General features: G+C 71.8%; 192 protein-coding genes and 5 pseudogenes (1 of these 197 running past the window's edge). 93 read left to right on the forward strand and 104 right to left on the reverse strand.

Going from position 1 to position 227,101, the window contains the following annotated elements:
* Nucleotides 1-69: 69 nt before the first annotated feature.
* Complete coding sequence (locus ACEZDG_RS05230) at nt 70-810, reverse strand: SDR family NAD(P)-dependent oxidoreductase (protein ID WP_380502976.1); 741 nt, start codon at nt 808-810, stop codon at nt 70-72.
* 101 nt (nt 811-911) lie between these two features.
* On the opposite strand from ACEZDG_RS05230, the gene ACEZDG_RS05235 reads away from it, so the two are divergent.
* Nucleotides 912-1,280, forward strand: a complete 369-nt coding sequence (locus ACEZDG_RS05235) for a MerR family transcriptional regulator (protein ID WP_380502979.1) — start codon at nt 912-914, stop codon at nt 1,278-1,280.
* On the opposite strand, the gene ACEZDG_RS05240 is transcribed toward ACEZDG_RS05235, so the two are convergent.
* The 11 genes from ACEZDG_RS05240 to ACEZDG_RS05290 form a co-directional block, all read right to left on the reverse strand.
* Entirely contained in the window at nt 1,269-2,159 is an 891-nt protein-coding gene (locus ACEZDG_RS05240) for a fumarylacetoacetate (FAA) hydrolase (protein ID WP_380502981.1), read from the reverse strand. The genes ACEZDG_RS05235 and ACEZDG_RS05240 overlap by 12 nt on opposite strands.
* A 75-nt stretch (nt 2,160-2,234) precedes the next feature.
* Nucleotides 2,235-3,539, reverse strand: a complete 1,305-nt coding sequence (locus ACEZDG_RS05245; RefSeq protein WP_380502984.1) for a pyridoxal phosphate-dependent aminotransferase — start codon at nt 3,537-3,539, stop codon at nt 2,235-2,237.
* Between the two features lie 78 nt (nt 3,540-3,617).
* Nucleotides 3,618-5,282 (reverse strand): AMP-binding protein, encoded by a 1,665-nt coding sequence (locus tag ACEZDG_RS05250; RefSeq protein WP_380502986.1) that lies wholly within the window; start codon nt 5,280-5,282, stop codon nt 3,618-3,620.
* Nucleotides 5,279-6,397: a Glu/Leu/Phe/Val dehydrogenase dimerization domain-containing protein gene (locus ACEZDG_RS05255; protein ID WP_380502989.1), complete on the reverse strand. Its 1,119-nt coding sequence runs from the start codon at nt 6,395-6,397 to the stop codon at nt 5,279-5,281. The genes ACEZDG_RS05250 and ACEZDG_RS05255 overlap by 4 nt, the downstream gene beginning before the upstream one ends.
* 23 nt (nt 6,398-6,420) lie before the next feature.
* On the reverse strand, nt 6,421-6,984 hold the full coding sequence (locus ACEZDG_RS05260; protein ID WP_380502992.1) for a type 1 glutamine amidotransferase: 564 nt from the start codon (nt 6,982-6,984) through the stop codon (nt 6,421-6,423).
* Between the two features lie 12 nt (nt 6,985-6,996).
* On the reverse strand, nt 6,997-7,836 hold the full coding sequence (locus tag ACEZDG_RS05265) for an amino acid kinase family protein (protein WP_380502995.1): 840 nt from the start codon (nt 7,834-7,836) through the stop codon (nt 6,997-6,999).
* Nucleotides 7,833-8,888, reverse strand: a complete 1,056-nt coding sequence (argC, locus tag ACEZDG_RS05270; RefSeq protein WP_380502998.1) for an N-acetyl-gamma-glutamyl-phosphate reductase — start codon at nt 8,886-8,888, stop codon at nt 7,833-7,835. The genes ACEZDG_RS05265 and argC overlap by 4 nt, the downstream gene beginning before the upstream one ends.
* The gene (locus tag ACEZDG_RS05275; RefSeq protein ID WP_380503001.1) at nt 8,885-9,736 is read right to left on the reverse strand and encodes an ATP-grasp domain-containing protein; all 852 of its coding nucleotides are present in this window, start codon (nt 9,734-9,736) and stop codon (nt 8,885-8,887) included. The genes argC and ACEZDG_RS05275 overlap by 4 nt, the downstream gene beginning before the upstream one ends.
* 1 nt (nt 9,737) lies before the next feature.
* Entirely contained in the window at nt 9,738-9,923 is a 186-nt protein-coding gene (locus tag ACEZDG_RS05280) for a lysine biosynthesis protein LysW (protein ID WP_380503004.1), read from the reverse strand.
* Nucleotides 9,924-9,969: 46 nt separating this feature from the next.
* Nucleotides 9,970-11,121 (reverse strand): isopropylmalate synthase, encoded by a 1,152-nt coding sequence (locus ACEZDG_RS05285; protein WP_380503007.1) that lies wholly within the window; start codon nt 11,119-11,121, stop codon nt 9,970-9,972.
* Between the two features lie 147 nt (nt 11,122-11,268).
* Nucleotides 11,269-11,961, reverse strand: a complete 693-nt coding sequence (locus tag ACEZDG_RS05290; RefSeq protein ID WP_380503010.1) for a response regulator transcription factor — start codon at nt 11,959-11,961, stop codon at nt 11,269-11,271.
* A 157-nt stretch (nt 11,962-12,118) separates the two neighbouring features.
* On the opposite strand from ACEZDG_RS05290, the gene ACEZDG_RS05295 reads away from it, so the two are divergent.
* The 3 genes from ACEZDG_RS05295 (at nt 12,119) to ACEZDG_RS05305 (ending at nt 17,527) form a co-directional block, all read left to right on the forward strand.
* Nucleotides 12,119-12,754 (forward strand): TetR/AcrR family transcriptional regulator, encoded by a 636-nt coding sequence (locus ACEZDG_RS05295; protein WP_380503012.1) that lies wholly within the window; start codon nt 12,119-12,121, stop codon nt 12,752-12,754.
* A 111-nt stretch (nt 12,755-12,865) separates the two neighbouring features.
* Nucleotides 12,866-16,735 carry a type I polyketide synthase gene (locus tag ACEZDG_RS05300; RefSeq protein WP_380503015.1) on the forward strand — a complete coding sequence of 1,290 codons (3,870 nt, stop codon included), beginning with the start codon at nt 12,866-12,868 and terminating at the stop codon, nt 16,733-16,735.
* A 147-nt stretch (nt 16,736-16,882) separates the two neighbouring features.
* Nucleotides 16,883-17,527, forward strand: a complete 645-nt coding sequence (locus ACEZDG_RS05305; RefSeq protein WP_380503018.1) for a TetR/AcrR family transcriptional regulator — start codon at nt 16,883-16,885, stop codon at nt 17,525-17,527.
* A gap of 28 nt (nt 17,528-17,555) precedes the next feature.
* On the opposite strand, the gene ACEZDG_RS05310 is transcribed toward ACEZDG_RS05305, so the two are convergent.
* Both ACEZDG_RS05310 and ACEZDG_RS05315 read right to left on the reverse strand, forming a co-directional pair.
* Nucleotides 17,556-18,770 (reverse strand): LLM class flavin-dependent oxidoreductase, encoded by a 1,215-nt coding sequence (locus ACEZDG_RS05310; protein ID WP_380503021.1) that lies wholly within the window; start codon nt 18,768-18,770, stop codon nt 17,556-17,558.
* Nucleotides 18,767-20,131, reverse strand: a complete 1,365-nt coding sequence (locus ACEZDG_RS05315) for an NtaA/DmoA family FMN-dependent monooxygenase (RefSeq protein ID WP_380503024.1) — start codon at nt 20,129-20,131, stop codon at nt 18,767-18,769. Before ACEZDG_RS05315 ends, ACEZDG_RS05310 begins: the two co-directional genes overlap by 4 nt.
* A gap of 355 nt (nt 20,132-20,486) precedes the next feature.
* On the opposite strand from ACEZDG_RS05315, the gene ACEZDG_RS05320 reads away from it, so the two are divergent.
* Complete coding sequence (locus ACEZDG_RS05320; protein ID WP_380503027.1) at nt 20,487-22,283, forward strand: alkaline phosphatase family protein; 1,797 nt, start codon at nt 20,487-20,489, stop codon at nt 22,281-22,283.
* A gap of 82 nt (nt 22,284-22,365) precedes the next feature.
* On the opposite strand, the gene ACEZDG_RS05325 is transcribed toward ACEZDG_RS05320, so the two are convergent.
* Nucleotides 22,366-22,746: a hypothetical protein gene (locus ACEZDG_RS05325; RefSeq protein WP_380503030.1), complete on the reverse strand. Its 381-nt coding sequence runs from the start codon at nt 22,744-22,746 to the stop codon at nt 22,366-22,368.
* Between the two features lie 153 nt (nt 22,747-22,899).
* On the opposite strand from ACEZDG_RS05325, the gene ACEZDG_RS05330 reads away from it, so the two are divergent.
* The 5 genes from ACEZDG_RS05330 to ACEZDG_RS05350 all read left to right on the forward strand — a co-directional run bounded on the left by ACEZDG_RS05330 (nt 22,900) and on the right by ACEZDG_RS05350 (nt 29,260).
* On the forward strand, nt 22,900-23,577 hold the full coding sequence (locus ACEZDG_RS05330; protein WP_380503033.1) for a response regulator transcription factor: 678 nt from the start codon (nt 22,900-22,902) through the stop codon (nt 23,575-23,577).
* 142 nt (nt 23,578-23,719) lie between these two features.
* Nucleotides 23,720-25,102 carry a HAMP domain-containing sensor histidine kinase gene (locus tag ACEZDG_RS05335; RefSeq protein WP_380503036.1) on the forward strand — a complete coding sequence of 461 codons (1,383 nt, stop codon included), beginning with the start codon at nt 23,720-23,722 and terminating at the stop codon, nt 25,100-25,102.
* Between the two features lie 54 nt (nt 25,103-25,156).
* Nucleotides 25,157-26,062, forward strand: a complete 906-nt coding sequence (locus ACEZDG_RS05340) for an ABC transporter ATP-binding protein (RefSeq protein WP_380503038.1) — start codon at nt 25,157-25,159, stop codon at nt 26,060-26,062.
* The gene (locus ACEZDG_RS05345) at nt 26,059-27,042 is read left to right on the forward strand and encodes an iron-siderophore ABC transporter substrate-binding protein (protein ID WP_380503041.1); all 984 of its coding nucleotides are present in this window, start codon (nt 26,059-26,061) and stop codon (nt 27,040-27,042) included. Before ACEZDG_RS05340 ends, ACEZDG_RS05345 begins: the two co-directional genes overlap by 4 nt.
* A gap of 4 nt (nt 27,043-27,046) precedes the next feature.
* Nucleotides 27,047-29,260, forward strand: a complete 2,214-nt coding sequence (locus ACEZDG_RS05350) for an iron ABC transporter permease (RefSeq protein WP_380503044.1) — start codon at nt 27,047-27,049, stop codon at nt 29,258-29,260.
* Between the two features lie 134 nt (nt 29,261-29,394).
* Here ACEZDG_RS05350 and ACEZDG_RS05355 read toward each other — a convergent pair whose 3' ends face one another.
* Complete coding sequence (locus ACEZDG_RS05355; protein ID WP_380503046.1) at nt 29,395-30,021, reverse strand: TetR/AcrR family transcriptional regulator; 627 nt, start codon at nt 30,019-30,021, stop codon at nt 29,395-29,397.
* Between the two features lie 105 nt (nt 30,022-30,126).
* On the opposite strand from ACEZDG_RS05355, the gene ACEZDG_RS05360 reads away from it, so the two are divergent.
* From ACEZDG_RS05360 to ACEZDG_RS05370, 3 genes and pseudogenes are all read left to right on the forward strand, one after another.
* Nucleotides 30,127-30,861 carry an SDR family NAD(P)-dependent oxidoreductase gene (locus ACEZDG_RS05360; RefSeq protein WP_380503048.1) on the forward strand — a complete coding sequence of 245 codons (735 nt, stop codon included), beginning with the start codon at nt 30,127-30,129 and terminating at the stop codon, nt 30,859-30,861.
* Between the two features lie 69 nt (nt 30,862-30,930).
* Nucleotides 30,931-31,554, forward strand: a complete 624-nt coding sequence (locus ACEZDG_RS05365) for an NADPH-dependent F420 reductase (protein WP_380503051.1) — start codon at nt 30,931-30,933, stop codon at nt 31,552-31,554.
* Between the two features lie 159 nt (nt 31,555-31,713).
* A pseudogene (locus tag ACEZDG_RS05370) lies at nt 31,714-31,815 on the forward strand (zeta toxin family protein); the annotation flags it as partial.
* A 114-nt stretch (nt 31,816-31,929) separates the two neighbouring features.
* Here the strand turns inward: ACEZDG_RS05370 and ACEZDG_RS05375 are convergent.
* A pseudogene (locus tag ACEZDG_RS05375) lies at nt 31,930-32,151 on the reverse strand (transposase); the annotation flags it as partial.
* 148 nt (nt 32,152-32,299) lie between these two features.
* On the opposite strand from ACEZDG_RS05375, the gene ACEZDG_RS05380 reads away from it, so the two are divergent.
* Entirely contained in the window at nt 32,300-32,848 is a 549-nt protein-coding gene (locus tag ACEZDG_RS05380) for a hypothetical protein (protein ID WP_380503053.1), read from the forward strand.
* Between the two features lie 67 nt (nt 32,849-32,915).
* Complete coding sequence (locus tag ACEZDG_RS05385) at nt 32,916-33,254, forward strand: transposase (RefSeq protein WP_380503837.1); 339 nt, start codon at nt 32,916-32,918, stop codon at nt 33,252-33,254.
* Here the strand turns inward: ACEZDG_RS05385 and ACEZDG_RS05390 are convergent.
* From ACEZDG_RS05390 to ACEZDG_RS05400, 3 genes are all read right to left on the reverse strand, one after another.
* The gene (locus tag ACEZDG_RS05390; RefSeq protein WP_380503056.1) at nt 33,249-34,052 is read right to left on the reverse strand and encodes a DUF6193 family natural product biosynthesis protein; all 804 of its coding nucleotides are present in this window, start codon (nt 34,050-34,052) and stop codon (nt 33,249-33,251) included. The genes ACEZDG_RS05385 and ACEZDG_RS05390 overlap by 6 nt on opposite strands.
* A gap of 238 nt (nt 34,053-34,290) precedes the next feature.
* The gene (locus ACEZDG_RS05395; RefSeq protein ID WP_380503059.1) at nt 34,291-34,683 is read right to left on the reverse strand and encodes a hypothetical protein; all 393 of its coding nucleotides are present in this window, start codon (nt 34,681-34,683) and stop codon (nt 34,291-34,293) included.
* Between the two features lie 146 nt (nt 34,684-34,829).
* Nucleotides 34,830-35,408: a TetR/AcrR family transcriptional regulator gene (locus ACEZDG_RS05400; RefSeq protein ID WP_380503061.1), complete on the reverse strand. Its 579-nt coding sequence runs from the start codon at nt 35,406-35,408 to the stop codon at nt 34,830-34,832.
* A 107-nt stretch (nt 35,409-35,515) separates the two neighbouring features.
* Between ACEZDG_RS05400 and ACEZDG_RS05405 the strand changes: the two genes are divergently transcribed.
* Nucleotides 35,516-35,986, forward strand: a complete 471-nt coding sequence (locus tag ACEZDG_RS05405; protein WP_380503064.1) for a tautomerase family protein — start codon at nt 35,516-35,518, stop codon at nt 35,984-35,986.
* A 43-nt stretch (nt 35,987-36,029) separates the two neighbouring features.
* Here ACEZDG_RS05405 and ACEZDG_RS05410 read toward each other — a convergent pair whose 3' ends face one another.
* From ACEZDG_RS05410 to ACEZDG_RS05420, 3 genes are all read right to left on the reverse strand, one after another.
* Entirely contained in the window at nt 36,030-36,752 is a 723-nt protein-coding gene (locus ACEZDG_RS05410) for a GAF and ANTAR domain-containing protein (protein WP_380503067.1), read from the reverse strand.
* 127 nt (nt 36,753-36,879) lie between these two features.
* On the reverse strand, nt 36,880-37,515 hold the full coding sequence (locus tag ACEZDG_RS05415; RefSeq protein ID WP_380503069.1) for a hypothetical protein: 636 nt from the start codon (nt 37,513-37,515) through the stop codon (nt 36,880-36,882).
* Between the two features lie 84 nt (nt 37,516-37,599).
* A complete protein-coding gene (locus ACEZDG_RS05420) occupies nt 37,600-39,048 on the reverse strand; it encodes a sugar porter family MFS transporter (RefSeq protein ID WP_380503073.1) in 1,449 nt (482 codons plus the stop codon).
* Nucleotides 39,049-39,304: 256 nt separating this feature from the next.
* On the opposite strand from ACEZDG_RS05420, the gene ACEZDG_RS05425 reads away from it, so the two are divergent.
* The 3 genes from ACEZDG_RS05425 (at nt 39,305) to ACEZDG_RS05435 (ending at nt 41,513) form a co-directional block, all read left to right on the forward strand.
* Nucleotides 39,305-40,324 (forward strand): ATP-binding cassette domain-containing protein, encoded by a 1,020-nt coding sequence (locus tag ACEZDG_RS05425; RefSeq protein WP_380503075.1) that lies wholly within the window; start codon nt 39,305-39,307, stop codon nt 40,322-40,324.
* On the forward strand, nt 40,321-41,157 hold the full coding sequence (locus ACEZDG_RS05430) for an ABC transporter permease (protein WP_380503081.1): 837 nt from the start codon (nt 40,321-40,323) through the stop codon (nt 41,155-41,157). The genes ACEZDG_RS05425 and ACEZDG_RS05430 overlap by 4 nt, the downstream gene beginning before the upstream one ends.
* Nucleotides 41,158-41,237: 80 nt before the next feature.
* Nucleotides 41,238-41,513 carry a hypothetical protein gene (locus ACEZDG_RS05435; protein WP_380503083.1) on the forward strand — a complete coding sequence of 92 codons (276 nt, stop codon included), beginning with the start codon at nt 41,238-41,240 and terminating at the stop codon, nt 41,511-41,513.
* Here ACEZDG_RS05435 and ACEZDG_RS05440 read toward each other — a convergent pair.
* Together ACEZDG_RS05440 and ACEZDG_RS05445 are read right to left on the reverse strand one after the other, a co-directional pair.
* Nucleotides 41,488-41,913 (reverse strand): hypothetical protein, encoded by a 426-nt coding sequence (locus tag ACEZDG_RS05440; protein WP_380503085.1) that lies wholly within the window; start codon nt 41,911-41,913, stop codon nt 41,488-41,490. The genes ACEZDG_RS05435 and ACEZDG_RS05440 overlap by 26 nt on opposite strands.
* A 47-nt stretch (nt 41,914-41,960) precedes the next feature.
* Nucleotides 41,961-42,524, reverse strand: coding sequence for a hypothetical protein (locus ACEZDG_RS05445; protein ID WP_380503088.1), 564 nt, complete (start codon nt 42,522-42,524; stop codon nt 41,961-41,963).
* Nucleotides 42,525-42,764: 240 nt separating this feature from the next.
* Between ACEZDG_RS05445 and ACEZDG_RS05450 the strand changes: the two genes are divergently transcribed.
* On the forward strand, nt 42,765-44,129 hold the full coding sequence (locus ACEZDG_RS05450) for a cell filamentation protein Fic (RefSeq protein WP_380503090.1): 1,365 nt from the start codon (nt 42,765-42,767) through the stop codon (nt 44,127-44,129).
* A 33-nt stretch (nt 44,130-44,162) separates the two neighbouring features.
* Here ACEZDG_RS05450 and ACEZDG_RS05455 read toward each other — a convergent pair whose 3' ends face one another.
* Nucleotides 44,163-45,722 carry an MFS transporter gene (locus ACEZDG_RS05455; RefSeq protein WP_380503093.1) on the reverse strand — a complete coding sequence of 520 codons (1,560 nt, stop codon included), beginning with the start codon at nt 45,720-45,722 and terminating at the stop codon, nt 44,163-44,165.
* The gene (locus ACEZDG_RS05460) at nt 45,719-46,714 is read right to left on the reverse strand and encodes an aldo/keto reductase (RefSeq protein WP_380503096.1); all 996 of its coding nucleotides are present in this window, start codon (nt 46,712-46,714) and stop codon (nt 45,719-45,721) included. The genes ACEZDG_RS05455 and ACEZDG_RS05460 overlap by 4 nt, the downstream gene beginning before the upstream one ends.
* A gap of 88 nt (nt 46,715-46,802) precedes the next feature.
* Between ACEZDG_RS05460 and ACEZDG_RS05465 the strand changes: the two genes are divergently transcribed.
* Entirely contained in the window at nt 46,803-47,444 is a 642-nt protein-coding gene (locus ACEZDG_RS05465) for a TetR/AcrR family transcriptional regulator (RefSeq protein WP_380503098.1), read from the forward strand.
* Here ACEZDG_RS05465 and ACEZDG_RS05470 read toward each other — a convergent pair.
* Nucleotides 47,401-48,315, reverse strand: a complete 915-nt coding sequence (locus ACEZDG_RS05470) for a serine/threonine-protein kinase (protein ID WP_380503101.1) — start codon at nt 48,313-48,315, stop codon at nt 47,401-47,403. The genes ACEZDG_RS05465 and ACEZDG_RS05470 overlap by 44 nt on opposite strands.
* Before the next feature lie 45 nt (nt 48,316-48,360).
* On the opposite strand from ACEZDG_RS05470, the gene ACEZDG_RS05475 reads away from it, so the two are divergent.
* The 7 genes from ACEZDG_RS05475 (at nt 48,361) to ACEZDG_RS05505 (ending at nt 54,058) form a co-directional block, all read left to right on the forward strand.
* Nucleotides 48,361-48,903 carry an RNA polymerase sigma factor gene (locus ACEZDG_RS05475; RefSeq protein ID WP_380503104.1) on the forward strand — a complete coding sequence of 181 codons (543 nt, stop codon included), beginning with the start codon at nt 48,361-48,363 and terminating at the stop codon, nt 48,901-48,903.
* 186 nt (nt 48,904-49,089) lie between these two features.
* Nucleotides 49,090-49,644 carry a hypothetical protein gene (locus tag ACEZDG_RS05480; protein WP_380503107.1) on the forward strand — a complete coding sequence of 185 codons (555 nt, stop codon included), beginning with the start codon at nt 49,090-49,092 and terminating at the stop codon, nt 49,642-49,644.
* A gap of 99 nt (nt 49,645-49,743) precedes the next feature.
* Entirely contained in the window at nt 49,744-50,523 is a 780-nt protein-coding gene (locus tag ACEZDG_RS05485) for a hypothetical protein (protein WP_380503110.1), read from the forward strand.
* Between the two features lie 69 nt (nt 50,524-50,592).
* Nucleotides 50,593-51,345 (forward strand): ribonuclease H family protein, encoded by a 753-nt coding sequence (locus tag ACEZDG_RS05490; RefSeq protein ID WP_380503113.1) that lies wholly within the window; start codon nt 50,593-50,595, stop codon nt 51,343-51,345.
* 58 nt (nt 51,346-51,403) lie between these two features.
* The gene (locus tag ACEZDG_RS05495; protein WP_380503116.1) at nt 51,404-52,099 is read left to right on the forward strand and encodes a hypothetical protein; all 696 of its coding nucleotides are present in this window, start codon (nt 51,404-51,406) and stop codon (nt 52,097-52,099) included.
* Between the two features lie 58 nt (nt 52,100-52,157).
* On the forward strand, nt 52,158-53,075 hold the full coding sequence (locus tag ACEZDG_RS05500) for an NAD-dependent protein deacetylase (RefSeq protein WP_380503119.1): 918 nt from the start codon (nt 52,158-52,160) through the stop codon (nt 53,073-53,075).
* Nucleotides 53,076-53,101: 26 nt separating this feature from the next.
* Nucleotides 53,102-54,058, forward strand: a complete 957-nt coding sequence (locus ACEZDG_RS05505) for a phosphotransferase family protein (RefSeq protein WP_380503122.1) — start codon at nt 53,102-53,104, stop codon at nt 54,056-54,058.
* Nucleotides 54,059-54,071: 13 nt separating this feature from the next.
* On the opposite strand, the gene ACEZDG_RS05510 is transcribed toward ACEZDG_RS05505, so the two are convergent.
* Nucleotides 54,072-54,776 carry an alpha/beta fold hydrolase gene (locus ACEZDG_RS05510; RefSeq protein WP_380503124.1) on the reverse strand — a complete coding sequence of 235 codons (705 nt, stop codon included), beginning with the start codon at nt 54,774-54,776 and terminating at the stop codon, nt 54,072-54,074.
* A gap of 79 nt (nt 54,777-54,855) precedes the next feature.
* Between ACEZDG_RS05510 and ACEZDG_RS05515 the strand changes: the two genes are divergently transcribed.
* The 4 genes from ACEZDG_RS05515 to ACEZDG_RS05530 all read left to right on the forward strand — a co-directional run bounded on the left by ACEZDG_RS05515 (nt 54,856) and on the right by ACEZDG_RS05530 (nt 57,240).
* Nucleotides 54,856-55,476: a TetR/AcrR family transcriptional regulator gene (locus ACEZDG_RS05515; protein ID WP_380503126.1), complete on the forward strand. Its 621-nt coding sequence runs from the start codon at nt 54,856-54,858 to the stop codon at nt 55,474-55,476.
* Nucleotides 55,466-55,972, forward strand: a complete 507-nt coding sequence (locus tag ACEZDG_RS05520; RefSeq protein ID WP_380503129.1) for a nucleoside deaminase — start codon at nt 55,466-55,468, stop codon at nt 55,970-55,972. The genes ACEZDG_RS05515 and ACEZDG_RS05520 overlap by 11 nt, the downstream gene beginning before the upstream one ends.
* Nucleotides 55,973-56,065: 93 nt before the next feature.
* The gene (locus tag ACEZDG_RS05525; RefSeq protein ID WP_380503840.1) at nt 56,066-56,341 is read left to right on the forward strand and encodes a DUF2332 family protein; all 276 of its coding nucleotides are present in this window, start codon (nt 56,066-56,068) and stop codon (nt 56,339-56,341) included.
* Between the two features lie 47 nt (nt 56,342-56,388).
* Nucleotides 56,389-57,240 carry a maleylpyruvate isomerase family mycothiol-dependent enzyme gene (locus tag ACEZDG_RS05530; RefSeq protein ID WP_380503132.1) on the forward strand — a complete coding sequence of 284 codons (852 nt, stop codon included), beginning with the start codon at nt 56,389-56,391 and terminating at the stop codon, nt 57,238-57,240.
* 49 nt (nt 57,241-57,289) lie between these two features.
* Here ACEZDG_RS05530 and ACEZDG_RS05535 read toward each other — a convergent pair whose 3' ends face one another.
* Nucleotides 57,290-57,424: a hypothetical protein gene (locus ACEZDG_RS05535; protein ID WP_380503135.1), complete on the reverse strand. Its 135-nt coding sequence runs from the start codon at nt 57,422-57,424 to the stop codon at nt 57,290-57,292.
* A gap of 221 nt (nt 57,425-57,645) precedes the next feature.
* On the opposite strand from ACEZDG_RS05535, the gene ACEZDG_RS05540 reads away from it, so the two are divergent.
* The 5 genes and pseudogenes from ACEZDG_RS05540 (at nt 57,646) to ACEZDG_RS05560 (ending at nt 61,208) form a co-directional block, all read left to right on the forward strand.
* A complete protein-coding gene (locus ACEZDG_RS05540; protein ID WP_380503138.1) occupies nt 57,646-58,110 on the forward strand; it encodes a phage tail protein in 465 nt (154 codons plus the stop codon).
* Nucleotides 58,111-58,136: 26 nt separating this feature from the next.
* Nucleotides 58,137-59,315 carry a spore photoproduct lyase family protein gene (locus ACEZDG_RS05545; protein WP_380503140.1) on the forward strand — a complete coding sequence of 393 codons (1,179 nt, stop codon included), beginning with the start codon at nt 58,137-58,139 and terminating at the stop codon, nt 59,313-59,315.
* Between the two features lie 192 nt (nt 59,316-59,507).
* Complete coding sequence (locus tag ACEZDG_RS05550; protein ID WP_380503143.1) at nt 59,508-59,834, forward strand: hypothetical protein; 327 nt, start codon at nt 59,508-59,510, stop codon at nt 59,832-59,834.
* 77 nt (nt 59,835-59,911) lie between these two features.
* Nucleotides 59,912-60,436: pseudogene (locus tag ACEZDG_RS05555) on the forward strand (SMI1/KNR4 family protein); the annotation flags it as partial.
* 190 nt (nt 60,437-60,626) lie between these two features.
* Nucleotides 60,627-61,208: an SMI1/KNR4 family protein gene (locus tag ACEZDG_RS05560; RefSeq protein WP_380503146.1), complete on the forward strand. Its 582-nt coding sequence runs from the start codon at nt 60,627-60,629 to the stop codon at nt 61,206-61,208.
* A 105-nt stretch (nt 61,209-61,313) separates the two neighbouring features.
* Here ACEZDG_RS05560 and ACEZDG_RS05565 read toward each other — a convergent pair.
* Nucleotides 61,314-61,397: pseudogene (locus ACEZDG_RS05565) on the reverse strand (IS5/IS1182 family transposase); the annotation flags it as partial.
* Between the two features lie 642 nt (nt 61,398-62,039).
* A complete protein-coding gene (locus tag ACEZDG_RS05570) occupies nt 62,040-62,360 on the reverse strand; it encodes a hypothetical protein (protein ID WP_380503149.1) in 321 nt (106 codons plus the stop codon).
* 279 nt (nt 62,361-62,639) lie between these two features.
* Between ACEZDG_RS05570 and ACEZDG_RS05575 the strand changes: the two genes are divergently transcribed.
* Nucleotides 62,640-62,909 (forward strand): hypothetical protein, encoded by a 270-nt coding sequence (locus ACEZDG_RS05575; RefSeq protein ID WP_380503152.1) that lies wholly within the window; start codon nt 62,640-62,642, stop codon nt 62,907-62,909.
* Nucleotides 62,910-63,331: 422 nt separating this feature from the next.
* Nucleotides 63,332-66,736, forward strand: a complete 3,405-nt coding sequence (locus tag ACEZDG_RS05580; RefSeq protein WP_380503155.1) for a glycosyl hydrolase — start codon at nt 63,332-63,334, stop codon at nt 66,734-66,736.
* Nucleotides 66,737-66,760: 24 nt separating this feature from the next.
* Here the strand turns inward: ACEZDG_RS05580 and ACEZDG_RS05585 are convergent, their stop codons facing one another.
* Nucleotides 66,761-67,684, reverse strand: coding sequence for a helix-turn-helix transcriptional regulator (locus ACEZDG_RS05585; RefSeq protein WP_380503158.1), 924 nt, complete (start codon nt 67,682-67,684; stop codon nt 66,761-66,763).
* A gap of 206 nt (nt 67,685-67,890) precedes the next feature.
* Between ACEZDG_RS05585 and ACEZDG_RS05590 the strand changes: the two genes are divergently transcribed.
* On the forward strand, nt 67,891-69,354 hold the full coding sequence (locus ACEZDG_RS05590; protein ID WP_380503161.1) for an MFS transporter: 1,464 nt from the start codon (nt 67,891-67,893) through the stop codon (nt 69,352-69,354).
* Between the two features lie 198 nt (nt 69,355-69,552).
* Here ACEZDG_RS05590 and ACEZDG_RS05595 read toward each other — a convergent pair whose 3' ends face one another.
* From ACEZDG_RS05595 to eno, 5 genes are all read right to left on the reverse strand, one after another.
* Nucleotides 69,553-70,308 (reverse strand): SOS response-associated peptidase, encoded by a 756-nt coding sequence (locus ACEZDG_RS05595; protein ID WP_380503164.1) that lies wholly within the window; start codon nt 70,306-70,308, stop codon nt 69,553-69,555.
* A 47-nt stretch (nt 70,309-70,355) separates the two neighbouring features.
* Entirely contained in the window at nt 70,356-71,375 is a 1,020-nt protein-coding gene (locus ACEZDG_RS05600; RefSeq protein ID WP_380503167.1) for a C40 family peptidase, read from the reverse strand.
* 14 nt (nt 71,376-71,389) lie between these two features.
* Complete coding sequence (locus tag ACEZDG_RS05605) at nt 71,390-72,298, reverse strand: hypothetical protein (RefSeq protein WP_380503170.1); 909 nt, start codon at nt 72,296-72,298, stop codon at nt 71,390-71,392.
* Nucleotides 72,299-72,396: 98 nt separating this feature from the next.
* Complete coding sequence (locus ACEZDG_RS05610; protein ID WP_380503843.1) at nt 72,397-72,945, reverse strand: SigE family RNA polymerase sigma factor; 549 nt, start codon at nt 72,943-72,945, stop codon at nt 72,397-72,399.
* Nucleotides 72,946-73,294: 349 nt separating this feature from the next.
* Nucleotides 73,295-74,578 carry a phosphopyruvate hydratase gene (eno, locus tag ACEZDG_RS05615; RefSeq protein ID WP_380503173.1) on the reverse strand — a complete coding sequence of 428 codons (1,284 nt, stop codon included), beginning with the start codon at nt 74,576-74,578 and terminating at the stop codon, nt 73,295-73,297.
* A gap of 201 nt (nt 74,579-74,779) precedes the next feature.
* Here eno and ACEZDG_RS05620 point away from each other — a divergent pair, with 201 nt between their 5' ends.
* Both ACEZDG_RS05620 and ACEZDG_RS05625 read left to right on the forward strand, forming a co-directional pair.
* Entirely contained in the window at nt 74,780-76,354 is a 1,575-nt protein-coding gene (locus ACEZDG_RS05620) for a hypothetical protein (protein ID WP_380503176.1), read from the forward strand.
* A gap of 116 nt (nt 76,355-76,470) precedes the next feature.
* Complete coding sequence (locus ACEZDG_RS05625; protein WP_380503179.1) at nt 76,471-77,457, forward strand: helix-turn-helix domain-containing protein; 987 nt, start codon at nt 76,471-76,473, stop codon at nt 77,455-77,457.
* A 4-nt stretch (nt 77,458-77,461) separates the two neighbouring features.
* On the opposite strand, the gene ACEZDG_RS05630 is transcribed toward ACEZDG_RS05625, so the two are convergent.
* Complete coding sequence (locus ACEZDG_RS05630; protein WP_380503182.1) at nt 77,462-78,478, reverse strand: phosphotransferase family protein; 1,017 nt, start codon at nt 78,476-78,478, stop codon at nt 77,462-77,464.
* A 133-nt stretch (nt 78,479-78,611) separates the two neighbouring features.
* Between ACEZDG_RS05630 and ACEZDG_RS05635 the strand changes: the two genes are divergently transcribed.
* The 4 genes from ACEZDG_RS05635 (at nt 78,612) to ACEZDG_RS05650 (ending at nt 82,803) form a co-directional block, all read left to right on the forward strand.
* Complete coding sequence (locus tag ACEZDG_RS05635) at nt 78,612-79,709, forward strand: ABC transporter substrate-binding protein (protein WP_380503185.1); 1,098 nt, start codon at nt 78,612-78,614, stop codon at nt 79,707-79,709.
* A gap of 104 nt (nt 79,710-79,813) precedes the next feature.
* Nucleotides 79,814-81,514 (forward strand): cytochrome bc1 complex cytochrome b subunit, encoded by a 1,701-nt coding sequence (gene qcrB / locus ACEZDG_RS05640; protein WP_380503188.1) that lies wholly within the window; start codon nt 79,814-79,816, stop codon nt 81,512-81,514.
* Between the two features lie 16 nt (nt 81,515-81,530).
* Nucleotides 81,531-82,037, forward strand: a complete 507-nt coding sequence (locus tag ACEZDG_RS05645) for a PPOX class F420-dependent oxidoreductase (protein WP_380503191.1) — start codon at nt 81,531-81,533, stop codon at nt 82,035-82,037.
* Nucleotides 82,038-82,446: 409 nt separating this feature from the next.
* A complete protein-coding gene (locus ACEZDG_RS05650; protein WP_380503194.1) occupies nt 82,447-82,803 on the forward strand; it encodes a hypothetical protein in 357 nt (118 codons plus the stop codon).
* Nucleotides 82,804-82,857: 54 nt separating this feature from the next.
* On the opposite strand, the gene ACEZDG_RS05655 is transcribed toward ACEZDG_RS05650, so the two are convergent.
* Nucleotides 82,858-84,180 (reverse strand): MFS transporter, encoded by a 1,323-nt coding sequence (locus ACEZDG_RS05655; protein WP_380503846.1) that lies wholly within the window; start codon nt 84,178-84,180, stop codon nt 82,858-82,860.
* A gap of 63 nt (nt 84,181-84,243) precedes the next feature.
* On the opposite strand from ACEZDG_RS05655, the gene ACEZDG_RS05660 reads away from it, so the two are divergent.
* Nucleotides 84,244-85,242: a GlxA family transcriptional regulator gene (locus tag ACEZDG_RS05660; RefSeq protein WP_380503197.1), complete on the forward strand. Its 999-nt coding sequence runs from the start codon at nt 84,244-84,246 to the stop codon at nt 85,240-85,242.
* Nucleotides 85,243-85,336: 94 nt separating this feature from the next.
* On the opposite strand, the gene ACEZDG_RS05665 is transcribed toward ACEZDG_RS05660, so the two are convergent.
* Both ACEZDG_RS05665 and ACEZDG_RS05670 read right to left on the reverse strand, forming a co-directional pair.
* Entirely contained in the window at nt 85,337-86,008 is a 672-nt protein-coding gene (locus ACEZDG_RS05665) for a GNAT family N-acetyltransferase (protein WP_380503200.1), read from the reverse strand.
* A 77-nt stretch (nt 86,009-86,085) separates the two neighbouring features.
* A complete protein-coding gene (locus ACEZDG_RS05670) occupies nt 86,086-86,487 on the reverse strand; it encodes a type II toxin-antitoxin system VapC family toxin (RefSeq protein ID WP_380503203.1) in 402 nt (133 codons plus the stop codon).
* A 273-nt stretch (nt 86,488-86,760) separates the two neighbouring features.
* Between ACEZDG_RS05670 and ACEZDG_RS05675 the strand changes: the two genes are divergently transcribed.
* The 3 genes from ACEZDG_RS05675 to ACEZDG_RS05685 all read left to right on the forward strand — a co-directional run bounded on the left by ACEZDG_RS05675 (nt 86,761) and on the right by ACEZDG_RS05685 (nt 92,577).
* Nucleotides 86,761-88,194 carry a condensation domain-containing protein gene (locus tag ACEZDG_RS05675; RefSeq protein ID WP_380503206.1) on the forward strand — a complete coding sequence of 478 codons (1,434 nt, stop codon included), beginning with the start codon at nt 86,761-86,763 and terminating at the stop codon, nt 88,192-88,194.
* 491 nt (nt 88,195-88,685) lie between these two features.
* Complete coding sequence (locus tag ACEZDG_RS05680; protein ID WP_380503210.1) at nt 88,686-91,568, forward strand: galactose-binding domain-containing protein; 2,883 nt, start codon at nt 88,686-88,688, stop codon at nt 91,566-91,568.
* A gap of 130 nt (nt 91,569-91,698) precedes the next feature.
* Nucleotides 91,699-92,577, forward strand: coding sequence for an EamA family transporter (locus ACEZDG_RS05685; protein ID WP_380503849.1), 879 nt, complete (start codon nt 91,699-91,701; stop codon nt 92,575-92,577).
* Between the two features lie 39 nt (nt 92,578-92,616).
* On the opposite strand, the gene ACEZDG_RS05690 is transcribed toward ACEZDG_RS05685, so the two are convergent.
* A complete protein-coding gene (locus tag ACEZDG_RS05690; RefSeq protein ID WP_380503213.1) occupies nt 92,617-93,174 on the reverse strand; it encodes a hypothetical protein in 558 nt (185 codons plus the stop codon).
* A gap of 109 nt (nt 93,175-93,283) precedes the next feature.
* Between ACEZDG_RS05690 and ACEZDG_RS05695 the strand changes: the two genes are divergently transcribed.
* The 3 genes from ACEZDG_RS05695 to ACEZDG_RS05705 all read left to right on the forward strand — a co-directional run bounded on the left by ACEZDG_RS05695 (nt 93,284) and on the right by ACEZDG_RS05705 (nt 95,622).
* A complete protein-coding gene (locus ACEZDG_RS05695; protein WP_380503216.1) occupies nt 93,284-94,258 on the forward strand; it encodes a GNAT family N-acetyltransferase in 975 nt (324 codons plus the stop codon).
* Nucleotides 94,259-94,366: 108 nt separating this feature from the next.
* Nucleotides 94,367-94,921 carry a SigE family RNA polymerase sigma factor gene (locus tag ACEZDG_RS05700; RefSeq protein WP_380503219.1) on the forward strand — a complete coding sequence of 185 codons (555 nt, stop codon included), beginning with the start codon at nt 94,367-94,369 and terminating at the stop codon, nt 94,919-94,921.
* The gene (locus tag ACEZDG_RS05705; protein WP_380503222.1) at nt 94,918-95,622 is read left to right on the forward strand and encodes a SecDF P1 head subdomain-containing protein; all 705 of its coding nucleotides are present in this window, start codon (nt 94,918-94,920) and stop codon (nt 95,620-95,622) included. The genes ACEZDG_RS05700 and ACEZDG_RS05705 overlap by 4 nt, the downstream gene beginning before the upstream one ends.
* A gap of 21 nt (nt 95,623-95,643) precedes the next feature.
* On the opposite strand, the gene ACEZDG_RS05710 is transcribed toward ACEZDG_RS05705, so the two are convergent.
* Entirely contained in the window at nt 95,644-95,805 is a 162-nt protein-coding gene (locus ACEZDG_RS05710) for a YqaE/Pmp3 family membrane protein (protein WP_380503225.1), read from the reverse strand.
* Between the two features lie 111 nt (nt 95,806-95,916).
* Nucleotides 95,917-96,630 carry an HAD family hydrolase gene (locus ACEZDG_RS05715; protein WP_380503228.1) on the reverse strand — a complete coding sequence of 238 codons (714 nt, stop codon included), beginning with the start codon at nt 96,628-96,630 and terminating at the stop codon, nt 95,917-95,919.
* A 121-nt stretch (nt 96,631-96,751) separates the two neighbouring features.
* On the opposite strand from ACEZDG_RS05715, the gene ACEZDG_RS05720 reads away from it, so the two are divergent.
* On the forward strand, nt 96,752-97,945 hold the full coding sequence (locus ACEZDG_RS05720) for a helix-turn-helix domain-containing protein (RefSeq protein ID WP_380503231.1): 1,194 nt from the start codon (nt 96,752-96,754) through the stop codon (nt 97,943-97,945).
* Between the two features lie 538 nt (nt 97,946-98,483).
* Here the strand turns inward: ACEZDG_RS05720 and ACEZDG_RS05725 are convergent.
* Entirely contained in the window at nt 98,484-99,737 is a 1,254-nt protein-coding gene (locus ACEZDG_RS05725) for a GNAT family N-acetyltransferase (RefSeq protein WP_380503852.1), read from the reverse strand.
* Nucleotides 99,738-99,948: 211 nt separating this feature from the next.
* Nucleotides 99,949-102,213: an NEW3 domain-containing protein gene (locus tag ACEZDG_RS05730; protein ID WP_380503234.1), complete on the reverse strand. Its 2,265-nt coding sequence runs from the start codon at nt 102,211-102,213 to the stop codon at nt 99,949-99,951.
* Nucleotides 102,214-102,412: 199 nt separating this feature from the next.
* Here ACEZDG_RS05730 and ACEZDG_RS05735 point away from each other — a divergent pair, with 199 nt between their 5' ends.
* The 3 genes from ACEZDG_RS05735 (at nt 102,413) to ACEZDG_RS05745 (ending at nt 106,169) form a co-directional block, all read left to right on the forward strand.
* Complete coding sequence (locus ACEZDG_RS05735) at nt 102,413-103,360, forward strand: Dyp-type peroxidase (RefSeq protein ID WP_380503237.1); 948 nt, start codon at nt 102,413-102,415, stop codon at nt 103,358-103,360.
* 86 nt (nt 103,361-103,446) lie between these two features.
* Nucleotides 103,447-104,280, forward strand: a complete 834-nt coding sequence (locus ACEZDG_RS05740; RefSeq protein WP_380503240.1) for an SAM-dependent methyltransferase — start codon at nt 103,447-103,449, stop codon at nt 104,278-104,280.
* 224 nt (nt 104,281-104,504) lie between these two features.
* Nucleotides 104,505-106,169, forward strand: a complete 1,665-nt coding sequence (locus ACEZDG_RS05745) for an alkaline phosphatase family protein (protein WP_380503243.1) — start codon at nt 104,505-104,507, stop codon at nt 106,167-106,169.
* Between the two features lie 51 nt (nt 106,170-106,220).
* Here the strand turns inward: ACEZDG_RS05745 and ACEZDG_RS05750 are convergent, their stop codons facing one another.
* A complete protein-coding gene (locus ACEZDG_RS05750) occupies nt 106,221-106,469 on the reverse strand; it encodes a hypothetical protein (protein ID WP_380503246.1) in 249 nt (82 codons plus the stop codon).
* Nucleotides 106,466-107,203 carry a COG4280 domain-containing protein gene (locus ACEZDG_RS05755; protein ID WP_380503249.1) on the reverse strand — a complete coding sequence of 246 codons (738 nt, stop codon included), beginning with the start codon at nt 107,201-107,203 and terminating at the stop codon, nt 106,466-106,468. The genes ACEZDG_RS05750 and ACEZDG_RS05755 overlap by 4 nt, the downstream gene beginning before the upstream one ends.
* A gap of 96 nt (nt 107,204-107,299) precedes the next feature.
* On the opposite strand from ACEZDG_RS05755, the gene ACEZDG_RS05760 reads away from it, so the two are divergent.
* Complete coding sequence (locus tag ACEZDG_RS05760; protein WP_380503251.1) at nt 107,300-107,806, forward strand: sigma-70 family RNA polymerase sigma factor; 507 nt, start codon at nt 107,300-107,302, stop codon at nt 107,804-107,806.
* Nucleotides 107,803-108,483, forward strand: coding sequence for a hypothetical protein (locus tag ACEZDG_RS05765; protein WP_380503254.1), 681 nt, complete (start codon nt 107,803-107,805; stop codon nt 108,481-108,483). The genes ACEZDG_RS05760 and ACEZDG_RS05765 overlap by 4 nt, the downstream gene beginning before the upstream one ends.
* A gap of 35 nt (nt 108,484-108,518) precedes the next feature.
* Here the strand turns inward: ACEZDG_RS05765 and ACEZDG_RS05770 are convergent, their stop codons facing one another.
* The 8 genes from ACEZDG_RS05770 to ACEZDG_RS05805 form a co-directional block, all read right to left on the reverse strand.
* Nucleotides 108,519-111,281 carry a bifunctional YncE family protein/alkaline phosphatase family protein gene (locus ACEZDG_RS05770; RefSeq protein WP_380503257.1) on the reverse strand — a complete coding sequence of 921 codons (2,763 nt, stop codon included), beginning with the start codon at nt 111,279-111,281 and terminating at the stop codon, nt 108,519-108,521.
* A gap of 4 nt (nt 111,282-111,285) precedes the next feature.
* Entirely contained in the window at nt 111,286-112,674 is a 1,389-nt protein-coding gene (locus tag ACEZDG_RS05775) for an ABC transporter permease (RefSeq protein ID WP_380503260.1), read from the reverse strand.
* A complete protein-coding gene (locus ACEZDG_RS05780) occupies nt 112,671-113,621 on the reverse strand; it encodes an ABC transporter ATP-binding protein (protein ID WP_380503263.1) in 951 nt (316 codons plus the stop codon). Before ACEZDG_RS05780 ends, ACEZDG_RS05775 begins: the two co-directional genes overlap by 4 nt.
* Before the next feature lie 132 nt (nt 113,622-113,753).
* Nucleotides 113,754-114,437: a response regulator gene (locus tag ACEZDG_RS05785; RefSeq protein ID WP_380503266.1), complete on the reverse strand. Its 684-nt coding sequence runs from the start codon at nt 114,435-114,437 to the stop codon at nt 113,754-113,756.
* The gene (locus tag ACEZDG_RS05790) at nt 114,434-116,110 is read right to left on the reverse strand and encodes an ATP-binding protein (protein WP_380503269.1); all 1,677 of its coding nucleotides are present in this window, start codon (nt 116,108-116,110) and stop codon (nt 114,434-114,436) included. Before ACEZDG_RS05790 ends, ACEZDG_RS05785 begins: the two co-directional genes overlap by 4 nt.
* A 124-nt stretch (nt 116,111-116,234) precedes the next feature.
* A complete protein-coding gene (locus ACEZDG_RS05795) occupies nt 116,235-117,332 on the reverse strand; it encodes an ABC transporter substrate-binding protein (protein WP_380503272.1) in 1,098 nt (365 codons plus the stop codon).
* A 53-nt stretch (nt 117,333-117,385) separates the two neighbouring features.
* Complete coding sequence (locus tag ACEZDG_RS05800) at nt 117,386-118,303, reverse strand: ABC transporter permease (protein ID WP_380503275.1); 918 nt, start codon at nt 118,301-118,303, stop codon at nt 117,386-117,388.
* Nucleotides 118,303-119,145, reverse strand: a complete 843-nt coding sequence (locus ACEZDG_RS05805; RefSeq protein ID WP_380503855.1) for an ABC transporter ATP-binding protein — start codon at nt 119,143-119,145, stop codon at nt 118,303-118,305. Before ACEZDG_RS05805 ends, ACEZDG_RS05800 begins: the two co-directional genes overlap by 1 nt.
* A 496-nt stretch (nt 119,146-119,641) precedes the next feature.
* Here ACEZDG_RS05805 and ACEZDG_RS05810 point away from each other — a divergent pair, with 496 nt between their 5' ends.
* Together ACEZDG_RS05810 and ACEZDG_RS05815 are read left to right on the forward strand one after the other, a co-directional pair.
* Complete coding sequence (locus tag ACEZDG_RS05810; protein ID WP_380503278.1) at nt 119,642-121,321, forward strand: MFS transporter; 1,680 nt, start codon at nt 119,642-119,644, stop codon at nt 121,319-121,321.
* A 102-nt stretch (nt 121,322-121,423) separates the two neighbouring features.
* Nucleotides 121,424-127,738, forward strand: coding sequence for a hypothetical protein (locus ACEZDG_RS05815; protein WP_380503281.1), 6,315 nt, complete (start codon nt 121,424-121,426; stop codon nt 127,736-127,738).
* Nucleotides 127,739-127,749: 11 nt separating this feature from the next.
* Here ACEZDG_RS05815 and ACEZDG_RS05820 read toward each other — a convergent pair whose 3' ends face one another.
* The gene (locus tag ACEZDG_RS05820; RefSeq protein ID WP_380503284.1) at nt 127,750-128,937 is read right to left on the reverse strand and encodes a type IV secretory system conjugative DNA transfer family protein; all 1,188 of its coding nucleotides are present in this window, start codon (nt 128,935-128,937) and stop codon (nt 127,750-127,752) included.
* 141 nt (nt 128,938-129,078) lie between these two features.
* Here ACEZDG_RS05820 and ACEZDG_RS05825 point away from each other — a divergent pair, with 141 nt between their 5' ends.
* On the forward strand, nt 129,079-129,393 hold the full coding sequence (locus ACEZDG_RS05825) for a DUF2610 domain-containing protein (RefSeq protein WP_380503287.1): 315 nt from the start codon (nt 129,079-129,081) through the stop codon (nt 129,391-129,393).
* A 1-nt stretch (nt 129,394) separates the two neighbouring features.
* Here ACEZDG_RS05825 and ACEZDG_RS05830 read toward each other — a convergent pair whose 3' ends face one another.
* Nucleotides 129,395-129,802 carry a hypothetical protein gene (locus tag ACEZDG_RS05830; RefSeq protein WP_380503290.1) on the reverse strand — a complete coding sequence of 136 codons (408 nt, stop codon included), beginning with the start codon at nt 129,800-129,802 and terminating at the stop codon, nt 129,395-129,397.
* A 131-nt stretch (nt 129,803-129,933) separates the two neighbouring features.
* Between ACEZDG_RS05830 and ACEZDG_RS05835 the strand changes: the two genes are divergently transcribed.
* Nucleotides 129,934-130,440 (forward strand): MarR family winged helix-turn-helix transcriptional regulator, encoded by a 507-nt coding sequence (locus ACEZDG_RS05835; RefSeq protein WP_380503293.1) that lies wholly within the window; start codon nt 129,934-129,936, stop codon nt 130,438-130,440.
* A gap of 112 nt (nt 130,441-130,552) precedes the next feature.
* A complete protein-coding gene (locus tag ACEZDG_RS05840) occupies nt 130,553-131,374 on the forward strand; it encodes a class I SAM-dependent methyltransferase (protein ID WP_380503296.1) in 822 nt (273 codons plus the stop codon).
* A 182-nt stretch (nt 131,375-131,556) separates the two neighbouring features.
* Here ACEZDG_RS05840 and ACEZDG_RS05845 read toward each other — a convergent pair whose 3' ends face one another.
* From ACEZDG_RS05845 to eccCa, 16 genes are all read right to left on the reverse strand, one after another.
* Nucleotides 131,557-135,324, reverse strand: a complete 3,768-nt coding sequence (locus tag ACEZDG_RS05845) for a TniQ family protein (RefSeq protein ID WP_380503299.1) — start codon at nt 135,322-135,324, stop codon at nt 131,557-131,559.
* Nucleotides 135,321-137,495: an integrase gene (locus ACEZDG_RS05850; protein ID WP_380503301.1), complete on the reverse strand. Its 2,175-nt coding sequence runs from the start codon at nt 137,493-137,495 to the stop codon at nt 135,321-135,323. Before ACEZDG_RS05850 ends, ACEZDG_RS05845 begins: the two co-directional genes overlap by 4 nt.
* Nucleotides 137,492-138,193: a TnsA-like heteromeric transposase endonuclease subunit gene (locus tag ACEZDG_RS05855; protein WP_380503304.1), complete on the reverse strand. Its 702-nt coding sequence runs from the start codon at nt 138,191-138,193 to the stop codon at nt 137,492-137,494. Before ACEZDG_RS05855 ends, ACEZDG_RS05850 begins: the two co-directional genes overlap by 4 nt.
* A gap of 10 nt (nt 138,194-138,203) precedes the next feature.
* The gene (locus ACEZDG_RS05860; RefSeq protein WP_380503307.1) at nt 138,204-140,327 is read right to left on the reverse strand and encodes an ATP-binding cassette domain-containing protein; all 2,124 of its coding nucleotides are present in this window, start codon (nt 140,325-140,327) and stop codon (nt 138,204-138,206) included.
* A gap of 91 nt (nt 140,328-140,418) precedes the next feature.
* Entirely contained in the window at nt 140,419-150,522 is a 10,104-nt protein-coding gene (locus ACEZDG_RS05865; RefSeq protein WP_380503310.1) for a WXG100-like domain-containing protein, read from the reverse strand.
* Nucleotides 150,519-150,893 carry a WXG100 family type VII secretion target gene (locus ACEZDG_RS05870; RefSeq protein ID WP_380503313.1) on the reverse strand — a complete coding sequence of 125 codons (375 nt, stop codon included), beginning with the start codon at nt 150,891-150,893 and terminating at the stop codon, nt 150,519-150,521. Before ACEZDG_RS05870 ends, ACEZDG_RS05865 begins: the two co-directional genes overlap by 4 nt.
* Nucleotides 150,894-150,922: 29 nt before the next feature.
* Nucleotides 150,923-151,360, reverse strand: coding sequence for a YbaB/EbfC family nucleoid-associated protein (locus ACEZDG_RS05875; protein WP_380503316.1), 438 nt, complete (start codon nt 151,358-151,360; stop codon nt 150,923-150,925).
* Nucleotides 151,357-154,272, reverse strand: a complete 2,916-nt coding sequence (locus ACEZDG_RS05880) for a WXG100 family type VII secretion target (RefSeq protein WP_380503319.1) — start codon at nt 154,270-154,272, stop codon at nt 151,357-151,359. Before ACEZDG_RS05880 ends, ACEZDG_RS05875 begins: the two co-directional genes overlap by 4 nt.
* 109 nt (nt 154,273-154,381) lie before the next feature.
* Entirely contained in the window at nt 154,382-154,927 is a 546-nt protein-coding gene (locus ACEZDG_RS05885) for a hypothetical protein (RefSeq protein ID WP_380503322.1), read from the reverse strand.
* A 6-nt stretch (nt 154,928-154,933) separates the two neighbouring features.
* Nucleotides 154,934-155,221 carry a WXG100 family type VII secretion target gene (locus ACEZDG_RS05890; protein ID WP_380503325.1) on the reverse strand — a complete coding sequence of 96 codons (288 nt, stop codon included), beginning with the start codon at nt 155,219-155,221 and terminating at the stop codon, nt 154,934-154,936.
* 75 nt (nt 155,222-155,296) lie between these two features.
* The gene (locus ACEZDG_RS05895; protein ID WP_380503328.1) at nt 155,297-155,632 is read right to left on the reverse strand and encodes a WXG100 family type VII secretion target; all 336 of its coding nucleotides are present in this window, start codon (nt 155,630-155,632) and stop codon (nt 155,297-155,299) included.
* Between the two features lie 38 nt (nt 155,633-155,670).
* The gene (locus ACEZDG_RS05900) at nt 155,671-159,267 is read right to left on the reverse strand and encodes a right-handed parallel beta-helix repeat-containing protein (protein ID WP_380503331.1); all 3,597 of its coding nucleotides are present in this window, start codon (nt 159,265-159,267) and stop codon (nt 155,671-155,673) included.
* Complete coding sequence (locus ACEZDG_RS05905; protein ID WP_380503334.1) at nt 159,264-162,404, reverse strand: hypothetical protein; 3,141 nt, start codon at nt 162,402-162,404, stop codon at nt 159,264-159,266. Before ACEZDG_RS05905 ends, ACEZDG_RS05900 begins: the two co-directional genes overlap by 4 nt.
* Before the next feature lie 5 nt (nt 162,405-162,409).
* The gene (gene eccB / locus ACEZDG_RS05910) at nt 162,410-163,756 is read right to left on the reverse strand and encodes a type VII secretion protein EccB (protein ID WP_380503337.1); all 1,347 of its coding nucleotides are present in this window, start codon (nt 163,754-163,756) and stop codon (nt 162,410-162,412) included.
* A 13-nt stretch (nt 163,757-163,769) separates the two neighbouring features.
* Entirely contained in the window at nt 163,770-165,299 is a 1,530-nt protein-coding gene (gene eccD, locus ACEZDG_RS05915) for a type VII secretion integral membrane protein EccD (protein ID WP_380503339.1), read from the reverse strand.
* Nucleotides 165,296-169,276 (reverse strand): type VII secretion protein EccCa, encoded by a 3,981-nt coding sequence (gene eccCa, locus ACEZDG_RS05920; RefSeq protein ID WP_380503342.1) that lies wholly within the window; start codon nt 169,274-169,276, stop codon nt 165,296-165,298. Before eccCa ends, eccD begins: the two co-directional genes overlap by 4 nt.
* A gap of 427 nt (nt 169,277-169,703) precedes the next feature.
* Between eccCa and ACEZDG_RS05925 the strand changes: the two genes are divergently transcribed.
* The 4 genes from ACEZDG_RS05925 (at nt 169,704) to ACEZDG_RS05940 (ending at nt 173,246) form a co-directional block, all read left to right on the forward strand.
* The gene (locus tag ACEZDG_RS05925) at nt 169,704-170,084 is read left to right on the forward strand and encodes a hypothetical protein (protein WP_380503345.1); all 381 of its coding nucleotides are present in this window, start codon (nt 169,704-169,706) and stop codon (nt 170,082-170,084) included.
* Between the two features lie 92 nt (nt 170,085-170,176).
* A complete protein-coding gene (locus ACEZDG_RS05930; RefSeq protein WP_380503348.1) occupies nt 170,177-171,133 on the forward strand; it encodes a GlxA family transcriptional regulator in 957 nt (318 codons plus the stop codon).
* Nucleotides 171,134-171,240: 107 nt separating this feature from the next.
* The gene (gap, locus tag ACEZDG_RS05935; RefSeq protein WP_380503351.1) at nt 171,241-172,239 is read left to right on the forward strand and encodes a type I glyceraldehyde-3-phosphate dehydrogenase; all 999 of its coding nucleotides are present in this window, start codon (nt 171,241-171,243) and stop codon (nt 172,237-172,239) included.
* A 137-nt stretch (nt 172,240-172,376) separates the two neighbouring features.
* Nucleotides 172,377-173,246, forward strand: coding sequence for an alpha/beta fold hydrolase (locus ACEZDG_RS05940; RefSeq protein ID WP_380503354.1), 870 nt, complete (start codon nt 172,377-172,379; stop codon nt 173,244-173,246).
* A gap of 52 nt (nt 173,247-173,298) precedes the next feature.
* Here ACEZDG_RS05940 and ACEZDG_RS05945 read toward each other — a convergent pair whose 3' ends face one another.
* The 3 genes from ACEZDG_RS05945 to ACEZDG_RS05955 all read right to left on the reverse strand — a co-directional run bounded on the left by ACEZDG_RS05945 (nt 173,299) and on the right by ACEZDG_RS05955 (nt 176,456).
* On the reverse strand, nt 173,299-174,840 hold the full coding sequence (locus ACEZDG_RS05945) for a carboxylesterase/lipase family protein (RefSeq protein ID WP_380503357.1): 1,542 nt from the start codon (nt 174,838-174,840) through the stop codon (nt 173,299-173,301).
* A 78-nt stretch (nt 174,841-174,918) separates the two neighbouring features.
* Nucleotides 174,919-176,001, reverse strand: coding sequence for a carboxylate-amine ligase (locus ACEZDG_RS05950; RefSeq protein WP_380503359.1), 1,083 nt, complete (start codon nt 175,999-176,001; stop codon nt 174,919-174,921).
* A gap of 47 nt (nt 176,002-176,048) precedes the next feature.
* A complete protein-coding gene (locus ACEZDG_RS05955; RefSeq protein WP_380503362.1) occupies nt 176,049-176,456 on the reverse strand; it encodes a winged helix-turn-helix transcriptional regulator in 408 nt (135 codons plus the stop codon).
* A gap of 90 nt (nt 176,457-176,546) precedes the next feature.
* Between ACEZDG_RS05955 and ACEZDG_RS05960 the strand changes: the two genes are divergently transcribed.
* On the forward strand, nt 176,547-177,443 hold the full coding sequence (locus tag ACEZDG_RS05960) for an NmrA family NAD(P)-binding protein (RefSeq protein ID WP_380503365.1): 897 nt from the start codon (nt 176,547-176,549) through the stop codon (nt 177,441-177,443).
* Here ACEZDG_RS05960 and ACEZDG_RS05965 read toward each other — a convergent pair.
* On the reverse strand, nt 177,421-178,467 hold the full coding sequence (locus ACEZDG_RS05965) for an epoxide hydrolase family protein (protein WP_380503368.1): 1,047 nt from the start codon (nt 178,465-178,467) through the stop codon (nt 177,421-177,423). The genes ACEZDG_RS05960 and ACEZDG_RS05965 overlap by 23 nt on opposite strands.
* 38 nt (nt 178,468-178,505) lie before the next feature.
* On the opposite strand from ACEZDG_RS05965, the gene ACEZDG_RS05970 reads away from it, so the two are divergent.
* Complete coding sequence (locus ACEZDG_RS05970) at nt 178,506-179,066, forward strand: TetR/AcrR family transcriptional regulator (protein WP_380503371.1); 561 nt, start codon at nt 178,506-178,508, stop codon at nt 179,064-179,066.
* 34 nt (nt 179,067-179,100) lie between these two features.
* Here the strand turns inward: ACEZDG_RS05970 and ACEZDG_RS05975 are convergent, their stop codons facing one another.
* Together ACEZDG_RS05975 and ACEZDG_RS05980 are read right to left on the reverse strand one after the other, a co-directional pair.
* On the reverse strand, nt 179,101-179,985 hold the full coding sequence (locus ACEZDG_RS05975; RefSeq protein ID WP_380503374.1) for a barstar family protein: 885 nt from the start codon (nt 179,983-179,985) through the stop codon (nt 179,101-179,103).
* Between the two features lie 36 nt (nt 179,986-180,021).
* Nucleotides 180,022-181,635 (reverse strand): MFS transporter, encoded by a 1,614-nt coding sequence (locus ACEZDG_RS05980; RefSeq protein ID WP_380503377.1) that lies wholly within the window; start codon nt 181,633-181,635, stop codon nt 180,022-180,024.
* 186 nt (nt 181,636-181,821) lie between these two features.
* On the opposite strand from ACEZDG_RS05980, the gene ACEZDG_RS05985 reads away from it, so the two are divergent.
* Nucleotides 181,822-182,523 (forward strand): TetR family transcriptional regulator, encoded by a 702-nt coding sequence (locus ACEZDG_RS05985; RefSeq protein WP_380503380.1) that lies wholly within the window; start codon nt 181,822-181,824, stop codon nt 182,521-182,523.
* A 21-nt stretch (nt 182,524-182,544) separates the two neighbouring features.
* On the opposite strand, the gene ACEZDG_RS05990 is transcribed toward ACEZDG_RS05985, so the two are convergent.
* Both ACEZDG_RS05990 and ACEZDG_RS05995 read right to left on the reverse strand, forming a co-directional pair.
* Entirely contained in the window at nt 182,545-182,913 is a 369-nt protein-coding gene (locus tag ACEZDG_RS05990) for a YciI family protein (protein ID WP_380503383.1), read from the reverse strand.
* Nucleotides 182,914-183,071: 158 nt separating this feature from the next.
* The gene (locus tag ACEZDG_RS05995; protein ID WP_380503386.1) at nt 183,072-183,764 is read right to left on the reverse strand and encodes an NUDIX domain-containing protein; all 693 of its coding nucleotides are present in this window, start codon (nt 183,762-183,764) and stop codon (nt 183,072-183,074) included.
* 49 nt (nt 183,765-183,813) lie between these two features.
* On the opposite strand from ACEZDG_RS05995, the gene ACEZDG_RS06000 reads away from it, so the two are divergent.
* Nucleotides 183,814-184,572, forward strand: a complete 759-nt coding sequence (locus ACEZDG_RS06000) for a DeoR/GlpR family DNA-binding transcription regulator (protein ID WP_380503389.1) — start codon at nt 183,814-183,816, stop codon at nt 184,570-184,572.
* A 19-nt stretch (nt 184,573-184,591) separates the two neighbouring features.
* Here ACEZDG_RS06000 and ACEZDG_RS06005 read toward each other — a convergent pair whose 3' ends face one another.
* Nucleotides 184,592-185,176 carry a hypothetical protein gene (locus tag ACEZDG_RS06005; RefSeq protein ID WP_380503392.1) on the reverse strand — a complete coding sequence of 195 codons (585 nt, stop codon included), beginning with the start codon at nt 185,174-185,176 and terminating at the stop codon, nt 184,592-184,594.
* Nucleotides 185,177-185,258: 82 nt separating this feature from the next.
* The gene (locus ACEZDG_RS06010; RefSeq protein WP_380503394.1) at nt 185,259-185,738 is read right to left on the reverse strand and encodes a hypothetical protein; all 480 of its coding nucleotides are present in this window, start codon (nt 185,736-185,738) and stop codon (nt 185,259-185,261) included.
* Nucleotides 185,739-185,948: 210 nt separating this feature from the next.
* On the opposite strand from ACEZDG_RS06010, the gene ACEZDG_RS06015 reads away from it, so the two are divergent.
* The gene (locus tag ACEZDG_RS06015; protein WP_380503396.1) at nt 185,949-186,305 is read left to right on the forward strand and encodes a DoxX family protein; all 357 of its coding nucleotides are present in this window, start codon (nt 185,949-185,951) and stop codon (nt 186,303-186,305) included.
* 22 nt (nt 186,306-186,327) lie between these two features.
* Here the strand turns inward: ACEZDG_RS06015 and ACEZDG_RS06020 are convergent, their stop codons facing one another.
* Entirely contained in the window at nt 186,328-186,915 is a 588-nt protein-coding gene (locus ACEZDG_RS06020; RefSeq protein ID WP_380503399.1) for a TetR/AcrR family transcriptional regulator, read from the reverse strand.
* Between the two features lie 178 nt (nt 186,916-187,093).
* Here ACEZDG_RS06020 and ACEZDG_RS06025 point away from each other — a divergent pair, with 178 nt between their 5' ends.
* Nucleotides 187,094-188,074 (forward strand): alpha/beta hydrolase family protein, encoded by a 981-nt coding sequence (locus ACEZDG_RS06025; RefSeq protein WP_380503402.1) that lies wholly within the window; start codon nt 187,094-187,096, stop codon nt 188,072-188,074.
* Nucleotides 188,075-188,162: 88 nt separating this feature from the next.
* On the opposite strand, the gene ACEZDG_RS06030 is transcribed toward ACEZDG_RS06025, so the two are convergent.
* The 4 genes from ACEZDG_RS06030 to ACEZDG_RS06045 all read right to left on the reverse strand — a co-directional run bounded on the left by ACEZDG_RS06030 (nt 188,163) and on the right by ACEZDG_RS06045 (nt 191,410).
* The gene (locus ACEZDG_RS06030; RefSeq protein ID WP_380503405.1) at nt 188,163-189,227 is read right to left on the reverse strand and encodes a CU044_5270 family protein; all 1,065 of its coding nucleotides are present in this window, start codon (nt 189,225-189,227) and stop codon (nt 188,163-188,165) included.
* Nucleotides 189,224-189,853 (reverse strand): RNA polymerase sigma factor, encoded by a 630-nt coding sequence (locus tag ACEZDG_RS06035; RefSeq protein ID WP_380503408.1) that lies wholly within the window; start codon nt 189,851-189,853, stop codon nt 189,224-189,226. The genes ACEZDG_RS06030 and ACEZDG_RS06035 overlap by 4 nt, the downstream gene beginning before the upstream one ends.
* Before the next feature lie 290 nt (nt 189,854-190,143).
* Complete coding sequence (locus ACEZDG_RS06040; protein WP_380503411.1) at nt 190,144-190,920, reverse strand: TIGR02996 domain-containing protein; 777 nt, start codon at nt 190,918-190,920, stop codon at nt 190,144-190,146.
* Between the two features lies 1 nt (nt 190,921).
* Complete coding sequence (locus tag ACEZDG_RS06045; RefSeq protein WP_380503858.1) at nt 190,922-191,410, reverse strand: RrF2 family transcriptional regulator; 489 nt, start codon at nt 191,408-191,410, stop codon at nt 190,922-190,924.
* 107 nt (nt 191,411-191,517) lie between these two features.
* On the opposite strand from ACEZDG_RS06045, the gene ACEZDG_RS06050 reads away from it, so the two are divergent.
* Together ACEZDG_RS06050 and ACEZDG_RS06055 are read left to right on the forward strand one after the other, a co-directional pair.
* Nucleotides 191,518-192,249 (forward strand): SDR family oxidoreductase, encoded by a 732-nt coding sequence (locus ACEZDG_RS06050; protein ID WP_380503413.1) that lies wholly within the window; start codon nt 191,518-191,520, stop codon nt 192,247-192,249.
* Nucleotides 192,250-192,360: 111 nt separating this feature from the next.
* Entirely contained in the window at nt 192,361-193,176 is an 816-nt protein-coding gene (locus ACEZDG_RS06055; RefSeq protein WP_380503416.1) for a polysaccharide deacetylase family protein, read from the forward strand.
* Nucleotides 193,177-193,247: 71 nt separating this feature from the next.
* Here the strand turns inward: ACEZDG_RS06055 and ACEZDG_RS06060 are convergent, their stop codons facing one another.
* Both ACEZDG_RS06060 and fxsT read right to left on the reverse strand, forming a co-directional pair.
* On the reverse strand, nt 193,248-194,525 hold the full coding sequence (locus ACEZDG_RS06060; RefSeq protein ID WP_380503419.1) for an NtaA/DmoA family FMN-dependent monooxygenase: 1,278 nt from the start codon (nt 194,523-194,525) through the stop codon (nt 193,248-193,250).
* Nucleotides 194,526-194,837: 312 nt separating this feature from the next.
* The gene (gene fxsT, locus ACEZDG_RS06065; RefSeq protein WP_380503422.1) at nt 194,838-197,972 is read right to left on the reverse strand and encodes an FxSxx-COOH system tetratricopeptide repeat protein; all 3,135 of its coding nucleotides are present in this window, start codon (nt 197,970-197,972) and stop codon (nt 194,838-194,840) included.
* A gap of 320 nt (nt 197,973-198,292) precedes the next feature.
* Between fxsT and ACEZDG_RS06070 the strand changes: the two genes are divergently transcribed.
* The 3 genes from ACEZDG_RS06070 to ACEZDG_RS06080 all read left to right on the forward strand — a co-directional run bounded on the left by ACEZDG_RS06070 (nt 198,293) and on the right by ACEZDG_RS06080 (nt 205,690).
* Nucleotides 198,293-198,601 (forward strand): CU044_2847 family protein, encoded by a 309-nt coding sequence (locus ACEZDG_RS06070; RefSeq protein ID WP_380503425.1) that lies wholly within the window; start codon nt 198,293-198,295, stop codon nt 198,599-198,601.
* The gene (locus tag ACEZDG_RS06075; protein WP_380503428.1) at nt 198,598-202,758 is read left to right on the forward strand and encodes an AAA family ATPase; all 4,161 of its coding nucleotides are present in this window, start codon (nt 198,598-198,600) and stop codon (nt 202,756-202,758) included. Before ACEZDG_RS06070 ends, ACEZDG_RS06075 begins: the two co-directional genes overlap by 4 nt.
* Nucleotides 202,759-202,849: 91 nt before the next feature.
* Complete coding sequence (locus ACEZDG_RS06080; protein ID WP_380503431.1) at nt 202,850-205,690, forward strand: penicillin acylase family protein; 2,841 nt, start codon at nt 202,850-202,852, stop codon at nt 205,688-205,690.
* A 116-nt stretch (nt 205,691-205,806) separates the two neighbouring features.
* Here the strand turns inward: ACEZDG_RS06080 and ACEZDG_RS06085 are convergent, their stop codons facing one another.
* The gene (locus ACEZDG_RS06085) at nt 205,807-206,421 is read right to left on the reverse strand and encodes a flavodoxin family protein (protein WP_380503435.1); all 615 of its coding nucleotides are present in this window, start codon (nt 206,419-206,421) and stop codon (nt 205,807-205,809) included.
* A 106-nt stretch (nt 206,422-206,527) separates the two neighbouring features.
* On the opposite strand from ACEZDG_RS06085, the gene ACEZDG_RS06090 reads away from it, so the two are divergent.
* Entirely contained in the window at nt 206,528-206,935 is a 408-nt protein-coding gene (locus tag ACEZDG_RS06090; RefSeq protein WP_380503438.1) for a winged helix-turn-helix transcriptional regulator, read from the forward strand.
* Between the two features lie 94 nt (nt 206,936-207,029).
* Here the strand turns inward: ACEZDG_RS06090 and ACEZDG_RS06095 are convergent, their stop codons facing one another.
* Complete coding sequence (locus ACEZDG_RS06095; protein ID WP_380503441.1) at nt 207,030-207,488, reverse strand: hypothetical protein; 459 nt, start codon at nt 207,486-207,488, stop codon at nt 207,030-207,032.
* Between the two features lie 135 nt (nt 207,489-207,623).
* On the opposite strand from ACEZDG_RS06095, the gene ACEZDG_RS06100 reads away from it, so the two are divergent.
* Entirely contained in the window at nt 207,624-208,199 is a 576-nt protein-coding gene (locus ACEZDG_RS06100; RefSeq protein WP_380503444.1) for a hypothetical protein, read from the forward strand.
* A 14-nt stretch (nt 208,200-208,213) separates the two neighbouring features.
* Here the strand turns inward: ACEZDG_RS06100 and ACEZDG_RS06105 are convergent, their stop codons facing one another.
* Both ACEZDG_RS06105 and ACEZDG_RS06110 read right to left on the reverse strand, forming a co-directional pair.
* A complete protein-coding gene (locus tag ACEZDG_RS06105; RefSeq protein ID WP_380503446.1) occupies nt 208,214-208,726 on the reverse strand; it encodes a nucleoside deaminase in 513 nt (170 codons plus the stop codon).
* A gap of 43 nt (nt 208,727-208,769) precedes the next feature.
* Entirely contained in the window at nt 208,770-209,609 is an 840-nt protein-coding gene (locus ACEZDG_RS06110; RefSeq protein WP_380503449.1) for an LLM class flavin-dependent oxidoreductase, read from the reverse strand.
* Between the two features lie 92 nt (nt 209,610-209,701).
* Between ACEZDG_RS06110 and ACEZDG_RS06115 the strand changes: the two genes are divergently transcribed.
* Complete coding sequence (locus tag ACEZDG_RS06115; RefSeq protein ID WP_380503452.1) at nt 209,702-210,163, forward strand: Lrp/AsnC family transcriptional regulator; 462 nt, start codon at nt 209,702-209,704, stop codon at nt 210,161-210,163.
* A gap of 19 nt (nt 210,164-210,182) precedes the next feature.
* On the opposite strand, the gene ACEZDG_RS06120 is transcribed toward ACEZDG_RS06115, so the two are convergent.
* Nucleotides 210,183-211,646 carry a hypothetical protein gene (locus ACEZDG_RS06120; protein WP_380503455.1) on the reverse strand — a complete coding sequence of 488 codons (1,464 nt, stop codon included), beginning with the start codon at nt 211,644-211,646 and terminating at the stop codon, nt 210,183-210,185.
* Between the two features lie 378 nt (nt 211,647-212,024).
* Between ACEZDG_RS06120 and ACEZDG_RS06125 the strand changes: the two genes are divergently transcribed.
* Nucleotides 212,025-212,498: a carboxymuconolactone decarboxylase family protein gene (locus ACEZDG_RS06125; RefSeq protein WP_380503458.1), complete on the forward strand. Its 474-nt coding sequence runs from the start codon at nt 212,025-212,027 to the stop codon at nt 212,496-212,498.
* A gap of 6 nt (nt 212,499-212,504) precedes the next feature.
* Here ACEZDG_RS06125 and ACEZDG_RS06130 read toward each other — a convergent pair whose 3' ends face one another.
* The gene (locus tag ACEZDG_RS06130) at nt 212,505-213,305 is read right to left on the reverse strand and encodes a class I SAM-dependent methyltransferase (RefSeq protein ID WP_380503461.1); all 801 of its coding nucleotides are present in this window, start codon (nt 213,303-213,305) and stop codon (nt 212,505-212,507) included.
* Nucleotides 213,306-213,386: 81 nt separating this feature from the next.
* On the opposite strand from ACEZDG_RS06130, the gene ACEZDG_RS06135 reads away from it, so the two are divergent.
* Nucleotides 213,387-214,238 (forward strand): aminoglycoside phosphotransferase family protein, encoded by an 852-nt coding sequence (locus tag ACEZDG_RS06135; RefSeq protein WP_380503464.1) that lies wholly within the window; start codon nt 213,387-213,389, stop codon nt 214,236-214,238.
* A gap of 43 nt (nt 214,239-214,281) precedes the next feature.
* Nucleotides 214,282-214,668: a nuclear transport factor 2 family protein gene (locus ACEZDG_RS06140; protein ID WP_380503467.1), complete on the forward strand. Its 387-nt coding sequence runs from the start codon at nt 214,282-214,284 to the stop codon at nt 214,666-214,668.
* Here the strand turns inward: ACEZDG_RS06140 and ACEZDG_RS06145 are convergent.
* Nucleotides 214,661-215,617, reverse strand: coding sequence for a hypothetical protein (locus tag ACEZDG_RS06145; protein ID WP_380503470.1), 957 nt, complete (start codon nt 215,615-215,617; stop codon nt 214,661-214,663). The two genes, ACEZDG_RS06140 and ACEZDG_RS06145, sit on opposite strands and share 8 nt — an antisense overlap.
* Nucleotides 215,618-215,794: 177 nt before the next feature.
* On the opposite strand from ACEZDG_RS06145, the gene ACEZDG_RS06150 reads away from it, so the two are divergent.
* Nucleotides 215,795-216,919, forward strand: a complete 1,125-nt coding sequence (locus tag ACEZDG_RS06150) for a DUF6183 family protein (protein WP_380503473.1) — start codon at nt 215,795-215,797, stop codon at nt 216,917-216,919.
* Between the two features lie 61 nt (nt 216,920-216,980).
* Here ACEZDG_RS06150 and ACEZDG_RS06155 read toward each other — a convergent pair whose 3' ends face one another.
* Genes ACEZDG_RS06155 through ACEZDG_RS06165 form a run of 3 tightly spaced genes read right to left on the reverse strand, consistent with a single transcriptional unit; the run spans nt 216,981 to nt 217,851 of the window.
* Nucleotides 216,981-217,343: a hypothetical protein gene (locus ACEZDG_RS06155; protein ID WP_380503476.1), complete on the reverse strand. Its 363-nt coding sequence runs from the start codon at nt 217,341-217,343 to the stop codon at nt 216,981-216,983.
* A 51-nt stretch (nt 217,344-217,394) separates the two neighbouring features.
* Nucleotides 217,395-217,685, reverse strand: a complete 291-nt coding sequence (locus ACEZDG_RS06160; protein ID WP_380503861.1) for a Tn3 family transposase — start codon at nt 217,683-217,685, stop codon at nt 217,395-217,397.
* A gap of 1 nt (nt 217,686) precedes the next feature.
* On the reverse strand, nt 217,687-217,851 hold the full coding sequence (locus ACEZDG_RS06165) for a hypothetical protein (protein ID WP_380503479.1): 165 nt from the start codon (nt 217,849-217,851) through the stop codon (nt 217,687-217,689).
* Nucleotides 217,852-218,048: 197 nt separating this feature from the next.
* On the opposite strand from ACEZDG_RS06165, the gene ACEZDG_RS06170 reads away from it, so the two are divergent.
* Complete coding sequence (locus tag ACEZDG_RS06170; protein ID WP_380503483.1) at nt 218,049-218,225, forward strand: hypothetical protein; 177 nt, start codon at nt 218,049-218,051, stop codon at nt 218,223-218,225.
* Nucleotides 218,226-218,247: 22 nt separating this feature from the next.
* On the opposite strand, the gene ACEZDG_RS06175 is transcribed toward ACEZDG_RS06170, so the two are convergent.
* Both ACEZDG_RS06175 and ACEZDG_RS06180 read right to left on the reverse strand, forming a co-directional pair.
* On the reverse strand, nt 218,248-220,026 hold the full coding sequence (locus ACEZDG_RS06175) for an ATP-binding cassette domain-containing protein (protein ID WP_380503485.1): 1,779 nt from the start codon (nt 220,024-220,026) through the stop codon (nt 218,248-218,250).
* Entirely contained in the window at nt 220,023-221,984 is a 1,962-nt protein-coding gene (locus ACEZDG_RS06180) for an ABC transporter ATP-binding protein (RefSeq protein WP_380503488.1), read from the reverse strand. The genes ACEZDG_RS06175 and ACEZDG_RS06180 overlap by 4 nt, the downstream gene beginning before the upstream one ends.
* 381 nt (nt 221,985-222,365) lie before the next feature.
* Between ACEZDG_RS06180 and ACEZDG_RS06185 the strand changes: the two genes are divergently transcribed.
* The 6 genes and pseudogenes from ACEZDG_RS06185 to ACEZDG_RS06210 all read left to right on the forward strand — a co-directional run.
* Nucleotides 222,366-223,697 carry a condensation domain-containing protein gene (locus tag ACEZDG_RS06185; protein ID WP_380503491.1) on the forward strand — a complete coding sequence of 444 codons (1,332 nt, stop codon included), beginning with the start codon at nt 222,366-222,368 and terminating at the stop codon, nt 223,695-223,697.
* Complete coding sequence (locus ACEZDG_RS06190; RefSeq protein ID WP_380503494.1) at nt 223,694-224,581, forward strand: diiron oxygenase; 888 nt, start codon at nt 223,694-223,696, stop codon at nt 224,579-224,581. Before ACEZDG_RS06185 ends, ACEZDG_RS06190 begins: the two co-directional genes overlap by 4 nt.
* Before the next feature lie 34 nt (nt 224,582-224,615).
* The gene (locus ACEZDG_RS06195) at nt 224,616-225,449 is read left to right on the forward strand and encodes a hypothetical protein (RefSeq protein ID WP_380503497.1); all 834 of its coding nucleotides are present in this window, start codon (nt 224,616-224,618) and stop codon (nt 225,447-225,449) included.
* Nucleotides 225,436-226,452, forward strand: coding sequence for an NAD(P)H-dependent flavin oxidoreductase (locus ACEZDG_RS06200; RefSeq protein WP_380503500.1), 1,017 nt, complete (start codon nt 225,436-225,438; stop codon nt 226,450-226,452). The genes ACEZDG_RS06195 and ACEZDG_RS06200 overlap by 14 nt, the downstream gene beginning before the upstream one ends.
* A 20-nt stretch (nt 226,453-226,472) precedes the next feature.
* A pseudogene (locus ACEZDG_RS06205) lies at nt 226,473-226,859 on the forward strand (holo-ACP synthase); the annotation flags it as partial.
* Between the two features lie 81 nt (nt 226,860-226,940).
* On the forward strand, nt 226,941-227,101 hold the 5' portion of the coding sequence (locus tag ACEZDG_RS06210; protein WP_380503864.1) for an acyl carrier protein. Its footprint extends 67 nt past the window's final position; the window shows 161 of its 228 coding nt (coding positions 1-161); its start codon is at nt 226,941-226,943; its stop codon lies off the right edge, out of view.

Consider the following 227,101-nt stretch of genomic DNA (forward strand, 5'->3'; position numbering starts at 1 on the left):
TGTGCCCGTGGTCTCCCGACCACGGGCCCACCGCTCAGTCGTCCGCCGGTAGCACCGGCCCCCGCCGGGTCAGACGGTGTAGCCGCCGTCCACGGCGATGCTGGTGCCGGTGATGTAGCGACCGCCGGGGCCGGCCAGGAAGACCACGGCGGCGGCGATGTCCTCGGCCACGCCGTAACGGCCCAGGGCGGTGATGCCGCTCTGGAACTCGGCGGTCTCACCGTCGGCCGGGTTCATGTCGGTGTCGATCGGCCCCGGGTCCACGATGGTGGCGGTGATCCCGCGCGGCCCGAGCTCCCGGGCCAGCCCCTTGGTCAGCCCGACCAGCGCCGACTTGGCCGTCGCCTGGAGCACGAAGTTCCCGCCGGGCACGTGCCCGTTGAAGCAGGAGCCGACACTGATGATCCTGCCTCCCTCGCCCAGGTGCCGGGACGCGGCCTGGGCGGTCAGGAACACCGACCTGACGTCCACGGCGAGCACCCGGTCCAGTTCCTCCGCCGACACCTGCTCCAGCGGCCCGTAGGTGAGGAAGCCCGCGTTGTTCACCACGATGTCGAGACGGCCGAACTCCCGCACCGTCTGCTCCACCGCGGCCGCCGCGGCCTCCGGCTCGGTCAGGTCGGACCTGAGGGCGACGGCCGTGCCGCCGTCCGCCTCGATCTCCTTGACGACCTCCTTGGCACGGTCCTCGGCCTGGACGTAGGTCAGGGCCACGGTCGCCCCCGACGCCGCCAGCCGCTTGGCCACCGCGGCACCGATCCCCCGGCTGCCACCGGTCACCAGGGCCACCTTGCCGGTCAGTTCACTCATTGCTGCTTCCTCCGTAGACACGTGGGTTTCGCTCCTGACTGGATACTGAAACCCTTCCATTAATGTGAAGGTCAAGTCGGTTCTGCACTAAGCTGGTTGGTATGCGGATCGGAGAGCTCTCGCAGCGCACGGACACCCCTCGGCGACTGCTGCGCTACTACGAGGAGCAGGGGCTGATCGTCTCCCGGCGCGAGGCCAACGGGTACCGGGACTACGACGAGTCCCTGGTCGACCGGGTGCTGCAGATCCGCGGCCTGCTGGCGGCCGGCCTGCCCACCCGGATCATCAAGCAGATCCTGCCCTGCCTCAGCACACCGCGGACCATCCACTTCGACGAGGCCACCCCGGAGATGCTGGCCACGCTCACCCGCGAACGGGACCGGATGACCCAGCGGATCACCTGCCTCGAACGCAACCGCGACGCCGTCTCCGACTACCTCGCCGAGGTCAGCCGCCCCTCAGAAGGCTGACGCCCCGCCACCGAACCGCACGGTGTTGGCCAGCACGGCGCCGTGGCTGGCGACGTCGATCACGATCCGGTCGCCGTCGGCGATCCGGAACCCGTCGTGGAAGCTGCTGCGGTCGGCCCCGGTGAGGACGTAGTTGACCAGGCCGGGGCGGCGCAGCGCCGGGAACGAGAAGAGCCGGTCCACCAGGTCGGAGACCTGGAAGAACAGCGCGTCGGCGCCGCAGTCGAACTTGCCCTCCCAGACCGGCTGCCCGTCCCGCTCGATGACGGTCCGGCCGGTCGCCGACCGGGGCGGCTCGCCGAGGAAGAGGTGGGTCGCCAGGCCGGTGTCGCAGAGCTTGCCGGAAGGCGTGTAGCCGGGGTCGATCCGGTGCAGCCCGATGTCGCACAGGTCGTTGCCGAAGGTGTAGCCGAGGTAGCGGGGCGCGCCGGCCTCGTCGTTGACGAACACCAGCACCACCTCCGGCTCCTCGACCAGGATCACCGGCTCGGCCGGGACGACCAGCGGCTGCCCGGGCAGCCGCAGCCAGGAGCCGAGGCCCTTGAAGAACCACTTGGGCAGCGGCGGTTGGCCGTCGTGTCCGACGATCGCGTCGGCCTTGGACTTGTGGGTGCCGAGGAAGCCGCTGACCAGGGAAGGGCCGGTGGTCGGCAGCAGCGGGGGCAGGGCCTGCAGGGCCGGGTCCCCGGCGGTGACCGTGACCGGCTCGGTCTCCGCGGTGAGCGCGGCGACGGCGGCCGGGGCGTCCGGGCTGAGCAGGGCGGCCAGCAGCCGGCCCTCGGCCACGGGGTGCAGGCTCTGCGGCTCCCCCGGGGCGGTGATGCCGAGGCTGACGTAGCGTCGGCCCCGGTACTCGTACTCGCTGACAATGGTGGACACGGGTGGATCGACCTCCAGCGGTCGTCGGTTCCAGCGGGTCCGGAGGGGTTCCGGACCCGCGTCGGCGGCGGGTGCTCAGACCCGGGCCGGGGTGGCGTCCCGGTCGGCGGCCGACCGGGACAGGTCGTCCAGGACCGCGGCGAGGCGGTCCAGGGACGCCTTGATCCAGGGGAGGCGCAGCGGGTCGGACTTGGTGAGCGCGGCGTTCTGCTCGGCCTCGGTGGCCCCGTAGAGCCGGCTGGTGGCGGCGCGGATCCGCAGGGTGCCGCCGGCTTCGCCGAAGGCGGTGCCGGGCAGCACGCCCACGCCGTAGCGCTCGGCCAGCAGGGTGGCCAGACCCACGGCGTCGGCCACGCCGTGGGCGCGGAGCAGCTGCTCCCGCAGCGGCTCGAAGTCCGGGTAGAGGTAGCAGGTGGCGCGCACCGGCGTCAGTTCCGCGCCGATCGCGGCGAAGGACCCGGCGGCGGCGCGGACCACCGTCTCGTGCAGCCGCAGGGCCGCGGCGACGTAGCCGACCACCTCGGGCGGCTCCTCGAAGGCATAGGCGGCGGCCTCCTGGACCGGGGCCGGGGCGGTCGACCAGATCTGGCTGGCCACGGCCGTCAGCCGCTGCCGCAGCCGCCGGCCGAGCGGGCCCGCGGGCAGCAGCGCCACGCCGGTGCGCCAGCCGCCCAGGGCCAGGTTCTTGGTCAGCCCGGTCGTCACCACGGTCCGCTCGGGGGCGAAGACCGCTGGGGAGGGCGCGGACTCCCCTCCCTCGAAGACCAGGTCGCAGTAGATCTCGTCGGAGACGATGACCAGGTCGAGGTCCCTGGCCGCCTCCGCCAGCCGCCGCAGGGTCCGCGCGGTGGCGATCGTCCCGGTCGGGTTGTCGGGCAGGGTGACCACCACGCAGCGGGGGTCAGCCCCGGCGGCCCTGGCGGCGGTCACCGCCGCCCGCAGCGCCGCCGGGTCGGGCACTCCGCCCTCGCCCGGCAGCGTCGGCACCTCGACCGGCCTGGCTCCGGCGAGGCGGGCCTGGGCCGCGTAGCTGACCCAGCTCGGGACCGGCACCACCACATCGCCGCCGACGGCCAGCATCAGGGCGAAGAGCAGCGGTTTGCTGCCGGGCCCGCAGACCACCAGGTCGGGGTCGGCGGGATGGCCCCGCCGCCCCCAGTACCCGGCGGCGGCGGCACGCAGCTCCGCGCTGCCGGCCACCGGCCCGTAGGCGTTGCGGCCCGCCGCGGCGGCGAGCCGCTCCCGCAGCGCGGGCAGCACCGGCAGCCCGATCTCGCCGCTGGCCAGGGACAGCACCTGCTCCCCTGCGCGGCGTCGGCGCTCCAGCGCCTCGTCCGCGGCCAGGGTCGGGGACATGGTCACCGGGACGGGTTCCGGCATGGCGCACTCCAACGGGTCGATCGGACGGCGGGCGGGCGGGTCGGGCGGGCGAGCGGGCGAGCGGGTGCGGCCGGACGGTCACCCGGCGCCGAAGCGCTTCCGCAGTTCGATCTTGCGGACCTTGCCGGTGAGGGTCTTCGGCAGCTCCGGCACCACCTCCAGGCGGGCCGGCAGGAACCGGGGGTCCTGGCCGGCGGCCAGCAGATGGCGACGGATCTCGTCCAGGCCCGGGGGCACCTCCCCCCGGGTGACGACCACCGCGAGGACCGGGTCGTCGATCCGCCCGTTCGGGCCGACCAGGGCGGCCTCGGCGACCCGGGGGTGGCCGGCGATGAGGGCCTCCAGCTCGGCCATCGGCAGCACCACGCCGTCGCGCACGATGGCGTCCTTGGCCCGGCCCAGGATCCGGATGCCGCCGCGTCCGTCCTCGCGGGCCACGTCCCCGGTGTCGAACCAGCCGTCCGCGGTCAGTTCGGCGGCGAACACGTCCTCGCGCCGGTGGTAGCCGAGCGCCTGGGAGGCGCCCCTGACCCGCAGCCGGCCGACCGGGGCCCGCCGGTCCTGGTCCTCGAAGGAGTCGATGCGGATCTCCATGGCGTCGACCGGTGCGCCGTGGCTGTGCGCCGCCCGGTCCTGGTCGTAGTCCAGGCGGGTGATGGTGATCGGGCCGAACTCCGACATCCCCCAGACCGAGTAGGTCCGGGCCGACAGGGTCTCCCGCAGCACCTCGACCATGCTCTGCAGGACCGGTGCGGCGCCGACCACCGCGTGCCGCAGCGAGGACACGTCGCGCGGGTCGGCCTGCTGGGCCGCCACCACGTCGCGGTGCATCGGCGGGGGCCCGTAGAGCAGGGTGGCCCGGTACCGCTCCACCAGGTCGAGCAGGCCGGGGTTGTCCTTGCCGTCCTGGAACACCACGGTGCCGCCCAGCATCACCCCGGCCAGCACGCCCTGGCCGAAGCCGGAGTAGTGGACCAGCGGGGTGGTGACGGCGGCCACCAGGTCGTCGCCCAGCATGAAGGCGTCCACATAGCCGCGGACCCCGGAGTGCACCGTGTTCTGACTGTGCAGCACCCCCTTGGACGGCCCGGTGGTGCCGGAGGTGAACAGCACCACGAAGGGGTCGTCGGGCCCGAGTTCACGCCCGGCCGGACGGTCCCGGTGCCGCTGCTCGTGCGGGACCGCCACGAAGTGGTCGTGGAAGTCCAGCGCCCCCTCCGGGGGGTGGCCGCCGACCACCAGCACGTGCCGCAGCGGCAGTTCGTCCCGCAGCCGGACCACGGTCCCGGCCAGCGGGTAGCCGTCCCACTCCGGCACGGTGACGCACACCGCGGCCTCGGTGAGGGCGAGCCGGTGGCGCAGTTCCTCCTCCTGGCAGTCCGGGGCGATCGGGCAGATCACGGCGCCGACCCGGATGCAGGCGAACAGCAGCGGCACGATCTCCCAGCGGTTGGGCAGTTGGACGGCGACGAAGTCGCCCCGCCGCACCCCGAGTTCCAGCAGCGCCCCGGCGAACCTGTCGGTCAGCCGGGCCAGTTCCGCGTAGTCCAGGGTGTCCGTGCGGGAGTCGGCGATCCGGCGCCCGGCGATGGCGAGCTTGTGCGGACGCAGCCGGGCCTGGCGGTAGAGGTCGTCCAGGAAGGTCTCGTCCCGCCACCAGCCGCGCCCGCGGTACTCGGCCGCCCGCTCCGAGGCCGCGGCGGTGGCCGGGCCCGGGCGCACGGCCGTGGTCGTCGGGGTCATCGGCGGTCCTTGCGGCGGAAGTCGAGCAGCTCCGGCAGCGGGTCGCCGGCCCGGGTCGCGGCGATCTCCAGCAGGTCGCGGGTGTTGCGGCTGACGGTGTCGCCGACCCAGTCGAAGACCCAGGCCTTGCGGGCGTCGGCCGACAGCTCGAAGGGCACCCGCCGGGTGACCGCCAGGGCCGCCGAGCCCGCGCCGCCGATGTTGGTGATGACGCCGGGGACCACGGTGACGCCCGAGCCCCGCAGCTTCTCCCTGGCCTCGGCGCTGGAGGAGAGGTTGCCGCCCTCGACCACCAGCGGTGCGCGCACCCGGTGCGCGTTGTCGGCGTTCACCGCGTGCTTCTGCGCGGCCAGGATCACCAGGTCGGCGTCCAGGTCCAGCCAGGCGTCCGGCTCGCTGGAGAGGACCACGCCCTGGGGCAGCCGGGAGCGGTCGATCCGGCCGAACTCGTCGGTGACGGCCACGAGTTCGGCCACCGGCAGCCGGTCGGCGCTGATCGTGCCCTCGATGTCGGCGACGCCGACGACGACATGGCCGCGTTCCTCCAGGTACGCGCCGACCGCGCGGCCGACCGCGCCGAAGCCCTGGATCACCACCCGGGCGGACCCGGTGCGTCCGCCGGCGGCCAGCGCGGTGACCGCGCCGACGCCGACGCCGTGCCCGGTGGCGTCGATCAGCGGCTCGTAGTAGGTCCGCCAGTCGATCGGCATGTCCGGGACCCCCGGCCGGAACCGGGGGTCGTAGCCCGCCTCGGCGAAGAACACGGCGCGGTCGGCGGGGGTGACCCCCATGTCGATGCCGAGGTGGATGCCGCCGTGCAGCAGCGGCTTGACGGTGCGTCCGAAGGTGCGGAAGGTGTTCTCCCGGTCGCTGCCGTCGGAGACTATCCCGGCCTTGGCGCCGCCGATCGGCAGGCCCGCCAGGATGAACTTGTGCGTCATGTCCCGGGCCAGGCCGGCCACTTCCTCCTCGGTGACGCCGGGCGTCATCCGGGTGCCGCCCATGGCCAGGCCCTCGTACAGCGAGTCGACCACCACCCAGCCCTTGAGCGCGCCGCCGCTGCCGTTCAGGTGGACGGTGAACGCGGGGTCCTGCGGATTGTCCAGGTCACTCATGGTCCATCCCTGCTTTCTCATGTTCACTGGAACTGCTGGGCAAAGCCGCGGAGGATCTCCAGGCCGTCGCTGCGGAACTCCAGGTGCGCCTGGGCGCCGTAGATCCGGCCGTCGTCGGAGCGGAGGAACTCCACCGGCGCGTGCTCGGAGCGGCCGATGGAGCGGAAGCCCTCCGGCGCCTCCTGCAGGTAGAGGGTGTGCCGGTGGAAGACCGTCACGGTGGGCTTCACATGGGTGAAGAGCGGGTCCTCCTTGTCGACCTGGACCTCGTGGCCGCCGACCCGCTGCGGTCCGTCCTCCAGTCGGCCGCCGGCCGCGACGGCGATGATCTGCATGCCGCCGCAGATGCCGAGGACGGGCACGTCGGCGCCCATCACCAGGTCGACCAGCGGCCGGTAGTGGTCCAGGTCGTAGGCCCGGACCTTGGTTCCGCTCAGCACCACGGCCTGGTAGCGGCCGTCGATCCGGGCCGGCACCGAGGTCGCGTCGACCGCCTCGGTGTCCGAGCCCAGGTCCTCGAAGCGCCGGCGGAGCTGTTTCAGGGAGAGGGTCCCGTTGTTGACCACTAGCACACGGGATCGCGCCATGCTGGTGCTCCTCTAGGTTCGGGTGATGACGGTGCCGGTGCGGGCGTCGAGCAGGTCGGTCACCGAAGCGCTGCCGATGACCACCCGCCGCACGCCCCGGTCCAGGGCCTCGCCGGCCGCGCGCAGCTTCTTGCGCATGCCGCCGGTGGCGCCCTTGTCGCGGAAGGCCGCCGCGTCGGCCGCGGTGATCCGGCGGACCGGTTCCCCGTCGATCAGCAGATGGGCCACGTCGGTGACCAGGACCAGGTCCTCGGCCCCGGCGGCGCCGGCCACGGCCGCGGCGGCCCGGTCGGCGTCGGTGTTGATCTCCTGCCCCTCGCTGTTCCTGGCCAGTGGGGTGACCAGGTAGGCGTGGCCCGGCTGGAGGTTCTTCAGGGCCGCCGGGTCGACCCCGGTGATCGGCCCGACCAGGTTCTCCAGCTCGACCAGCTGCTTGTCGCGCCACCACCAGCGTTCGCCGGGACCGGCCTGGATCAGGCCGTCGCTGCCCAGCAGCCGTTCCGCGGTGATGCCGCGGGACTCCAGCCGGGCCAGGACGTCGGCGCCCAGTTCGGCGCTGACGGTCTTGATGTCGGCGATGACCTCGGGGGTGGTCCAGCGGCTCTGGTTGCCGTAGCGGTCGCGCAGCACCGCCGAGGGCTCGCTGTAGCGGGGGCTGAGCTTCCGCAGCGGCTTGGACCAGCCGTGCACCAGCACCAGCGGCCGTTCCCGGCCGTGCCGGGCCAGGTCGTCCCACCAGCTCCCGTCGAGGTCGTCCAGGCAGCTGCCGCCGAGCTTGACCACGGTCGGGGTCGGGGTCGGGGTCGGGGTCGGGGTCGGAGTCGGGGTCGGCTGCCCCGCTGCCGCGCTCATGCGGGCAGCACCGGCTGCATGGTCAGCCCGGTCTCCTCGGGCAGCCCGAACCGGATGTTCGCCGCCTGCACCGCCTGTCCCGCGGCGCCCTTGACCAGGTTGTCGAGGGCCGCGAGGACGACGATCCGGCCGCCCTCCTCGTCGTGCAGGGCGGTCACGTCGCAGTAGTTGGAGCCCAGCACGGCCTGCGGGTCGGGGACCGGGATCAGCGTCTCGTCGTGCCTGCGCACCCGGACGAAGCGGTCGCCCTTGTAGAAGCGGGTGTAGGCCCGCTGCAGCGTGCGCTGGTCCACCGTCCCGTCGGTGAACACGTAGGAGCTGGTCAGCAGCCCGCGCACGAGCGGGACGCCGTAGGCGGACATGGTCAGCGAGCCGACGCTGCCCGACTTGGCGCGGGCCAGGAAGTCGGCGACCTCGCCCGCGTGCCGGTGCCCGGTGGGCGAGTAGGGAGTGATGGCGTTGTTGCGGAACGGGTGCAGGTCCGCGGTGCGCAGGTGCAGGCCGCCCCCGCTGGACCCGCTCTTGCCGTCCACCAGCACGGTCCTCAGGTCCAGGCCGAGTTCCAGGGTGAGCGGTGCCAGGCCCAGCGTGATCGCGGTGGCGTAGCAGCCCGGCAGCGAGATCAGCGGCGCGTCCACCAGCTGGTCCCTGACCAGTTCCGGGACCCCGTAGACGAAGCGGTCGGCCAGTTCGGTGCTGCGGTCGACCTTGGGGTACCAGCGCCGGTGCAGTTCCGGGGTGCGGATCCGGAAGGCCCCACTGAGGTCGATGACGGAGGGCACCCGGTCCGCCAGCAGTGCGGCGAGCTCCGCCGACGCCGGGGCCGGGGTGGCCAGGAAGACGACGTCGACCTGGTCGGCGATGTCCTCGGTGACCGGCTGCACGGTCAGCCCGAAGTCGATGCGCAGATTGGGGTGCAGTTCGGCCGGCCGGCGGCCGACGCTGCTGGAACCGCCGACGAAGGCCAGTTCCAGCTCGGGGTGCTGGGTGATCAGCCTGATCAGTTCGCCGCCGGCCAGCCCTGAGGCTCCGACGACTCCGGCCCGGATCATACGAGCAGCTCCTGGAGGTACGCGCCGATGGTCAGCGGGATGTCCGCGCCGGTGGCGGAGGCGACGCCGCGGAAGGCGGGGGCGTGGTTGACTTCGTTGACGACGAAGCCGTCGTCGGTGCGGAACAGGTCGATTCCGTAGATCCCGGTGCCGAGTTCGGCGACCACGGCGTCGACGATCTTCACGACCTCGGGGTCGTAGCCGATGGCGCTGCTGCGGTTGCCGAGCGCCGCGTTGCTGCGCCAGTCGGTGCCGGCGCTGCCGAACTCCGCCGCGGCGACCACCTCGCGCCCGACCACGAAGCAGCGCACCGAGGTGCCGCCGGCCAGGTAGGGCTCGACCAGGCAGGCCTGCTCGAAGGCGTGGCCGAGGTCCTCGACGTAGTCGTAGACGGAGTCGGCGGTGTCGGTGTCGCGGATCAGGGTGACCCGCTTGCCCATGCCGCCGAAGATCGGCTTGAGCACCACCGGCACGCCCAGCTCCTCCAGCGCCCGGCCGAAGTCCTTGCGGGACAGCACCAGCCGGAAGTCAGGCACCGGGATCCCGGCGGCCTGCAGCAGCGCCCGCAGCACGGCCTTGTTCTCGCAGACGTTGATGGCCCTGGCGCTGTTCAGCACCGGCAGCCCGGACGCCTCGGCGAGGGTGGCCACCAGGCCGCCGCGGGTGTAGCTGCGGCTGCGCAGCAGCACGGCCCGGTAGCCGTGCAGGGAGCCGCCGTCCGGGTCGCCGAGGCACAGTGACTCGTCGTTGACCCAGTCGATCCGCAGTCCGAACTCGGGGGCGGTCCGGATCAGCTGCTGTTCCTCCCAGCCGACCCGGTCGGCCACGAGGGCGATGGTCCTCGTCATCTCACTGGCCCCAGTCACGAAGCTGGACCTCGATCATCTCCAGGACCACCTGGCCCTCCTGGACGTCCTCGACGCGCAGCGTGAGCATGCACTCGGGGCAGGACAGGGTCTCTCCGCGGACGACCGGGGGCACGGTCAGGTCGGTCTCGCACTCGGGGCAGGATCCGGTCAGGGTGGCGGTGGACATGCGTCAACTCCGGTCGGTGGCGATGGGTGCGTGGTGGTGGAGGGGTTCAGGCGCTCTGGAAGTCGACGGCGGCCTTGCGGATGGCCTCCCGGTCCAGCAGCGGGGCGCCGTCGCGCTCCTGGCGTTCGGTCAGCCAGGGGGTGAAGGCCGCGACGTCGACGAGGACGCCCGAGTCGGCCAGGGCCCAGGTCACCAGGGCCGGGGTGAGCCGGGTGCGGACCCGGAGGTCGCGGGCGTTGCCGACCAGCTCGGCCGGCAGCGTCTCGTACGCCTCGGGGTGGTTGAGCTGGCCCGGCAGCTCGTAGGCGAAGGCGTGCGGTGTGGTCGGGCCCGACTGGAACGCCTCGCCGAGGCCGGCTCCGACCAGCGCGAGCCGCGACAGCTCGGTGAGGTGGGTCAGGTCGAAGCGGGTGTCGCCGTGGATCACCCGCAGCGAGGTGAGCAGCTCGGCCAGCGGGGCGTTGCCGCCGCGTTCGCCGATGCCGCCGACCGTCGCCGAGATCCACCGGGCGCCGGCCCGCACCGCGGCCAGGGAGTTGGCGACGGCCATGCCCAGCATGTTGTGCGAGTGGATCTCGATCTCGGAGCCGTCGATGGCGGTCAGGTCCGCGATCACCTCCTGCATCTGCCAGGGCGACAGATAGGCGACCGTCTCCGCGAGCCGGAAGCGGTCCGCCCCGGCCTCGAATCCGGCGGTGACATAGGGGACCAGCCGTTCCGCCGGGGTGCGGGCGCCGTCCTCGCCGCTGAAGGTGACGTGGAAGCCCCGGTCCTTGGCCTGGGAGATCGCGGACCTGGCCACGGCGGTCAGCAGTTTGGCGCTGGGCGAACCCAGCTTCAGGGCAGCGTGCTGCTCGGAGGTGGGGATGGAGTACATGATGTGCCGTACGCCCAGCCGCTCGGCCTCGTCGAGGGCCTTGGCCACCTGCTGGCGGTCCCGCACGACCAGCAGCGTCATGCTGCGGTCCGGGCCGACGGCCTCGTGGGTCGCCAGGACCAGGTCGGCGTCCTTGGAGTCGGGGCCGGCCACCATGCCGACCTCGACCAGCTCGACGCCGGTCCGCACCAGCAGGTCGGCAATACGGGCGGCGTCCTTGGGGCCGAATTCGACACCGGCCATGTGCGCGGAATCCCGAAGCGTCGCATCGGAAATGCGGGGCGGTTCCTGGAGTAATTCCTGCTGCTCTGCGAGTGCCATTGCGTTCTCTCCTTCGGAAGGGAATTCGGAGCGCCTTGCCGACCATCTTGTACGGCCACCCCGAGGTCGAACAAGCTTTCCCGGACCGAACTTTGTCAAGAACTGTCAGCACATGTCGAGCGGAGAAATATCGCAGACAGAGGGAATTCAGCCGCAGCCGAGGCGATAACCGACACCGTGGACCGTGATGATCCATTTTTCGCCCAGCTTCGCCCGGAGATTGCTCACATGGGTGTCGATGGTCCTGGTCGAGGCGGACCAGGTGCAGTCCCAGACGCGAGCCATGAGCTCCTTGCGGGAGAGCACGTTCCTGGGATTCGCGGCCAGGGTGTGCAGCAGGTCGAACTCCTTGGTGGTGAGCACCACGGGCCTGCCGTGCAGCCGGACCTCGCGGGTGATGTCGTCGATGTGCAGCGGGTCGGGCTCGGGCTCGGGCGGCTCCTGCGGCCACGGATGGGAACGGCGCAGCACGGCCTCGATCCGGGCCAGCATCTCGCGCGTCCCGCAGGCGGCGGTGACGCAGTCGTCGGCGCCCGCCTGCAGCGCCAGCACCCGGTCCAGTTCGGTGTCGCGGGTGGAGATGGAGATGACCGGTTTGGGCCCGGCCCGCCGGATCAGCCGGCAGACCTCCAGCCCGTCGATGTCGGGGAGGTCGAGGTCCAGCAGGACCATGTCCGAACGGTCGTGCAGCGCGAGCGCCTCCATCCCGGTGCGGGCGCTGCTGGCGAGGTATCCCTGGCGTTCCAGGCTGCGGATCCTGGCAGCCGCAGCCGCCGAGTCGCTCTCGACCACCAGGACGGAAACCGTCAGGGATCTGGTGGTCGGCCTCTGCGTGGTCATCTGAGCCATGGCTCCCCCGGGTACTGGACGAGTGGGTTGGGGTAGGAGGGCGGCCCGGTTCGTCCCTGCTCCGGCCGGGCAACAGCGTAAAGATACACTCGGGTCATCTTTATGGCTATAGATCAAAAATGTACTCGGGTCTAACAATGGAGGTCCGGTGCCCCGTCCCCCGGACGAAGGAACCACCGCCCCGTCCCGGCGGCGCCGCAACCAGGAGCGCACCCGGGAGCGGATCTACGCCACAGCCGTGCTGCTGTTCAGCAGGAAGGGGTACGCGGACACCTCGGTGGCCGAGATCGCCGCCTGCGCGGACATCGGGCGCGGCACCTTCTTCAACTACTTCGCCCACAAGGACTGCCTGATCAGCGCCTGGACCCAGGACCGGCTGCGCAAGCTGGACAGCCGGGTGACCGGCCGGCTGCGCGGAGGCGCCGGCACCGCCGAGGCGCTGTACGCCTACATGACCGCGCTCGGCGACCTCAACGAGGAGGAGCCGGAACTGAGCGCCGCGATGCTCACCGCCTGGATCCAGGCGGGCTGGATGGCGGAACGGCGGCCGGAGTTGGGGGCGGTCTTCGCCGGAGTCGTCGAACGCGGCCTGGTCCGCGGCGACGTCTCCGGCGCGGTCAGCCCCGAGCGGGTCGGCGACGTGCTGTGGGGGCTCTACGTCGGCGCGCTGCACCGCTGGGCCGGGCGGGCGCCGGACCGGCGCCGCGGCCTGCTCGACACCGAGCTCAGGCTCGGCGTCCAACTGCTGCTCAACGGCCTGGCGCCGACGTCCGCACGTCTTTAGGCAAAACCGAGGTCAAACTTGGTCTGCAGTGTAAGTTTGCATCCAGCTAGTCCCATTGGCACCGCTGACACGTCGTCACCGGTCGGTTCTAGAAGAGGTTGGCCGCATCCCATGGAGCACTCCACACACGATTCCACCGCCGTCCTCGCCGTCGTCGGCCTCGGCTGTCGCTTCCCCGGTGCGAACGGGCCCGCTCAGTTCTGGGACAACCTCCTGGCCGGCCGGGACTCGGTGACCCCGGTCCCCGTCGAGCGCTTCGACATCGCACCCGACTACGCGCCGCACTCCGGCACCAGCGGCAAGACCGCCTCCCGGCACGGCGGCTTCATCGAGGACGTCTTCGCCTTCGACCACGGCTTCTTCGGGATCTCCCCGGCCGAGGCCAGGGCCATCGACCCGCAGCAGCGGCTGCTGCTGCAAGCCACCTGGGAGGCGCTGGAGCAGGCCGGCCTGCGGCCCTCCACCCTGGCCGGAACACAGGCCGGCGTCTTCGTCGGGCAGGCCACCGCCGAGTACGCGGAGGTGTCCGCCCCGCCCGGCGGCCCCAACGTCCGGGACATGGCCGGCAGCAAACTGCGCGCGGTGACGGCCGGGCGGCTGTCCTTCGTCCTGGACCTGCTCGGCCCGAGCGTGGTCGTGGACACCGCCTGCTCCTCCTCGCTGGTCGCCGTGCACCAGGCCCGGCAGAGCCTGCTCGCCGGGGAGTGCGACCTCGCCATCGCCGCCGGCGTCAACGTGGTGCTCTCCAGCCATGACGCCATCGCCTACTCCCAGGGCTCGATGCTCTCCCCCGACGGCCGCTGCCGCTTCGGCGCCGACGACGCCAACGGCTTCGTCCGCAGCGACGGCGTCGGCGTGGTCCTGCTGAAGCGGCTGGCCGACGCCGAACGCGACGGCGACCGGATCCTGGCCACCGTCCTCGGCAGCGCCGTCACCAACGACGGACGCGGCAGCGGACTGCTGCTGCAACCCGCCGTCAGCGGACAGGTCGCCATGCTGCGCTCGGCCTGCCGGGCCGCCGGCATCACCCCGGACCAGCTCGACTACGTCGAGTCCCACGGCACCGGCACCGTGGTCGGCGACGCCGTCGAACTGCGCGCCCTGGCCGAGGCCACCGGCCGTCCCGCGGACCGCCCCTTACCGACCGGATCGGTGAAGACCAACATCGGGCACGCCGAGTCGGCGGCGGGCATCGCCGGGCTGATCAAGGCCGTGCTGATCGCCCGACACGGCGTCATACCCGCCTCCCTGCACTGCCCGCGGGAGAACCCGGTGATCGCCGAGGAGGGCCTCGCCGTCACCGTGGTCACCCGCACCACCGAACTGGCAGCGGCGGCCAGGCAGTCCAGGATCGGCGTCAGCTCCTTCGGGATCTCCGGCACCAACGCCCATGTCGTGCTGGGCGCCCACCGCCCCGACCCGGCCGCCGCGCCGGTCACGGTCGCGGGAGACCCCCGGGGGGAGCAACTGCTGGTGCTCAGCGCCCGTTCGGCCCGATCGCTGACCGGGCTGGCCGCGTCCTGGGCGGACTACCTCGAGGGGCCGGGCGGCCGGCATCCGCTCCGCGCCCTGTGCGCCGGGGCCGCCCTGCGCCGGGACGCGCACCCGTACCGGCTCTGGGTCCGCGGGGACAGCCACGCGGCCGTCGCGGCCCGGCTCCGGGAACTGGCCGACGGCGGCACGGCCACCGGGGGCGGCCTCGCCGACGCCGGGTTCGACGGCCCGCGGCGGACCGCCTTCGTCTTCCCCGGCCAGGGCTCGCAGTGGCTCGGCATGGGACGCGGGCTGCTGCGGTCCTCCCCCGCCTTCCGGGCCGCGCTCACCGAGTGCGACGCCGCGATCCGCACCGAGCTCGGCTGGTCCCTGATCGAACTGCTCACCGAGGAGCAGGAACTGCCCACCGGGATCGACCGGGTCCAGCCGGCGCTCTGGGCGGTCGGGGTCTCCCTCGCCGCCGCGCTGGCCGAGGCCGGCCTGGACCCCGACGTCTGCCTGGGCCACAGCATGGGCGAGATCGCCGCGTCCTACGTGGCCGGCGCGCTGACCCTGCGCGACGCCTGCGCGGTGATCTGCCGCCGCAGCCGGCTGATGCGCCGACTGGCCGGGCTCGGCGCCATGCTCGCCGTGGAGCTGTCCGCCGACGACGCCGCCCGACTGCTGGCCGAGCGGCCCGCGTTCGTCGGGGTCTGCGTGGCGGCGGAGAACTCGCCCTCGTCCACCGTGCTGGCCGGGCCGCCCGCGGCACTGGCCGCGGTCACCGAGGAACTGGAGCTGCGCCAGGTGCTGTGCCGCCCCGTGCGGGTCGAGGTGGCCTCGCACTCCCCCGACATGGACCTGATCAGCGACGAACTGGTCGCCGCCCTGGCCGGGCTGGAGCCGCGCCCGGCGCACGCCCCCCTGGTCTCCAGCGTGCTGGCCGCGCCGGTCCGCGGGGACGAACTGCGGCCCCAGTACTGGCAGGACAATCTGCGCCGACCGGTGCGCTTCACCGGGGCGGTGCGGCTGCTCTGCGCCTGGGAGACCGTGTTCATCGAGGTCAGCCCGCACCCCGTGCTGACCCAGGCGATCGACGACACCCGCAGGGACGCCGGGGCCGAGGGGGCCGTGCTCGGCACGCTGCGCCGCGACTGCGAGGAGCCCCTCGCCCTGCTGGAGACCGTCGGCCGGGCGTTCGCCCACGGCGCGCGGGTGGACTGGACCCGCTGGTACGGCCCGGTCGCCCCGGTCACCGAGGACCTGCCGGGCTACAGCTGGGACTGTGACGCGCTCCGCCACTCCGGCACCGCGAGCGGCGCCGCCGGGACCGGCGCCGGCCGGGCCGAACCGGCCTCCGCGCCCTATCTGCGGGAGGCGGACCCGCGCGACTGGGGCTTCGACGACCAAGGCCCGGGCGTCTCCGTCCGCGGCCTGAGACCGGTGCTGCCCTCGATGTACGTGCAGGCCATGCTGGAAGCCGCCAGAAGCGCCACCGGCCTGCCGGTCGCCCTCACCCGGGTCCGGCTCGGCGAGCAGCCGCTGACCTTCGACGAACTGGCCGGCGCCGTGCTCCGGGTCAGCGTCGACAGCCCCGGCCCCGACGGCCTGCGCCGGGTCCGGGCGCAGGCACGGCGCACCGCCGACGCGCCCTGGGAACTGTGCGCCGAGGCCACCGCGGACCCCCGCGACACCGCCACCGCGCACCGGGGCGACCGCCGTGAACTGCTGGACCGCACCCTGGCCCAGCGGCTGCACTACCTGACCGGCGAGGGCTACACCGCGCTGGCGGAGCGGCTGGGCTTCGGGATCGACGAAGAGCTCCGCGCGATCCAGCAGGTGTGGCGCAAGGACGGCGGCGCGGTCGCCCGGCTGCGCCCCGGCCCGGGCCAGTCCGCCGCCGCCTCCTGGGAGGCGGGACTGCTGGTCCTGCTGGCCGCCTTCCGCTCCGGCAGCGCGCAGGTGCCGGCCGGCTTCGGCCGGATCCAGGTGTACGGGGAACTGGGCGCCGAGTTGTGGGCGCTGTGCCGGATCCGCTCCGCGAAGGGGCGCGGCCACAGCCTCGGCGACGTGCTGCTGCTCGACCCGGACGGGTTCGTGCTCGCGGAGTTTCTCGGCATCGACCTGCGCGCGCTCCCCGGCCGCACCGGACGCACCGGCCGCTTGGCCGGGGCGCGGAGGCAGGCCGTCACCGACACCGGCCGGCCGCGACCGCCGCGGACCACGGCACAGGCCCCGTACCCGCACCCGGCCCCGCACCCGGCCCCGCGTCAGCACCCGAGTCCGGCCGTCACCGCGGCGGAGGCGCTGGTGCAGCGGGTCGCTCGGCTGCTGGAGATCCCGGAGGACCGGATCGACCACCGGCGGCCGTTGCGCGACCTGGGCCTGGACTCGCTGATGGCGACGCAACTGCGCACAGAACTGCGCTCCGACTGGGGACTTGACCTGACCGCGGGCCGACTGCTCGGCCCGGAGAGCCTGAACCGGATCCTGGCGACCATGGACTGACCGGCCCCGCGGGGAGCGCCGAGCCGATCCGGCCCGGCGCTCCCCGTGTATACGACTCGGAAACATAGTTAGACTATGGTCCACCGAATTGACCGGGGGGGAGGGACCCGACCCGATTCGGCACCGAACTGATCGGAGTGCCCCGTGATGACAGACACGCTCGACGCCCAGCCTGCGGCCCCGCTGGGACGACGGGAACGCAACAAGATCAAGGTCATGGCACGGCTGTACGAGGCCGCGATCTCACTGTTCGCGGAGCAGGGCTATGACGAGACCTCGATCGACGAGATCGCGGAGCGCGCCGACGTCGCGCGGGGAACCTTCTTCAACTACTTCCAGCGCAAGGAGGACCTCCTCTGCGTCTGGGGCGAGAAGCGCCGCGACACCCTGCTGGCCACCATGGCCGCCGACGGGGTGGTCCCCGACTGCGCCGTGGGCCGGCTGCGCCACTGCATGACCGCTCTGGCCCAGATCAACGAGGCGCACCGGCACGAGACCAACGCCCTGCTGATGGCCTGGGTCAGGGCCGGCCGGCCGCTGCTGGAGGACCCCTACCTCGCCGACCTCTTCGCGGAGGTCGTCGCCGGGGGCGTCGAGAGCGGGGAGTTCCGTTCCTGTTTCACCGCGGAGCAGATCGGCCACGCCTTGCGCGACCTCTATTTGGGCACCCTCTACCGCTGGTGCGGGCAGCCCGAGGAGCCCGCCGACCGGCTCACCGGCGAGCTGCTCACCACCCTGGACCTGATCCTTCAGGGAATCCTCGTCGACCGGCCTCCCGAGCCTGCTTCCTGATCCTGCCTCCTGACGTCCCGTCGCCCAGCTACCTCGCCCCGGCGTACCGGCTCTCCGGGCGGCGCAGCCCCAGGTGTCCGCGCAGCGTGCCCTCCTGGTAGCCGTCGCGGAAGGCACCGCGCCGCCGCAGTTCCGGGACCAACCCGCGGGTGATCGCGGAGAGGTCGTGCGGAAGCACGCCCGGACGCAGCCGGAAGCCGTCCAGCCCCAGGGCGTGCCGCTGCAGCAGCAGGTCGGCCAGTTGGGCCGGGGTGCCGGTGAAGACCTCCGCGTCGGAGCGCAGTTCGGCCCCGGCGAGCCCGTCCAGCCGGGCCTTGCGGTCGGCGGCGGCGCCGGGCCGGTCGTCCAGGAGGACCAGCAGTTCGGCGAACCTCAGCAGCGGCCGGGCCAGGACGTCCCGGCCCTCCCGCTCCACCGCCGCGTCGATCTGCCGCAGCACCGCGCCGGTGCCCTCGGCGTCATGGGGCGTGAAGCAGACCACGTCGGCGGCGCGGGCGGCGAACCCGTAGGGGACGGAGGCATGGGCCAGGCTCACCACCGGCGGCTGGCCCTGCGGGGGCCGCGGGGTGATCGAAGGACCGCGGACGCTGAAGTGCGGACCCTCGAAGTCGATGTGGTGCAGTCGGTCGCGGTCGATGAAGCGGCCGGTGGCCGCGTCCCGGATCTCCGCGTCGTCCTCCCAGCTGTCCCAGAGCCGCCGCACCACCTCCACCGCGTCCTCGGCCTCGGCGAACAGCGGGCGGAGCCGACGGGCGATCAGTTCCGGGTCGCGCGCCTCCTCCTCGCTGAGCCGGGGGGTGGTCCTGCGCCCGAAGTGGGCGGCGTCCTCGGCACGCGCGGCGATCTGCGGACGGAATCCGGCCCGCCCCCGGCTGGCGTAGTCGAGCGTGGCGATGCCGATGCCCAGGTGGAACGGCTCGGTATGGGTCACGTTCACGGTCGGCACCAGGCCGATGTGCGAGCTGAGCGGGGCCACCCTGGCCGCCAGCAGGACCGCGTCCAGGCTGCCCCGGACCTGGTCGGTCCGGTCGTCGGGCCGGGCCAGGGCGGCCCGCTGCGGTCCGAGCAGGTCCTCGAAGGTGAGGAAGTCGAGAGCGCCGAACTCGGCCTCGGCCACCAGGTCCGCCCAGTACCCGGCGGTGAACAGCTCCCCCGGCCTGGCGCCCTCGGCCCGCCAGGCGGCGGGGTGCCAGCCAGCGCCGTCGAGGGCCACGGCCAGGTGGATCTGAGGGCCGTGCGTCATGACGCCTCCGTCGCGGCGTAGGGCAGTCCCACCGGGTCGAGGCCCAGGTGGTCCCGGAGCGTGCTGCCGGTGTACTCCGCGCGGAAGACGCCCTTCTCCTGCAGCAGCGGGACCACCCGGTCCACCACGTCGTCCAGACCGTCCGGCGTCAGATGCGGGACCAGGACGAAGCCGTCGGCGCCCTCGCTCTGGACGAAGCGGTCGATGGCGTCGGCGACGGTCCGCGGGCTGCCGACGAAGGTCTGGCCGCCGTTGACCTCGATCATCAGCTCACGGATGCTCAGGCCCCCCTGCTCGGCCCGCTCGCGCCAGCGGCGCACCGTCTCCTCACGGCCGGTGCGGAACACCGAGTGCCCCTTGAGCAGCAGGGAGTCGGGCCGGGGCGCGATGTCCGGCAGCGGCCCGTCCGGGTCGTAGCCGGACAGGTCGCAGCCCCACACGGCCTCCAGATGGGCGATGGCGGTCTGCGGTCCCACCAGGGTGCGGGTGATCTCCTCGGCGTAGGCCGCGGCCTCCGCGTCGGTGTCGGCCACCACCACGGAGGCCGTCGGCAGCACCTTCAACTGCTCCGGGGAGCGGCCGTGGCGGGCCAGTCGGCCCTTCACATCCGCGTAGAAGGCGCGGGCCTGGTCCAGGCGGTTGTACTTGCTGAAGATGACGTCGGCCTCGGCAGCTGCGAACTCACGTCCCTGGTCGGACTCGCCCGACTGGATGACCACCGGGTGCCCCTGCGGCCCGCGCGGTGTGGTGAACGTCCCGGAGATATCGAAGTGGGCGCCGCGGTGCGCGAACCGCCCGGCTCCGGGCCGGACGAACTCCCCGGTGGCGGCGTCGGCGGGCACCGAGTCCGGCTGCCAGCTGTCCCACAACTCGCGCGCGGTCGCCAGGAATTCGGCCGCCCGGGTGTAACGGTCGGCCTCGGCGAGGAATCCGCCCCGCCGGAAGTTCTCGCCGGTGAAGGAGTCGAAGCTGGTGACCACGTTCCAGGCGGCGCGACCGGCACTGAGCAGGTCCAGGGTGGCAAGCCTGCGGGCCACCTCGTAGGGCTCGTTGAAGGTCGCGTTGACGGTGGCCGCCAGCCCGAGCCGCTCGGTGACGGCTGCCAGCGCGCTCAGCACGGTCAGGTTCTCCGGACGGCCCACAATGTCCAAGTCGTAGAACAGGCCCTTGTGTTCACGCAGCCGCAACCCTTCCGCAAGGAAGAAGAAGTCGAACTTGCCGCGCTCGGCGGTCTGCGCCAGCCGCACGAAGGACTCGATGGCGATCTGGCTCTCGGAACGGGGGTCCGACCAGGCGGTCACATTGTGGACCCCGGGCAACTGCGCTGCGAGGTGCACCTGCTTCAGTCCTGCGGCGGCCACGCGACGATCTCCTTCCCCGGGTGGTGGGCGTCGCACCAGCATGCACTGCCGAACGGTTGAATTGCCTTTATCCCCACATGATTTGACGTTCCGTTCACACTACGGAGGAACACCGTGAGGCGAGCACGTCAGACCACCAGCTCGGCGACCCGCGAGGCGTTCCCCCCGTGAGCGGGCCGCCGGCCCGGGCGGCAGCGTCAGCGGCTCCACCACCGGGTCGATCCGGGGACCGCGGCCCCCGGATCGTCGCCCGGCGTGCGCGCCGTATTCGCCGGGCGGACAGCTGGGAAGGCTATTGATGAAGGGTTCATGGCGAATGATCATGGACCTTGCATCCGGAACAGGTGGACTGCCCATGCGTAACGTATGGAGAGCGCTCGGCGCGTTGCTCCTGCTGGCCTGCTCGCTGCTCGCGGCGCAACCCAGCGCCCAGGCCGCGACCACCAGCAGTGGCAATCTCATCGTGGACGGCGACGCCGAGAGCGGCTACTGCACCACCGACTGGAACGCCAGCACCACCGTGCCCGGCTGGCAGGTCGTCAGCGGCGGTCCGGGGGTGGTCTGCTACGCCCCCAACAACTTCGCCCTGCCCAGCGGCGCGGCCCCCGGCACCGCGTTCTTCTCGCCCGGCGACGCGGGCGACGGCTCGATGACGCAGAGCGTCGACGTCTCCTCGGCCTCGTCGGCCGTCGACGGTGGCGGCGTCAGCTACAACCTCAGCGCCTGGCTGGGCGGTTGGAGCTCCTACGCGGGCTACGCGGCGGTCACGCTCCAGTTCCGCGACGGCACCGGGAAGCAGCTGGGCGGCACCGCCGCGCTGCCCACCGTCTCGGCCGCCGACCGCGGCAACGCCAACGCGTTCCTGGCCCGGACCGCCTCCGGCACCGTCCCCTCCGGCACCCGGTCGGTCCTGGTGACGGTGGCCTTCCTGCAGAGCTCCGGCGAGTCCGGCTACCTGGACAACCTCTCGCTGACCCTGAGCACCCCGGTCACCGCGCCGGTGCTGACCAAGCCGGTCTCCAAGGTCCCCGGCTACGACCACGTGTTCACCGTGATGATGGAGAACACCGACTACAACGAGATCATGAACGACCCCGGGGACACCCCGTTCCTGCACTCCCTGATGGCCCAGGGCGCCAGCATGACCAACTTCCACGCCAACTACCACCCCAGCGACGAGAACTACCTCGCTGTCGCGGGCGGCGACACCTACGCGGCCGGGGCGGTCTACTGGCCCAACATCAACGACCCGCACACCAACCTGGGTGACGAGCTGGAGGCCGCGGGCAAGACCTGGAAGGCCTACGAGCAGGGCATGGGCACACCCTGCAACACCACCAAGGCCTACGACTCCGCCTACATGCCGGACGACGCGCCCTTCATCAACTACACCGACATCAGCGGCAACCAGGCCCGCTGCCAGGCGCACCTGTTCGACACCACGCAGCTGACCACCGACCTGAAGAGCGCGGCCACCACCCCGAACTTCTCCTGGCTCGCCGCGGACGACTACTACGACGGCGAGCAGTCCGGCAACGGCACCGCCACCAGCCTGAAGGTCCAGGACGGCTGGCTGAAGCAGACCCTGGCACCGGTCCTGGCCTCGCCCGCCTGGACCACCCAGCGATCGCTGCTGGTGGTCACCTGGGACGAGGACAGCACCGAGGCGGCCAACCACATCGCCACCATCGTGCTGGGCTCGCAGGGCACCGTTCCGGCCGGCACCACCAGCGGTTCCCGGTACGACCACTACAGCACCGGACGCACCATCGAGGCGGCGCTCGGGCTGCCGGCCATGACCGTGAACGACGCCTACGCCACCCCGCTGAACGACGCCTTCGTCCCGACCGCACCGCCGGCCGGGCCGACCCTGACCACCACGACGCCCTCGATCGCCGCCGGCAGCGCGGTCACCTTCCAGTACTCGGTCCCGGCCGCGAGCCTCAGCGCCAAGAACTGGATCGGCATCTACCCGGCCGGGGTCACCCCCGGCAGCCAGGGCTCACTCACCTGGCAGTACGCACCGAACGCCAGCGGCAGCCTGACCTTCGCGGCCGGGCTGCTGAAGACCGCCGGCAGCTACTCCGTCTGGTACCTGGCCAACGACGGCTACACAGCCCTGGCCGGACCGCTCGCCCTCACCGTCCACTAGGGCCTCTCCGGCCGGGACGCGCACCCGGGGGCGGACCCCTGTCCGCCCCCGGGCGCCGCGCTGGGCGACCGCGTGAACGGGGCTACTTGGCCGAGGTGGTCTGGCCGGCCCCGCCCTGCGGGAGGACGACGGCACCGGGGACAGCGGCGGCCGTGCCCACGCGCACCTTGCCGAGGCCGATCGAACCGCCGACCGCCTTCAGGGCCGGAGCGGTACTGGTGGTCAGCCCCTCGCCGCCCACGGGCACGGTGGCGCCGGGGACCGGGATCGCCTTCCCCAGCTTGACGTGCGTGGGCAGGACCACGCCCGTGACGGGCTGCAGCACGGGGCCGCCGTCGGAGGCGGGGCCACCGCCGGCCGCGAGGGCGACGCCGCCGCCGGTCGCGGTCAGCAGGACGACGGCGCTGAGTACGATCACACCGCGGCGCCCGAGGGCCGGGCGGATGGAGTGGTGGAGCTTCACAGGAGTCCTCCAACGGTAGGGAATCGGTCCGGGCCGTAGGGCCGGAACCGGGTGGCACAAGGTGATCCTGACGGGGCGCCGCTGAGGGGCCGCTGAAGGTCCTGAAGATTGTCTTCAGCGGTTCCGGGCAGGTCATGGGGCACTCTGGTGGGCATGCGGGTACTGGTGGTGGACGACGACGCGCGCCTGGTGGAGCTGCTGCGGCAGGGACTGCGGGCCGAGGGCTGCGCGGTGGACGCGGCAGGTGACGGCCTGACCGGGATCGCCATGGCGGCCGAGGGCGACTACGACGTGATCGTCCTGGACGTGATGCTGCCCGGGATGAACGGCTACAAGGTCTGCGCCCACCTGCGGCAGGTCGGGAACCTGACCCCGATCCTGATGCTCTCCGCCAAGGACGGTGAGTACGACGAGGCGGAGGGGCTGGAGACCGGGGCCGACGACTACCTGACCAAGCCGTTCTCCTTCGTCGTCCTGCTGGCCCGGCTGCGTGCCCTGGTCCGCCGCAGCCGACCGGACCGGCAGGTGGTGCGGCATTTCGGCGACCTGGAGATCGACGCCGCCGCCCGGCGCTGCCGCCGGGCCGGCCAGGACGTGCCGCTGACCGGCCGCGAGTTCGCCGTCCTGGTCCAGCTGGCGCGGCGGGTGGACGAGGCCGTCAGCAAGACCGACATCGTGGACGCCGTCTGGGGCGACGCCTACGACGGTGTGCTCAATATCGTGGAGGTCTACGTCAGTGCGCTTCGCAGGAAGATCGACAAGCCGTTCGGGCGGGCGAGCATCGAAACCGTGCCCTCCGCCGGCTACCGTCTGCGCGCCGACGGAGGCTGACCGCGGCGAGCAGGGCGACCACGGCGGTGAGGGCGACCCCGGCGGCCCCGGCGGTCATCGGGCGGAGCGCCGGAGTCGCCGCCGCAGGAGGCCGAGGCTGCTGCCCCGCACGGTCCGCGGGCGCGCCACCGCGGTGGTGACCGTGGTGACCGCGGCCGCGCTGTCGCTGTGCGCCGGCGTCCTGCTCTACGCCGTGCACGGCAACCTGGTCGGCACCGCCCAGGCCGCCGCCTCCAAGCAAGTCACCGCTGCAGCCAGCCAGTTGAGGACCGGGGCGCTGACGCCCGCGGCACTCGAGTCGGTCGCCACGGGCGGGGTCACCGTCACCCCGGTCGGCCCCGCGCCCGAGGGCTCGCCCCCCGCGCAGGGCACCGGCGGCGGCACGGGACCGGCCCCCACCACCGGCGCGCATCCCAGCACGGGACCGAATCCCAGCACCGGCCCGAACCCCACCACCGGCGCGGCTCCCAGCACCGGCCCGTCGACCGGGACGGCCACCGCCGTCCCCGCGGCGACCGCGCTGTCCGTGGCCACCCCCCAGGGCACCTACCTGGTGCAGGCCACACCCGATCTGGGCGCGGTCAGCACCGCGCTGTCCACGATCACCCGGCTGCTGCTGCCCGGCTTCCCGCTGGTCCTGCTGCTGGTCTCCTCGCTCACCTGGGTGGCGATGGGCCGGGCCATGCGGCCGGTGGAGGCGATCCGCGCCGAGTTCGCCGAGATCACCACCCACGACCTGCACCGCCGCGTCCCCGACCCGCACTCCGGTGACGAGGTCTCGCGCCTGGCCGACACGATGAACACCACCCTCGACCAACTCCACCGCGCCGTCGCCCGTCTGCGCACCTTCACTTCCGACGCCTCGCACGAACTGCGCAGCCCGCTGACCACCCTGCGCACCCGGCTCGAACTCGCCGTCGCCCGGCCCGACCGGGCCGACTGGCCGGACACCGGCCGCGAGGCACTGCGCGACGCCGAACAGCTCCAGGACATCGTCGAGGACCTGCTGCTGCTCGCACGCCTGGACACCGGCCAGGTGCACGGCCGGGAGCGGATCGCGCTCGGCGACCTGGTACGCACCGTGGCCCGGGAACGCGTACCCGGGCGGCGCCGACTGCTCCTCGACGACCTCGCCGAACCCTCCGGCTGGGTCCTCGGCAGCCGGGTCGCACTCGCGCGGCTGCTCGCCAACCTGCTCGACAACGCCGCACGGCACGCCAGGACCACCGTCGACGTCACCGTGGCGTCCCGGGGAGAACTCCTGGTGGTGACCGTCTGCGACGACGGTCCCGGGATCCCGGCGGACGACCGCGACCGCGTCTTCGACCGCTTCACCCGGCTGGACGACGCCCGCAGCCGCGACAGCACGGCCACCGCCGGAACCGGCCTGGGCCTGGCCATCGCCCGCGACATCGCCACCGCCCACGGTGCGACCCTCACCGCCGAGCAGCCCGCCCCGGGGCAACTCACCGGCGCCCGGCTGGTGCTGACGCTGCCACGCCTGGAGGACCCGACCCGCGGCTGAGACCGCTGGTCAGGCGGGCGAAAGCACTAGTAAGGGTAGGCTAACCTTACAAACATGACGGCTGGTGAAGCAGCCGACAGCCGGTCGCGTGCGCGCGGACTCGGACTGTCGGCCACAGGAATGACCGTGGCGTACGACCGCGTCGATGTCGTGCACGAGGCCTCGATCGCGCTTCGGCCCGCCGAGGTGACCGCGCTGGTGGGTCCCAACGGCAGCGGCAAGTCGACGCTGCTGCGGACGCTCGCCCGACTGCAGCGCGCCCGCAGCGGCACCCTCACCCTCGCCGCCGGCTCCCCCCGGAGCACCGACGCCGGAAGTTCTGACGCCGGAGGCGCCACGGACGGCTTCGACCTCAGCGCCCGCGCCTTCGCCCAGCGGGTGGCCCTGCTGACCCAGGGACGCTCCACCCCGAGCGGCCTCAGCGTCCGGGACGTCGTCGCCTTCGGCCGCTACCCCCATCGAGGGCGCTGGGGACGGCCGGATCCCGGCGGCGCCGCCGCCGTGGAACGGGCGCTCGGACTGACCGGAGTGCAGCACCTCGCCGCCCGCGGCGTCGACCAGCTCTCCGGCGGACAACTCCAACGGGTGTGGCTGGCAAGCTGCCTGACCCAGGAGACCGATGTGCTGCTGCTCGACGAACCGACCACCTATCTCGACCTGCGCTACCAGATCGAACTCCTCGACCTGGTCCGCGACCTCGCCGACGACCACGCCATCGCGGTCGGCGTCGTCCTCCACGACCTCGACCAGGCGGCAGCCGTCGCCGACCGGGTCACCCTGCTCGGCGAGGGGCGCGTCATCGCCGACGGGCCGCCCGAGGACGTCCTGACGCCCGAACGGCTCTCCGCCGTCTACGGCATCCGGATCGACGTCGGCACCGACCCCTCGACCGGCCGGCTCCGCACCCGCGCGGTCGGCCGCCACCACCTCCGCAACGAAAGGCCCACCCCCTCCCCGTGAACCGCCGACTCCTCGTCACCGCCGCGATCGCTGCTGCCGCCGCGCTCTCCCTCGCCGCCTGCGGAACCACCCGCCCGGCCGCCGACATCGCCGCCGCGACCACCCCTTCCTCCGGCCCGATCACGCTCACCGACGCGACCGGCGCGACGGTGCACCTCGACGCCCCCGCCACCAAGGTGGTGGGCACCGAGTGGAACGTGGTCGAAGACCTCGTCACCCTCGGCGTCGACCCGGTCGGCGTCGCCGATGTGAAGGGCTACCAGGCCTGGGACTCCGCAGTCCCGTTGAAGAACACACCCAAGGACATCGGCACCCGCGGCGAGCCGAGCACGGACACGATCGCCGCGCTCGCCCCCGACCTCATCGTCGCCACCACCGACCTGTCGGCCTCCGCAGTCGCCCAACTGCGGAAGATCGCACCGGTTCTGGAGGTACGGTCGGCCGATGCCAGCGACCAGACAGGCCTGTTGAAGAAGAACCTCGACCTGATCGCCCGGGCCACCGGGACGGCGGCCAGGGCGACTTCCGTCGAGCAGGCCTTCGATACGAAGATCACCACCGCCCGCGCCACGCTCAAGGACGCCGGCCTGGCCGGTGCCACGTACGCATTCGCCGACGGCTACGTCGAGGCCAACCAGGTCTCGATCCGCCCCTACACCAGCGGCTCCCTGATCGGCGCGGTCAACGAGCGGCTCGGACTGCGGAACGCCTGGACGGTCAAGGGCGACAAGGACTACGGCCTCGCCACCACCGACGTCGAGGGACTGACCAAACTCGACGCCTCCCGGTTCGTCTACATCGCCAACAACACCGACGGCGACCCGTTCGCCGACAGCCTCGCCAAGAACGCCGTGTGGAAGTCGCTGCCGTTCGTCAAGGCGGGCAAGGTGACCCGACTGCCCGACGGCATCTGGATGTTCGGCGGCTACGCCTCGATGGAGGCGTACGCCGACGCGGTCGTCCACGCCCTGACGAAGTAGCCCCATGGCCCTCACCAAACCCTCCGTCACCACACCCACCGCCACCGCCACCGCACGCACCGGCACCGCGTCCAACACCGCCGCTGCGTCCACCGCCGACGGGTCCACCGCCGCTGCGTTCACCGCCACCGGGTCCAGCGCCACAGGGTCCGCCGCCACCGCGTCCGAGCCCCCGGCCCCTCCCCCGGCTGCCGCAGGCTCCCGCTCCAGCGCCGCTGCGGTGCCCGCCGCCCTGGTCCTCCTGGTCGCGGCCCTCGCTGTCGTCGACATCACCCAGGGCACCGCCGCGGTCGGTGCGGGCCAGGTGTGGAAGGCGCTCACCGGTCACGCCGACCCGGCCGACGCCTCCGTCGTCATCGCCTCGCGGTTGCCCCGGGCTGCGGCCGGCATCCTGGTCGGGATCGCCCTCGGCGCGGCGGGAGCCGCCCTGCAGGCGGTGAGCCGCAACGTCCTCGCCGCGCCCGACACCCTCGCGGTCAACGCCGGCTCCTACGCCGCCCTCGGGGTGCTCACCGTCACCGGCACCTCGCTCCCCCTCCTCGCCTCCTCCGGCGTCGCGTTCGCCGGGGGTCTCGCGGCGGCGGCCGTTGTGCTCGCGCTGTCCGGACTCGGCGCCGGGACCGTCCGACTGGTCCTGGCCGGCAGCGCCCTGGCGCTCGGCCTCGGCTCGGTCACCGACACCCTGCTGCTGCTCTACCCCGAGCGCACCAACGGCCTGTACCAGTGGAGTCAGGGCAGCATCAGCCAGAACGGGTTCGACGGCGTGGCGCAGATGGCGCCCGTCGCCCTGGTCGGGCTGGTCGGCCTGCTGCTCGTGTCCCGCCGCGTCGACGCGCTCTCGCTCGGCGACGACGCGGCCCGCGGCCTCGGCGTCCCGGTCCGCGGCACACGGGTCACGGTCGTGGTGCTCGCCACCCTGCTCGCCGCCGCCGCGGTGACGCTCGCCGGACCGATCGGCTTCGTCGGCCTGTGCGCGCCGGCGCTGGTCCGCCCGCTGGGCCGCCGGGTCCGCGGCCTGGTCCGGGCCCGGGCCGCGCTCCCGGTCGCCGGACTGGTTGGCGCGGCCCTGGTGCTGGGTTCGGACGTGCTGCTGCGCGCGTCGGTCGGCGCCGACTCCGCGGTGGCGGTGCCCACCGGAGTCATCACCAGCGTCGTCGGCGCGGTGTTCCTGGTCGTGATGGCGCTGCGCACCCGCGACACCGCCGCGTCCGCCGCACCGGACCGGCTGCGGATGCCGGGCCGGGCCGCGTTCACCGGCACGGTGGTCGTCCTGACCGCCCTGCTCGTCGCCCTGGCCATCGCGGCGGTGCTGCTCGGCGACACCACACTGCTGCTCGGCGACGTGCTGAACTGGGCCCGGGGCCGGGGCGACCACCTGGTCACCTTCGTCCTGGACACCCGGGTGCCCAGAGTCCTCGCGGCACTCCTCGCCGGGGCCGCGCTCGCCCTGGCCGGCACCATCGTGCAGGCCGTGACCCGCAACCCGCTGGCGGACCCCGGTGTGCTGGGCGTCTCCGGCGGGGCCGGTCTCGGCGCGGTCCTGCTGGTCACCACCGTTCCGGCCGCCGGGGCGTGGAGCGTGGCCGGCGCGGCCTTCGCCGGCGCGGCGCTCACCGCCGCCCTGGTCTTCGGGCTCGCCGCGCGCGGCGGCTTCCAGCAGAACCGGCTGGTCCTGGTCGGCATCGGCGCCTCCGCCGGGACAGCGGCACTGATCAGCCTGCTGATCGTGCTCACCGACCCGTTCAACGCGACCAAGGCACTCACCTGGCTGTCCGGCTCGACCTACGGCCGCACCCTGCCCGATGTGCTGCCGGTCGCGGCCGTACTCGCCGTCGGCACGGTCGTGGCGGTGGTCCGCCGCCGCGAACTCGACCTCCTCTCCTTCGACGACGACACCGCACGACTGCTCGGACTGCGGCTCGCACCGGCCCGGCTGGGCCTGCTGGCCCTGAGTGTCCTGCTCAGCGCCACCGCCGTGGCCGCCGCCGGGACGATCGGGTTCGTCGGCCTGGTGGCCCCGCACGCGGCCCGGGCCCTGGTCGGACGACGCCACATCCGGGTCACACCGGTCGCCATGCTGCTCGGCGCCACCCTGGTCTGCGCCGCAGACCTGCTCGGCCGCACCGTGATCGCCCCGTCCCAACTCGGCGCCGGCCTGATGACCGCCGTGATCGGAGCCCCCTACTTCCTCTACCTCCTGACCCGCACCCGCGCGTAGCAGTCGCACTCGCGTGTAGCACCCGCACTCGCGCGTAGCAGCCGCCGAGCCGCAGCTTCGCCGTCCACCCGTCGGATGGAAGCGACACCCGCGGTCAACCGGCTTGCGGCCGCAAGCACATCGGCGGCTCCGGGCTACCCGACCGTTGTGTCTGCGCTGCCCCGGTCCCGGTCCGTCCCGGGGAGGGCCTTGTCGATGAGGACGGCCGCGATGGCGGCAGCGGCGGGGAAGGATTCGGCGTTGAGGACCCGGGTCCGGGCCGAGGCGCCGTCGAGGAGCAGCGCCAGTTGTTCGCCGAGCAGTTCGGGGTCGGCGGCGCCGGCCTCGCGCGCCGTTTCGGCGAACCGCGCGGCGATGGCGAGCTTGTAGTCGCGTGCGTACTGGGACGCGGGGTGCTGGGGGTCGTGGATTTCGACGGTCGCCGCGATGTACGGGCACAGGGGCGTGAGCTCCTCCGGACCGGCCATGGGCAGCTCGAAGGCGGCGAGGAGCCGCTCGCGGGGTGTGAGGTCGGTGCGGTCGAACACTTCGGCCATGATGCCGGGATCGAATCGGCGCAGGTATTCGGCGACCAGTTCGTCCTTGCCGGCGAAGTGCTGGTAGGCCGTGCGCTTCGAGACCTGGGCCACTGCGCAGAGTTGGTCGATGCCGGTGCCGTTGATGCCCTGAGCACGGAACAGTTGCTGTGATGCGCTGAGGATGCGCTCGCGTGCGCCCCTGCCGCGGCGCTGGCCCTGGGGGCCCTTCTCCAGTTCTGCCATTCCTCCACCATAGCCCAGTTCGGTACTGACCGGTGTACATAGCTTGCGCTCTCGCCAACCGCCGGATAGGTTTACGTACACAGATCGGTATACATAGGAGTGACCATGGGAAAGCTCGAAGGCAAGGTCGCGGTGATCACGGGCGGGTCGACCGGCATGGCGCTGGCCGGCGCGAAGCTGTTCGTCGAGGAAGGGGCCTACGTCTTCATCACGGGCCGGCGGCAGGAGGCGCTGGATGACGCGGTCAAGGCGATCGGCCGGAACGTGACCGCAGTGCGGGGTGACGCGGCCGACCTGGCCGATCTGGACCGCCTGTATGAGACGGTCCGGCGAGAGAAGGGCTCGATCGACGTGCTGTGGGCGAGTGCCGGGACGGGTGAGCAGGGCATGCTCGGCGAGATCACCGAGGAGCAGTTCGATCGTGCGTTCTCGCTGAACGCGCGCGCCACGCTGTTCACGGTGCAGAAGGCGCTGCCGCTGCTCAACGACGGCGCCTCGATCCTGATGACCGGATCGAACGCCTCGCTCAGGGGCTTCCCCGGGTGGAGCGTGTACGCGGGGAGCAAGGCCGTGCAGCAGGCCTGGGCCCGTGTGTGGCTGAACGAGCTGAGGGACAGGCGGATCCGGGTGAACGTGCTGACCCCCGGTCAGGTCGCCACCGCCAAGCAGGAGGAGGTGTTCGACGAGGAGACGAAGCGCCAGTTCGAGTCCCTGATCCCGCGGGGCAAGATGGGCCGCCCCGAGGAGATCGCGACGGTCGCGCTGTTCCTCGCCTCGGACGACTCGAGCTATGTGAACGGGCTGGAACTGACCACCGACGGCGGCACCACGGTGGTCTGAACCCACACCGGTCCGGTACGTGAACAAGGCGAAAGTTCCAGCACAAGGAACAAGGAAGCGAGCACACCCATGAGCAGCATCAGCATCATCGGCACTGGGAACATGGCCCGTACCATCGGCGCACTGGCGGTAGCGGGCGGCAACACCGTCGAGGTCCTGGGCCGTGATCAGTCCAAGGCCGCCGACCTGGCCAAGGCCCTCGGCGGCGGTGCCACGACGGGAGAGTGGGGCGCCGCGCCGACCGGGGACATCGTCATCCTGGCCCTGTTGTTCGACAGTGTCGTGCCGACCGTGGCCAGGTACGGAAGTGCCCTCGCAGGCAAGGTCATCGTCGACATCAGCAACCCCTTCAATCCCACGCTCAACGGTCTGGCCCACCGCGAGGTCACCTCAATCGCGCAGGAAGTCGCCAAGGTGGCCCCGGCCAGTGCCAGCGTGGTGAAGGGATTCAACACCGTGTTCCGCCATGTCCTGGAGAACGGCCGGCCCGACGTCTTCATCGCCGGCGACAACGTGCAGGCCAAGGCGGACGTGGAGGCGTTCATCAAGAGCCTCGGAATGCGCCCGATGGACGCCGGCGGCCTGGAGATGGCCCACTGGCTGGAAGGAGCAGGTGTGCTCACGATGGGCCTCGCCCGCCACGGAGTGGGCGGCTGGGACTTCGCCCTCGGCGTCACGAAACTCCCCGCCTGAGCAGCATCAGAGGCACGGCACGACCTGAGAGCATGCCGTACGTGATCACAACCGACGTCGGAGCCGTAAGCAGCGAACGCGAGCTGCATGACCTTCTGGCACACGAACTGGACTTCCCCTCCTTCTACGGCCGGCGCGCAGACCGCTAAGGTCGTCGGGATGAGCGCTCCGAAGCCCGTCGTCTACCTGCTCACTGGGCTGCCCGGTGCGGGCAAGAGCACATACGCCAGGATGCTGGAGCGCAAGGGCACCATCAGGCTGTCGGTGGACGACCAGATGGCGTCCCTGCACGGTCTGCTCGGCAAGGACTACAACGAGCACGAACACTTCGCACTGCTGGCCCCCGTGGTTGAGGACGTGCGCCGACAGTTGGTGCAGGTGCTCGACCACGTAGTCCCGCAGGTCGTCGCGGACGGTGTCGGCGTCCCACTTGGCGCGGCTGAGCAGGTGCTGCATGGCATCGGGCGTGGCCTCCCCGGCCCATTCGGCGATGGTCCAGCAGTTCTTCCGCGGCAGGTCCGCGAGTAGTCCCAGCACCAGGTGCCGTATTCGACGCCGCGGTTCGACCCGGGCGAACCTGCCCGCGATGCGGTCCATCAGACCCTCGACCGCTTCCTGCCAGTGGGCGGCGACTACGCTGTGATCTGCGGCCACCGCGCGATCGTTTGTCTTCACACGCTGATGATCAACGGTGGCCGCACCTGCCGGTGCCAGCAGGGTGGAACGGATCGTCGAAGGAGACGCAGTGCTGGGATTGCTGGGCTTCTACGACGAACTCGACGCCCGCCCGGGCCAGCCGAACGGATCGATCCTCGACGCCGTCCAGTCCGTCGGCGAGCCGGATGAGGCCGACCTGGTGGCCTACTTGGACGCTGGCCACGTCCTGATGGACGTCATGGAAGGCGGCCACGACGTCATCACCGGCAGCACTCACCGACACGCCTCGGGATGCTCGTCACTGCTGACCGACGGCGCCTGGCTGTGGCGCCAGGACTTCCCGCACTACCTGGAAACCCACCACGTCTCGCTACCCCCGACGTTCCTCGAACACGTCCGCGGTCTGAACTTCCAGATGCCCACCATCGCCAGCGCGCAGTTCGCCCCGCACTACGACGAGACCATGCCCCTGATCGGATGGACCTCGGCCACCCCGTGGCGATCAATGGCGACCACGCTCGCACCCGAACCACGAGCAGTGACCAGCAAGGCCCAGTTCGACGCGGCGATGCTGGCCCAGGACCGGAACCGACCGCACGGCAGTTGGGGCAAGCGGCGGAAGCCGCGGAAGGCGTAGTCGCCAGCAGCTCAAGAGCGATCTACACGTCAACGACGTCACCCAGACCATCGCCCTGGTCGACGCGATCCCGCCGGTCGCGGGCCGGGTCGGCCACCCCCGCAAGCGGCCCGACGCCCTGCTCGGCGACAAGGGCTACGACAGTGCTTCCGTGCGCCGGGCCCTGCGGCACCGCGGCATCCTGCCGGTCATCTCCCGCCGCGGTCACCCCGACATCCACGGTCTGGGCAAACTCCGCTACGTCGTCGAGCGGACCTTCGCCCTGCTGCACCAGTTCAAACGACTCGCCACCCGCTGGGAACGCCGCCTCGACCTCCACGATGCCCTGGTCTCCCCGGGCTGCACGATCATCTGTTGGAGACGCCTCAAGAACGCACGAACGTCGTCGACCGTCGTCGTGTCATGATCCCAAAGGTCGCGGAACGGCGTCGTCAGGCAAGCCCTCCAGGATCACCGCGACCGTTGCCGCTGCACCTTCCATCTCCTGAACCCGACCGTCGGCGAAGGTCACCTCGAATCGGCCGTCACCGAGCGGTCTGGTCCGCGGGAGGTCATGACAGATGGGCGGCACGGCCCGGCGGCTGAAGGTCAGCCAGAACATCGAACTTCCGGGCGACAGGACCCGGAGCCGCGGCTGTTCGAAAGCAGCTTCGATGAGGTCTCGCCAGTCAGCGCCGTGTCTGCGCGCGGCGGACTCGCGCATCATCTGCCATCGAGCCGGCACGGCCTCCCCTCGCTCATGTGCCTCGGCCAACTCCCACGTCCTCAGGAAGGCACACTGCGCGACGAGCTCGCGCACCCTTGCTCCCTGAACCCAGGCACGCAATGCGCCGGCCACCTCGGACAGCTCCTGCGCGCTTCCCGAGGCCATGTGGACGCCGTGGGCCCAGCAGTCGACCAACAACCTGCGCTCGCCACTGGCCATCAGGACATTCGCTGAGCGGTCGCCGGCTTCCATCTTCGCAGCGACGTAGCGCCAGCCCGGTGAGGACGTCAGCTCGACCGTGAGCCCACGGCCCGCGCAATCGACCACCCTCTGGAGGGCGTTCTGCAGCGAGCCTGCCTCCACGACCTCGGGATAGAGGGTGGCGTACTTGTGCATGGGATGGGTGGCGTCGGTCGACGCCACCTCCGGAAGTGGCGCGTACTCCTGAAACGGACTGGCGACTCTGGCCGGTGTCACACCTGGAAGCTGCTCGGACATACGGCCGAGTCTGCCACCGCAGCCCACAGACAAGCCCGCGACCACGGATCTGCGGTCAACCACAAGTTCGTGTTACGAGCTCGTAGGAAGGCGTCCAGAAGTTGATTACTGCGTACGATACCGAGGTGCGCCTGGTGGAGGTCTGCGGAACGCTGATGGCTGCGAACGCCTACGTCCGGGCATGCCAACTACCGTCCGCCTGAGGCTGGTTGACACGTTCCTATGTCGCGGAACGGCGTCAGCCTTGGATGCGTTTGGCCAGCGCCGCAGCGATTGCGGCAGCCACCGGGGTGCCGAAGAGGCAGATCAGGATCCAAAAGGATTCGCCGCTGGCGGCCGTGATCACCAGGTTCTCTACGAAGTAGACAGTACCGGCAACGCAGGCAGCACGCCCTGAACGGGACGGCGTCGGCGCGTACTGCGGCAAACCGGCCGGCGGCTGGGCCAGGGCCAGGGCCACGCCAACGGCTAGGCCGGGAATCAGGCCGAGAGCCCCTCCGGCTGCGCACGCCTCGATGCCCACCGTCATGCCGTAGGGGCTCACATGCCCTGGGCCGCCCATGAGTTGAATAATTGCTTCAACTGCACTGCCCACCATGATGAGCACAAATGGCGCTGCCGATGCAGCCATGCCATACGCGGCTCCACGCCACACGATTGTTGACCTGAACTGCATTGATCTCCCCCTCGGCGGGGATTATGCCACGTGATCAACACGTGCCCGAAGGGTCCCCTCCGCAGGGGCTGGACCAGACGCGTAGGCCCGACCCGACCGTGTCAGGGCTCGGTGCGGTCCTTCAACGCCGCTGCGACGTCGGCCAGGAGCTGGTCGGAGAGGGTCGGGTCGTCCACTGCGCGGGCGATCGAGATCGCGCCGACGAGTGCGCTGAGGGCCAGCAGGGATTCCCGTTCCACCGTTCGGGGGTCGGGTCCGTCGATCAGGTCGACCAGTACCGCGAGGCACTTCCTGACCTGCTCGGTGTAGCTGTCGCTGGCCGCGCCCTCGTCACGTGCCATGTCGGCGGCGACTCCGGCGATCCCGCAGCCTGCCTCCGGGTGGTCACGGTGCCAGCCACTGAGGTAGCCGTCGACCAGCTTGGTGTACCCCTGGCGTCCGCCGAGCTCGCCGGAGGCGACCGTCCACTCGCTGCCGCGGGCCAGGGCCCGCTGAACGGCCTCGGTGACGAGTTGCTCGCGCGAGTCGAAGTGACGGTAGAAGCCGCCGTGGGTCAGTCCGGCCTCCTTCATGATCTCAGCGACGGCCAGGCCGGCCGCGCCGTCGCGGCGGATCCTGGCTGCGGCGATCTCAAGGATGCGGTCATGGGTCTCGACTTTGGCTGCCTGGGACGTGCCCACATGGTGCCCTTCTGCATGTCTGTCTGTATGTCCGGCCGTATGTCCGGCCGCGTTGCCCATGAAGATGATATCTGTCATCCTCAGTAACGTGGATGATGCTCGTCATCTTGATCCGCCAAACCACCGACGCCGCCCGGCTTCGAGAGGAACCCGCCATGCCGATGATCGACGTGTACGCCCCCGCAGGCACGTTCAGCGACAAGCACGCTCTCGCCCAGGAGCTCGCCCAGACGATCATGCGGTGGGAGAAGGTGCCCGCGATCCCCTTCTTCTCCGACAACACCGCCGCGTTCGTCCATGAGCTGGACCCGGACTCCTTCTCGACCGCCGGCGGCGACAGCACCCACGTACGGGTGCAGGTGACCACCAACGCCGGGGCGCTGGACCGTGATCAGCAGCTCGGACTCGTCAAGGACTTCACTGCCCTGGTCGCCAAGGCCGCCGGGGATCCCGGCCTGGAGGAACGCACCTGGGTCTCGCTGACCGAGGCCGTCCCCGGCGGCTGGGGCATCGCCGGCCACGCCTACACCAACGAGGAGATCGTCCAGCACGTCCGGGCGCTGCTCGGCAAGAGCTGACCACGGCGATCCCCGGGGCGCACGGCCCGTCAGCTCGGAGGCCCTACACCCCGCGCAGGTGGTGGGGGCGGATGCTGGCCGGCTCTTGGCCGGTCTCCACGACGTGGGTGGCGATGTCGCGGACCCTGACGTCCAAGCGCTGCGCGGCGTCGAACAGCAGGTCGTGGGCCTGGAGGGAGTTGATGGTGTGGCGTTCCATCAGGATGCCGACGGCCTCGCCGATCCAGGGCTGGCTCCCCCTGCCGCCGCGTTCCTGCGCCACCCGTTCGGCGCCGGCCAGGGCCAGGCCCGCGTGGACGGCATAGATCGCGGCGGTCTGCACCGCCTCGTCGTCGAAGGCGTACGGCCTTTCGGCGTGCAGGTTCAGGGCGGTGGCGGGGCCGTCCCCGGTGGAGATGCGACAGGAGAGGATGCTGCCGATCCCCAGTGCCACCGCCTCGCCGCGGAAGACCGGCCAGCGGCGGTCACCGGCCAGGTAGTCCGTGCGGACCAGGTCCTGGCCGCTCATCGCCTCCAGGCAGGGGCCCTCGTTGGCGTCCTGCTGCAGCCGGTCGAGTCGGCGGACCAGCGGATCCGTGCCCGCGGCGCTGTCGATGACGCCGGGTGCGCGCAACACGGTCACCCCGGCGTGGTCGATCCCCTTGACCACGGAGCCGACCAGGTCGACGACCGCGCCCAGGGTCTCCGGGACACCGTCGTGGGCGTGCAGGCGCAGGGCGGTCCGCGCCCACAGCGCTGCGACCACCATCTCGGACCGACCGGACACCACTGCGCCTCCCCACAACCGGACGGCGGGCTCCGGCGTTGTGCGATCCACGGTAGTCCGGCCCCCGTACGACGTCCGAAGGGGTGGAGCACACTTCGTCAGACTCAGGGATGGCCGGTGACGTGGGTCAGCCGAGCGTCCACTCACCGGTCTCGTCCGCGAATCCGCTGTCCATGGTGAAGTCGATCCGGGCCATGTGTGCGTGCTGCGGTATCTCCATCACCACATAACTCGTGGCGCTCTGCCCCGGTTTCAGCACCAGGTTGCCGCGGGGCGCGACGGCGGGGCCCTCGGCGAGGGTGGGGTAGACGAAGGACCCCACCTGGAGCCCGGTGTCGGTGCGGCCCCAACTGCAGTTGCTGGGCGAGTCGGAGTAGGGCTTGCGACCCGAGTCGAGCAGCCGGAGCCTGAGTCCCACGTACTTCATGCCGCGGTCGAGCAGAGAGGGGCCGCCCACCCCGCACGCCGGGTCGACCACCTGGAGGAACGTCACGGTCACCTGCTCCCCGGGATCATCGCCCTTGAGGGTCAGCGGGTGTCCCAGCGCTGCCACCTGGTCCGCCGCGGGGTGGCCGGGCAGCGAACCGTCGGCGTCGCCGGACCCCGCCGCGGGCGCTGCGGACCGGCAGGGGCGCGACGGGGCCGAGGAACCCACGGCTGAGGACGCCGGTGCTGCGGCGGCGTTCCTTACGGTGGACGAGCAACCGCCCAGGCACGCGATGAGCGCCAGTGCGACGGGCAGGGAGCGGCTGGAGGAGTGCACGGGCGCCACTCTCGCACCACCGGCACCGCAGCCAACCAGCACCCCACCCTCAGCACACAGCGGAGACGTGGCGGAGACGCACCGTCAGTCGGTGTTGTCCTCCAGGCGGGTGCCCTTGGTCTCCTTCACGAACTTGAGCACAAAGGGGATGGAGAGCGCGGCGAAGACCGTGTAGATGACGTAGGTCGTGGTGAGGTTCCAGTCGGCGAGGCTCGGGAAGCTCGCGGTGATGGCCCAGTTGGCGATCCAGTTGGCGGCGGCGCCGACACCCAGCGCCGCGGCGCGCAGCCGGTTGGGGAACATCTCGCCGAGCATGACCCAGACCACGACGCCCCAGGACATGGCGAAGAAGAACACGAAGACATGCGCGGCGACCAGGGCGACCAGGCCCTGTGCGTGCGGGAGGGTCGTGCCGGCCTTGGCCGCGAAGGCCCAAGCCTCGAAGGCCAGGGCCACGGTCATGCCGCAGGAGCCGATCAGGATCAGGGCCCGCCGTCCGATGCGGTCGACCATGATCATCGCAACCACGGTGCCGACGATGTTCACGATGGAGGTGGTGAACGAGTAGAGGAAGGACGAACTGGGGTCGATGCCGACCGACTGCCACAGGGTGTTCGAGTAGTAGAAGGCGACGTTGATGCCGACCAGTTGCTGGAACACGGCCAGGCCGATGCCGACCCAGACGATGGGCTTGAAGCCGAAGCGGGCGCCGAACAGGTCCTTGAAGGTGGACTTCTGCTCCGAGTTCATCCCGGCCTGGATCTCGGCGACCCTGGCGTCCAGGTCGGGGACGGAGGGCTCGACCTCGGCGATGACGGCCTTGGCGCGATCGATCCGCCCGGCCGAGATCAGGAAGCGCGGGGACTCGGGGATGACGAAGGAGAGCAGCCCGTAGATCACGGCCGGTATCACCATCACCCCGAGCATGACCTGCCAGGCCTCCAGACCGAGCAGGTGTCCTCGGTCCTTGCCGCCGGCGGCGTTGAGGATGCCCCAGTTGACGAGCTGGGACAGGGCGATGCCGATGACGATCGCGGCCTGCTGGAAGGAGGCGAGCCGGCCGCGGTAGGCGGGCGGTGCGACCTCGGCGATGTAGGCCGGGCCGATGACGGAGGCCATGCCGATGCCGAAGCCGCCGAGGATGCGCCACAGCGCGAGGTCCCAGACGGCGAAGGAGAGCGCCGAGCCGACGGCGCTGACGGTGAAGAGGACGGCGGCGATCTGCATGACCCGGATGCGCCCGATCCGGTCGGCCACCCGTCCGGCGGTGGCCGCGCCGATGGCGCAGCCGATCAGCGCGATGGCGACGACCTGGGCGAGTTCGGCCGATCCGATGCCGTACTTGCTCTGGATCGCGCCCGTGGCGCCGTTGATGACGGAACTGTCGTAGCCGAAGAGGAAGCCGCCCATCGCGGCGGCAGCGGTGATGAAGACGACGTGCGCCAGGCCGTCGCCGGAGCTCTGGGTCTGGGATGACGCGAGGGACGGGGGGTTGGTTGTGCTGCTCACGACGATTCTCCTGGTGCCCGGCATCCTTACCGGACCTAAATACTCTAGGCAACTTTTGAAGGATATGCCTTCAACTTCTGAGGTCAAAAAGCGGGTATACGCCACTCATCAGGTGCATGTCACTACACCTCTTGAACACATTTATGCGTCGGACCAGTGGAGGCAACCCGGTCTCCGTCTCTCCCGCATCGGGGCGAGCAAACCGGCCCTGTCAGCGATATGTCAGCGGACCCGGGCGGCTGTCAGCAGGATGTCGGCGGGGCCCGGCATCGTGAGGGGCATGAAGCAGATCGACAAGCACTCCGAATCCGGCCGCCCGGTGGCCGTGTCCGTCCGGGGACTGGTCAAGCACTACGGCGAGACCAAGGCGCTGGACGGCGTGGACCTGGACGTCCACCAGGGCACCGTCATGGGTGTCCTCGGCCCGAACGGGGCCGGCAAGACCACCCTCGTCCGCTGCCTGTCCACCCTGATCACGCCGGATGCCGGCCGGGCCGTCGTGGCCGGCTACGACGTGGTGCGGCAGCCCCGGCAGCTGCGCCGGGTGATCGGCCTCACCGGCCAGTACGCCGCGGTCGACGAGAAGCTCTCCGGCCGCGAGAACCTGTACCTGATCGGCCGGCTGCTGGACCTGTCCAGCAAGGAGGCCCGCTCCCGCGCGGACGCCCTGCTGGAACGGTTCTCCCTCACCGACGCCGCGACCCGCCCGGCCCGTACCTACTCCGGCGGCATGCGCCGCCGGCTCGACCTGGCCGCGTCGATGATCGGCCGCCCGCACGTCCTCTACCTGGACGAGCCCACGACCGGCCTCGACCCGCGCACCCGCAACGAGGTGTGGACCGAGGTCAAGAGCATGGTGCGGGACGGTGTGACGGTGCTGCTCACCACCCAGTACATGGAGGAGGCCGAGCAGTTGGCCTCCGAGCTGACCGTCATCGACCGCGGCAGGGTGATCGCCAACGGCGGCACCGAAGAACTCAAGGCGAAGGTCGGCGGACGCACCCTGCGGGTCCGCCCGGCCAACCGGGTGGACCTGCGTCCGCTCGCCGACGCCCTGGACGAGCTGCGCCTGACCGACGCGCCCACCACCGTCGACGCCGAGTCCGGCGAGGTCCTGGTGCCGATCATCAGCGACGAGCAGCTGACCACGGTGGTCGGCGCGGTCACCGCGCGCGGCCTCACCATCGGCTCGATCACCACCGAACTGCCCAGCCTGGACGAGGTGTTCATGTCCCTCACCGGCCAGAAGACATCGGCCCCGCAGGCCGCCGGCACCGAACTCGAGGAGGTCTCCGTATGAGTACCGTCGCTCTTTCCCCCCTGGCCCCGACGATCACGATCGAGGCCGACCCGAAGATCGGCCTGCGCGGCCATCTCCGCCACACCGGCGCGCTGATCCGCCGCAATCTGCTGTGGATCAAGCAGGACCCCGAGTCGATGATGGACGCGGTGCTGATGCCCGTCATCTTCACGCTGCTCTTCGTCTACGTCTTCGGCGGCTCGATCGGCCAGTCGCTCGGCGGCGGCCAGGCCGCCTACGTCCAGTACGTGATCCCCGGCATGATCGCGATGATGAGCATGAACATCGCCCAGGGCGTCGGCACCGGATTCAACGAGGACTTCAACAAGGGCATCATGGACCGCTTCCGGTCGCTGCCCATCGGACGCGGCTCCGTCCTGGTCGCGAAGATCGCGGTGGAACTGATCCGCCTCCTGGTCGCCACCACGGTCGTGATGATCATCGCGCTGCTGGTCGGCTTCGACGTCAACGGCCACTGGGGCGGCCTGCTGGCCTCCGTCGGACTGTCCGCGCTGTTCGGCTCCGCCATCATGTGGATCTTCCTGGTCCTCGGTGTGACCATGAAGAACGCCCAGTCGGTGCAGGCCATGGGCTTCCTGGTGATGATGCCGCTGCAGTTCGGCTCCTCGATCTTCGCGCCGACCAGCTCGATGCCGGGCTGGCTGAAGAACTTCACCACCTACAACCCGATGTCCGGCCTGGCCGACGCGGCCCGCGGCCTGATGACCGGAGGCCCGATCGGCCACGGCCTGACCGTCACCCTCGCCTGGACGGTCGGCCTGACGGTGGTCATGGCACCGATCGCCATCCGCAAGTTCACCCGCAAGAGCTGAGGCGCAGGACTCGGGGGACTCGTACGGGACTGCCTGGGTAGGCGGACGGGGAACGTGTACCCGAGGTAGTGGAGTGTGTCGTGATCGAGGTCTCCCTGCTGCTCGCAACCGCCCTGCTGGTGGCCGGGGCCACCGCGCTGCGGGCCCGGCGCGAGTACCTGCGCAGCCATCCCCGGGCTGCCGCCCGCGCCGCCGCGAGGGTGCTGGCGACGCGTCGGCGGGCGCTGGAGGCCTTCGCCACCGCGCCGCCGACCGCCCGGCCCTGCTGTCCCGCGCATGACCAGGGAACGCCGGCGGGCAACCCGTTTCCCCTCCGGCGACATGGCACCGCTACTCGTCGGCCGCTGCCCCGGTAAGCTCCCCCGGCTCCTCGCCCGCCGCGCGCTGTGAGGAGGCGCTGCTTCCCGTCCGTGCGCTTGGCAGTACAGCTCGCGTTGCTGTCAGGACCGCTTGAATGTCAGCCGGATCCGAGCGCCGCAGCACAAAGATCTTCGCCAGGGCGATCAGGCTTGGACCGCTCAGGATCGCAGTGCCCCACCAGTCTCCCCCAGAGCCGAAGTAGATGGCTCCCCCGAGAGAAACCAGGGCAACGATCAGACCGGAGAACAGGCCGGCAAAGTAACGCTGCTGGTTGAACTTCTTGTCCAGCATGAGGAGTTCGTGCTCACGGGCGAGCTGTGGTTCCAAAGCGGCAGTGAAGGCCTTCAACGTCGCTGCTGGAACAGTGCTCCAGTCCCTGGCGATCTGAAGCGCCACGGACTGTCCGGACTGTTCCTGTTCCGGCTGCCTCTGCCTACCCGCCATCACCGCACCGTCCCAGAGTTACTGCCCGTGTCTGCCGGCGCATTGCCCTCCAAGCCGTCCGGTGGCGGCCCGAGGCGGATGAGGTACCGGATCAGAGCGCTGTCGAACCGCGCTGCAGACCACTCTGCGTCTTCTCCGTCAGGCACGACGGGCACGTCGAAGGCGAAGTCGTCCTCTTCCACCGCCTCCGCCTCCGCCTCCGCCTGATTGTCGAGAGCCTCGGCGATGGCTGCGATCAGGTCGGCTTGGCTGGGCAGACCATGCAAGTCCTTCTCCGCGGACTTGGTTCCGCCTCTACCCTTGTCAGGGCTCCACATCGGTCGGTACAGCAGGTAGCTCACGATGCCGACGAACACGGCGCTGGAAGCTCCTGTCACCACCGCGAGACTGTCCTTGTTGCCGCCGGTCCCGAAGTAGTACCCAAAGCCGATCCAGAAACTTGCCGCTGAACCCGCTGCCGCCCAGCGCAGAAACCGTCCCCGCGGCGACGGGCCGAACGGCAGCACAACCAATGCAGGCGTCAGTACCAACGCGACGACCAATACCGCCTGCCGGAGGTCCATGGCTCCACGGTAGCGGCGAGAAGCAGCCGACAGACCTACTACAACGAATCCGTGACCACCAATCAGCTCGGGCTGTCCGGCAGTACCGCAGTGAGCGGCGGGTGCCGCTCGTCGGTGCCCAGGGACACCACACCAACAGCAAACGCTCCGGTGGGCTACCCGGTGGACGAAGGGCAGCATGCCTGGAGCGTAGGGTAATCCGCTTGAACGGGGGGTGGGTGGGCGTGGGAGGCTTGCGCGATGATCTCCGACCTGGCCCCTCGCTTCCTGACCTGGGACGAGGTGGACCCCGCCCGCCACCCCTTCGACGGCGGGTCGGCGTCCCGGGTCGTGCGCTCACTCGGGTCGGCCCGACATGTGCCGTGCCGCCCCGACATCACGGTCACCGACCCGGCGATGGACGGCTGGATCCGGATGAACGCCTGGAGCTCGGAGGTGGCCGAGCCCTGGGCCGATGCCGTGTCGCACGAGCTGGTCGAACGCTACGGGCGCTGGGCCCTGGGCTGGCGCTGGTCGGTGGGCGAAGCGGACTTCGACGCGGGGCCGGTCGGGAACTGGTGCTGCCTGCGGCACTCGATCACCCTCCCGGAGGAGACGCTCGAGCGGGTCGTGGCGGCTCTGTGCGAGTGGCGCGGCTGGCTGGAGAGCCTGGCCGCATGGTTCGAGGCGTACCCGTTGGATCTCGCCACGGTCGCGGACCAGCGCGTCCTGTGGGAGCTCGCCGCCCGGAACCTGATCCAGCACGTGGTCGACCGCACCGGTTGCGACAGCGGCTGGTACTCACACTGCGACCAGGTGCTCACCTGGTTCCTCAGCCGCTGGGGCGTCGCACCCGACCTCGCGCAGGAGATGGTCAAGCAGGCCATCGGCGGCCGGTTCGCAAGCTGGACCGCCCCCGACACGGTGCTGGTCGGGGACGTCGCGGAGCAACTCGCGTTGTCGCTCAGCCCGGACGACGGCAGGCCGCCGTCCGCCGAAGCCGTACCGGACCACCTCTCACGCTGGCTCGACGTCCGGGAGTCGGTCCCGTGGGAGGAAGCGCCGGAGCATGGCCTACGGAGCCCGGCAGCCGGGTCGCGCGACGGGGCCGCGGAGGACATCCGCGCCTTCGACGGCTCCGTGGACCCGGCCCGTGCCGACGGCCTGCTCACCGCCCTGGAGCTGATGCGGTCCGACGCGGCACGGGGTGCCCCGCTCGACTTCGCGCTGCTGCGCGGCTGGCAGCAGCACGTCCTGGGCCTGCCGCAGCGGCCGCCGTTCCGCACCCTGCCGGCCTTTGCCAAGGGCGGCCGTGAACGCTACGGCATCGGCCCGGGCACCCGCGAACGCCTTGACGCCTGTCTGGCCGCGAGCCAGGTGCGCGCCGGGTCACCCCTCCCGCTCACCGCCCGGGCCGCCCGCGCCTACCTCGACGTCTGCTTCTTCCATCCCTTCGACGACGGCAATGCCCGGTCGGCCTTCCTCACCCTGCTGTTTGTCCTCGCCCGCGAGGGCATTGAGCCCAACGGGGTCCGGCTGCTGCGTCAGGTCAGCTTCAAGGCCGACGATCCTCAGGACGCACTGGCCCTCGCCCGATACATCGGCATCCACCTCGCGGAGGCATGACGACCGCCGGCCCCCCGGCCCCCCGGCCCCAGGTCAGTGGACCAGGGTGGGGGCTGTGGGCTCGGCCTCGGTGGCGGCGTTGCCGTTGGCATTGGCGTTGGAGTTGGCGTTGGCGCCGCTGTTCGAGGAGGTGGGCTGGTGGCCGCCCAGCGGGCGGGCGTTGACCAGCAGCGCCGCGCTGAGACCGGCCAGCGTGAGCAGGCCGGCCGCGACGCCGAAGGCGATGCTGAAGCCGTGGACCATCGCGGCGGACTGCAGGCTCGCCGCGCCGGAGGCCGAGCGGACGCCGGCAGCGTGCGACGTGGCGTAGTGGGCGGTGGCGCTGTTGGCGATGGTGCTCAGCAGGGAGGTGCCGATGGCGCCGCCGATCTGCTGCGAGGTGCTGACCATGGCCGAGGCCACCCCCGCGTCCTGGCGCTGCACGCCCAGCGTGGCCAGGTTCATGGCGGGCATGAACACCAGGCCCATGCCGAAGCCGAGCATCACCAGTGCGGGCAGCACGTGCGTCGCGTACGAGCCGTCCGCCGAGATCTGAGTGAGGAGCAGCATCGCACCCGCGGCGATGAACGCGCCCGGCGCCATCAGGAAGCGGGCGGGGACCTTGGGCAGCAGCCGTACGGCGACCTGGGTGGCGCCGAGCATCATCCCCGCGACCATCGGCAGGAACGCGAAGCCGCTGGTCATCGGGGTGTAGTGGAGTACCACCTGGAGGTAGTAGGTGAGGAACAGGAAGGCGCCAAACATGCCCACCACCGAGATGCCGATGGTGAGGTAGGCGCCGCCGCGGTTGCGGTCCAGCACCACGCGCAGCGGCAGCAGCGGGGAGGCGCTGCGGGACTGCACCACCACGAAGGCGGCGAGCAGGACCACGGCCGCGATGATGAAACCAAGGGTGCTGGTGGCGCTCCAGCCGGCCGTCTCGGCCTTGTTGAAGCCGTAGACCAGGGAGGCGAGGCCGGCGCCCGCGAGCACGATGCCGGGGATGTCCAGCCGGGTGGAGTGCCGTGCGCCCTCGGGCTCCTTGATCACCAGCACCGCGCCGGCCATGGCCACCAGGGCGAAGAACACGTTGACGAACATGGTCCAGCGCCAGTTGGCGTACTCGGTCAGGACGCCGCCGAGGATCAGGCCGATGGCCGCTCCCCCGCCGGAGATCGCACCGTAGATGCCGAAGGCCTTGGCCCGTTCCTTGGGCTGGGTGAACATCACCGTCAGCAGTGACAGCGCGGCCGGGGCGAGTATCGCGCCGAAGGCGCCCTGCAGGGCGCGGGCGCCCAGCAGCATGCCGGGGTTGACGGCGGCCCCGCCCAGCGCGGAGGCGGCGGCGAAGCCGACCAGTCCGATCATGAAGGCGCGGCGGCGTCCCCAGCGGTCGGAGATCCGGCCGCCGAAGAGCAGCAGTCCACCGAAGGCCAGGGCGTAGGCGGTGACCACCCACTGCCGGTTGGCGTCGGAGATGCCGAGGTCGTGCTGTGCGGAGGGCAGGGCGATGTTCACGATGGTGCCGTCGAGGACGACCATCAGCTGGGCCAGGGCGATGAAGGCCAGTGCCTTCCAGCGCCTGGGGTCCAGGGCGGGTACGGGATTGCTCATGACTGCGATGCCTTTTCTGAGGATTCCGAGGACGAGGACGAGGATGAAGACGAAGAGGACGCCGGTGCGTCGAACGTCATCCGCGGGGAGCGCGAGGGGACGGCGTCGAGCGCGGCGAGGGAGTCCGGGTCGAGGGCGAGCGCGCCCGCGGCGGTGTTGGCGGCAAGGTGGTCGGGGTCGGCGGTGCCCGGGATGAGCAGGGTGTTCGGGGCGTGCTGCAGCAGCCAGGCCAGGCCGACCTGGGCCGGAGTGCTGCCCAGGGTCTTCGCCGCGGCGAGGACCGCCGGTTCGTCGGTGACCTTCGGCAGGCCGGGGAAGCCGCTGCCGAGCGGGAAGTAGGGCACCCAGGCGATGTCCTCGACCGCGCAGAGCGCCAGCATCTCCTCGTCCTCGCGGGAGAGCAGGCTGTAGGCGTTCTGCACGCAGACGATGCCGACCGGGAGCGCGCGGCGCAGCACGTCGAGGGTGACGCTGCTCAGGCCGATCGCGCCGATCTTGCCCTCGTCGCGCAGCGCGGTCATCACCGCGAGCTGGTCGTCGATGTCGACGACCTGGTCGCCCTCGGCACGCAGACCGGGGCCGTTGTCCAGGCGGCGCAGGTTGACCACCGGGACCTGCTCGACGCCGAGGCCGACGAGGTTGGATTCGACGCTGGCCCGCAGCTGCTCGGGGCGCTGGGCCGGACGCAGCGGGATGCGCCCGCCGGGATTGGGGTCGGCGCCGACCTTGCTGACCACCAGGACGTCGTCCTGGGGCTGGAACGCGTCGCGGACGAGGCCGTTGACGAAGCCATCGCCGTAGAACTGGGCGGTGTCGACATGGTCGACGCCGAGTTCGACCGCGCGGCGCAGCAGGGCGAGTGCGGCGGGGCGGTCGTCGTGGAGCCGTTCGAGCTGCATCGCGCCGAAACCGACGCGTGAGACGGTCCGGCCGGCGAGGCGGCCTGCGCCACCCGGGCGCGGGAGACCGTGCGCTGTGGTGCTGACAGGCATGGCTGTGCCCCTGTCCTGTGTGAGACCATGGAAGAAGCGGAGGTTCCTCCGCTCTATCGACTGTAGCACTAACGGAGGTACCTCCGCTTTGACTGCCTCCGAACGCCCCCTGCGCGCGGACGCGCAACGCAACCGCGACCGCCTCGTCGCGGTGGCGACCGCCGCCTTCGCCGCCGACGACGTCACCGTCCCGCTGGAGGACATCGCCCGCCAGGCAGGCGTCGGCATCGGCACCCTCTACCGCCACTTCCCCACCCGCGAAGCCCTGGTCGAGGCCGTCTACGCGACCGAGCTGGACGAGATCACCAGGAGTGCCGCCGTCCTCCTGGAGCAGCTGCCGCCGGACGCGGCGCTGCGCGCCTGGATGAACCGCTACGCCCAGTTCGCCGAGCTGAAGCGCGGCCTGGTCGACACCCTGCGGGCAGGCTGGGCCGCCGGACGCATCGCCACGCCCGCCACCCGCGAGCGCATCACCGCCGCCATCGCCACGCTGCTCACCGCCGGGGCGAAGACCGGCGTCCTCCGCGAAGATGTCGACCCCGACGACATCACCGCCCTGCTGCTCGGGGTGTTCCTCTCGACCGCGACCAACAGCAGCAAGGACCAGACCGGACGCCTGCTCGACCTGGTGCTCGACTCACTGCGCAGCACCAGGTCCGAAGGCGGGTCCGAAAGCGGGTCCGAACTCAGCGGGCCAGCCAGGTCAGCCCCGCTGTCACCAGGAAGGTGACCACCGCCGCGAGCCAGACCACACCTGGTCGCGGCCCGGACGACCCGGTCCGGGCGGCCCACTCCCCTCCCCCGCCCGACAGCGCGTCCGCAAAGATCTGCGCGCTCTGCGGCCGGTCGTCGGGATCGAAGGACAGCGCCGCGCGAAGGAGCGCATCGATACCGTCCAGGGCCTCCGACTCCCCCTCCCCCGAGACCGTCGGCAGCGTGGACGCCGACGCCTCCGCCGGGGTGAGCGTCGCCCAACCGCCCGCACCGAACGGCTTGTGTCCGGTGAGCAGTTCGAACGCCACGACGCCGAGGGCGTACACATCGGCCCGGGCGTCGAACCCGCTGGTCTGGAAGGCCTGTTCGGGCGCCATGTAGGCGGGGGTGCCGGTGGTCACGGTCAGCCCCGACGCGTCGGCGAGCTGCTTGGCGCTGCCGAGGTCCGCGACCAGCACGGCGGCGGGCGTGCGGCCGGCGTCGAGCAGCAGGTTCGACGGCTTGACGTCGCGGTGGATCACGCCGGCGTCATGGAGCACCTGCACAGCGCACCCGGCCTCGGCCGCCAGCCGGAGTGCCTCCGCGGGCCCGCAGTGCCCGACCTGCTCGGCCAGCGTGCCGCCCCGGACGTAGTCCATGACGAAGTAGGGCCGCTCGTCCTGGACACCCACGTCGTGGACCCGCACCACGCGTGGGCTGGAGATCCGGCGGAGCAGCCTCGCCTCCGCCAGGAACCGCTCCCGCACGTCGGCGTTCGACGCCCAGTTGTCGGCCAGCACCTTGACCGCGACGTCCGTGTCGAGCTCGGGATCGTACGCTTTCCAGACGGTGGCGAACGAGCCTGCCCCCAGCCTGTCCTCGAGGAGGTACCGACCTAGCTTCTGCATGTGAAAGCATTCTGCCTGAAGCAGCGAGAGCGGGGGAACAGCAGGATGATCGACGAGGACGAGCTGGCACAGCTCGTTGAGTCCGCCCAATCCGGCGACCGGGAATCCCTGGAGCGCCTGCTCGCCAGGCTCCGCCCCACGGTGATGCGCCGCTGCGCCAGGTTCCTCCCGCACCACGCCGACGCCGAAGAGGCCGCGCAGGACGCCCTGCTGTCCATCAGCACACATCTGCACGAGTACAGCGGGCGGGGCTCCTTCCTCGGGTGGGTGACCGTGATCGCCTCGAACGCCGCCAGGTCCACCTACCGCTCGATGCGCCGCCGTGCGCAGGACAGCTACGCGGTCGTCCCCGAGGGTGTCGACCCCCGGACGACCAGCGTGATCGCGGGGACCCGGCTGGACCTGATGGAGTCGCTGGCCGCGCTGGAGCAGCGGCATCCGGCCCTGGTGACCTCCTTCGTCCTGCGCGACCTCGGGGACCTGACCTACGTTCAGATCGCTGAGATCACCGACGCTCCCCTGGGCACCGTCAAGGACCGTATCCACCAAGCTCGCCGCTTCATGCGGGAGCGCCTCAGCGGCGGCTGAGGCGCAGCCGTGCGAACCCGGAGCATCATCGTCATCCTGTCCATGGCCGTCGGACTTGGCCTGCTGACCGGCCGCTTCGTCCTGCCCGCCCGCTCTGCCGCGGCTGCGCCTCCGCCGTCGGCGACGTCAGCGGCCACATCTCCCGCCGTGTCTCCCGCCGCCGGCCCCATGACGGTCCAACACCTGTTGACAGCAGCCGAGTTCAGGGACGTCGGGATCACCCGGCACATCTACGTGCAGGACCGGGTCGGTGACGGCAGGTACAGCAACCCGGCCTGCACAGGGGAGAAGACCCTGCTCCAGACCCTGGGTGGGCCGCGCGCGTACTTCCGCGGCTTGATGACCTCCAAGGGCACCGACGCCGACGACCCCACCCTGGCGGTGAACGCCGCGGACCAGGTCGCTCGCGAGGTAGCCGCCGACGCCGACAGCCCGGCAGCCGCCCAGAACTTCGCCGAGCGCCTCCTGCTGGAGGAGGTGCCGTGCCAGACCGAACCGGCCACCCACTGGGTCTACGGGCCGACGCACACCATCAACGTCGCCCCGGGCATCACCGCGAGCTGGATGGGTTCCTACACCGGCGACCAGAACACCACGGGGACCGCGCCGGCGGGCAAGGAGCCGTGCGGGGGCATCGCCATCCTCCGGAACGGCTCCCACTACGGGATCCTGGAGATCGACGCCTGCCTGGGCACGGCCGCGATGACCCGGATCGTCCGTGCGGCTGTTACACAACTCTGACAGAACATTCTGGATCGGCATCCAACTTCTCCCCCGGTCCATCCATCTCCCCTGATGTACGGAGACGCGAACCGCGTCGTGAACAACCAGGGGGATCACATGGGGGATCAGATGTTCAACAACCAGGCAGCCGACGCAGCGGGCGCAGCGGGCGCAACCGGCTCAACCGGCAAGGCGCGCTCGCGTCGCGGTCGCGTCGCCGGCGCGGCGGTCGCCGTCGGCGCCCTGATCGCGGTGGGGATCGCCACGCATGCCGAGGCCGCGAGCACGCCCGGCTCGGCCGGTACGGCTGGTACGCCCGTCGCCGTCACCAGCTCGCCGAACCGGCCGGCCACGGCGCCCGTCGCCCACCTCGCCGAGCCCGGCCTCGGCTCCGGCAACCTGCTCCAGAGCGAGGCCTTCTTCCAGCAGGGCCTGTCCGCGGTCGGCGCGACCGTGGACCTGACCGGCAAGCAGGCCCTCTCGGCCTGCTCCGGCGAGGAGACGATGCGCACGCTGACCAAGGGGAAGGCCGCCGCCTATGCCGACGTGACCTGGACCTTCGACACCGCCGACTCCCTGCTGACCGAGTCGGTCGCAGACGGCTCCACCAGCACCGCGGCGGCCTCGTACGAGAAGCAGCTCAACGCGCTGGTGCGCGACTGCCAGGACGAGCCGGACGGTCACTGGTACTACGGCAAGGCCCACCCGATCACCCTCCCGACCGGCGAGGGCCATTGGTACCCGAGCTTCAACGGCAACGGCGAGGTCGCCGGCGGCGTCGCGGTGATCCGCAGCGGCCACCGCGTCGGCATCGTCGAACTCACCGGCCAGCCCACCAACGACCCCACCTACATCGAAGGCATCACCGCCACCGCCCTCAACCAACTGGCCGACTGACCCCGGGGCGGCCCGGCCGGCAACGCTGCGGCGGAACCGGCCGGCCCGCCGCAGGGTCGCCGACCTGGCATGATCGGGGGTATGGCTGAACGTATCATCGCCGCGTGTGACGGGGCGTCGAAGGGCAATCCCGGGCCTGCGGGCTGGGGCTGGGTCGTGGCGGACGAGAGCGGGCAACCGGATCGCTGGGAGGGCGGACCGCTCGGCACCTCGACCAACAACATCGCGGAACTCACCGCGTTGCAGCGGCTGTTGGAGTCCACGGACAGCGACGTGCCGCTCGAGGTCCGAATGGACTCCCAGTACGCGATGAAGGCCGTCACCACCTGGCTGCCGGGGTGGAAGCGCAATGGGTGGAAGACCTCGGCCGGAAAGCCGGTGGCGAACCAGGCCCTGGTCGCCCGGATCGACGAGCTGCTGAGCGGCCGGGCGGTCGAGTTCGTCTATGTCCCGGCCCACCAGGTCGACGGGGACCGGCTGAACGCCTTCGCGGACCGGGCGGCCAGCCAGGCCGCGACCACCCAGCAGCCCGCCGGCACCGCGCTGGGCTCACCCTCCCCGGCCGCCGGAGCGGAGGACGTGGTCCAGCGGGCGCCCCGCGGCGACGGCCGGGCGAAGGCCGCCGGCCAGGGACCCCGCAAGGCGGCGGGAGGCTCCGGCGGATCGGGCGGATCCGCCGGCTCCGGCCGAACGGCAGGCCCGGGCGGCGGCCTCGCCGCGAAGTTCCCCGGGACCTGCCGCTGCGGCCGTCCCTACGAGCGGGGCGAGCGCATCGCCAAGAACTCCGACGGCTGGGGCCACCTGGAGTGCGCGGCCGGCTGAATCGGATCTGAGTACGCGTACTCAGGCGGAAGCGCTGCTCCTCGGGCATGATCACCGCATGACCCGTGCCGGTGGACGTGCCCGAACCCGTCCGCCCGGTGCCCGGAGCCGCCGGGCCGGTCCCGTCGCACTCGCGCTGCTCGCGCTGCTCGTCGTCGCGGCCGGCACAGTCGGACTGGCCGGGTGCGCCAGCCGCGCCACGGGCACGGCCGGGACGGCCGGCACCCCGGGCACCGTGGTGGTGCTGACCCCGAGCCCCACGGCCGCCCGGTCCGCTGCCCGGTCGGCCACGCCGTCGCCCACGTCCTCGCCCACCCCGTCGCCCGTCCTGTGCCCGGGAGAGACCCCGGCACGGACCAGCGCAACGGCCTCAGCACGGCCGGATCCGGCCTACGGGGACGGCGGGCCGCCGGACTGGGCCGACAACAACGCCTTCCGGAACCCGTTCCCACTGTCCGGCGCGCTGCGCTGCGAGGGCCTGGCGGACTCCAAGCGGATCCAGGCCGCGCTGGACGTCCTGCGGGTCGGACACCACGTCGGCCTCGACGCGGTGCGCGAGCGCCTGGTGGCGCTGGGTTATCCCGCCGACAAGGTCACGGTGCTGCCCAACGGCGAGGTGAGCGTGGACTTCACCGTCGACCTCTCCCCCCGGATGTGCCTCGAAGGCTCGGTGGACCCGTCCGCCACCAAGGCCGAGGCCTTCGGCGGCTACCCCGACAGCACCAACTGCCAGCCCCACCCCAGCGGCCACTGACCGCGCCCGGACGGCTCCTGACCCCGGGAGCAGCCGCCGCAGTCGTAGGCTTCCTTCTATGCGTACCCGTCCCATGGTCGACCGGCCCCTCGGGTCCCCCACCGTCGCGCCCGCTGCCGCCGTTCCGCCCGCCGAGGGCTTGGCCCGGATCCGCGACCTGCTCGCACGGGGCGGAGTGGCGGTGCTGAGCGGGGCGGGGCTGTCCACCGAGTCCGGCATCCCCGACTACCGCGGGGCGACCGGCAGCCTGCGCCGCCACACACCGATGACGTACCAGGAATTCGTGGCCGACGAGACGGGACGCCGCCGCTACTGGGCGCGCAGCCATGTCGGCTGGCGCACCATCGCCCGGGCACAGCCGAACTCCGGCCACCGCGCGGTCCAGGCCCTGCGCGCCTCCGGCCGCGTCGGCGCGGTGATCACCCAGAACGTGGACGGCCTGCACCACGCCGCCGGCACCACCGACGCAGTCGAGCTGCACGGCGGCCTGGACCGGGTGATCTGCCTGGACTGCGGGACGCTGTCCCCCCGCGAGGAACTGGACCAGCGGCTGCACGCGGCCAACGGCCGACTGGAGGCCGCCGGAGCCCAGGTCAACCCCGACGGCGACGTGGAACTGGCACCGGAACTGGTCGACGCCTTCCAGGTGGTCCCCTGCCTGGCCTGCGGCGGAGTACTCAAACCGGACGTGGTCTTCTTCGGCGAGAACGTGCCGCGCGCCCGGGTCGACCACTGCTACGACCTGGTCGACACGGCCAACGCGCTGCTGGTGCTGGGTTCCTCACTGACCGTCATGTCCGGACTGCGCTTCGTCCGCCGCGCCGCCAAGGCCGGCCTACCGGTCGCCATCGTGAACCACGGCCCCACCCGCGGCGACGAGCACGCGGCCGTCCGGGTCGACCTGCCCCTCGGCGAGGCACTGACCACGCTGGCCCAGGACTTGGGCCCGGGCCCAGGCCCTACACTTCCCGACTGACGCAGCGCCAACGACAGGGAGGGCCCATGTCGACCGACCCCGAACCCCCGGCCGAACCTGCGGCCGAACCCGCCATCCGGCGCGTCCTGGAGCAGGCGCTCCCTACCGTGCGGATCCTGACGCTGCGTCATCTCGCCGCCGGCTACAGCAGCAGGCACTGGATCGCCGATACCGACGAGGGCCGACTGCTGGTCAAGGTGCCCCAACGCGACCGCGACCCGGCGCACTTGGGGCGGCTGATGACGAACACCCGCGTGGCTGCCGAGCACGGCATCCCGGTCGTGCGGTACCGGTGCCTGGTGCCGCATGCTCCGGCCGTGGACGGGCCCGTGCTCATCCAGGAGTTCGAGGAGGGCGACACCGCGGCGGACCTGTGGGAATCCCTGGACGAGGGCCAACGGCTGATCCTGTGCCAGGACCTCGGCAGCATCGTCGGACAGCTGCACGGCATCACCGCGCCCTGGTTCGGCGAGGTCGCGGAGAACGCCACCGCGTCCAGCCCGCGGGAGTCGCTGCGGGAGTCGGTCGAGGCGGAGGTGGACGCGCTCCTCCGCCAGGGACACGCCGACCTGCTCGGCGGCAGCGCCGCCGTTCGCACCGCGACGGCGAGGGCACTGTCGCAACTGGACGACTCCGCGAGTCTCCCGGCGCTGACCCACGGTGACCTCTGGCTGCCCAACTTCCTGGTGCGTGAGGGACGGATCACCTGCGTCCTGGACTTCGAGCACGCCACGTACCAGGACCGCTTCCGCGACTTCGGCAAACTCGACGAACACATCTTCGATGCGTTCCCCGCAGGCCGTCCCGCCTTCCTCGCCGCCTACGCTGCCGCATGCCCGCTGCCGGACGACTGGGAGCAACGCGTCGACCTCGCGCACATGCTGCACGCCCTGACCATGCACGTGTACTTCCTGCGCTGGTCACCCCAGTGGGCTCCGGAATACGCCCAGCAGGTCAAAACCTGGATCGTCGAACACTCGTAGCACGTTCGCGGCGTCACAGGCTCAGCAGCAGGTCTCGGACTGTGGCGGGCTGGGACAGGAAGGGGTGGTGGCCGGCGTCGAGTTCGACGACGTTGTCAGCCCGGCGGGCGAACTCGCGCTGCAGCCGTGGCGGGGTGCCCCGGTCCCGGGCGCAGACGAGGTACGTCGAGGGCACCTGCTGCCACGCGGCTGCCCCGACCGGCTGCCCGGTCACCTGCACGCTCTGCCGGGCGAGGTGGTCCGCCGCCTGCGCCTGGACCTCCGGGTCGCAGTCCTGCAGGAACGTGTCCACGAGCAGCTCGGGGCGGACCCCGAAGGTGCCCGTGCCGGGGTCGACATCGAGGAAGGGGGCGGGGGCGGAGCTGCCGTCCCCGAACTCCGACAGGCTCTGCCCGACCTCGGGCAGGTAGCTGGAGACCAGCAGCAGGTGGCGCACCGACCCGATTCCCGCGGCGGCCTCCGCGGTGACGATGCCGCCGTAGCTGTGTGCGACCACGACGGTGGGCTCGTCGCCGCCGGCCAGCAACACCTGCCGCACCGCGGCAACGTCCTCGGGCAGCCCAGGACCGCCGACGCCGCCGGGTCGGCCCGCCTCGCCGCAGCTCGGTAGCGCCGGGGCCGCGCTCGGCACCCCCCGCTCCCGCAGCAGCTCGGCGGTACGGTGCCACCACCACGACCCGTCCCGCACACACGCCCCGTGCACGAATACCACTCTCATCGCGACCTCCACGTCAGCCCTTCCAGTGCTCCTCCTGTCGACGATAGACGTAGTGGTTGTTACGTGAAAAAGTAGAGCCATGGGCAGACGACCGCAGCCGCAGATCAGGGAGCGGCTGCTCGACGCCTGCGCCGATCACGCCCTCGCGCACGGCCTCCCCGACCGGCTCGAACCGCTGGCCACCGCCACCGGCGCCTCCGCCCGCATGCTGATCTATCACTTCGGCACCCGCGACAACCTGCTGCGGGCCGTCCTCGGGCACGCGCGGCAACGTCAGCTCGACTCCTTCGGCGGCCTCCTCCGGGTGCGGCCCGACGAGCCGTACCCGGACACCCTGAGCCGCGCGTGGACCTCCATCACCGGCCCGGAGGGCCAGCCGTACCTGCGCGTGTTCGGTCAGCTGCGGGAGAGCGCGGAGCAGCGGTTGTGGCCCGACTTCCGGCGCACCGCGACGACCGACTGGCTCGGGCCGCTCGAGGACGGCCTGCGCAGCATCGGTCGACCGGAGCTCGCGACACTGGTCCTCGCGGTCATCCGTGGTCTGCTGATGGACCTCGACGCCACCGGCGACACCGCCCGCACCGGCCGGGCCTTCGGCGATTTCGTCGCCTTCCTCGCCTCCCTCGGTACATCTGATGATCCGTCAGAGAGCGTGCGTCTTAGCCCTCGCAGCCGCCGTACCATGAGCCATGACTCCTGACGAGATGCTGTCGGCCGCGATCGCCGTCGCCGAGGAGGGGCTCGCCGCCGGGGAGCTGCCGATCGGCGCGGTGGTGGTCCTGGGCGACGAGGTCGTCGGCCGGGCCTTCACCGAGGACCTGGGGCGGAAGCGGCGGCTGGTCCACGCCGATCTGCTGGCGATGATCGAGGCCGACGAGCGGCTCGGGTGGGGTCGGCGCGTCCAGCCGCTGCGGCTGGCGGTGAACCTGGAGCCCTGCGTGATGTGCCTGGGCGCGGCGATGGCGCTGGGGGTGACCGAGGTCTACTTCGGGTTGGAGTCACCTGCGGACGGCGCGGCCGGGATCGCGGCGGCCTGGCAGCCGACCAGCGCGGACCTGCCGGGATACGCGCCCCCGGTCATGGTGGGCGGCCTCCGACGGGAGGAGTGCCGGGAGCAGTTCAGCCGCTACTGCCGTACCGCGCCGGACTCCGGCTTCCGCCGCTGGGCGCAGACGCTCGCCGATCTGCCCGACTGATCCCGAGCGCCCGCACAGCCGCCGCGGCGGAGTGCCAAACAGCCCTGCGAGGCCGTTACGGTCGGGACATGCCGGGCAAGATCACCGGAGCGGATCGGGAGGCTCAACGGCAGCGCAGCGCCTGCGGCAGGCCCGCCCTCGCGAATCCGCGTGGTGTTCCACTCGGCCCCGCGTATGCACGTCCCCGCCGATCGGCTCGCCCCCTTCGACGCGCGAATCGCTTGGCTCAGCAAGTCCGGTCCGCTGTGGTGGCTCTCCGTCGAGGACGCCGCCGGCCCCGACCCCAGGCCGACACCCGCCCGCCCCGCCCCGGCGCTGCGCCTGCGCACGCGCGACGGGCAGGAGCGCACGCTCGTGGCCGGCTACTGACTCCGTCGCGCTGGCGTGCACGGCACGCCCCGTGGCAGGCTCCGCCCATGAGTCCCCGGACCGACGGCGTGTCCGATGCCTCCTGGCTCGGCACACCCATCGACGCGCGCCCCCTGTTCGCACCGGAGGCGGCTGCTCTCCAGCGCCTGCTGCGCGGGCTGTCGGCCGCCGAGTGGAACAGTCCGACCGTCCCGGGGTGGAGTGTGAAGGACCTCGCCGCGCACCTCCTCGGTGATCTCCATGGCCGCCTCGGCTGGAGCACAGCGGGGTTTCGGCCTGCGTTCGCGCCCGGGGAGAGCCTCGAAGCATTCATCCACCGGGTCAATCAGGAATGGGTCGACCTCCGCGCAGCTGACAGTCCAGCAGAGCTCATGGACGCCCTGGAGGTGGCAGCTGCCCGGCTCAACCGCCGCTGGGAGTCCGTCGACCTCAGTGCGGCGGGGCTGGGGGTGTCCTGGGCCGGGGCCGACCCGGCACCCGTCTGGCTGGACATCGCACGGGAGTTCACCGAGTACTGGACCCACCGTCAGCAGCTCCGCCATGCGATCGGCCTCAGCACGGATCCGGAGCCGCGGGCCTTTTCCACGGTCCTGGACACCTTCATGCGGGCCCTCCCCCACACGATGCGCAGCACCACCGCAGCCGTCGGCACGCAGGTGCAGATGACCGTCCGCGGCCCGGCCGGCGGCACCTGGACCGTGACGGCCACAGCCGCCGGCTGGTCACTGGCCGAGCCACCCGGCGCACGGCCGACCGCTGCGGTGACCCTGGACCCCGAAACCGCCTGGCGCCTGTGCACCCGCGGCCTGGACCCCAGGGCGGCCCTGACCTGCGCAGACCTTCAGGGGGAACACCGGCTCGCCGAAGCCGCCTGTCAGATCGTCTCCATCGTCCGCTGACGGCCACGCCGTAGCGCTGCACGTTGCAGCCCGAGGAGCCTGCACCGAGTCACTTGTCGCGCACCCGGTACTTCGTTCCGGCCCACTCACGGAGCTGCGCGGTGAACGCCTCCTGCTGGTCAGGCTCCACCGCGCTCTTCGGGATGATGCGCGTACCGGAGGGGACCAGGAGGAACACCCACACCTCAGGCCGCTCCATGACATACCGGACGGACGCCTAGGCGATCTCCGGCGCGGCATCCGCCTTGCTCACCCGCAGGCCCGCGTCGGAGAGCTCGATCTCCGTCGGACCGGCCTGCCGCGCATTGACGGTTTCCGTCATCGGGCGACGAACTCGTGTCCCCCCGGGCCGTCCGGTGCGACTGGCACTACAGTCGCCCTGATAGATCGTCATCAGGAGGGCCCATGGCGTACGTCGTCGACTTCGTGAATGTGTCCACCGTCGGCCTGGAATCGTCCCCGGTCGCGGAGGCTCTCGCCGGACTGCGCGCCAACGAGGCGCGTTATCACAAGAACAAGTACGATCACGCTTTCACCGTCAGCCCCGCGAGCGAAGCACCCGAGGCGCTCGACTGGGTGACCCGCATCCTCGCCGACGAGCGCGACATCGTCATCGCCTCCCGCCCGCTCGAGGTGACGTCCTTCGAGGTCGACGGCATTCGGATGGCCTATGTGTTCTACGAGTCCGGCCTGTCCATCAATGTGATGTACAGCATCGCGGACGACGCGAAGCGCGCAGTCGGATTCAAGCTCTCCGAGGGCATGGACGTTCCCGAGGAATTGGCATCGCGCTTCAAGTTCGCGCGTCAGAAGTCAAAGCTGGCGGGCGTGATCCGCGGCTCCTACTTCGTGATCAAGGGCGAATACTGAGCCCGAGGGACGGACGGAGCGGCGCAGTGAACCACCGTCCGTCCGGACCGTCCCCCGAAGGGCCCGAGCAGCAGGCGCTCTTCGGCTGGGAGGACACGCTGCCCGCCGCCCCGCCGAGCGGCGGCGGCTTCCGGGACGGTCCGCAGGCCAGGCGGATGCTGGACGTGCGGGAGGTGTACGCCGAACCCGCCGCGCTGGCCTCCCCGCGCGGCCGGCAGATCCTGGCCAGGCTGCCGGGGGTCCCGGTGGTCGAGGTGCCCAGCCACTGGCGCATCCCGTCCCTGCACGGCAATGACGGCAACATCGCGCGCTGGACCCGGGTCAAGACCGAGACCCTGGTCCTTGGCGTCCGACAGACCCTCAGCACCCGCCCCAACGGCAGGTCGGCCGACTGGATCGCGCCCGGAGCCTCCAACGGCTGCGCCATGGCCTGCGCCTACTGCTACGTCCCACGCCGCAAGGGTTACGCCAACCCGATCACCCTGTTCACCAATATCGAGGCGATCGTCGCCCACCTCCGCCGGCACGTACAGGCGCAGGGGCCCAAACGGGAGCCCAACCAGTGCGACGCACACTCCTGGGTGTATGACATCGGCGAGAACGGCGACTGCTCCGTCGACGCCCTGATCTGCGACAACACGGCCGACCTCATCGCCGCGTTCCGCGGACTGCCCACCGCCAAGGCCTCGTTCGCCACCAAGTTCGTCAACCCCGACCTGCTCGCCCTGGACCCGCAGGGCCGCACCCGGGTGCGCTTCTCGCTCATGCCACCGAGCGACTCCCGTCTGCTGGACATCCGCACCAGCCCGGTCGCGGACCGCATCGCCGCGGCGGCCGACTTCCTCGACGCGGGCTACGAGGTGCACTTCAACCTCTCCCCGGTGGTGCTGCGCCCCGGCTGGCAGCGGGACTGGGGCGACCTGCTCGCCCATCTGGACGACGTCCTCCCGGCCCGGGTGAAGGAGCAGGCAGCCGCCGAGATCATCATGCTGACCCACAATCAGCAGCTCCACGAGGTCAACCTCGGCTGGCACCCCCGGGCCGAGGACATCCTGTGGCAACCGGCCGCCCAGGAGGCCAAACGCTCGGAGAACGGCGCCCTCAACGTCCGCTACGCCCGCGAGGTCAAACACAACGCCCTGGCCCGCCTACGAGAGCTGATCGCGACCCACGCACCATGGCTACGCATCCGCTACGCGTTCTGAGCTTGAGCCCTGCGGCCCTGCGGCCCTGCGGTCTCTGGAGCCGAGCTTCCGGACGAATGAATTCATTCGATACGCATGCGAGGACATGGCACCATGACCGCGTGATGACGAACCGAAAGGCCCATGCCGCGTAGACGGCCAGGACACATCCGAGCCGCCCAGCCCCGTCCCCGGACCAGGGAGGCAAGGCCGGTGATCGACGGTGTCTCCGCGCGGACGCTGTCCGAGATCGCCCGTCTTGAGCGCACTCGGAACTATCTGCACCCGGGGGCCGTCGCCGACGCGATCCGCCTGTGGAAGAGCTACGTCCACCGCCCCGCGCGCGAGTTGTGGCACGACTACGAGTGGGGCAACGTGCACTGGTACTGCTGCGGCGACCCCTTGGAAGGCCGCCTCCTCCTTGACACGGTGATGCAGGCCATGTCCCCGCAAGGCGCCCGGGAACTCCGACGGATCGTCAGCAGAATAGACGCCGTATGGAACCTGCCCTCGCCTCCCTACGTCGGCGACCGAGGCTGAAGCACGAGCCGAGCCAGTGCGACACCGGCTCCGTACCTGTTTCCGACCTCGCTTGGTCATGGCGCTAGCCTGTCCGCGTGACGCTCGACGACGATCGACAGTTCCCTGCTGCACTTGCTGCCGCGATGGCGGCCCCGTTCGACTACGACGACGGCGACGGCGTTGACTTCGAACCCTTCGACGGATTCCTGTCCGCCGAGGAGACAACCAGCTGGTTTCGGGCCTGGACCGGCAACGTGACACTGAGTGGCGACGGTTTCCGTATCTTCGGTCAGGATGGCACTGGCGGATACGCCGCCTTCTGGCTGGTCCGTCAGGACCGGGCGCTCGTCGAACAGCCGGTGGTCTTCCTCGGCTCCGAGGGCGAGACGGGCGTGATCGCGCGGGACCTGGGCGACTTCTTGTGGCTGCTGGCGGACGGGCTCGGCCCGTATGAGGCCGCTGATCCGCGCGAGCGGGACCGCGACTCACGCCCCAACCAGGTGTTCGCGGCGATCGCCGAGGGGTTCGCGCCAGGCCGGCGCCGGTCCGCCGGTGCCGTGATTCACGCAGCTGCCCAGGACTTCCCTGGATTCGACGACTTCATCATGGACCTCTGCGAGGGACTCGAACTCTCGCAGCAAGCAGCCGATCTGGATAGTGATCATCCAGCACCCCCGGCGCAGCCGGTGTACGAAAGCGGACAGCAGCCTCTGCCCTTCCCGATCTGACATGCCGCGTCACCATCAGAACCGTGCCCTGGTTGGGGAGGGCGACATCAGGGATGTCGGACCGTGCTGGTAGCAATGCACCATGGATGCTGATCACGCTCGCGCCGCGGAGCTCGATGCCCTCCGCGGCGCGTTCACCACTGGCTGCGCTCCCGCCCTCGGCTGGGATGCTGTGCGGGTCTTCGAGGCCGAGCACGGGATCGTCCTTCCGGAGCCCTATCGCACCTTCGTTGCCGAGATCTGCGACGGTTCCACCCAGGGCCCGCCAGAGTGGGGGCTGCTGCCGCTAGCTTCTCTGCCGGATGGCTGGCGCGGCGGCGGCACTGGGCGTGACCTGGTCAAGCCCTTCCCCCTGGCATCCAGGTGGATCTGGACGGACCATCCGCGGCCGGTCGAGGAGATTCAAGCTGAGATCGACGCAGTGTCAGATCATGGTTCAGTCATTCTTGGCGACGAGGGTTGCGGGATGTACTGGCATCTGGTCGTGGCCGGCCCGAGCCGCGGACACATCTGGCTCGTCTTCGAGGACGGAGCCGTGCCGTTCGGTGCCGAGTTCGACTACGAGCCTGGCGAGGCCGCTTTCCCGCACGGTGATTCCGGGTTCGCCGGCTGGGTCAAGCACTGGGCTGCCGGCAACTCCTGGTTCGATGACGACGACGAGTGAACGGCTTGCTGCCCAAGTTCTGCGCGTCATGGGAAGATGGAGCCCACATCAGTGAATCGGCGTTGGTCTTGGTGGCGATCGCCACGGTGACCGCCATGACGATCAGTGCTGCACGAGCCGTTCGTAGTCACGGGCGTGTCGGCGGGCGTGCATGACCCAGGCGTGACTGCGCTCGACGACCCAGCGGCGCCCTTCAGCAACGAGTAGGTCACGCCGATGTCCTCGGCCAGCCGGAACAACGAGTCCTTCACGGTGAACAGGTCGTCGCTCCGCTCCTGGCCGCCCGCCTCGCGCATCGGCTCGACCTCCAGCGCGTAGCCGCCGATCGTGAACTGCGCGCGACTGGTCGTCTCGATCAGCTTCCGCAGCTTGGCCACGATCTCCGCATAGCACGTGGAGCTGACACTGCCCACCTTGTCGGCCAGCTCGATCTCCCCGGGCATGGTTCAGCACCAACCAGCGGGCCGGGTACGGCCCTTGGCCGTGACGGGAGACAGCCCGCTTCCAAGCAGCAGCGCCGGACCGCCTATCGGCTGATCACAACAATTGCCGTCTAAACCACCGGAGTTGGCCGAGCTCGATCGGGCGTGCCGTTCGCGGTGGGGTCACTGTGACCGTTCGCCGAACGATTCCTTACAGGGCGTCAGGCCACGACGCCGACCTCAGCCGACCGCCACAGCCCCTGCACTTCCGCTCTCCAGCCCGCCCGGCGCCCTCAGACATCCAGCCAGGCCGAGCCTCCACGCTACCCAAAGCAGGGGTTCAGACACAGGTGCTCAACGTCCGGCCCGAGTAGATCCGTTGGCGCCGAGGGCCTTCGAACGAAATGGCCTAGCCGTTCTCCCGGCCCGGCAGGGCGACACCCTCCAGGAAGGCGTGGTAGGTCTCGACGGCGTCCGGCTCGACTTCAGCGTTGGAGGGGCCGTAGCGGGTGTCGGTGCGGTCCCGCTTCGGCCCGGAGACCCAGAACTTCTCGTCGGTCTGCACGTCGTAGAAGTTCGCATCGGACATCCCCGCTGCCCGGCGCAGTGTCCGGCCGTGAAAGTACGCGGTGCTCCAGGTCTTCGAGAAGTCCACCCACCCGATCCACGAGGGTCCACGGTCCGTGTTGTAACCGGTCTTCAACTGCACGAACATCAGGCGTCGAGGCATACGCTCAGGATCCAGCACAGATCGCGCCCGGGGCCAGCCATTTTTGTGGGCGCCTACGCGCCTACTCCGCCACCGCAGACCAAGCTGACGGTGCGTCGGTCGGCACACCACAGGTTTGGACTCCGGCGGTGGCAGGGCTGACACTGGGCCATGGGCTCGCGTCGGATGTCACTCATCGCCACCGCGTTGTTGTTGCTGTTGCCGCTCTGCTCCGGGTGCGGGGCCCAGACCCGTTCGCCCGCGCCGTCCCCTGCCGGGGCCACGGCCTCAGCCGATGCCGTGGAGGAGTGCGCGGACTCGGTGGCCTACTGGGTGCGCTACCTGCTCACACCCGGCAGTGACACTGGCCTGGACTACCAGGAGATGGGGCTTTCCAGCGGCGAGAACGACATCGTCCGCGCGCTGCTCCCCGCCACGGCGGCGACGGCGAAACGTCAGGGTCTGTCCCTGGCGCAGGCTGACGCGCTGACGCAGGCCCGTCCGCGCTGCCGCGCCTATCTCCTCGCACTGGGGCCCTCGCCGAGCGCTGCCGGCGGCTGGCCGCAGTAGTGGGCCTGTGAGCCGTCAACTGAATCGTTCAATCATGGGTCGCGCCAGGCGCGCTCGCCTCGCCGCGTCGCGCAGCACCGCCAGGGGCCTGATGCTCTGTCGGACCAGACAACTGACTGCTGCACGAGCATTGACGCTCGCCAATCCCCTCCCCTAGTGTCCAGGGCGACTCGATTGAAACAATTCAACCCACCATCGGGCAGGGGTGGCCGAGGGCGCGCCGGACAGGGCGGCCCGGCCGCGGACCCGCTCGGCCGTCGACGTCACTCTCCGAGGGAGCTCCGATGAACGACCGCGTGTACCCGCCGACAACCGATGGTGCGGACCCTGCCGGGGCCACGTCCGGAGCCACGCCCAAAAGCGCACCCGGAGCCGACGCCCAAGACCAGACCCGCCGCGGTTTCCCCCTCTCCCGTCGGCGGGTGCTCCAACTCGCGGCGGCGGCTGCGGCCGTGGGCGGCACCGCCAGCTTCTGGCAGCCCGCGTACGCCGCGGAGCCGGCCGGCCACGAGGCCTTCTCGGCCGCCAGGTTCGCCCGGCCGGCCGGGGACAGCATGCCGCTGATCCTCTGGTTCTGGAACGGCACCGTGACCACGGAGCTGGTGGACGCGTCGCTGGCGGACATGCGTGCCAAGGGCGTGACCGAGGTGCTCGTCTTCCCGTTCGACACCACCGCCCTGCAACCGGCCTTCTTCACCGAGGCGTGGTTCGCCATCGTCGAGCACACGCTGCGCCAGGCCGAGCTGCACGGTATGCACGTGTGGCTGTTCAACGACGACTTCTTCCCCAGCGGCCGGGCCGGCGGCTTCGTGGTGAACGGCGGCAAGGTCGGCGACCGCAGCTACCGGCCGCGCCCCGACCTGCGGACCAAGGGCGTCACCCGCAGCAGCACGCAGGTCGCCGGTGGCGCGTCGGTCCCGCTGGCCGGGCGGGCGTTGAGCGTGGCCGACGGGCGGCTGGTCGTGGACGCCGCCGCGTACGACGGTGTCCGCGTCCTGAAGGGCGGCACCGGCTGGACGGACTACACCGTCAACGCCACCGTCCGCATCGGCTCCGGCACCGCGGGCCTGATGGTGCGCTGCTCGGACCCGAAGAACGGCTACCTGGCGGACCTGCGGGCCGACGGCGGGATCGACCTCTGGCGCCAGGTGGACGGCGGCTTCGCCCTGCTGCGCCAAGGGGCCGGCGTCGCCGGTTTCGACCCGGCCGACGACCACGCGCTCCAAGTCACCGTCCAGGGGCAGCAGATCACACCGTCCCTGGACGGCACCGCCCTCCCGCCGGTCTCCGACCCGACCTTCGGCGCCGGGACGGTCGGGGTACGGGCCACCGCGACCCAGTCCTCGTCCTGGGACAGCCTGACCGTGACCGGGGCGGACGGCGGGCAGTTGTTCGCCGACACCTTCGACGACGCCTCGTCCGTGGACGACTTCGTGACACCCGACGACCTCGGTGTGGCCTTCGCCGCCTCGGCCCGGCCGGTCGGAGCCACCGGCGAGGTGGTCCCGACCATGATCGACCTCACCGACACCGTGCGCGGTGGCGGGACCTGGAAGGCGCCGGACGGGCAGTGGCAGGTGGACGTCTTCACCTGGCGGCTGCTGGCCGACTCCGGCGGCAGCCGGCGCAACTACCTCGATCTGCTGGACGACGAGGCGGTCAGCCTGTTCATGGACATCGTCCCGGGCGAGTACGTCCGCCGGTTCCCGTGGGCCGTCGGCAAGGTGCTGCTCGGGTTCGCCGACGACGAGCCGTTCGTGGCGTCCGCGGACGCCGAGTGGGCGACCGTGCCCTGGTCGCCGAGTCTGGCCGACGAGGTCGACCGCCTGAGCGGGAGCACGGGGGTGAGCGGGAAGGCAGGGCTCGGCATCGTGCTGTCCTCGGTCCACGACGACCTCGGCGCGCAGGGGCGCAGCCTGCGCGGGCTCTTCTGGCGCGCGGTCTCCAACCGCTTCTCCTCGGGCTACTACAAGGGCGTCGGCACCTGGATGGGCCGGCACGGGCTCCAGCTGATCTCCAACCCGCTGTGGGACGAGTACGGTCCCGCGGAGCAGGTCATGAGCACCGGAAACCTCAACACCGCCCACCAGTGGGCCCAGGTGCCCGGCACCGACCTGATCACCGACCAGTACCAGGTCGGCTACTACCGGACCCTGCCGCGCTGGCCGGCCAGCGCGGCCCACCAGACCGGGCGCGACCGCGTGTACCTGGAGGCCATGGGCGCCACCGGGTGGCAGGTCACCCCGGCGTTCACCCGTGAGGTGATCGGGGCGTTCGTCGTCCGGGGCATCAACAAGGTGCTGCTGCACGCGCGTTTCTCCGACTCGAACAACATCGTGTTCGCGCCGCCGTTCCAGCCGGTCAACCCGTGGTGGGACCTGTCCTCGCCGCTCAACGAGTGGATCGGACGCCTGGTGGAGGCGGCCCGGGCCACCCCGAGGGCCCGCACCGCACTGCTGCAGCCGCAGCGTGCCGCGGAGGCGTTCCAGGGCTACCCGCAGCAGTCCGCGATCGACGACGCGTTCATCGGCGCGGTGCACGCCCTGGAGGACCAGCAGATCGACTTCGACTTCGTGGACGAGGGCGCGCTCACCGGCGACCCCGCGCTGATCGAGCACGGACGGCCGCGCGGCGGTGAGTTGGTCGTCGGACGGCAGCAGTACGGCATCCTGGTACTGCCGCAGGCGCCCATGCTCTCGCTCGGTGCCGCGTCCATGCTCCTCTCCTTCGTGGACGGCGGCGGGACGCTGGTGGCGGTGGGCGACCTGCCGGTCCAGGAAGCCGCGGGCCAGGACCGGGAGTTGGCGGCTGCGCTGGCCAAGCTCTTCTCCGGAGCACGCGCCTCCCGCGCCCACCGGGCGACGGACGTGACGTCGGCCGCGGCACTGGTCGTTGCGGCGGGCGGTGCGGCGGTCGTGCTGTCGCCGCCGACGCCGGAACTGCGCGTGCTGCGGTTGGAGCGCGGCAACGAGCAGTCGTTCCTGCTCAACAACGAGCACGCCCAGGCGGTCGAGGTCACCGCGACGTTTCCCGCGCTGGGAGCGCCGCAGTTGTGCGACCCCGACACCGGGAGGACGGTCGCGGCCGGCGTTTGGCACCCGGCGCCGTTCCCCGGCCGGTCCGGCCGGTCCGCTGGAGGCACGGCGGGCACGTCGGGCATAGCGGGCACGGCGGTGTCGCTGCGGCTGGAGGCGAAGGCGGCGCTGCTGGTCGTCTTCCGCGCCACCGGCCAAGACGGTCCGGCCCATGCGATCGAGTCCACCGCGCCGGTGGAGTCGGTGACGGTCAAGGGGAACTCCGCCACCGCGACCGTGCGGGTGTCGCTCCCCGGGACGGTGCGGGTGGTCGCGCGGAGCGGCAGCCGCCGGTTCGCGGGCAGCACCGCCGTCACCGACACGCTGGCCGCCGTTCCGCTCGACGGCGACTGGAGCTTCCGCTTCGACGCGGCAGGAACGCAGTTGGCCGACCGCCCGCTCGGATCCTGGACCGACCTGAACCCCACCTACTCCGGCTCCGCCTTCTACGAGCGACGCTTCACCCTCGACGCCGCAACCCTCTCCGGCCGGGTCTGGACCCTGGACCTGGGTGAGGTGCACGATGTCGCCCAGGTCGTCGTCAACGGTGTGCAAATGCCGCCCCGGCTCTGGGCGCCGTACCGGATCGACGTCACCGAGGCGCTGCGCAGGGGCGACAACGTGGTGCGGGTGCGCGTCACCAACACCGGTGCCAACGCGCACGGCGACCCGATAGCGTCCGGGCTGCTCGGCCCGGTCCAGTTGCTTCCGGAGCGCTTGGAGCAGGTCCGGCTGTCCGCCCAACCACACTGACCGGCCAAGGATGCTGACAGACCGTCAGCCTGACCTCAGCGCCGACTCCACCGCAGTGTCGGAGAGGTGGCGCAGCACAGTCCTGTCCTGCGCCACCGGCGCCGTCGCGCTGCCCAGCAGTCGCAGGGCCGCCTCCGAGGGTGAGCCGGGTTCGGCGGTGTAGGCGATCAGGCGTTGGCCCGAGGCGCCGGGGATGACGAGATTCTCAAAGCTGAGCTCCATCGCACCGACCAGCGGATGACGCAGCTGCTTCACCCCGGAGGTGCAGGTGCGCACCGGGTGCCGGGCCCAGAGGGCGGCGAACTCGTCGCAGCTCATGGTGAGTCGGCCGACCAGCTCGGCCAGCGCGCGGTCCTCCCGGTGCCGGCCGGCGTCCAGGTGCAGTGCGGCCACCGCGAGTTCGGCCTGTTCGTGCCAATGCGTGTACAGCGCCCGGTACTGCTCGTCGAGGAACAGCATCCAGGTCAGATTGGGGCGGGCGGCGGGGGTGTCGGGGGCGGCGAGTGCCAGGTGTCCGGCAAGCAGCGCATGGCCCAGTCGGTTCCAAGCCAGAACGTCGTTGCGCCGGTCCAGGACCAGGGCCGGTACCTCGGCCATGGCCGCCAGCAGCTGCCGCGTCGAGGCACTGGCCTGCGCCACCCGGGCCTGTCCGGGGCGGGGCGGCACGGGACCGGGACGCGCGAGGTCCTTCAGGTGGGCCGTCTCGTCGTCGGTCAGCCGCAGGGTGCGCGCGATTGCCTCCAGCAGGCCGTCGGAGGCGGTGCTGGCTCGACCCTGTTCGAGACGGGTGTAGTGGGTGATGCTGACGTTGGCCAGCGTCGCCAGCTCCTCGCGGCGCAGCCCGGTGACCCGGCGGCGGGTCGGATGCGGGGTGATGCCCACGTCCTCGGGACGCAGCGCCGCGCGGCGCGACCTGAGGAAGTCTCCCAGCTCGGACGGGGCGCTCATACAAGCCTCCGGGTCGGCGGACTGCGACAGGCGGTGGCCCGCCTCTGACGCTCCCCATCATGCCCGCCGGCCCCGGGGGCCGGGAGCCGTGAGAGTGGTGCTGCGATGACTACTCTCGCGCCGGATGCGCAGCGCAGGGTTCTGGCTGGGAATCCGAGCGCCGACGAGCCTTTCCCCACAAGCCCATGAGGAGAGGACCCGACGTCATGACAGTCACTGGTACGGAGTCGCCCGGCACCGCGCCCGACACCGCGGCTGGCCCCACCGCCGACCCGGCGGCAGCAGCAGTGCTCACTCCCCGGCTCCGGCTGGTGCTGGTCCTGCTGCTCGCCACGCAGTTCATGCTGGCCGTGGACTTCGCCGTGCTGAATGTCGCGCTGCCGGTGATCGGCGAGGGCCTGGGCTTCTCGCTGGCGAACCTGCCGTGGATCGCCACCTCCTTCGCCCTCTGCGCGGCGGGCTTCACCCTGCTCTTCGGCCGGGTCGCGGACCTGTTCGGCCGCCGGCGGCTGTTCCTCGGCGGCCTCGCCGTCCTGGGCGCGGCCTCGCTGTTGGGCGGGCTGGCGCAGAACCAGGAGACGCTGATCGCGGCCCGCGTCTTCCAGGGCCTGGCCACCGCCGCCGTGACCCCGGCCGGGCTGTCGCTGATGACGACCTCGTTCCCGGAGGGCCCGCTGCGCGCCAAGGCGCTCGGCCTCAACGGGGCGCTGATGTCCACCGGATTCACCACCGGCGCCATCCTCGGCGGTGTGCTGACCGACCTGCTGTCCTGGCGTTGGGCCTTCTTCATCAATGTGCCCGTCGCCCTCGCCGTGCTGGTGATCGCCCCGAGGGTGATCAAGGACTCCCGGCCGGACGAGCGCCCCCGGCTGGACCTGCCCGGCGCCGTCAGCGTCACCCTCGGCCTGCTGGCCGTCGTCTTCGGGCTGACCCGGGCGGGCGAGCGGGGTTGGGGGTCGGCGGACGCCCTGGTGCCACTGGCGGCCGGAGCGGTGCTGCTGCTGGTGTTCTACGCCGTCGAGCGCACGGTGCCGGCGCCGCTGATGCCGCTCGGTGTGCTCGGCAAACGGTCGGTGGCCTGGGGCAATGTCGCCGGTCTGGTCGCCTTCCTCACCGAGACCTCGCTGGTCTTCCCGCTGACGCTCTACCTCCAGGACGTGCTCGGCTTCTCCCCGCTCGCCGCCGGCCTCTCCTTCGGCGTCCTCGGGACCGGAACGGTGCTGGGCGGCAGCACAGCCCCGAGGGTCATCGGGAGGATCGGCAGCAAGCGGACACTGATCGTGGGCGGCATGCTGCAGGCGGTGTTCACCGCGGCCCTGCTCGGCCTCGGCGAGGACCGCTCGTCCATGGTGCTGATGCTGGTCGCCAGCTTCGTCGGCGGTGTCGGCAACATGCTCGTCATCGTGGGCTTCATGGTCACGGCCACCTCGGGGCTCGCCGACCACGAACAGGGCCTGGCCACCGGCCTCGCCACGATGACCCAGCAGGTCGGCATCACCATGGGCACACCGATCATGAGCGCCGTGGCCACCGCGGCCATGGCCGGCACCGGGGCCTCGGCCGTCCTCGGCGGTCTGAAGGTCGCCATCGCGGTCAACGCCGCCCTGGTGCTCCTCGGTGTCCTCACCAGCGCCCTGTTCCTGCGCGGCGCCCGGCCGACCGCGCGGTAGCGGTGGTAGTGGTGGTAGTGGTGCGAGGGTCCGGCAGGGCCGGGCGTCGTCTGCGTGTGCCGGGCGACCAAGCGACACAGCCGCTGCACCGTGAACCCCGATTCGTCCACGCAGACGACGCCCATCCACGCTACGAGCCGCCCACCGACCGCGCATCTTCCCGCCGGGCCGGGCCCGTGCTCAGGCCAGGAACCCGGGTCAGGACGTGGCGGGGGCGTCGTCCAGCAGCTGCGGGCCGTCGTTGCGGACGTTGTTCACCGCGAGCGACACCGGCCGAACCTCGATCTCGCCGCCGGCCGGCACCGCCAGCAGCGCCCGCAGGTCCGCGACGTCATGGTGCTCCGGGTTCAGCCAGTCGGCGAAGTCCTCCGGGGCGATGGTCAGCGGCATCCGCGGGTGGACCCGTCCGGCGGCGTCGGTGGCTTCGGTGGTGATGATCGTGCAGGACACCACCCACTCCTGCTGGTCCCTGGCCACGGCCGGGTCCTTCCAGAACTCGTAGAGGCCGGCCATCGCCATCCCGCCCCCGCCCTGCGGAGTCAGGAAGTAGGGCTGCTTGTGCGCTTTCACCCCCTTCGTTGCCGGGACCGGGATCCACTCGTAGTAGCCGTCGGCGGGCAGCAGGCAGCGCCGGGAGGTGAACGCCTTGCGGAAGGACGGCTTCTCGTGGACCGTCTCCACCCTCGCGTTGATCATCCGGGCACCGACCGAGAGGTCCTTCGCCCAGGACGGCACCAGCCCCCACCGCAGCGGGCGCAGCTCCCGCGCGACCGCCGCGGCGTCGTCCTTGGCCACGCGTTCCAGCACACCCCACACCCGGTCGGTGGGCGCGACGTTCCACGACGGGGTCGGAACCAGGTCCGGAGCCAGGTCCGGCCCCGGGTCCGGCAGGGACGCGTGGAACGCGGTAGCCAGGTCCTCGGGGCTTCGAGTGGAGACGTATCGGCCGCACATGGGCACCACCGTAGTGCGGATGCGGCGCGCGGTGGGCCGGACGGACCCTAGATGTGGCGCATGGCGTAGATCGTGCCGACGTAGCTCATCTTTTCGAACTTGACGACGGTGCCGGTGTGCGGGGCGTGCAGGATCATCCCGTCGCCCGCGTACATGCCCACATGGGTGTTGTTGTTGAAGAAGACCAGGTCGCCGATCTGGAGGTCGGCCGTCGAGGTGACCACGGTGCCGTAGTTGATCTGGTCGTAGGTGGTGCGGCCGATCGAGAGGCCGGCCTGCTTGTAGGCCCACTGCATCAGCCCGGAGCAGTCGAAGCTGTCGGGCCCGTTGTGCTGCCAGACGTAGGGGTCGCCGCGCCTGGTCTCCGCGGCGGCGAAGGCCCTCGCCTGGACACCGGAACCGCCGGACGCGGGGTGGTACGTGCTGCTGCTGCCGGCGTTCTCCAGCTTGGTGACCGCGGTGCGCTGGGAGGCGGTCAGCGAGGCGAGCTCGGCCTTGGAGGCGGCGAGCTTCTGCTGCACCGCCGTCTTGGCCGCGGCGAGCTGCCTGCCGGTGTCGTCGAGCGCCTTGAGTTTGCTCTCGGCCTCGGCCTTCTCCCGGGCCAGCGTCGCCTGCTCGCCCTGGAGCTCGCCCAGCAGCTCGGCCTGACTGTCGGTCACCCTGCTCATCGCGGACGCCTGGTTGAGGTACTCGGTGGGATCCGCGGCCAGCATCAGCTGCACCGAGGGGTCGATCGACCCGCTGCGGTACTCCGCGCCGGCGATCTGGCCGAGCACCACGGACTTGGCACTCACCAGGGCCTGCTGACGCGCGACCTGGTCCTGGAGGATGCTCACCTGCTTCTGCAGTGTCTGCTGCTGGGTCTGCATGGCGTCGTACTGCTGAACCGCCTTGTCGGCCTCCTGGTTCTGCTGGTCGATCTGCGCCTTGAGCTGCCCGGCGCTCGGCTTCGGCGCGCCCTGCGCGGACTGCGTGGCGACCGCGGTCAGCGCGACGGTGGCCGCGGCGGCGCTGAGCACCGATATGCGGGCCCGGCTCGGACTCTTGGGACGACGATGGGACGCCATGCAGGCGGGCTCCTTCACTCGGGGGCGTGCTGGGCGGCAGCCGGGCTGGTGGCGCAGACGAACAGGTTCGCCTGTTCCAGCACCTGCGTCCGGGTCGGGTGCGGGACGGACATCACGCCGTAGCGGCAGGGGGCCGGCAGCGCCTTCCACACCCGCTCCCAGGCCGCTGCCGTCAGCAGGGCCTGCGCCTGCGGGACCGTCAGCGCCTGGGCGGGCGCGCTGGACGACATGCCGAGGTAGAGCCCCTGGCCGTCGGGCCCGTTCCAGGCCAGGGACCAGATCGCGACACCGGTCCCGTGCGTGTAGTCCTTGAAAGACTTGTCCACGTAGAAGGTGCCGCCGGCCACGGGGGTCTTGGTGCAGACGTCGTGGGGTGCGACCGCCTTGCTGGGGCAGCGGAGGTCCTGGGCGGAGCTGCCCACGCTCAGCGAGATGGTGGACTTGCCGTTGGGGGTCTCCAGGTCCGTCCTGACCACGGCCAACGACTGGCCGCCGGGCGCCTGCACCTCGGGGGCGAACACCTGCAGCGAGACCCCGCCGAGGTCGGCCTCCTTGACCGTGGTGGAGCCCGCCGGGAGCAGGGACTTCAGCGTCTGCTCCACATAGGCCGGCATCCAGGCCGTGCTGGGCGGCGTCGGCGTCGGCGCAGCTGTCCGGGTACTGCCGGCGGCGGCCCTGGTCGTGGACGCGGCTGCCGTCCCTGTGGTCGTCGTCGACGCGCCGCCCAGCAGCGGCACGCCCACCGCGGCGACCACTCCCAGCGTCGCCGCGCCCGCCACCACCCGCTTGATTCTGACCCGACGACGGATCCGGCGCCCGCGCCCCACCGCCCCCGCGTACAGGCCCTGCGGAGCCGGTTGCACGGCCGCTTCGGCCGCCTCCCGCAGCTGCCGCACCAGGTCGGCCTCCATGTCTGACGACATGCCGCACACCTCTGCTTCCCTGCTCGATGATGAGATCTGATCGATGATCGTTCTGGGCCGTTCCGGGCCGTTCCGGGCCGTTCCGGCGTGGGGCGCGGTCAGCGCTCGGCGATTTCGGCGAAGCCGCTGCCCAGCACCCCGCGCAACCGCTCCAGCGCCCGACTGCTGCGCGAGCGCACCGCCGTGGACGACAGCCGCAGCGCGGCTGCCGTCTCCTCCACGCTTCGGTCCTCCCAGTAGCGCAGCACCAGGACGGCCCGGTCCTGCGGCGCGAGCTGGCGCAGCGCGGTCAGCAGGGTGACCCGCAACGCGGGGTCCTCCTGCCCGGCCGGGCCGCCCGCCTGCTCCGCCAGGACCTCGGTCGGCAGCTCACTGCTGCTGCGCTTGCGGCGTTGCGAGACGAAGACACTGACCAGGACCGTCTGCGCATAGCCGGCCGGATTCTCCAGGCCCGACAGCCGCCCCCAGCGGGCGAACATCCGCCCCAGCGCCTCCTGCACCAGGTCCTCGGCCAGGTGCGCGTCCCCCGCGGTCAGCAGGAACGCCGTCCGGAACAACTGGCCGCCCCGGCCCAGGGCGAAGTCCTGGAAGTCGACAGGATCCTGGACCCGGCCCCGCGAGCGTGCCTGCGTACCAGTGGCTGTCATCTGTTCCATGCCCGACTAACGCCACGACCGCGCGGTTCTGTTGCAGCCCGATCCCGAAAAACTTCGGTGAACCGCGCGGCGCCGCCGCACCGCCCCGCGCCGCAGGACCGTGCGGCGGAGCCCTCCACGCGGACCGGGCCCGGCCGGGATCCACCCGCACCCCGGGGTCCCGCTCACCGCGTGCCACGCCAACTGGCCGCCCGCGGAACCCTGGTGGCCACGGACCCGGTCGACCGGAGCGCCCACGTCGACGCCGAGGTCGAAAACGACCGCCGCGGGACGCCCGTCGCCCCGCCCGCCCCCGGCCCGCCAAGGCCTCCCGGGCCGGGGTGACATAGATCACTGCTGTCTATCGGCGCAGGCCGAGCGCCTCCCTGCCCGCGTAGCGCGCCTGGCTGCCCAGTTCCTCCTCGATGCGGATGAGCTGGTTGTACTTGGCGGTGCGGTCCGAGCGGGAGAGCGATCCCGTCTTGATCTGGCCGCAGCCCGTGGCGACGGCGAGGTCGGCGATGGTCGTGTCCTCGGTCTCCCCGGAGCGGTGCGACATCACCACCGTGTAGCCGGCGCGGTGGGCGGTGCCGACGGTGGCCAGGGTCTCGGTCAGGGTGCCGATCTGGTTGACCTTCACCAGGACCGAATTGGCGACGCCGTTCCGGATCCCCTCACGCAGCAGGGTCTCGTTGGTGCAGAAGACGTCGTCCCCGGTGAGCTGGCAGCGGTCGCCGAGGCGCGCCATGAGCAGCCGCCAGCCGTCCAGGTCGTCCTCGGCCATCGGGTCCTCGATGGAGGCGACCGGGTAGCGGGCGACCAGGCCGGCCAGGTAGTCCACATGCTCCTCGACCGTGCGCCGAAGGCCCTCCCCCGTGTAGTCGTAGACGCCGTCGCGGAAGAACTCGGAGGTGGCGGGGTCCATGACCAGGGTGATGTCCTGGCCCGGCTTGTAGCCGGTGCGCTCGACCGCGCCGAGGACGAACTCCAGCGCCTCCTCAGCGGTGCGCAGATTCGGGGCGAATCCCCCCTCGTCACCGACCCCGGTGCTGTGGCCCGCGGCGAGGAGGTCCCGGCGCAGGGTGTGGAAGACCTCGGAGCCCATCCGGACGGCCTCGGCGAAGGTGGCCGCGCCGATCGGCGCGATCATGAACTCCTGGAAGTCCAGCGGATTGTCGGCGTGCGCGCCGCCGTTGATGATGTTCATCATCGGCACCGGCAGCAGCCGCGCGTCCACTCCCCCGACGTACCGGTACAGCGGGAGGCGGTGGGACGCCGCCGCGGCCTTGGCCACCGCGAGCGAGACGCCCAGGATCGCGTTGGCGCCCAGCCGGGCCTTGTTCGCCGTCCCGTCCAGGTCGATCAGCACCCCGTCGACGGCGGCCTGGTCCTCGGCGTCGAGATTCAGCACGGCGGCTGCGATCTCTCCGTTGACGAAGTCGACGGCGCGCCTGACCCCCTTGCCGTGGAAGCGCCCCGCTTCCGCGTCGCGCAGTTCCACGGCCTCGCGCGCACCCGTGGAGGCGCCCGAGGGCACGGCGGCACGGCCGGTCGAACCGTCCCGCAGTTCGACGTCCACCTCGACGGTGGGGTTGCCCCGGCTGTCGACGATCTCGCGTCCCGTGATCCTGGTGATGGCGGTCATGCTGCTCCCCACATGTGGTTGTCCCTGTTCGGCTCCCTCCCAGGCTCCCGTGCGGCACGCACGGACGACAGCGGCGTGATCGCCACTGCCCGAAAGGATCGTGCCACCGGTCTGTGCTGCGGCGGAGCGCCACCCGCCGTGTGGGGCCGGGTGGCGTGGGGCTATCGTCACGCTCACAACTCACACACAGGGGGGATCGCCATGCGGCGAATACCGCTGGGCCTCGCCGTGGCAACGGCGTTGGTACCGGTGCTCGGCACACTGTCCGCCACTCCGGCGCAGGCAGCCGGGAGCAGCCTCACCGTGACCACCATCGGTCGCAACGGTGCGAAGATCACATCGGACCTGAACCTGGTCAACACCAGGACCGGGAAGTATGTCTCGGCCAAGAGCGGCAGGCGGGTCTCGCTGGCCAAGGGCCTCTGGTCGGTCACCGTCGACATCGAGACGCCGAACACCTCGCCGTACCTGATGTCCGACACCCTCGTCGGGGTCCGCTACTCGGTCACCGGCAACAACAAGCTGACCCTGGACGCCCGTAGGGGCAAGCTGGTGCGCTCCTCGGTCGACGCGCTGTCCGGCGCGGCGGGCAAGCAGTACCGCAGCCTCCAGACCGCGGCGGTCTGCTCGGGCGACGACAGCAGCGGACTGGCCGGCGCCTACAACGTGCCGGGGCAGATCTACGAGGTCCCCAACCCGGGCTCGACCTACTTCCACTTCGCCTGGCTGGACAGCTGGGTCTCCGACGAGCTGGTCAACGGGAAGACCACCCAGACGGCGTACTACGTGACCCGGGCGACCACCGGGATGCCGACCACGCCGTCCGCGTCCTACCGCCGGTCGGGCCTGGCGAAGGTCGCGCTGTGGGTGCGCTCCGGGGAGACGCCCACGCCGACCGGGGAGATCAACGTCGGCCCGACCGACCGCAGCACGCTGTGCGAGGACATGGTGTACGGCTCGGCCTTCGTACGGACCACCGGCCCCTACAACGCCACCGCCTACGTCACGCCGGGCGACTGGTCCCTCAACGGCTACAACAGCGACGGGGACAACGTCTACACCAACGGCAGGACCTTCAAGGCCGGCCACAGCTACGGGCAGGCCTTCGGCGCGGCCGTCTACGGGCCCACCTCCGGGCTCCCGGTGGTCGCCAACCGGAGCCTCACCTACAACCCCGAGCAGACCATCGGGGACGACCACACCCAGACCAACGTGGACACCCACAACAAGATCACGCTCAGTCTGGGCGGCAAGGTCCTCAAGAGCCAGACCATCACCACCAAGTACGGCTCGGGCGGCACCTTCTCGGTGCACCTCGCCAAGGCCGGCTGGTACGTCCTCACGGACTCCTCGACGCGGGTCCACGCCGCGCCGCTGTCCAGCACGGTCACGCTGGACTGGCACTTCCACGCCGATCCCAAGCACTCCCAGGTCAGCCCCGGCTACCTGACCACGTTCAACCCGGCCGGGCTGAACAGCAGCAACAGCGCCCCCGAGCGCAGCACCACCTCGGTCGCGATCTCGGTGCTGCGCAGCACCGCGGAGTGGCAGGGCGAGCCCTTCGCCGCCGAGCACATCAAGTCACTGAAGGTCTACGCCTCGCACGACGGCGGCAAGACCTGGCACGCCCTCAGCGTCCGCAAGTCCGGGTCGCAGTGGGTGGCCAAGGTACCCGAGCCCGGCAGCAAGGGCCTGGTCGCGCTGCGCACGGTCGTGGTCGACACGGCGGGGGCCTCCTCCACCGAGTCGGTCTACCGCGCGTTCAACGTGGGCTGACCCGCCCCCGTCCCGTCCCGGATGCCACCACGGCGCCCGGGACGGGACGCCGTCCTCAGGACGAAGACGCCCCGGGGCTTGTACCTCCAGCGGCTGGAGGTCGCAGACTCGCAGGCATGGACATCACACCCGACGCGGACCTCCCGCTGCTGACCATCGGTCAACTCGCCCGGCGCACCGGACTCCCTGTGCGCACCCTCCGCTACTGGTCGGACGCCAGGGTGGTGCCGGAGGCCGCCCGCAGCGCGGGCGGGCACCGGCTCTACGACCCGGCCGGGCTGGCCCGGCTGGAGCTGGTGGCCACCTTGCGCGAACTCGGACTGAGCCATGCCGAGGTGCGGCGGGTGCTGGACCGCGAGAGCACCGTGGCCGAGGTCGCCGCGACCCATGTAGCGGCGCTCGACGCCCAGATCAGCACCCTGCGGCTGCGCCGCTCCGTGCTGTCCGCCGTCGCCGCAGGAGATCGGGAGGAGCCGGGGCACCTGGACCGGTTGAACCGGATGGCACGGCTGTCCGCGCAGGAGCGGCAGCAGATCATCGACGACTTCGCCGCACGGGCCTGCGCGGGCCTGGAGGCCGAACCCCAGCTGCGGGAACGCCTGGGTGGCGGTGATGGCGGCGGGCACCAGTTGCCCGACACCCCGACGCAGGAGCAGTTGGACGCCTGGCTGGAACTGTCCGAGATGATGCGGGACCCGGAGTTCCAGCGGTTCGCCCGCAGGGCCGTGGAGCACAGCCCGGCCAACGGCGCAGCCGGGCGGGGCCCGCAGCCGGACCCGCACAGCGTCTTCGCCCGGAACCTCGACCGCACGGTCGGCGCCGCGCTGCGCGAGGGCATCGCCCCGGACTCCCCCGCGGCGGCGGAGGTGGTGGACCAGTTGCTCGACCACCCCGGCCCCGAGCGCCGCGCGGCCGTCCGGGCCCGGCTCCGCGCCCGGCTGGACGCCGGCATCGACGGGCGCCTGGAGCGCTACCGCCGGCTGCTGGCCGTCCTGCAGGACCAGCAGCCGCCCACCCCCCGCACCGCCGCCTGGACCTGGCTGGCCACCGCACTCGACGTCCCCGACGCGGGGGCGGGGGCGGGGGCGGGCCAGCCGTCCTGACGGGTCAACGGTTGAGCCGGTTCTCGGCTTCGGCCCCGCTCACGAGTTCACGCAGTTCACGGGTGAGGGACGGCAGGTGGATCGTCTGGCCGATGATCGTGAACCAGTTGTAGAGCTCGAGGGCGAGAGCGATGCGATAGAGCCGCAAGCGCGAGCGCCAGGCCACCGGCCATGGTCCGGATGGCCGACCGGGCACGGAGATGCCGTACCCGGACAGCAGTCCGTCGATTTTGGTCGGGTCTCCCCGCATGGAGAAGGCGTCGAGGCGGACGAAGTCCATCAGCGGATCTCCGGCGTGCATATTGAGCGGGTCGAGCAGGCCGGTCAGCGCGCAGGTGCCGTCCTCGGCGAGGTCGACCAGGAGGTTGGGCTCATGCACGTCGCCGTGGCAGTACGCGGGCCGGAGGCATGCGGAGAATGCCGCTGAGTGTGCGGCGACATACGCGGTGAGGTCGTCGGCCAGGTCCGGACCCGGGGCCGGGTCGGCGGCGTTCTCGCGAAAGGCGCGCAACTCGCGCTCGAACATGCGGTCCATATGTGACCGATTGTCCGGAAGCGGCTTGTGGATCTCACCGTTGACGTAGCCGTACCCGTCGGCGGGGATCGCATGCAGGCGCTTCAGCACCTCGCCGACCTGCCGGTAGACCTCGTGGAGCTGTGCCGGCGTGAGCGCGTCCCCCACCTCCGTGAGGGTACGGCCTGGGCGCAGCGAGGAGACGACGCAGGGGCGTCCGCCGAGCGCGTCGGCAGCGCTGCTGAAGGCCAGGACCCGCGGCGAGATGTTGATGCCGTGCCCGGTCAGGAAGCGCAGGGCGCGTGCTTCCTTGGCGGCCTCCCAGAGGCTGTCGGTCCCATAGATCTTGAGCACGACCGGCAGCGCATCGGCCTGGGCGAACCCGATGCGGTACGCCCCGGTGACCGAGCCCTCGGCGAACCTCGACACGGCGCGGACCGGGCCGCGGGCAGGCAGCAGCTCGGCGAACAGTTCGCCCGCGCAAGGCACGGTCAGCTCCTGGGACACCCGAGGAGCCTATGAGCGCTCCGCCGCGACCGTCCACGGATTTTGGCCGCACTGCCTTCGCCCTGCCCGGAGGAAGGCCGTCCGTGACGTACCGTGTCCGGGGCGAGCAGAACAGCGTTCGAGACCGGAGCGAATGATGAAGGCAGCACGCTCCGACCAGCAGTCAGCTGTCCGGATCGGTGCGCTCGTTCCGCTGTCCCGGCCCGGCTGGGTCGGGGCGGGTCGGCACCTGCTCGCCGGACTGGAGCTCGCCGTCAGCGAGGTCAATGCGGCCGGCGGGGTCGGCGGGCGACCGCTCGAGCTGGTGGTCCGGGACACCGCCGCCGATCCGCAGCGGGCCGCCGCAGCCGTGGAGGAACTGGCCGGCCTGGGCGTGGCCGCCCTGGCCGGGGAGTACCACAGCGTCGTCGCCCGCGCCGCTGCCGCCAGGGCCGACGCCCTCGGTCTGCCGTTCCTCTGCTCGTCGGCGGTTCTGGACGCTCTCACCGAGGAGCCGACCGGATGGGTCGCCCGGCTGGCCCCGGCGCAGTCGCACGGCTGGCAGACCTACGCGGGCTTCCTCCTGGGCTCGGGCCACAGCCGCATCGCCGTGGCAGCCGAGCCGAGTGTCTACTGGGCGTCAGGGGCCCGCATCCTGCGGAACCACCTCGCCCCGCGCGGCGGCACCGTGATCGAACTCGACGCGCGGGCGCTCACTCCCGCGGCCCTGTGCGACCAACTCGTCGGCAGCGGTGCGACAGCCCTGCTCCTACTGGTCGGCTTCCCGGAACCGGCAGCGTCGATCGTCACCTCCGTCCGCCGCGACCAGCGGCTCGCCGAGATCCTGATCGGTGCTCCCGCCGGGCAGCCGGAGTTCGCCGAATGGTCGGCACTGCTGGGCGACGACGGCGCCGGGATCCCGTTCCTGCGCTACCTCCCCGAGCGCCTGGGCCCACTCGGCCTGCGGGTCGGGACGGCGCTGCACGAGCGGCTGGGCGAGGCGCCCTCCTTCGTCGCGTTCGAGGGCTACGACACCGTCGCGGTCCTCGCCGACGCCCTGCGTTCGCACGGCACGGATCGGGCCCGCCTCGCCGCGTCCTGGCCGCAGGTCGCCGTCGAAGGCACCCGTGGGCGGATCCGGTTCTCGCGCACCCCCGGCATCGGCGTGTGGCAGTGGGCCTGGCCGCCCACCCAGGTCGTGGACCGGGACCCGGCAGCGCCCGACCGCTTCCGCGTCCTCCATTCCGCCTGACGGGGGCACGCGGGCCGGGGCGATGTCACATTCGCCGGCCCTGATCCGTCTTATCTGCGGAAGCGACTACTGACGCGGAAGCAGACAGGCAGGAGTGGGCTGTCATGACCCAGCAGGAACCCGCAGCGGCGGGTGCCACGGAGGGTGCTACGGAGGCGGCGGGTGCTACCGAGGCCGCCGCCGACTGGCTCGACGGGCGGCTGAGCATCTACGCCGCGGCGAGGAACAACCTCCGGAAGATCTTCCCGGACCACTGGTCCTTCATGCTCGGCGAGATCTGCCTCTACAGCTTCATCATCCTCATCCTGACCGGCATCTATCTCACCCTGTTCTTCAACCCCAGCATGGGCGAGGTGGTCTACCACGGCAGCTACACCCCGCTGAACGGCATCCGGATGTCGGAGGCCTACAAGTCGACCCTGGACATCAGCTTCGACGTCCGCGGCGGCCTGCTGATCCGTCAGATCCACCACTGGGCGGCCATCGTGTTCGTGGCGGCGATGCTGGTGCACATGATGCGGGTGTTCTTCACCGGCGCGTTCCGCAAGCCCCGCGAGATCAACTGGCTGTTCGGCTTCCTGCTGCTGGTCCTGGCGATGTTCGAGGGCCTGATGGGCTACTCGCTGCCGGACGACCTGCTGTCCGGGACCGGCATCCGCTTCCTGGAGGGCGCGCTGCTGTCGACACCCATCGTCGGCACCTACATCACCCTGTTCCTGTACGGGGGCGAGTTCCCCGGCACCGACATCATCCCGCGCTTCTACAGCATCCACGTGCTGCTGCTGCCCGGGCTGATGCTGGCCCTGGTGCTGACCCACATCTGCTACGTCTGGTACCACAAGCACACCCAGTTCGCCGGGCCCGGACGCACCGAGCGCAATGTCGTCGGGATGCCCTTCTTCCCGGTCTACGTGGCCAAGGCGACCGGCTTCTTCTTCCTGGTCTTCGGCGTCATCACGCTGGCCGCGGCGGTCGCCTCGGTCAACCCGATCTGGGCCTACGGCCCGTACCGTCCCGACCAGGTGTCCACCGACGCCCAGCCGGACTGGTACATGGGCATGCCCGAAGGACTGATCCGGATCATGCCCGGCTGGGAGGTACGGGCCTGGGGCCACACGCTGGAGCTGGGCGTCTTCATCCCGCTGGCCCTGTTCGGCCTGGTCCTGGTCGCCATCGGGTTCTACCCCTACCTGGAAGGGTGGATCACCCGGGACAAGCGCGAGCACCACCTCCTGGACCGCCCGCGCAACCGCCCGGTCCGCACGGCGCTGGGCGTGGCCTGGGTGACCGAGTACCTGATACTGCTGCTGGCGGGCGGCAACGACGTGGTCGCCACCCGCTTCCACCTCTCGATCAACACCATCACCTGGGCCTGCCGGATCCTGGTCCTGCTGGGGCCGGTGGTCGCGTTCAGCGTCACCAGGCGCTGGGCCCTCGGCCTGCAGCGCCGCGACCGGGACAAGGTCCTGCACGGCCGCGAGACCGGCATCATCAAGCGCCTGCCGCACGGCGAGTTCGTCGAGACGCACGAGCAGCTCACGCCGGCGGCGCTGCACACCCTGACCGCCCACGAGCACCCCGAGCCCGTCGCACTGCCCCCGGCGGTGGACGGCAACGGCGTCCGCGCCCGGACCAGGCCGCTGGAGTTGCTGCGCGCCAGGCTCTCCGCCGCGTACTTCGGCCCCGGCGGCCAGATCCCCTGGCCGAGTACGCCGCAGCACGATGAACTGACCACTCGTCAGCACCTTGCCCAGCAGGCCCACCTTACCCAGCAGGCCCAGCCCGCCGAGCCCGCCGACCGTTGAGCCCGGGAGGATCCCCATGGCACCGTCCTGGAACCGCATCGCCCACCGCTCCACCGGCCCGACCGATTCGACCGGCCTCGCCGGCCTCGCGAACCTCGCGGACCTCGCGGACAGCAGGCGCATCCTGCTCACCACCTACGGGCCCGACGCCGCCCCGCACCGCCGACTCTGCCGAGTGGTCGCGGACGGAGCCGCGCTCGGGATCGTCCTGGGCGCCGACTCCCCCGAGGCCGACCGCATCCGCCGCTGCCGCGGCGTCCTGGTCCAGGCATGCGACGGCGGCGGCACCCCGACCGGCCCGCAGTGGCGGGCCAGGGCGACGGCGCGCAACGCCGGGCAGACCGTGGACTACCGCATCGCCCTCGTCAACAAGTACGGGCTGGCCGCCGCAGTGGCACTGGCCGTGCACCGCCTGCGCAGCGGGCTCGACGGAACCGTCGGCGTCAGGCTCACCCCGGCCGCCCGTGACTGGCCGCTGCTCGGTCCCACCTGGCGCCCCGGCGCTGCCTACAATCCCAACTGACAGCGGTGGCAACCTTGCTGTCACTCCGTCATGTCACCAGCGCTCCAGCGTCGTTGGCCGGGTGCACGTCCCCGTCGACTCGTCGCCGGGCCAGTTGCCCGGCCGCGAACGCGAGGGTGATCCGGTGGGCCCGCCTCCGACTCCCGGTGCAGTTCGACACCGGTGGAGTGGATCACTCCCCCCGGAGCTGACGACCACGTCCGGACCGGTGAGGTAGCGCCCAGCCAGGGACTCGATCGCGTGCTCGGACCGCTTACACCGTGACCGTCCGGCGGGCCCGGAATCTGTTAGCTCAGAACTCGATCAAATGTTGTGACAACGGACTGAAGCGTGGGCACGCTGACCACACGACAGCACGGAACGGCTCGGCAACCAGCCGGGCAGGTCAGCACACCACCGGGGGAAACACATGTCCAGCGAGTACATTCCGATCGTCTTCATCGGATTTGTCGTCCTGCTGCTGATCGTCAGCATCGTCAGGGGCGCGGCGGCCCGGTCCAACCGGTACTCCAGCAGCCGCAGCGACGCGGACCTGCCGCCGTACCTGGCGGACGGATCCCTCCCCGACCAGCCCGACACCACCTCGCACGGAGGCAGCCACCACCACCGCGGGCACCACCACAGCGGCCACGACGCCGGCAGCTTCGGCGGAGGCCACCACAGCGGCGGGCACCACGGTGGCGGCCACGACGCCGGCAGCTTCGGTGGGGGTCACCACAGCGGCGGGCATGACGCCGGTGGCTTCAGCGGCGGCCACCACGGCTGACCTCACGTCCGTGGGGCACCTCGCGACCCGGAGCAGGCCGGATCGCAGCCCCTGTCACCCCGGCTCGCCGCCGGCTGGGGCGGCTGCGCGGCGCAGCCCCCGGATCGGGGGGATCGCGAACAGCGCCGCGCAGCCCGCCATGCAGGCGCCGGCCGATACCAGCAGCAGCCGGGCCGGGGAAACCAGCGCGATGGCCGGCCCGGCCAGGATCTGTCCGAGCGCGATGCCGGACACCGAGCCGGCCAGCTCGTACGCGGAGACCCGGTTGAGCACCGCAGGCGGGGTGTGGGTCTGCACGCTGGTCGCCCACATCACCGACCAGAACGCCAGCGCCCCGCCGCCGAGGACGTGGCTCGCCAGCAGCACCGGCAGGTCGGCGCCCAGTGCCACGGCCAGCGGCAGCGCGGTGTAGAGCGCCATCGCCACCGTGCCGGCCGCCAGCGGCCGAGCCGGGCGCAGCCGCAGCGCCAGCAGCCCGCCGAGCACCGTCCCGACGCCGAGGAAGGAGACCGCCAGGCCGTAGGCGTCCGGGCCGAGCCGGGCCCCGACCAGCACCGAGCTCAGCGGGACCAGCGGGCCGAAGACCAGCACGCCGTAGACCATCCAGATCAGGATCACCGCCCACATCCAGGTGCGGGAGCGGAACTCGTGCCAGCCCTGGCGCAGGTCGCGGCGAAGCGAACTCCCGCCGGGGGCAGCGGAGTCGAGGCGGGCCGAGCTCCCGGCCAGGGCGCCGGCCGGGGCGAGGCGGATGAGGGCCAGGCACAGTGCGCTGAGCACGAAGGTGCCGGCGTCGATGGCGTACACGGTCCCCGCGCCGGTCAGCGTGATCAGCAGCCCCGCCAGGGCCGGGCCGACCAGTTGGGCCAGCGCGTCGGCCACCTTGAGCGTGGCGTTGGCCCGCTGCGGCTCCCGGGCGACCAGCGGGACCATCCCGTTCACCCCCGGCAGGAACATCGCGACGGCCGCGCCGGCCAGCGCCGCCATGGTCACCAGCAGCCAGAACGGCGGCGGCCCGGTGAAGAACGCGGCGGCCAGCACACCCTGGGTGAGCACCCGGGCGAGGTCCGCGCCGACCATCATCCGCCGCGCGCCCAGCCGGTCGGCGAGTACTCCGCCGAACAGGACCAGCAGGACGAACGTCCCGGTCCAGGTGCCGAGGACAAAGCCGACCCCGGAGATCCCGTAGAGCCCGCCGACCGCGAGCGCGGCGGCCACCGGCATCATCGCGTCGCCGACCAGCGAGACCGTACGGGCGGTGAAGTAGAGCGTGAAGCGCCGGTCCCACAACGGGGGCCGGACGGCCGGACGGTCGCCGGGCGGATCGTTGAGCGGTGAGGACTCGGTCCGAGCCTGGGTGGTGGTCACACACGCCATCCTGGTCTGGACCATTGAGCCACCCCCAGTGTCCTGAACGACATGATGGGGTACTTTCACGCCATGACGTCCCGTTCGCTGCCGAAGCCCCCGACGCCGCACCGGGTGGTGGCCCTGCTGCAGCCCCCGCAGGCGACCTTCCCGCTGGCCTGCGCGGCCGAGGTGTTCGGCGACCACGGCCCGGCGATCCCGGTCCGCTACACGTTCGAGGTCTGCACCGAACGCCCCGGCCCGGTCCGCACCCAGGCCGGCTACGACCTGCTGGTCAGCACGGGCCTGGACGCGCTGGAGCACGCGGACACCGTGCTGGTCCCCGGCTGGCAGCAGTCGGCCGACTCCGAGGTGCCCCCGGCGGTGGTCACGGCGATCCGCGGGGCGCACCGGCGCGGCGCACGGATCGTCAGCCTCTGCTCGGGCGCCTTCGTACTCGCCGCCACCGGACTGCTGGACGGCCGCCGGGCCGCCACCCACTGGGCCGGGGCCGCCGAGCTGGCCGCCCGCTTCCCGAAGGTCCTGGTCGACCCCGGGGTGCTCTACGTGGACCACGGCGACGTCGCCACCAGCGCCGGATCGGCAGCCGGTGTGGACCTCTGCCTGCACCTGGTGCGCGAGGACCAGGGCGCCGCGTACGCGATGCGGATCGCCCGGCAGATGGTGACGGCGCCGCACCGCGAGGGCTGCCAGCTGCAGTACGCCGAACTGCCCACCTCGGGGCCGGTCGCCGACTCGCTGGCCCCGCTGCTGGAGTGGCTGGGCGGGCGGCTGGACCAGCCGATCAGCGTCGCCGAGATGGCGCTCCGCTCGCAGGTCTCGCCCCGCACGCTGACCCGGCGCTTCACCGAGCAGCTGGGCATCAGCCCCGGACGCTGGCTGCTGGACCGGCGGATCGCCGCCACCCGGGCACTGCTGGAGGAGACCGACCTGCCGGTGGAGACCATCGCGCACCGGGTCGGCCTCTCCTCCGCCGTCAACCTGCGCCGACGCTTCCACGAGGCCCTGCGCACCACGCCCGCCGCCTACCGCCGGACCTTCCGCACCTTCCGCGCGGACGAGGCCGGGTAGACCGACTGCGACCTGCGTGGTGGCGGCGACGTCCGACGGACCGTCAGAGGGCCGGCAGACGCTGCTCGGCCGCGCTGTCCCCGAGCGCCCCACCCTACGGTGACGGGACGATCCCGAGGACGGGCAGGCACTCGGCCACGGCGACGAGTTCGATGTCGTCGCGCCGCCGCTTGCTCCACTGGTCGCGGGTGATCCGCCATCGGTTCAGCTCCGCCGACTCGCCGCGGCGGGTGGCCCAGGTGACGCCGTTCGGCAGGTAGCCCACGGCCTCGGAGACCCGGTTCGAGGCGTGGTTGTCGACAAACGCGTCGCTGTTCGCCTCGCGGGCCCCCAAGCCGTCGAAGGCCAGGTGCAGCACGGCCTGCCGCATCTCCCGTCCCAGGCCTCGGCCGCGCAGGCCGGGGCTGAGCCAGGAGAAACTGTCGACCGTTCCGAACGCGGCGAAGTCGGTGCCGATCAGGTCCTGCATGCCCACCGGCTCGTCGTCCACGACCACCACGAAGTAGAGCCGCCAGAAGCCGGCCGTGACCCGGCCCCGGCCGCTCCACACCGCCCGCAGCCAGGCCCACTCGCGCTCCGGCCCCTCCTGGTAGAGCGACATCGGGTCGTCGAAGGGCCAGGGCGGCTCCGTGGCGACGCCCTTGCGGACCGTCGGCAACAGGCGGGTCAGGAGTTCGTCCGTCGCCCCCAGCAAGGACAGCCGGGGCGTGTGCACCTGCACGTTCAGCGGCGGGTACGCGGACGGGGACGAGGCAGTCGACGGCATGGGCGCCACTCTAGAGGCGTGCCCATGCCGCGTGCCCGGCAATATTTCCACGGCCTCCGGCGGCGCAGGAAGCCCGCCTACAGCGAGGACAACACCTCGAAGGGAGCGGTCACGACGAGGCCCTTGACCGCATCGGCGAGCTCCGCGTCGAACGTGATCAGCGCATCGGCCTGGAGCTGGGTCAGCGCGACGTACTCGGCGTCGAGGGTGTCGGGCCAGCCGAGCGTGTCGGCGACCCTCCAGGCGGTGCTCTGGAGGACCCGGTCCCCCAGCAGCCGAATCCGCAGCGCACGCACATGGTCGAGCTGACGGTCCGCGTCCTTCTTGGTCATCTCGCCCTGGCGCACCGCCCGGTAGAGCTGCGTCAGCAGTTGCGAGCGGAGCAGGGTCGGGGCCAGCAGTTGGTGCTCACCGGGGATCGCGGCCCCGTCCCGGGCCAGCCGGAGGGCCACGTCCGGAGTGATCACATACTTCGCCACGGCCAGCCCCTCCCTCGGATCCTACGACGCGTCATCGTACCCGGCCGGGCCGGGCGAACGCGGCCCGGGAGTGGCGATTCATCTGACGTCGGTACGGCCGCTTGCAGAGAATCGTCAGTTCACTGACAGATGACATACGGTTTTTGCTGACTTTTCTCTGAGTCTTGCGTCGCCGTCACGGCTGACTGAAGATGGTGCGGGACACGGGCGCCAGTGCCCCGAACCTGCCTCTGGCCGAACGAATCTGACGACGTTTCGAGGGGACTGCGGTCGATGGCTGAACCGGTAGCGAGGACGGTCCTGGGCGGGGCGCGGATGACGGATCGGATCATCGTGCCGTTCGAGGGCCCCGGCGCCGGCACCGGCGAGCTGACCTGGGGGCAGCGCAAGGTCTGGACGCTGATGCAGCAGGCCGGCACCTCGATGAGCATGGGCGGCGCGGTGCCCGTGACGGACGGCCGGACGGTTCAGGATCTCGCGTCCGAACTGCGCTTCTTCCTGAGCCGCTACGCGTCGATGCGGGCCCGGATCCGGGCCGGTGCGGACGGCGGGCTGGTCCAGGAGGTCGCGGGCGCGGGCCAGGCCGAGCTGGGCATCGTCGACGTCGCCGACGACGGCGACCCGGGCCTGGTCGCCCAGGAGCTGGCGGAGCAGTGGGAGGCAACGCCGTTCGACCACGCCGAGGAGTGGCCGATCCGGATGGCCGCGGTGCGCAGCCGGGGCGCGGTCACCCATGTGGTCGTGATGATCTCGCACGTCGCCACCGACGGCAGCGGAATCGCGGTCATGCTCGGGGAGTTGAGCGAGCGCGACCCGGTCACCGGCGAGCCGAAGAACCCGGCGTCGGCGATGGGCCCGCTGGAGCTGGCGGCGCTGCAGCGCACACCGTCCGGCCAGCGGCAGAACGAGTTCTCGCTGCGCCACTGGGAGCGGCTGCTGCGCGCGGCCGGGCCCCGGCGGTTCGGCCCGCGCGTGGACCGGGGCGAGCCGCGCTACCGGCTGGGATTCTTCGAATCCCGCGCCCTGCACCTGGCGTCCAAGGTGGTCGCGGCCCGGGTCGGCAGCTCCACCTCCTCGGTCCTGCTGGCCGGGTACGCCGTGGCCGTGGCGCGGCTGACCGGTATCACCCCCGCGCTGATCCAGGTGGTCGTCAGCAACCGCTTCCGGCCGGGCCTCGCCGACGTGTCCCACCCGCTCTCCGTGAACGGCCTGTTCATGGTCGACGTCGCGGACGCCTCCTTCGACGAGGTGGTGGACCGCACGACGCGGGCCTCGGCGCTCTGCTCCAAGTACGCGTACTACGACCCGGAACAGCTGGAGGAACTGCGCGCCCGGGTCGACCGCGAGCGGGGCGGGGAGGGGGTCGAACTCTCCTGCCTGTTCAACGACCGCCGGCTCGGCATCGGTCTCGAGTCGCCCGGCCCGGCGGCGCCGCCCCGGGAGGAGCTGGAGGCCGCGCTGGCCGAGAGCACCCTGCGCTGGGGCAGGCCGTTCCCGCAGTACCTCGACAAGCTGATGATCCAGGTCGGGTCCGCCCCGGACACGGTCGAGCTGGAGATCCAGGTGGACACCCACCATGTGTCCGCGGACGAGGTCAACGCGCTCATGCGGGACTTGGAGGCGCTGGTGGTGGAGGCGGCCTACGATCCGACCCTGCCGACCGCTGTCCGGCCGATGCCACCGGAGCCAGCCGGCTCCCCGGAGTGATCGGACCGGAGCGACCGACCCAACGCCCTGCCCCGGCACCGGCGGTCCCGGCTTCATCGCCGGGCACTGCAGCGCGGTTCGGCCGTCCTGCCGGGGACATCGAGCAAGCCCGCCTGACGCCCCGTCCGGACGCCGAGCCGGGTACGACGCCGACCGGCGGGCCGGGCAGCGCACCGGCCGCGCGGCGCCGGGTAGGTGACGACCGGTCCGGTTCCGGATCGCAGACTCGTTGACACCGGCGCCGCGCGCCACTTATACCTCATGGGGGAGAGCGCTCTCTGACCTAAGGCGCCAGGCCCTCCGCCCGGCGAAAAGGAGCTGTCATGGCCCGATCATGCCCAGTCGCGCGCGGCCCTCCGTACCTGGCCCAGCGGACCACTGATGATCGTGGTCGCGGTGCCCGTGCCGATCCCCGCGCCGGACGAGCGCGTCGAGGCCCCCGCACGCACCGCTGTTTCGCCGCTCCTCACCCTGACCAAGCTGGAGTTGCCATGCAGGCCCACTCCTCCGGTGGCACGATCCCCCGGAGTGCTCTGATCCGCCCGGTACACGCCGCACTGCTCTTCCTCGTCGCCCTGAGCCTGGCGATCTGCACGATCGCCGCACCCTCCGCCCATGCCGCCGACACCCTGCTCTCGCAGGGCAAGCCGACCACCGCGTCCTCCACCGAGAACGCCGGGACTCCGGCCGCGAACGCCACCGACGGCAATACCGGGACCCGCTGGTCCAGTGCCTTCTCCGACCCGCAGTGGCTGGAGGTGGACCTCGGCGCAACCGCCACCATCGACAGGGTGGTACTGAACTGGGAGACCGCCTCGGGCAAGGCGTACCAGATCCAGACGTCCAACGACAATGTGAACTGGACCCCGATCTACACCACGACCACCGGCCCCGGCGGCACCGAGACCCTCGCCGTCGCCGGCACCGGCCGCTACGTCCGGATGTACGGCACCGTCCGCAACACCGGCTACGGCTACTCGCTGTGGGAGTTCCAGGTCTACGGGACGACCGGTTCCGGCGGCGGCTGCGGGACCACCAACGCCGCGCTCGGCAAGACCACCACCGCGTCCTCCACCGAGAACGCGGGCACCCCGGCCGCCGACGCCACCGACGGCAACACCGGCACCCGCTGGTCCAGCGCCTTCTCCGACCCGCAGTGGCTGGAGGTCGACCTCGGCAGCAGCCAGTCGGTCTGCCAGGTCGTCCTGAACTGGGAGGCCGCCTACGGCAAGGCGTTCCAGATCCAGACCTCCAACGACAACGCGACCTGGACCCCGATCTACACCACGACCACCGGCACCGGCGGGGTGCAGACCCTGAACGTCACCGGTAGCGGGCGCTACATCCGGGTCTACGGCACCGCGCGCGGAACCGCGTACGGCTACTCGCTGTGGGAGTTCCAGGTCTTCACCGGAAGCCCCGTCGGCGGCAACACCGTCACGGTCACCAGTCCCGGTGCCCAGTCCACGGCCGTGGGCACCGCCACCAGCCTGCAGGTCCACGCCACCGACTCCGCAGCCGGGCAGACGCTGACCTACAGCGCCACCGGCCTGCCGACCGGACTGTCGATCAACGCGTCGACCGGCCTGATCTCCGGCAGCCCCAGCGCGGCCGGCACCTTCAACCCCACCGTGACCGCCACCGACACCACCAACGCCACCGGATCCGCCGCGTTCACCTGGACGGTGACCAGCGTCGGAGCCGGCTGCACCCAGCCGAGCAACCCGAACTTCGGCCCCAACGTCGACATCTTCGACCCGAGCATGTCGAGCGCGTCCATCCAGGCGACGCTGGACTCGGTCTTCAACACCCAGAAGGCCAACCAGTTCGGCACCCAGCGCTACGCCCTGCTGTTCAAGCCGGGCACCTACAGCAACACCGCCAACATCGGCTACTACACCTCGATCCAGGGCCTGGGGCAGAACCCCGACGACGTCACCATCAACGGCGACGTCACCGTGGACGCCTTCAACGCCTCGGACGCGGGCAACGCCACCCAGAACTTCTGGCGCTCGGCCGAGAACCTGGCCGTCAACCCGTCCGCGGGCAACACCCGTTGGGCCGTCGCCCAGGCCGGTCCTTTCCGCCGGATGGACATCCACGGCGGACTGCAGGTCTACCCGGCCAGCTACGGCTACGCGAGCGGCGGCTACATCGCCGACTCCAAGGTCTCCGGGCAGGCGTCGAGCGTGTCCCAGCAGCAGTGGTACTCGCAGGACAGCAGCTTCGGCAGCTGGAGCGGCTCGGTGTGGAACATGGTGTTCTCCGGGGTGACCGGCGCACCCGCGCAGAGCTTCCCCACTCCCCCGATGACCACCCTGGCCACCACCCCGACCTCGCGTGACGTGCCGTACCTGTACGTCGACTCGACCGGGGCCTACCGGGTGTTCCTGCCGTCGCTGCGCACCAACGCCTCGGGTCCCAGCTGGGCGAACGGGCCGACCCCCGGAACCTCGCTGCCGATCAGCCAGTTCTTCGTGGCGACCCCGTCCAACACCGCGGCTCAGATGAACGCGGCGCTGGCGCAGGGCTGCAGCCTGTTCCTCACTCCCGGCGTCTACAACATCGACCAGACGCTCAATGTGAACAACCCCAACACCGTCGTCCTGGGCACCGGGTTCCCGACCCTCATCCCGACCGGCGGCGTCAACACCATGCAGGTCGGCGATGTCGACGGAGTCCGGATCAACGGCGTGCTGTTCGACGCCGGGACCACCAACTCCGCGGCGCTGCTGACCGTCGGCACCCAGGGCTCGGCGACCAGCCACGCGGCCAACCCGATCTCGGTCCAGGACGTGTTCTTCCGGATCGGCGGCGACATCGCAGGCAAGGCCACCAACAGCCTGATCGTCAACGCCAACAACACGCTGGTGAACGACATCTGGGCCTGGCGCGCGGACCACGGCAACGGCGGCACGGTCGGCTGGACCGTGAACACCGCCGACACCGGACTGATCGTCAACGGCAACAACGTGCTGGCGACCGGACTGTTCGTCGAGCACTACCAGAAGAACGAGGTGGTGTGGAACGGCCAGGGCGGCGAGACCATCTTCCTGCAGAACGAGATGCCCTACGACCCGCCGAACCAGGCGGCCTGGATGAACGGCTCGTCCAACGGCTACGCCGCCTACGTGGTGTCGCCCGGCGTCACCTCGCACCAGGCCTACGGGCTCGGCAGCTACTGCTACTTCAACGTCAATCCGGCGGTGGTGTCGGACCACGCCTTCGAAGCCCCGAACGTGGCGGGGGTCAACTTCCACGACCTGCTCACCGTGTCCCTGGGCGGGGTCGGCGTGATATCGCACGTGATCAACCAGACGGGAGGTGCGACCCCGTCCAACACCACGCCGTCGAACGTCGTCAGCTACCCGTGACCGACCGCTCTCGATCTCGACTGATCCGCTGAACCGTCAGGGCAGGTCCCCCGGCAACGGAGGGCCTGCCCTGACCCGAAAGTCAGGTGACGTACGGGGCCCGACCGTCGAGAATCCACCCGTGGCCACCATGAACGCGGAGCAGACCGGACATACCGCACGTGCCGGACGGGCCCTCGGCGCGATTCCGCCAACGGTGCTGGTGCTGCTGGGCATCGTCAGCGTTCAGATGGGCTCGGCCCTGGCCAAGCACCTGTTCAGCGAGGTGGGCAGCTTCGGGACCGTCGCACTGCGCCTGTTCTTCGCGGCGGTGGTGCTGATGCTGCTGTGGCGGCCGTCCCTGCGTCTGAACCGGTCCACCTGGACGGTGGTGCTCGGCTACGGCGTCACGCTGGGCGTGATGAACCTGTGCTTCTACCTGGCGCTGTCCCGGCTCCCGTTGGGCATCGCGGTCACCATCGAGTTCCTCGGGCCGCTGGCCGTGGCCCTGGCCGGGTCGAGGCGATGGCTGGACGCCGTCTGGGCCCTGCTCGCGGCGGGCGGTGTGCTCCTGCTGATGGAGGGGCGCGGCGACCTCAACCTGGTCGGCGCTCTGTTCGCCCTCGCCGCGGGAACCTGCTGGGGCCTGTACATCCTGGTCGGCGCGGCACTGGGCCGCCACACCACCGAGGGAAACGGCCTGGCCCTGGGGATGGCCGTCGCGGCCCTGGTGGTGGTGCCCTTCGGCGTGGCCGACAGCGGAACGGCACTGCTGCAGCCGTGGGTCCTGCTGGCGGGGCTCGGCCTGGCCCTGCTGTCGTCGGTGATCCCGTACTCGCTGGATCTGGAGGCACTGCGCAGGATCCCGCCGCAGGTGTTCGGCATCCTGATGAGCCTCGAACCGGCGATGGCCGCACTCATCGGCCTCGTCGTCCTCCAGGAGTCGCTGCGCTGGTCGCAGTGGATCGCGGTGCTGTGCGTGGTCGCCGCCTCGGCGGGCGCCACCCGCGGCGCCCGGCCCGACGCCTGACCCCCGTGTTCCGCGAACAGCTTCGCCAGGCTTCGCCGGCTAGCGCCGGCGTCCGCGCCCGCCCTGTCGGCTGCCCTGGTCCTTGCTCGGCCGCCTGCCCTTGGCCTTGCCGCTGGATTTGCCCGGTGCCCCCTGAACCGGACGCCCCTGCCAGTCGGTGTCGGCGTCCTTCGACAGGCTCGCCGCATGCGTGAGCGCGTGCCGGACCAGCAGGGACAGTTCGCGCTGGGAGTCCGCCGAACGAAGCCCGCTCTGCCAGGGGCAGACCGAGTACCAGCCCTGGCCCGGATCCGTCAGCGGCGCCCACGGCGCTGCGGGCTCCAGGAGTTCGGGCGGTGCTTCGGGAAGGCGCACCACCAGGATGCCCGTTCCGCGGGCGGCGACCGCGGCGATGCCCTTGGCGGCCAGCACCGGTACCCCGAAGGTCGCCAGCACCGGCCAGTGGGGAGCGAGGTCCTCGAGTCTCTCGATGAGATCGGGGTGGGTGTGCAGCTGCCACCCCTCGTAGGCGTAGGTGCCCCGCTCCTCCGGAACGCCCTGCTCCCGCAACAGGTCGAGCAGCACCGTGTTCTGAGGCAGGTCCGGCAGCAGCGTCATGCCCGTACACGCTACGCGCCGGGCAGCGGCGGGGGCAGTTCCTGCCGCTACTCCTCCGGCCCGGAAAACGGGATGACAGCCCGCAGGCGCAGTGCGTAGCGTCGGCTGAATGTACGTGGAACCCCCCTCCCTCGCCTGGCGACCGCTCACCACCGGGGACGCGAAGGCGTCGGCCGACCTGCTCAACGCCATCGAGGCCGTCGACAGGACCGGCGAGAACTACGACGAGGAGGACACCCTCCAGGAGTTGACCGACCCCTACGGTGACCTGGAGCGCGCCAGCCTCGGCGCCTTCGACGGCGAGCTGATGGTCGGCTACATGAAGACCACCTACCGCCCGTTCGCGGAGGACGTCCATCGGATGCTCGTGGACGGCGGGGTCCACCCGGACTACCGCCGCCGGGGTGTCGGCACCGCGCTCATGGAAGCCGGAGTCGCGGCGGCGAAGGCCCTGCACGCGCTGCACCACCCGGCGCTGAAGCTCGTGGTCGACGTCGAGAAGGCCGACCACGTCGCCGGCGTGGCCGAACTCTTCCGCGCCCAGGGCTTCGCACCGGCCCGCTACTACCAGCACATGGGGCACCCCCTCGGCGAGGCGATCCCCGACCCGGCGATCCCCGACGGGCTGCGGGTCGAGCCCTGGTCGGAGGCGAACGACGAGGAGTTCCTGATGATCCGGAACGAGTCGTTCAAGGACCACTGGGGTTCTGAGCCGATACCCCTGGACGCCTGGAAGAACAGGATCACCAACCAGTCGTTCCAGCCCGGGGTCAGCTTCCTGCTCCGGGACGCGGTGAACGGGGCCCCGGCGGGGATGCTGGTGACCATGTCCTGGGAGGCCGACACCGCGGCCACCGGTGTGCGCAGCGCGCACTTCATGATCATCGGGACGCTCCGGGACTACCGGAAGCGCGGCATCGCCGGCGGGCTGCTCGGGCACGCCCTGCGCAGCGCCGCCGAGCAGGGCTTCGGGAAGGCCAACCTGCTGGTGGACTCCGCGAACCCCAGTGGGGCGTTCAGGCTCTACGAGAAGGCCGGGTTCGCACCCGAGGTGCGGTACGTGCGCTGGGCGCTGGAGGTCTGAGGCCCTCGGAGTCTGGGGCGTGCGGGCCGCGGCCGGGAAAGTTCGACCGGCGGGGCAGTCGGACTCCCTTCCGCACCCGTCTTTACGGGGGACAAGGGAGGGCACACATTGAACGCCGACGAGGAACGCGAGTTCCGAGAGTTCGTGGCGGCACGGTCGAAATCGCTGCTGCACACGGCCTACCTGCTGACCGGGGACTGGGAGCAGGGCCGCGACCTGCTGCAGACCGCGCTCGCGTCCACCGCCCGGCGCTGGTCGCAACTGCGCGATCGGCAGCAGCCGGAGACCTATGTGCGCCGGGCGATCTACCACGCCCAGGTGGACCGTTTCCGACTGCTCAGCTGGGGACGGGAGACCGTCACCGACACCCTGCCTGACCAGCCGTCCGCGCACGCCGTCGACTGGGCGGACACCGTGGTCCAGCGGCAGGACATCATGGCCGCGCTGCGGCAGTTGCCCAAACGCCAGCGCGCGGTGATCGTGCTGCGCTACTTCGAGGACCGGCCGGACCCTGAGATCGCCACGATCCTCGGTGTCACCCAGGGGACGGTGCGCAGCCAGACCCACAAGGCCCTGACCTCCCTCCGCGCCGCCTTCGCCGAGGCCGGGCCCTCGGCCAGCCCCTCCACCCCCGCTGCCTCCGGAAGGGGCGCCGTCGCATGAACGACTCGACCGAACACCCGCTGCACGAAGCGCTGCTGCACGATGCCCTGCACGCCCACGTCCGGGAGACCGGGGACGAAACCGCCGCTCCCTACCTGATCGGCCTGGCCGACGGTGCCCTGCGGGTCGCCCGGCGGCGGCAGCGGATGGCCCGCGCCGGGGTCGGCGTCGTGGTCGCCGCCGTGGTCGCCACCGCCGGGGTCGCCGTCGCGGACGGCGCGACCCGGCACGTGCACCTGGTGCAGCCCGCCGCGGGGGGCACCGGCAGGACCGAGAAGGCCGCCCGGCTCTCCCTGCTGCCGGTCACCTCCGTCACGCTCCACGCCTGCGCCCGCGGCAGCGGCGGTTACACCCTGCGGGAGAACACGCCCCCCACCACGATGTGCGTCCACGTCGACCCGGCGAAGGGCATGACCGACATCCGTGCCACCTCCGCCAAGGCGGACAACAGCGGCCCGAGCGGCTTCTGGGAGGTCGACCTGACCCTCGGCCCCGCCGACAGGACCCGCCTGGCCGCCCTCACCGCCACCGCCGCCGCGGCCACGAGCCCGCGCAACGAAGTCGCCGTCGTCATCGACGGCAAGCTGTTTTCCGCGCCCTCCGTATCGGCCACGCTCACCGGCGGCCGCTTCTCCCTCGCCGGCAACCTCACCAGCGCCTCGGCCCACGACCTCGCCCTCCGCCTGGGAACCGGCAAGTAGCCCGCAGCCGCCGGCCGGGCCTCAGTCCTGGACGATGCGGTAGATGCCGTAGATCACCCCGGGGATGTGCCCGAGGAGCTGGAGCAGCAGCGCCCACAGCACCCGCAGGCTCGGCCCTTCCTTGATCAGCACGGCGAGGAAAGGAAAGAAGAAGCACAGGATGATGAGCAGCGTCTTGACCATGGAACAGCCCCTTTGCGGATGACGGAGACACGGTGATCAGAACTCTCGACTACCCCCGTCCCGCCACCGCACCCGTGGTGCCGACACCTACCGCGATTCGCCCGGCCGCCGTCACCCGGCCCGGGTGATCCCGTCGCGGATCAGCGTGACGACTGCCTGGGTGTCGGTCAGACCAGGCAGTGTCGCGTCCGCGCCGGCCTGCCGCAGGTCGTCCTCGCTGGACTCGCCGGACGCCACCCCGACAGCTGCCGCACCCGCGGTGTGCGCTGCCTCGATGTCCGACGGGGTATCGCCGATGACGAGCAGCTCACCCATGCCGTAGGCCGGGCCCTCACTTTCGGTGGCGCGCTTGTAGGCGGCGCGGACGAGATCAGCGCGATCGTCCGAGTCCTCCGCGTACCCGCCGAGGTCGAAGTCGATGTGCCGGTCCAGGCCGAACACGGCGAGCTTCGTCTGCGCGACCCGGCGGACATTGCCGGACACCACCGTCTGCCGCACTCCGTCCAGCCTGGCGACGGCACCAAGCGCCAGGGCGGCCCCCGGCAGTGCTCGGCCGCGCTCGCGCAGCTCCACTGCGCGCTGCAGGTACCCCTCGGCGAGTGCGTAGGCGTAGTCCTCAAACGCATAGTCAGCCGTGTGCAGGCCGTGGAGCTTCAGAGATTCGGCGAGGATCGCCCGCTCGGTGCGACCGGACACACGCGGGTGATACTGCTGGGGCCTCCCGGTGACCCTTTGGAACGCCTGCCGGGAGATCTCGCTGCCCACCCCGCCGGACGCGATGAGTGTGTGGTCCACGTCCCACAGCACGAGCTTGAACCCAGACATGCCAACCCCCTCATCCGGTCGAACACCCACCCTGTCACATGGATCAGCAGATCGGAGACACTGCGTCACCAACGCCCCTACCCTGGCTGTTCCGGGCTGTTACCAAGAAACGGAGACGCCCATGGACCTACCCATCGGCGACCGCATCCGCCACTACCGCGGCCCGCGCCGCCAGGACGTCGTGGCCGGGCTCGTCGGGATCTCCGTCGACTACTACTCGCAGATCGAGCGGGGCCTGCGCATCCCGACAATCGGCGTTCTGCACCAGATCGCCCGTGAGCTCGGTGTGCCCACCGCTGCCCTCCTCGCCGAGACCACCGTCTCCGCGGCGAAGCCCTCGGACACGGCCGCCCCAGCGATTGCCCGAGCTCTCATGGGATGCGGCCCTGCACCCAACACCAGGCCGGTCGAACCCCGACTGCTGCGCGAGCGGGTGGAGTCTGCATGGCGCTCCTGGCAGTCCTCGCCGACGCGCTTCACGGACGCTGCCGAGGTACTGCCCGCGCTGATCGCCGACGTCGAGCACGCGGACCACGCGCACCGCACGGACGCGGACCCCGGCGAGCGCCGGGAGGTGCTGCGGATCGCTGCCGACATGTACTTCCTGTTGCGTTCATACCTGCGCCGAACCGGACGGGTGGACCTGTCGATGATGGCGGCGGACCGTGCGATGCGCGCCGCCGAGGACGCCGACGACCCGTTGCGGATCGCCGCCGCCCAATGGAATCTCGGGCACGTTCTGCTGGCTGCCGGTGACGCGGACGGAGCAGAGCAGACCGCAGTCCGGGGCGCCGAGCAGCTCCAACCGCAGGTGGCGAACGGGGATGTCCGGTTCGCGGCGATGCAGGGCGCGCTGCACCTGGTTTCGGTCGTGGCCTGTGCGCGGCGCAGGGACTGGTGGACGGCCCGCGACCGGTTGCTGGAGGTGGCGGCACCAGCAGCGAGGCGGGCCGGTGAGGGCAACATCATGTGGACGGTCTTCGGGCCGACGAACGTGGCCTTGCATCTGGTGAGCATCGAGATGGAGGCGGGCGAGGCGGCCGATGCGCTGCGGCGTGCCGACAGCATCGACATGAGCTGGATGCCCTCCTTGGAGCGCTCGTTCACGCACTTGATCGAGGTCGCACGCTGCTACGACCTGCGCCGTGAAGATGCCGCCGTGCTCCTGCAGCTCCTGCAGGCCGAGGAAGTGGCGCCGGAGGACATGGTGCGCACTGCGGCGGCCCGGGACATGACGGTGGGCCTGATGCGCCGGGCTCGGGCCACGCACGCACGCCAGGCCGAGGCACTGGCCGGGCGCATGGGCTTGCTCTGATCCGTGCTGTGAGCACGGCCGTGCTCACAGCACGGTCAGTTGCAGCTGGCCCTCCGTAACGTCGCATTCAGACAGTTATGGAATGGGGGTTCGTTGTGCCACAGGCCCAGAAGCAGGTGACGCAGCAGTACAGCGACGGGCAGCTCCACGAACGCGCATGCATCGTCTGCGGCCGGGACGACGGCAGGCTGAGCCCCGACGGTCACGTGACGACCGAGGAACGACCGGGCCACCCGCTGGTCTGGGCCGTTGTCGTCTGCGCCGAGCACGCTGGCGACCGGTCATGACGGCGGATGCCCGCCGTTCCGGGGCGGCCGAGGAGCCGTTCGGGACCGCCGTGGGGTCCTGTCGCAGGTGCGGCAGTTGGTCGGGGGCAGCACGGATCGTCGCCGAAGTCCACTCGGACTCCGGGGCCGGCGCGACCGTCGTGGAATGCCTGACAGCTTGTCAGCGGCCCGTGCTGCGGCGCGAGACGGACCAGCCACGGACATGGTCTCCCTGAAGTCCACCACCCAGGCAGGAAGGAAACACCCCCTCCTCAGAACCAGTGCAGGCAGTGTGGGGGGCGGTCGGCGCGGAAGAGGGTGTCGGCGCGGGCTGCCGCGTCCGGGTGGTGGGCTTGGATGTGGCCGGCGCGGACGAGGGTGGTCGGGGCGGTGCCGCCGAGGTAGATCGAGCCCAGGTCGCTCACGTCAAGGGACAGGTCGGGCTCGCGGTCCGTGGGGACGCAGTCGGCCTTGCCGTCCTGGACGGTCAGCAGGTAGCGGCCGTGCTCGCCCAGGAACGGGTCGTCGACGTCCAGGACGAGTTCGCCGTCCGTGAACCAGCCGCGCGCGGTCAGCGCACGCGGGACGTCCAGCAGCCGTACCCAGAGCCAGTCGGTGCTGTTGGTCACCTGGCCGGCGCGGAAGTCCTGGAGCTGCCAGCGCAGCGGGTGCTCGGTCGGGAGGTGCTTGAACACGACTTCGGCCACCAGGTCGTGGTCGAGCACGAACCGGGCCAGGGCGGTGAAGACGGCGTCGTCGGTGGCGATGGTCTCATCGACCGTCAGGGTCTCGGCCTCGCCGAGCGAGTAGCTGGCGTACCCGTCCGGGACGCCGTCGGCGTCGCGGTGGACAGCGACGTAGCGCGGCGCGGTGGAGATCGGGGGCTGCCCCGCGCCGCGGGCCCACCAGCGGTGCGGCCGGGACAGCGCGCCGGGCTGGGCCCGGCGGTAGCGGTCGTAGACCTCCTCCAGGATCTCGCCGCACTCGGCACGCCGCAGCAGCTCGACCGAGCCGGCGCCCGAGCCGGTCGCCGGGCCGACGCCCGAGCCGGTACCGTCGCCCACCCCCTGCGCCCGGGGCCGGGCGAAGGCGGCGCGGCGGCGCGGGACCGTCAGCCGCTGCGTGTATGTGGCCGGCCCGTAGCCGAACCTGCGGTAGATCAGCGCCTCGGAGGCCAGCAGCACGGACAGGAACTCGCCCCGGGTCCGCAGCTCGGTCAGCTGATGCCGCATCATCGCGCTGAGCACGCCCTGGCGTCGGTGCGAGGGCAGGACGCCGACGGCGGTCACCCCGGCGGCCGGGACGAGGACCTCGCCGGGCAGGGTCAGCTCGAAGGAGTACGCACCCGCCGTGCCGACGGGACGTCCGCCCGGCGCCACGGCCAGCAGGTTGCGGTCCATCTCCAGCGCGGACCACCAGACCCCGCCGCCGCCCTCGTTCGGGGTCTCCGGGAAGCGTCCGAACGCGGCGAAAACTGTGTCGACGAAGACATCGAGGTCCTGGTCGGTCGTGGAACGGATCTCCATCGCTGCTGCCGCCGCCTTCCCGTGGATTCCTGGCACCACGACCCGTGGTGTCCCGCCACAGTGCAGCGCCCACCCGAGGCCAGGTCAAGCGATTTTCGCCCCAGCACGAAGGAACAGGGAACGCCGCACCCCCCGTGCTCCAGGTCGGGACCTGGGGAGCACGGAGGGGGCGGCGCAGCAGCGTCAGGACCGGTGCGATCCGGTCATCCGGTCAGCTGGTGGAGAAGGCGTCGAAGTCGGCCTCGCCGGTCGTGCCCGCGGAGTGCGCGGTGGCGAAGACGCCGACGTCCTGGGACGCCGCCGCCTGCGGGACGGTGACGGTGCCGACGGTGTTCCAGGTGCTGCCGTCGGTGGACCAGTAGCCGGTGTAACTGGTGCCGGAGCGCACCAGCTTCAGCCAGGAGGGGTAACTGGCCGTGCCCTTCGACGTGTTGGAGTCGAGTTGGCCGTTGGCGTCACTGTCCCACTGAAGGGCGTAGCCGTTGCCCGGGGTGGTGGCAAGGATGACGAAGCCGGGTGAGCCCGAGGCGTTGGTGATGTCGTTGCGGACCATGATCCCGGCCTTGGCCCACGGGTCGGTGTTGGTCTGCGCGGTCACCTTGACGATCGTCGTGGAGCCGTCGTGCTCGGCGCCCGGCCGGTAGATCGCGCCGTACTCGTTGGTGCCGCCGTAGACGTCGGATCCCTGGGCCCTGATGCCCAGTTGGGTGCCCGACTGGCCGTAGCCGGCCGTGGTGGACCCGAAGGTCTTGAACGGTGCCGCCACCGGCTTGCCGACCGCCGCGGTGCCGCTGCTCGTGGCCTGCTCGCTCCTGCCGGAGCGCGGCTTGTAGGTCACGGTGCCGGTGACCGCCGCCGTGTCGAAGGCGGCGGAGGTCGGCGGCACGGTCACGGTGAACCCGTACTGCGCGGTGCCGCCGGGCGGTACGGAGCCGAAGGTGACCGGCGAGGCCGGAGCGACGGTGGCCCCCTTGGGCGCGCCGAGCGAGAGCCGGACGTTCTTGACCTGGTTCGCGCCGTAGTCGGTGAAGGTCTCGACGACCGCGGCGGGCGAGGTCTGGGTCGGCGCGTCCAGTCCGCCGAGGGTGAGCACGGTGCTGGGCGGAAGGGTGCTGGAGGCCTGCTCCAGGGGGCTGACCCGGTAGAGCGCCACCCCGTGCGCGGGTACCGCAGCGGCGACGGTGCCGGCGGTCTCGGTGGTGGTGTGGTTCCACAGGTCCCGCTGGGAGTAGTCGGCCGCGGCGGGCAGGCCGAGCGCGGCTGCGGTGGCGGACACCAGCCGGGACCCGGAGCCGGTGTTGAACAGGCCGACCAGGACGTCGCCGTTCGGTTCGGTCTTGGCGAAGACCTGGCTGCCGGACCCGCTGGAGACCCGGTGGGCGTCGATGCCGTCCTGGTCGACGGCGAGGACGTCGGTGTTCTTGAGCAGGCCGAGGTCGGTGGGGTCCAGGTGGGTGAGGTCGGTTCCGATGATGAGCGGCGAGGCGGCCAGCGACCACAGGCTCATCTGGGTCTTGCGCTCGTCGTAGCTGAGGCCGTCGTTGGCGCCGTTGCCGAGTTCCAGCGAGTCGTAGTCGTTGTACCCGCCGGGACCGCCGTACGGGGCCCAGGCGGCCACCTGGTCGAAGCGGGAGGAGATGGACGACCAGCTGGTGAGCGGGTAACTGCTGCCGTTCGGGCCGCAGTAGCACTCGATGTCACCGCCGGTGCGCCAGCCGTTGGCCAGCTTGTTCCAGAGTGCGGCGTTGTTGATGTCCAGGTTGTTGGACAGCTCCAGGTGGATCGGGCGGCCGGTCTGGCGCAGGGCGTCCGACCAGGCCTGCACGTCCTGCTGGTCGGAGGTGCCGACACCGTCGATCTTGAGGTAGTCGATGCCCCAGCCAGCGAACTGGTCGGCCCAGGAGTTGGTGAACGCCTGGGCGCCGGGCTTGCTGTAGTCGATCCCGACCATGCCGCCGCAGTTGTAGTTGGCCTCGTTCTTGGTGGTCGCGATGTCGTCGGCGTGGTAACTGGTGCCCTGGATGGCGGTGTTCTGGGCCACCGCCTGCTTGGAGATGCCCGGGGTGACGTAGATGCCGAACTTCAGGCCGAGCGAGTGCACGTAGTCGGCGACGACCTGGATGCCGTTCTCGCTGCCGCTGGGCGGGAACGTGGTCTCGTCGGTGACCCAGCGGCCGTAGCTGTCGACGTCAGGACCCTGGCCGCCGGGGCAGTGGTACCAGAAGTCGTCGACGTTGGCGTAGACGAACCCGTTCTTCGCCAGGCCGCTGTCCTTGAGCGCCTTGGCCTGCGCCTCGATCACCGCTGCGGTCGGGTGGGACCGGACGAAGCTCCAACTGCTCCATCCGAGAAGGGGCTTGGCACCCACCCCGTTGTCCTCCGCCTGGGCCGCCGGGGCTCCGGTCACGGCCGCCGCGGCCACGATCAGGAGTCCGCCGGTGAACGCGGCCAGCCAGCCGCGTATGGGTCTCTTCATTGAGTCCTCCTCGGTTCCAGCACACTTTCGCACTCACTGGATGGCGATCGGACTCCCCCTGGCCCCAAATCCAAACATAATCGAATGCGATGCATCAGATATCACCAATAATCGTCAAGCGTGTCAAGATCCTGGTCCATCATCATTTCCGGTCTGGTCATCAGCAGTTGTGGCCGGCGGCCGTGCCAGGATGCTGACCATGCCTACGCCTGCGCCCACGCCCCAGCCCGTGCCCCAGCCCGTGCTCAGTCCGCTGACCCGCGCCTCGCTCTTCCTCGTCCTCACCGTCGACCCGGGCGGCGAACCCGCCGTCCGGGAACTGCTCGCGGACCTCGCGGGCCTGCGGCGCGCCATCGGTTTCGGATACCCGGACGCGCAGCTCAGCGTTGTCGCCGGAATCGGCTCCGAGGCCTGGGACCGGCTGGTGGACCGCCCGCGGCCCGCGGAGCTGCACCCCTTCCGGGAGTTGCGCGGCGCCCGCCACCACGCCCCGGCCACACCGGGCGACCTGCTGCTCCACCTCCGGGCCACCCGGCAGGACCTCTGCTTCTCGCTCGGCACAGAGATCATGAACCGGCTGCGCGGCCATGTCGCCGTGGCCGACGAGGTCGCCGGTTTCAGCTACCTGGACCAGCGCGACCTGCTCGGTTTCGTCGACGGCACCGAGAACCCGGTGGGCCGGGAGGCCGCCGACGCGGTCCTGGTCGGGGAGCAGGACCCGGCCTACGCCGGGGGCTCCTATGTGGTCGTGCAGAAGTACTTGCACGACCTCGACGCCTGGAACCGGCTCCCGGTCGAGCAGCAGGAGCAGATCATCGGACGGCGCAAGCTCACCAACCTGGAGCTCGACACCCCCGGCTCGCACGTCGTCCTCAACACCATCACCGACCCGGACGGCACCGAACGGAAGATCCTGCGCGACAACATGCCCTTCGGCAGCCCCGGCAGCGGCGAGTTCGGCACCTACTTCATCGGCTACGCCCGCACCCCGGAGGTCACCGAGGAGATGCTGCGGCACATGTTCCTCGGCGACGGCCCCACCAGCCACGACCGGATCCTCGACTTCTCCACCGCGGTCACCGGAACGCTCTTCTTCGCCCCGCCGGCCGACTTCCTGGAGGACCTGGCCGACCAGCCGGCCAGTTGACGGGTTATCAGTCGGCCCTTCTCCGCCGCGGTTAGGCTGATCCCCAGCGATCACGACAGCACCGCGAGAGGAAGGCCGGCCGTTCCGTGTCCGAGAACTGGATGACCGAGGTCGACACACGCTTCCCGGAGCCGACCAACCTGCACCCCGAGATACCGCACCCGGCGCGGGTGTACGACTTCCTGCTCGGCGGCAAGGACCACTTCCCTTCCGACCGCGAGGCCGGTGAGAAGATCCTGGCCATGGGCGAGGGAGGCCGCACCGCGGTCCGCGCCAACCGGGCGTTCCTGCAGCGCGCCGTACGCACCCTGGCCGAACTCGGCATCGACCAGTTCCTCGACATCGGCACGGGCATCCCCACCGCGGGCAATACCCACCAGGTCGCCCAGCAGGCCGATCCCGAGGCCCGGGTGGTCTACGTCGACAACGACCCGATCGTGCTGACCCACGCCCGCGCGCTCATGTCCGGGCCGGGGCACGGCGTGACCCGGGTGCTGCAGGCCGACCTGCGCGAGCCGGAGCAGATCCTGGCCGCCCGCGAGGTGACCGAGACCCTCGACCTCACCCGCCCGGTCGCCCTGCTGCTGGTCGCGGTCCTGCACTTCCTCAAGGACAGCGAGCGGCCCGGCGAGATCGTGGCCGCGCTGATCGACGCCCTGCCCTCCGGCAGCTACGTCGTCCTCAGCCATGTCACCGACGAGGTGCTGACCGACGAGGAGGTGACCGGCGTCGGGGTGGCCTACAGCAAGGTCCCCACCGGGATGAACCTGCGCACCCGCGAGCAGGTGGGCCAGTTCCTGACCGGGGTGGACCTGCTCGATCCGGGCCTGGTGCTGTGCCCGTTCTGGCGCCCCGACGGCGAACCCGCACCGGAAGCGAACCGGGTGAGCATCCTCGCCGCCGTCGGCAGGAAGCCCTGACCCGAACCCGCGCCGACGAACCCTCCACAGTGCCACGGGCGACCTAACACTGAGGTAACAAGCGCAACTTGTCAGCGCGCCGGTGTCGCGCCGGGTGCGGGAGCGCGAACGCTGTGCGAACACTCCGGGGCACCCCTGCCGCCGGAGCTGCGGGCACGTCAGGATCACGCCGAAGCGCAGGGCCCCATCCGGTCCGGGTCCCTGCCAGAGATCCGAGGAGCCCCATGAACCGCCGTCATCTCCGCCTGGCCACCGTCCTCAGCACCACCGGGCTGCTCGGCGCGGCCCTCCTGGCCCAGGCCAGCGCCGCTCCTTCGGCTCCGGCCGGCAAGGCCGGTCCGCAGGCCGCCGCCAAGCATGTGCTGCTGGTCTCGGTGGACGGCCTGCACCAGTCCGACCTGGCCTGGTACCTGGCCAAGCACCCGTCCTCGGCGCTGGCCAAGCTGGTGCGCGGCGGCGTGGACTACACCCATGCCCAGACCACCAACCCCTCCGACAGCTTCCCCGGCATGGTGGCCCAGGTCACCGGCGGCGGCCCCGGCACCACCGGGATCTACTACGACGACACCTACAACGCCGCCCTGCTCCCGGCCGGCACCACCCACTGCAAGGGCGTCAAGCCGGGCGTCGAGGTCGACCTCACCGAGGACCTGGACCTCGACAAGACCTCCATCGACGCCGGCCAGGGCCTGAAGAACCTCCCGGGCAGCATCCTGTCGATGACCGGCAACCCCACCGCACTGATCAACCCGGCCGCCCTCCCGGTGGACCCCAAGACCTGCAAGCCGGTCTACCCGCACTCCTACCTCCAGGTGAACACCGTCTTCGAGGTCGCCCGCCAGGCCGGGCTCCGCACCGCCTGGTCCGACAAGCACGCGGCCTACGAGATCCTCAACGGCCCGTCCGGCACCGGCATCCAGGACCTGTTCACCCCCGAGATCAACTCCGACGCCCTGGGCTACCCGGCCGGCAACGACTGGACCACCGACAACAAGGCCACCCAGCAGTACGACAGCTACAAGGTGCAGGCCGTCCTCAACGAGATCGACGGCTACGACCACTCCCGCACCCACAAGGTGGGCACCCCGGCCGTCTTCGGCCTCAACCTCCAGTCGGTCTCCACCGCCGAGAAGCTGCCCAGCTCGGACGGCCTGGCCGGCGGCTACACCGCCAAGGACGTCCCCGGACCGCTGCTGCAGAGCAACCTGGACTACGTCAACGCCCAGATCGGCGCGCTCACCGCCGAGATCCGCAAGCAGCACCTCCAGGGCAGCACCACGATCATCCTGTCCGCCAAGCACGGCCAGTCCCCCACCGACCCGACCGCGCTGACCCGGGTCGACGACGGCCCGCTGCTGGACGGGCTGAACGCCGCCTGGAAGAAGCTCCACCCCTCCGCGCCCACCCTGGTGGTCCATGCCGTGGACGACGACGCGATGCTGCTCTGGCTCTCCGACCGCTCCAAGGCCGCCACCGACTTCGCCAAGGACTACCTGCTCGCGCAGAGCGGCACCGGCACCGACATCAACAAGAACCCCAAGGCCTTCACCCACAGCGGCCTGACCAAGGCCTACGCGGGCGCCGACGCGGCCCGCTACTTCGGCGTCAAGCCCGGCGACGCCCGGGTCCCCGACGTCTACGGCGTGGCCCAGTACGGCGTCGTCTACACCGGCGGCACCAAGAAGGTCGCCGAGCACGGCGGCGCCCACGCCGACGACCTCGACGTCCCGCTGGTCGTCTCCGGCGCCGGCGTGCCGGACCAGGTCGTCGACAACGCTCCGGTGCACACCACCCAGATCGCCCCGACCATCCTGGACCTGCTCGGCCTGAACCCGAACAAGCTCCAGGCCGTCCGCGAGGAGGGCACCAAAGCCCTGCCCGTCCGCTGAGCCGACCGCCCGCCGAGCGGATCGGACCCTCGAAGTCCCGGCCCCGGCGGGCTACTTCTCCTTCGGAGCGCCGCCGGGGCCCCGGTCCGGGCCCCGCGCGGCGCGGTGGACGGACAGGCCGAGCACGGCCGCCACCGCCGCCGGCAGCAGCCACCAGGCGTTGACGCCGACCTGCACCAGGCCCGCGGTGGCGGCCAGACCGAGCGCGACGCCGAGCGCGGTGCGCCAGTCGTCACCGACCACGAAGCCGTACCAGAACCGGGCGAAGGAGCGGACGGCGTTCACCGGGTGTGCGTTCACAGGGTGCGTCCTTCGGTTCGGCGCAGCAGGCCGGTGCAGGCCAGGGCGAGCAGCGCGGTGGCGGGGACCACGGCCAGCAGCGCGGCGTCGCCTCCGGGCCAGTGGGCGTCGGTGCCCTCGGTGGCCCAGAACAGCCCGAAGGAGGTGAGCATGGTGCCGACGACGAATTTCACGGTGTTCTCGGGCACCCTGGCGAGCGGTGCGCGGACGGCGACGCCGAGGGCGGCGACCACGGCCACCGCAGCCGCGGCGCCGAGGGCCGCGACCGGCAGGTCGTGCTGGTTGGCGCCGAAGGTGACCACGATGAAGGCGACCTCGAGGCCCTCCAGGAAGGTGCCCTTGAAGGCCACGGTGAAGGCGTACCAGTCGTGCACACGTCCCCGGCCGCCGGTGCCGGCGGCCTGCGCGGCGGCGAGCTCCCTGCGGTAGGCACGGTCCTCGTCGTGCAGGGCCTTGTGGCCGGAGCCGCGCAGGATGGCCTTGCGCAGCCACTGCAGCCCGAAGACCAGCAGCAGCGCGCCGACCACCAGGCGCAGCGGCACCAGCGGAATCGACCCGACGGCCGGCCCCAGCGCGGCCACCGTCACCGCCAGCAGGGCCAGCGCCGCGAACATCCCCTGCAGCGCCGAGCCCCAGTGCCGTGCGGTCCCCGCCGCGAGGACGACCGTCAGCGCCTCGACGGCCTCCACCGCACAGGCCAGGAACACAGTCAGGAACAGCACCCAGGCGCTCATGCGGCCCATGATCGCAGGGTGGCGATTCCATTGTCTACAACGTCGTAGACGCTGGGGAGAAGTAAGCGGATCGGCGCCCCCAAGCGTTGAGGGGGTGTGAAGCAGCTGGAGTTCAGCGAGTTCTACGAGGTGAACCGGGACATGTGCCTGCGGGCGGTCCTGGCCGGAGTGGGTGATCGGCAGCTGGCCGAGGACCTGGTCGCCGAGGCCTTCACCCGTGCCTGGACGTCGTGGCACGTGGTGCGTCGCCATCCCGCGCCGCGTGCATGGGTGGTGCGGACCGCGTTCAACACCCGGGTGTCGTGGTGGCGAAGACGGCGCCGTGAGGTCGTGGTCGATCTCGTCCCCGAGGCCCTGGAGGCGGTCCCCGATCCCGGCGGGGCGGACACCGTGCTGGACCCGGCCCTGCTCGCCGCGCTGCGCGGCCTGCCGGAGCGGCAGCGCGAGGTGATCGCGTTCCGGGTCTTCCTCGACCTCGACACCAAGGCCACGGCCACGGCTCTGGGGATAGCCCCCGGAACCGTCACCGCCCATCTGGCCCGGGCCGTCGCAACCCTGCGCGGCCAGTTCGTGAGCACCGACAATCTGGAGGTCAGGCCATGAGCCTGGACAAGACGAACGAGGACACCCCCGGGACCGCGGAGGTCCTGGACGCCCTGAGGCAGTCCATGAGCAGCGTCACCATGGACACCCCGGCCGAACGGATCGTCGCGGCGGGAAGGGGCCGGGCCCGCCGCCGCGGCCTGGCCAGGATCTCCGTCGCCACCGCGGTGGCGGCCGGGCTGGCCCTCGGTGTGAGCGACTACGCCAACCCGCCCAGCGCGCCGCCCGCGGCCGGGGACAGTACCGGGGCGGGCGCGGTGCACATCCACACCGCCGCGTACAGCGTCGACTCCAAGACCGACGGCACGGTCCACGTCAGCTGGGACAAGGCCAAGTACTTCAGCGACCACGCCGGGCTCCAGGCGGCCCTGGCCGAGGCCGGGCTCCCGGTCATCATCAAGGTCGGAGAATTCTGCAAGGGGCCCAGTGACGATCCGAGCCTCGACCACGGCCAGGGTCCCGGCATCGACAAGGTCATGCAGGGCCAGCGGCTGAGCAACGGCAGGGTCGAGCTGGTGTTCACCCCCTCGGCCGTGCCCGCGGGCAAGCAGTTGTTCATCGGCTACCTCAACGCCGCCCAACTGGCGGTCAGCGGGGGCCGCCCCGGCTCGGTGGAACGGCTCGTTCCCAGCAGCGGCCCGCTGAGCTGCACCACCCAGGCGCCGACCCACGACTAGGATCTGTCCGGCCGCGCCCGGGTGGTGCGGCCGGATCAGCCGTCGGTGTCGGAGGAGGGGATGTACGCGCCGGGGACGTCGTTCGGTGCGAAGATCTTGCTCTCGCCGGGGTAGGGCTGCTTCCAGTTGTGCGTCTCGTACCAGGTCAGGTGGTTCATCTGGGCCGGGTTCGCGTAGTCGGGCACCGCGTCGGGGCCGGTCAGCCGCTGGTGCGACTTCCAGGTGGTCCACTGCGCCGCGACCGACTTCTCCGCCGCCGGCACCGCAGTCGTCGCCGGTACGGCCGCCGCGTGCGGGTCCTGCGGCGCCGGGGTGTCCACGCCGCAGCTGGGCGGGGTGGACAGGCCGTCGGTCAGCGAGGTCCGGTTGGGCAGCGCGGTGAACGGCGTGTTGTTCGGCTTGCTGGTGAAGGCCGCGGTCATCGGCGTGGCCGCGCTGTCCTTCTGGTTCATCGGGTGGATCCCGAGGATCTGCTCGATGGTCCGGATCATCGTGATCTGCGTGTAGTAGTGGTCGTCGACGACGCCGTGCTGGGCCCAGGGGCTGATGATCTGGATCGGGGCCCGGTGGCCGTCGACGTGGTCGAGGCCGGCCTGCGAGTCGTCCTCGACCACGAAGATCGCCGAGTCCTTCCAGTACTTGCTGTGCGAGATCTCGTCGACGATCTTGCCGGTCGCCAGGTCGTTGTCGGCGACCTGCGCGGCCGGGCCGGCCGGACCGCCGGTGTGGTCGCTGGAGAGCCAGAACATGTTCAGGTTCGCCGGACCGTTCTTCTGGAAGTCCTGCTTCCAGATCTCGTAGCGGTACTGGTCCGGGACGCTGGTGTCGAACTTCGGGAAGCCGGGCACCGACACGCTGTTGAGGGAGGGGATCGGCGAGGAGGAGTCCAGGGGGTAGGCGGTGCCCTGCCCCGTCGCGTCCATGGTCTTGGCGTCGCAGTACAGGTTCTGCCAGCTCGCGGTGGCCGGCTTGGTGAGGAACTGCTGGAACTCGCCGAAGTCGCGCACGCTCTTGCCGGCCGCCTGCGCGCCGGTCCACAGGAAGCCGGACTCCTGGTGGCCGAGCGCGTCGTCCTCGGTGTCGTAGCTGCGCAGGTACTCACCGGCCGAGGACTCGGTGTACTCCGGGTCGTCGGCCTGCATCAGCCAGTTGTGGCCCTCGGCGGAGTTGGTGCCGATGTCGTAGGTGTTGTCGTAGAGCCCGAACTGCTGGGCCAGCGCGTGCTGGTTGGGCGTCACGTTCTCGCCGAACTGCGCCAGCGCGGCGTCGCCGTTGCCCTGCGCCATGTCGCCGAAGAGCTGGTCGTAGGTGCGGTTCTCCTTGACGATCAGGAAGACGTGCTTGATCGTCGAGGGTGCGCCGATCCGCGCCGGGACCGGGACCGGCTCGGCCTTGCTGTTCCCCTTGGCGGCCAGCGCGACCGCGCCGTTGGTCCAGCCGTTCTGCTGGAAGACCTTGGCGGTCTCGGACCTGATGACCCGGTCGCTGGGCAGGGTGAACCGGGTCAGGCTGGACGTCGTGTCATGGGTGCCGTGGCCTGCGCTGTTGGTGGGCCGGAGCGCGTCTATGCCGCGGGTGTTGGAGACCACGACCTGCTTGCCCACGGTGGTGATCTCCGCGGGGAAGTAGTCCGTCGGCAGCAGGCCGACGTAGCTGACCGGCTGCTGCGGGCCGGTGTAGCGGTAGACGGCGACCGCGTTGGCGCGGCCCAGCGTCACCAGCAGGTGGCCGTCGGCGGTCAGCGTCACCGCGTCGGGCTCGTAGCCCACCGACGCCTCCGGCCAGGGCTGGGTGGCGATGGTCTGCACGACCCTGCCGCGGGCGGTGTCGATGACGGAGACGCTGTTGCCGGCGGTGTTGGTGACGAACACCGCCCCGTGCGCGGCGTACACGGCGGTCGGGTGCAGGCCGACCTCGATGCTGCGGACCGCGGCGGAGGGTTTGGCCAGGTCGATGACGCTGACCGTGCCGGTGGTGGTGGCCCCGGTCACCGGACTGGCCGGCACCTGGGTGTTGTAGGAGTTGAGCGTGGAGTCGCCGGCCTTGGCCGGACGCCCGCCCTCGTTGCTGACGTAGAGCCTGCCGCCGACCTGGACGATGCCGCGCGGGGCGTTGCCCACCGCCCAGCTCTGCTCCACGGCCCCGGTCGCGGCGTTGATGGCGACCACCCGGTTCTGGCCGTTCACGGCGGAGTACACGGTGGAGCCGTCGGCCGAGAACACCGCCGCGCCCACCAGCGCGTGCTTGGGTCCGTCGGCCGGGATCGGAACGGCCACCGGGTTGGACAGGGTGCCGTCGGCGTTCACGGTGAACCTGGTGTAGCCGTCGGTCTGGCCCAGCCACAGCTGCGAGCCGTCGGGCGAGTACGTCGGGCCCTCCTGGCCCACCGCGCTGCTGCTGATGCGCAGGTCGTCCACCGCGGCGCTGCCGATCCGCTGCCGCACCTGGCCGCTCTTGAGGTCCACGACCACCAGCGCCGCGTCGCCGTCCGTGACCGAGGCCGCGAGGTGGCCGCCGTCCGGGCTGACCGACGACGACATGATCTTGCCGTCGTTGAGAACCAGGCGGGTGCCGTACGGGGCGAGGTACTGGTCGCTGGAGATGACCTGGCCCTTGGCGGTCACCTGGCCGACCTGCTCGGTGCCGAACTGGTGCGTCTCGGCGAACGCGGTGCCGGTGGCGGCCACGGCGAGGGCGGTGACGCAGGCGGTGACCAGTGTCGCCCGACGGCTGACCGGCCTGCCCAGGAAGTCGAACTGCCGCTTCTCGGTCCCTCGGCGACGACGTGTTACCTGCATGGGTTCATCCGTTCTGGGAAGTGGGGACCAGTTCGACGTCACCGTCGAACTGCCACAGCGGGTTCGGTGCGTCCCCGGTCGGGGTCCGCACCAGGAAGTAGCCGTTCACGTCCTTCGGTCCGTCGCCGTCGGCCTCGATCCGACCGTCCGAGGTGACGTCCAGCTGGTAGACGGCCGTCCCCGGAGCCGCGGCGCCGGGGAGGTGCCAGCTGACGACGCAGCGCCAGTCGTTGCCAGGACCCTCCGGGTCGGCCTGGCCGTCGCTGCGGTCGCACGCCGCGGTGACCCGCAGCTGCGCCTCGGTGACGGCGGGGCGGTGGAGCTGCTCCGTCTGCAGGCGGTAGAGGTGGGCGAACGCGGTCGCCACCGACCGCTGCACCTTGTCCTGCGTGATCCCGGAGCCCAGGGACGGCGTCGCGACGGCGACCGCGCCGAAGGCGAGGGCGAGCAGTCCGACCGGCGGCAGCACGGCGACCGCGAGCACGCGGCGCCCGATGCCGTCGTCGGTCGCGTTGGTGAAGTCCCGCCGTACGAACAGCTGGTGGGCCAGCGCCGTCACGACCACGACCCACACCAGGCTGACCGCGACCGAGATCAGCAGCTCACGGGAGTGCGCCGGGCCGGTGAACAGCCCGTGCCAGGCGATGAAGGCGTAGCCGGGCAGGGCCAGCCGCAGCGCCACCGGCAGCGGCAGCATCTGGGCCAGCTGCATCGCGACCGCCACCAGCGCGGGCAGCAGCAGCCCCATCGGGGAGCGCCGCAGCACGACCGAGCCGAGCAGGCCGATCGCGGCGAGGGCCAGCGTGGGCGCGAGCGCGCAGGCCCAGGCCAGCAGGACGTTCCGGAGCGCGTCCGAGGAGGTGAGCAGGTGCCCGTCGAGGCCGACCAGCGGCTGGTCGCCGACCGCCAGCAGCCCGCCGACCGTGCTGGAGCCAAGCAGCCCGGCCACCAGCAGCAGCACGACGGTCAGGCTGGCCAGGGCCTTGGCCGCGAAGATCCGGCGGGCCGACCGGACCGCCACCAGCAGATGGCGCCAGGTGCCCAGCCGGTCCTCGGCGGCGAAGACGTCGCCCGCGACCACCGAGGTCAGCAACGGCAGTGCCCAGGAGCCCGCGAACCCCAGGACCACCAGCGGTCCGGCCCACCCGGTGGCGTGCATCCAGCGGCCGAAGAGGGTGTCGGTGGGGAGCGTGCTCTGCTGGCTGACCGCGGCGACGAACAGCCCCGGCGCGGTCCAGCAGGCGAGGACGAGCAGCCGGATGCGCCACTGCGAGACGAGCTTGACGAGTTCGAACCGGTAGGCGCGGGTCACCGGGACGACGAGGACCTCGGGATCGGCGCCGGTCCCGGCACCAGTGCCGGTGGTCTTGTCGTCGGTGACGATGACGGTCATCGGGCGGCCTCCTGCTGTTCGGTGAGGGCGAGGAACGCGGCCTCCAGCGGCGACACCACCGGGGCGAGTTCGCGCACCGCGATGTCCGCCCGCACCAGCCGCGCCACCAGTGCGTCGAGGGCCGGCACCAGCGCGCTGACGACCAGCGACTCGGCGCCGCGCCAGGCCCCGGCGTCCGCGACGACCCGGACCCCGGCCGTGTCGGCGGCCAGCCGGCGCGCGGCCTCCGGCGCGGAGGTGAGCAGCCGGTAGTCGAGCGCGCCGTTCTCGCCCGCCAGCGTGCTGAGCGGGCCGGAGAAGCGGACCCTCCCCGAGGCGAGGATGGTGACCTCGGAGCACAGCGCCTCGAGGTCGTCCATGCGGTGGCTGGAGAGCACCACGGTGGTGCCCTCGTTCGCGAGCCGGGTCAGGACGCCGTGCACGTGCTTCTTGCCCGCCGGGTCGAGGCCGTTGGCGGGCTCGTCGAGGACCAGCAGCCTCGGTGTGGTGAGCAGGGCGGCGGCCAGGCCGAGCCGCTGGCGCATGCCCAGCGAGAAGCCGCGGGCCCGGTCGTCGGCGACGTCCGTGAGGCCGACCTCGTCCAGCACCTGGTCGATCCGCGCCGTCCGCGCCGTCCGGGTGTCCTTGCCGCTCAGAGCGGCCAGCGCGGCCAGGTTCTGGCGGGCCGTCAGCGACGGGTACAGGCCGGGTCCGTCCACGAAGCCGGCCACACCGCCGGGAGCCGCGAACATCCGCCCGACCCGCTTGCCGAGGATCTCAAGACTGCCGCCGTCGGTGACGGCCAGTCCGAGCAGGAGGCCGAGCAGAGTCGTCTTGCCGGCGCCGTTCGGCCCGACCAGTCCATGGATCCGCCCCCGCGCCAGATCCAGATCGACGCCGTCGAGTGCGACGACGTCACCGAAGTACTTGGTCAGCCCGCGGGCCAACACCGCACGTTGTGTCCCCATAGCCCCTTCTCAGCCGTACCGCTGAGAACGTATGGCATGAGCACAGCGGAGTCAGGGACCTCCGGCTGAACGTTCGCGGAACGGAAAGCCACACGCCGACACGTGGCGGAGCCTGCGGCGTCCCGCCCGGGGTCAGCCTGTCGCGCGGTAGCGGTGTTCCGGCCGGCCGGCCGCGCCGTAGCGGAACTCCAGGTGCGCGAGACCGTCGCGGACCATGTGCGACAGGTAGCGCTGGGCGGTGGGGCGGGAGATTCCGGTCACCGCGGCGACCTCCGATGCCGACAGGTCGCGTTCCCGTACTGCTTCGCGGACCAGCGCGAGGGTGGGGGCGGAGAGGCCCTTCGCCAGGGTCTGCGGCGCGGGCGCCGGACGTGCGGCGCTGAACAGGGCGTCGACCTCGGCCTGATCGGTCTCCACGGCCGGGCCCACCGAGTGGAAGCGGCGGTGCAGTTCCCGAAAGGCGGTCAGGCGTTCGCTGAACGCGGCCAGGCCGAACGGCTTGACCAGGTACCCGACCGCACCGACCTTCAGCGCGGAGCGGACGGTGGCCATGTCACGCGCTCCGGTGATGACAATGGCGTCGGGCCGAGCGCTCACCGAGTCGCCGGTCAGCTGATGCAGCACATCGAGGCCGCTTCCGTCGGGCAGGTAGACGTCCAGCAGAAGCAGGTCCGGTTGCAGTGCGCGAGCGGCCTCGACCGCGGTCCGCACCGTCGCCGCCTGGCCCACCACCTCGAATCCCTCGACACGCGCCACGTACCGGGCGTGGATGGCCCCGACGCGGAAGTCGTCGTCCACCACCAGAACCCTGATCACCAGCGATCGCCTCCTGAGCCGGACAGTTCGAAGGGGTTGGCCCCGGCCGGCCGGGGGCGGCCGGAGGCTGTGGGGGTGGCCGGCAGTGGTAGCGTGACGCCGAACACGGCTCCGGCCCCGCTGCTCACCGTGATGGTCCCGCCGTGGTGCAGTACGAGGCGGTGCACCAGGGCCAGCCCGAGTCCACGCCGCGCGGTGCCCCGGTCCGGCCGGGTCGACCAGCCGTCCTGGAAGATGGACTCCACGGCGTCGCCCGGCACCCCGGGCCCCGAGTCCGCGACCCGGACCGTGATCTCGGACCGTGTCTCCAGCAGCGACAGCTCCACCCGCGCGCCTCCCGCCGTCGCGGCCCCGGACAGGGCCGCCTCCACCGCGTTGTCCAGCAGGTTGCCGACAATGGTGAGCAGCCCGCGCAGGTGGACGGGCTGCTCACCGAGCTGGGAGTCGTCGCTGAGGGTGATGCTCACCCCGCGCTCGGCGGCGACGGTCGACTTCGCCACGATCAGTCCGACCATCAACGGATTGCCGACCCGCTGCCGTACCGCCTCGGTCAACGCGGGTTCGACGCAGGCCGACTCCACCGCGTACTCGAAGGCCGCGTCGTGCTCCCCCAGGTCCAGCAGCCCGGCCAGGATGTGCATCCGGTTGGCGAACTCGTGCTGCTGGGCCCGCAGGGCGTCGGTGAGGCCGCGCACCGAATCCAGTTCGCGCAGCAGCCCGACCAGCTCGGTGCGGTCCCGCACGGTCACGACAGCGCCCAGCTCGCGCCCGTGCAGCACCACCGGCATCCGGTTGACGACCAGGCAGTACCGGTCGGTGAGGACGGTGAGGTCGTTGCCGCCGAGGGTGCCGTCGAGGGCGTCGCGCAGCCGTCCCGCGGGCAGGACGTCCGCAGGCCGCAGGCCCAGCGCCGCGTCGATCCGCAGCAGCCGTCTGGCCTCGTCGTTGACCACGGTGACCCGGCCGCTCGGATCGAAGGCGACCACACCCTCCCGGATCCCGTGCAGCATCGCCTCCCGGTCCTGCAGCAGCCCGGCGATCTCCTCCAGCTCCAGGCCGAACGTGGACCGCTTGAGCCTTCTGGCCAGCGCGTACGAGGCGCCGCAGCCGACCGCGAGGGCGATGCCGGCGTACAGCGCGAAGGTGGGCAGCTCCCGCCACAGCTGACCGGCGACGTTCTTCTCGGCGATGCCGACGGAGACCTCGCCGATCACTCGGCCCGAGGGCCCCCACAGGGGGGCCTTGCCATTGGCCGACCGGCCGGTGACACCCTGGTCGATGCCCACGTGGCCCCGGCCGTCGAGGACGGCCAGCGGTTCGGCGATTCGCTGCCCGATCAGATCGGCGTGCGGATGGGAGTACCTGACGCCGTTCAGGTCGACCACGACCACGTAGGAGGCCCGGGCAGCCTCGGCGATGCGCTCGGCAGCCGGCTGCACCAGCGCCGCGCCGCCCGCGCCGGACATGCCCTCGCGGATCTGCGGGTCCGCGGCCGCCACCCGGGCGGTGGACAGCGCGCGCTGCTCGTACTCGTGGTCCAGCTGACCGCGCTGCACCCAGGCGAAGAGGACGAAGCCGATCACACTGGTCACGGCCAGGATCGCCACCTGGCTGGCCAGGATCCTGGTGGACAGCCGTCGCCGCTGGGCCGTCCCTGCTCTCCTTGGGATCATCGTCTCTCACCGCTCGGCTCCCGAGCCGGCACCCTTGCCGCGCTCGTGGAGAGATTGTCGCTGGTCAGGGGGGATTTGCCCAGCCCTCGGGCCCCGGCCCCTCCCCCCTGACCCCGGGTGCCGGTCAGCCGCTGACCGTGAAGCCCTCCAGCTTGTTGGCCGCGATGACGTACTGGTTGGTGTACGTGCCGCTCACCGTGACCTTGCTGACGTCGACGCCGGAGAGCTTCGCGGTGGCCTGGACCGTTGCCGGGCCGTTGACCGGCATCATGCCGTCCGGCAGGAACTGGCCCTTGTCCTGGGCGAGCGCGGCGACATAGTCGGCCTTGGTGATCAGACCGTTGTCGGTGTACGACGCCGGCAGTGCGTCGGCGATCTGCGCGGCGGTGTGGGTACTGATCCAGTGCATCGTCGCGACCAGGGCGTCGACCACCTTCTGGGCGGAGTCCGGGTGGGCCTTGGCCCAGCTGTTCAGGGTGAGTACGCCCGCGGCCGGCCAGGTGCCGCCGAGCCACTGGGTCGCACCGGCCGTGCTGGAGAGGTCGAGCACGGACGTGCCGGCCCCGGACTTCTCGATGGCGCTGACCGTGGGCTGGGTGGTGATGGCGCAGGCGACCCGGTTCTGCTTCAGCGCGGCCAGCAGCGTGGACCCGTCGCCCACACCGATGCGGTGGAACTGACTGGTGGACAGGTTGTAGTGCGCGGCGACCTGCTGGACCAGGTCATCCGTGCCGGAGCCGAGGTCGGTGACACCGATGCTCTTCCCCTTGAAGTCCGCGGGTGTGGTGACGCCCGAGTTCTTGGAGCACATCACCCGCTCGCCGGGGGCGCCGCTGAGCTGGGCGAGATTGATGACGTCCTTGCCCTTGGCCTGGAAGTCGAAGGTGTGGATGTACCAGGCGCCGGCCATGTCGACCTGGCCGGAAGCCATCGCGTCCTCGGCTCCGACACCTCCGTTGGTCTCGGTGCTCAGCTGCATGTCGACGCCGTACTTCTGGTAGAAGCCGAGCCGCAGGGCCAGCTCGTACGGCAGGTAGATCTGCTTGTCGATGCCGCCGACCATCATGGTGACCTTCGGCAGGCTGCCGCCGCCGCTGGAACTGCCGGTGGAACCGCCGGTGGACGAGCCGCAGGCAGTCAGCCCGAGGGTGGCGAGCAGGCCGCCCGCAGTAGCGAGGGCGAGGGTGCGACGAGAGCGCTTGGAGTTCTTGGTGGTGGGCATGGGGGCGTACTCCCTTGTACGGTGGGTGGGTTTCGAGTCGGCTTCCAGCCGGTTCAGATGCCGGCGACCTCGGTCGAGGACGGGGGGCGCCAGGCCAGCAGCTTCTTCTCCAGCAGGCTGATCCCGCTCTCGGCGGTGAGCGCGATGACGGCGATGATCACCATGGCCGCGAAAACGCCGTTGGGGTTGAAGTGGTTCTGGGCGTCGGAGATGACCAGGCCCAGGCCCTGCTGGGCGCCCAGGAACTCGCCGACGATCGCGCCGATGACGGCGAAGCCGAAGGCGACGTGGAGGCTCGCGGTGATCCAGGTGAGCGCCGAGGGCAGCACCACATGCCGAGTGATCTGCAGCCGCGAGGCGCCGAGGACGCGGGCGTTGTTGACGAACACCCGGTCGACCTCCCGAACCCCCTGGAAGGCGTTGAAGAAGACGACGAAGAAGACGAGCACCGAGGCCAGCAGCACCTTCGCGGGAGTCCCCAGGCCGAGCCAGACGAAGAAGATCGAGCCCAGCACGATCCGCGGGACCGCGTTCACGATCTTGATGTACGGCCCGACCACATCGGCCAGAAAGCGCACCTGGCCGAGCAGCACGCCCAGCACGACGCCGCCCAGCACCCCGTAGACGAAGCCGAGCAGGGCCTCCTCCATGGTGACGCCGATCTGCGACCAGATGGAGCCGAACGAGGTGCCGTGCTGGAACCAGTCCACCAACTGCCTGGCGATGCCGGACGGCTGGCCGAAGAAGAACGGGTCGATGATCTTCCACTGGGCGAAGAGCTGCCAGCCGCCCACCACGACGATGCCGAGGAGCGCCCGGCCGACGTTGACCTGAATCGTGCGAACACGGGCCTGGCGCAGCGCCTTGGCCTTGACGGTCGCCTCGTCGGCGGCGATCTCCGACCGCAGGACGGAGCGCACCTGGTCGGGGGTCTGCATCTCTCGCTCCGGTGACTCGGGTGCGGTGTTCATCAGTGGTCCCCCTCGGCGCCGGAGTTGCCCGAGGTGCCGCCGGCGACCGCATAGGCCCGCTGCACCTCGTCCTTGAGCGACTCCCAGATCTGGTGGTGGAGTTCGAGGAAGCGCGGCTCGAACCGGATCTCCTGGACCGCGCCGCGCGGACGCGGCAGGTCGATGTCGTAGACGCCCTTGATCGTGCCGGGCCCCGAGGTCATCACGACGACGCGGTCAGAGAGGGCGACGGCCTCCTCCAGGTCGTGCGTGATGAAGAGCACCGAAGGCTTCAACTCCTCCCACAGGCCCAGCAGTTCGTTCGACATGATCGCCTTGGTCTGCACGTCAAGCGCCCCGAACGGTTCGTCCATCAGCAGGATCGACGGCTCGTTGATGAGTGCGGCGGCCATGGCCACGCGCTTGCGCATGCCGCCGGAGAGCTGGTGCGGATGGTGGTCCTCGAACCCGCGCAGACCCACCCTGCCCAGCCAGTCCCGGGCGTCCGCCTGCGCCTGCTTCTTCGCGACGCCGCGGAACACCGGGCCGAGCGCCACGTTGGCGAGCACCGACTTCCAGGGCAGCAGGGCGTCCTGCTGGAACATGAAGCCGACGCCGTCGGTGATACCGTCCACCTCCTGACCGCCGACGCGCACCGTCCCGGCGCTGGGCCGGTCCAGACCGGCCACCATGCCCAGAGTTGTCGACTTGCCGCAGCCGGTCGGCCCGACGACCGCGCAGAACTGCCCGGGTTCGACGGTGAAGTCCACCTCGCGGAGCGCGGTGAACACCTTGCCCGCCGGGGAGGTGAAGCGCCTTGTCACACCCGACAGTTCAATGCGGGCGCTCTCGCCCCTCCGCATCCTGCCGCCAGGGTCGGGAGCGGGGCTCACCGCCTGGTCCCTCTGTGCCGCCGTCACGTCCGTCTCCATTCGTCCTCGCCGTTGAGGACTCTGAAGCTAGGACGACGGGCAGGTAACCTCCATGTTTCGTGTGTACGTCGCCATTAAGCTCTCTACCGCGGGTTTTGTGCGTTGTGCTCACTGCCGGCGGTTCCAGTAGAAGCCGAGCGCGACCAGAACGACCAGCACCGGGACGAACAGCAGGACGCCCAGGGGTGCGGGCCGGTCGGCGAGCGCAAGGACGGTCATGAACGGGCCTCCCTCTCGTGGGTTCTGGCGTGTGCAGCGTGGCAGAGAACGTGCTGACCATGCCACGACTGACTACATTCTTGTAGACGTCATACCCGAAGCGGCGCCCCGGTCGCGCGCCGGGCGATTAGAGTGCGTCCTGGCGATCACGTGGGTGCCCCAGCCGTAGCCACAGGCCCAGAACCGACTCCGGACGTTGATGACCCACATGCCCCTCTCCCGCCCCCCGACGGTGTATCGACCCTCCGTTGTCAGTTCGGCTGCTCCGAGGAACGACTCCGTCGGCCCTGGGCGCGGCTCCCGCGCTCCGTGGTCGCTGCTGCGTCATCCGGTCCTGGCGGCCACGGTGCTGGCGGCGGCGATCCAGACCGGCTGGGCGCTGTTCCTGGCCACCGACGGCGGCGACATGGCTGCCCAGTACGCCTGGGCGCACTTCGCAGCCGCGCATCCCGGGTCCGCCGATGACCTCTCCTGGTACGGCGGCATGCACGCGGTCTCGTACAGCGTGGTCACCCCGTATCTGATGGCCTTTCTGGGGGTGCGCGCCACGGGGGTGGCCGTTGGCACCCTCTCGGCCGCGCTGCTGGCCCGTCTGCTCATGCGTTCCCCCGTCCCTCGCCCGCTGCTGCCCGCGCTGTGCGGAGCGACTGCCCTGGCCTGCAACACGGCGTCCGGACGGATCACCTTTGCTGTCGGCGTGTGCTTCGCGCTGGCGGCGGTCCTGGCCGCCTACGAGACCCACGGGTCCAGCGGACCGCGCGCCGCGCTCGCCGGGCTGTTCGGGGTGCTGGCCACCCTGGCCAGCCCCGTCGACGGCTTGTTCCTGCTGGCCGTGGCCCCGGCCCTGTTCCTCACCGGGAGGCGTGCGACCGCCGTGGTACTGGCGGCCGGACCGCCACTGGTCGTCGGCACGACGTCGCTGCTGTTTCCCTTCTACGGCGTGCAGCCCTACTCCCTGCTCCAACTCTCCCTGGTGCTGGCGACATCGCTGCCACTGGCCCTGCTCGCGCCGACGGCCTGGCGGGCGGTGCGGATCGGAGCCTGGACCTATGTGCTCGGAAACCTGCTCACTGCCGTGATTCCCTCTCCCGTCGGCAGCAACGTGGAGCGCCTCGCGCTGCTCTTCGCCACAACCGCCCTGCTGGCGGCGGCGATGGCGACAAGGGCACGCCGGTCCCGCGCGCTGTGGGTCGTGTTCTCGATCGCGATGTCCTGGCAGAGTGTCCAGCCCCTGACGGACCTCGCTGTCGCCGCTCCCGCTGCTCGTTGGACGCAGTACACCAAGCCCCTGGCCACCGAACTGGTCGAGCTGGGGGCGAAGCGGGGCCGGGTCGAGGTGGTGGGGACCGCGTCCCACGTCGAGTCGTCGGGCCTGGCGGCCACCGTGGAACTGGCGCGAGGATGGAACCGGCAGGTGGACATCGCCCGCAATGCCCTCTTCTACGACGGCGCCCTCAACAGTGCCACCTACCATGCCTGGCTGCGGAACTGGGCCGTCGGCTACGTCGTTCTCCCCGACACGACGCTCGACTACGCGTCAGCGGCCGAGGGCCGCATTGTCGCCACCGGGCAGACCTGGCTCCAACCTGTCTGGAGTGACCCGCACTGGCGGGTGTACCGGGTCGTCGACGCGCTCCCCCTGGCCGGCTCCCCCGCCGCGGTGGTGGACGCCGGCCAGGCCGACATCACGCTCCGACTGCCGACTGCCGGAAGAGTACTGGTCCGGATCGTCTGGTCGCCGTGGCTGTCGGTTCTCGGCCCGGGCAGGGCGTGCCTCACACCCGACGGTCCCTGGACCCAGCTGGTGTCGGATGCCCCGGGCATCCTGCGCATCGGCACCGGTTACGCACACCCGTCAACCCCCCGATGCCCGAAGAGCGCCAAGTGAGCGGCTACCGCATCCTGCTCAATCCCGGTTTGACCAGGGCTCGGTGAGCCATACTCGGTTTGTCGCCACGGCGGCGGTGGCCTGATGCCGGGGGGAGGGGCAGTGGCTGACGAGCTCGGCAACTGGCAGGGGTTGGGGAATCCCCATGTCACGACAGGGGGTGACGCGTACCTGGCCGGACAGAATCTCACGGTCAATGTGTTCGCGGCCCCGGCGGAAGCGGTGCGGCCGGCCGACGCCGCGAGCACACAGGCCTATCTGACCCTGCTGGCGGAGGCCTACCAGTGGCTGGAGCTTCAGGGCATCAACGAAGCCGGCACCCTGCGGGTGGAGTTGGAGAAGGTCTATGTCGCCCTGAAGGCGGAGCCGGAGAGCGACTACGGCCTGCGGCACATGGCGAACCTGCACGGCACCGAGGTCGAGGAGGCGGCCGGCGGCACCGCGCTCGACCTGATCGAGCCGACCCGGCTGGCGGTCTTGGACGCGGAGAACGTCCGCCGCAGCTACCGGCCGCTGCGTGAGGCGGCCAAGCGGGCCCGGATCACCGAGGTGCAGACCTTCGCCGACGCGTTCCGGCTGCACAGCCGGATGGTCCTGCTCGGCGGTCCCGGCAGCGGGAAGACGACGCTGGGCCGCTGGCTCGCGCTGCAGCTGGCCCGGGGGATGCTGCGGCAGCTGCCCCATGAGGTGGAGCCCGAGTCCGGGCCCGCCCTGCCGGACGCCTTCCGGGTCCATCTGCCCGCGGGCATCTCCTCGGTGCTGGACCGCAACCTGTTCCTGACGCCGGGTCAGGGAGACCAGGCCAGGGCGATCCGCCTGGACGAACTGCCGGCCCGCGGAACGCTGGCCCTGTTCGGACGGCCGGTCCGCCTCGGCCAGGTCGTCGGCCCCGACCAGCTCCAGCGGCTGACCTTCACCCCGGCCGGCCAGGAATGCGGCCGTCGCTACGCACACCTGCGGTACTCGGTCGCCGGCGGGCCCGGGCCGTCCCCCTCCGCCGCCGTCACGATCGACGTCGGGGTGCACATCCTCGTGCCGGTCTCGCAGATCGACCCCGACCACCCCGGCGGCCAGGATCCGGAGCGCCTGGTCGACCTCGGCCCCGCGCGGGTCCCGATCTTCCTCCGGCTGGCCCACTTCGCGCGCGAGCTGGCCGAGCGGGAGCGTGCGCAGCAGCCCACCCTGTCCCTCGAGGAGTACCTCGGCCAGGACCCGGACTCCTGCGGCCGGGCCGACGGCTGCACCCCGCAGACGCGCAACGCCCTGCTGCGCGCGTTACTGGACCAGGACCGCGCCGTCGTGGTGCTCGACGGACTCGACGAGCTCCCCGAGGCCAAGCGACGGACCGTCACGCAGAAGATCCAGAACTTCATCGAGCGGACGGCCAGGCCGAACCCGGCGAACGAGGCCGAGGAGCCCTGGCGGGCCGGCGGCAACCAGGTGCTGGTCACCAGCCGGTACGTCGGCTACCCGCACAACCCGGTCCGCAGCAGATGCGCCCACTTCGGCATCCAGGCGATGCAGCGCCCTGCGGTCGAGCACTTCGCGCGGGCCTGGACCCGGGCGATCAGCGCGGAACTCGGCCTCGACCTCTCGGGCCGGTCGGTCGCCGAGGCCCTGATCGCCGAGATCTACGACGACTCCCGCCCCGCCATCCGGGAACTGGCGACCAATCCGCTGCTGGTCACCATCCTGGCGATGGTCTACTGGGTGGACGGGCACCTGCCCGACCAGCGCGCCGCGGTCTACGACCGCGTGGTGGAGAACCTGCTGCGGATCTGGCTCGACCGCCCGGAGTGCCGGGCGCACGGGCTGGGGCGGGACGAACTGCTCGCGGCCCTGGAGCCGCTGGCCGCGGACATGCAGGAGGACCGGAACAACAACGGTCTGATCAGCCTCGGCCGGATCGCCGAACTGATCGAGGGCCCGCTCAGCCTCATGCGCGGATCGGTGCCGATGGACCGCTCGTTCCGGCCGGTGCTGGACGCCCTGCTCACGACCATCCGCAAGCACGTGGGCCTACTGGCGGAGCAGGCCGACGACAACTACGCGTTCTTCCACCGCACCTTCCAGGAGTTCCTCGCCGCACGCCACCTGCTCTCCGACCGGGAGCACGCCGCGGCGAGAATCGTCGAGCGGCTGGACGACCCGCTCTGGCGCGAGCCGCTGCTGCTCGCCGTGGGCCTGGTGATGGCGAGTTCCGAGTGGGGCGGGGCGGAGAGCCGGACCCGCCTGCTGCAGGACGTGCTCGCCGCCGACGACGAGGACCTGCTGATTCCCCGCGGCGCGATGCTCGTGGTCAGCGCCCTGCCCCAACTGGACGGCGTGCCCAAGCGGGTGGTCGACCGGATCGTGGAGCAGTTCCTGGGCTGCTACGCCTTCATCCAGCGGCAGTCGCAGGCGGAGCGGTTGCGGAAGGGGATCTGCGACGTGTTCGCGCGGCTGCGCGAGGGACCGCAGGCCGATCTCGTCGCCGAGGCGATCGGCGCGGTGATCCGGCGGCCCCGCGTGGACCGGGACCACGCGGCGGCTGCCGCGGAGATCATGCTGCGGATCGACTGGTTCACCACCGGCACGGTCGACGCCCTGCTCCAGGTCGTGCACCGGGACCAGGCCGCCCTGCGCTGGCCGGTCCACTGGGCGCTGCTCACCGCCCTGGGACAGACCGCGAGCGACCGGCCCCCGTCGGGGCCGGCCCCGGCGCTGAACACCCCGGCGCTGAACACCCCGCGCCTGGTCGCCGCCCATCTGCCGATGCGTCGGCTGCTCGAATCGAGCCCCGCTCTGACGGAGTACGTGCGCGGCGACGTCGGCTGGCTCTGGCTGGTCGTCGCGCTCTACGGCGGCATCGCCGGCACCGCGGTCCGGGAGCGGCTGCAGGCCTCCCACAAGAGGCACCTGGAAGGGCTGCGGCTGACCGCGGACGACGAGGTGGAGGAGCCGCCGGAACCGCCGCCGGCGATCCCGCCGATGGAGTTCGGCTCGGGCGACATCGTGCACGACCTGGCGTCCGCGGAGTTGAGCCGGGCGGTGCTGCGCCTGCTGCGGCTGCGCAGGCCGGTCGGCGAGCTGGCCGAGGTCTTCCGCCGGGTCTGGCGGCGGAGCGCGGATCCGGCGGGCTGCGCCGAAGCGGTCGTCGGCCTGGCCGCGCTCGGTGAGGACGTCGTGCCGCTGGTCCGCGAGGCGCTCGCCGACCCGGACCGGCGGCTCGCCGCCCGTGCGGCGCTCGAACGGTTCCAGTGGCTCAGGGCGCTGCTGCGGGAACCGCTGATCAGATCCACGGACACGGCGGCCCGCACCCTGCCGGAGGAGGCCCCGGAGGAGCACCAGCTCGATCTGCTGCGGATCGTGATCGAGGCCAGGGCCGCCGCCGGCGGCGGCCCGCTGCCGGTGAGCGACTCGATCCCCTCGCGCCGCTTCGTCGACGCGACCTCGGACCCGGTGCGCGAGGCGCTGGACGCCGAGGACTGGGCGTACCGCTTCTCCGGGCTTCCTGACGAGGCGTCCGACAGCGTGGCCGCCGCCCTCGGGCCGGTGGGAGCCGTCGAACTGCGCCCGCCCGGCCGCGCGGCCAGGGGATGGTCGGAGCTGGCCCAGGCCCGCAACCAGCTCGCCCGGCTGCGGCTGCCGTGGCCGCAGCAGATACTCGCCCCGCGGTGCGACACCCCGGTCGAGCACTGCCTCGCCATGCTGGACGGGCTGCTGGGAGTGCCCGAGGAGTGCGACTACCTCGCCGGCCGGGTGCTGGCCCGGAGCGGGGCGGTCCTGGCCGACCACCCCGAGCTGGTCTGGGAGACCCTGGCGGTCTGCCGCATCCGCGGCCAGGACTTCGTGGCCGGGTACCTGGCGGGCGCCGGCGGTGGCGGCGCCCCGGCCTCCGCCTGCGCCAAGGTGGCCGTAGACCTGGCCGCCCACCTGGTCAACGGCCGGCCCGACGGCTGGTCCGCCGCCGGGGCGGAGGCGGCGGGGAGACTGCGCGGCACCATCCAGAACACCCTGCTCCGGCAGGTGGACCGAACCACGGTGACGAGGCGTCAGGTCGCCCGGGCCAACCGGGCGCTGCTGGAGCAGGCCGCCGGGATCGCCGACCCCTACCTGCGCTTCCGTGCCCTGACCCGCCTTGCCGCGGCGTCCGACCCGGAGCTGGCCGTCCGGGTGCGGTTGAGCCCGTTGGACCTGTTCCAGGAGCTCACCGACGCCCACGACCGCGCCCGGGCCCTTGAGTGGATCATGCTGGCCATTCCGGACCTGCCGATCGGGCTGGGGGTGGGCGACATCTTCGACCTGGACCGGGTGCTGCGGTTGCTCTCCCGCATCGAGGACCCGGAGAACCGGGCCAGGGCCCAGTGCCGGTTGGCGCTGCTCGCGCCCGAGCGGCTCGAGGACCTGCTCGGCGCCGCGGGCGTGTCGCTCGGTGAGATCGCCGATCCCCGGCGGAGGGCCGAAGCCGTCAGCAGTATCCGCTTCGCACTGGAAGGGGTGTGGGACCTCACGGCGGCGTTCGACGCGGTCGCCGACTCCCTGCCCGAGGGCTGGCTGCGGGACAAGGCGCTGGGCCGTGCCTCCCGTCTCGTCGCCGCCCACCGGTCCCGCTACGGGGCGGGCGCGCTCGCCTGGCGGCTGCCGCCGGAGGCCGTGCCGGTCGGCGCCGCGGTCCACCGGCACGCCTACCCGACCGGGCGTTTCGCCTGGGGCGTCCTGTACCTGGAGACCACGGCCGCCGAGGTCGTGGCGCTCGGCACGACCTCGGTCGGCGACACGGCCCAGTGGGAGATGCTGCTGGGCCCCGAGTGGCAGGCCGGCGTGGAGGCCCTGGTCGCGGCTGCGGCCGACGGCGGGCTGCGGCTCACACCACGCGCGGCGTCCGTGGTCAACCGGGTGGTCCAGTCGGGCCGGGCCGCGGTCCTGGAACGCCTGTGGGGCCATCTGGAGAGTCCGGACCCGCAGGCCATGGCCATCGCCACCCGGTGGACCACGGCCGAGCCGGAGGCCGAGCGCTGGAAGGCACTCGTGCAGGTGGAGGCCGGCCGGCTGACCCCGGAGAACCTGGACCAGCTGGTCGAGCTGCTCTCCGAATCCACCGACCGGCTCCGGCTCCGGAGCGCGCTCGCCCTCCACGGGCCGACGCCCTACGGCCGCAACCGGGAGCGCCGCTGGTCCGTCTCCCGGGTAGGCGCGGAGGCGATCGAGGCCGTCGCCCGGCACTGCAGCCAGGGCGACCATGCGCCGGCGGTCCGCAGTGCCCTCAGCTGGATGCGCAGCGCCATCCACCACGACGACGCCGAGGCGCTCAACCGTTGGCTCGCGGAAGCCGCCGTGCACCCCGACTCCCCCGCCCACTGGATCCTGGGAAGCCTCGAGTCGATCGACGACGCCCTGCTGGCTCCGCTCCTGGAGGCACTCCCGTCGGCTCCGCCCTGGCGGCAGCACAGCCTGCTCCTCGGGCTCGGCCGACTGGCCGACTGCACCACCGTGCTGAGGGGATCGGAGAACGCCGTGCGCGCGGCCGTCGCCGCGGTGCCGACCGAGGTGCGGCAGGAACTGCGCTTCATTCCCGAGGGCCCGGTGACCTACCTCAAGGCCGCCGCGGCGGCGACCGAGCAGCAGGGGGAAGCGGTCCCGGAGTCCGCGCAGCTGCCGCTCGACCCGGAGAAGTCCTGGCTCGACGACACCTGTGTGGCCCACCCGGCGCTCTGCCTCCACAGGCTCAGAAACCTCGGGAGCAGCCTCTACATCCAACTCGGTTCGGACAGCTACTGGGCCAGGGCGAACGAGACGGCCCTCACCCTGGCCGAGAACGAGCCGGCCCTCCGGCTGCTGCTGTCCTGGGTCGAGCGGTCGAGCCCGGTGGAGGGCTCCGAGAAGTTCCTGCACCACCTTCTGACCGCGATCGACGCACTGGCGCAGGTCTCGCCGATCGCCTTCAAGGCGGTGGCGGAGCCCGACGTCTGGGAGCCGATCCTCACCGAGTGGGTGCAGACGGCCGACCACTGGACCACCCGCCTCGCGGCCGTGCGCCTGCTCGGCCTGCTCCGCCGCGTCACGGAGCGGGTGGCGGTCGCCCTCAGCGCGGCCATGAACGATGTCAGCTTCGTGCAGCAGGCCGCCTACGACGCGGCGGAGGAGTTCCACAGCATGAAGAGCGACATCACCCCGGAACTGCTCCGCCTGCTCGACGACCCGGATGCCGCCGTCGCCGCCTCGACGGCCCGCCTCCTGGTGTACCTGGCCCGCGGCGAGGGCCTGCTCACCGACCGCCGCCGGATCCTGCGCGGGTTGAAGGACGCCGTCGCCGGCCCGGTCGGCGGCAGGAACGTCTATCTGATGCACGAGGGCGAGGCAAGGATGTCGATCCAGTTCGTCGACCGTCTCGACCAGGTCCTCTACGGTGCGATATTCGAGCTGAGCGGCCTGTGAGCGGGAACCCCCTACCCGGCGAGGAGGCCGTCCTCGGGATCGAGCTTCCCCACCCGCCGCACCGCGTCGAGGCGGACGAGCTGCTCCTCCGGCCCCAGCGACCAGACCTCGTTCGCGGGTAGTCCGAGCAGGTCCTCGACCTCGGACGCGGCGGCGGCGTCCGAGGTCCCGAAGACCTGGACCGCCCCGCTGCCCGAGACGATCGCGGGCCAGCTGCCCGGATAGGTGGCGCGGAGCTGGTGCAGGTCGTGCCAGAAGGTCCAGATCCGGTAGCCGTTCCGCTCCGCGCCCGTCCGCAGCACCGAGTCCAGCAGGGGGAACGGGCCGAGTTCCGCGGTGTGGTCGAGGAGGAAGAGCGCCGGTGGAACGGCGTCTCCGCGGGATCCCGACACCCGGTGCAGCAGGGTCCCGATCCAGAGTCGGAGCAGCACCGCGTGGATCTCCAGCTGTTCCACCGGGAGGATGAGGTAGACGGTCACCGGCTGCCCCGCGGCCAGGTCGGCGAGCGACACGGTCGACTGCCGCAGGGTTCTGCGCACTTCGGGATTGCCGAGTGCGGTGAACTGGGAGGTGAGTCTGGCGAGAATGCGGTCGCGGGCCTTCTCCTCCCGCCGCAGGAAGGACGCGATCTCCTCGTAGGACGTCTTCCGGATCCTGCCGCCCGCGGTGTCCAGCACCACGGCCAGGCTGTAGACGACGTCGTCCGTGTTCAGCGTGGAGTGGATCTCGTCGAACGACCGCTTCTCCGGCACCGCGAAGTGGTAGCCGATCAGCCCGCTGAGCAGCCCGAACGCCTCAGCCTCGACCACGTCCCCGAAGGACGGGCGCAGCGGCAGCAGACCGGCGAGGTCGTGGCACGCCGTCGCCAGGGCCGGCTCCTCCAGGCCGTCGAGCAGGTCCAGGGGATCCAGCGCGTCCGTCTCCGGTCCGGTCACCCCGAAGGGGTCCAGCCGCACCACGGTGTGTCCCATGCGGCGCCTGGCCTCCGCGGTGGCGGCGTAGGCCTGCCCGCCGAGGTCGACGGCCACGATCCGCCCCGGATAGGTCAGCAGATTGGGTATCAGGCAGTGCTGGACCCGTCCCGACCGATTCGGCGCGATCGTGAGGACATGCGAGTCCCGGTCGGCGACCACGAACCCGGACCGGTCCGCCCGGCCCAGCAGCAGCGCCGTCGGATCCAGGCCGTCCATGCCGCTCATACGCACTCCACCCCTTGCGTCGGACCGAGACGATGGCGGCAGCGGCCCCCGCCGACTACGCTTTTATTGTGCCCGTGAATTCCCTTGGCCGCAGCGGGATGTGACGTAGAGACATGTGACGCGGAGACAGGAGATCGACCGGTGAAGAAGTTCACGATTCCCTGCGACTTCAGCGGCGAGAAGGCTCCGTTCAACATCTACATCGGAGCGCCGGCGGCCGGCCACCATCCGCTTCAGCACCAGTCGGCCTGGCTGTCCCGGGAACGAGGCGGTTCGGTCCCGAGCGAGGTGATGGACTCCTTCCAGAAGCTGTTCGACATCTCCCTCGAGAACGGCGTCGACTTCGAGCAGCTGTGCGTGTACGCGCTCGGCACGGCGTCGGGCGATTCCTCCTCAACGCCGGCCGATGCGGGCCCGGACGGCCCGGGCAGCGACGCGCCCGCAGGCTCTGCCTGAACTACCGCTCCCCGGACGGGCCCCGGGTGTGGTCGACCGTCATGTCCCGGCCCGCGTAGTAGGTGTTCCCGCCGGAGTGGATCGTCGGGGCGTGCACCACGGGCCGCTTGGCGGCCAGGAGTTCACGGACATCCGCCAGCATCGCCGCGTCGTCCTGCAGTTCCCTGCCGATGGCCAGCCGCAGGGCGTCGAGCGTGCCCGGGTCGCCGGGAGCCTGGACCGCCCCGGCCAGGGCGGCGGGCAGCGCCTCGCCCGGCTGCCGCCGTCCGAAGACCCGCTGGAGCAGCCGGCGGCCCAGGTTCGCCGTGGCGTCCGCCGCATCGTCCTGGACCCTGGCGAGGACCGCCGCACCGTAGGCGGTCAGCGCCGCGGTCACGTAGGGCGCCGAGGACGCGATGAGCGTCGCCATCTCTTCTCCAGGCACAGCCTTCTCCCCCAGGTCAGCGAATGCAGGCAGGAACCAGCGTAGACCTCACCGGCCCGCCCGGACGGGAACTCATATAGTTGGCGGAACGTACCTTCTCGCGTACGCTGCGGAGGATGACCTCCAGGACTTCCAGGACTTCCCGTGACACGACGCCGCCCCCGCCCGCAGGCACGGACCTCGGCCTGGTGGACGCCATCGCCCAGCTGTCGTTCCTGGTGCAGAACACGCTGGCCGAGATCGCCGGGGAGTACGACCTGTCGCTGATCCAGACCCGGCTGCTCGGAGTCCTCCGGGACCGCGAGCCGACCATGAACGAACTCGGACGCCACCTCGGCCTGGACAAGTCCTCGATCACCGGCCTGGTCGCCCGCGCGCAGCGGCGCGACCTGGTCACCCGCAGCGTCAGCACGATCGACCGCCGGGTGGCCCAGGTCTCGATCACCGAGGCCGGCCGCGAGCTCATCGAGCGGGTCGCCGAACGGTTCGCCGAACGGATCCAGGACACCGTCGCCCCCCTGGCGGGCCCCGACCAGCAGGAGTTCTCCCGGCTGGCCAGCCAGATCGTCACCTCCCACATGCACCGCCAGGGCATCGACCCGGGCACCGCCGCCGTTCACTGACACCGCTCCCGATCCGCCCCCGACTCGCCTTCGCGCCTGCGCCTTGATCGGGCCTCCCGTCGCTATATTTCCCTGGTCGGCTGAATCGTCGTGCGGTCAGGAGCGGGGACGGGTGGACGGGTCAGGAACCGACGCGGTGTTCGCAGGCTCGATCCCCGAGTTCTACGACGACTACCTGGTGCCGCTGATCTTCGAGCCCTATGCCGAGAACCTGGCCGCCCGCCTGGTCCGGCTCGATCCGGCCAGGGCTCTGGAGATCGCCGCCGGCACAGGTGTCGTCACACGCGCGGCGGCACGGGCGCTGCCCGAGCATGTGGAACTGGTGGCGACCGATCTGAACCAGGCGATGCTCGATCACGCCCGGGCGGTCGGCGCCGCGCGGCCGGTGCGCTGGCAGCAGGCCGACGCCCTGCGGCTGCCCTTCGCCGACGCCGGCTTCGATGTGGTGTTCTGCCAGTTCGGCGCGATGTTCTTCCCGGACAAGGTCCGGGCCTTCGGCGAGGCGCGCCGCGTGCTGCGTCCCGGCGGAACCCTGGTCTTCAACGTATGGGACCGGATCGAGCAGAACGAGTTCGCCGACATCGTCACCACCGCGCTGGCCGGCCTGTATCCGGCCGACCCGCCGCGCTTCCTGGCGCGCACCCCGCACGGATACTCCGACCTCGACGCCATCGCGGAGGACCTGGCGCGGGCGGGCTTCACCACCGCGCCGCGCTGCGAGACGGTCGCCGCACACAGCCGCGCCGCGTCGGCGCGGGCGGTCGCCGTCGCGTACTGCCAGGGGACACCGTTGCGCACCGAGATCGAGCAGCGCCCCGGCGCGGATCTCGCCGAGGCGACCGCGGTGTGCGCCGCGGCGATCACCCAACGCTTCGGCCCGGGCCCGGTGGACGGCACCATCCAGGCGCATGTCGTCACCGTCCCCGGGGTCTAACGGTCACACCGTCTCCGGCTCCGCGTCCGGCTCCGGCTCCTCGGCGGGGTCGCGCTGGACGCCGATGCGTGTAGGGTCCGCGAATCGGTGATCACTCCCGGCTTTCCGATCTGGCGAGACGCCAGAATCCGCTGCCATTGAGCACTTTGATGTTCGGGTTCTGTGCGCACTTGCTGCTGGTGTCACGGACATGTTGTTCGCTCCCTGTGACTGTCGAGCAGTTTGACGAGCTGCTCCGTTTCGGTGAGAAAGGCGCGGCCTTCTGTGGTTGCAGCCAGCGGCAGCGTTCGTGTGATGAGGGGGAGGCCAACGATCTGTTCGAGGGCGTCGACCTGGTAGCGAAGGACCGACCGGCGGATGTCGATGGCCCTGGCTGCTGCGCTCAGACTCGGCTGGCCGGGAAGCTTGGCGAGGTTTCTGAGCCGGGGGAGGCTGTTGGCCGATCGGCTGACGGTCTGCATCCGTGGCGACATCGGGACGTCGAGTTGGGAGAACGGGTTGGAGCGCCAGCCAGTCGGGTGCCGGGGAATCCCGTAGCGGTGGAGAAGTTTCATGATGGACGACTTGTGGATCCCGGTCTCCCCTGCGATCTCGAGAGTGCTCCTGCCGAGGCGGACGTACTGTTCCTCCAGCCAGTCGCGGGAAATTTCGGCGGCGATGGATCCGTTCGCTCGTCGCGGTCGCGTCGGGATCGCAGCTTCGCGCAGAGCCTGAGCCACGGTGCTGGCGCTGCATCCGGCCAGCTCGGCGATGTCCTTCTTCGTCATGCCGTTCTCCGCGTAATGCAAACGCAGTTGATCAGGGCTCAGGTGCCCGGTGCGGGGGATGCCCTTCGACCTCCTTCGCGGTTCGACGGGCACCCTCGGTTGCTTGGGCAGAGTGGGGCGGGGCGTGCGAGGCGCTCTTGATCGCTTTCGCTGGGGTCGGTGGACGGTGATGCCGCGGCTCTCGCAGAAGAGCTGACGGTGGGTGATGGACAGCGTCGACAGGGGGTCTCCGTCTCGAAGGACGAGTTGCTGTCCGCGGCGACTGTGAACCTCACGGTCAAGGTCTTCGGCTTCAATGCCCGGCCAGGCTGGTGCGGTCGCCCAGGATTCTGGCGGTTCCCAGCACAGCGGCTCGTGGATAGTGAACATGTCCAGGTTGGCCTGGGCCTGCTCTTCGAGGAAGCCGAGCAACGGGGCAGGTAGGTGCGGACGGCGTCGGCCGTGATCGCTGATCTTCCCGGAGGTGACTGACGGATCGGCGCCATGCAGCAGTGCGAGGACATACCAGCGGGCGAAGTCTTCCTGACGCGACTGGTTGCGCCAGCCGAAGTCCCCGCAGAGTCGCGTCAGGACTGCAGTGTCGAGGGTGGTCGTCTCCGAGCGGAAGAGGTCTCGGCGGCGGGCGTAGTCGATGGGCGAGCCGTGCTCGTCAAGCGCCCAGGCCAGCTGGGTCAGGGTTGATGCGAGGACGGTCTGCGGGCAGAACTGGAGGGCTCGTGGCAGGCTCGCCCTCTGCCGAATCTCGGCTTCGAACTGCTGCCCGAGGAGTCTGACGGCCCGCCGGTAGGGCAGTCGGGTTCCGGGCAGCGCGATCAGTGCCACGGACGCGCTGCGGAAGCTCTCGGCGACCCGGATGTTCGCCAATCCTGGGGGCAACAGGCGCATGGCCCACGCCGGCCAGAGCTTGGAGGGGAGGCAGGCGAGCCGTGCGCGGGTCTGCTCGTCGGTCAACTGCCTCCAGTAGGGCGCCGGTGAGGCAGTGCCATAGCGAAGCCGCGCTGCCAGCGTGAGCTCACGGTCCCAGGTCGCCATGGCCTGCCCGGCCAGGCGCGGGCTGGCCTTCCTCCAGGCGAACGAACGTGCGCCGCCGCTGTTCGGGTCCTGCTCCCGCGCGACGAAGCGCTGATGGGCTTGCGTCAGCCAGGCGAGGAGAGCCGGGTCGGCGGCTTCGGGGTGCGGAACGGCCTGACGTGCCAACGTGGTCGCGAGGGCGATGCTCCGGACGTCTGTGGCGCCCTGGGCATCGGACTGGGCCGGCGGCCCACCACCGGTTTCGTCCAGGACGCGGCGAGCAGACGCCGGCGCTGTCTGGAGGCTGCTGGACAGCCCGGCCAGAACCCTGCCGCCCAGGATGTAGAGGTCCAAAAGCTCCTCGCGAGCGGCATCGCGGTCCGAAGCGGCCTTGGCGAGCACGGCGTTGACGTGTTCCTGAGCCGGGAGGACCAGGCCGTGCGACGGCAAGGGGGGAGCCGGCGCCTGGCTCAGGGGGAATCCGCAGGAGATCCGTGGCCTTTGCGAGCCTTGCGTGAGCTGGCGGCCGCGGGTGCAGAGGCTGGGCATGCTGGGGCCTCCCACCCGGGTGCCCCGGGCTCGGACGGGCTGCTGACACGAAGGACACCGCTCTGCCAGCAGGCACTGGTGGTCCAGGCAGGCGAACGACCAGGGCTGCCGCCAGGCCAGCAGCCACCGGCCGGAGGTCTCCGCGAGGCACTGAGGGCAGAAGCGGCTGTTGCTGCCGTAGTAGCGCCACATCGGAGGACGGCCCATGCCGACCTTCGAAGGATGGAATGAGACAGTCAGTCCGCTGTAGGGCTCCAAGGTCAGCTCGGTCAGTGCCCGCGGGCTCAGTCCGGTGGCCCGTCCCAAGGCTTCGTGCTCCTTGGGCGTCAGGCGCTGAGTCATCAGTTCGGGGCGCGACCCCGGGAGCCCGAGGAAGCTCAGCAGCGCGGGCGCCGTGACCTTCAACCTGCGCGCGTATGCCTCCAGCCAGCTGTCCAGGGCCTCGCCCGCGATCGGCTCGACGAAGATCGGGAGGTGTCCCCCCTGCCAGGCTGTCACGCGGACCTCCGCTGGGCCGCGGGGCGTGAGGTCCTCAGGCCCCGCGGCCAGCTCAGCGAGGAGTCCCTGGCGGGCGTCCTCGGCCGCGGCGTCGTTCCTCACCCGGTCCATGAGTGCTTCGTCCAGGCGCTCGACTCCCTTGCGGATAGCGCGCAGGCTGCCGCGGTTGACCAACGCCATGAGTGAGGCGAAGTGCCCGGTGGAGCGGGCGTAGAGGTAGTCCGACAAATCGTCGGCGAGCATGCCGGGATAGGCGTCGGCCAGGACCAACTGGCGTTCGATCGTCAGCAGGAGTGTGCGCCATTCCTCGCGTCCGCTCTCGCTCTCGATATCGAAGGGCGGCAGCGTCAGCGGGGTGGTGCGGCGTCCGAACTGGGCGAACAGCGTCTCCTCGTCCGAGAGCCCCTCGCGCAGGATGCCCCGCTCGCGGACCCCGACCCCGATGTAAATCAGCGTGACCGGGAAGACGTTCGACAGGTACTTCAGCTGGTTCGCCATCCGGGCCGAGTTGGCGCGCGGCCCGGCCAGGAAGTGCACGTCGTCGATGATGAAGGCGACCGTCCTCGTGCTGAGCGCCGCGTCCACCGCCCGTTCGGCCAGGGTGTCGGCGTCCCCGGACGTCGGCAGGCCGTAGAACCGGCAGATCGCCGCGTTCAGGCCGCGGATGTGCGTGTTCCCGCTCAGCGCGATGTAGACCACTGGGACCCGCCGGTTGCCCTCCGGCGTGGTCTCACCGCGCAGGGCGACCTGCTCGCGGTGCAGGGTCCTGCCGTAGTCGCAGACCGCCGTGCTCTTCCCCAGGCCGGGATAGGCGTTCACCAAGGCAGCCGGCTTGGCCTTGTTGCCGTCCTGCCGGTTCGATTCGAGGATCTCGGCCAGATCCTCGTGCAGGGCGAGCAGTTGCGGGGTGCGGATCGGACCGATGTTCGCGTGCCAGACCTTGCGTCGGTCGTTGTGGCGCAACAGCGCGTGCGGTTCCAGGTCGGCCAGTTGGGCGCGGGAGAGGCGTTCGGGCCGGGCCCGGGCCGGGCCGTCGACCGACTCCAGCCACCCCGGCAACCGGGTGAGCGAGTATTGACGGTCATCACCCTCGAAAACGTCGTCGTCCTTGCGCGCGGTGCTCATTCGGTCTCCCAGACGCCGGCGTAGAAGCTGTCCTCGTCGACGGGGCCGCTGCCGCCGTCCTCGCCCGGAAACGCCGCCTGGCATTCCTCCTCTTCGTCGTCGTCCCCGACCAGGTCGACGTCCGGGGGCGCGAACGTGTCACGGTCCGCCCCGTCGTCGCAGGTCCCAGGCGCGCTCAAGGCCGCGATCCGCTGGACCGTGGGAAGCAGGCCGACCGCGGCCCGCGCATCCCCAGCCACCTCGGCCTCTCCAGCGAGCTGCAGCCGGTCCTGCGACAGGCGAAGCGCCATGCGTCGCTCGGTGCGGTCGCCCGTCAACCCCGCGCCCCACCGCTCCAGTAGCTCGACCAGCGCGCGCTTGGGGTCGGGGAAGCGGTGCGAGCGCGCGGCCAGCCGGCGGGCGTAGGCCATCGCCTCGCGGCTGGCCGGCCCGTTCAGCACGGCCGTGTGCTCCCAGACCAGCGCATGCCAGGCGTGGTCTTTCGGGTCCTGGAAGTAGACCTTCCTGATGTCCCCCGGGTCCACCGCGATCGGCCACTTGCCGGCGTCGGCACCGCGGCGCGTGCTGGGCTGGTTCCGGTAGCCGTTCAGGGCCGCACCGTTGTAGCGGAGTCCGCCGACCTCAACCCCGTAGTGCTGGATCGAGGTGCGAACCTCCTCCAAGAACTCCAGGGCCAGATCCGGCCGAGACGGGATCCGAAGCGGCCCTGCCCGGTTCACGCCGTGCTCGAACATCTCCAGCGGGCTCAGCTTCAGCCCCGGGACCTCCGGGACGACCAGCCCCCTGTGGTGGCGCCGGTGATACACCTGGCTGATCCACTCACGGATGATCGCCTCCAACTCGTCGATGAAGAAGAACGCCTCCTGCTCGACCTTCTCGCCCCGGCTGTGGACATCCGCTCCCTTGTAGCCAGGCAGGGCCGCCAGCAGCCCCTGGTTCAGGGTCTTGAACCAGCGCTCCACCGGCTTGTCGGTCGGCGTATAGGGGCGGGCTGGCTGGAGAGAGATGTCCAGCCGGGCGCACACGCTGCGGATATGGTTCGACAGGTAGACCTTGCCGTGGTCGAAGATGATCGTCTCAGCTGCGACCGACGGCAGCAGTAGCCGGCCGTGCGCGTCCACCAGCTTCTCCTGGTCGACCAGCACCGCCGAGGGAACCCCGCAGTAGGGCAACGGCTCGCCCCCGTCCAAGGGCTCGCGCGGGCGCACCGTCTCGAACAGCACCCCCGCAATGTCCACCGACTTCGTGGACACCGGCGTCAGCCGCAGCCCGGTGATCACCCTGCTGTAGAGGTCCATGGCGACCGAAATCTCGCACTGCACCCAACGGCAGGTCACCGGCTCCATGGCGAAGACGTCCAGCCGATTGGTGTCGAGCACGATGTACTCCCCGGGCCGCGTCGCCCGCAGCCGTCCGTAAGCACCCTGCGGCCGGTTCGCGATCGACCGCTTGCCCTTCGTGCTGCCCTCGAAGGCATTGGTGCCCGCGCTCAGCTCCTGCAGCAACTCGTAGCCGGCGGTGCGTCCCGGAAGCCGGACCACCCCCGCCCCGAACTCGCAGGCCAGACGCTCCTCGATCTCCAGCAGGACCAGGCTCCTGACGGGCCGGCTCGACTTCACGTGCCCGGCCAGCACGGACCGGGCCGCGTCCACCCACCGCGGGTCAGCCCGGTCCAGCCCGCTCACCCCGCCTCCCTGACCGACCAGCCCCGCGGGCCCCGACCGCTTCACCGCCGCCACCCACCGGCGCACGGTGGCCGGAGAGACGCCCAGTTCGGCCGCCTTCGCCGCGTAGCGGCGCATCAACGGCACCGCGGGCGCGTACTCCGCCCTGGGCTCCCCATCCAACGCCAGCTCCGCTGAGCCCAGTTGGTAACCGAACCGCACCTCCTGCATGTGCCGGAAGCGCAGCGTCAAGGCGTCGTCCCCGGCTTCGTCCAGATCACCGAGGACCGTCGCCGCGGCAGCCTCCGTCGCCGGAGCCTCGACCAGAAACCGAGTCGTGGGATGGGCCAGCAGCACGGAGATGTCGACCTGCCGCCACCTGGGGCGGCCATCTGCTGCCGTCTGCTGCAGTACCACCCGCCGCCCCTCGATCTCCGCAATCGTGAACTGCTCGCCCTCGTAGACCAGCGGGAGCCCGAGGCGCAACGTGGTCGTCCAGGCATTCATGCCGTCCTCCGCAGCACCGAGCCGCCGGCCAGCGGTCGCGACAGGTCCGTCGCCAGCCGCCCAGACCACAGCAGGGCCATCAGCGGCGGACGTGCCGCGTACCGAGGAAGCCCTCCGGCCAGCCGCCGCTCGGCGACGCCCAGCGAGTCCCCGTCGCACACGCTCGACCAGGCCCGCGCGACCTCGACCTCGGGCACCACACCAGCGCGTCGGTACGCAGCCAGGAATCGCACGTTCTCCAAGAGCACCGGATCTGCCCCAGACCAGATCTCGTACCGCCAGCCATGGCCCTCGACCAACTCGCCCGGCCAGGCGAGAGCCTCCACGATCTTCGGATCCTCCAACCGGTCGGCAGGCTTCACGTTCACGACCTGCACCGTCCCTGTCCCCTGCGCCAGCAGGAAGTCCGGCACGTGGCGCCGGACACGGCCACCGACCCGGGCCACCACCAGACACGGCTGGGCGAAGATCCCGCAGACGCCGCCATCGAAGTCGGCCAGGAGCAGCCGCGCCAACTCCAGACGGCTCTCATAGACGACATGGCCGCCCGTCGTCGCCGACGCGTAACTGCCCGAGTAGTGCTCCTGGCCGTGGACGGACCGGAACGTCCGCCAAGGGATCGACCCCGCGAAGTCCGCCAACCGCACGTCCCGAAACGGGATCCGCCGAACCAGGCCGTCCTCGTACCGGATCGACACCGAAGGCTCCTCATGCTTCTCCCGGCTCCGAACCGGAATCCGACTGCGCTTGACTGTCATGATCATGAACGTAATTACGCTCCGGATTCCTTGCGCAGGGAATCCCGGATTTGCTCGGACAGTGCTCACTCTTGGCGTACAGTGCGCTCGGATTCGCGGACCCTACAATGCGGGCCTCGGCGACGTACTGCGCGGCCTGGAGCCGGTACAGCGCGGCGTAGCCGTCCGGTCCCGAGGCGGCACCGGCGGCCATCAGCTCCTCGTGGCTGCCCTGCTCGACCAGCCGTCCCTGGTTCAGCACGAAGATCACGTCCGCGCTCGCACTGGCCGCGAGCCGGTGGGTGATCAGCACCACCGTGGTCCCCTGGGCGGCCAGGCCCCGGATCCGGCGGAACGCGTCCACCTCCGCCCGGGCGTCCAGCGCGGAGGTGGGCTCGTCCGCGATCAGCAGGACCGGGTCCCGGTAGGCGACCCGGGCGGCGCCGACCTTCTGCCACTGCCCGCCGGAGATCTCCTCGGAGTTGCGGTATCCGCTGGCAAGGATGGTGCTCCAGCCGTTGGACAGCCCGGTGACCACACTGCCGGCGTCGGCGAAGTCGGCAGCACGCCGGATGCCGTCCTCGTCCACCCGCGCCTCGGGCCGTCCGACGACCACATTGGCGCGGGCGGTGAACGGCCACCTTTGGAAGTCCTGGGCGAGCAGCCCGATCCGGCCGAACCAGGCGTCGCGGTCCGCTGCGCCGATCTCCACGCCGTCCCAGGTCAGCGATCCACTGTCGGCCCGGAGCAGCCCGCAGATCAGCTTGGCCAGGGTGGTCTTGCCGGAGCCGTTGGCCCCGACCAGGGCGATCACCGTCCCCGGCTCGATGGTCAGGCTGACCCGGTCCACCGCGGGCTCGGCCCGGCCGGGGTAGCTGAAGGTCAGGTCCTTCAGCTCCAGGGCCCCGACCCGCTCGGGCAGCGCCGCCCCTCCGGACGGGATGGCCAACCGGTCCCCGACGCGGCACAGTTGGTGCAGGTCGCCGACATACAGTGCCGACTCGTACAGGCCGTTGAGCTGGCTGACCATCGCGGTGATGCTGGCGACTCCACTGCGGATGCCCAGCACCGCGGTGCCCGCGACGGCCAACGGCAGCTGACCGTCGGTCAGCAGTACGTACAGCACGCCGTAGGTGGCCAGCGCCGCGAGACCGGACAGCGCCGCCGACGCCAGGTCGGTGCCGGCCCGCCGCCGGGCCAACCGGGTCTGCTCGGCCTCGTTGGCCCGGGACATCTGGGTGAAGTGCCGCAGCAGCCACGCCCCCACCCCGTGCACCCGCACCTCGGCCGCGGCCCGCTGGTCGGTGAGCAGGCTGGTGATCAGCCGTGAGGCACGCATATGGCCCAACCACGCCTGCACCGACGCATACCGGCTGCGGGCGGTGCGGACGGCGCCCCACGCCCTGGGCACCGCGATCAGCACCAGCAGCGGCAGCAGCACCGGCGCGAGGACGGTCAGCACGCCGCCGGCCGCCACCATGCCGATCACCGCGTTCGCCACCGCGACCGCCTCCCCGACGGTGCGGCGCGCCTCCGCGGCACCGAACTGCGCCGAGTCCAGCAGCCGGTGGAACTCCTCGTCCTGGATCGCCGAGAGTTCGACCCGGATCGCCCGGCTCAGAAACTCGACGGTGGCGGCGCCCTCGATCTTCGGCTCCAGCCGACCGGTGGCCGCGGTCGACACCGCCGAGAGCAGGACCGAGGAGCCGCCGAGAAGCCCCACCAGCAGCAGGGCCGGCAGGGCGGCCCGGATCCGCTCGGGGGTGGGACCACCGGCGAACAGCTGGAGCAGCACGCGGTTGGTCGCCACCAGCCCGAACGCCCGTGCCAGACCCATCCCCAACTCGGCGACACTCACGGCCAGTAGGGCCCGGCGATCCGCCCGCCACGCCAGTGTCGCCGCCAGCACCAGCATCGTCGGAATACGCCGGGCCATCGCCGGGAACGACAGGCCGGCAGCGGCCAACTCATGCCGGCTGAAGCCGTAGTCGTACAGCAGGGGGCCACCGAACAGGAGTTCCTCGCTCTCCGTCGTCGTCTCCGCCGGCGCTGGTCCGCCTCGCGGGAGGCGGACGCCCTTGAACGGGTACGGCACGGTGACTCCTAGCCCTGTCCGGGAGTGGTACGAACGATCCTGACAGGGCTGCGACCCCCAAGGGGTGCAAAGTCCGGGCGAAGCCGTCGGTTCAGGGGGCGGGGTCCGGGGGCGGGGGGAGGTGGACGTGGATGAATCCGCCCTCCGCGCCGTCGAGGTCCTCGTTCAGGACAACTTCGACGGGGATGGCGTCCGGGGTCAACGGGGTTGTGGTCGCGTCCTGTTGACGGATAGTCAATTCCTGAGCCAGCGCGCTGCGGACCGCTGTGGCGAGGGTGCGGCCCTGGCGGTCGCCCTGCACCAGGGAGCGTCCGAAGTGCGGAAGTCCGCCCTCCAGCACGACGGCGCGGCTGGAGACAGTGACCCTGGGCAGCGGGCCGCCGGTGCTGTGCCGCTCCAGGCCGAGCGAGGCGATCCGCGCTGCCGCGCCCTGAACCGTTTCGCCCTGACCGCTCGCGACCTGGCGGCTGCCGCTTGAGGAGGAGACGTCGAAGCTGAGCGCAGGCTCTTCCGGCCGGACCGCGGGGACGCTGGGCTCGGGCGGTGTCGCGGAGGACTCAACAGGAGCTGGCCGCTGGTTGGTCGACGGCGTGTCGGAGCTCACCGACCGCAGCACCGGCGTCGGCGTCGGCGTGGCTGGGAGGCGCGGCGGCTCGAAGGCGCCCAGCACCGACCCCAGCGACCGGATCGAGGGCTCCTCGGTCGCATCCAGCCCCAGCGCCAGGATCTGCGCCCGCTCGGGCCCCCGCAGGCCCACCGGGGCGGGGGCGGACCGAGGCACGAGCCGGGGCACGGGCCGGGGCACGGGCCGGGGCACGGGCCGGGGCACGGGCCGGGGCACGGGCCGGGGCACGGGCCGGGGCACGGGCCGGGGCACGGGCCGGGGCACGGGCCGGGACGTGGTCCCGTCAGTCGTGCCGTCCCGGACCGGGGCGGGTGGCAGGTCTGTGGTGGAGGTACTGCCCACGGTCTCGGCAGGACGCGGGCCCGTCGGCGGGATCACGGTCGGGCGGGGCGCGCCCTGGGACTCCAGCCCGTTGGCGCGCAGCGGCGGCGCAGCGGGGCGCACCGGCGCCTTCTCGGCCTGACGGGGGGTCAGCTGCTGGGCCGATCGCGGGGTCAGGGCCGGGGCCGTACCGTCTTGGCTGCCGCTCACGCCCGGGCCCGGGCCCGGGCCCCGCACCGGAGGACCCTGCCGCTGCCCCTCGACTGCCCTCGTCACCGTCGTGGGCGTCGTCCTCGGCGGCTCCGGGCGGACCACGCGGGGCGTGGAAGACGCGGCAGCCGAGGTGGACGCCGCGTCGGAAGGGCGCAGGAACTGCCCGAATCGCCGGGGCTGCTCGTCCGATCCGCCCCTGCCGTTGCTGAAGTAGCTGCCGAAGAGGCTTCCGTCGTCCGGGTCCTCCTCGGCGAGGAAGCTCTCAAGTCCCCTGCCGCGCTGCCCCGCTGAGGACAGCGGGCCGGCCGGCACCGTCGCCGGTGCCCTGCCGTCCCGTCGGTCGTCGGAGAAGAGCAGGGTGTCGCCGGGGCCGTGCTGGGCCGTGCCGGTCTCGTTCTCCGGGATGTCGAGGGTGACCGGGACGACGCCGCGCTCCTGCACCTGGCGACCGCCGTCCACAAAGGTGACGGTGACCTCCGCGTAGCCGGTGAACCGGGCCATCGGCGTGTTGAACTTGCCGCTGGCGATGACCCGGCCGCCCTGCTCCAGCATCGCGCCCGCACGCTTGCGGTGCTGGTAACCGCCGGTCAGCAGCCCGGTGGCCTCGGCCGAGCCCGCGCTGCCCTCGGCCCCGATCTGCAGCTGGCCACCGGTGTTGTGCCAGCTCAGCCCGGTGTGACGGGTGGTGCCGGAGACCTCGCCTGCCGGGCTCAGCTCGACGTTGCGGTCGGTGGACTGGTACTCGAGGTTCAACACCCGTACCGAGGCCCGGATCTGGGCCCGATTGGTGAGCAGCCGCAACCGCCCCGCGGTGGGCGTGGTGATGTCGTCGCCGCGCGTGGACGCATTGAAGCCGGCCGACAGCCCGCTGTGGCCGAGGCCCTGCCGGGCAACCACGCTCAGCCGTCGCCAGGTGCCGCTGTCGAAGAAGCGCGGGCCACGCATCCGGATGATGTCGCCGATGCCGGAGGAGTCGCCGATCCAGCGGGTGACATCCACATCGCGCAGGCCGTAGGTCCACACCCGTTCCGGGGGCACCCGTACCGTCACCGGCGGGCCGGGCGGATTGCTGCCGCCGGCCAGCCCCTGCAGCCGGGCGCGCTCGGCCCGGTCGAAAGCGGCGCGCTGCGCGGTCCCGGCGGCGTCGGGGCGGGCCACAAAGGCGGGCGGCTCACCGGTCCGCAGCGGTCGGGCCTCGGACTCCAGCAGGGTGGCGTGGAAGCCGACGTCGAAGGCGGCCTGGGCGCGCCGGGGCGCGGCCAGGCGGCGGAGGGTGCGGACGGTGTGGCTGCTGTCGCCGTAGACGACGCTGCGGACACTCTGGGCGAACATGTGCGGCACACCGCCGAGCGCACGCGGAGGCAGCGGGCGACCGCCCTCGATGCTGAACACCGGCGCATGCACCTCCGCCGGATTCCCGTTGGCCGCAGGCTTGTTGTAGACCCGAAGCGGGTCTGCGGGGTCGGTGACCCGCTGCCGGAAGGCGGCGGAGGCCGGCTCCGGCACGACCCGTTCGCTGTGCCCGAGCCGGATCAGCGGCTTGCGGGTCATGGTGAAGACCAGCCGGGCCTCGCCCTGCGCGCTCACCGCGGGGTTCTTGCTCTTGGACGTCATGCCGGTGGACGCGGAGCCGATCGACGCCAGGTGCTCGTCATGGCCCCAGGAGTGCACCGCACCACCGCCGGCCAGGACGGAGGTGCCCTCGGGGAACGGGTTGGAGGTGCCCAGCACATTGACGTTGACCACGTTGCCCGGGCTGCCGGAGCCGCCGTGGTCGTCGTGCTCGGCGAAGGTGCGCTGGGCGCCGGTGCCGGTGTTGAACTCGGTCGTGCCGGTCTTTCCGGTCACTTCGAGCCTGCTGACGTCGGAGCTGATCCGGACCTCGCTGCGGCCGTGGCGCAGCACGATCTCGCCGCCGGACATCGCGGGTTTGAGGGCGGGCACCAGACCGTCGCTCTGGATCAGATCGACGATCTTCCGGCGCATACCCTCCCAGTCGCCGCCGAGGGTGGCCCGGCCGGTGGTGTTCAGCCGGTCCACCGACTGCTCGACGACCTCGCGGTTGCGTCCCACCGGCACCGGCGCCGCCGCGCCGACTTGGGCGGCGGCGGGCGCCGGGGCGTGGGCGGCGGGCTGCAGCATGTGCACATCGGTGACGATGTCGGAGGAGCCGAGCCGGTGGCTCTGCCGGATCCGGTCCGGCACGGCGGTGCTGGGGACACGGGCCGGTGCGACTGCGGCGGGGTCGGGGGCGTCGCGCAGCGGCACCGCCACCACGGTGTCGGGCAGGCTGACCGGGAACTGGTGGTTGAAGCGCTCCAGGTGACGGCTCAGATTGACGTCGACACTGAAGTCGGCCGGCCCGGTGAAGAGGCCGGCGTTCTCAACTGTCTTTCCCCGACTGACCGTTGATCCCGATCCCTCGGTGGTCATGCTGTCCGAGAAGTCGTAGAGCCGGTTGTAGGAGAGGTTGACGGTGGTGTGCGGCAGCTTGAACTTGAGCGGGATGCCGACGATGTGCCGGACCCGCTGGTCGCGCACGATGCCCATGGTCGAGCGTTGCTGGCTGCCGAGCTCGAACTCGAAGTTGTCGACGTTCTCGGTGTGCGTCATCCGGCCCATCCGGGCTCCCACCGAGATGCTGCCGGACCAGCCGCCGGCGTCCACCTTGATGACGATCCGGCCGCCGCGGGTGAGCCGGGAGAGCTGGCCCTTCAGTGCGAACGGGTCGAGCTGCTCCCGCAGTTGCTGGTGCAGCTCGTCCGGCAGCGGGCTGCCGAGACGGGTCCGCAGCTGCTGCTCGACCTGGTCGAGCAGCCGGGTGTCCTGCGGGCCGAGGCTGTGCAGCACGTCGGAGGCGCCCAGCGCGCCCCGGTCGGCGATCCGGGGCGGCGGGTCGTGCCGGGTCGCCGGGGCGGCGCGGGGCAGGAACGGGGCGGGCGGAGCCGGAGGCTGGGCCGCGGGCCCGGCCGCGGCAGGCCGGGGCCGGGTGAACACGGCCTCGCCGCGGGCGTCCGCCTGGGCGGCCTGGGTGTCCCGCGCGTCCATGCTGAACTCGGCGTTCAGCGGCTCCGCGTGGACCCGCACCGGGTCGCCCTGCCGGCTGAACCGGAGGTCGATCTCCACCCGGGAGTTGAACAGCGCCTGCGGCTGGCCGTACTTGCCGTTGGCGTAGACCTTGCCGGCCTGCCCGGACCGCCAGCCGATGCGGGTACGGCGCTGCTGGGCGTAGCTGCCCTGGATGTCCAGCGCCTCGGCGGTCTCCATCTTCGGGGCCGCCTCGGTGCCGCCCGCGCCGGACTCACCCTGCTGGCCCTCGCCGCCCTTGGCCACGACCTGGTGCAGCACCGCCTCGCCGCCGCCGACCGCGCCACCCGCCGTGGTGCGGGAGAAGATGGTGCGGTCCGCCTCGGCCGTGCCGGTCTCGGCGACCGCGTTCAGCTCGGCCTTGGTGTCCAGCCGCTTGTACTCCATCTCGACCACCCGCGCCGTGGCCGACACCTGCAGCCCGTGCCGCCGCAGCGTCTCGCCCAACACCCCGGTCTCCAGCGGCAGTCCACGGGTCATCGAGGGCAGGTGGGCGGAGACCATGGCGTGGCTGAAGGAGTCGATGACCTCCTCGCGGATGTCCTCCCACACCTCGGGGAAGTGCTGGCGGCCGATGGTGTCCAGCCGGTCGTGGAGGGCGGACACATCGGCCAGGTCGCGGGTGGTCACTGTGTCGCGCAGGCCGTAGGGGTGGGCGGGCGGGTGCTGTGCGTCCGGTCCGCCCCAAACCGAGTCGGGGGGCCGCGCCACCGGGTCCCCCGGGGTCCGGGTCAGCCGGGGCAGCGGGGTCGCGGCCCCGGCGGCGGTGAAGCGGGTCGGATCGGGCTGGCCGGGCTGCGCCGGCTGCACCTCGTGCGCCTCGCTCTGCTCGACCAGCGCAGTGAAGTTCACCTCGGCGGTGGCGCCGCCGACCCGGTCCTCGCGCAGGTTCTCCACCCGGACGAAGTGGAAGTCGAGTCCGCTGGTCCCGCTGAAGACCGCGCCGGGGGCCTTCAGCTTGGTGGTCACCGTGACGTCGTGGGACGACCCGCCGATCTCCACCCGCTCCCGGCCCCGCTGCTGGGAACCGGTGAAGCCGAACATGCCCGGCAGGTACTTCATCACGTTGCCGACCACCGGGAGCTGCCCCAGATGACCCCGGTGCACCTGCCGACGCTGCGAACGGGACACGCCGGTCCCGACGTTGAACTCGGTGGTGCCGGTGTTGCGCTGGTGCTCCATGCTCCGGACGTGCGCGCCCACCTCGACCACGGCCTTGGACCAGCCGAGGAAGTTGGCCGGCACCTCGATCCGCAGCCGGTCACCCGCCATCATCCCCTTGAGGTCCTGGTGCAGCCCGCCCAGGTCGATCTGCGACTTCAGCTCCGGGCGCACCGTGTTCCGCCAGAGGTCGTTCCCGAAGACCCGCTCCCCCTCGGTGTCCAACTGGTGCAGCACCGCGTCGACGCCCTTGAGCTCCTGATGGGACGTCGGGTGGGTCTGCCTGGCCGACACGTCCAGCACGATGTCCGAGCCGCCGAGCCGCCGGGTGTGCACCACCCGGTCCGGCGGGGCGAAGAGCCGGTCCGGGACCGGCGCCACGCCGTGCCGGTCCCCGGTCTCCAGGCGCGGCACGGCCACGGTCGCCGCGATGTCCACCGGCACCCGGTGGTCGCCCGGCAGGTGCTGCAGCTCGCCGAGCCGGGTGACGTCCGAGAAGTCCAGCTCCAGCCGGAAGTTGGCGCCGAAGAGGGCGGCCTCCTCGGTGGTCTTGCCACGGGCGATGGTACGGGCCCCGTCACCGCGCAGCTTGGTGTTCAGCCGGTCGTAGATATAGCCGACCTGGGGGGTGAAATCACCGTTGCCCCACTTGAACTTGCCGGAGAGATTGGCGAGGTAGCGGTTGCGCCGCTCGCGGGTGCGGCCCACCGTCATGTGCTGCTCGGCGCCGCCCTCGAACTCCAGCTTCTTCGCCTCGGACAGGTAGAGCGTCTCGTCCACGCGGACCCGCGCCTTGAGCTTGCCGGACCACGGCCCCGCCTTGAACGGCGCCTCCCAGGCGTCGCCCCGGGAGAGGGCCGAGAGCCGGGGCTTGAGCCCCGACCCGCCGAAGAACGCCTCCGCGATGGTCCGCCCGGCCGCGTCGTCGCCGAAGGCAGCACCGATGTGCCGCTCGATCTGCCGCACGATGTCCCGCTCCCGGCCGTGCAGGCTGACCAGCAGGTCGGACGCGCCGAGCTGCTGGTGGGTCGCGATCCGCGGGGGCGGCTGACGCTCGACATCCGGCCCGGGCCGCCGCGCCGGGGCGAACGCCGGGTCGTGGAGGCGGTGCCCGTCCCAGGCGGGGTCGGGCACGTGGGGCGCGGGGGTGCGCCGGACGGGCGCGGGGGTGCGGGTGTCGGGCGTGCGGGTGTCGGGCGTGCGGGTGTCGGGCGGGGCGGCGGGGCGGCGGGTGGCCGCGCTGCTGGACTCGGCGCGGCTGGACTGCCCCGTCTCCTCGGTGCGAACCGAACGCGTCCAACGGAAGCGCGAGCCGAAGCCGTTGCCTGAGCGCTCCCCGTCCGGCCGGGTACGGTCGGGCCGGGGCGGCGGCGTCAGCTCCATCGAGTCCCCCGGCACGTGCGTACGCTCGCCGCGCAACGGCCGCGGAGCGGACAGCGCGGCGGCAGCGTCCTCGCGGCTGGGTGTGACCGAGGGGTCGTCCAGACGCGGTTGCCGGACCGGGGTGGTGGCGTGATCGGTGACCACCGGGACGTCCGTGCCCTCGTCAGGCCGGGAGCGGAGCGCCTCCGGCTCGCGGACGACCGGCGTCACCACCGTCCGACGCGGAAGAGGCAGCGGTTGATCAAGCGCCGCCTCGTCAGACCCGCGCCCCAGGTGCGGCGGGACCACCGGTGTGTGCTCGGAAGGCAGCACGGTGGGCACCGCGCCCAAACCCCGACCCTCCCCACGCACGCCTCGGGGCGGCAGCACCAACGGCACGTCCTCGTCCGAGGACTCCCGAAGCGGCAGCAGCAGTTCCCCCCTGTCCGCCTCAACCACACCCCGCTCCGGCGGCACCACCTGCTCCAGCGCAGGCCCACGCGGCGGCGGGACCCTGGACTCGGCCTCCGGTGCTACCCGCAAGGGCTCCGGCTCATGCAGCGACGGCGGGCCCGAGAGCCTGCCCGGCGGGGGCTCCACGGCCGGCGTTGACGGGGCGTCGTCCACACGGGCGCCGGAGGCGGAGAGCTCGACGCCGCGCTCCGGCGGAACCACCTGCTCCAGCGCAGACCCACGCGGCGGCAGCACCGTGGATTCCGCCTCCGGCACCGCCGGGGACGGCTCTCGCACCGGAGTCGACGGATCGTCCACGCGGGTGACCGAAGCGGGCGATTCCGCACTGCGCTCCGGGGGCGCGGCCTGCTCCGGGGCAGGTGCGTGCGGCGGAGGGACCGCAGGCAAAGCTGCCGCGGTCACGCTCTGCTCCCGGGCAGGGGCAATGCGGGTGGGGTCGGAGACGGGGTCGACCCAGGTGTGCTGGCGCTGGATCACCGGGGCCTGGGCGCGGGCCTGCTGCCACGCGGGATCGTCCTCCGCGCCCACCGGCTGCGCCGTGCCGCCGACCTGGCTGGTGCTGGGCTCCCCCTCCTCGGGAACGTCCGTTGACTCGTCGTCGGTGCTGCTGCCGTCGGGTTTGGGGGCCCGCGGGGATGCCTCACCCGCGTGTACCGGGGCCGGGCCGGGCACTGAACTCTCGGCGTCGTCGCCCCCGATCAGGGCACCGAGTAGGGCCAGGTGGCGCCCGCGCAGCCCGGACTGCGGCAGCCCCGAGACCGCAGGCTGACGGAAGTCACCCAACAGGCTCCCCGCCACATGCGGACGCTGCGGACCTGACGCGTCGCGGTACTCGTCGCGCAGGCCCAACTGGTGCGCGACCTCGTGCGCGTACGCCGCAGGCTCGGCCCCCACCGCCCACCTGTGCTGATCCATGTCCCCGCCACGCCCCACCAGATCCACCGTCAGATCTGGCCTGTCGCCCTCCCCCACCCGCTCCACCGTCACATGCAGCCGCTCGCCACCGGGCAGCACATGTCCGGGATCGTTGAAGAACTCCTTGACCCCCTGCTGTACCCGCGACCACGTCGCGTCCCCGTCCAACGAGCCACCCGCGTCACGGAACGCCACCCGCACCGACACGTCCGCGAAGCGCTGCCCACCCACCTCGAACCGGCGTACTGAGAACCCCGACCGCACCACGAACCGCGGCGACCGGTCCACCCGCGACGAGGGCACCTCCCCAGGACCGCGCGGCGGATCGTTCGGAAGCGGGACCTGCCCCTCCCCCTGACCCGCATGCGCAGTTGCCGCTGCGGCCTGCCCAGTACCTGACGTGGCGTCAGGGTGGCTGGCCACGGCCCCCGTTCCCCCGGACTCGGTGGTGGTGATGGTGGGGACGGGATGCGCAGGGGCATCCGCCGTGCTGGTGACGGGTCGCGGCGCGCGGGGTGAAACGCCCTGGGGCGACCCCTGTGCCGTCCCCGACTGCTGGGTGACGCCTCCGCTGCCTGTCCGCGTGGGTGCAGGGGCCTGACGCTGTGCGCCCGCGTCGGCGGAAGTCGTGGCCGTGACGGCGCCACGCCCCGAAGTGGCCTGCAGCGGTGCCCCGTTGACCGGCTCCCGGACGTCCGCACCTGTCTCGGTGTTGACGCGCGGCGCACTGGCTTTGGCCGTCTGATTGGCACCGCCGACCTCCTGCCGAACACCGGTGCCCCCATCCGTGGTGCCCTGCTCGGTGTCGGCCACCGGCCGCACAATCCTGCTCGGACTCTCAACAGGGCTTCGCCCCATCCGCTCTGACGTCTGCTCAGAGCTGTTGCCGCGCCCCGCCTCGTTCGTCGCCGCGCCGCGCTGCCCCACCCCCTCCGACTGGGTGCGAACGCTGCCCGTTCCCCGCTCCACCGTGCCGGGCAGGCCGGACTCCACCACGGCCGGACGGCCGCGCCCCTGTTGTTCTTCCCCACCGACCCCGGTCACGGCGTGCGCGCCGCCCGTGCCGTCCCCGGCCTCGTGCTCCAGGCCGGGCAGCCCCTTCTCGCCGAAGCCGCCGCCCTCCCCCGGCAGGTCGGTGCCAAGGTCGGAGCCGAGGTCGGAGGGCAGATCCAGGCGCAGATCGGGCATGGACGGGAGCTTGATGTCCCCGTCGATGTGCTCGTGCTCCCCCTCGCCCCCGCCGAACCGGCGGCGCCCGCCGCCCCCGCCCATCGCGCCGATGATGCCGGAGCTGAGCGTCGCGCCCCAGTCGCCCTCGCCGCCGAAGATGCCGTCCATCGTGGCCGTGCTGACCACGCCGGTGACCGCGCCGATGGTGCCCTTGCCGATGAGCGAGCCGGTGAACTTCGGCGCGAACGCACCGCCCACGCCGTGCAGGATGCCGCCGATGCCACCGGAGATGGCACCGCTCTCGACCGCCGAGAGGGTGAGCGAGGTGTCCCACTTGGTCCGGTCGCCCTTGAGGAACTGGATCGTCTGGATGGCCACGTCCATGCCGACCATGAAGCCGACGCCCATGACCACGGACTGCAGCAGCCGCTTCAGGATCATCTGCACGATCAGCCGGGCCGCGGTGATCGCGGCCGGCACCGCCTCCGGTGCCCAGAACGCGAGCTGCACCAACTCATAGGCCAGCCAGACCAACTGAGCCAGAATCATGTACTTGGAGTACTCCAGCTGCACACCGGTGTTGTGGCCGAGCTGGCCCATCTGGCCTGCCGCGTCGGCCATGTCGGGCAGGCTGGACCGGAGCTGGGCGGTAAAGTCGTGAAACTGGTCCGCCACCTGCCCCCCGATGCTGTTGAGCACGCCGCTGGTGGCGGGGTCGATGGTCGCGCTGAGGTTCACCAGCTGCTGGGCGGCGTCGTTCCACGCCGCGCCCAGCGCGATCATCTTGTCCTCGTCGCCCTTGGGCCACGCCTGGCCGACGGCCAGACGGGCCACCCAGCCCAGCTCGGGAGGCAGGTTGATGCTCACAGGCGGCCGTGCTCCGTCCTCGATCCGCCGGTCGGGACGTCCGGCTGGTCGGGGGTGTGCAACTGCCGGGCGGCGGCGGTGTTCTCCTCCTCCAGCTGGGTGAAGCGCAGCGCCATCGTCTGGATGCCGTCCGCGGTGCTGTCGAGCACCTGGCCCACGCCGCTGATGCCCTCCAGCAGCTCGTGGTGCGGGTTCTGGTACTGGTCCAGGAACTCCTTGCCGCTGGCGTCGTCGCCCCAGGGCTCGCCCAGCGCGCCGAGGCGGGCCTCCAGGTTGCTGCCCACCGAGCGGATGTGCTCCGCGAGCTGCCGTACATACGGCAGTTGACGGTGCAGCCCGTCGGTGTCGACCGAGAAGTGTCCGTTGTCCATGGTCGTCCTCATTCCTCTTCCACGTTGGCTCAGCCCGGGCGGTGCAGGCCTTCCGGCGGTCCGTTCTCGACGTACTCGCGCACCTGGTCGGGCATGCCCGGCTGTTCGGGGAGCAGCGCGGTGGGGTCCACCCGGCCCTGGATCAGGTCGGCGACACCGACGCCCGACGGCAGGTTCAGCATGGTCAGTTCGGCCACTTGCTCCAGGGCCTTGGCCCTGGCCTGGGAGAGTGCCGCGAGCAGCGCCTCGGAGAGCTCCTTGGGGGCCATCCGGCGCCAGGCCCCGGTGGGGAACTCGATCGCGGTGACCTCACCCTGTGCGGTCACCGTGGCCTTGACGCTCTGCCGGGGCGCGATGCCGACGCCGGTCACCTCATTGATCTGCCTCCGGGTCTCGGCAGCCTCCTCGCGCTGGCGCTGGTAGAGGGCCAGCAGGTCCTCGATCTCCTGGTCATAGGGGGTGCTCATGCCGGTCCTCCCCAGATGTCGCCGTCCTGGACCAGGAGGTCGGCGATGCTGCGGCGCTGCGGCTCCTCCGCCGGTTCCTCCTCGGTCTGCTCCTCCGGTTCCTCCTCGGGGACCTCGTCGGTGGAGCGGGCGGTGAGCGCGCCGGTCGCGGCGATGGCGGCAGCTGTCAGACCGCCCGGCGCGGGGGTCTGGTCCGGACGCCAGGTGGTCCAGGTGGGACCTTCCTCCTCCTCGGCGTCCCCGGCGGGGGCGACCACGGGGTGGGCGCCCCAGGTGCCGTCCTCGGCCGTGGCGTAGCCGGAGGAGAGGACGTCGCGCTCCTCCTCCGGACCGACCAGTCCCCAGAGCAGCGGCACCAGGGTGTCGCCGCCGACGTCCCAGGCGGCGCTCTCCTCCCCGCTGCCGGCGTCGGCTCCGCCGACCAGGGCCAAGGGCGGCTCCGGCTCCGCTACGGCCCCGGCCGTGGCCTGCTCCAGTGCCTCGGCCTCGGCGGTGGCGGCGGCCTCGACCGCCTCCTGCGTCAACACGGCCTCCCCAGCGGGGGGTTCGGCCGCTGCGGGCTCCTCGCTCCAGGCCACGGCCTCACCGGCGAGGACCAGCGGCACGACGGCCACCGGGTCCTCGTGACGGCGCTGGTGCTGGTGCTGCTGAGCGGTCTGCGCCCCGGCCACGGTCGCGGTCGCGGCCACAGCCGCGGCCGACAGCGCGACCTCGACCGCGGCTGCCTCGGCGCCCAGTTCCAGCCCCGCGGCTCCCGCCGCCGCGCCCTGCGGGGAGCCGGCCTCGCCGGTGGCGGCCGGTGCTCCCTCCCATGGCTCGCCGTCGCCCTCCAGCAGGCCGGAGGCGTCGCTGCGCTCATTGGCCTGCCCCTGGCCCGGGCCCGCGCCGCCGCCCATGCCCGGCATATAGGGCATGCCCTCGCCCGCACCGGCTGCCTGCTCGGCCTCGGCGGCAGCCGCCTCGTCCGCTCCGGCGGCCGACCATTCGCCATCGGGCAGCGCGGTTGCGGTCACCGGCTCCTCGGCCAACGGCTCGCCCACGGGCGACGCGGCGAAGAGGTCCGCGCCGAGTCCGTGCAGCCCGGGGCCGCCGGCAGCCGCGCCGAGCAGCGTGCCGGCCTCCTCGGCTGCCTCGGGCAGGCCGGACCAGGGTTCGGCGTCGCCGCTGAGCAGACCGGAGGCATCGCTGCGCTCGTTGTTCTGCCCCTGGCCCTGACCGGCCCCACCGCCCATGCCCGGCAGGTACGGCATACCGCCCTCGCCCAGGCCCTCCCCCGCACCGAGGCCGCCGATCCCGTCACCCAGGCTGTCGCCGCCCAGACCGTCCAGGCCGGGGCCACCGGCCAGCGCGCCGAGCGGCGACCCCGCCTCGCCGCCGCCCACGTCGGTGGAGCCGGCCCAGGGTTCGGCGTCGCCACTGAGCAGACCGGAGGCGTCACTGCGCTCCAGGTTCTGCCCCTGACCCTGACCCGCGCCGCCGCCCATGCCCGGCATGTACGGCATGCCACCCGCACCGAGCCCGTCACCCAGGCCCTCCCCGGAGCCGGGAGCACCGAGGCCGCCGACGCCGTCACCCAGGCCGTCGCCGGCTCCGTCACCCAGGCCGGAGTCGAGGCCCGTTCCGTCGGGGAGACCGGACTCGGTGGAGAGGCTGCCCGGGAAGGAGGCGGGGTCACCGAGCCCGCCGGTGCCGCCGGTGCCCAGCTCGCCCGGGAAGGAGTCGCCCGCGCCGTCCGTCAGCGGGTCGGTCAACCCGTCCTCGCCCGTGCCGGCCTGACTGGCCGCCTTGGTGGAGGTGCTGAGCGGGAAGGGCGTCGGCGTGAAACTGTTCAGCGGCAGCCCGTTCGGGCCGGTGCCCACATCGGTGCCGCCGGGGAAGGCGCTGGGATCGCCCAGCCCACCCGGCCCACCGGTGTCGGTGCCGCCGGGGAACGCGGCCGGGTCGGCCAGGCCGTTCAGGCCGCCGGTGTCCGTGCCGCCCGGGAAGGGGGACGGGTCGCCGATGCCCCCGGCCGGGTTGAGCGCGGCGTCCATCAGGGCCGGGTCCGAGCCGCCGAAGGGCAGCCCGGAGCCGTCGCCGGTGGAGAGGTCGCCGGGGAAGGGGGCGAGCGGGGAATCCTGGCCGGCCTGGAGGTCGCTCAGGTTGGCGGGCTGCAGGCCGGGGTCGGTGAGGCCGTCCGTGTTGGTGAGGTCGTCCGGGTTCGGCTGCGGGATGGTGTCCGGGTTGTTGTCGCCCGGCGAGGTGATCGGCTGCGGTGAGCGCACCGAGTCGATGGTGACCTGGTACTCCCCCGCCAGGCTCTTGAGCACGGCCCGCATGTCGCTGGTCATCATCTGCACCAGTTGGGGCTTCTGGCTGATCGGGATCAGCCCGTTACTCATCGGGTGGACACCCATCTGGATCGCCTGGTTGGCGTACCAGTTGTCGATCTCGACGATCTTGTTCTTGGCGTTCAGCAGGTTCACCGCATTGTCGGCGAGCTGCTGCGGGATGGAGTGGGTGCCGGTGGCGCCCCCGGAGAGCACGTCCGCGGTGGCCTTCACCTGCCGGGAGAAGGTGGTCATCATAGTGATGAACGAGTCGGCCGCGTCGCCCTTCCACGGTCCATCGGGTCCGGCCAGCGCCTTGGCCTGGGCGTCCAGGCTGTCCGCGATCTCGGAGAGGGTGACCTGCACGGCGTAGAAGGCGTTGGCCGCCTTGTTCAGCGAATTCGGGTCGGAGACCGCGAGCGCGTGCGACTGGTTGTCGGAGTCGTCCACGCCTGCGGACATGCCGTTGATGGCGGCCTCGATCTGCTTCCAGTCCCAGGTGTCGTAGTCGGAGACCGACCCCGGATCGGAGCCGGGGTCGCCGAAGATGGCGCCGTCGCCGCCCTGGTTGAAGCCGTTGCCGCTGTAGTCGGTGTCACCCATCGTTGCCCCTGACCTGCTCCGTCTGCCCTGTGTCCTGTGCTCTGCGATGGGCCGGGCCACCGGCCGCCGACGTCCTGGCGGGACGTCGGCGGCCGGGGGGCCGCGGCTCTCAGCTGCCGGGAGCGCTTGTCGTCCCCGAGCCGCCACCGTCGGTGATGAGCGAGGTGAAGTCGGCCTGGGAGAGGTTCATCGCCGTGGCGAAGTCGGTGGCCGTCATATGGCTGGCGTCCTCGACCGTGGTGTACGTGTGGCTCAACTGCTTGATGCCGTCCCGCAGATCGGCCAGGCCCTGGCCGAGGTCGGCGAGCACCAGCAGGTACTTGGCCTTGAGTCCGTCGTCACCGTTGGCGCCGTTGACGTCGACCCGGATCTTGTTGGCGTGGTAGAACGCGCCCGGCGAGATGCTCACCTCGTCCAGCGTGGTCGAGGCCGTCTGCGTGGGCGCGATCAGCAGGTCGATGTTGCCCGCGAAGACGTCCAGCGCCGAGGTGTTGACCGTGGTGCCGGAGCCGCTGCCGTCGTGTCCGGGCACCGGCGGCACCGTGAACGGATCCGGGTTGTCGAAGGTCCCCTGACCGGGCGTCAGGGTCAGTCCACCGTTGTACTGCTGGGCCTGGTGGACGGGCTGGGCCGGCTGGTTCCGGGTGGCTGGCATCGCGGATCAGCCCCAGAGCTGAACGCCTTGGCGTTCCCCGTTGGAGTAGAACTCGTTGATGTTGCCGAGCATCTGGGTCGCGGCGGCGGCCTTGGCGGTCATGTCCGCCGCGGCGGCGTCCCACTGGGCCTTGACCTGGGCGTAGGTCTCCTGCGCGTCGCTGGTCCACTCGGCCAGGTTGACCTTCGACTGGTTGTCGAGGTCGGCCAGGGTCTGGTTGATCTTCTGGGTGATGGAGTTCATCTCGCCGACGATGAAGTCGACCTGTTCCATCTGGACGGTGTAGGTGGCCATGTTCACAGGCTCCAGGTGTTGAGAAGTGACAGTCATTCAGAGTTGTTGCGGTAATGCTGAGTTGCAGGGGGTGGATCAGAAGCCGGGCAGGCCGACCGCGCCGGACGAGATGTTCTGGGCCACCTGCTGTGCGACCTGCTGGGTGTCCTCGTGGGTGTTGGCGTAGACGTTGGTGTTGGAGGACAGCTTCTCCAGCATGGTGCGGAGGGCGCCGTTGACCGTGTTGAAGTCCTCCAGCCACTGCTGCATCGCCTGGGTGTAGACGTTGGCGGCGTCGCCGCTCCAGCTGGCCTGGAGGCCCTCGATCTGGCCGTCCATCTGGGAGTAGGAGCTGGTGGTCTCGTCCAGGGCGTTCTGGAAGGTGCCCTGGGCGGCGGTCATTCCCTGCAGTTCGACTGAGGTCAGTGCCATGTCGGTGGTCCTTCTCTACTCGATCGGCGGTTGCGGTGTCAGGAGCGCACCAGCGGTGCGGTCCCGGTCTGGCCGACCGTCCCGAGGACGGCCTGCGGGACGGCCTGCGGCACCGGCTGTGGATCAACCGTGCTCCGGCCGTTGGTCGTTGGGGGTTCCTCCGGGTGACGCCGGGCTGACGGCCGGGCGTCGGCCGAGTGCGCCTGCAGCAGCGCCGTCAGCTCGTCCGCCTCGACGGTCCGCGAGCGGGCGGCAGCGGCCAGCCGCTCGGCCAGCCGGTGCAGCTCGTAGGCACCGCCGGGGGCGGGGCCCACCTGCTGGTCGGCGGCCAGCGTCCGGGCCGCCTCCTCCCCGAGCCGGAAGCCGAAGGCGCGCAGCCGACGGCGCACCAGCTCCACCGCCTGGCCCGGGGTGTACGGGTCCAGTTCGGCGTACACGGCGAAGGTCTGGGCCAGCTCGTCGTAGTCGGAGAGCGCCTGGGTCAGCTCCGGGCCGCCACCGCAGAGCACCAGCACGGCCCCGTGGTCCCGCACCGCGAGCTGGGCCAGCGCGTCCAGCACGGCCCCCCGGTGCTCGGCGGGCCGCCGGTCGAAGGCGGCGTCCCAGGCCACGGCCAGCACGCCGCCCTCGGCCTCGGTCAGTGCGGCGGCCAGCCGGTGCAGGGGCTGCTGCGCCCAGCGGACCGGGACGGCGGATAGCTCGATCCGGTGCGGGGCGCCGTGCGGCAGCAGGTTCAGCTCCGCCAGGGCGCGGGCGTACGCCTGGGCCAGGGCCAGTCGTCCGCTGCCGGACGGGCCCTGCAGCACGGCGTGGGCCAGGCTCTCGGTGGAGCGGCCTGCGGCGCGGAGTCGGGCCAGGCCCTCCAGCCGATCGACCAGAACCTGACGGGCACTGTCCAGGCCGACCAACTCTGCGAGAGCGCGGAGCGGCTCCGCCGGGGGCTTCGCCGTCGCGGCGGCGGGGGCCGCGGGATGTGCGGGGGCGGCCGGTTGGGGGGCAACGGCGGCTGGGTTCTCGGGCTGCGCCTGCGGCTGGGGCGTGGACCGAGGTGTGAGCAGCGGCCCAGGCGTGGGCTGGGCCTGCGGCTGCGGGGAGGTCTGTCGAACAGTCAGCGATGGCTGCGCAGCGGCAGGTTGGGGCTCGGGGACTGGGCCCGGGGGAACCGCCCTCGCGGCAGGCTGCACCGGAGCGGGCTGCACCACCGGGGCCGGCCGCGCCGCCGCAGCGGGCTGGACCGGCGGGAGGAGTACGTCCGCGCCGGTCAGTCGGCTGAGCTCGCTGTCGTCCTGCGGCGGGCCGGAGGCCAGCCGGGAGGCCTGGCCGCTGATCATCTCCTCGAAGACCTGCCGGGCCACCCGCCCGTTGCCGAAGGTGGCCCCCTTCGGCACCAGGTCGAAGTAGCGGTCCAGCGCCTCCAACGCGCTCTCGTCCAGCTCGTAGTAGTGCTTGGCGCACAGCCCCCGGACGATGGTGACCAGCTCGTCCGGGCTGTAGTTGGGGAAGGCCACGCTGCGGGCGAAGCGTGAGGCCATACCGGGGTTGGACGCCAGGAACTGGTCCATCTGCGCCGAGTAGCCGGCCACGATGACCACGATCTCGTCGCGGTGGTCCTCCATCAGCTTCATCAGCGTCTCGACCGCCTCCTGGCCGAAGTCCGGTCCGGTGCCCCGGGACTGGTTGGTCAGGGTGTAGGCCTCGTCGATGAAGAGCACGCCGCCGAGCGCCTTCTGGAAGACCTCGGTGGTCTTGATCGCGGTGCCGCCGATGATCTGGGCGACCAGATCGGCCCGAGCCACCTCCACGATGTGGCCCTTGCTGAGGATGCCGAGCTCGGCCAGGACCGCGCCGTAGAGCCGGGCCACGGTCGTCTTGCCGGTGCCGGGCGGTCCGGCGAAGACCAGGTGGCGGCTCAGCGGCGGCATCGGCAGGCCCATCTCCTGGCGCCGCTGGGCCATCTTGTTGAGGTTGATCAGGCCGGTGACCTCGCGCTTGACCGACTCCAGTCCGACCAGCGCGTCCAGGTCCGCCAGCGGCCCGGTGCCGGTGTGCCGCAGGCCCTCGGGCGCGCCGGGAGCCCCGGCGGCGGAGCTGTTCGACGCACCGTCAGTTCCTTTACCGTCCGGGCTCTGCGCCGTGCCGGGACGGCTGCCGGTGTCCAGCCGCTCCACGGTGACCGGGCCGCCGGGCTTCAGCTCGTGCACCGGGCTGCCGCCGTTGTCCCGGATCTCGCAGTCGTGCACCCGTACCGGCGCGTCGGTGTTGCAGCGCACACCGTCCGCACCGTTGTCGAAGATCCGACAGCCGCCCAGGTCGGCCCGGCCGGAGGCCTGCACATGCACACCGTTGCGCCGGGCTCCGCCGATCCGGCAGCCGACGGCGGTCAGCAGGCCACCCGCGACCCGAATCCCGTCCGCATCGGAGCCCGTGAACTCGCTCTCGGAGGCCCGCAGTTCACTGTCCGCGCCGACCAGTGCCTCGCCGCCGTGCACCGAGCCGGAGACAAACTCCGCCTTGGCGCCACCGGCCAGCGTCAGGGGTGTACCACCGGCCGCGGTCAGCCGCACCTGGCTGAGGCGGGCGGTCACCTCGCCGTCCAGTTCCACGCCGAGCGCTCCGGGCGGCACGGCGATCTCGCCGCCGTTCAGGCTGAGCGTCACCCGGCCCTGGGCGCGGACCGCGACCGCTGCGGCGTCCCGCACGGTCAGGCCGACCGCCTCGGCCGCACCGGCGGACTCGACCAGCAGGGCGATCGGGGAGCCCTCGATCCGGCACTGGTCCAGCACCGCGCGGGCGTCGGCGGCCACCCGAACGCCGCCCACCGCCGCCCCGCTGATCACACAGTCGCGCAGCAGCGGCGCGGCCCCGGCGCCGACGTGCACCGACTGTCCGGCCGAGCCGGTGAAGACGCAGTCCAGCAGGCTGATCGCGGCGCTGCTGGTGAGATAGGCGTCCAGGTGGACGCTGTCGGCCACGGTCACCCGACGCAGTTCGGCGCGGCCCTGCTGCTCGACCGCGACGGCGGGCTTGCCGCTGCGTTCGATCCGGCTGGACTCGACCACGGCCGCTCCCTCGCCGTTGACGCAGATGCCGTTGCCCCGCGCGCCGGAGAGGGTGCAGTCCCGGACGGTGAGCCGCCCCTGCTCGGCCACGACCACGGCCGAGGAGCCGACGTCGCTCACCCGCGAGCGCTCCATGACATTGCCGCCGCCGGAGGTGACCACGATGCCCGCGCCCTGGGCGTTGGTCACCGTGCAGTCCCGGAGCGCCAGTTCGCCCTGCTGCCAGGCCAGCACGGCAGCCCAGGCCTCGCCGGAGACCTGGCAGCCGTCCAGCGCGGCCTGGCCGCGCCGCACGTCCAGCACCGGGGCCTCCGGGTCGGCGCCGGAGAGCAGCAGCCCGGAGAGCTGCACCGCCTCGGCGTCCAGCACCACGGTGCTGCCGGAGGCACTGTGGACGGTCGCCGAGCCGGCCGGGTCGGCGGCCAACGTCACCGGGCGAATGATCAGCAGCGACTCCTCGTACCGCCCGGGCGCCAGAGTGATCAGGGTGCCGTCCCGGGCGTCGGCCAGGGCGGCGGCAACGGTCCGGTAGGCGCCGGGGCGGTCGGGCGAGACCGCCAGGATGTGACGGCTCATGGTGCTGCTCCCTCAGGGGCCTGGCCCCGGTCGGCGGCGGGCCGCAGGCGGTCCCGGGCTATCAGCAGGCCCGGCGGGTTGCCGAGGACGCCTGGTGTCTCTTCCTGCTCCGAACGGCTCTCAAGCCCGAGCGCGGTGACGGAGCGTTCGAGGCTGTCGAGGGCGATCTCGTCCAGCGGCAGCCGCCGGGCGGCCGGGTCCGCGAGCACGGCGGTCCCGGCGTCCGGATCGGCGGCGGCCTCGGCCGGGGACAGTTCGCGCAGCAGCACCACCGGGCGGTCCCCCGACTCGTCGGTGCGCAGCACCTTGAAGGCCGTGCCGGGCAGGAACAGCACCCGGTCCGGCGCGTGCGGGTCGAGCAGGGCGGTGCGGCGGGCGGTCATCGACCAGATCAGGAAGTCGGTGCCGTCGGCCGGGGCGGGCGGGGGCGCGGTCCAGCCGGTGCAGAAGGCCCACTCGACCGCGGTGCGCCCGTCCGCGTACCAGGCGCGCTCGGTGGCACTGAGGCGGGTGCGGAGCAGGACCGGGCCCCGGTAGGAGGGCAGTCGGCGCAGGCCGGCGGTGACGCAGCGGGCCAGCGGAACGTGCGGCCCGGCCGCGGCGGCCCGGATCGTCTCGTCCACGGCCGCGCTGTCGCCGGAGAGGTAGAGCCGGACGGCGACAAGGTCGGTCAGCGCGTCGGCGGCGTCGCTGCGGGAGGCTCCGCGCAGGCCCGGCGACTCGGACATCACCCGCGAGACCGTCCCGGCGATGGCGTTGTAGCGGGAGCTGAACGTACGTCGCACCCACGCCCGCTCCTGCTCAAGACCGCGCTCCGGCGGCACCACGCTGGCCGCCTGCCCGGGCGCGGTCTGCACCCGCACCCCGCCCACCGGCTGCGGGGGCGGCGGCACCGTCACCGGCGCGGGCGGCGACGGCACGGCCACGCTCTCGGGCACCGCCCCGGACTCCATCCGGATCCTGGGCACCGCGAGCGTGGCTGACGCCGTCTCGGGAGGCTCGGCGGGCGACGGAACCGTGGGGACGGTGACGGGAGGAGGCGGCTCGGCCTCGACGAGGCTCGGTAGCGGCCGGGCCGCACTGGGCGTACTCAGCGCCGCATCGGTGGCAGCAGCCGAGGGGGGTGCAACCTCGGTGCGGGAAGGGGAAATTGGCGGGCCCGCCGGGTCTCCCGGCGGGAGGTCGGGCTGCCCGGGCTCGGGTCGGGGGCCGCCCTCCGCGGGGTACCCGGCGAGGGCCGCCGCGATGCGGGAGAGGCCCTCGGACCGCGCCTCGGCCGGGCCGTCCCCGGCAGACGGCGGTGCCGGCGTCAGCGGCGGGAGTGGTGCCGGGGTCTCCGGCCCGTCCGGCCCTGCCGGGTCGTCCGGTCGGGCCGGGGTGGGAAGCGGGACGTCCGCCGCCGTCGCGGTGGGGTCCGTCGCCGTGGGGGCCAGCGGCAGCGGCGGGGTGCCCTCGGAGGAGAGGGCGTCCAGGCCGGCCGCGCCGAGGGCGGCCGCGAGCGCGCCGCCGGGGCCGGCGGCTTCGGACTCGGTGCGGGGACGGAGCGGGGACGGGGCCAGGCCAGGCGCCTGAGCCTGCGCCTGCCCGCTGTCGGCGGCCGACCACATCCGAGGGCGCTCGGATGACGGTACGTCAAAACCCCCACCCAGCGCCGCGTCCGGGGCAGCGCCGGGAGCGGAGCCGGGGCCGGCAGCCGGGCCGGACGGCGCAACCACCGGAGCGCCGACGTCGGCGCGGGGGATCCAGGGGGCCAGGTGCAGCGGGCGGCGCTCGGCGGCCCGCGCGGCGGCGACCGCGCGCCAGTCGTCGGCGGTGGGCGGCACCGTCCAGGCGTGGTCGTCGGCGGCTGCCGTCAGGCCGGGGGCGTCGGCGGGGGCGACCCGGAACGCCTCGCGGCTCTCCGGGTCGAGCCGCCAGAGCATGTCCTGCGCCAGGGCGCGCATCCGCTCGGCGGTGGCGGGGGTGCTGCGGTCGTAGAGGATGACCGGGTGCCCGGGGGCGCAGGGCAGTCGGCGGACGTCGTCGGCGCCGGACGGGTCCGCGACCGGCCGGATCCAGAGCCCGGAGGAGATCACTTCGAGCACCGCGTCGGCGGCGTACTGGTAGAGGCCGGGGCCGAGTTGGCGGACCTCGGTGACCGGGTGCCGGAGGCCGGCCAGGCCGGGCGGCGGGGCTTCGCCGTCGGCGCCGCGCGGTGAGTAGACGAGTTCGGCGGCGAAGGGCGACCAGCCGGGCGAGCCGTCCCCGCGCAGTCCCATGATCCGGACCCGGCCGCTGCCGACCGGGCCGTCACCGGCCTCGATCGTGGGCATTCCGGCGTAGAGGACGACCTGCCGGCCGATCGCGTCCGCCAGTTCCTGGCCGACGCTGACCCCGCCCTCGGGCAGGGCCACCGGGCCGAAGTGGATGAAGCGGACCCAGGAGCGCACCGAGTGCATGACGGTGTCCCAGACCCGGACGATGTCGTCGAGCGGCACGGCGGGCCCGCCGGGGCTGCCGAGGACGACGTTCATCAGCTGCGGGTGGCTCGGCACCCGGTCCACCAGGCGGCGCCAGCCGGCCAGCGGCGGGCTGGGGCGGGCGCTGCGCACCCAGACGCCGCTGGGCACGGCCTCGACCACGCCGTAGGGGCTGCTCTCCCAGGGCTGGTCGCTGGTGGAGAACTCCCACATGGGCTTGGGGAAGCGCAGCGAGTCGCGTTCCAGCGGGCGGCCGGGACGCATCCGCAGCCAGCCCGCGCCGTAGTCGGCGGGGATGAAGAGGCCGCCGTGGGCGGTGGGCAGCAGTTCGCCGTCCGGGGCGAGCACGGTGCGGCCCAGCCGCTCGGCCAGCAGTCGGCCGACCTGGCGCGACTCCTGGGGGGTGGCCCGGCCGAAGACCAGCCGCAGGCTCGCGCCGGGCAGGCCGTCCAGCAGCCGGGCGAGTTGCTGCCAGTGCGGCTCCAGCGCGCCGAAGGGCAGGTCCACCACGACCAGGGTGTGCTGGGTGTCGGGGGCCAGCCGGTGTGCGAAGGCGAGCGCCTGCGGGTCGGCGCCGCCCTTGGGGTGGATCAGCATGGCGTCGCCGGCCTGCCGGAGCCGGAGCGCCAGCAGGGTCCGGGTGCGGGGGGCCGCCGTGCCGGCGCGCATCGAGGCCATCGGGTTCACCCGCCCTGGACGGTGAGTCGGGCCGCGGCGGTGGAGAGCACCGGCCCCTGCGGCAGGACGGCGAGCAGCGCGGCGGGCAGTGGGACGGGTGCGGCGCCGCCGAGGCCGAGGGTGGCCCGGGCCTGGGTGTCGCCGAGCGGGTAGGCCACGCCCTGGTCGCTGATCAGGTAGGTCTGCGGACTGCTCTGCTGCCGGGCCAGCTGCTCCTGGTTCACCGCCACCACCCCGGTGTCGGGCGGGAGTTGGACCGCCCGGGAGTCGGTGCCGGCGGGGGCCTCGACGGCCACCGTGCTGATCCGCGCCCCGTCGGCCTGCTGGCGCAGGCAGAGCGCGGTGCTGCCGGTGGCGCTCTCGGGGGCGTTCAGCACCTCGGGCAGGTCCGCGCCGGGCACGGCGGCGGAGACGGGGGCGGCGGCCATGTCCGCGGCAGTGACCTGACGGGTGCTCAGGGCGCCGGGCCGGGCCGCGAGCAGGGCCGCCTCGGTGGGGCCGATCGGGGCGACGCCGGTGCTGGTCATCACATACTCGTGGTCGGTTCCGGCGGCGCTGGTGCGGAAGGTCTGGCCGACCACGGTGGCCCGGCCCGCGACGGCGGCGGCCGGGTGTCCGCTGCCGGTGATCGGGGCGGCGGTCAGCGGGGTGCCCACAGGCAGGTCGGCGAGCCAGTCAGCGGGGGCGGCGTGGGGCCGGTCGCCGTCCAGGCCGAGGGCGATCAGGGCGGCGGCCTCGGGCACCGGGTGCAGGACGCCGCGCCACAGCAGCGAGCGGCTTCCCTCCGGTCCGGTGAGCAGCACCTGCTGGTCGGCGGGCAGCGGAGTGCTGCCCGCGGTCGGGGCGAAGTCGACCCGTTCGGCCCCGCTGCCGACCCCGGTCGCGCCCACCCCGGTGGGGGCCAGGCACCGGGTCCAGACGGCGCCGCCGAGCGCGGCGGGCAGGGCGTCGGGCGCTCCGGTGATGCCGACCGGTGCGCCGTGGGGGGTTCGGCCCAGGTCCTTGGCGGAGACCTCGCGCAGGGTGGCGCCCTTGCCGAGGATCAGCAGCGCGGAGGCGTAGTTGCGCACCGGGCGCAGGGTGCCGCCGAGGAAGAGGTAGCGGGTGCCGGTCTGCTTCTCCATCACGATCGTGCCCGGGGTGCGCCAACTGTCGGTCACGGGTGGGGAGATCAGGCCGTAGACGCCGAATCCGGCGCAGAGCAGCACCACCGCGCCGGTGCCCAGCACGGTGCCCAGGGCGGCGCGGCGTCCTGGCCGGTCGCCGCGGCCGGGGTCGCCGGTGAGCAGCGCGGTGGAGAGGCGGCCCATGGCGAACTGGTAGGCCTGCAGGTGGTCGCGTCGGGTCTGCATGCTCCGTCTCCTCTCAGCCGGCCAGCGAGCGGAAGTAGCTGTAGGCGTGCAGGGTCTGCAGCAGCAACGGCAGCAGCGCCACGGCGGTGGCCGTCTCCAGCAGGTCGCCCGCATGGCCCCAGATCGGCAGCAGCCGGGCGGTGGGCAGTCTCAGCGCGGCGAGCAGCAGCAGGCCGGCGGCCGGCAGCAGCACGGCGAGCAGGGCCAGCCGGTGGCCGGAGTCGCCGGGCACCGCCCGCACCAGCAGCAGCACGGCCAGGCCGAAGGCGGCGGAGAGCACCGTGGGCACCCGCTGCGGGATGCGGACCAGGCCGCGGGCGCGCAGCAGCACCGCGGCGGCGAGGACCAGCGGCAGCACCCAGCCGATCCAGCCCTGATCGTGCGCCAGGTACCAGAAGCCGACGGCGTAGACCAGGCCGGAGCCGAGGCTGAGCACGTCCAGGCAGGCGTTGGCGAAGTCGACCCGCTGCTCGACCCGCTCCTGCGGCTCGGGGTCGAGCTCCTGCTGCAGTTCCTCGGCGTTGTGCGGCAGCGCGGGCACCCGGAGCCGGGCGGCGCGCAGGGCCAGCCGGGGGCCGGGGAGTCCGAGCACAAAGAGCCCACCCGCGACGATGCCCACGGCCTGAGCACCGTGCCAGTCGGCGGCCTGCATCAGCCCGCCGCCCACGGCGGCGGCCACGGCGGTGAGCAGGGCGGTGCCGGGCAGCAGCGGGGGCAGGGCGCGCAGCGCCAGCAGCGCGCCGGCCAGCACCGCGACGCAGCCGGCCGCGGTCAGCACGCCGGGCAGGCCGGGGGCGTAGCCGCCGTGCTGGCCCTGACGGAAGGTCAGCCCGGCCAGGCCGCCGAAGGCCAGCGCGCCGAGGCCGGCCACGGTGGCCACCGAGCGGGCCCCGGCGGCGGCGTGCTCCCGGCCGAGCGCCGCAGCGGCGGCAGCCGCTCCCAGCAGGACCGCGGTGGTGCCCGCGCCCAGCGCGGTGGCGGCACCGGGACCGCCGCCGAGCAGTCCCACGGCCAGGGCCAGCAGCGCCAGGACGGACAGGGCCAGCGCGAGTCCGCGGGTGGTCCTCGGCTCCCAGCGGCCGGGGCGGGCGCTCACCACATGGGCGACGCCGTCGGCGAGGTCGTCGAAGTGCAGCGCGGGCAGCGGGTCGTCGGCCGGGCGCAGGTGCAGCGTCTCGCCGTGGCGCAGCCGGTGGCTCTCGACGGTGCCGTCCGGGTCCAGCGGGTCCTCGCCGAGGCGCTGGAGCACCCAGGCGGTGCCCGGCTCGACCGCGGGGGCGCCGAGCCGGCGGAGCAGTACCGGGAGCAGCGCGGAGACGGGGGTGGCCACCGGCACGGCCAGGTCGGCGCTGCCGCCGGGGCCGACCACGGTGAGCCGGCACACCTCGGTGCCGGTGAGGGTCGGCGCGGTCGCGGTGGGCGGCACGGTACTCCCGTTCGGGTCGCGGAGGCGGGTCAGCGGGTTGCGGCGGTGCGGCGGGCGACGGGGGCTCGGCGGAGCGGCCGGGGCCGGTGCGGGCGACGGCGGTTGCGTACTGGTCACCGGCCCTCCACCAGGCCGGTCTGCACCAGTCGGACCGAGCGCCGGGTGACCAGTTGGGCGCGACCGGCGGGCAGCGTGCGGGGCTTCGCCTCGCCGATGAACTTGCCCTCCTCCTTGGGGTAGGAGAAGAGCAGCGCCGGGTTGCCCAGCTCCCACATGCGGCGCAGCAGCGGGTCGGACATGGCCCGCATCGCGCCGGAGGTGCTGCGGGCCACCACCAGGTGCATGCCGATGTGCGGGCCCTGGGCCAGCAGCGGCAGCAGCGGGGCGAGCGGCGAGGGGGTGCCCGCCGCGCCGCCGAAGAGGTCGTAGTCGTCCACCACCACGAACAGCCGGGGCCCCTGCCACCAGTCGCGGCGGGCGAGTTGCTCGGGGGTGATCTCCGGACCCGGCACCCGCTTGTTCATGGAGACGGCCGCGTTGGCGGCGAGCACGGCCAGCGCGTCGCGTTCGACGGCGTAGCCGACCCGGTACTCCTCCGGCACGCTGGCCAGCAGGCCGCGACCGGGGTCGGCCACCATGATCCGGGCCTGGTCGGGGCTGCAGTGCTCGGTGAGGGCGCGGATGACCAGGCGCAGTGCGTTGGTCTTGCCGGTCTCGCCGTCGCCGAAGGCCATCAGGTGCGCCTGGGTCGAGAAGTCGTGCCTGACCGGTTCGAGCCGCTGTTCGTCCCAGCCCAGGGCGATCTTCAGATCGCCTTCCGGGGGCGGCAGTTGGGCCACCGGCAGCCGGGTGGGCAGCAGCCGCACGCCGGGGGCGGTGGGGCCGGTCCAGAAGGTGTCGATCTCGGCGACGGCCGCCTTGGTGGCCTGGGTGAGGTCGGCGGTGGCGGCCGAGCCGTCCAGCCGGGGCAGGGCGGAGAGGAAGTGGTGGCTGCCGGAGGTGATGCCGCGGCCGGGGCGGTGCGGGACGGCCTGGGCGACCCGCGAGCCGACCTCGGACTCCATCGGGTCGCCGAGCCGCAGCTCGAACTTGGTGCCGAGCAGATCGCGAAGCCGGGGCCGCAGCTCGGACCAGCGCACCGCGGAGGCGACCACGTGGATGCCGAAGGAGAGGCCGCGCGCGGCCAGTTCGATGACCCTGGGCTCCAGGTCCTCGTAGTCCTGACGGAGCGTGAACCAGCCGTCCACGACCAGGAAGACGTCGCCGTAGGGGTCCTCGACGCCGCCCCGGGCGCGCTGGGCGCGGTAGGCGGTCATGGACTCGAGGCCCAGGTCGGCGAAGGCCTGCTCGCGGCGCTCCAGCAGCTGGCTGAGCTCGGCGACGGTGCGCAGCACCCGGTCCCGGTCGAGCCGGGAGGCCACCGAGCCGACGTGCGGCAGCCCGGAGGTGGAGGCCAGGCCGCCGCCGCCGAAGTCCAGGCAGTAGAACTGGATCTCCTCGGGGGTGTGGGTCAGCGCCAGCGAGAGGATCAGCGTGCGCAGCAGGGTGGACTTGCCGGTCTGCGGGGCGCCGACCAGGCCGATGTGGCCGTCGGCGCCGGAGAGGTCGGCCACCAGCAGTTCCCGCAGCTGCTCGTAGGGGCGGTCCACCATGCCGAGGGCGACCCGCAGCGAGCCGGTCCCGGCCGGTCCCGGCGCGGACATGCCGCGGGCCGGGTCGGGGACGATGCCGGGCAGCAGTTCGTCCAGGCTGGGCGAGGAGTTGAGCGGGGCGAGCCAGACCTGACGGGCGGGCGGCCCGGCCTCCTCCAGCCGGCCGACCAGCAGTTCGAGCAGGCTCTCGCCGGGCTCGGCGGGCTCGTTGGGGTTCACCGCCGGCCGTTCCTGCTGCCGCTCGTGGGCGGCGGTCAGCTCCTCGACCCGCTCGGAGAGCAGCCGCCCCTGCCGGGCCAGCGCGAACGGGACCACCTCGAGTCCGGCGTCGGACCCGGCGCTCTCGGCGCTGATGCCCTCGACCCGCGCCGGGGCGGGACCGGAGACGTAGGCGGCCTTGAACCGGACCAGATTGGTGGTGTCGATCTTGAGGAAGCCGTTGCCCGGGGCGGACGGCAGCTCGTAGGCGCTGGCCACGCCGATCACCGAGCGCGACTCCATCGCGGAGAAGGTGCGCAGCGCCAGCCGGTAGGAGAGGTGGCCCTCCACCTTGTGGATCCGGCTCTCGTCCAGCCGCTGCGAGGCCAGCAGCAGGTGCACCCCGAGGCTGCGCCCGAGCCGGCCGATGGAGACGAAGAGGTCGACGAACTCGGGCTTGCTGGCCAGCAGTTCGGAGAACTCGTCGACGATGACCAGCAGCGAGGGCAGCGGGGCCAGGTCCGCGCCGCCGCCGCGGGCCTTCTCGTAGTCGTAGAGGGAGGAGTACCCGGCGGTGCGCAGCAGCTCCTGACGGCGGATCATCTCGCCGTTGATGGAGTCGCGCATCCGGTCGACCAGGTGGATCTCGTCGGCCAGGTTGGTGATCACGGCGGAGGTGTGCGGCAGCCGGTCCATGCCGAGGAAGGTGGCGCCGCCCTTGAAGTCCACCAGCACCAGGTTGAGCACCTCGGAGGAGTGGGTCACGGCCAGGCCGGTGACCAGGGTGCGCAGCAGCTCGCTCTTGCCCGAGCCGGTGGCGCCGATCAGCAGGCCGTGCGGGCCCATGCCGCCCTGCGCCGACTCCTTCAGGTCCAGCTCGACCACCTCGCCCTCGTCGGTGACGCCGAGCGGCACCTTGAGCCGGGCCGACTGCTCCAGCCGCGGGCGCCACTTGGCGGCCACGTCGAAGCCGTGCGGGTCGCGGATGCCGAGCAGCGCGGAGAGGTCGAGGTCGGACTCCAGCGCCCGGTCGGCCAGGTCCACGCTGCCGCCGGTGCGGAACGGGGCCAGGGTGCGGGCGAGCGCCTCCGCCCCGGCGGCGCTCAGCGCGTCCGCCTCGGCGGTGACGGTGGACTCCCCGCTGGGGAACTCCACCGTGCCCTCGCGCAGCGCCAGCCGGAGCACCTTGGGCCCGCCGGTCATCGCGCCGGTGGCGTCCAGCAGCAGCACATTGCGCAGCCCGCCGGTCAGCAGCCGGGAGGAGTCCGGCAGCCGCAGGCCCTGGGCCAGGACGACGACATAGGGCTCGGCGGTGCTCGGCGCGGCGGCCGGGTCGTGGTCGGGCCGGTCGCGCACCTCGGAGCCGAGCAGGTCCAGCAGCGCGTCGTGGTCCTCGGCGGCCAGCCGCAGCGGCCCGGCGTCGTCCTCCTCGGCCCGGTGGGCGTTGTGTGGCAGCCACTTGAGCCAGTCCCAGTCGGCCTGCGCCGCAGGGCCGCCGAGCAGCGCGACCCGCAGTTCCTCCGGCGAGTGCAGCGCGACCAGCTGGCCGATGACGGCGCGGGCCAGCGCGATGGCGTCGGTGCCGGAGCCGGCCAGCTCGACGGCGGTGAACCGGCGCAGCGACACCGGGACCGGCAGCCGGGGCACCACCTGGTGCGCCTTGGTGAAGCGGCGCAGCGAGACCGCCGCGAGCGGTTCCAGGTCCTCCACCGGGCGGGTCTGCGGGGGCAGGAACTCCATGGCCGCGCGGCGCGGTCCGAGCCCGATCCGCACCCGGGCGAAGTCCTCGTGCCCGGGCCTGCGCTCCCACAGCCGCGGGCCCTGCACCAGGGCGGTCAGTCGGGCCGGGTCGGGGTTGTCCCAGAGCAGCGCGGCCCGCTGCGCGTCCGCGGCCTGGCGCGCCTGGCGGCGCTTCTGGCCCAGGTAGCGCAGGTAGTCGCGGCGCTCGGCGTGCATCCGGCGGCGGCGCTCGCCGCCGGAGCGGCCGAGCTGGGTCAGCGTCATGCTGACCATGGCCACGCCCATCATCCCGGACATCATGTAGGTGCTCGGCCCGGCGCTGCGCATGGAGAACATCAGCGCCATGGCGCCGACGCCGAGGCCCATCGGGAGGTAGAGGAGCGCGGAGCCGAGGTCCGCCGAGGCGGGCTCGCCCAGCACGGGCGGCTCGGCCAGCTCCGCCTCGCCCTCGGGCATGGCCGGACCCTCGGCCCGCGGGCTGCGCTTGACCTGGACAGTGCTCACGGCGCAACGCTCGCTTTCCGCATCGCTCCGGCCTGCGGCCGGGGCCGCGGGCTTTCGGGCCTGCTTCGCCCGAACGAGGCAAGTTTGACCGCTGAGTTGGATCGTTGGGTAGTCCCACCAGCCCCTGGACCAGGTAATTTGACGAATGGTCACCTTGCGGACCCGCCGCGTCCAACTGTGCAGGTCCCGTGGTTCGCTTTCCCCTTCGCCGCCCCGGCACCGCGGTCAGCCCGAGCGTTGGACCTGTCGCTCCGCACCGAAGAAGCCGAGCGCCCGGTGCTCGGCGGCGCCCCCGCGAGGCCGTCCACGCCGTCCCCGTCGACGACCACCGAATCGGGGGTTGCATAACGACAGTCACCGATATATCGTTAGTGATGTCGGTCGGATGGAAGACCGATGCCCACCGAGATCCACAAGGAGTTCGATCATGAACAGCACACGAGCACGCACAGAGTTCCACCGCACCGGACACGAGCGCCCCGAGTGGCGTTCCCGACGTACCCGCCCCACCGGCGAGGAGCAGGAGCGCCGCGGACCCCGCGGCGGCCGTCACGGTTTCGCCGAGTGGCCCGGCGACGGCGCCACCGGCCGACGCGCCCGGGGCCGGATCCGGCCCGAGGGCCCGCAGGGCGGTCGCGGCGCCGGGCCCGGGCACGGCCACCGGCTGCTGACCGACGGTGTCGACCAGCTCGCCACCGCCGTCGGTCAGATCACCAGGACCGGCACCGCCGAGGACAAGTCCGCGGCTGCCGATGTCCTCGCGGACGCCCGCAGGGCCCTGTACCGGCTGCTGGCCGACAGTGAGTGACGCCCCGTCACCGCAGCGAACCGAACGAACCACCCGAGGGAGCCCGGCACACGCCGGGCTCCCTCCCCGTTTCCCCAGGTAGCCTCGTCAGCGTGCCAGCCTCATCCCTGCATCACGTCGCCGTCCTCGTGCTCGAAGGCGCGAAACCGCTCGATGTCGGTATCCCGGCGCAGGTGTTCTCGACCCGCGCGAGCATGCCGTACGAGGTGCGGGTCTGCGGCGCGGCGCCCGGTCCGGTGACCGGCGGTGACGGTCTGTCGTACCACGTCGCCCACGGCCTGGACACGCTGGCGTGGGCCGACATCGTCTTCGTCCCCGGCTACCGCTTCCCGGACCGGGAGGACCCGCCGCCGGCCGTCCTGGACGCGCTGGTCGCCGCCCACGACCGGGGCGCGCGGCTCGCCGCCATCTCGACCGGCGCCTTCGCGCTCGCCGCGACCGGCCTGCTCGACGGCAAGCGCGCCACCACGCACTGGCACTACACCCGGGCGCTCGCGGCGAAGCGTCCGCTGGTCCGGGTCGACGAGAACGTCCTGTTCGTGGACGAGGGCAGCATGCTGACCTCGGCCGGCGCCGCCTCGGGCATCGACCTGTGCCTGCACATCCTGCGCCGCGACCTCGGGGTTGCCGCGTCGAACCACGCGGCCCGGCGCCTGGTCGCGGCCCCGTACCGCAGCGGCGGCCAGGCGCAGTACGTGCCGCGCAGCGTGCCGGAGCCGCTCGGCGAGCGGTTCGCCGCCACCCGGGAGTGGGCGCTGCACCGGCTGGGCGAGCCGCTCACCCTGGACGTGCTGGCCCGGCACGCGGCGGTGTCGCCGCGCACCTTCTCCCGGCGCTTCGCCGAGGACACCGGCTACACGCCGATGCAGTGGGTCATGCGCGCCCGTATCGACATGGCCCGTGAGCTGCTGGAACGTTCGCAGCGGGGGATCGAGCAGATCGCCGCCGACGTCGGTCTCGGCACCGGCACGAATCTGCGGCTGCACTTCCAGCGCATCCTCGACACCACGCCCAGCGAGTACCGGCGCACCTTCACCCAGGGCACCTGAGCGGCGGCCTCCTGGCGCGATCCTTTCGGACCATGGCGATCCCGCCGCTGTCACCGGCGGATGCCGCGCGAGAACCTGGAGGAGAACCGAACAAAGGGACTCCACTCATGACTCGCATCGCCATCAACGGATTCGGCCGCATCGGACGCAATGTGCTGCGCGCACTGCTCGAGCGCGACAGCGACCTGGAGGTCGTGGCCGTCAACGACCTCACCGAGCCCGCCGCCCTCGCCCGGCTGCTCGCCTACGACACCACGTCGGGCCGGCTCGGCCGCCCGGTCACCGTCGACGGGGACACCCTGGTGGTGGACGGGCGCCGGATCACCGTGCTCGCCGAGCGCGAGCCCGCGCAGCTGCCGTGGGCCAAGCTCGGCGTCGACATCGTGCTCGAGGCGACCGGCCGCTTCACCTCGGCCACGGCCGCCCGCGCCCACCTCGACGCGGGCGCCAGGAAGGTCCTGGTCAGCGCCCCGGCCGACGGCGCCGACGTCACCCTCGCCTTCGGGGTCAACACCGACGCGTACGACCCCGCCGTGCACACCATCGTCTCGAACGCCTCCTGCACCACCAACGCCCTGGCGCCGCTGGCCAAGGTGCTGGACGATCTGGCCGGCATCGAGCACGGCTTCATGACCACGGTGCACGCCTACACCCAGGAGCAGAACCTCCAGGACGGTCCGCACCGCGACCCCCGCCGCGCCCGCGCCGCCGCCGTCAACATCGTGCCGACCACCACCGGCGCCGCCAAGGCGATCGGCCTGGTGCTGCCGCAGCTCGACGGCAAGCTGTCCGGCGACTCGATCCGGGTGCCGGTCCCGGTGGGGTCGATCGTCGAGCTCAACACCACCGTCGCCCGCGACGTGACCCGCGAGGACGTGCTCGCGGCGTACCTGGCCGCGGCGCAGGGTCCGCTGGCCGGGATCCTGGAGTACTCGGACGACCCGCTGGTGTCCTCCGACATCACCGGCAACCCGGCCTCGGCGATCTTCGACTCGGCGCTCACCCGCGTCGACGGCCGCCACGTCAAGGTGGTCGCCTGGTACGACAACGAGTGGGGCTTCTCGAACCGCGTCATCGACACCCTGGAACTCCTCGCCGCCGGCTGACCGGGGCCGGAAACCGTGGCGCCGCGGTCGGCCGAAGGGGCCGACCGCAAGCGCCGCGCCGCCTGCCATCCCGCGGGATTCGGACCGAGCAGCGTAGCGTCCGATGAGTTCTCGATGCGGAAGGAGTCAACAGGGTTATGACTACCCATGTGCTCAGTACACCCGAGGTCGACCTGGTCCACGACATCCTCGGCCCGCTGCCGACTGCCGACGGGTCCCCGCCGCTGGTCATGATCGGCCAGCCGATGGACGCCGCCGGCTTCCGCACCCTGGCCTCGTACTTCCCCGACCGCACCGTGGTCACCTACGACCCGCGCGGCCTGGGCCGCAGCACCCGCAAGGACGGCCGGGTCGACCATGTGCCCGGCGTCCAGGCCGCGGACGTGCACGCCCTGATCGAGGCGCTGGGCGCGGGTCCGGTCGAGATGTTCGCCAGCAGCGGCGGCGCGGTGACCGCGCTCGCCCTGGTGGCGGCCCACCCCGACGATGTGACCACGCTGGTGGCGCACGAGCCGCCGCTCATCCCGGTGGTCCCCGACGCCCCGGCCGCCGAGCGGGCCCGGGCCGGGGTCCGGGACGTGTACGAGGCCAAGGGCTTCGGTGCGGGCATGGCGGCCTTCATCCAGATGACTTCCTGGCGCGGTGAGTACTCCGACGCCTACTTCGCCCAACCCGCGCCGGATCCGGCCGCCTTCGGCCTGCCGGCCGAGGACGACGGCTCCCGCGGCGACCCGGTCCTCTCCGACCGCTCCTGGGCGGTCAGCGGCTACCGGCCCGACGTCGACGCCCTTGCCGCGGCGCGGACCCGGGTGGTGATCGCCGTCGGCGAGGAGTCCCTGGACAGCTTCACCGGACGCGCCTCGGCGGCGACCGCCGAACTGCTGGGGCAGCAGCCGACGGTCTTCCCGAGCCACCACGGCGGCTTCCTCGGGGGCGAACACGGCTACGCCGGGCAGCCGGAGGCCTTCGCGCGCAGGCTGCGCGAGGTCCTCGGCGACACCGGCTGAGGCCGCCCCGCCCGGCGGTCTGACCCTGCGGCCGGCTCCGGCGGTCTGGGTGTCACTCCGGACCGTTCAGCGGCAGCGCGGCGAAGGTGTGGTCCTGCCAGATGCGGCGGGACCGCTCCTCCGGGTAGGCGGTGATCGCCGACCGGCTGTCGAAGCACTGGACCAGCCGTTGCCCGCTGTCGTGGACCGGCCAGCCGGGGTCACCGTGGGCGGCGAAGGAGGTCCATGCGGACCGCATCAGGGCCGACAGCTCCTCCGCCTCCGGGGAGGGCTGCTCCCCGACCAGCAGGGCCGGTTGGCCGCGGTCCAGGTTACCGAAGACCAGCGGTACGTCCAGGCCGTGGCAGGCGCCGAACGCACCGCCCATACCCGGAGCCGGCCAGGTCAGCTCATAAACGAACGCCCGACCGCCGCCGGCCGTCTGGGCCTCGGCGAGGCGCAGCGACGGCATCCGGAACAGCCAGTCGGAGTGGACCAGTTCATACAGCTCGTCCGGGCCGGCCGCCGGGAAGGCGTCGCGGTAGCGGCGCTCGCCGTCCGGGCCGGGGGCGAAGAGTTGCAGGGCGTGCGCCGCCTGCTCCTCGCCCACCTCGCCGAGCAGACCGCTGATGGCGGTGAACAGGCGCTGCTCGTCCCGGGTGTGCCCGACCATCAGGTCGATGCCACGGCCAGCACCCTCGGCCAGGGCCTGCCAGGGTGTGGCGGCCAGCACCTCGCCGTCCACGACGGGCGAGAACAGGATCGACCGGTGCGCGGGCCGGCCCCAGCGTCCCGCCCGCTGGTCCAGTGTGGCGCCGACCGCGTCGGCGGCGGCGGACAGCCGGCCCGGCGTGACGGCCGCCAGGTCGGCCACCGTGGGCCGCAGCCCCAGCTCGGCGGCGCAGGCGGCGCCGATGTCCGCGGCGAGCTCCGGCGAGAAGAACGTTCCCGGCACACTCTGCGCGACCGCCCGGCGGAACAGCCCGGCGGCGCGGTCCATAGCCAGCAGCGCGGCCACCGATCCCCCGCCGGCCGACTCGCCGAATACCGTGACCCGGTCCGGGTCGCCGCCGAAGCCCCGGATGTTGTCGCGCACCCACTCCAGCGCGGCGACCTGGTCGAGCAGGCCCCGGTTGGCCGGAGCACCCTCGATCTGCGCGAAACCCTCCACACCCACCCGGTAGTTGAACGTCACCACGACGACACCGCCGTCCCGCGCGAGCCGGCCGCCGTCGTACTCGGGCAGGCCGGACGTGCCGATCACATAGGCGCCGCCCTGGATCCACACCAGAACCGGCAGCCCCGCGCCCGGATCGGGTTGGGGCGACCAGACATTGACGGTCAGCCAGTCGTCGCCGGCCGCGTCCTGCGCCAGCGCTTCCATGCCGAAGTGGCCGCCCTGCGGGGGCGGCGGTCCGTAGGCGAGGGCCTCCCTGACGCCGCTCCAGCCCCGGGCCGGCCGCGGTGCGGCAAAGCGCAGCGTGCCGACCGGCGGCTCGGCGAACGAGATCCCGCGGAACACCGCCACCCCCGCCTCCAGCACGCCGCGCAGCCGCCCCGCCGTCACCCCGACTTCGGGGCGGGGCCCGGACAGCACGGATTCGGCACCGGTCATCACACCATCCCATCAGCCGGCAGGCGGGAACGCACCCTGCGGATCATTCCCCGCGACCGGCCACCGCGCCAGCGATTTTCAGGCTGCCGCGATCAGTTCCAGGACCGCCTCGACGCCGCCCTCGTGGAAGGCCCGGCGCTGGCGCTCGGCCGGGGAGCCCTCCCTCAGCAGTGCCTCCACGCCCGCGCCCACCCGGTCCAGGTCACCGCTCTCCTTCAGCGCCGGACCGAGCCGGTCCACCAGGCCCGCGACCACGTCCCCGGCCCGGCGCGGACGCCCGTCGCGCGGGTCGATCAGCCGATCGCCGAGCCCGTACCGGGCCGCCTGCCAGTTGCCGGCGGCGACCAGCTCGGGCGGCACCGCGCCCTGCGCGGTGGCCGGTCCCCCGGCCAGGGCGTCCAGGACCAGGGCCCGCACCACCCCGGCCAGTGTCACCGCGTCCTCGACCCGCAACTGCACGTCCAGGGTGCGCACCTCGACGGTCGGATAGCGCTCGGAGAGCCGTGCCTGCCAGTAGATCTGGCCCAGGTCCCGCATCGCGCCCGCGTCCAGCAGGGCCTGGGTACGCGCGGTGTAGTCCAGGTCGTCGGCGAACACCGGGGGCGGTCCGCTCACCGGCCAGCGGTCGAAGACCAGGGTCCGCCAGCTGGCGAAGCCGGTGTCGCCACCGTCCCAGAGCGGCGAGTTCGCTCCCATCGCCACCAGCACCGGAAGCCACGGGCGGATCCGGTTGAGCACGACCACCCCGTCCTCCCGGTCGGCAACGGCGACGTGCACATGCATTCCGTTGATCAGCATCTCGTCGACCACCTGCGGGGCGTCCCCGGCCATCGCGCGGTAGCGGGCCTTGGAGGTCACCGGCACCGGCTCGGGCCCGCGCAGCGGCGCGGCCCCGGTGGCCGCCAGCCGGCAGCCGGTCGCAGCGGCGGCCCGGGCCACCGATCCGCGCAGCCTGAGCAGGTGTTCGGCCACCTCGTCCAGGGTCTCGCAGACCGGCGTCGCGATCTCGACCTGGGCCTGCAGCAGTTCCGGCTCGACCTCGTCCGGTCCCAGCGCGGGCATCAGGTCCGCAGCCTCCCGCACCCGCCGGCTCTCGGGCGCCGGCAGCCCGCTTCCGGGGTCGAGCAGCAGGTATTCCTCTTCGACTCCGAGTGTGGTCATGAACCGCCCCTACCCCGCCGACCAGCCGCTATGCCCAGCTGAGCGGCTCAGCGGACGTCCGAGCCGGGATTGGCCTCGTCCCAGGCGCGGCGGGAGTCGGCGATGCGGTCGCGGTGGTCGGCGGACCATTCGGCGAGCGCCTTGACCATATGGGTGAAGCTGTTGCCGAGGTCGGTCAGCCGGTACTCCACCTGCGGCGGGACGGTGGGATGAACCGTGCGGGCGACCAGTCCGTCCCGCTCCAGGCGGCGCACGGTGAGGGTGAGCATCCGCTGCGAGATCCCCGGCAGCGCCCGCTGCAACTGCCGGAACCGCCGTACCCCGGGCGTGAGTTCGACGATGACCAGGACGGACCACTTGTCGCCGATCCGGTCCAGCACCTCTCTGATGCCGCAGTCCTCCTCGGCGTAGGAGGAGACCGGCAGGACGGTTACCGCCGTGTGCCCGACTGACATGGAAGTGCCTCCTTATGGGGGGCGGTCGCGGTGCGGAGGATGAAGCGAGACAGCTGAAGCAACAACCGAGCAACAACCTGGGAGCGTCAAATGATCCTGGTCACCGGAGCGTCCGGAGCCCTCGGCGGGCTGATCCACGCCAACCTCGCCGCCGCGGGGGCCGAGGTCCTCGCGGGCACCCACAGCCCCGGGCCCGGCAGTGGGCGGCGGCGCACCGACTTCGACGATCCGCGGTCCCTGGCCGAGGGGTTCGCCGGAGCCGAGGTCGTGGTGCTGGTCTCGGCGGGATACGCCGAGGACGATGTCGTGCTGGCCCGGCACCGGGCGGCGATCGACGCCGCGGTCCGGGCCGGGGTGCGGCACGTCGTCTACACCAGCCTGGCCGGCTCGGGCGACCCGCTCACCATCGCCCTCCCCCACCGCTGGACCGAGGTAGCCCTCGCCGACGCCCCGTTGGACGTCACCGTGCTGCGCAACGGCCTGTACGCGGAGGTGCCCACCGCGCTGGGCCTGGCCACCGCCTCGGCCGCCGTCGCCACCGGCGTGTTCCGGGCCCCCTGGGGCAGCGGAACCGTCCCGGTGGTCTCCCGGGAGGACCTCGCGGAGGTGGCGGCCACCGTCGCCCGGGAGGTCCAGGAGTCCATCACCGCGGGGCAGCAGAGCCGGCACACCGGGCGGACCTATGAACTCGACGGCACCGGAACCGCAGGCGGCGAGGACCTGGCCGCCGCCCTGACCGAGGTGCTGGGCACCCAGGTCCGCTACCGGACCGCGCCGCTCGGGGAGACCTGGGCGACGCTGGCCGAGGCCGGGCTCGCCCCGTACCAGGTGTCCCACGCCGTGTCGTTCTTCTCCAACCTCAACGCCGGAACCCTCGCCGCGCGGCCCAGCGACCTGCCCGCACTGCTCGGCCGCCAACCCCGCCCGGCCTTCGAACTCCTGGTCGACGCCGTGCGGGCGGGCCTCAGGCAGAGCAGCCCAACGTGACCGCACGGCGCACGTCGCCGACGTAGGCCGCGGGCTGCTCCCACGCCGCGAAGTGGCCGCCGGCGGGGTGTTCCACATACGCGCGGATGTCCAGGAACACTTCGGCGTAGCTGCGCGGCTCCGGCTTGGTGTCGCGCGGGAACACCGACAGCACGGTCGGCGTGTCGATCCGGTCGGGGAGGGTGGCCGGTTCGGCGTAGGTGGCGAACGAGGTGCCGATCGTGCCGGTGACCCAGTAGGCGGTGACCCAGGTGAGCAGTTCGTCCGGGGTGAAGGCCGCCTCGTCGGACCAGGACTCCAGCTTCTCGACGATCCACGCCGCGAGGCCGGCGGGTGAGTCGCCGAGGGCGACGGCGAGGGTGTTCGGCCGCGTCGACTGCTCCGCGATGTAGCCGCCCTCGATCCGGAACCACTGCGCCGACCGGCGGAGGTGGTCCGCCGCGTCGGGGGCGAGCTTCGCCGGATCCGCGGTGAGCGCGTGCAGCGGGGCGGTGTTGGTGAGGTGCAGGGCGGCCACCCGGTCCGGGTGTTCGGCGGCGAGGATCTCCGCGACGGTGCCGCCCACGTCGCCGCCGGACAGCGTGTACCGCGCGTACCCGAGTTCGGCCAGGGCGTCCGCGAGGATCCCGGCGATCCGGTTGGCCGACATCCCGGGCTCGGTGAGCGGGGCCGCGAACGGGAAGCCCGGCAGCGCCGGAACGACCACGTGCAGGTCCGTGAGCAGGGGCAGCACGCGCTCGAACCGCAGCACCGAGTCCGGCCAGCCGTGCAGCAGCACGACCACCGGAGCGCCGGGGTCCGCGGACCGCTGGTGGATCACCCTCAGGTCGGTGCCGCCCGCCGGCACCGTCACCCAGGGCAGCGCCCCGATCCGGCGCTCGTGCACGGCCCAGTCGTACCCGTCGGCCCAGCGTTCGAGCAGGGCGTCCAGGCGGGCGCCGCCGATGCCGCGGGTCTTGTCGTCGCTCCACGGGGTCGTGACCCGACGCGTCCGGTGGAGCCGTTCCCGTATCTGACTGTCCATGTATATCAGCGTACACATGGACGTGTATGCTCGTACACATGAATTCCCGCAATGCCGCCGCCACCCGGCAGCGGATCCTGGAGCAGGCACAGGGCCAGTTCGCCCAGCAGGGGTACGCGGCCACCACGGTCAAGGGCGTGGCCGACGCGGCCGGGGTGTCGCCCAACCTGATCACCCGCTATTTCGGTGGCAAGGACGGCCTCTTCCTGGCGGCGACCCGGGTGGAGATCCCGGTCTCCGACTCCTTCGACGGCGACCGCTCCACGCTGGGTCCGCGCCTCGCGGCGAGCATCGTCACGCGCTGGTTCGGCGCGCCCGGGGAGGACCCGCTGCTGGTGCTGCAGCGCGCCTCCGGCGAACGCCCGGAGGCGGCGGAGGCGCTGGCCGCCTTCCTCGACACCAACTCGCTGGAGCCGCTGCACCGTTACCTGCGCGACAGCGGCCTGGACGACGCGGAGGCGCGCGACCGCGCCGCGGCGATCGACGCCTTTGTGCTCGGCGTCTCCACCCGCCGCCGGGTCCTGCGCTCCGAACTCGGCGACCCCGGCGCCCTCCGGAGCTGGCTCAGCACCACCATCCAACGCCTCGTCGACGGGTGACAGCCGGAGGCGCGCTCCCGTCGGCGTCGGTCGGTCACGGGCGGCGGCTCGCGTCGAGCCATTCCGCGTCGTTCCACCGCACGGGTGTGGCACCGACCGGCTGGAGGCGGAGGTCCGGGTCGTTGCTGTGGACCAGGCAGATCACCCGGTTCCCCACCGTCAGGGCGCGCCGGGCCTGGTCGGCGATGATGTCCAGGACGATCTGCGCCGTGCGCGGGCTGGCCTCGGCGAACCTGTCGTAGTCGGTGAAGGCCGTCACCAGGCCACGCCCGACCTCGGCCTCCTGATAGCCCTCGTAGCAGCGCACCTCGCCGAAGCAGTCGTTGAACGCGTCGAGGTTGTGCCCGTAGTAGTCGGGGAAGCCGAAGGCGGCTGCCAGGTCGCGGTGCATGTCCTCGTCCGTGGCCCACTCGGCCGCGCTCAGCGTCACCACCCGGTAGCCGCCGGCCCTGAGCCGTGCCGACTCCTCCTCCAGCAGGTGACGCCGCCAGTAGAGGGTGACAAAGGTGTTGAGCATCAGGCGGAGGCCGGGATCGCCCGGCCCGCTCCGGGCGGCCGTGCCGCCCGCCTCCGGCCCGACCTCGTTCCTGTAGTGGTCGAGGAGCGTGAAGAACTCCTCGACCGGGGTGGAGCCCGCAGGCGTAACCCGTGCGATCTCGACCGCCCAGTCGAGCGGACCATGCCCGCCGTACCGCCGCCCGAGCCAGGCGCTGAAGGGACCGGACGGCCAGAAGTCGAACGGCTCGTCCACGGAGTGCACGCCCAGCGCCACCTGATAGCCGATCAGCATCGCCTGCAACTGCTCCAGGGAGCCGCCCGGCACCCACACACCGGGCCGGAGCCGCACCTGCTCCAGGAAGTCGTACACATCAGCGCACTGGTCCCAGTGGTGCGGTCCGGCCCCGTGCTCGGTTGACATGGCATCAGCCTACGAGAGCGCTCCGGCGCGGCGGGCTCAGATGTGCACGGCCGGGCCGGACTCCGTCTCGCCGCGCCTGGTGAACAGGCCGACCGCGCCGGCCAGCAGCGCCACCACGGCCGCGACCGTGAAGGCCAGGGACATGCCGCTGAGGAAGGAGCTGTGGGCGACCTGGGTCATCGCCTGCGCGGCAGCCGCGGGCGTGCCCTTGGGCACGGGCGCCACGCCGACCTGCACCGCCTGCTTGAGACCCGGGTAGTTCTGCGGGGCGATGGCGGGCAGCTTGGCGGCGGCCCACTTGCCGGGCAGCACGCTGTCCACCTTGGCCGCCATCACTGCGCCCAGCACCGCGGTGCCGAGCGTGCCGCCGACCTGCATGGCGGACTGCTGGAGGCCGCCGGCCACTCCGGCCAGCTCCACCGGGGCGTTGCCCACGATCACCTCGGTCGCGCCGACGATGACCGGGCTGAGCCCGAGGCCCAGCAGCACGAACCACAGCGACAGCAGCCCGGTGCTGGTGTCGGTGTGCAGGGCGGACATTCCGAACATCGCCACCGCGGTGCACACCATGCCCCCGACGATGGGGACGCGCGGGCCGATCCGGCCGATCAGCAGGCCCGCGATCGGCGAGCCGACGATCAGCATCGCGGTCATCGGCAGCAGGTGCACACCGGCGGAGACCGGCGACATGCCCCGGACGTTCTGCAGGTAGAAGGTGACGAAGAAGAGGGCGCCGAAGAACCCGAACATCATCAGGATCATCAGCACGGTGCCCGCCGAGAGCGACACCGAGCGGAACAGGCTGAGCGGCAGCAGCGGATGCGCCGACCTGGTCTGCCAGTAGGTGAATGCCGCGGCGATCAGCACCGCACCGCCCAGGAAGGCGAGGGTGCGGGCGTCTCCCCAGCCCCAGGCCGGGGCCTTGATGATGCCGAACACCAGCGCGAACATCGCGACGGAGAGCAGCACGATGCCGGGGATGTCGAAGGACTGCCCGCTCTTCTCCGGGCGGGTGTCGCGCAGGATCCACAGGCCCAGGCCGAGGGTGACCAGGCCGACCGGGACGTTGACGAAGAAGACCGACTGCCAGCTGATGTGCTGGACCAGCAGCCCGCCGACGATCGGCCCCGCGGCGGTGGACACGCCGATCGCGCCGCCCCAGATCCCGATGGCCATGTTGAGCTTGTCGGACGGGAAGGTCGCCCGCAGCAACCCCAGCGCGGCGGGCTGCAGCAGCGCCCCGAACAGGCCCTGGAGCACCCGGAAGGCGATGACCAGTTCGATGCTGCTGGAGAAGCCGATCGCCGCCGAGGCCGCGGCGAAGCCGACCGCGCCGACCAGGAAGGTGGTCCGGTGCCCGAACCGGTCGCCGATCTTTCCGGCGGTGATCAGGAAGACCGCGAGTGCCAGCAGATAGCCGTTGGTCACCCACTGGATGCTGGCGAGGGAGGCGTGCAGATGGGTCTGGATGGCGGGGTTGGCGATGGCCACGATGGTGCCGTCCAGCGCGACCATCATCACGCCGACCGCGACGGTCAGCAGCGTCAGCCAGGGGTGGCCGCGCAGTCCGCGGCGGCCGTCGGGCCCGTCAGGCCCCTCGGGTATCGCGTCCGCCTGGGTCTCGGAGGCCTCAACTACGCGCTCGCTCATGCTGCCTGACTTCCTGTCGGTGCGGTCCGCCGATCGGTGCTGCACGGCGCCGCGGTGCGGCACCGCGGTAGCGCAGCCACATTATGGCAGCTACTGACACTTGGCAAAGCCTGACTTATGCGTGTTAATGACATGTGTCAGCCAGGTATAGTCACGAGAAACCCGGGTAGTCGGAGGTGTCACCCCTTGGCCCAGCAGTTTGCGACCCCCGCGGACCGCCGCGCCGGGCCGGCGGCCGGACTGCGCCAGCGCAAGAAGCAGCGCACCCGGGACGAACTCCTCGGCGCCGCCCAGCAGCTCTTCCTGCGCCAGGGCTACGCCCGCACCACGGTGGACGAGATCACCGCGGTCGTGGACGTCTCGCAGCGCACCTTCTTCCGCTACTTCGCCAACAAGGAGCAGGTGGCGCTGGCCCTCATGGCCAACGGCGCGGACGACCTGATCGAGTTCCTGCGGGCCCGGCCCAGCGAGGAGAACCCGCTCCAGGCGCTGCGCGCCGCCACCCGGGAGACCTGGCGCAGCCGGGTCGTCCCCGGCCAGGAACCGGCCTCCGCCAACGCCGCACTGGAGATCTTCCACCTGGTCGAGAGCACCCCGACGCTGCTCGCCGCCCATCTGCACCGGCTCGCCGAGCAGGAGTTGCTGATCGCCGCGGTGCTCGCCGAGCGCGAGGGCATCGACCCGGCGAGCGACCTGCGGCCGAGGCTGCTCGCCGCGGTCTTCGGCGCGGTCGCGCGGAGCGCCCAGCGCCAGTGGACCGCCACGGCCGGCGGCGTCGGCGCCGACGGTGCCGCCGACGCCCAGAATGCGGGCGCCGACGGCTTCCTACCGATACTGGAATGCCACTTGGACCAGCTCGGTCCCGCCCTCACCGCCAATTGGCGCTGACCGGGCCCGGTTCAGGCCGGCTCAGGCAGGGGCCGGGAGTTCGTCGTACTCCACCACCTGGCGCACCTCGACCTCGACCTCCTCGAACAGGTCGGCATAGCGCCGGGCGAACTCGACGGCCTCCGTCCGGTCCTTGAAGTTCAGCAGCGCGAACCCGCCGATGACCTCCTTGGCCTCGGTGAACGGCCCATCGGTCCAGCTGGTCGCCCCGCCGCGGGCCTTGCGGACCAGCGCGCCCTTCTCGGACGGGTGAACGCCCTCGGCCGTGATCAGGATGCCCTTCTCGACCGAGTCCTGGATGAACGCCCCCATCTTCTCCATGAACTCCTGGCTGGGGTTCCAGGCCTCAGGGGCGCTCTCGTCGAGCCGGTGCATCATCAGAAACCGCATAGCTGCTCCCTAGTCTGTCCGAGGGCCGGGGTCCGACAGGTACCGGACGATGACCGCCCCTCACCTATGCGTCGAACGGCGGCACGCTGGTTCGACACTCTCCGCGAAATTATTTCTCCCAGCATCGCAGCGGTCGCGCACCTCCGCCGCCTGCCTGGTCAGCGGCCTGCCGCGGCCGGGGCCATGGGCCCGTCCAGGGCTGCCCACTGCAGCAGCAGGATGGTCTTGCCGTCGGCGATGCGTCCGTCGCGGGTCATCGCGAGGGCCTCGTCGAAGGGCAGTTCCAGCACCTCGATGTCCTCGCCGTCCTGCTCCAGTCCGCCGCCGGGTCCGGTCAGGTCGGCCGGGGTGTAGGGGGCCGCGAAGAAGTGCAGCCGCTCGGTGACCGAGCCGGGGCTCATATAGGCGTCCAGGACGTGGGTGAGCGGGCCGAGCTCGACGCCGAGTTCCTCGGCGCTCTCGCGCCGGACGGCGGTGGGCGGATCGTCCGCGTCCAGCAGGCCGGCGGCGGCCTCGACCAGCCAGCCGTCGGGGTGGTCGTTGACATAGGCCGGGTAGCGGAACTGGCGGGTGAGCAGCACCCGGCGGCGTTCGGCGTCGTAGGGCAGGACGACGGCGCCGTTGCCGCGGTCGTAGGTCTCGCGCTGCTGGGTGGTCCAACGTCCGTCGCGGCGGCGGTAGTCGAAGGTGGTACGGCGCAGCACGTGCCAGCCCTGGGAGGTCAGCTCGACGTCGCGGACCACGACGTCCGGGTTGCGGTCCAGGCCGCGTCCGGCCCGGTCCAGGCCGGTACGGCCGCGGTGGTCGGGGGTTTCGACGCCGGGGCGGGGGTTCACGGGCTTGTCGTTCATGAGGCGCTACGATACATGCAGAAACGTGCAAGAACAGGAGAGAGTACGGATGCTGGCTGCTGAACGGCGTGACCACCTGCTGGGCCTGCTCACCCGCGAGGGCAAGATCGTCGCCAAGAAGGTCGCCGCCGGACTGGGGATCTCCGAGGACAGCGTGCGGCGCGACCTGCGCGACCTGGCGGCCGAAGGGCTGTGCCAGCGGGTCTACGGCGGGGCGCTCCCGGTCTCACCGGCCACCGCGGACTACACCGCCCGGCAGACCGTGGCCCCAGACGGAAAACGGAAGGTCGCCGCGCTGGCGGCGGGGCTGGTACGGCCGGGCGGCGCGCTGATCCTGGACGGCGGCACCACCGCGCTCGCCGTCGCCCGCGCGCTCCCGCAGGACCTCGCCTGCACCGTGATCACCCACAGCCCGACCATCGCAGCGGCCCTGCTCGACCATCCGCAGGCGGAGCTCTTCCTGCTCGGCGGCCGGATCTTCAAGCACTCCGCGGTCGCCTGCGGCGCGGCAGCGGTCGAGGCCGCGCAGAACATCTCCGCCGACCTCTGCCTGCTCGGCGTCACCGGCGTGCACCCCCAGGCCGGACTGACCACCGGCGACGCCGAGGAGGCCGCGATGAAACGCGCCCTGGCCGCACGCGCGGCCGACACCTACATCCTCGCCTCCTCCGAGAAGATCGGCACCGCGTCGCGCTACCGCGTCCTGCCCTGGGAGGAGATCAGCGGCCTCATCACCGACGCCGCCCCCCACGACCCGGTCGTGGAGCAACTCAAGGTGCTCGGCGTGGAGATCCTGCCCGCTGGCTAACGCCCGCGGACCTCGCCGCTCACGGCCGAAAGAGGCTCCAGGGAACCGGGCCCCGGTGCAGGACGTGCGGGACATCGCCCCAGGGCAGCGCCGGCTCATCCGGTCCGAGGGTGCGCAGGCGGGCCAACGCGCGGTCGGTCACCTGGGAGACCGCACGCAAGGTCGCGGTGGTGAGCGGCAGGTAGTCGTCCTCGTCACCCGGATCCGCGGACCGCGCACCGCGCGTCAGGCGCATCAGTCGGACACAGCAACGCCCCGGGTCCAGCCGGGAGGCGTCCAGCGTCCACATCGGGGCCGCCGCCACCGGCCGGCCCGCGATCCGCATCGCCTCGAACAGCAGCGTGGAGTCGATCGGGGAGAAGAAGACAACGTCCGCCCAGGCGCAGTCCAGCGGGAGCACGCGCTCGCGCAGGCGGTGCTCACGGCCCCGGTATCTGGCGAGGTGACGCACATACAGATCCGGGTAGCGCTGCTCCAGCGCGGACAGCGGCAGCAGCGCCTCACCGCGGGGATCCTTGACCGCGGTGTGGAAGAGGGAGCCCTGAGCACGCCGAGGGGCACAGGAGTCGGGGTCGGGGTCGGTCCGAGCGGGTTCTGTGGACATAAAAAAAGCGTCACGCCGTTTCTCCAAACGACTGACGCCCTCAGTTAATTATACCACGATCCGACGCTCCATCAGAACACCCCTAGTCGCCGGAGAAGCCCCAGAAGGCTATCGCCGCGGTGGCGCCGTCGCCCTCCTTCAGCGGCTTGCACCAGGCCGACCACCGCGGCATCTCCCACAGCGCCTCCGAGCCCCGCCGCCGTGCCCTGTAGTCCTCCTGGGCTCGTTCGAAATCGGCCCGGGTCGGCTCCGCGGTTCCGAACATCTCGACGGATTCGCGGTCCGACAGCAGGCGCACGGTGTGGTCGTCGTCGTAGCCCTCGGTGTCGATCACTTCCCACACATCGACGATCGTGTGTGTTCCTTCGCTGCCGAAGATCTCGTCCTGCCACAGCTCGCCGAGGTCGTCGACCGAGGTGAACGGCCTTTCCGGAGGCTGGAGTTCGTCCCAGGTGGTTCCGTGGACGAAGAGCCTCTCGAACTCCCGCTGCCGCACGGCGGCCAAGGCCGCCGCGATGTCCCCCGCGTACGGCTCGATGTAGTCCCACGCTGACGCGCCCACGGCGACCCCCGCCCTTCCCCGGCCTGCTCCGGTCTCTCCAGTGACGGTCCGGACGCTACCTCCCGGGTCTGACAGTCCAGAAGGACGTCGCCGAGTCCAGGACCGCTCTCGCGCGGCCTGTCACGTTTCGGGCCGCGGTCCTGTCTCCCAGGGGAACCGCATCCCAGCGCGGGTGCCCGTCGTCATCGTCCCCACAGAATCGGAGAACTCGTGTTCGCCGCCTACCTCACGGTCACCATCCTCGGCGTGGTCTTCAACGGGGCCGCCGCCGTCACCTACCTGATCGGCCATGAATACCCCAAGACCCAGGCGGACATGAAGGGCATCCACCGGAAGTGGGTGCCGGTGCTGGGCTCACTGCTGGCGGCGGGGACCGCCGGACTGCTGGCCGGGCCGGCCGTGCCGATCCTGGGGACCCTCGCCGCCTGCGGCCTGGTGCTGTACTTCATCGGCGCGATCATCGCCCACCTGCGGGTGGGCTCCCGCGACATCGTGGGCGGGATCGTGTTCCTCGCCACCGCGATCGCCGCCCTGGTCCTGGGCCTGCTGCAGCACGGCCCGGTGTAGCCCGCCGCCCCGTGCGAGCGGGTCAGCGCAAGCGCAGGCCGGCGATGAGCACTTCGACCATGCGGGGAGCGTTGTAGCGGGGGTCCCTGTTCGCACCGATGCAGAGGTTGCCGACACCGTGCATCAGCTCGAGCGCGGTGATGTCGGAGCGGATCTGCCCCGCCCCGGCGGCGGCGTCGAGGAGTTCTCCGCACACGGGCACCAGCCGGTCGAGGAAGTAGTCGTGCAGGGTCGCGAAAGCGGCGTCGTCCGACTGCAACGCCTCGGCCAGTCCGTGCTTGGTGACCAGGAAGTCGACGAACAGGTCGATCCACCGCACCAGGGCGGTGTGCGGTGAGCCGCCGGCGGCCAGCAGGGCCGGGCCGGCCTCGGCGCACGCCTCCACCTGGTGCCGGTAGACGGCGACGACGAGATCGGCCCGGGTCGGGAAGTGGCGGTAGATGGTGGCGATGCCGACCCCCGCCTTGGCGGCGATGTCACGCACCGGCGCGTCGACGCCGGAGGCGACAAATGCCGCGGTGGCTGCCTCCAGCAGCGTCTGCTCATTGCGCCGGGCGTCGGCCCGCTTCCGTGGGGTCGACGGGTCTGATCCGCCGTTGGACTCGGCCACTGCGCAGGTTCCTCCATCATTCGACTTGCTAAACGGAACAAGGATCCGTATGTTGGTAACGGAACCGCGCTCCGCTTGTCCATGATGCCAGACCGGGCATCACCTGGCCAAGCGCCACGCACCCCTGCGCGCACACATGTGCCCGCCACCTGCTCGCACCATCTGTCGAGGAGCACCCATGCACCACCACGATGAAGTCATCGGCGCGCCCGTCCCCGTCGTCTCGGTACGCCCGGTCACCCTCTCCGCCGCCCCGGGTCGCGGCGATGGCCTGCACGTGCGGGTCTCCGCCCCGGTGACCGGCGAGGCCCTGCCCGTCATCGTCTTCTCGCACGGCTTCGGCCAGTCGCTGGACGCCTACGCCCCGCTGGTCGACTTCTGGGCCGCCCACGGCTTCGCGGTCGTCCAGCCCACCCACCTCGACTCACGGACGCTGAACGTCACGCCCGACGATCCCCGCTACCCGGAGATCTGGCGCTCCCGCGTCGAGGATCTGACCCGCGTCCTGGACCAGTTGGACCTCGTCGAGGCCGCGCTTCCCGGTCTGGCGGGCCGCCTGGACCACAGCCGTATCGCCGCCGCGGGGCATTCCTGGGGCGCCCAGTCGGTGAGCATGCTGCTGGGCGCGCGGGTCCTCGACGCCGAGGGCGCCGAGGGGGCCGAGGGCACCGAGGGGGCTGCGGGGGCCGCGGCCATCGGGGGAACGGACCTGTCCGACCCGCGGGTCAAGGCCGGCGTGCTGCTGGCCGTGCCGGGCACCGGCGGTGCTGACCTGACGCCGTTCGCCGCCGAGCACTTCTCCTTCATGAACCCGGGCTTCGCACAGCTGACCACGCCCACCCTGGTGGTCGCCGGCGACAAGGACCAGTCCGCGCTGAGCGTCCGGGGGCCGGAGTGGTTCACGGATGCCTACACCCTCAGCCCGGGCCCCAAGAGCCTGCTCACTCTCTTCGGGGCGGAGCACTCCCTCGGCGGGATCTCCGGGTACACCTCCACCGAGACGACGGACGAGAGCCCCGAACGGGTCGCCCTGATCCAGCAGTTGAGCACCGCCTACCTGCGCACCGCGCTCGGCGTCGACCCGTCGAGCTTCGCGGCCGTCAGCGCCGCGACAGCGCGGAGCGCCGGAGCGATAGGCCGCCTGGACTCCAAGGAGTGAGCCCGCTCCTGTGCTCCAGCACGCCCGGAGAGCCGGCCGGGGTTCGGCCCGGCCGGCTCTCCATGCCTACCCCGCCTACCTCAGCGGGTCAGTGGGTCTGGCCGGGACGGTCGACCACCGCGCGGGCGACCACCGCGGTGGAGTAGAGCACGGTACCGGCCGCGGGCCGGGGCTGGGCGTCGACCGTACGGCCGCTCGGCAGGTCCGTCGGCGTCGGCCGGGTGACCGGGGCGTCGGTCTGGACGTCGCTGGAGCCCAGGTAGGCCAGGGTGCTGCGGTTGAAGACGTACTCCTCCCTGACCCCCGACGCCGGGTCGGTCAGCGCCACCGCGACACCGTGCCGCCCCAGCGCGTCCACCGCGTCGGGGACCGTGATCACGCCGGGGATCAGCGCGATCGACCGGTAGAGCGCCGCGCCGACCTGCGGCGTGACGATCTGCTCGCCGAGCAGGTCGAAGACGGTCTTGAACTGCACCGCGGCCGGTCCGGTGCCTGTGCCCTTGGTCGCCGCGGCGAGCATGTCGTGCAGCTTCTGCGGATCGGTCGGCAGGGTGGCGAGGAAGGCCGGGGTGGGCAGTTCCATGGTTCCGGGTCCGTCCGGGCTGGACTCTGTGATGGTGCCGCCCAGGCTCTTCTGCTTGATCACGGTCCGCTTGGAGCCGTCGATCGAGCGCCAGATCTCCCGGGTCTCCGGCGCGGTGCCGGAGCCCCCGCCGACCTCGCTCCTGATGTAGGCGTACTGGTCGTTCCGGAACGGCAGCAGCTTCTGGGTGGACGCCGCCTCGGCGATCCGGCCGAGCAGGACCACAGCCTGCTGGTGGCTGCCGGGGTCGACACCAACGGCCGACGTCGACGCAGACGTCGACGTCGGGGCCGGCGGCGCTGCCGCCTGCGGGGCCGCCGTACCGGGCCGGCCCTCGACGGCGACGACGGCCACCAGGGCCGCGGCGGCCGACAGCGAGCCGACAGTGATCAGCAGGCGGCGGACGGGACGGCGCGGGGCGGGAACGGCTCCGGGCTTGATCTCACGCATCAGATGGTCCTTCAGCAGAAGGTGGCGGTCGCGGGAGAGCTCCGGGTCGCCCGGCGCCGGCAGCAGCCGGGCCAGTTCCTCCCGATCCTCCGGACCGGGCTGGTTCTGACGGGCGGTCATCGGTGCTCCTCCTCTGTCGACCAGGACGCCTCGACGCGTCCCACCGAGTGCTGTCCGCTCCCCGGCAGCGGTTCCCTGCCGCGTTCCAACTCCTGCTGCGCCAGCGCCCGGAGCCGGGTCCTGGCCCGCGACAGCCGGGAGCGGACGGTGCCGACCGGCACGCCCAGGGCCTCCGCCGCCGACGCGTAGTCGAGCCCGGACCAGACGCAGAGCGTGAACACCTCGCGGTCGCCGCGTCGCAGCGTGGCCAGCGCCCGCTGGGCGGCGGCGAGTTGCTCGGCGTCCTGGAGTCTGCCGACCAGTTCGTCGGCGAAGTCCGGTACGGAGTCCTGCGGCGGGATCCGGGCCAGCGCGGCCTGGTGCCTGCGGGCCGACCGCGCGGTGTTGCGCAGGACGTTGGTGGTGATGCCGAGCAGCCAGGGCAGCAGGCTGTCGCCGTCGGGTCTCAGCTTCCCGCGCAGCCGCCAGGCCTCCAGGAAGGTCAGCGAGACGATGTCCTCGGCCGCCGACCAGTTTCCGGTGCTGCGGACGGCATAGCGGTAGACGGCTCGCGCGTGGTCGTCGAAGAGTTCGGCGAACGCCGCGGCGTCACCGGCCCTGATCCGGGCGCGCTGGGAATGTTCCACAGGCTGTCCTGTCCGCCGCGACCGCCCGGTTCCAGTGATCCAGCTCACAGCATCCCGCCGAGACCACTTCAGGTCGGCGACCAGGGCGGCGGCCCAGGCCGGGTTCCACGGGGTCGAGAATCCCAGTCCGACCCCCTCGTCGGCCAGTGCACCGTCCAGGCGCGCCACCCCCTCGGCCACCGGTGCCCTGGGCGGAAACCGGGCCGCCGAAGGTCGGCGTTGCCCCGGGTCCCCGTCGCCAGGGCCGTCGCGGCGCAGCTCCGCGCCGGCAGCGGGCCGATCCGCGGACGTCAGCCGCTGTTCCAGCCGCGTGGGTACTCCACCGCGTCGCGGTGCGGGGGCCAGATCGAGCGGGTGCGGGCGTCCAGCCAGGCGCGGGGGCCGTGGGCGGCCTGCAGCCGCAGAGCGGCGGCGGAGTCGGCGTCGTACTCGTCGGCGTGCCGCGGGGTCGGATCGTCCACCGCGTTGTAGGAGAGGTCGACATATCCCAGTCGGGGCAGCCCCGCGGACCCGGCCAGCGCCTCAAGACCGGCCGCACCGATCCGGTTGCCGCCCAGGTCCAGCCACTCCAGCCGGCCGAGGTGCGGGGAGGACGCCAGCAGCGCCGCCTCGGCGTCGCCCAGCTCCAGGGCGTGCAGCCGCAGGGAGCGGATCCGCCCCAGCGACGGGGAGGCGAACAGCCGCTCGGCCACCGGCCGCACCCCGGTGAGGTTCAGGTGCAGCACCGGCGCCCGCCGGTAGATCTCCTCGGCGTCCGCGAGGAACGCCGCCGCGTCGAGGGTCACCACCTCGACGAACCCGCTGAGGAACTGCCACCCGTCCACCAGCGGGGCGATGTCCGCCGCCCACTCCCGCCCGCGCGCCCTGACCAGGGTCAACTCCCGCTCCAGCGAAGGATCGAGACGCCGGTCGAACTCCTTCCGCCAGCGTGCCAACGCCAGCTGGATCCGGATGAACTCGGCCCGCTCCGGGTCCCTGCGCGCCACCGCTTTCGCATAGGCGAGCCGGGGCGCGACGTCCGCCGGAGCGCTGACGACATCCTGGAGCAGGGCGCTGGGACCGGCCATCTCACCGCCCCTGACCGGGGTGCTCCGCACTCAGCCAGCTGCTGATGGACCCCAGTGCGTCGGGGCCGTAGTCGGAGACGACGCCAGCGGCGAGGTCGGCCACGGTGACGGCTCGCAGCGCGTCGCGCCAGGCGGTTTCCGCCGCGGCCATCGCACGGGCGATGGCGCAGGGGGCGGTGCAGGACTCCGGCGGGGTGGCCAGCGGCCCGCGCTGCCGGATCTCGGTGCAGACGAAGGCCGGCGCGGGCCCGTCGACGGCCGCGACCACGTCCAGCACCGTGATCTGGGCCGGGGAGCGGGTGAGCGCGTAGCCGCCCGCGTTGCCCTGCAGCGAACGGACCAGTCCGGCCCGCGAGAGGGCCTGCAGCTGCTTGGCCAGATAGCTGGGCGAGACGTCGTGCAGTTGCGCCAGCCGGGCGGCCGGGACCGGCTCCCGCGCCGAGGTCAGCACCACGCAGCAGTGCAGCGCCCACTCGACACCGCCGGACATCTTCACGCCGACACTCTAGCCCCCCGGTACTTGACTCGGATATGGAATGTCCGAGTACTATTCGGATAGGAAGTGTCCGAGTCTAGGAATCAAAACCAGGAGATCCCATGAAGATCGCAGTCATCGGCGGAACCGGGCTGATCGGGTCGCAGGTCGTGCGGAACCTGAACGCGGCCGGGCACCAGGCGGTGCCGCACTCGCTGACCACCGGAATCGACATCCTCACCGGCCAGGGGGTGGACGAGTCGCTGGCCGGCGCCGAGGTGGTGGTCAACCTGACCAACTCCCCGACCTTCGACGCGGCCTCGCCCGCGTTCTTCCGGACCTCGATGGACAACCTGCTGGCCGCGGCCCGGCGGGCCGGTGCCGGGCACTTCGTGATCCTGTCCATCGTCGGCGTCGACCAGGTGCCCGAGCTCGACTACTACCGCGCCAAGACGCTCCAGGAGGACATCCTCAAGGCCGGGCCCGTCCCCTACTCCATCGTCCGCGCCACCCAGTTCATGGAGTTCATCGACGCCGTGCTGACCTGGACCGCCGACGAGAACACCGTGCGGCTGCCGCGCACCCCGATCCAGCCGATCGCGGCGGCGGACGTCGCCGCGGCGGTCGCCGAGGTCGCGGCCGGGGCGCCGCTGGGCGGCACCCTCGACGTCGCCGGGCCCGACGCCTACCCGCTGGACGAACTGGGCCGGATCACCCTCGCCGCCCGGGGCGACAAGCGCACGGTGACCACCGACGACACCGCCGGCATGTTCGCCGCCGTCCAGGGCGACGTGCTGACCCCCGGGGACGGCGCCCGCATCGCCCCCACCCACTACACCGCCTGGCTGAAGTAGCCAAGGACCCTCCGAGGAGTCTGCTGTGGGGGTGGTGTGAAGCGCGGATCCTCCGGCTGACAATCTGTACACACGCGACAGAGCAGCAGACCCAGCCAGACGGAGAGCACAGTGCGGCAGCAGCAACCCCGGAACCGGGCGTCACGATCCATACGTCGGACGGGCACCGCCGCGGTGGTCCTCGCCGCGACGCTGCTGGGGCTGGCCGGCTGCGACGGTTACGACTCGACGTCCCCGGCCACCGCCAGGGCGCACGCCTCCGGGGTCCCGGCCGCGTTCGCCACCGGCGCGGCCGGTTCGGTCGACTGCCGCGAGGCCAAGTGCGTCGCGCTGACCTTCGACACCGGTCCGAGTCCGCAGACGCCGAAGATCCTGGCCCTGCTGCGGCAGTACCACATCCACGCGACGTTCTTCCTGCGCGGCGACAACGCACTGAAGTACGCGGACTTCACCCGGCAGACCGCCGCCGAGGGCAATGAGCTGGAGACCCTGACCTGGAACCACCACATCCTGACCAGGATCAGCAAGGAGGAGGTGCGCGACGAGATCGTCAGGGGCCGGGAGGCCGTGGCCAAGGTGACCGGCATCACGCCGACCCTGCTGCGCCCGCCGCAGGGCCGCACCAGTGACACGGTCACCGGGATCGCCCGCGACCTGGGCATGGCCGAGGTGGAGTGGAGCGCGACCGGGTCCGACTACGCCACCAACGACTCGCAACTGATCGCCGACCGGATCCTCAAGGACACCCGCCGGGACGGGATCATCCTGCTGCACGACTGGGTCGACCCCACCAACCGCGGCTACAACGGGACGGTCGCCTCGATCCCGCTGATCGTCGCCAAGCTCCAGTCCGAGGGCTACACCTTCGTCACCGTCTCCCAGCTGCTCGCCCCCGGGAAGCCGCAGGCCGGCAAGGTCTACAAGTAGCCGCGGGCGGGCGACGGCCGCACCGGCAGCTCCAGCGGACCCGGCAGTCGCGCACCGCAACGCACCGAACGTCAGAGGCCGAGGTTCTCGCGGAGGGTGGAGCCGGCGTAGCCGGGCCTGACGATGCCGCGCTTGGTGAGTTCGTGCAGCAGGCCGTTGACGACGAAGTCGTACTGCTCCGGGTCCGCCAGGCCGTTGAGGGTGATCAGGTCCAGGACTCCGGCGCGGAAGCGCTCCTCGACCGCGTCGGCGAGTTGCTCGGGGGTGCCGGCCGCCGCCCAGTGCCCGGTGTCCTGCGCCGCGACGACCAGCTCGCGCAGGGTGTAGCCGGAGCGGGCGTAGCCGGTGAAGATGTCCACCCGGCCGCGGCGGCGGTTCACCGAGCGGATGTCGGGCAGCAGGCTCTCCGGCAGCGGCCGGTCCAGCGCGGCCTCGCTCAGGTCCACTCCCCCGCCGAGCATGTCCGCGACCAGGGCCCGTCCGGCCTCGAAGTCGATCGCCTCGGCCTTCTCGCGGACCAGCCGCCGTGCCTCCTCCTCGGTGGCGCCGTAGGTCGCGTGGAAGGAGCTGAAGATCAGCGGCAGTCCGCCCGGGCGGCCGTGCTCGGCGGCCTGGGCCCTGATCCTGGCCGTGAACTCCCGGGCGACGGGCAGGGTCGGCAGCGAGGTGAAGACGATCTCGGCGTAGCGCGCCCCCAGGGCGAGGCCCGCCTCCGACTGCCCGGCCTGGATCTGCACCGGACGCCCCTGCGGCAGCGGCGGGATGTTCAGCGGTCCGGCCACGCTGAAGTACTTCCCCACGTGGTTGATCGGACGGACCTTGGCCCGGTCCAGCACCGCCCGGCCGTCGGGTCCGATCGTCAGCGCGCCCGGCGCCCAGCTGTCCCACAGGGCGTTGACCACCTCCAGCGACTCGGCCGCGCGGGCGTAGCGCTCCTCGGGGCTGGGCAGCTCGTCCGGGCCGAAGTTCTCCTCGCCGAGGGAGGAGGTCACCAGGTTCCAGGCGGCCCGCCCGTTGCTCACGTGGTCCAGCGTGCCGAACAGCCGGGCCAGGTTGAAGGGGTGGTGGAAGGTGGTGGAGACGGTGGCGATCAGCCCGATGTGCTGGGTGACCTGGCTCAGCGCGGCGACGAAGACCAGCGGCTCCTGCGAGCCGATGGCGCCCTGCGCCCCGAAGCTCAGCAAGTCGGCGGTGAACAGGGCGTCGATCCCGGCCGCCTCGGCGAGTTCGGCGACCCGGATCGCCGTGTCCAGCGTGGAGCGGGTCGGGTCCAGGGCGAGTTCGTAGGCCCCCGGCCAACCGCCCGCGCCGGTCACCGTCTTCAGGGTCCTCGGCTCTGTCGCGCTCACGCTGCGGCTCCTTTCGTCTCCGGGACTATTGCACATCAATCCGATAGGCATAGTCGATATGGCCACGGCTGACATCGGGCGACACACTGCTGCAATCGACACGCAAACGCCCCCAGGCTCGTCCGCATGTTCAGTCGCGCGCAGTCGAAGCGGTGCCGCCGGGTCCGGCCAGCGCTCTCACGCGCCGGGGGATCGACTTCGGCACCATGAGCTCCACCAGCTGCCGCTGATGCTATGTCAGCTGACGGAACGTCATCCCCACCGATCCCCGCATCTCCGCCGGCTGAGCATCCGGCCGTAGGCCGGGTGCGGCTAACGACCTTTGCGTTTGCTGCCGCCGCCGGGTTTGGGACCTGCCAGCAGCTTTTGGGCCTGGAACGGTTTGCCCAACGCAAAGAGCGTGCCGGCCAGAGTTTGCCTGACAGCATCGGCCAGTGGGTCATGGTCCCCCAGGACCCGCCGAACGCGAGGTCTGATGTCCTGCAACAGCTTCTCCGCTTCGGCGTAGTGGCCCAGCTTGTACAGGGTGGCGGCGAGGTTGTGGGCGGAGTGCAGGGTGGCGGAATGGTCGTCGCCCAATACCCGCGTACGCCGCGCCAACGTGTCCTCGTCCAAGCGGCGCGACTCACCATGCAGGCCCAGCCTGTCCAGGGTGGCGGCGAGGCTGTGGGCAGAGTTGAGGGTGTCTGGGTGGTCCTCGCCCAACACCCGTGTGCGCCGCGCCAACGTGTCCTCTGCCAAATTCCGCGCCTCGCTGGACTGATCCAAATCGGACAGGGTGCGGGCGAGGTTGTCTGCAGAGCTGAGAGTGTCGGGGTGGTCCTCGCCCAACACCCGCGTACGCCGCGCCAACGTGTCCTCAACCAAACGGTGCGCTTCGCTGTGCTGGCCCAGCTTTCCCAGCGTGACGGCGAGGTTGTGGGCGGACCTGAGAGTGTCGGGGTGGTCCTCGCCCAACACCCGCGTACGCCGCGCCAACGTGTCCTCAACCAAACGGCGCGCCTCACCATCCAGACCCAGCCTACTCAGAATGACGGCGAGGCTGTGGGCAGAGTCCAGAGTGGCAGAGTGGTCCTCGCCCAACACCCGCGTACGCCGCGCCAACGTGTCCTCAACCAAACGGCGCGCCTCACCGTGCTGGCCCAGCCTACTCAGAATGACGGCGAGGCTGTGGGCAGAGTCCAGAGTGGCAGAGTGGTGCTCGCCCAACACCCGCGTACGCCGCGCCAACGTGTCCTCGCCCAAACTCCGCGCCTCACCATGCAGGCCCAGCTTGTCCAGCGTGACGGCGAGATTGTGGGCGGAGTCCAGAGTGTCGGGGTGATCCTCGCCCAACACCCGCGTACGCCGCGCCAACGTGTCCTCATCCAGACTCCGCGCCTCACCGCGCAGGTCCAGATTGCCCAGGACAACGGCAAGGCCGTTGGCGGAGCGCAGAGTTTCGGGGTGATCCTCGCCCAACACCCGCCTGTGCCGCGCCAACGTGTCCTCATTCAAACGGCGCGCCTCACCGTGCTGGCCCAGCTTGCTCAGGGTGGTGGCGAGGTCGTGGGCGGAGCTCAGAGTCTCGGGGTGGTCCTCGCCGGACACCCTCGTACGCCGCAACAGTGTGTCCTGGACGAGCGGCAGCGCCTCGGCGTGGGCACCGAGGCCGTCGAGTGCCCAGGTCAGCATGTAGGCAGCGCTCAGGGTGTCGGGGTGGTCCTCGCCCAGCGCGGCGGTCCATGCCGTATACAGGGGTTGGGCGAGTTCGCGGGCCGCCTGCGGCTGGGCGCTGCGCACGAGGTAGTGCACGGCTCGGATCAGGATCGGTCGCAGCCCGGGTTGGTCGCCTACCGTCTGCCAGGCCACGGTGAGATGTGAGGTGAGCGGAGCCCATTGCGGCCAGAGTCCGGGGAGGTCGGGGTCCCCGGGATCTGCGGTGGTCAGCAGTGCCACCAGATCGGCCCTGATCGTGTCGGTGTCATGTTGGTCGGTCTGGTGGCGTAGGACGGCTTGGGTGAGGCGGTGGATCTGGATCGTCCCGCGACCCACGTTGACCAGGCCGTAGCGCGCCAGCGGGGCAATGGCCGTCTGCGGCCACATGAAGTCGTCGGGGTCGCCCGGGATGGTGGTCAGCTGGGCCCGTACGTCGGCCAGCCAGGCGGTGGGGATCGGTTCGGGGCCCAGGAAGGCCGCCAGCCGCAGCAGGGCCAGGGCGTCCAAGTGGCTGCTCCGCAGGCGGTCGGTGGCGATGGTGACGGTCGCCGCCAGGGAGGCCTGGTAGCCGGGGGTCTCGCCTTGAGCCAGAAGACGGGACGTGTTGCTGTCCAGGAGTTCCCGGTAGCGCTCCAGCGGCATGCCCTCCGCCAGGACGCCAGCCGCTTGGGCCAGCGCCAGGGGAAGATCCCCCACGGCCTCGGCCAGCGTGTCCGCGTCCTCCGCTGTCAGGTCCCGCAGGCGGCTGGCCAGGTAGGCGGCGGAGTCCTCCCGGGAGAACACGTCCAGGCGCAGGCCGGGCAGGATCGTGGTCCAGGCCGGGTTGCGGGAGGTGACCAGGACGTGGCCGGGCCCCTCGGGCAGCCAGGCCTCCACCTGCTTCGGATCCTCGGCATTGTCCAGAATCACCAGCCACCGATCCCGTTCGCGCAGGGACTGCACCGCAGCACGGGCGTTGGCCTCGACCCCCGCGTCGGCCCGGGCCACACCCAGGCGCGCGGCCAGTTCCGCATACCGCACCGGCACCTGCTCGACCTGCTCAGCGTCGACCCACCACACCACGTCGTACTGACCCGCGAAGCGGTGCGCGTACTCCAGCGCCACCTGCGTCTTGCCGATACCGCCCATCCCGTGCAACGCCTGCAGCGCCGCATGGCGCCCGGCCAGCAGCTTGCTGCGCAGACCATCGAGGACCGACTCACGGCCGGTGAAGTGCGGATCGCGCCTCCGCACGTCCCATACCGCCGGCAACCCGGCGTTGATCGGAAAGCGGGGAGCCGCGCCGGACGCGGGCACGGTGGGGGCGGGAGCGCCACCGGGGAAGGCAGGCGCGCTGGTGGGAGGCGTAGGGCCGCGTACCGCTTCCACCAATGTGGCGATAGCCGTAGTCTCGTCCAAGCCGTGCAGTTCCCGCCAGATCCGCGGGGCCAGGATCGGCGGCAGGTCACCCTCCTCCAGGGGCTTGATCACCACAGGGATGAGACGGTCCCTGCGGGCCAGCGCGGCCGTCCACTCCTCCTCGGTGAACCGCCCCGCGGCGAAGTACGCGGGCGAGAACAGCGCGACGACCGCGGACGCGTTCGCCAGCGCCTGGCTCATCCTCTTGACGAAGTCATCCCCCGCACCCCAGTGCCACGCGGCCAACTCCACCTGGCAGCCCGCCCCTTGCAGGTGCCAGCCGACCCACTCGGCCCACTCCCGGTCCGGACCCGCATAGCTGATGAAGATCCGCTCGGAACTCCCCGACATCCCGCACCCACCCCCTGGCGATCACGTCCACGCAACGTCACGTGACGCCCCATCTGTATAGCGCGCCCCACCCCCGAACACGCCCGAAAGCCAAGGAAATCAGGACGGACCGCAAAAGCCCGAGCTGACCGGAACAGACCGAGGAGGGCCGAAGTTGGTTCGGAAGAGACCGGATCCGACCGGGCCGGAGGCAGACCCGACCGGGCCCGTGTCACGGTTCTGAGACAAGTCGGACGAATCGCAAAGTCCGCTGACTACAGGCTGTTTGATGAGGGCAGCAGTGAGATCATGGCAGCAAGGACGAGCGCGAGGGGGACGCGATGGCGTCGGAAGTGGTGACCTACGCACTGGATGACGGCACGGAGGTCCGGTTCGAGATCGAGCCGAGCGACGACTGGCACCCGGTGGGGGCGGACGGGGTGGCCGGACGGGTCCGGGACGCCGTCCGGCCGGCGGTGGAGGCCGCCCACGCGGTGCTGGAACGGGTCGCCGAACTCCGCCCGGACGAGGTCGAGGTGACCTTCGGCATCAAGGTCAACGGGTCGGCCAACTGGCTGGTCGCCAAGGCGGCCACCGAGGCGAACTTCGAGATCACCATGACCTGGCGCCCCGGAACAAGCGCGGAATGAGTGCGGAGTCCGGCATCGGCCTGCGACCTGCGGCGGATGACTGGGTGGCCGCGATCCACGGGGGTGAGCACGACCGCGACCCCCTGGGCTCCGGCTTCCTGATCGACAGTCAGCGGGTGCTCACCTGTGCCCATGTGGCGTATGCGGGCCAGGCCGAGGCCAGGGAGCTCTGGGTTGCCTTTCCCAAGGCGGAGGACCTGGCGCAGCGCCGGATCCGGGTGCGCGAGGTGGTCGCCGCCCCCGAGGCCGACCGGGGCATCAGGGACGCGGCGGTGCTGCTGCTGGAGGAGACCCTGCCGGAGGGGATGGCGGCCCGGCTGCGCCGCCCGAAGCCCGGTGATCTGGTCGGCGGCGAATGGTGGTCCTTCGGCTTCCCGGACGGCGCCCTGGGCAACTCCTCGGACGGCTCCGTGGGCGAGGCGCTGGCCTACGGCTGGGTGCGGCTGGACACCGCGTCCCGCTACACGGTGAAGCGAGGCTACAGCGGCGCGGCCCTGTGGTCACCGGCCTACCAGGCGGTGGTCGGGATGGTCGGGCAGGCACTCGACACCACCGGCGACGCCCGCGCGCTGACCATGCGGGCGATCGACGCCTACCTGCCGGACCAGAAGCTGCACCTGCTCGCGGACTGGGCGGTGGAGGCGGCCGGCGAGAGCGCGCTCGCGGCCTGGGGCTGGTCGCTGGAGGCCGATCCCGACGAGGCCCGCCGGCACTGGCGGCCACGCGCCCGGGGCGTGAGCACCGACTCCGAGCGCGGGTTCCGCTTCCGCGGCCGGACCGCCGCCCTGAACCGGATCGTCGCCTGGATCACCACCGCCCACCGCACCCGCGGCGTCCTGGTGGTCACCGGCTCGCCCGGCGTGGGCAAGTCCGCGGTGCTCGGACGCATCGTCACCACGGCGGACGCCGCCATCGCGGCCACCCTGCCGGCCGACGACGACGCCGTGCGGGCTCCCCTCGGCTCGGTGGCCTGCGCGGTGCACGCCAAGGGCAAGACCGCGCTGGAGGTCGCCGCGGAGATCGCCCGGGCGGCCTCCGCCCCGCTCCTCGACCGGGTCGCCGACCTGGCCCCCTCCCTCCGCGCGGTGCTGGCCGAGCGGCAGACATCGGCCTTCACCGTCGTGATCGACGCCCTGGACGAGGCCACCACCCCCGAGCAGGCGCGGCTGATCATCGGTCAGATCGCCCTGCCCCTGGTGGAGACCTGCACCGACCTCGGTGTGCGGGTGGTGATGGGCAGCAGGCGCAAGGACGACGCCGGCAGCCTGCTGGAACCCCTGGGCCCCGCGGTCCGGGTTCTCGATCTGGACACTCCGGAGTACTTCGAGGAGAGCGACCTGGCCTCCTACTGCCTGGCGACGCTCCAGCTCACCGGCGACGAGCGGCCCGGCAACCCCTACGACGACCCGGCCGTGGCCGGCCCGGTGGCCCGTCGCATCGCGGCGCTGTCCGACCGCAACTTCCTGGTCGCCGGGCTGACCGCCCGTGCCCACGGCATGCACGACAGCGAACCGGTCGCTCCGGCGGCGATCTCCTTCACCCCCACGGTGGAGGCGGCCCTGCGTGAGTACCTGGTGCTGCTGCCGCCCGTGGGCAGGGTGTCCGCCTCGGACGCGCTCACCGCCCTGGCCTACGCCGAGGCCCCCGGATTCTCACTCGACCTCTGGGGCATCGCCATCGCGGCGCTGTACCGCGAGTCCGCCCTCGGCGAGTACGACCTCCACCGGTTCGCCGGCTCGTCGGCCGCCAACTTCCTGGTGGAGTACGGCTCCTACGACTCCGGCCCGACAGTGTTCCGACTGTTCCACCAAGCGCTCAACGACGCCCTGCTCAAGGGCAGGGCGGAGCTCACCCCCTCGGCCCGGGACGAACGGGCACTCACCGGGGCGCTGATGGCCCACGGCCAGTCCGTCGGCTGGGCGCAGGCCCCCGCCTACCTGCTGCGTTCCCTCCCCCGCCATGCCTCCCGCGGCGAGGTCGTCGACACCCTGCTCGCCGACGACCTCTACCCGCTGTACGCGGACCTGCTCCGGCTGATCCCTGCCGCCTCCTCCGCGACCACCACGCAGGGGCGGGGCCGGGCCGGCCTGCTGCGCAAGACCCCGCGCGCCATCGATGCCACCCCCTCGACCCGCGCGGCGATGTACAGCGTGACGGAGACCCAGGCCCGGCTGGGCGACACCTACCGCACCAGCACGCTTCCTGTGCCCTACCGCGGCGTGTGGACGACCGCCAACGCCCACGTGGAGGAGACCATCCTGGAAGGCCACACCGCCAAGGTCACAGCGGTGTGCGCGGTTCCGACGGGCGGCCGTAGTCTGCTCGCGAGCGGTAGCGAGGACGGCCTGGTGCAGGTATGGGACGCGGAGTCCGGTGAACTGGTCCGCACCCTGGAGGTCCACGGCGGCGGGGTCGCGGCGATGCGCGTGGCCAACACGGTCAGCCGCAGCGTGCTCTCGGTCTGCTGCGCGGACGGCACCGTGTGGCTCTGGCAACCCGAGACCGGAGAAGTGGTCCGCACCCGGGCGTCGCACCCGGACCGGACCGGTGCGTTGCATACGCTCGAAGAAGACAGCAACGGCATACTGGCCATCGGATGCGCCTCCAACGGGGTGTGGCTGTGGAGGCCAGGATCGGACGATGCGGGTCGAACCTTCGAGGATCGGCATCGGACCCCCAAGGACCAGGAGTGGACCCCCGAGTTGCAGAAGTACGGGCCCACCAGCCTGAGCATGCTTCGACGCGGGAATCGCAGCCTGCTGGCAGTCGCCGGGTTCAACGGCGAGGTAAAGCTGTGGGACCTGGAGAGTGGTGGCTGGGACCAGATCTGGTCGAACCCGCGCATCGCACCGGTTACCTCGCTCTGTGCGCTGCCGGACGAGAGGCAGGTCCTGCTGGCGACCGGCCACGAGGACGGGCTGCTACAGGTGTTGTCCGCAGAACACGACTGGCGTGCCAGCGGCTTCTTCGACGTGCGCCAGAGGGGCGGTCCGGACGGGCACGCCAAGAGAGTCACCACGATGTCCGTGGTGCAGCTGAACGGCAGGTCCTGGCTGGCCAGCGGCAGCGACGATCGAACCGTCAGACTGGACAGCCTCGGCAGGGAGCGGCCCCGTACCCTTGCGGAGCACTCCAGCGGCGTCTCCGCCGTGTGCGGGGTCCAGGTCGGCCCACTGAGCCTGCTTGCGAGCGGATGCGCCGACGGCACCGTGTGGCTGTGGGACCCGCAGGCCACGGGTCCGGCTCGGGCCGCGGGGGGCTTCAGCGGCGGGGTCAGGGCCGTCTGCCTGGCCGAAGCGGGTCGCCTGGGCATCCTGGCGGCTGCCTGCTCCGACGGCAAGGCATGGCTGTGGAACTCGACGACGGGCCGGCTGATCCGTGCCCTGGAAGGCCACACCGATGAACTCACCGCCGTGGGCGCCATCCGGGCGCGAGGCCGCACCTGGCTGGCGACGGGGTGCGCCGACGGCAGCATCCGGATGTGGAGGCTGCGGAGCGGGACGCAGGTGGGGACCCTGGAGGGGCACATCGGCGCGGTCAACGCGCTGTGCAGCGTGCGGATGGGGCATCGCACCCTGCTGGCCAGCGGCGGCGCCGACGGCACGGTACGGCTGTGGAAGCCCGGGCTCGCCGGCGGTTACGTCCGCGCCCTGAGGGGGCACACCGGCGCGGTCACCAGCGTCTGCGCGGTGGACACCGACGGCAGCCAGGCGCTGGCCAGCGGCAGTGCCGACGGCACGGTACGGCTGTGGAAGCCCGGGCGGAAGGCGTGGGACGCAACCCTGCCCGGGCACATCGGCGGGGTCACCGCGATGTGCGTGCTGCCGGCCACCGGCCAGAGCCTGCTCGCGGTCGGCAGCGCCGAGGGCACGGTACGGGTCGTCGATCTCGACACCGGGAAGGCCGTCCGTACCCTGCGCGGCCACACCGGCGGGGTCACCGCGATCGGCCTGCTGACCGTGGACGGCCGCAGCCTGCTGGCCGTCGGCAGCGACGACCGCATGGTGCGGCTCTGGGACCCGCTGCACCGGCGGCTGCTCATGGAAGTACCGGTCCGCTACCCGGTGGTGGCCCTCACCCAGACCGGCAGTCTGCTCGTGGTGGGGCTGATCGACGGCCTGCTCACTCTGGCGATCAACCTGGACGCGGTGAGCTGACCCTGCCCCCAGAAGGTCTTGTCATGCCCCTTACCAACCGGTCAGTAACTGACGTAACGTCACATTACCTGACCCGTGGGAGGAGCACTACATGCGACGCCTCACGTCCCGAATCAGAACCGCCGCGGTTGTCGCGGCCCTGGCCACCGTCTGCGCCATCGGGCTGCCGCCCGGCTCGTCCGGTGCGGTCACGCACCGCGCCTACGCCGCTGACGACTACTGCCAGGGCCAGTGCGACGACATCCTGCCGCCGGGCGAGAACGGCAACGCCACCCTCGCCGACATCCTCGCCAACCGGGTGCTCGGTACCCGCCCCGCGCACACCGACGACCAGCTCGCCCCCTACGCCAACCTGGTCGACGGCTACACCGGGCTGACCGACGCGAGCCTCGGCAGCTTCTTCAACGACGCCTCCTTCGGGGTCCCGGCCGGCCAGGTCGCCAGCACCACCAAGCCCCGCTCCGACGTCACCATCGTCCGCGACAAGGCGACCGGCGTCCCGCACATCACCGGCACCACCCGCTACGGCACCGAGTTCGGCGCCGGCTACGCCGCCGCCCAGGACCGGCTGTGGGTGATGGACCTGTTCCGGCACGTCGGCCGGGGCCAGCTCAGCAGCTTCGCCGGCGGCGCCGCCGCCAACCGGCAGCTGGAGCAGAGCTTCTGGCAGGCCGCCCCCTACACCGAGGCCGAGCTCCAGCAGCAGATCGACTCCATCGCCGGCCAGGGCGCCCGCGGCGCGCAGGCGCTCAGCGACGCCCAGGCCTACGTCGACGGCATCAACCAGTACATCACCCAGGCCTACAACTCCCGTACCTTCCCCGGCGAGTACGACCTCACCGGGCAGATCAACGCGGTCACCAACGCCGGTACCATCCAGCCCTTCAAGCTCACCGACCTGGTGGCACTGGCCTCGGTGATCGGCGCGCTGTTCGGCTCGGGCGGCGGCGGCGAGGTGCAGTCCGCGCTGGTCAAGGAGGCCGCCGAGGCCAAGTACGGCACCGCGCAGGGAGACCGGGTCTGGAACTCCTTCCGCGAACGCGAGGACCCCGAGGCCGTGCAGACCCTGCACGCCGGCCAGAGCTTCCCGTACGGGCAGGACCCGGCCGACCCCCAGGGCACCGCCATGCCCGACCCCGGGTCGGTCACCCCGCAGCAGCTCGTCTACGACCCCACCGGCAGCGCCGTCAGCAACGCCCGCGCGGCGGTCAAGGCCCCCGCCGCACTGAAGCCGCTGCAGGGCGTCTACGACAACGGCGTACTGCCGGGCGACCTGCTCACCGCCAAGCACGGCATGTCCAACGCCCTTGTCGTCTCCGGGAAGTACACCGACGACGGCCACCCGGTGGCCGTATTCGGCCCGCAGACCGGCTACTTCGCCCCGCAACTGCTGATGCTGGAGGAGATCCAGGGCCCCGGCATCAGCGCCCGCGGCGCCGCCTTCGCCGGCCTCAGCTTCTACGTCGAGCTGGGCCGCGGCCAGGACTACTCCTGGAGCGCCACCTCGGCAGGCCAGGACATCACCGACACCTATGCGGTGACCCTGTGCAACAGCGACGGCAGCCCGGCCACCAAGAACTCCACCGGCTACCTCTACCAAGGCAGTTGCACACCGATGCAGGCCCTGGAGCGGGACGACTCCTGGGGCCCGACGCTCGCCGACTCGACCGCCGCCGGGTCCTACCGGCTGATCATGTACCGGACCGCGTACGGGCTGGTCACCGCACGCGCCACCATCGGCGGCACCCCGGTCGCCTACACCTCGCTGCGCTCCACCTACATGCACGAGGTCGACTCCATCATCGGCTTCCAGATGCTCGACGACCCCGGCGCGGTCGACTCGCCGCAGACCTTCCAGCAGGCGGTGCAGCACATCGGCTACACCTTCAACTGGTTCTACGCCGACGACGCGCACACCGCCTACTACAACTCCGGCGACAACCCGGTGCGCCCGGCCGACGTCGCCCCCGACCTGCCGGTGCTCGCCCAACCCCAGTACGCCTGGCAGGGGTTGGACCCGACCAGCTACACCGCCGACTACACCCCGCCGGCCCAGCACCCGCAGAGCATCGACCAGGACTACTACGTGTCCTGGAACAACAAGCAGGCCGACGACTACGCCGCGGCCGGCTTCGGCGACGGCTCGGTGCACCGCGCCAACCTGCTCGACGCCCGCGTCAAAGCCCTGGTGACGAGTGGTCAGAAGATCAGCCGGGCCTCGCTGGTGCAGGCCATGGAGAACGCCGCCGTCACCGACCTGCGCGGCGAGGACGAACTGCCGCTGCTGCTCCGGGTGATCCAGAGCGCCCCGGTCACCGATCCGGCCCAGGCCGCGGTGGTGCAGGAGTTGCAGACCTGGCTGCAGCACGGCGCGCAGCGACGGGAGACCTCCTCCGGCAGCCACACCTACGCCGACGCCGACGCGGTGCGGATCTTCGACGCCTGGTGGCCGCTGCTGGTACAGGCCGAGTTCAGCCCCGGCCTGGGGTCCGACCTGTTCACGGCCATGACCGGCGTGCTGCAGATCAACGAGTCCCCGTCCGGGGGCCAGACCGGTCCGGTGAGCGGCTCGGTCGACGCCAACGAGTCCATCCCGCACAAGGGTTCCTCGTTCCAGTACGGCTGGTGGTCCTACACCGACAAGGACCTGCGCTCGGTGCTCGGCGACCCCGTCGCCGGCGGCCTGGCCCAGCCCTACTGCGGCGGCGGCGTGCTGGCCCAGTGCCGGCAGGTGCTGCTGAGCTCGCTGCAGCAGGCCGCGGCCGAGACCCCGGCCCAGGTATACCCCGGCGACAGCGGTTGCTCGGCCGGCGACCAGTGGTGCGCCGACTCGATCGTCCAGCGCCCGCTGGGCGGGGTCACCGACGGCGCCACCAACTGGCAGAACCGCCCGACCTACCAGCAGGTCGTGCAGTACACCTCGCACCGCTGAGCTGAGGACGCGCTGCGGCCGGTGCGGCAACCGGGAAACCCGGTCACCGCACCGGCCGTTCGGCGTTCGGCGGTACGGCGTGCGGCGGTGCGGCGTGCGGCGGTGCGGCGTGCGGCTCAGGCAGCGTCTGCCGCGGTGAGCGTCGCGCGGCCCGCGGCGGTGATCCGGGCGGCCTCCGCGAGGCGCAGCCCGAGGTGCTCCGCGGTGGCGAGGTCGGCCTTGTGCACGGCCTCGGGGCCCTCGTCCACGTTGGTCTGGGCGCCCACGCCCAGGAAGAAGCCCAGCCGGTTGATGTCGTGCTCGGACGCCTCCGAGGAGTTCCACCCCGGGTGCAGGCCGAGGTTGACCCAGTTCATCCCGTGCTGGGCGGCGAGCAGGGTGAAGTACTGCAGGGTGTGCAGCTTGTCGCCGCTCTTGCTCCCCGAGTTGGTGAAGCCCGCGGCGAGCTTGTCCTGCCAGGAGTGGGTGAACCAGCGCTTGGAGGAATCCTCGGCGAACTTGTGGAAGGCGGCGGAGGCCGTGCCCATGTAGGTGGGCGAGCCGAAGGCGATCGCGTCGGCGCCGTCGAGCAGTTCCCACTGCTCCTCGGTGATCTCGTCGACGTTGATCAGATGGACGACGGCACCCGCCGAGGCAGCACCGTCCCGGACGCTGCGGGCGACAACGGCCGTGTGGCCGTAACCGGAGTGGTAGGCGATGGCGACGACAGGCTTGTTCGCAAGGGCTGACATGGATGTGCTCCTCAGGGCACCGGCGGAACGGGACAGCCCCAGTTGAGCACTCTTTTTTCCGAAGCGCAACTAAACACATAGCGCTAGTAAGCGGTAGGATGGTGCCATGGCGTATCGAACCTGGCTCAAGCGACAGGAGGACGGCGCGGACGAGTTCAACGTCTTCGCCCGCACCTGCCCCTCGCGCGGCACCCTCCAGCACATCACCGGGCGCTGGGGAAGCCTCACCCTGAGCGCCCTCTACGGGGAGACGCTGCGCTTCAACGAGCTGCGCCGCCGGGTGGACGGCGTCAGCGAGTCGATGCTCGCCCAGACCCTGCAGGCGCTGGAGCGCGACGGCCTGGTCTCCCGTGAGGCGCAGCCCACCAACCCGCCGCACGTCGAGTACCGCCTCACCCCGCTCGGCCGAAAGACCGCCACCCACCTGCTCAGCCTGATCTCGGCCCTCGAGGACACCATGCCCGAGGTCATCGCCGCCCGAGCCACCTACGACGCCAACACCGGAACCAACTGACCCCGAAAGCCGGCCAGCGGGGCGTTGTGCACTCACGCGGCACGGGAAGCCGGAACGGCCGCCTTCCCGTGCCGAAGGCGAGAGCAGTCGGCGATCAGGAGATGCCGCAGGCGATCTGACGGGATTCCTGGTCGAGGTCGAGCTGAGGGCATTCCGAGGTGAGGTGGGAGCCGTCGCTGAAGACCAGGTCGACAAAGAGGTTGGGCTCGATGTGGTTGTGTCCGTGCGGGTCGATCCGGAAGGTGGTCTGCGCGCCCTTCAGCGTCTCGTAGGGCACGTGGTTGAGGATGGCCAGCTGGAACGGCCCCTGGTCGCTGTACTGGTCCCACAGGCCGAAGGTCGAGGAGATCCGGGCGGCGGTGCCGCCCCACATGTCGCGGACCGTGACGGTGACTGTGGTGTCCCGGTCCTTCTGGTCGCTGTCCATATGGACGGAGAAGCTCGCACCCACCAGGGTCGCCCCCGGTGCGGCCGAAGCCGGAAGCGTCGCGGAGCCGAAGCTCAGCATCGTGAGGGCCAGAAGGGCCAGCGTCCTGCGGAAGGTCGTATACATACGGTCAGCCTGTGGCAGTGCCTGTGCCGGGGCAATGGCCAACACGCGGGCTTCATTCGTTCGAATGACCGCCATCACCACAATGGGTGATCCGCGCCAGGGCCCGTCCGCACCCTGCCGCCCCCACGCAACCTCGTGACCGGCCCGGCAGACTGGCACCTCCGGGCCGGAGGCTTGGAGTGGGACTGCTGGGAGACCCTGGAGCACCTGGCTGACGGGCTCTTCGCCTACGCGGTCCAACTCGCGCCTGCCCGACCTCCGTTGGACGGCTTCGTGCCGCTCCGCTGGCAGCGGGACCGGCCCGACGGGCCGCCGAACGTGGTGTTCGTCGACCGTGCGGTCGGCCCCGCGGGCCTGCTGCAAGTACTGGAGAGCGGCGGCGGGCTGCTGACGGCCATGGTGCGGACGGCTTCTCCGCAGACCCGCGCCTTCCACGCCTTCGGAGTGTCGGACCCGGAGGGCTTCGCTGCGATGGGTGTGGTGGAGACCTTGGTGCACACCCACGACGTGGTGACCGGCCTCGCCCTGCCCTGGACTCCACCCGCCGACCTGCGCGACCGGGCCCTGACCTGGCTGTTCCCCGAAGCACCCGGGGACACCGACCGCTGGCCCACCCTGCTCTGGGCCACCGGCCGCGCCGAGTTGCCCGGCCACCCCCGCCGAGCCTTCGAGCGCTGGCACAGCGCACCGCTGCGCAACAAAGAGGCCTGAACGTCCGATGCGCTCTACGCGCCGCGGGAGCGCCGGTGCAGGTCGCGTAGTTCGTCGAGGAGGGCGGGGACCGGGCCCTGGACGGCGAGGCCGGGGGCGATCTCGGTGATGGGAAGCGGGCGGACGTCGGCCGGCGCGGCGCCGAACTCCTGGCGCCAGGCCGCCGACTGCGCGGCCGAGCTGACGTAGACGATGCGGCCGAGGCCGACCCAGGCGTGGGCCGCCGCGCACATCGGGCAGTGCTCGCCGGAGGTGAAGACCGTTGCCGCCGCCCGGGCCTCCGGGGTCAGGTGGGTGGCGGCCCAGCGGGCCAGCTCGAACTCGGGGTGGCGGGTCGGGTCGCCCAGGCCCACCTCGCGGTTGCGATCCTCGGCGAGCACGGCGCCGTCTCCGCCGACGAGGACCGAGCCGAACGGCCAGTCCCCCGCCTCGACGGCTTCGGCCGCCAGTTCCACGCTGCGGCGCAGATGCCCCAGTTCGGCGTCGGTGAGGGCGGGTGCGGCAGCGGGATGCTCAGGGCGGGTCATGACTGCTCCGTTCCTAGGAGATGGTGGACAACCGTGTACACAACTATGCGGTCCAGCGGGCGGCGACCGTGGCGAGCGCGCGCCACGGTTCCTGCGGACGGAGGGTCTCCCGCGGGTCGCCGCCGAAGGGGTCGAGCACGACGGTATCGGCACCGAGGAGGTGCAACTGCGCGAGGTCGTCCATGACCTGATCGATCGTCCCCTCGCCGGCCAGACGGTCGGGGCCGGTGACCGGCGCGTCGGTGAGCCGCAGCACGATCCGGGGCGCGAACGCGGGCGCGGCCTGCGCCTGCCCGTCCGTGAGAGCCGTCATCCGTTCGCGTGCCGCGCGCAGCCAGGGCAGGGTGCATCGCAACGGATGCCAGGCGTCCCCGAAGCGCACCGCCCGCCGCAGCCCGGCGTCGCTGTTGCCGCCGACCCAGAGCGGTATCGGGGTGCTGCCGTAGTCCCGGGTGTCCGCCCAGGCGGCGCGGACCGCCTGCAGATGTTCGTCGGTGAGCCGCCCGCGTCGCTGGAACGGGAGGCCAAGGGCGTCGAACTCCTGCGCGGCCCAGCCCGAGCCCACGCCCAGTACCAGCCGACCCTCGCTCAGCTCATGGAGGTTGGCGGCCATCCGCGCGACCAGCAGCGGGTGGCGGTACGGCAGGACCAGCACGCTCGTGCCGAGCCGGACCCGGCGGGTGATCCCGGCGAGCCAGCCGAGCGTGGTGAAGGGCTCGTAGAACGGTGCCGGGTACTGCTCGGCGACGTCGGGCGTCAGCACGACGTGGTCGGAGACCACCAACAGGTCGAAGCCGAGGGCCTCCACCGTCTGGGCCCATCTGTGCAGCACGCCCCTGTCGGTGCCGGGCCCGAAGTTGGGGACGTTCACGCCGAGTTTCATGCCTCAAGGCTAGGCAGCGGCGTGATCACACGGAAGGGATCAATCCCGGTCGACAGGCCGCCACGCCGTGGATCTGCCGGTAGATTCGTCGAATGACCGAGACTCTCGATGCGACCGACTGGTGCATCCTCACCGAGCTCCAACAGGACGGCCGGATCCCGCTCACCGAGTTGGGCCGGCGGGCGAACCTCAGCGCCTCCGCGACCACCGAGCGGGTCCGGCGGCTGGAGGCGCTGGGCGTCATCACCGGGTACCGGGCCGAGCTGGATCTCGCCAAGGCCGGGTTCCCGGTGCTCGCGGTGGTGCGCCTGAAGTATCCGGGAAGCCGGCACCAGCCGCTGCACGCCCTGCTGCAGCAGCGCCTGGAGATCCTGGAGTGCCTGCGCACGACCGGCGACGACTGCTATGTACTCAAGGTCGGCGCCACCTCCATGCCGCACCTCGAGTCGCTCATCAACGAGCTCGCCCAGTTCGGCAGCACCACCACGAACATCGTCTACAGCCAGACCCTCGCCTACCGCGGCCCCCGGGCGCCGGCCGCACCCGGGGTCTGACGCGGTGGTGCGGCAAGCGTCAGCCGCGGCGGATGCGGACGACGCCGGTCTCGGTGCCTTGGTAGGGGGTGCCGTCGGGGCCGGTGGTGCCGGTCATCTGCAGCGGGTTGTAGAGCAGCCCGATGCCCAGCAGCCGCTCGTCCGTCTGCCGGCCGGTGGCCGGGTCGACGGTGGCGTAGTGGTACGCGGCGAAGGTGTTGCTGCCGAGGGTGTCGGTCGGGCCGCTGACGGTGACGGTGTAGATCTTGCCGTCGCCCAGGGAGAGCCGGGGCAGCGCGGCCGACTTGACCGGGCTGTTCCACACCAGGGTGCAGCCGCTGCCGTCGGCGTTGACGTCGACCCGGCTGAGGCCGCCGTCGAAGGACGCCGAGGAGGGCTGGCTGGCGGGCGCCCCGGTCGGCAGCGCCGGGTAGGGGTAGCCGTAGGTGTTGGTGACGAAGACGCTCCGGCCGGAGGCAATGACCGCGTCCTCGGTCCCGCTGCTGCTGTCCTGGGTCAGCACCGGGGTGTCGCAGACCGGGGCGGGGCCGTCCGCGACCCGGTAGACCAGCAGGTCCTCGTGCGGGGCGGCGTTGTCGGTGATGGTGACGTACTCGGTGCCGTCACCGGGGCCGAAGAAGCTGGGGGTGGCCCCGGTGCCCCAGCTGAGCTGGCCGGGCTTTCGGGCGGGACCGCGGTCGTAGGGGGCGCGCCAGTCGACCACCGGCGTGCCGTCCGGGGCCTCGGAGAGCAGGTAGAGCGCGTGGTCGGTGGCCACGGCCGTGTGGCCGGGGACGGTGGAGATGCTGTTCTGCACCGCCTCACCGGTACTCAGGGTGCGCACGGCACCGGTTTCGGTGTCGACGGTGCCGATGATGCCGTCGGCCGTGGCGAACCAGACCCTGCCGTCCCAGCCGGGAGCGAGGCCGACCACATTGTCGCCGGAGGGGATGGCGGCGGCCAGGGAGGTCGACTGATCGACCGTCAGGGTCCATCCGCTGCCGCTGCGGTGGTGGCCGATACGGAGCAGGTTGTCGTTCCCGTCGACGGCGACCAGCCGGTCCGCGTTGTCGAGGTAGGAGTAGACCCCGCCGAAGAGGCTGCCCTTGGGCAGGGACAGCGAGGCGAGGTCGTCACCGCTGCCGGGATCGAGCAGGTGGACGGTCGGGGTCTGCCCGAAGATGGTGGTGCACAGCGTGACCGGATAGCCGTCGCTGCCGACGACCACGGTGGGGCACGCGGAGGCCAGCGCCGTCCGGGAGTACGTGATGGCGCCGCTGCCGGGACCGGCGGTGGGGGTGGTGTCGCTGGAGGCGCTGTCGCCGTGCATGGTGGCCGTGCCGTTGGCCGCCGTGGCCGGGTTCTGCGGCGGCAGCGGACCGTACCCGGTGGAGTCGGCCGAGGCCGAACCGGAGACGGAACCGGCCAGGGTGCCGAGGGCGACGGTCAGAGCGGCGAGAACCGCGGTGCGACTGCGACTGCGGCCGGGCATAGGTATGCGCATGCCAGATTCCTTCTCGTGGACGCGGGGAGGCCCGGCCGCGGCGGAACGCCGGGCCGGACCGGTGCGGGGTGTGGCTGCGGGCTGCGGCTGCGGGGTGCGGCTGCGGGGCATGCCCGCGGGGTGCGCCTCAGCGGCGGATGACGGAGAGGGCTGCGCGGTCAGCTGACGCGACGACAGCCCGTCGTGGTGGCCCGGCCATGGTCCACATGGCGGCGGCTCACCAGAACGGTCATGGCGGCCACGCTAACGGATCAAGACGCCGCGCCACCAGTGCGTCCACGATTCAGTCTGTGCCGCAGGTCACATTCACGGGTGTTACCTCCCGCCGAGCCCTTCCGTCGTAGGGGTGTAGGCAACAACAACGGCAGGGAGTACACCATGGAAGCCCGCTTGAGCCCGCTCAACAGCCCGGTCGCGGCCAAGTCCGTCAAGCACCTCATCGCGGCGAACCAGGCGCTCGCGGACTCGACGCTGCCGATGGCCACGCAGGAGCTGGTCCGGCTCCGCGCCAGCCAGATCAACGGCTGCGCCGGCTGCATCGACATGCACACCAAGGAGGCCGCGCAGGCCGGGGAGACCGCGGTGCGGCTGCACCTGGTCGCGGCCTGGCGCGAGGCCACGGTCTTCACCGAGGCCGAACGCGCCGCGCTGGAGCTCGCGGAGCAGGGCACCCGCACGGCGGACGCGGCCGGTGGCGTCAGCGACGAAGCCTGGGCGAACGCCGCCAAGCACTACGACGAGGACCAGCTCTCCGCCCTGGTGTGCGTCATCGCCCTCATCAACGCCTTCAACCGCCTGAACGTCATCACCCGCCAGCCCGCCGGCGACTACCGGCCCGGCCGGCACGGATGACAGGTGTCAGGCGGTTCGTCCGGCGGTCATCAGCTCCGTCATATAGCGCTTGGTGATGCTGCCGCCGTGGCGGGTGTCGATGAGGTCGGCGATGCCCGCGAGCAGCCCTTCCCGGGCGGGCGCGGGCAGGGCCCGGTGCCCCGAGTAGGTGCGGAGCACGTCCAGGTACTGCCGGGTGGAATAGGCCAGGTCCCATTCGTAGCGGCGGACCCGCACCGGACCGAAGTGGCCGGAGGCGGCCAACTCGGCGTCGTCGCTGGGGATGTCCGACGCCGGCGACAGCCGCAGGCCCCGCGGCGTCGCCGGATCGAAGTGCTCGTAGACGGGCTGGGACTCGGCGAAGAACTCCTCGCTGCCGCCTTTGACGTGGTGGGTGGAGACCACCGCCAGTACGCCCGAGGGGCGCAGCGCGGCTGCCGACTTGGCGATCCGCACGGCCGGGTCGATCCAGTGGAACGCCGTCGCCGCGAACACCAGGTCGAAGGGCTCGGCGGGTAGCGGCCAGTCCTCGAAGGCGGAGACCACGACCTCCGCACCCGGGTACGGCGCCAGGTTCCGCCGCGCCACTGCCGCCATCTCCGGGCCGAGCTCGACCGCCGTGACGAGGCAGCCGGCCGCCGCCAGCGGCACCGTCGCCTGGCCGGTGCCGCAGCCGATCTCCAGGACCCGGCAGTCCGGGCCCAGCGTCACCAGGGCGGACAGGTCCTCGTACAGCTGGTGCGGATAGCCGGGGCGGGCCCGGTCGTAGAGCTCGGCGTCCTCGGTGAAGGTGGCACGGAGCCGCTCGCGGTCACTGGTCTCGGTCATGGGTCAAGGAGGATACCGGTCGCGGCCGGTCGTAGGGTGCTCGTTGTGACAGCTGATCGGATGCCGGCCGCGGAGGTTCCCGTGTCCGTCGATGTGGTGCGCCGCCTGCTCGACGAGCAGCATCCCGACCTGGCGGAGCTGCCGATCGAGGTGCTGGCCAACGGCTGGGACAACCTGGTGTGCCGACTCGGCGGGGAGCTGCTGGTCCGGCTGCCGCGGCGGGCCCTGGCCGCCGAGCTCGTCGTCCACGAGCAGCGGTGGCTGCCGGGGCTGGCCGGTCGCCTGCCGCTGCCGGTGCCCGTGCCGGTACGGGTCGGGCGGCCGACGGAGCGGTACCCGTGGTCCTGGAGCGTCGTGCCGTTCCTCCCGGGCCGGGTGGCGGCGCGGGGCGGGCCCGACGACCCCGGGTCGGCGGCGACGGCACTCGGTGAATTCCTGGGCGCCCTGCACACCCCGGCCCCCGCGGACGCACCGGTGAACCCGGTACGCGGGATCCCGCTGGCCGGACGCGCGCAGGGCGTGCTGGCCGGGTTGGCGCAGATCGCCGACCCGGCCGACCGCGCCACCGCGCGGCGGGTCTGGGCGGCGGCCTCCGCCGCACCCGTCTGGGACGGGCCCGCGCTGTGGCTGCACGGGGATCTGCACCCGGCCAACATCCTGGTCGACCGGGGCCGGATCAGCGCGGTGATCGACTTCGGCGACATCACCTCCGGCGACCCCGCCACCGACCTGTCCGTCGCCTGGATGCTGTTCCCGGCCGAGCAGCGTGCCGCCCTGCGCGAGGCCCACGGCCGCGCGGACGACGCGACCTGGGCCCGCGCCCGGGGGTGGGCGCTGGCCCTGTCCCTGGCCTTCCTGGCCCGCTCCGCTGACAACCCGCTGATGCGCGGCATCGGCGAGCGCACCTTCCGGGCCGTAACCGGCCTGCGGTGACCGCGCAGGTTTGGCTGCTCCGATCGGATGGGAGACGACGGGGATGAGCACAGAGCACGCGGCCCTCGTCGCCGCACTGGAGGAAGCCGAGCAGCGGCTGCAGTCAGCCGTCCGAGCAGGCGATGTCGAGGCCCTGGACCTGCTGCTGGACGACCGTGTCGTCTACACCGGGCCGGACGGCCGCTCCCTCACCAAGGAGGAGGACCTGGCCACGCACAGGTCGGGGACCCTGGTTGTCGAGGTCCTCGACCAACAGGACCTGGAGGTGACGGTCGTGGGCACGACCGGCGTCACCCGTGTGCTGGTCGCGGTCCAGGGCACCGCCGGTGGACAACCGTTCGCCGCACGCCTCCGCTACACCCGCACCTGGGTCCACGCCGACGACAGCTGGCGCGTCCTCGCCGCCCACGCCGGCGCGGTGCCTAGCTGAGCCAGGGGTTCCATTGGAAGTTGTCCCTCCAGCCGATCTCTCCTGCTGTCCAGCCCTTCAGCGCCGCGACGACCTTCTCGGCCGACAGCGTCCTGGTCAGGTAGTGCTCGGCCGGGCTGCGGTCGCGGTATTCCAGTTGATAGGTGCCGTCAGGTCGAAGCCACACCTGGATGTAGCAGTCGGGCTCGTTGGCGCACTCCAGGACCAGGCTCCCGTCGCGGCGGATGTTGAGCACGGCCGGCTCCAGAGCGTCGGCGCGGGGGCAGCGCGCGTCCGGGCGGTGCCCGTGGTGGGCGGGTCCTTCCAGGTCTTCCGACCGTTCCTGTTCGGCGACGCTCGCGGGCAAGCCGCAGGCGTCGACCAGTTGGAAGAAGAGGTCTTCGACGAAGGGAGCGGACCTTGTGGTCAAGGCCGTGAGCAGGGCCTCGCGGTCGGCGGTGAGGCCGGCTTCGTCTGCCCAGACGGCGATCCGCTCGCTCTGACCAGTGCCGTGGTCGGCAGCCGTGGCCAGGTCCAGGGGGACTGACCAGGTCGCCCCGGACGGGGCGAGACCCCGCACCTCGCACCTGTCGCTGTCCATGACGCTCGCGATCATGACCGGGGAACCGGTCGCCGAGACCAGCTCCCGCAGCCACCGGTCCTGGTCGTTGTCCGGCAGACCATGGCTGACCTGCAAAGTCTGCCAGCCACCGGGACGTGGCCAGCACATGCTCAGGCAGTCGGTATGGCCGTCGTCGCACCCGGCCGCGCTACCGAACAGCGGCAGTTCCAGTAGCGGACGCTCGCTTCGCGCTAGGACGAAGTCGCCGAAGAACCCCATGATCCCCTCCCTCATCGATGCCGCGATGTTAACGGCGGGCACTGACAGTCCCAGCCGCACACCTGGGGACACGGCGTGGCGCTCGACGCCGTCGGCGTCGCGCGCGGTGGTGCCCTGAGGGTCCGTCACGCCCAGAATCCCCTCACAAACCATTCCCAGAAAGGGGGTCCGGTGTCACTTGAGTGAGAACGGGTTCTGAGAACCGATCAGGCATCCCGGCCGCCCCTGGCGACCCTTTCCGATCTTGCTCCCGGAGAGGGTCGTTTATGAGATGTGGGGGGGTGGCCGGGTGCGTAGGCTCGGGGCGTGGCTGATCAGATACAGAAGATCGTGACGGGATTGCCAGAGCTGGCCAATGTCACCGGCGTGTGGGCGGAGGCCGATGGCCGGGTAGCACAAGGGGATGCTGCCTTTGCTGCTGACCTTGGCATCGCTCTCGCCAGCACGTACGGCACCGGGGGGCAGATGTGGCAGTACCGAAGTGTCTTCGACCATCTGCTTCGGCTGTTGGCCACCACCGCCGGCCCCGACAATGTCACCCAGGCGCTGCGGCTGCTCTCCTCGGCTGAGGTCACCGGCAGGAAGCTGGATCGCTACACGGCCTCGTTGCTGGCTTCCAGTCATGAGGCGGCGGACCTGGCTGCGGCGTTCACCGGCCGGGCTTCGGAGGAGCTTCGGGCCTGTCTGGTCCATGAGCTGGTTCTCAGGGGTGTGGTCGTCGGGGAGGTGCCGGGGATCGCGGGTTGGGCGACGTCGCCGCATTGGAGTCATCACCCGCTGGGCTGGCTGCCCCTGATGCGGTCCGGTATGGAGGAGGGCGCGGATCTGCCGAGCTACAGCGTCCGCGGCAGTAGTCACGCGATGCCGTACGGACCATCGGAGAGTCGCGAACTGGCGGTGGACGCCGACGCGCGTGTGCCGGCGGCGGAAGAGACGACTACCCCGGCCACCGCCACCGCGATGGGCACGGCCGTGGCGAACTGGGCCAAGGAGTCCAACGGACGCATCGAGGCGCGCGCGTTCGACCTCGCCGAACCCCTGGACGCCGAGTCCGTCCCGGCCGTACTCCTGGCACTGGGGCTGGAGTGTCTGCACGGGGTGGGGAAGAAGACCCCTCTGTCAGTTGCTGTCCGTCCGCCGGCCCAGGCATGGCGGGTACTCTTCGCCGCGGCGTCAACGGGAGGGGCGTACAACTCGGGCTCCTACGGTGCCTACGGCCGTCTGGCGGCCTGGCAGTCCCTGGCCGCGCTGGCCGGAAGCCCGGAAGGAACCAGCGCTGCTGAGGTCGAGACACACGTACTGGACTGCGTCTGGCACGGCTTCGGCGCCGACACCAAATGGTTCGAGCAAGTGGCCTGGGACATTGGTCTGGCCGCGCTCTCCCCGGGCCGACGGCGCCTGGCCGTGCTCGCTGCGACCGACACCGACTGAGTCGGCAGCTGTTCGTGCGTCGAGGAGCCGGGCCAAGTGAACTGCGCGAACCCTGTGGGGATCAGCGCGCCTCCAGCGGGTCAGCCTGGCCGAGCAGCTCGGCGAGCGGGGCGCCGGTGCGAGCGGCGACCCTGCGGCGGGCGTGCAGTTGGGCACGGGTACGGGGGCGGAACTTCGAGTCCCGCCCGCAACCGCATGGCTCGAAGCCCTCGTAGCGCAGCCCGGCGTTCAGGACCACGGCGACGACCGACCATGCCTTCCGATTGCTGCGTCGGGGTGCCGCGAAGTCGTGGCCGGCACACAGCAGCGGCCCGGTGCAGCGCGGGCACGTGTGTCCGGCTTCGCCGGGATGCCGTTTGAAGCTGATCCGGCACGACACGCAGGCGTAGTGCAGCTTGTAGTGGACGAAGGCATAGGTGCACACGGACTGACCGTACCGGCGACGCATTGTCATGGGCCAACAGGTTTCGCTGCCTCACCCTGTGGCGGACGGCTGCGGTTCGCCCGTCCGTTGGGCCGGAATGGGTACGGCGGCACTGAGATCGAGGCGGCTGTTCATGTCCATCTCGAACCTGCTGTACGGGTTCACGTGGGTCCAGAAAAGCGGCGACAGGCCCCTGCGGGCGGCGTCGGTGAACCGGTGCGCCCGCTTGGGATCGGCCAGGACCTGCTGCATCAGCAGGGTGTTGACGTGGACCAGGGCGGACTGGAGCAGGTGCAGCACCAGCATGCCGACCTCCTGGCTCTCCTTGTCCGCGCCGGTCAGGTCAGACCCGGTTCACGAACAGGTGCGCAGCCGCCGGAACGTCCTCGGCCGACTCCGGGAACCGCGCCTCGACCTCGAAGAACTTCAGCAGCATCGCGAAGCCCAGCCGGTTCGCCCCAGACTCGTTCCGCAGCCGTCCCTTCTCGGTCGCACCGAAAGCGACCAAGGTGACGCGCGCACATCAGAGTGCGGGCGAAACGCTCGAACCCGGGACGGCCAACCCCAAGATCGGCTTCACAGAGCTACGTGTCCGGTAGCGGCAGTCATACGAGCACACGGCCGACACGCCCGGGCCGGTGGCGGCCGGCGGGTGGGGCGGGCGTACGGTGAGGGTGTTCGACCCGGTTCGAGGAGGGCACGCAGATGAACAGCCTGCTGAATACATTGGGCGACCTGCTGGGAACGGTGGTGGACGTCACCGGGAAGGTCACCCTGGCGGTGTTCTGCGGTCTCCTGGTCCTGATGGCGGTCGCGGTGCCGCTGTACACCCTCTACGCCATCGTCAGCAGTATGCGGGGACGGGACGAAACTCGGGCGTAGCCCGCGTCAGGCCTAGCCCGCGTCAGGCGTAGACGCGGGCCTGCAGTCCGTACAGCTCGGCGTAGAGGCCGTCGGCCGCGACCAGCTCGGCGTGGCTGCCGGACTCGGCGATCCGCCCGTGGTCGAGGACCACGATCAGGTCGGCCATCCGCACCGTGGAGAAGCGGTGCGAGACCAGCAGGGTGACCGCTCCGGTCTCCGCGCGGGCCTCGGCGACCAGGCCCGCGAAGCGGGTGAACAGGGCGTGTTCGGCGGTGGCGTCCAGCGCGGAGGCCGGCTCGTCCAGGGCCAGCAGCAGCGGACGGCGGCGCAGCAGCGCCCGGGCCAGGCCGAGCTTCTGCCACTGGCCGCCGGACAGTTCCGCACCGTCGCCGTAGCTGCGCCCGAGCAGCCCGTCCAGGCCGCCGGGCACCTGGGCCAGCACCGGGTCGGCTTCGGCGGCGTCAATGGCCCGGCGCAGGGCGGTGTCGTCGTTGATGCGGGAGAGGTCGCCGATGCCGGTGTTGTCGCGGAGCCTGAGCTCCAGCCGGACGAAGTCCTGGAACAGGGTGGACACCCGGCTCTGCCACGCTGCCGGGTCGCAGTCGGCGAGGTCCACCCCGTCCACCAGGATCCGGCCCGTGGTCGGTCGGTAGAGCCCGCACAGCAGTTTCACCAGGGTGCTCTTGCCTGCGCCGTTCTCGCCGACGACGGCCAGCGCGGTGCCGGCCGGGATGTCCAGGGTGACCTCGTCCAGGACCGGACGGTCGCTGTCCGGGTAGCGGAAGCCGACCTGCTCCAGTCGGATGCCGCGGCTGAGCACCAGTGGGACGTCAGCCGCGCCGACCGTGGCCACGGACGCCGTGGCCCGCAGTTCGCCGAGCCGTTCCATGGTGCGGCCGGCTCCCTGAAGGATCGTCAGCAGGCCGAGCGCGGTGGATACCTGGAAGGACACCTGGGCGGCGAGCGTGATCACCAGGATCACGTCGCCGAGACCGGCGCCGCCGTGCAGGGCCTGACGGACCACCAGGTAGACCGCGCCGCCGTAGGCCGCGGCGAAGGTGAGCTGCCCGGCGGCCCGCAGCAGCGCCGCCGAGGCCCCGGCCCGCCACTGCACGGCCGTGGTGCGCTCCCAGTCCCGCAGGTGACGGTCGATCAGGATCCGGTCCGCTCCCGCCAGTCGGACCTCCTTGGCGGAGGCGTGGACCGTCGCGGTCTCCAGCAGGTGGTGCCCGAGCCGGACCAGCGGGGCGCAGCGCTCCTTCGCCCGGTCGACCAGCCGCTGCGCGGCGTTGCCGGCCGCCACCGGGACGGCTCCGGCCAGTGGAAGCAGCAGCAGCCAGGGGTCGAGCAGACCGAGCAGCACCGCGGTCAGCCCCATCTGCAGGGCCAGCCCGCCGATTTGCAGCACCGCCTCCAACGACGCACGGGTGCGCGGGAGTTCTTCGCGGACCAGCGCCAGGGTGTCCGCGTAGGCGGGTGTGTCCAGGCGCTCCAGGCCGGGGCTGCCGTGGGCGAGTGTGATCAGCTCGTTCTGCAGCTCGACCTCGCTGAGGTCGCCGAGTTCGAAGTAGGTGAGGTGCGCGAAGTGGTTCATCATCAGTTCCAGCACCAGCAGCAGGGCTGTGGCCAGGCCGAGTTGGACGGCCGTGCCGGTCCGGTGCCGGATGGCGGCGGTGGTCAGCGACTTGAGGCAGAGCGCGATCAGCGGCGTGGACAGGAAGCCCACGGCCAGCATCGCCGAGGCCCGCAGCAGCCGACGGCGGTCCACCCGGTGGGCCAGCAGCAGCAGGTTCCGCACGCCAAGGGCCAGGGTGCTCATCGGGTTGCTCCGTCCGTGCTGGTCAGGGATTCGGCCTCGGACTCCTGGGCGAAGCGCTCGGCCTGGAGCCGGAACAGGTCGGCGTAGCGTCCGCCGCGTTCCATCAGTTCCTGGTGCGTACCGGTCTCGGCGACCGCGCCGTCGGCGAGGACCACGATCCGGTCGGCGCGCCGCACGCTGGAGAAGCGGTGCGCGACGATGACGCTGGTGACACCCCGGGTCAGGTCCAGGAAGCGGTCGAAGAAGGCGGCCTCGGCCCGGACGTCGAGTTGCGCGGTGGGCTCGTCGAGGATCAGCAGCGAGGCGCCGGAGCGCAGCGCCAGCATCGCCCGGGCCAGGGCGATCCGCTGCCACTGCCCGCCGGACAGGTCGGTTCCGTCCTGGTAGCGGGAGTTGAGGACGGTGTCCAGGCCGTGCGGCAGTCCGTCGAGGACCTCCAGTGCCCCGGCGCTCTCGGCGGCGGCGCGCAGGGCCGCGCGGTCGTCCATCAGGTCAGGTCGGCCCATGCCGATGTTCTCGGCGGCGGTGAGGTGGTAGCGGGTGAAGTCCTGGAAGATGACCGCGATCCGCCGGTGCCAGGCGGCGGCCGGGACGGTGGCCAGGTCGGTTCCGCCCGCGGTGATCCGGCCCGCTGTGGGCTCGTGCAGTCGCACCAGCAGTTTGACCAGGGTGGTCTTGCCCGCGCCGTTGAGGCCGACGACGGCGGTGGACTTCCCCGGGGCGAGTTCCAGGTCGAGGTCGCGCAGGACGGCGCGGGACCCGTCCTGGTAGTGGAACCCCACCTTCTCGAAGCGGATCGCTCCGTCCGGCACGACGCCCTGCGGGGAGACAACGCCCTGCGCGGAGACGACGCCCTGCGCCGAGACGACGCCCTGCGGGGAGGGGAGTTCGGTGGCCCGGTGGTCGGCGGCGACCTGTTCCAGCCGGGCGAGGGCGTCGTAGGCGGCCAGGCCGTAGAGCGTCTGCATGTCGCTCTCGGGGAAGTACACCCCGAAGCGCAACGGGACCAGTACGGCCTGCAGCGCCGCGGAGAGTTGCAGCAGCGTCAGCGAACCGTGCGCGCCGCCGGTGGCGAGGACGGTGAGCGCGGTGCCGCCGCCGAGCAGGCCGACCACGGCCAGGGCGACGAACGGCCAGAACAGCAGCCTGCGCCGGATCGCCCAGAGCGGCCGCAGGTAGCCGCGGGCCTCGGCGCCGTGCCGTTCGCGCAGCCAGGGCACCAGGCCCAGCACCCGGGCCTCCTTGGCCAGCGCCGGTCCCGAGGCGGTGCGGCGCAGATAGGAAAGCCGGCGGCGCTGCCCGGCCATGGTCGCGCGGACGGCGCCGAAGCGGCTGAGCGATCCGCGCTGCCCGAAGCGGATGACCAGGGCGGTCAGGGCAACCAGCAGGCCCGGGCCGGGGCCGAGCACAAACCCCACCATGGCTGCGGCACCGACCAGTTGGCTGTAGCGGGCGATCAGTGCCAGCGCTCCGGCGGCGGCGTCGCCCGGAGTGGGGACGGTGCGCTCGAACCCGCTCCGGGCGTCGGACAGCACATCGAGCACCTCCTGCCGTTCCAGTTCGGCCACCGGCAGGTCGGTCAGCGCGCAGCCCATCAGCCGGGCGATACAGGCCCCGTCGACCTGACGGGTCACCAGTTCGCCCAGTGCGGACTGGAACGGGGCCAGCACCTGCTGCAGCACGAACGCCCCCACCGCGAGCAGCAGCGCGGTGCCGACCGCGGCCCAGGGCGCGCCCCCGGCCCGGTGGGCCTGCAACAGAGCGCCGGGGATGCGGGAGATCAGGGTACTGGTGGCCAGGATGAAGCCGACCGGGAGCAGGCCGACGGCCAGGTGCAGCAGGACAGTTGCGGCCAGGGTGAGCGGAGCGGCGTGCCGCAGCAGCCGCCAGGTGGCGACCCATCGGCCGGCGCGGCGCCGGATCGGGCCCGGGCCCGTGGCGGGCCTGGTGGACGGCATGGCGGAGGGCTCCTCCAAGTCGGTCGGATGCGGCGAACACCGAGGTGGTGTGGCTGCGCCGTCCTCCCCCGGGGTGAGCCGTGCCGAGTCTGGCCTAGACCAATGAGTGCGTCAAGAATTTTCCTGCTGTTCGTACAGGAGTTGTGGACAAAGCGGCCATCACCTGTTCCACCCACTGGATAGGTCTAGACAATTCCGAGCCGTTGTGGCTAACGTCCTGCCCCGAGCCAGGCCGGGCACAGCCCCGGCAAGTCGGCACCACGCCGCACCGTCCGCTCTCCGCGCCGCGTCTCCGCGGCGCCCGACGTGAGGAATCCGGGAATGGAGCACCTCGGTGCCCGCTCGCTGACGTTCCAGGGAAACCGTTCCGAAAGCTCCCCCATGACCTGGGGGCAGCGCGCCATCTGGAAGTCCATCCGCTGGCTCGACGAAGGGGCGCACTACTTCAACATCCGCCGGACCGTACCGCTCCCCGACGAACTGACGACGGATCAGGTCGTCGCCGGGCTCGAGGCGCTGCTCTCCCGGCACGAGGCCCTGCGGACCCGCTTCCACGAGTCCGACGAGGGCTGGGTGCAGACCGTCGCCGCCTCCGGGACCCTCCCGGTCGAACTGGTCGCCGCCCCGGCCGGCACGGCGCAGGAGGTGGCCGAGGAACTCGGACGCACCCTGGTCGGCCGTACCTTCCGGCATGCCGAGGAGTGGCCGTTCCGCTGCGCCCTGGTGCTGGAGCAGGACCGTCCGGCCTTCGCCGTCCTGGTCTTCTCGCATCTGGGGGTCGACTTCTGGGGCGTGCGCGAACTGCTGCAGGACCTGGACCTGCTGCTGCGGGGGCAGGCCGCCGAACCGCCGGACTGGCAGCCGCTGGACCAGGCCCGCTTCGAGACCGAGGGCCCGGGTGCCGCGCGCGGCGCGGCCTCGGTGGAGTACTGGCGGCGGACCCTGCTCACCGTCCCGCCGACCGTATTCCCGCCGGTCGGGGACGAGGGACGGCCCGGACGCTTCGTCCGGCTGGGCATGGACTCCCCCGCCACCGCGGTCGCCGCCACCGCGCTGGCCGAGCGCTGCCAGGTCAGCACCGGCACCGTACTGCTGGCCGCCACCGCCGCCGTGCTCGGCGCGTACACCGGGCACGGGACGGTCCCGCTGCAGCTCATCGCCGTCAACCGGCACGACGGGCGCAGCCGCCGACTGGTCGCCGCGATGGCCGAGAACGCGCTGTTCGCCCTGCAGGTCGGCGAGGGCGACTTCGACCAGGCCGTCAAGCGCGCCTTCCTGGCCGGGATGAACGCCTACCGGCACGCCGCCTACGACCCGCTGGCCGTGGACCAGGTGCTGGAGCAGGCGAAAGAGCGCAGCGACGGGCAACTGAACCTCGGCTGCTTCTTCAACGACAAGCGGATGCAGGACCGTTGGGAGGACCTGCCGGCCACCGACGGCAGCACCGGGGCGCTGCGGGCGCTCGCGGAGAAGACCGAGGTCTCCTTCGTCGGCTCCTGGGAGCGCCAGGACGCCGTCTTCTTCGTGCACACCACCTACGCGCCCGGCAGCTGCCTGCTCTACCTGATGGCCGACACCGACCTGATCCCCGAACCGGACATCGACCGGCTGCTGCGCTGCTTCGAGTCGCTGCTGGTCGACAGCGCCGACGGCCCGCTCGCCCTGGCCGACTTCCGGGCCGCCGCCCCGCACATTGGAGAGGACCCGCGATGACCACCGCCGCCACCCCCGTCTGGGACGAGGAGGTCGCCACCGCCGTGCGCAGGCTGACCGCCGCGGCCGAGAACGACTACTACAACCCGTACCAGACCTTCGACTGGCCCGAGCGCATCCCCGAGGGCGCGCTGTGGATGAGCGAGGACCTGCTCACCGTGCACGGCACCGCGGCAGCCGCCGAGTTGGACCGGGAGCAGTACCTGGCCCTGTCCAAGTGGGAGAGCATCAACTTCTACAGCCTCAATGTGCACGGCATCCGCGAGCTGCTGCAGGAGGTCGTGCAGCGGATCCACGCCCCCGGCTACGAGATCCCCACTCCGTTCTTCCACCACTTCCTGGGCGAGGAGAACGAGCACATGTGGTTCTTCGCCGAGTTCTGCCTGCGCTACGGCGGGCGGCTGTTCCCCAACCGGGCGATGGCCTTCCCGGCCGAGAAGCACTCCGCGATGCTGGACAACTTCATCGTGTTCAGCCGCATCCTGATCTTCGAGCAGATCGTGGACCACTTCAACAGCCGGATGGCCGCCGACGCCGCCCTGCCGGAGACCATCCGGGCCATCAACCGGGTGCACCACCAGGACGAGTCCCGGCACATCGCCTTCGGCGCCCAGCTGGTCCGCGCCCTGTGGGAGCGGCTGCGCGAGTCCGGCGACGAACGGGAACTGGCGACGGCCCGCCAGTACGTGCAGAAGTACCTCGCCAGTTCGATCCAGCAGCTCTACAGCGTGGAGGCCTACCGGGACGCGGGCATCCCCGACCCCTTCGCCTTCCGCGCCAAGGTCGTCGCCGACCCCGCCCGCAGCGCCGTGCACGCGTCGATCACCGCCCGCACCGACACCTTCTACCGCCGGATCGGCGTGTTCGAGCAGCGCACCGTCTGATCCCGGCACCGACAACAGGACGAGGACTCCCCGCATGGCAACGCTCAGCCTCACCCTCCAGAACCCCGGCCCCGGCCTGGTGGTGCTCGACCCCGACCGGGCCGCGCTGCTGCACGAACTGGACGCGCTGTTCACCGGCCTGGCAACGCAGTTGGCCGCGCCCGCCGTGGTCGGACCGCCGCTGCTGCCGGCCGAGGGGCTGGCCCGGCTGGACTACTTCCGCAACTTCCCGCACCTGGGCGTCGCCGCCGCCCGCTTCCCGGACCAGGCCGTGGACGCGCTGGCGGCCGGCAAGGAGGTGGCCGAGCAGCCGGTGAGCCCCACCGGCTACCTGCTGCCCTCCGCCACCTGCTACGGGCTGCTGCTCTCGCTGGCCGGACAGGAGGTCGGGCCCGAGTTCCGGCTCACCGCGATCGGCCGCTGCTTCCGCAACGAGGACCACTACGACGGCCTGCGCCGGCTCTGGGGCTTCCACATGCGCGAGGTGCTCTACCTGGGCACCGCCGACGGGGCCCGCCAACACCTGCTCGACTCACGGGAGTTCATCGAGGACCTGGCCGGCCGGCTGGGCGTGGTGCTCTCCTACCAGCCGGCCAACGACCCCTTCTACGACCGCACCGGGTCCCGGGCCAAGCTGATGGCGCTCGACCCGGTGAAGTACGAGTTCGTGGCCGAGGACGGCACCGCCATCGCCTCCGTCAACCGGCACCGCAACTTCTTCGGCGAGCGGCTGGGCATCACCTCCGACGGCGCGGTCGCGCACAGCAGTTGCACCGCCTTCGGGGTCGAGCGCTGGGTGCACGCCATGGTGCTCGCGCACGGCACCCCGGAGCGCGCCCTGCACCGGGTCCGCGATGTCCGCGGCTGAGTCCGAGGCCCTGCGGGCCGCGGCCGAGCGCGGCGCGCGGGCGCTGGGCGTCGGCTTTCCGCTGATCCAGGCGGGCATGGGCGGGGTGGCCGGACCGGCCCTGGCCGCCGCCGTCAGCGACAGCGGGGCGCTCGGCACCGTCGCCCTCTACAAGAGCGACGGCGAGCAGGCCGCCGCCCTGGTGACCGACACCGCCGCCCGCACCCGGGCGGTCTTCGGCGTCAATGTGATCCCCGAGGTCGCCGGACGGTTCCTGGCCGAGCAGATCGCCGCGCTGCTCGACACCGCGGACCGGCCGCTGGTGCTCAACAGCTACGGCCTGCCGCCGGCCGATACGACCGGGCGGGTACTGGCGGCCGGCCACCGGCTGCTGGTCCAGGTCGGCACCCTCGCCGACGCCGCCGCCGCGGCCGACCTCGGTGCGCACGCCGTGGTGCTCCAGGGCGTCGAAGCCGGTGGGCACCACCTGGGCGGTCTCCGTCTGCGGGAGTTGCTCGCCGGGTACGGCCAGGCGCCGCCGGTGTTCGCCGCGGGTGCCGTCGGCAACGGCGCCGAACTGGCCGAGCTGCTCGCCGCCGGTGCCTCGGGCGCGCTGTGCGGCACCGCCTTCGTGGCCACGGACGAGTCCGCCGCGCATCCGCGCTACAAGCAGGCCCTGGTCCGATCCACCGCCGAGGAAACGGTGGTGACGGACCGTTATGCGATCGGCTGGCCCGGACGGCCGCACCGGGTGCTGCGCAGCGAGGTCACCGACGCACCCGAGCCGCTGCCCGCCACGATGATCGCCTGGACCACCGTGACCGGCCGACGGCGGCCGGTGCCACGCGGTTCCGCGGCGGCCCCCACCATCGAGTCGGAGGGCCTGGTCGACCAGATGGCCCGCTACGCCGGCCTCGGCTGCACCGCCGTACGGTCGGTGCGGCCCGCGGCGGCGGTGGTGGCCCGCTTCCGCGCCGAGTTCGCCGCGGCCCTCGCGGACGCCGCGCACGTCCCGGCGCGGTGAGCGGGGCGGCGCTGCGGGCCGTGCTGGAGCGGCTTGCCTCGGACGGCCCGGCCGGGCCCGCCTCGCCCCGGGTCGGTATCGACCTGGTGCACATCCCGCGCGCCCAGCGCCTCGCCGACCGGCACGGCCCGCGCTGGCTCGCGGACCACTTCACCGCACGCGAGCGCGAGGAGCTGGCCGCCGTGCGCAACGGCGGGGCGGCCACCCTGGCCGGCCGGCTGGCCGCCAAGGAGGCCTTCATCAAACTGCTGACCCCGGTCGGCCGCCTGGTGCTCACCCGCGACGTCGAGGTGCTCCGGGCGCCCGGCGGGAGCCCGGTGGTCCGCCCGCACGGCACCGCGCTGCGCCAGCTGCGGGCCAGCGGCGTGGAGCAGTGGTCCCTGAGCATCACCCACGAGGGGGAATGGGCCGCGGCGATCGCCTTCGGCTGCGGCGCGCCTCCCCCGTCCCCCTCCCCGTTCCCGTTCACCGACACCGATGGAGCAGTGATGAAGCAGATCGCCGAGTGGATCCAGACCAAGAACCCGGGTCTGGACCGCGAGCCGGACCCGCAGGAGGACCTGATCGAGGGCCGGCTGATCGATTCCCTGGACTTCCTGGAGTTCATCTACCTGCTGGAGGAGGTCTCCGGCCGCACCATCGACCTCCA

The organism is Streptacidiphilus alkalitolerans (genome assembly GCF_042511045.1).
GTDB classification, from domain to species: domain Bacteria; phylum Actinomycetota; class Actinomycetes; order Streptomycetales; family Streptomycetaceae; genus Streptacidiphilus; species Streptacidiphilus alkalitolerans.

Bases quoted from the DNA above. Each gene is read 5' to 3' on its own strand.
- ACEZDG_RS05530 (WP_380503132.1), top strand. From the start codon at position 56,389: ATGAGTCCCCGGACCGACGGCGTGTCCGATGCCTCCTGGCTCGGCACA.
- ACEZDG_RS05560 (WP_380503146.1), top strand. From the start codon at position 60,627: ATGGATGCTGATCACGCTCGCGCCGCGGAGCTCGATGCCCTCCGCGGC.
- ACEZDG_RS05595 (WP_380503164.1), bottom strand. From the start codon at position 70,308: ATGTGCGGCCGATACGTCTCCACTCGAAGCCCCGAGGACCTGGCTACC.
- gap (WP_380503351.1), top strand. From the start codon at position 171,241: ATGACTCGCATCGCCATCAACGGATTCGGCCGCATCGGACGCAATGTG.
- eno (WP_380503173.1), bottom strand. From the start codon at position 74,578: ATGACCGCCATCACCAGGATCACGGGACGCGAGATCGTCGACAGCCGG.
- ACEZDG_RS05620 (WP_380503176.1), top strand. From the start codon at position 74,780: ATGCGGCGAATACCGCTGGGCCTCGCCGTGGCAACGGCGTTGGTACCG.
- ACEZDG_RS06005 (WP_380503392.1), bottom strand. From the start codon at position 185,176: ATGTCCACAGAACCCGCTCGGACCGACCCCGACCCCGACTCCTGTGCC.
- ACEZDG_RS05730 (WP_380503234.1), bottom strand. From the start codon at position 102,213: ATGAAGAGACCCATACGCGGCTGGCTGGCCGCGTTCACCGGCGGACTC.
- ACEZDG_RS05790 (WP_380503269.1), bottom strand. From the start codon at position 116,110: ATGATCCCAAGGAGAGCAGGGACGGCCCAGCGGCGACGGCTGTCCACC.
- ACEZDG_RS05585 (WP_380503158.1), bottom strand. From the start codon at position 67,684: ATGAGCGCCCCGTCCGAGCTGGGAGACTTCCTCAGGTCGCGCCGCGCG.
- ACEZDG_RS05925 (WP_380503345.1), top strand. From the start codon at position 169,704: ATGAACAGCACACGAGCACGCACAGAGTTCCACCGCACCGGACACGAG.
- ACEZDG_RS05745 (WP_380503243.1), top strand. From the start codon at position 104,505: ATGAACCGCCGTCATCTCCGCCTGGCCACCGTCCTCAGCACCACCGGG.
- ACEZDG_RS05395 (WP_380503059.1), bottom strand. From the start codon at position 34,683: ATGGCTGCATCGGCAGCGCCATTTGTGCTCATCATGGTGGGCAGTGCA.
- ACEZDG_RS05515 (WP_380503126.1), top strand. From the start codon at position 54,856: ATGGGCAGACGACCGCAGCCGCAGATCAGGGAGCGGCTGCTCGACGCC.
- ACEZDG_RS06105 (WP_380503446.1), bottom strand. From the start codon at position 208,726: ATGACCCGCCCTGAGCATCCCGCTGCCGCACCCGCCCTCACCGACGCC.
- ACEZDG_RS06130 (WP_380503461.1), bottom strand. From the start codon at position 213,305: ATGACCGAGACCAGTGACCGCGAGCGGCTCCGTGCCACCTTCACCGAG.
- ACEZDG_RS05765 (WP_380503254.1), top strand. From the start codon at position 107,803: ATGAGCCTGGACAAGACGAACGAGGACACCCCCGGGACCGCGGAGGTC.
- ACEZDG_RS05340 (WP_380503038.1), top strand. From the start codon at position 25,157: ATGACGGCTGGTGAAGCAGCCGACAGCCGGTCGCGTGCGCGCGGACTC.
- ACEZDG_RS05330 (WP_380503033.1), top strand. From the start codon at position 22,900: ATGCGGGTACTGGTGGTGGACGACGACGCGCGCCTGGTGGAGCTGCTG.
- qcrB (WP_380503188.1), top strand. From the start codon at position 79,814: ATGACCCAGCAGGAACCCGCAGCGGCGGGTGCCACGGAGGGTGCTACG.
- ACEZDG_RS05780 (WP_380503263.1), bottom strand. From the start codon at position 113,621: ATGGGGACACAACGTGCGGTGTTGGCCCGCGGGCTGACCAAGTACTTC.
- ACEZDG_RS06175 (WP_380503485.1), bottom strand. From the start codon at position 220,026: ATGAGCACCCTGGCCCTTGGCGTGCGGAACCTGCTGCTGCTGGCCCAC.
- ACEZDG_RS05540 (WP_380503138.1), top strand. From the start codon at position 57,646: ATGGCGTACGTCGTCGACTTCGTGAATGTGTCCACCGTCGGCCTGGAA.
- ACEZDG_RS05735 (WP_380503237.1), top strand. From the start codon at position 102,413: ATGCCTACGCCTGCGCCCACGCCCCAGCCCGTGCCCCAGCCCGTGCTC.
- ACEZDG_RS05990 (WP_380503383.1), bottom strand. From the start codon at position 182,913: ATGCGGTTTCTGATGATGCACCGGCTCGACGAGAGCGCCCCTGAGGCC.
- ACEZDG_RS06085 (WP_380503435.1), bottom strand. From the start codon at position 206,421: ATGTCAGCCCTTGCGAACAAGCCTGTCGTCGCCATCGCCTACCACTCC.
- ACEZDG_RS05275 (WP_380503001.1), bottom strand. From the start codon at position 9,736: ATGACGAGGACCATCGCCCTCGTGGCCGACCGGGTCGGCTGGGAGGAA.
- ACEZDG_RS06025 (WP_380503402.1), top strand. From the start codon at position 187,094: ATGCACCACCACGATGAAGTCATCGGCGCGCCCGTCCCCGTCGTCTCG.
- ACEZDG_RS05605 (WP_380503170.1), bottom strand. From the start codon at position 72,298: ATGTCGTCAGACATGGAGGCCGACCTGGTGCGGCAGCTGCGGGAGGCG.
- ACEZDG_RS05850 (WP_380503301.1), bottom strand. From the start codon at position 137,495: ATGAATGCCTGGACGACCACGTTGCGCCTCGGGCTCCCGCTGGTCTAC.
- ACEZDG_RS05390 (WP_380503056.1), bottom strand. From the start codon at position 34,052: ATGTCCGAGCAGCTTCCAGGTGTGACACCGGCCAGAGTCGCCAGTCCG.
- ACEZDG_RS05495 (WP_380503116.1), top strand. From the start codon at position 51,404: ATGACCCGTGCCGGTGGACGTGCCCGAACCCGTCCGCCCGGTGCCCGG.
- ACEZDG_RS05645 (WP_380503191.1), top strand. From the start codon at position 81,531: ATGGCACCGTCCTGGAACCGCATCGCCCACCGCTCCACCGGCCCGACC.
- ACEZDG_RS05835 (WP_380503293.1), top strand. From the start codon at position 129,934: ATGACCTCCAGGACTTCCAGGACTTCCCGTGACACGACGCCGCCCCCG.
- ACEZDG_RS05905 (WP_380503334.1), bottom strand. From the start codon at position 162,404: ATGGCCTCGATGCGCGCCGGCACGGCGGCCCCCCGCACCCGGACCCTG.
- ACEZDG_RS05470 (WP_380503101.1), bottom strand. From the start codon at position 48,315: ATGCAGAAGCTAGGTCGGTACCTCCTCGAGGACAGGCTGGGGGCAGGC.
- ACEZDG_RS05940 (WP_380503354.1), top strand. From the start codon at position 172,377: ATGACTACCCATGTGCTCAGTACACCCGAGGTCGACCTGGTCCACGAC.
- ACEZDG_RS05360 (WP_380503048.1), top strand. From the start codon at position 30,127: ATGGGAAAGCTCGAAGGCAAGGTCGCGGTGATCACGGGCGGGTCGACC.
- ACEZDG_RS05695 (WP_380503216.1), top strand. From the start codon at position 93,284: ATGTACGTGGAACCCCCCTCCCTCGCCTGGCGACCGCTCACCACCGGG.
- ACEZDG_RS05650 (WP_380503194.1), top strand. From the start codon at position 82,447: ATGTCCAGCGAGTACATTCCGATCGTCTTCATCGGATTTGTCGTCCTG.
- ACEZDG_RS05655 (WP_380503846.1), bottom strand. From the start codon at position 84,180: ATGGCGTGTGTGACCACCACCCAGGCTCGGACCGAGTCCTCACCGCTC.
- ACEZDG_RS05475 (WP_380503104.1), top strand. From the start codon at position 48,361: ATGATCGACGAGGACGAGCTGGCACAGCTCGTTGAGTCCGCCCAATCC.
- ACEZDG_RS06180 (WP_380503488.1), bottom strand. From the start codon at position 221,984: ATGCCGTCCACCAGGCCCGCCACGGGCCCGGGCCCGATCCGGCGCCGC.
- ACEZDG_RS05590 (WP_380503161.1), top strand. From the start codon at position 67,891: ATGACAGTCACTGGTACGGAGTCGCCCGGCACCGCGCCCGACACCGCG.
- ACEZDG_RS05285 (WP_380503007.1), bottom strand. From the start codon at position 11,121: ATGGCACTCGCAGAGCAGCAGGAATTACTCCAGGAACCGCCCCGCATT.
- ACEZDG_RS06185 (WP_380503491.1), top strand. From the start codon at position 222,366: ATGACCTGGGGGCAGCGCGCCATCTGGAAGTCCATCCGCTGGCTCGAC.
- ACEZDG_RS05975 (WP_380503374.1), bottom strand. From the start codon at position 179,985: ATGTCAACCGAGCACGGGGCCGGACCGCACCACTGGGACCAGTGCGCT.
- ACEZDG_RS05505 (WP_380503122.1), top strand. From the start codon at position 53,102: ATGTCGACCGACCCCGAACCCCCGGCCGAACCTGCGGCCGAACCCGCC.
- ACEZDG_RS05310 (WP_380503021.1), bottom strand. From the start codon at position 18,770: ATGACGCACGGCCCTCAGATCCACCTGGCCGTGGCCCTCGACGGCGCT.
- ACEZDG_RS05600 (WP_380503167.1), bottom strand. From the start codon at position 71,375: ATGGCGTCCCATCGTCGTCCCAAGAGTCCGAGCCGGGCCCGCATATCG.
- argC (WP_380502998.1), bottom strand. From the start codon at position 8,888: ATGATCCGGGCCGGAGTCGTCGGAGCCTCAGGGCTGGCCGGCGGCGAA.
- ACEZDG_RS05980 (WP_380503377.1), bottom strand. From the start codon at position 181,635: ATGAGCGAGCGCGTAGTTGAGGCCTCCGAGACCCAGGCGGACGCGATA.
- ACEZDG_RS05510 (WP_380503124.1), bottom strand. From the start codon at position 54,776: ATGAGAGTGGTATTCGTGCACGGGGCGTGTGTGCGGGACGGGTCGTGG.
- eccB (WP_380503337.1), bottom strand. From the start codon at position 163,756: ATGCAGACCCGACGCGACCACCTGCAGGCCTACCAGTTCGCCATGGGC.
- ACEZDG_RS05820 (WP_380503284.1), bottom strand. From the start codon at position 128,937: ATGAGCGGCATGGACGGCCTGGATCCGACGGCGCTGCTGCTGGGCCGG.
- ACEZDG_RS05960 (WP_380503365.1), top strand. From the start codon at position 176,547: ATGATCCTGGTCACCGGAGCGTCCGGAGCCCTCGGCGGGCTGATCCAC.
- ACEZDG_RS06125 (WP_380503458.1), top strand. From the start codon at position 212,025: ATGGAAGCCCGCTTGAGCCCGCTCAACAGCCCGGTCGCGGCCAAGTCC.
- ACEZDG_RS05705 (WP_380503222.1), top strand. From the start codon at position 94,918: ATGAACGACTCGACCGAACACCCGCTGCACGAAGCGCTGCTGCACGAT.
- ACEZDG_RS05320 (WP_380503027.1), top strand. From the start codon at position 20,487: ATGCGTAACGTATGGAGAGCGCTCGGCGCGTTGCTCCTGCTGGCCTGC.
- ACEZDG_RS05955 (WP_380503362.1), bottom strand. From the start codon at position 176,456: ATGTCAGTCGGGCACACGGCGGTAACCGTCCTGCCGGTCTCCTCCTAC.
- ACEZDG_RS05885 (WP_380503322.1), bottom strand. From the start codon at position 154,927: ATGCCAGCCACCCGGAACCAGCCGGCCCAGCCCGTCCACCAGGCCCAG.
- ACEZDG_RS06000 (WP_380503389.1), top strand. From the start codon at position 183,814: ATGCTGGCTGCTGAACGGCGTGACCACCTGCTGGGCCTGCTCACCCGC.
- ACEZDG_RS05255 (WP_380502989.1), bottom strand. From the start codon at position 6,397: ATGAGTGACCTGGACAATCCGCAGGACCCCGCGTTCACCGTCCACCTG.
- ACEZDG_RS05715 (WP_380503228.1), bottom strand. From the start codon at position 96,630: ATGTCTGGGTTCAAGCTCGTGCTGTGGGACGTGGACCACACACTCATC.
- ACEZDG_RS05675 (WP_380503206.1), top strand. From the start codon at position 86,761: ATGGCTGAACCGGTAGCGAGGACGGTCCTGGGCGGGGCGCGGATGACG.
- ACEZDG_RS05490 (WP_380503113.1), top strand. From the start codon at position 50,593: ATGATCGGGGGTATGGCTGAACGTATCATCGCCGCGTGTGACGGGGCG.
- ACEZDG_RS05775 (WP_380503260.1), bottom strand. From the start codon at position 112,674: ATGACCGTCATCGTCACCGACGACAAGACCACCGGCACTGGTGCCGGG.
- ACEZDG_RS05460 (WP_380503096.1), bottom strand. From the start codon at position 46,714: ATGCCTGTCAGCACCACAGCGCACGGTCTCCCGCGCCCGGGTGGCGCA.
- ACEZDG_RS05355 (WP_380503046.1), bottom strand. From the start codon at position 30,021: ATGGCAGAACTGGAGAAGGGCCCCCAGGGCCAGCGCCGCGGCAGGGGC.
- ACEZDG_RS05420 (WP_380503073.1), bottom strand. From the start codon at position 39,048: ATGCCGGGCACCAGGAGAATCGTCGTGAGCAGCACAACCAACCCCCCG.
- fxsT (WP_380503422.1), bottom strand. From the start codon at position 197,972: ATGTCGGGGAGTTCCGAGCGGATCTTCATCAGCTATGCGGGTCCGGAC.
- ACEZDG_RS05870 (WP_380503313.1), bottom strand. From the start codon at position 150,893: ATGGACAACGGACACTTCTCGGTCGACACCGACGGGCTGCACCGTCAA.
- ACEZDG_RS06110 (WP_380503449.1), bottom strand. From the start codon at position 209,609: ATGAAACTCGGCGTGAACGTCCCCAACTTCGGGCCCGGCACCGACAGG.
- ACEZDG_RS05795 (WP_380503272.1), bottom strand. From the start codon at position 117,332: ATGCCCACCACCAAGAACTCCAAGCGCTCTCGTCGCACCCTCGCCCTC.
- ACEZDG_RS05945 (WP_380503357.1), bottom strand. From the start codon at position 174,840: ATGACCGGTGCCGAATCCGTGCTGTCCGGGCCCCGCCCCGAAGTCGGG.
- ACEZDG_RS06090 (WP_380503438.1), top strand. From the start codon at position 206,528: ATGGCGTATCGAACCTGGCTCAAGCGACAGGAGGACGGCGCGGACGAG.
- ACEZDG_RS05485 (WP_380503110.1), top strand. From the start codon at position 49,744: ATGGGGGATCAGATGTTCAACAACCAGGCAGCCGACGCAGCGGGCGCA.
- ACEZDG_RS06040 (WP_380503411.1), bottom strand. From the start codon at position 190,920: ATGGCCGGTCCCAGCGCCCTGCTCCAGGATGTCGTCAGCGCTCCGGCG.
- ACEZDG_RS05685 (WP_380503849.1), top strand. From the start codon at position 91,699: ATGAACGCGGAGCAGACCGGACATACCGCACGTGCCGGACGGGCCCTC.
- ACEZDG_RS05265 (WP_380502995.1), bottom strand. From the start codon at position 7,836: ATGAGCGCGGCAGCGGGGCAGCCGACCCCGACTCCGACCCCGACCCCG.
- ACEZDG_RS05725 (WP_380503852.1), bottom strand. From the start codon at position 99,737: ATGGAGATCCGTTCCACGACCGACCAGGACCTCGATGTCTTCGTCGAC.
- ACEZDG_RS05845 (WP_380503299.1), bottom strand. From the start codon at position 135,324: ATGAGCACCGCGCGCAAGGACGACGACGTTTTCGAGGGTGATGACCGT.
- ACEZDG_RS05250 (WP_380502986.1), bottom strand. From the start codon at position 5,282: ATGACCCCGACGACCACGGCCGTGCGCCCGGGCCCGGCCACCGCCGCG.
- ACEZDG_RS05720 (WP_380503231.1), top strand. From the start codon at position 96,752: ATGGACCTACCCATCGGCGACCGCATCCGCCACTACCGCGGCCCGCGC.
- ACEZDG_RS05875 (WP_380503316.1), bottom strand. From the start codon at position 151,360: ATGAGCACCCCCTATGACCAGGAGATCGAGGACCTGCTGGCCCTCTAC.
- ACEZDG_RS05970 (WP_380503371.1), top strand. From the start codon at position 178,506: ATGAATTCCCGCAATGCCGCCGCCACCCGGCAGCGGATCCTGGAGCAG.
- ACEZDG_RS06030 (WP_380503405.1), bottom strand. From the start codon at position 189,227: ATGACCGCCCGTCAGAACCAGCCCGGTCCGGAGGATCGGGAGGAACTG.
- ACEZDG_RS05300 (WP_380503015.1), top strand. From the start codon at position 12,866: ATGGAGCACTCCACACACGATTCCACCGCCGTCCTCGCCGTCGTCGGC.
- ACEZDG_RS05690 (WP_380503213.1), bottom strand. From the start codon at position 93,174: ATGACGCTGCTGCCGGACCTGCCTCAGAACACGGTGCTGCTCGACCTG.
- ACEZDG_RS05805 (WP_380503855.1), bottom strand. From the start codon at position 119,145: ATGCGGAGGGGCGAGAGCGCCCGCATTGAACTGTCGGGTGTGACAAGG.
- ACEZDG_RS05500 (WP_380503119.1), top strand. From the start codon at position 52,158: ATGCGTACCCGTCCCATGGTCGACCGGCCCCTCGGGTCCCCCACCGTC.
- ACEZDG_RS05350 (WP_380503044.1), top strand. From the start codon at position 27,047: ATGGCCCTCACCAAACCCTCCGTCACCACACCCACCGCCACCGCCACC.
- ACEZDG_RS05995 (WP_380503386.1), bottom strand. From the start codon at position 183,764: ATGAACGACAAGCCCGTGAACCCCCGCCCCGGCGTCGAAACCCCCGAC.
- ACEZDG_RS06120 (WP_380503455.1), bottom strand. From the start codon at position 211,646: ATGCGCATACCTATGCCCGGCCGCAGTCGCAGTCGCACCGCGGTTCTC.
- ACEZDG_RS06115 (WP_380503452.1), top strand. From the start codon at position 209,702: ATGACCGAGACTCTCGATGCGACCGACTGGTGCATCCTCACCGAGCTC.
- ACEZDG_RS05895 (WP_380503328.1), bottom strand. From the start codon at position 155,632: ATGGCACTGACCTCAGTCGAACTGCAGGGAATGACCGCCGCCCAGGGC.
- ACEZDG_RS06140 (WP_380503467.1), top strand. From the start codon at position 214,282: ATGAGCACAGAGCACGCGGCCCTCGTCGCCGCACTGGAGGAAGCCGAG.
- ACEZDG_RS06200 (WP_380503500.1), top strand. From the start codon at position 225,436: ATGTCCGCGGCTGAGTCCGAGGCCCTGCGGGCCGCGGCCGAGCGCGGC.
- ACEZDG_RS05635 (WP_380503185.1), top strand. From the start codon at position 78,612: ATGATGAAGGCAGCACGCTCCGACCAGCAGTCAGCTGTCCGGATCGGT.
- ACEZDG_RS05830 (WP_380503290.1), bottom strand. From the start codon at position 129,802: ATGGCGACGCTCATCGCGTCCTCGGCGCCCTACGTGACCGCGGCGCTG.
- ACEZDG_RS05665 (WP_380503200.1), bottom strand. From the start codon at position 86,008: ATGCCGTCGACTGCCTCGTCCCCGTCCGCGTACCCGCCGCTGAACGTG.
- ACEZDG_RS05965 (WP_380503368.1), bottom strand. From the start codon at position 178,467: ATGGACAGTCAGATACGGGAACGGCTCCACCGGACGCGTCGGGTCACG.
- ACEZDG_RS06080 (WP_380503431.1), top strand. From the start codon at position 202,850: ATGCGACGCCTCACGTCCCGAATCAGAACCGCCGCGGTTGTCGCGGCC.
- ACEZDG_RS05430 (WP_380503081.1), top strand. From the start codon at position 40,321: ATGAGTACCGTCGCTCTTTCCCCCCTGGCCCCGACGATCACGATCGAG.
- ACEZDG_RS05770 (WP_380503257.1), bottom strand. From the start codon at position 111,281: ATGCAGGTAACACGTCGTCGCCGAGGGACCGAGAAGCGGCAGTTCGAC.
- ACEZDG_RS05800 (WP_380503275.1), bottom strand. From the start codon at position 118,303: ATGAACACCGCACCCGAGTCACCGGAGCGAGAGATGCAGACCCCCGAC.
- ACEZDG_RS06075 (WP_380503428.1), top strand. From the start codon at position 198,598: ATGAGTGCGGAGTCCGGCATCGGCCTGCGACCTGCGGCGGATGACTGG.
- ACEZDG_RS05305 (WP_380503018.1), top strand. From the start codon at position 16,883: ATGACAGACACGCTCGACGCCCAGCCTGCGGCCCCGCTGGGACGACGG.
- ACEZDG_RS05570 (WP_380503149.1), bottom strand. From the start codon at position 62,360: ATGCCTCGACGCCTGATGTTCGTGCAGTTGAAGACCGGTTACAACACG.
- ACEZDG_RS05610 (WP_380503843.1), bottom strand. From the start codon at position 72,945: ATGACAGCCACTGGTACGCAGGCACGCTCGCGGGGCCGGGTCCAGGAT.
- ACEZDG_RS05245 (WP_380502984.1), bottom strand. From the start codon at position 3,539: ATGCCGGAACCCGTCCCGGTGACCATGTCCCCGACCCTGGCCGCGGAC.
- ACEZDG_RS05425 (WP_380503075.1), top strand. From the start codon at position 39,305: ATGAAGCAGATCGACAAGCACTCCGAATCCGGCCGCCCGGTGGCCGTG.
- ACEZDG_RS05710 (WP_380503225.1), bottom strand. From the start codon at position 95,805: ATGGTCAAGACGCTGCTCATCATCCTGTGCTTCTTCTTTCCTTTCCTC.
- ACEZDG_RS06095 (WP_380503441.1), bottom strand. From the start codon at position 207,488: ATGTATACGACCTTCCGCAGGACGCTGGCCCTTCTGGCCCTCACGATG.
- ACEZDG_RS05235 (WP_380502979.1), top strand. From the start codon at position 912: ATGCGGATCGGAGAGCTCTCGCAGCGCACGGACACCCCTCGGCGACTG.
- ACEZDG_RS06190 (WP_380503494.1), top strand. From the start codon at position 223,694: ATGACCACCGCCGCCACCCCCGTCTGGGACGAGGAGGTCGCCACCGCC.
- ACEZDG_RS05290 (WP_380503010.1), bottom strand. From the start codon at position 11,961: ATGACCACGCAGAGGCCGACCACCAGATCCCTGACGGTTTCCGTCCTG.
- ACEZDG_RS06070 (WP_380503425.1), top strand. From the start codon at position 198,293: ATGGCGTCGGAAGTGGTGACCTACGCACTGGATGACGGCACGGAGGTC.
- ACEZDG_RS05880 (WP_380503319.1), bottom strand. From the start codon at position 154,272: ATGGGTGACACCGACTACAGCGGCAACGGCTTCAACCAGGGCGGCGAC.
- ACEZDG_RS06045 (WP_380503858.1), bottom strand. From the start codon at position 191,410: ATGTCCGGCGGTGTCGAGTGGGCGCTGCACTGCTGCGTGGTGCTGACC.
- ACEZDG_RS06195 (WP_380503497.1), top strand. From the start codon at position 224,616: ATGGCAACGCTCAGCCTCACCCTCCAGAACCCCGGCCCCGGCCTGGTG.
- ACEZDG_RS05660 (WP_380503197.1), top strand. From the start codon at position 84,244: ATGACGTCCCGTTCGCTGCCGAAGCCCCCGACGCCGCACCGGGTGGTG.
- ACEZDG_RS05755 (WP_380503249.1), bottom strand. From the start codon at position 107,203: ATGAGCGCCTGGGTGCTGTTCCTGACTGTGTTCCTGGCCTGTGCGGTG.
- ACEZDG_RS05950 (WP_380503359.1), bottom strand. From the start codon at position 176,001: ATGACCACACTCGGAGTCGAAGAGGAATACCTGCTGCTCGACCCCGGA.
- ACEZDG_RS05455 (WP_380503093.1), bottom strand. From the start codon at position 45,722: ATGAGCAATCCCGTACCCGCCCTGGACCCCAGGCGCTGGAAGGCACTG.
- ACEZDG_RS05450 (WP_380503090.1), top strand. From the start codon at position 42,765: ATGATCTCCGACCTGGCCCCTCGCTTCCTGACCTGGGACGAGGTGGAC.
- ACEZDG_RS05680 (WP_380503210.1), top strand. From the start codon at position 88,686: ATGCAGGCCCACTCCTCCGGTGGCACGATCCCCCGGAGTGCTCTGATC.
- ACEZDG_RS05230 (WP_380502976.1), bottom strand. From the start codon at position 810: ATGAGTGAACTGACCGGCAAGGTGGCCCTGGTGACCGGTGGCAGCCGG.
- ACEZDG_RS05890 (WP_380503325.1), bottom strand. From the start codon at position 155,221: ATGGCCACCTACACCGTCCAGATGGAACAGGTCGACTTCATCGTCGGC.
- ACEZDG_RS05260 (WP_380502992.1), bottom strand. From the start codon at position 6,984: ATGGCGCGATCCCGTGTGCTAGTGGTCAACAACGGGACCCTCTCCCTG.
- ACEZDG_RS06170 (WP_380503483.1), top strand. From the start codon at position 218,049: ATGAACAGCCTGCTGAATACATTGGGCGACCTGCTGGGAACGGTGGTG.
- ACEZDG_RS05445 (WP_380503088.1), bottom strand. From the start codon at position 42,524: ATGGACCTCCGGCAGGCGGTATTGGTCGTCGCGTTGGTACTGACGCCT.
- ACEZDG_RS05365 (WP_380503051.1), top strand. From the start codon at position 30,931: ATGAGCAGCATCAGCATCATCGGCACTGGGAACATGGCCCGTACCATC.
- ACEZDG_RS06050 (WP_380503413.1), top strand. From the start codon at position 191,518: ATGAAGATCGCAGTCATCGGCGGAACCGGGCTGATCGGGTCGCAGGTC.
- ACEZDG_RS05625 (WP_380503179.1), top strand. From the start codon at position 76,471: ATGGACATCACACCCGACGCGGACCTCCCGCTGCTGACCATCGGTCAA.
- ACEZDG_RS05810 (WP_380503278.1), top strand. From the start codon at position 119,642: ATGCCCCTCTCCCGCCCCCCGACGGTGTATCGACCCTCCGTTGTCAGT.
- ACEZDG_RS05280 (WP_380503004.1), bottom strand. From the start codon at position 9,923: ATGTCCACCGCCACCCTGACCGGATCCTGCCCCGAGTGCGAGACCGAC.
- ACEZDG_RS05900 (WP_380503331.1), bottom strand. From the start codon at position 159,267: ATGAGCCGTCACATCCTGGCGGTCTCGCCCGACCGCCCCGGCGCCTAC.
- ACEZDG_RS05520 (WP_380503129.1), top strand. From the start codon at position 55,466: ATGACTCCTGACGAGATGCTGTCGGCCGCGATCGCCGTCGCCGAGGAG.